Here is a 230,686-nt window from a genome sequence, read left to right on the forward strand (position 1 = left end):
TGCGTCGGCTCTCTAAACCAGAGCAACCAGATTGCGGTGTGTGAAGACGCAATGAACCGAAAGTTCGATGCTCACAAAACACCGAAAGCTGTCACATACCCAATTTGCTGAAGCGAGGCCATCCGGTCACGAGTCAGTACCCGAATTTCTTGACGACCATAGAGCGTTGGAACCACCTGATCCCATCCCGAACTCAGAAGTGAAACGATGCATCGCCGATGGTAGTGTGGGGTTTCCCCATGTGAGAGTAGGTCATCGTCAAGATTAAATTCCGAAACCCCAATTGCGAAAGCAGTTGGGGTTTTGTTTTGCCCGCAGGAAAGTTTTTGCTCGTGTCAGCGAGCCCGTTGATGGTTACCATGAGCGTCCGTTCGGCAGGAGGCAGGTAATGCAACTCAAGTTCAGTCACGTCGATGTACTCGTCAATAACCTCGAAGAAGCCTGTGCGTATTACGGGCGGATTTTAAAGGCGAGAATCTCCAGGACGCTGGTGTGGGAGCGGGGCGGCCTGCATGTGCGTTATGCGATTGCGTTGATCGGGCAGGAGCGTTTCATGCTGGTTCAGCCATTGGCCGGGAATCTGCGGGAGCTCCTGGATAGCGCAGGCGAGGGCATGATCTACCGTCACTGCTATTCGACCCCCGACATCGAAAAAGCCTACGACGAACTGGTCGCCGAGGGCGTGCTGCCAGAAGATGAAAACGGTAAACCGCTGGCCCGCGAACACCTGCAATCGCCGGCAGGGGCACGCATCATCTGGCTGCCTAAACGCTTTGGCCACTTCTCGATTGAAATCCTCGAAGAAAAAACGCTGGAGGCGTTTATGGAGGAGGCGTTTGCCTGACGTTTTTCCTCTTGTGATACGTCACGACTACCCCGTATAAGAGCGACTTTCACTTCCGATATAAGAAAAGGGTGCACGCATGAGCAATGCCTGGAACGAGGGATATTTCACGGACGAAGGTTACACCTACGGGTACAGCCGGGAAATCAATCCGGTTTTCCAGCGTTATTGTCTGCTGTTGCGCGGTTTCGCCACGCTGGAGAGTACCGACGGTTACCACTGTGAACTGGGTTTCGGTCAGGGCGTCTCGATCAATATCCATGCCGCGGGCAATCCGGGCACCTATGTCGGTACCGACTTTCACCCGGGTCAGGCGTCCCATGCCATCGCTCTCGCACGCGACTGGGGCAGCGATGCGCGACTGTATGACGACAGCTTCGAGCAGTTGCTGGCCCGTCATGACTTGCCCCAGTTCGACAGCATCAGCCTGCATGGCATCTGGACCTGGGTCAGCCGTGATAACCACAAGCTGATCGTGGAATTCGTCCGTCGCCATCTCAAACCAGGTGGTCTGCTCTACGTCAGTTACAACTGCTTCCCGGGCTGGTCGCCTCAGGCACCCTTGCGCCAACTGTTCAGCCTGCACGACCGGTTCGCCAGCCAGGCCGGTGCGCGCCCGGATCAGCGTATCGATGCAGCGCTGCAGTTTTCCGAAGCGCTATTGGCGGCCAACCCCAAATATGCCAACTCCGCACCGGGTCTGGACGCCAAGCTCCAGAGCATCAAGGGCCAGGACCGCCAGTACGTCGCCCATGAGTATTTCAACCGCGACTGGAACTGCATGTATTTCACCGACGTGGTTGATGCCCTGGCACCCGCCAAGCTCGATTACGCCACGACAGCCGTGCCGCTGGACTCCGTCGACCCGCTCAACCTGAGCGCTGAAGGCATGGACTTTCTGGAAGGTATCGAGCATCCCGTCATGCACGAGCAGGCGCGTGACTACTTTGTGAACCAGAGTTTCCGCCGGGATCTTTATGTGCGTGGCGCCAACAGGCTGTCCGCCTCCGAGCACCGTGAGCGGATGCTCAGCACGCGCTTCGTCCTGTTGCAGGCAGCCGACAGCGTGCCGGCCAACGTCACCGGTCCGGCGGGCGCAGCGACACTGCAGGCAGAGATCTATGGCCCGGTACTCGCAGCGCTGGCGGATGACGCTTATGTGCCGAAAACCTTGCGGCATTTGCTGGATCTCGTCTCCCCGTTGGCCTACGGCGACGTGGAACAGGCCCTCAACGTGCTGATCGGCATGAGCGTCGTGGCGCCCTGTCAGAGCGAGGCGGCCGAAAAGCTGGTGCAGGCCCGCTGCAATACCCTAAACCTGCAGCTGTGCAAGCGTTCGTTGTATGGCAACAAGATTCAGACCCTGGCGAGTCCGGTGACCGGTGGTGGCGTGACGGTCAGCCGCTTCCAGCAGTTGTTCCTGATATCGATCAAGCAAGGCAAAAAACACCCGGATGAATGGGCGCAACTGGCGTGGGGCATCATCGGCGGCCAGGGCGAAGGTCTCCTCAAGGACGGCAGGGCCCTGACCACCGCGGAAGAAAACCTTGCCGAACTGACCGTGCAGGCCCAAGCGTTTGCCGAGAGTACGCTGGTGATTCTCAAGGCTTTGAAAATCGTCTAGTCGAGACGAGGGACGGCAGGACGTTCTCGCGTCGCCTGTCGTCGTCCGGGGTATTTCGGATTCTTGCGCAAAACCAGAATGACAGCACCGCGGCTGACGTGCTGACAAGGACGCGCGGTCGATGTAATGCCCCGGTCAAATAACAGTGTCAACGGAAACCGGACTCTGCATAAGGTACTGATGTGAAGCGTGATACTCACCTTGTAATGCTTTTGCTGTTGGTTATCGGCTGCTCACTGGCATCGCTCACGATCTGGAAGGTGCTGGGTTCCTGAGATTGAGCACTTGACGAGGTGAACGTCCATGGGTTGAACCTGACGCAGGCACTTGCGACGTATTCCGAAGGCATTGTCCGGCAGAGCTCGCTACTTCTGCTCGGACTCGTCGAGCGCCTGGAAACCGAGGGCAGTGGTCCGGCGCAGATCGAACGGCTCAATACTTTGATCAACGGGCAGCGACCGCTGATGCCGCAGCAGAGTGGCATCACTCTCTACGACAACAAAGGTCATTGGTTGATGTCATCCAACCGGCCGATTCCTGTCGGTGCCAACAGCAGCGACCGAATCTATTTCACTCACACCGCGATGATCCATCCCGCGAGCCCTTCATCGGCCCGCCCATCCGTAGTCGCTCGAATCAGGAATGGGTGATCACCATCAGCCGGCGTTTCAATGACGCTCGCGGTGAGTTTGCCGGTGTGGTGGCGGTCACCTAGGGAGTGGAAAACTTTCTGCGTCTGTTCGGCCAGCTCGATGTAGGACAGGAGGGCGCCATCGGCTTGTCCTACACCGACGGCACGCTGCCGGTCCGTTACGCTTTCCGCGAATAGGACATGGGACGCAACTTGGTTGGCATTGTGAGTGTGAGCATCGGCATTGCGGCCGCCACAGGGTCGCAACTGGACAGGGTACAAGGCCTGATCGCTGCGGCAGATCAGGCGCTGTATCAAGCCAAAGGGGCGGGCCGCAATCAGCTCGCCAAAAGTGTCGCCAGTGAAAGCTACTCTCCGTACACCGGGTAATCCACATAGCCTTCGGCATCACCGCCATACACCGTAGCCGGGTTCAGCGAATTCAGCGGCCAGTCATTGGCGATGCGCGCGGGCAGGTCCGGATTGGCCATGAACGGACGACCGAAAGCCACGAGATCCGCCAGTCCTGATTCCAGCAAGCGTGCACCGCTTTCGGCGTTGTAGCGACCCGCGTAAATGATCGCGCCGCCGAAGGTGTCGCGCACCGCTCGACGGAAGGTTTGCGGCATCACTGGCGCGTCGTCCCAGTCGGCTTCTGCAATAGACAGGTAAGCAATGGCGACGTCTTGCAGCACCTTGATCGCTTCGATGTAAGTGGTGTGCGGATCTTCCTCGACCATGCCCAGGTAAGTCCGCGCTTCATCGGTGGTGGTGAACAGCGGCGCGAAGCGCACACCGACTTTTTCCTTGCCGATGCACTTGGCGACCCCGGCGACTACTTCGCGCAGAAAACGCAGGCGATTGTGCAACGAACCGCCGTACTGATCGGTGCGCAGGTTGCTGTTGGCGGAGATGAACTGGTTTACCAGATAACCATTGGCGCAGTGCAGTTCGATACCGTCAAAACCGGCGTCCATGGCATTGCGCGCCGCCTGGATGTATAGCTGAACCAGTTCCTGGACTTCATCGGTGGTCAGCGCTCGAGGCGCGGACGGCGGAACCAGAGCGCCCACACCGGGCGCGGTTTCGATGAACACACTGACCCGGTCGGTGGCGATGGCGGAGGCCGACACCGGTGCGTCGCCATTGGGTTGCAGGGCAGTATGGGATACGCGACCGACATGCCATAGCTGCGCGAAAATCACGCCGTCACTGGCGTGGACAGCCTCGGTGACCTTGCGCCACCCGACGATTTGTTCGGGTGTATGAATGCCTGGAGTCCAGGCGTATCCCTGCCCACGAGGCTCGATCTGGGTGCCTTCAGTCACCAGCAAACCGGCACCGGCACGTTGCTGGTAATACTCGGCCATCAATTCATTGGCGACATTGCCCGGTTGGGTGCTGCGCTGGCGGGTGAGGGGCGGCAGGACTATGCGGTTTTTCAGGATGTGGCGGCCCAGGGTGACGGGTGTAAAGAAACTGCTGTGGTTCATGGAAATACCTTGTTCATGGTCTTATTAGACCAGTCGACTATTCAAGTGGCGAAAAAAGAACACCGTGCAACGCGCACACGGTGTCCGGATCAGTCGTTCGAGGATGTAGCGGAAAGCTTCAGCCCAGCAGCTTCAGCAGTTTTTCGGCGACAGCTGCCGAGCTGGCAGGATTCTGGCCGGTCACCAGATTTCCATCAGTCACTACATGAACCTGCCAGTCGGCAACTTTGGAATAGCGACCGCCAAGACGCTGAAACTCGTCTTCGATCAGGAAAGGTACGACATCTGTCAAACCGACGGCCGCCTCTTCGGAATTGGTGAAACCGGTCACTTCGCGATGCTGGATCAGCGGTTTATCGTCCGTATCGACCACATGACGCAGTACCCCCGGTGCGTGGCAGACAAAACCATGGGGCTTGTTGCTGCGCGCGAAGGCTTCGATCAGGGCAATCGAATGCTTGTCTTCAGCCAGGTCCCAGAGCGGGCCATGGCCACCTGGATAAAACACGGCATCGAAATCTTCGGCGCGGACGTCGGCCAGGCGGCCGGTGCTCGCGAGTGCCTGTTGGGCCTCAGGGTCCTGGCGGAAGCGATCGGTTTCAGTCGTCTGAGCGTCGGGCTCGTCGCTCTTCGGATCAAGCGGCGGCTGGCCGCCAGCGGGCGAAACCAGGGTGACGTCGGCACCGGCGTCCTTGAAGGCGTAGTAGGGGGCGGCGAACTCTTCGAGCCAGAAGCCGGTTTTCTTGCCGGTGTTGCCGAGTTGATCGTGGGAAGTCAAAACCATCAAGATTTTCATAGAGCACCCTGGGTTGGTCAGGTGGCGTTCATGAGCAAGGGATTCGCACAGGTTCGACACCGCGGAAAAGGTTTGTCGGAGCGCAGCATAGTTTCCAATTAGACCAGTCGTCTAGTAATTTTTTCTGTGAAGCTTTTTCATGGACAGATGTGGCAAACTCGCGTTCCTTTGAGTTAAACGACTGGTCTATTGCCTGGTAATCTGCGCCCCATGAAACCGACCTACGACGACACCCGCCAACATTTGCTCGACACCGGCCACCGGATGATGGCCGAGAAAGGCTTCACCAGTGTCGGCCTGAACGAGATCCTGCAGACCGCCGGCGTGCCCAAGGGCTCGTTCTATCACTACTTCAAATCCAAGGAACTGTACGGGCAGGCCCTGCTCGAGGATTACTTCGTCGACTATCTGGCCGACATGGAGCGACGCCTGACGCTACCGGATTTGAGTGCTCGTGAGCGGCTGATGGATTACTGGCAGGGCTGGCAGGATCGCTGCACCCTCGAAGGCCATGGCGACGAATGCCTGGTGGTCAAACTCAGCGCCGAGGTGTCTGATCTGTCCGAAACCATGCGCCTGACCTTGCGTGATGGCGCCGAGCGAGTGGTGGCGCGCATCACCACGTGTATCGAACAGGGTCAGGACGATAAAAGCCTGCCTCCGGGGGATGCCCGGCAGTTGGCCGAAACCCTGTATCAGCTATGGCTGGGAGCCAGTTTGCTTAACAAGCTGCAACGCACAGGGCAATCGTTGAGTACGTCGATGGCGACCACCGAGCGCTTGCTGAGCGTGTGAGAAGGAATGAACGCAAGAGGTTGAGAGTCAGCTGCATAAACGAATGGGAACGCCTATCAATTGCGTAAGGCTTGGTATACCATCCCTCGCGTTTCTCTGGCAGTTATCCCCTTCGTTCTGGCTTATCCGTAAGGTTCTCCCCTCATGCGTCGAACTCTGCTGTCCATCTGCGTGTTGCAAACGTTGTCTCCCTTGGCGTGGGCCGAGCTCTCCGACTCAACCGCGTCAGCGCTGGAGCTGGAGGCAACCGACGTGGTCGGTACCGCTGACTACGAAAGAGCGGACGGCCCGGCACAGGGATATCGCGCGACCCGTTCGGCCAGCGCCACCCGAACCGATACCGCGATCCATGAAACCCCGCAGTCGATCAGTGTCGTCACCAAAGATGCGGTCGAAGACATTGGTGCTACCCGGCTGCAGGACGCACTGGATTACGCGGGTGGCGTAGGGCGTGCCAACAATTTCGGCGGCCAGGGACTGACCACGTTCACCGTGCGCGGATTTACCACTGGCGAGTTCTACCGCAATGGTTTCCCGATCAACCGCGGTTATCCGAACATGCCGGATGCCAACACCATCGAGCGTCTTGAGGTCCTGCGCGGGCCGGCGACCATGCTCTACGGCCGTGGTGATCCGGGCGGCACCTTCAATGTCGTTTCCAAACAACCGTTGCCCGAGCGTACGGTCACACTCGGCAGCCAGCTGAATGACCAAGGCATGCGCCGCGGCACCCTGGATGCTTCCGGTCCGCTCGATGAAGAGGGGCGTCTGGCCTATCGCCTGAACGTGGTGGGCGAGGGCGGCGATACCTTCCGCGATCACGTCGAAACCGAACGCTACGGCGTGACCCCCGTGCTGACCTGGCAAGCCAGCGATGACACCCGAGTGATCTTCGAGGGTGACTTCATGCGCAACAACCATCCGCTGGACCGGGGCGCGACGCGTTATCCCCGGCAGATCGGCACCGCCTCCCGCGACACCTTCTTCGGTGAACCGGACGCCGGCAAGTTGCACAACGACAACAACATGGCGCAATTGCGCTTCGAGCATGTGCTCAATGAGGACTGGACGCTCGGCGGTGGCTTCCAGTGGCTCGACGGTACCTTGCAGGGCAATGCCATTGAAGCCAACGGCATTGCCGCCGACGGCCGGACTCTGGGACGAAATTTCAACTACCGCAAGCTGGAGTGGACGGACAAGGACACCCAACTCAACCTGACCGGTCACTTCTCCACCGGCGGCCTGCAGCACACATTGCTGACCGGTATCGAATACGAAGATTACGACTACCAGTCGATCATCCAGCGCTCCAGCGGCGCGGTGAGTGCCTATCCGATCGATATCTTCAATCCGGTCTATGGGCAGCCCCGTCCGGCACTGACACGCACCCCGACCCACGACAAGGAAAACCTCAAGACCTACGCCGCGTTCGTACAGGACCAGGTGGCCCTGACCGATCGGCTGAAAGTCCTGGCCGGGGCACGTTTTGAACGCTTTGAACACGACTACGAAACCTACGTGCCCGGCGGCAAGAACTGGCAGGCCAGTGACAATGCCGTCACGCCCCGCGTCGGTGTGACCTACGACCTGACTGACACCCTCGCGATTTACGCGGACACCGCGCGCTCCTTCAAGCCCAATACCGGCGCGAGTCGGCAGGGTGGCGGCTTTGAACCAGAGAAAGGCAAGTCCTGGGAGATGGGCATCAAATGGGAAGCGCTGGATCATCAGCTGAGTGTTGACGCGGCGATCTATCAGATTGAAAAGCGTAATGTCCTGACCACTGACCCGGTGGACTCGACGTTCAGCGTGGCTGCCGGGGAAGTGCGCAGTCGAGGGTTTGACCTCAATGTTGCCGGCAATCTGACCCCCGAGTGGCGTGTCATCGGGGGTTACGCCTACGTCGATGCCGAGGTGACCAAGGACAACGTGATCCGCTCCGGCACGCGACTGATGAACATCCCGAAAAACAGCTTCAGCCTGCTCAACGTCTATGAGTTCCAGGACGGTGCCCTCAGTGGTCTGGGTCTGGGGACAGGCGTCAAATATGTCGATGAGCGCGCGGGTCAAACGGCCAACACTGCATTTTCGATGGGGAGCTACACCGTTGTCGACCTGCTCAGCTACTACAAGGTCAATGACAAGTTACGTCTCAATCTCGACCTGAAGAACCTGTTTGACCGGGACTACGACGAGGGCGCATTCGGTAACGTCTACGCCTATCCAGGGGCACCGAGAACGGTGCAGGTCGGCATTTCCTACACGTTGTAGTCCGATCGGGTCTGAAATCCATCATCGGGGGCAGCGGCCCCCGATGACTGTGAGGCTCAGCCGGTCACACATCCTTGCGGAGTCTTTCCGGCAAAACTGTCCACCAGGCTCGCCACAACCATCTCGCCCATGCGGGTGCGGGTCTGCAGGGTCGCGCTGGCGCGATGTGGTTGCAGCACCACTTGTTCCTGGGCAAACAAGGCTTCAGGCACGTTAGGCTCGTCGACGAAAACATCCAGCGCCGCACCCGCGATCTCGCCAGCCGTCAGGGCCGCCACCAGATCGGTTTCGTTGACCAGTTTTCCTCGGGCGACGTTGATCAGGTAGCCGCCCTTGCCCAGAGCCTGCAGCACGGAGGCATCGATGATGGCCTCGGCCTTGTCGGCGGCTGCCGCGAGAATCAGGGCATCACTGTCGCGGGCCAATTGCTTGAGGTCGGCGATGAAGGTGTGGCTGACATCGCTCATCGGTTGCAGGTCGGTGTAACTGATCGGACAGCCAAACGCGGCAGCGCGAGTGGCGACCGCTCGGCCAACCCGGCCCATGCCGACGATGCCGATACGCATGCCGGACACTTGCCGCGCCAAAGGCAGCGGTGCCAATGGGGTCGGGCTTTGCGGCCACTGGCCCGAGCGCACGTAACGGTCACTGGTACACAGCCCACGACACACGGCGATCAGCAAACCGATGGCCAGGTCGGCCACGTCTTCGGTCAGTGCGCCGATGGTCGCGGTCACGCGGATTCCGCGATCCCTGGCGTAGGCCAGGTCTACTGCATCGGTGCCGACACCGTTGACCGCCACCACTTCCAGTTTGGGCAGTTGCGCCATCAACGCCTGACTGATGCCCGTGTGACCACCGGTGATCACGCCGCGAATGTTGGCGCCGTGTTCCTGCAAATACGCCGCTTTGTCGGCCTGCTCGAAATAACGCCTGATCGTGAACAGTTCGCCGAGACGGGCATTGATTTGCGGAATCAGGATCGGGCTGAGCTGCAAGACTTCTGGCTTCATGTAAACCTCACTTACGCAATAAAAAAGCCGGCTCAACCACGGCCGGCAAACGGCATGGCAGTCGCCATGACGGTCATGTTCAGGACGTTGGCCGACAGGGGCAGGCCGGCGATGTAACGCACGGCGTCGGCGACATGCTTGACGTCGACCATCGGCTCCACGGCGATGCTGCCGTTGGCCTGGCGCACGCCTTTGGTCATGCGTACCGACATTTCGGTCAAGGCATTGCCGATATCGATCTGGCTGCAGGCGATATTGAAGTCCCGACCATCCAGCGCCAGCGATTTGGTCAATCCCAGTACCGCGTGTTTGCTGGCGGTGTACGCGCTGCTGAAAGGACGCGGGGTGTGAGCCGAAATCGAACCGTTGTTGATGATGCGGCCACCCTGTGGCTGTTGCCGGCGCATGAGCCCGAACGCGCCACGGGCACAGAGGAAAACGCCATTGAGGTTGGTGTCGATCACGTTTCGCCACTGCTCGAAGGTCAGTTCGTCCAGCGGCACGGCAGGGGCATTGACCCCGGCGTTGTTGAAGACCACGTCCAGGCGTCCGTAGACCTCGGCAATGGTTGCAAACAGCTGGTCGACACTGGCGGGGTCGCGTACATCGGTGGGCACCGCCAAGGCTTCGCGTCCTTCGCCGGCCGCCAGATCGACCAAGGCCTGCAAGGGTTCGGGCCGGCGCCCGGCCAGCACCAGGGTGTAACCGTCGGCCAGCAGGCCCAGGGCTACGGAACGGCCGATCCCGCTGCCGGCGCCGGTCACCAGGGCCACTTTCAAGGATTGAGTGTCAGACATTTTGTTGTTCTCCTTTTTTCAATCACTTAAGGACAGATTCAAGGCCGGGGGCCGACGCGCATTTCGAGTTGGCCAATGCCGTCGATCCCGGCGCTGATGACGTCGCCGGGTTGCAAGACATCGACGCCGGCGGGGCTGCCGGTCATGATCAGATCGCCGGCCTTGAGTGTGACGGATTGCGAGATGCGGCTGATGACTTCACTCACCGACCAGATCTGGCTGTCGAGTCGATCGCGCTGGCGTTCCTCACCGTTCACGCTCAACCATAATTCCCCTTCGAGCCGACCGGTCCGAGTGACCGGCACAATGGCGGTCATCGGTGCGGCGCCTTCAAACACCTTGGCACCTTCCCATGGCAAACCGTCGCGCTTGGCCAGTCGCTGTACGTCACGGCGGGTCAGGTCCAGTCCGGCGGCGTACCCCCAGACATAGGCCAGCGCCTGGCTTTCGGGGATCTGCGCGCCGCCTTCGCCGATGGCCACGACCAGCTCGATTTCATGGGCAAACTCTTCGGTCAGTGACGGGAAGGTCACTTCACCGACGGCGTCCACCACAGTGCTTGCCGGTTTCATGAAGAACACCGGCGGCTGGCGCGGCTGGCCCAGGGTGTCCGGCCACGGGTAGTTGCGGCCGACGCAGAACACGCGTCCGACGGGAAAGCGTTGCTCGCTGCCGACAACCGGCAAGGTCACTGGCAGATCCGGGGTAAAGACGTATTCGGTCATGTTCATCCTGCTGCAAGTCCTGTGTGAAAGGTAAGCGTACGGCGGCAAACGCTGGCGAAGTTGGACGAAAGCCGCCTCAAATTGGAGAAACCGGTTGTTCTGGCTTCAGCGCGTTTTCAACTCGATGCGGTACAGGCGACCGAGCAGCAAGGAATAGGAGAGGGTGCCGATCAGCGCCACGGCACCAATGAACCAGAACGCCCAGGCGAACGAGCCGGTGGCGTGGACGATGGCGCCGATCACGATCGGAGTGACGATGCCGCCGATGTTCGCGGCCAGGCTGGTGATCCCGCCGGTCAGCCCGATCAGTTCCTTGGGCGCCACCTCCGACACCGCCGCCCACGAGGACGACGCGATGCCCTGAGCGAAAAAGGCAATGGTCAGCACGGCGATGCAGATGACGTTCGAGTCGGTGAAGTTCACCAGCACGATCGACATGCCCAGCATCGACCCGACCACCAGCGGCAGTTTCCGGGCGAAAGACATTGAATAACCACGACGGATCAACAAGTCGGAGACGATGCCGGCGAGCAGGATGCCGACCGTTGCGCCCACGAAGGGCATCACGGCAAAGATCCCGGCCTTGATCGTGGTCAGATGGCGTTCTTCAATCAGATAGGTCGGGAACCAGGTGAGGAAGAAGTACAGCGCCGAGGTGCTGGCGAACTTGCCGATGCAAATGGCCCAGACCTGACGGTAACTGAACAGCTCGGCGATCTGCCGCCAGTTGAAACGAGTGCGTTCCTGGCTGCTCTTGACCAGTCCGCCACCGGCCTCGATGTATTTCAACTCTTCTTTGCTGACCTTCTTGCAGTTCAGCGGATCGCGGTACAGATACAGCCACAGCACACCGAAGATGATGCCGAGCGCGCCGGTACTGTAGAAAACATGGCGCCAGTCAAAGGTTGTGGCCAGCCACAGCAAGGCACCGGTAAACAGCGCCGTGCCCAGGTATTGCCCGCAGACGTAGATGCTGCTGGCCATGCCCCGTTCCCGCGCCGGAAACCAAACGGTCACCGCACGGCTGTTGGCCGGAAACGCCGGCGCTTCCATCGCCCCGACGGCCAGGCGCAGGCCGAACAGCGAAGCGAATCCCGTGGCAAAGCCTTGAAACACCGTGACGGTCGACCAACTGATCAGTGAAACCCCGTAGGTAAAACGTGAGCCGAAGCGGTCGGCGATAAACCCGGCCGGCACCAGCGCCAGTGCGTAGGTCCAGGCAAAGGCGGAGAAGATCAGCCCCATTTCAATCTTGTCCAGGCCCAGGTCCTTGGCCATGAACGGAGCGGCAATCGAGATGTTCACCCGGTCGATGTAGTTGATGATCGTCGCAATCAGCAGCAGCGAGAGCATGAACCAGCGCCGTCGTGTCGGCAGCCGCCGGGATGACGCGGCGTCCCTGTCGGCGGCAATCAAGGGGGGCGCGGTGGTTTGAGATGTGTGCGAATTCGACATGAGTGGACCTCGTTATTGTTAGAAGTGTCGAGTTGTTTGCGGACAGCCGACGCCGTTGCCCGCTGTTCGGGGGCAAGGCAATCGAAGTTGAAACCAATGGCAAAAACGGCCAGGGTCAGACGTTCAGCTACGTCTTCCGGCTGGCATCGTCGGTAAAGGGTGGGGAGGGGCGGCGGGGAGCAATTGCAGATTCATGACGTGCGCACCTTTTTTGTTTTTGAATGAGGTTGGGCTGCATGGGAAATACAGTGGTCGTACAACCTCTTGAAATCAATCAAAGTGTTAGATCATTTTTTCCGGAGAAGGGCGCGTCGGATAAACCTGTCCAAAAAAATCCACACCGTGAATTTTCCTTTTGTTTTTCGATTTTTTTCATAAGTTGTTGTTTTTGATATTAAAAAATAATGCCTGTGTGGTCGCTTTTTTTGGACAGTGATCATCGGCAGTGGTGGTGTAAAAAATCACTGAACCTGATGTCATCGTATGACTGCTTGAAGGGCTGGCGCCGAACCTTCAAGATGAGCCACGCCGATTGCTCGGCAACGCCAGGAAAACCTGCCCGAGTACCTGTCGAGGATTCTCAAGAAATGACGTCACAATGCCGTGTGCCCACCTACGTCATGCAGCAACGCAGCGAGATGATGGACTTCTATATTCGTGACAAGAAAGGTCGCCGCGCCGAGACCAGCCCGCATCGACACGAATACTTCCAGATCCAGATCAACCTCGGCGGCGACACGGTGCAGCATATTGGCAACGCGGTTCGTCCATTTCCGCGTAACGCGCTGGCATTCATCCTGCCGCACCGCGTGCACGTGATCCCGCATCCGGCGGACAGCAACTTCATGGTGATCAACTTTTCCCAGACCTTTCTGCTGCCGCATTTGCAGTGCGACCCGATGGATCTGGAGGAGGTATCAATTCTCCTGGCGCCCGAACTGTCGCCGTTCCGCTTTCAGGAGCATCTGGATTTCATACTGGGGGATGAGGACTTCAACGAGGTCTGTGGCTTGATCGAACAGATGCGCGGCCTGGACGAGAATCGTCAGTTCGGTACACGCGAAGTGCTCAAGGGATTGCTGCTGCAACTGGTAGGCAAGGTGTGCGTCCTGTATGCCGAACCGCTCAAGCGCCTGGCAGAAGAGAATGCCGCGCAAGCCAGCCGGCGGGATGCGCTGAGCCGGATGTTCGAGTATCTGCGCAAGAACATTGCCGACCCCGATCTCAATCTGATCAAGGTCGCGGCGGCGACCTATCTGTCACCGACCTATCTCACGCACTGGCTGCGCAAGGAAATCGGCAAGACCTTCACCGAGCTGGTGCTGGAACGCAGAATGCACGCGGCACGCAATTACCTGCTCAATGGAACCCGGCCGGTGGGCGAGGTGGCGAGGTTGTGTGGGTTTGCGGATGAAGCTTATTTCTCCCGACGGTTTCGCCAGATCCACGGACAGCCACCTGGACAGTTCCGCCGTCGGCAACTGGACCCGGACACCCCGCAGTCACCTGTAGATGCCTGATCGGCTAATGCGACGAAACATAAACCGAGGCCGACGACGGCGCAGGCAACGCATACGTTGCCTTCATCCACTCGATCTCCGCTTGCGGCGTTCGGCCGAAGAAGCGTTTGAACTCGCGGCTGAACTGCGAAGCGCTTTCATAGCCGACGCTGAATGCCGCCGCTGAGGCAGTCATGGCATGGCGCAACATCAAAAGTCGCGCCTGATGCAGGCGCGTCGATTTCAGGTATTGCATGGGAGAGGCGTCCGTCACACTGCGAAAATGCAGGTGAAAACTGGGCACGCTCATGCTCGCCTCGCGCGCCAGTTGCTCGACGTCCAGACGCTCCTGATAGCTGCTGTGGATCTTGCGGATCGCCCGCGTCACCTTGCCGAAGTGCCCCTGTCGATTGAGTGCGGCGCGCATCGAGCCGCCTTGTTCGCCGGTCAGGATGCGGTAATAGATTTCCCGCAACAGCGACGGCCCCAATATCTGCGCTTCACCCAGAATGCTCATGGCTTCGAGAAAGCGCAGCGTTGATGCGCGCAGGCGGTCGTCCATCGGTGAGGCGAACATGCCCTTGGGTGGCGCATCACTCGGGCCGTGGACGTCATCCACTTGCTGCATCAACTCGCTGGCCACCTGGAAATCGAGTTGCATATAGATCGCGAGCATTGGCTCGTCCTCAGAGGCGTCGGTCTCCATGGTGAAGGGGATCGGAACCGACACCACCAGGTAATGCTGGGCGTCATACACGTAGACGTCATCGCCCAGATACCCGCGCTTCCGGCCCTGACAGAGAATCACGATGCCGGGGTCGTACAGCACCGGCGTGCGGGTCAACGGCCGGTTCGAGCGCAGGAAGCGCACGCCCTCCAGCGCGCTGAGGTTGTAGCCCTCGACCGGTGCCAGCGTTTCCATGAGCTGCACCATGCGCGAAGTGCTTGGGTCGGCCTGTTTCATCGGGTTCTCTCTGTGGGCCGTTCAATGGTCGGTGGAACGGGTTAGCGCTTCCCATTGATCGATCTCGCTGGCGGCGCTTTTCAGCTTGTCGCGCACCAGGCTCAATGCATCGCTGCCGAGCAACAGATGCGCCGGTGGAGAAGGGCTGGCGATGATCTGCAACATCGCCTGCGCCGCTTTGCGCGGATCGCCGAGCTGCTTGCCGCTCTTGTCTTCCCGCGCCTTGCGCACCGGATCGAAGCTGGCGTCATAGTCGGCGATGCTGCGGGGCGTGCGCTGCATCGAACGGCCGGCCCAGTCGGTCCGAAATGAACCCGGTGCGACGGCGGTCACGAAGATATTGAACGGCGCCAGTTCCTTGCTCAGGGTATCGGAGATGCCTTCGAGCGCAAACTTGCTGCCGCAGTAGTACGCGATACCCGGCATGGTGATTGTGCCGCCCATCGAGGTGATATTGAGAATATGACCCGCCCGCCGCTGGCGAAAGAACGGCACAAACGCCTTGGTCACCGCGACCGCGCCGAACACATTCACGTCGAACTGGCGGCGCATGTCCTCCAGCGGCGATTCTTCGAAAATGCCTTCGTGACCGTAGCCGGCGTTGTTGACCAGCACATCGACCGGGCCGTGGGTCGCTTCGACAGTCGCCACGACGCCTTCGATGCGGTCGAAGTCGGTGACGTCCAGCAGCACGCCGTACGCATTATCGATAGAAAGAGCCTGAAAGGCTTGCAGGTCGGCTTCGTTGCGAACGGTGCCGATGACGCGGTGGCCGGCAGCCAGCGCTTCTTTGGCCAGCGCGTGGCCGAAGCCGCTGCTGACGCCGGTGATGAAGAGGGTTTTGGTGGTGGTCATGACGGGCTCTCGTGAATGCGGTTTCAGCTCATGGTATCCATCGAAGAAACACTCACCTATGTCGGTTTGTCTTTGATCATTGCCTATTCCTATCAACGGGGCGACAAACGGCCAATGAGCTTTTTGCGTTGCTCCGGGTATCCAGGCAGCAACAGATCCAATGTGCTGATATTTTTCCATTCTGCGCAACGCTCGCGAATAAAGAGGACGAAATGAAGAAATCAACGGACTGGCCCGCAGACGATAACGAGTTGGCGCAATTGCGCGCGTTCAACCGCAAGCTTGCCCGGCTGCCGCGCTTTCGTATCCGCAATCGCATCACGCCACGGGCGATTCAGTTGCTGTTGCGGCTAAGCCAATTGGGCGGCGCAAGAAAGTTGCTCAAGCACGGGCTCGAGGCCGAACGAAAAGTGGTGGGTGTCGACGGCGCATCAGTGCCGGTGCGGATTATTCGGCCAAAGACAAAGGCCAAAGGTGTGGTGCTGGATATTCATGGTGGCGGCTGGGTCATCGGCAACGCGCAGATGAACGACCCCCTCAACATCGCCATGGTGAAAGCCTGCGACGTGGCAGTGGTCTCGGTCGACTATCGGCTTGTGGTCTCGACTCCGATCGAGGGCGTCATGCAGGACTGCCTCACGGCGGCCCGCTGGCTGCTGAGCGATGACTGCCGCGAGTTTGCGAACCTGCCCGTCATCGTCGTGGGCGAGTCGGCAGGCGGCCATCTCGCCGTCGCGACCCTGTTGCAACTCAAACAGTGGCCGGACCTGCTCGAACGGGTGAGCGGGGCGCTGCTGTATTACGGCGTCTACGACCTGACCGGAACCCCCAGCGTACGCAACGCCGGCCCCGATACCTTGCTGCTGGACGGGCCGGGGATGGTTGAAGCGCTGCAAATGCTCACTCCGGGATTGAGCGATGAAGAACGCCGGCAGGCGCCGTTGTCACCGCTCTACGGTGACTTCACCGGTTTTCCGCCAGCATTGATGTTCGCTGCGCAACTGGATCCGCTCAGGGATGACACGCTTGAGTTGGCTGAACGTTGGGGCAGGGCGGCGGAAGTGGAGGTGCACCTGTTGCCGGAAACCGCACATGGTGTGATTCATTTTCCGCTGGGGTTGGCGGGGAGGGTGCTTGGGTATAGTCGTGCGTGGGTTGCAGGGCGGCTTGTTGAGAGGTGAGCTATCGACCCTCACTCAGCCGCCACCTTGAATTGCTCGAGAATAAGTTCAGCCAATGTCCTGACAGGCTCGGTGAAACTTCGCCGAGGCCTGTGCACCAGTCCGATATCACGATGGAACGTGTGTTGGCCGAGATCAAGCGCCCGCACACCTGACGGCCATTGCTGATGGGTGGCCGTCTGCGGCACGAGCGCGCCCCCTACGCCATTTTCCACCAGCCTGATAATGGCCTCCAGCTCATCCAGCTCAGAGACTTCACGCAAAGTGAAATGCATCTGTCGCAGGAAACGATCGACCTGCCTGCCGCCGAATGAAGAGCGGTCATACCGAATGAACGGCAGGCTTGAGAGCAGTTCGATCCAGTCTTCTCCCGGTACGTCCTTGGGCACGATCAGACGGTAGGGTTCAAGCGCCAGCGTGGTCCAGCGCAGATCGCTTTGAAGCGAGAAGGGCGGCCGAATGATCGCCGCCATGTCGATTTCGCCAGTATCCACCAGGTTCACCAGCTCCATGGAAAGACCGGGCACGACACGCGTTCGGCATTCCGGGCACTGTTGGTGAAACCTGGCGAGTGCGTCCGGGAGAAACGATCGCTGGACAGAGGCGATTGCACCGACGTTGACCAGAATGCGGGTGGAAAGACCGACGGTGGTCGATCCCAGGTTGTCGTAAAGACGAAGCAGCTCCTGCGCCTGAAGCAGGACTTGCTGGCCCATCCTGTTGAGGTGGGCCGTGCGTCCTTTTCTGTCGAATATTTCAAAGCCGAGCTCGGCTTCCAGACGTTGAATCTGGGCGCTCACCGCCGCCTGGGTGAGGCCTATCCGGTTGCCGGCAGCTGCGAAAGTGCCTTCCCGGGCGACGGCAATGAGGGTCTTGAGTTCTTTGATCATTCACAAATATTAGTTGTGTTTCTGAGAAATATATATTGATTTTTTTGCTGTCAGTGTCGCCCTACGATGTGCTCACCAACCACAAAAACCGTATCGGAGTCCTGATGAGCCTTTCGCCATTCCACCTCGCCATCCCCGTTTACAACCTGGCTGCAGCCCGCACTTTTTACGGTGAGGTCTTCGGCCTGGAAGAGGGTCGTTCCAGTAACCAATGGGTCGACTTCAACTTTTACGGGCATCAACTGGTGATTCACGAACACCCGAAAACCGCGTCTCAGGAAAGCGTTCACAGCAACCCGGTCGACGGGCACGACGTTCCTGTTCCTCACTTCGGCATCATCCTGGGATGGGAAGAGTGGGAAGCGCTGGCAGAGCGCCTCAAGTCTTTCGGTACCGAATTTGTGATCGAACCTTACATTCGATTCAAAGGACAGGTTGGCGAGCAAGCCACGATGTTCCTGTTCGACCCTTGCGGCAATGCCCTCGAATTCAAGGCCTTCAAGGATATGAGCCAGCTCTTCGCCAAGTAAGAAACGCAATGGCACAACGGCGTTGTGCCATTTGATCTCAAGTGAGCTGGAAGCTCATGACTCTAGCAACTGCCGAATTGATGCAGTCCTTTCATTCCAACAAAAAGGCTAGACATGAAACGTATTCCCCTGGTGTGGCAAATCGTTGCCGGGCTGTTGCTTGGCGTGCTCGTTGGTTGGTACTTCAACACCCATCCGCAGTATCAGTCGTGGGTCAGTGCGGAGATCCTGAAACCGCTTGGCGATATCTTCATCAAGATGATGAAGATGGTGGTCGTGCCCATCGTGTTCTGTTGCATGATCCTGGGTATCGCCGGTGGCGGGGATAACAAGTCGTTCGGCCGGATGGGCATCAAGTCGCTGGGCTATTTCTTTGCGATCACCGGCCTGGCCATCGTGATCGGCCTGTGTTTCGCGAACCTCTTCGAACCCGGTACGGGCACCGATATTTCGGGCATCGCGCATGGTGCTACCGCCATCACGATGGAGCCTTCGAAGGGCGCGCTCGTGATTATGCAAAACATCGTTCCGGATAACGTTCTGGTGGCGATGTCCGAGGCGAAGCTGCTTTCGGTCCTGTTCTTCGCGGTGTTGTTCGGTGTCGCGCTGAACGCATTGCCCAAGGAAAAAAGTGCACCTGTGGTTGCGCTGGTCCAAGGCATTTCGGATGCGATGTTCAGGATCGTCTCGATCGTCATGGCCTATGCCCCGATAGGGGTGTTCGGCATGATCGGTGCGACCGTCGCGACCTTCGGTTTTGCCTCGTTGTTGCCCCTGCTCAAGTTGATTGGTGTGGTTTATCTGGCGCTGATCGTCTTCGCATTGGTAGTGCTCGGAGGAATCAGTTACCTGATCGGCGAGAACATCTTCAAGTTGATCAGGTATTTCCGCGACGAGTTGATTCTTGCGTTCTCCAGTGCTGCCTCCGCAGCGGTCATGCCGCAGTTGATGAGCAAGCTGGAGAACTACGGGGTGCCACGGCGTATTGTCAGTTTTGTGGTGCCAGTGGGGTACGCGTTCAACCTTGATGGCGCCTCGATCTTCCTCGGGGTGGCGACAATCTTTATCGCCCAGCTTTATGGAATCGATCTGTCGCTTTCTCAGGAAATCCTGCTGGTGGTGACCATGGTGCTGACCTCCAAAGGTGCTGCCGGGGTGCCTGGATTCGCCATCGTCATCCTGTCGGCCACATTGGCGTCTGCCGGTCTACCGCTGGAGGGCGTGGCACTGATCGCCGGCATCTTCAGGATTATCGACAGCGGCACCACCACCCTGAATGTGTTGGGCAATGCGATCGCGCCCCTGGTGATCGCCAAATGGGAGAGGGTGACTCTTGAGCCTTCGCGCACCCGCCCGGACGTACAAAAGGCCTGACGATCACAAGGAGCACTGACGGCGCTGCACGAGTAAACGCCTGCTGATGTACAGGCGATTTTTTTCATCAGGTTACTAGACGACCGGTCTGATATTGAAGGTATGCAACATGATTGATAACAGTCGCAACACGGATCTTTTTTCTCCCATGCAAATGGGCGCCCTGCAATTGACCAACCGGATTGTCATGGCGCCCGTGACCCGCAGCCGGATGGCTGAAGACGGCGTTCCGAACGAGTTGCACGCTACTTACTACGCACAGCGCGCGAGTGCCGGCTTGATCATTGCCGAAGCGACAAACATTTCGGCGCAGGGGCGTGGCTACGCCATGACGCCGGGGATCTGGTCGAACGCGCAGGTGGCGGGGTGGAAAAAAGTCACGGACGCCGTCCATGCCGCAGGTGGCAGGATTGTCAGCCAGCTGTGGCACGTGGGGCGTTTTTCCAGCGTCGAGTTGCAGCCCGACCGCGCCGCTCCCGTTGCGCCCTCGGCGATCAAGGCAGAAGGCAGCACCTACACCGAGAACGGCTTTGTCGAAGTGTCGATGCCCCGAGCGCTGGAGACATCGGAGATTCCCGGCATCATCGAGCAATACAAGCGCGCCGCTGAAAATGCCAGGCGTGCCGGTTTCGATGGCGTGGAGGTTCATTCGGCGAACAGCTATCTGCTCGACCAGTTTCTGCGTGACTCGACCAATCAGCGCACTGACCGGTATGGCGGCACCATTGAGAACCGCGCCCGACTGACGCTTGAAGTCACTGAAGCGGTGATTTCGATCTGGGGCAGTGACCGCGTCGGCATTCGTCTTTCGCCGGTCACGCCCGATGCCGGAAACACACCTCCCGACAGCAATGTCATGGCGACCTACGGATATCTGATTCAGCAGCTCAACCGGCTCAATCTGGCCTATCTGCACTTCGTCGAAGGCGCCACCGCGACCTCGCGCACGGTTCCTGATGGCGTTGATCTGGATGCATTGAGCGCGCAGTTCGAAGGCCCCTTCATCGGCAATAACAACTACGACCTCGAGATGGCACTGGAGCGCCGGGCGCAGGGCCGGATTGACGCGGTGGCGTTCGGGCGCCTGTTCATTTCCAACCCCGACCTCGTGGAGCGCCTGCGTCGGGGCACCGAACTGACCATCGCACCACGCGAGAGCTACTACGGAGGCGGCGCCAAGGGCTACACCGACTGGCCAACGGCTGACCATTGATTTGTGCGCCCCGTGCCGGATCGGCGCAGGGCGGCTCGATTGAAAAACACATTCACAGCAATCAGGAGTTCATCATGAGCCATCCAACTTACGTGCAGGAATACAACGCAATCGTCGAAGTGCTCAGCCAGTACAACGAAGGTGGAGCAAAGGCTGACAGCGCCTTGATGAAGCCCGCGTTCAATGCGCAGGCGACCATGTTCGGGGTTGACGACGGCAAGCTCGTCGGCGGCGTGATCCAGAATCTGTATGACGTCATCGACAGCGCGTTCCGTCCATCCCCCGAAGCCGAAGCCGCCATCGTTCGCATCGATATCGTCGGCACGGCTGCGAGTGCCCGGGTCGATACCGACAATGTGTCAGGGTTTCGTTTCACCGACTTCTTCAACCTGCTGAAGGTGGAAGGCAAGTGGACGATCGTCAGCAAGATCTACCACACCCACCCGAGCGTCTGAGCCCTCGTCGTCTGCCCCGGCAACACCGGGGCAGCACGGATTACGCCTGATCCATCGCCTCGGTCAGTCCCTGATCCTCACCCAGAAACCCGCCACTCTGGTGCTGCCAAAGCCGCGCATAGGTGCCGTTCTTCGCCAGCAGTTCGGTGTGGGTGCCTTGCTCGATGATGCGCCCCTCATCCATGACAATCAGTCGATCCATCGCCGCAATTGTCGACAGTCGATGGGCGATGGCGATCACGGTCTTGCCCTGCATCATTTCATCGAGGCTTTCCTGGATGGCGACTTCGACTTCGGAATCCAGGGCGCTGGTGGCTTCGTCGAGCAACAGGATCGGCGCGTTCTTGAGCATCACCCGGGCAATGGCAATGCGCTGGCGCTGGCCACCGGAAAGCTTGATGCCGCGCTCGCCCACCAGGGTGTCGTAGCCGGTGTGGCCCTGGCGGTCGCTGAGCTGGTTGATGAAGCCGTCGGCCTGGGCGTTGGCCGCAGCACGCTGGATCTGTTCGTCGGTGGCGTCCGGTCGGCCGTAGGCGATGTTGTCGCGAATCGAGCGGTGCAGCAGGGAGGTGTCCTGAGTGACCATGCCGATCGCGCTGCGCAGGCTGTCCTGTGTCACCTGCGCGATGTTTTGCCCGTCGATGCGAATCTCGCCGCGATCCACGTCATAGAAGCGCAGCAGCAGATTGATCAGCGTGGATTTACCGGCGCCGGAGCGGCCCACCAAACCGATTTTTTCCCCCGGTCGGATGCTCAGGCTCAAGCCGTCGAGCACCTGGCGTTCGCCGTTGTAGTTGAAGCTGACGTTGTCGAATTCCACGGCGCCGCCGGAAGGCACCAGCACGCCGGCGTCCGGCGCATCCTGGACCTTGGGGCCACGGGTCAGGGTGTCCATGCCGTCCTGCACCGTGCCGATGTTTTCGAACAGCGACGTCATCTGCCACATGATCCAGTGCGACATGCCATTGATGCGCAGCGCCATGGCCGTGATCGCCGCCACGGCCCCGGTGCCGACTTCGCCCTGATGCCACAGCCACAAGGCGTAGCCGCCGGCGCCCATGATCAGCCCGACCACCAGCGCCTGATTGACGATCTCGAACTGGCTGACCAGACGCATCTGGCGGAAACCGGTCTGCTTGAAATCCTCCATCGCCGCCCGCGCAAAATGCGCTTCACGTTTGGAGTGGGAGAACAGTTTGACGGTGGTGATGTTGGTGTAGGCGTCCGAAACCCGGCCCGTCATCGACGATCGCGCGTGGGCCTGTTCCTGGCCGACCTGGCCCAGGCGCGGTACGAAATACAGCATCGCCAGCCCGAACAGCGCGACCCAGGCAATGAACGGCAGCATGAGTTTCAGGGCGAAGCCGCCGGCCAGGGCGATGATCGCAATGAAATAGACGCCGATACCCGGTGCGATTTCGATGACGGTGAACAGCACCTCGCGCACGGCCAGCGCCGTCTGCATCACCTTGGTCGTGACCCGACCGGAAAACTCGTCGGAGAAGAACGAAAGGCTCTGCCGCAGCATCAGTCGATGGAAATCCCAGCGCAGACGCAGCGGCAGATTGATCGCCAACACCTGATGCTGAACCATGGTGCGCAGCGCCACCAGCCCGACGCTGGTCAGCAACACGATGCCGATGCCCCACAGCACGCGGCTCTCCTGGCCGTTCACATCGCCGCCGGCCTGCCAGGTCGAGAGCAGATCCACGACCTGACCCAAAAAGGAAAACAACCAGGCTTCGTAGATCGACACACCGGCACTGAGCAGCGCCAACGCGAGGATATAGCCGCGAGCGCCACGGGTGCAGGCCCACAGGAATCGCGCCAGACCGACCGGCGGTGGCGGCGCTTCGTCGGGCGGGAAGGGGTCGAGCCGTTGTTCAAACAGGCGAAGCATTGGGGGTCTCCGAAATCATCAGTTGCGGGGATTCTGCCACTTATCGATCACATTGAGGGGCCGCAGGTTCAGTGCATGATCTTTTGAGGGAAAACCCTCATTGTTGTAACGCTGACGCCTTACTAGCATGAACTCCGACGTTGACCCACTCGATGGAGAGCACCATGGCTACCACGCAGACTGACGACAAGCGCCCAACCCCCGATCCGGCCGAGGACAACGCGTTTTTCCCCTCGCCATATTCCCTCAGCCAGTTCACTTCGCCCAAATCCGATCTCAGTGATGCCGAGTACCCGAACCGTTACAAGGGCGGGCGCTGGAAGGTCCTGATGATCGGCGCGGACGAGCGCTATCTGTTGACCGACAACGGCACCATGTTCTCCACGGGCAATCACCCGGTTGAAACGCTGCTGCCGATGTATCACCTCGACAAGGCCGGTTTTGGCTTTGATGTCGCGACGCTGTCGGGCAATCCGGTCAAGTTCGAATTCTGGGCCATGCCCTCCGAAGACGCCGAAGTGAAGGGCTTCTACGAGCAATACCGCGATCAGTTCAAGCGTCCACTCAAGCTGTCCCAGGTGATCGAAGAAGCGCTGGGCGAGGACTCTGATTACATCGGCGTGTTCATTCCCGGCGGCCACGGCGCGCTGATCGGCCTGCCGGAAAGCGAGGACGTGAAAAAGATCCTGCAATGGGCAATCGCCAAGGACAAATTCGTCATTACCCTGTGCCACGGCCCGGCGGCGCTGCTGGCGGCCGGCCTCGGTGAAACAAAAGACTCATGCATCTTCAACGGTTACCGGATTTGCGCCTTTCCCGATGCCCTGGACTCTACAACCCCCGACATCGGTTACATGCCCGGCCACCTGACCTGGAAATTCGGCGAGCAGTTGCAGGCGCTCGGTGTGGAAATCACTAACCAGGACATTTCCGGGGCCACGCTTCAGGATCGCAAACTGCTGACCGGTGACAGTCCGCTGGCGGGCAACGCACTGGGCAAACTGGCGGCCGCCGCGCTCCTCAAAGAGGTCACGTCGGGGTGAGCTCCGGACCTGCCGAAGCACTCTTGCGCGCCGCCCTCGACATCGAGGCGGCGCCCACGCTGGTGGCGATCCAGAAGGCCGTTCGCGGTTTCGCCGGGGCCTATGGTTACGATCGGTTCGTCCTGTTCTCCGCCACCTCGGCGTCGGAGGACGTGGTCGAGCGCATTTATTGGGTGGAAGGCGACTGGTTCGGCGACGGCATCGCTGTCGACGCCCAGACCTACGTTCAGCGCTGCCCAGTGACTCGCCACCTGTTGGACGCCCGCGAATCGTTCTTCTGGAGCAAGGTGCAGGAGCAGAGCGGCGAACTGTATCGGCTGGTTCGCGTGCCAAGCGGCCCGGGCGTGCATGGATTGCAGATTCCGGTCTTCGGTCCACAAGGGCTTGAAGGCGCCATGAGTCTGGGTGGCGAACAGATCGATGCCTCGGCGCGGGTTCGTCTGGCGCTGGGCATGCTCGCCTCGGTGGCGTTTTTCTCCGCCCGACGCTTGCTCGAAGCGCCGCTGGACGAGACGGCCGGAAAACTCTCGACCCGCGAGCGCGAAGTGCTGGCGTGGGTCGCCGCCGGTCGCCGGCAGGCCGACATCGCCGCCACACTCGGCTTGTCCGGGCGCACGGTGGAAAATCACCTGCGTTCGGCGCGTCGGCATCTGGGCGTGGCCACCACTGCTCAGGCCATCAAAATTGCCATTCGCAAGGGTGAAATAAAGGGGTGAGGTTCTCACTCTGCCGGTGCCGTGCTTGAACGGCGGTGCAAAACTCCTATGATGCAAAGGGCCCGCGCCGGCTGTCTGTAACCGGCGCAGCCCTTTACGTTTTTTAGAGAGATCGATCCTCGTGGAGTCTTTTCCGGACGCATTGCGCGAATCCCTCACGACCGAATTCATTTTTGGACCGTTCTGTGTCGTTCCAGGCAAACGTCTGCTGACCCGCAACGGGGTGGCGGTCGAGATCGGCGGACGGGCGCTGGATCTGCTGATCGCCTTGCTTGAGCAGCCGGGGCGGGTGCTGTCCAAGTACGACCTGATCGACAAGGTGTGGCCCGACAGTGTGGTGGCCGAAGGCAGTCTGCGTTTCCATATGACCGGCCTGCGGCGGATTCTCGGCGATGGCGAGGAGCAGGCACGTTACATCGCGACCCAGGTGGGCGTGGGGTATGCCTTCGTCGCGCCGCTGGAAAGAAAACAGACCGCTGTGCACCCGGCGCCCATCGCGACCCGAGCCACAGAGGGCGTCTGCAGTCTGCCGCCACGGGCCAGACTGATCGGCCGCGAGATCGATCTGCAACTGGTCATCGACCATATGCAGCAACCGAGGTTGTTCACCATCGTCGGCCCCGGCGGCGTCGGCAAGACCAGCCTGGCCATCGAAGTGGCGCACCGCATCGCCGCCCAAGGCTATGAGCGCGTCAGCTTCGTCGATCTGGCACAAGTGGAAGACAGCGCGCTGGTGCCATCGGCACTGGCCCGATCGCTGGACATCCCGGTGCAGGCCGAAGACCCGATGTTCGTCCTGCTCGCGCATTTGCGCGAGCAGCGGTTGATGCTGGTGATCGACAATTGCGAACACCTGATCGACGCGGTGTCGATCCTTCTGGAACAGATCAGCGACACCGCGCCGGAGGTCGGGGTTCTGGCCACCAGTCGCGAGCCGCTGCGGGTGCGTGGCGAATACGTGCACTGGCTCAATCCACTGGAATTTCCCCGTGAGCCGCAACACCTCGGCGTTGAGGAGTTGCTGGCATTCCCGGCCATCAAGCTGTTTGTCGAACGCGCGTCGTTGAGCAATGCCACGCTGCTGGAAGCGGGCGGCGGGCAAATGATTGCGGACATTTGCCAGCGGCTGGAGGGCATGGCGCTGCCGATCGAGCTGGCGGCGATGCGGGTCGCCAGCCACGGATTGAAGGCCACCCACGCGCTGCTCGGCGAGCGTTTTTCGCTGGGCTGGTCGGGACGCAGGACGGCGGTGCCGCGCCATCAGACCCTGCGTGCCATGCTCGACTGGAGTTATGACCTGCTGTCGCCGCAGGAGCGTCTGGCGCTGGAGCGGTTTTCGGTCTTCGTCGGGCCGTTTTCCCAGGAAGCCGCCGCGCAGGTAGTTGCCGAATCGCAACACGAAAGCGCCACAACGGCCGCGATCCTCGATGATCTGGTGTGCAAGGGACTGGTCACGGTCGATCACAGCGACTCGACGGATTCGTATCGCTTGCTGGAGATGACGCGCGCCTACGCCCGGGAGAAATTGACAGCGCGGGGAGAGGCCGAGGTCAATGCGCTGGCGTTCCGCCACGCGGCGTTTTACATGGATTTGCTTGGGCATCTGGGAACTTCCCCCGACGAAATTTTCCGTCACTCGGCGCGTCTGGCCAGCCAGTTGGGCAATGTTCGCGGTGCGCTGGAATGGAGCTTCGGGCCCCACGGCGATCCCGGCCTGGCGTTGCCGCTGGCGGCTGCGAGCGCGCCGTTGTTCCTGCATTTTTCCTTGCTGGTCGAGTGCCGCACCTGGTGTTCCCGGGCGGTGGAACTGCTGGAGCTGGGGTACTACGGCACGCCCACCGAAATGGAACTGCAAGCCGCGCTCGGTCTGGTGCTGATGTTCACCCGAGGCAACAGTGAAGCCGCGGAAAAAGCCTTGCTCCGGGCGCAGGACATTGCAGTCGCGTTGAACGACTACGGCTCACAATTGCGGCTGCTGGGCCGCTTGCAGATTTTCTACGAACGCATCGGTGATTTCCCGTCGTCGCTGGCCTGGGCGGAGCAGGCCGCGGTGGTCGGCAACATCCTCAACGAGCCTGCCGCCATCGCGATTGCCTCATCGCTGACCGGCATCTCCCATCATCTGCTCGGCAACCAGCGTCTGGCCCGTCAGGAACTGGAAAGCTCGTTGCGCAACAGCTTGCCGTCCCATCCCAGCAACACGATTTACTACGGCTTCGATCACCGCAATCGCACGGGGCTGGCGCTGGCGCGCTCGCTGTGGCTGCTGGGCTATCCCGACCAGGCGCGGCGCTGGGCCGAGCAGATTGAGGCCGAAGCGTCGGCGTTGCAGCATCCGGTCACCTACTGCATCGCCATGGTCTGGATCTTGTGCATCTATATCTGGACCGGTGATCTGGCGAAGGCCACCGCGAGCCTTGAGCGGTTCAGCGCCATCGCCGAAACCAACGCACTCGGCCCCTACATTGCCGCCTGCCACGGGTTGCGTGCGGCGATCGCCATCCGCGCCGAGGAGCCGGGGGATGCAGTTGCCATGCTGGAAGAAAGTCTGGCGCGGTTGCGGGGCATGCGTTACGAACTGCTGACGACCTCATTTGAAATCGCACTGGCCGAAGGCCTGATCCTGGTGGGCCAACACCCAAAGGCACTGACCCTGGTCGACAGCACCATCGATCACTGCCGCCGAAGCGGTGATGCCTTTGCGCTGCCGGAGTTACTGCGGATCAAGGCCGGTATTCTCAAGGTCATCCAGGCCGAAGCTGAACAAGTCATGCTGGCCGTTCTTGAGGATTCCATCACGTTGAGCCGCGAGCAGGGCGCCTGGGCGTGGGAGTTGCGGTCAACGATGGATCTTGCCCGTTTCTGGCTTGAACAGGGTCAGCCGGATCATGCCCGGACGTTGCTCGGCGCCTGTCGCGAGCGGGCTTCGGAAGGCTTCGACAGCCTTGATCTGCGTCGGCTGGAAAGTTTCTGGCAGAGCCTGCACGCTACTCCGGCGTAATCAGGGCGGCCATTTTCACCAGGTCCGCCAGCGAACGGGCCTTCATCTTGCGCATGACCTTGCCGCGATGGGCCTTGACGGTGATTTCGCTGATGTTGAGGTCGGCGGCAATCAGTTTGTTGAGTCGCCCGCTGACCACCGAAGCCATGATTTCCTGCTCGCGCGGCGTCAGGGTCTTGTAAGCCTCAAGCAGTGCACGCAGATTCTTTTCTCCTTCCAGCGCCACACGACTGCTTTGTAGCGCATCGGCCATGGCGCTGAGAATCACGTCGTCGTTGAACGGCTTGGTCAGAAACTCCACCGCACCGGCCTTCAGGGCCCGCACCGTGCGCGGAATATCGCCGTAGCCGGTGATGAAGATGATTGGCATGTTGTAGCGTTCGTCGGCCAGGGCGGTCTGCAGATCCAGTCCGCTCAGGTCGGGCAGGTTGATGTCCAGTACCAGGCAACTGGGCACCAGCGCTCTGGGCGCGTCGAGAAAATCCTGCGCGGACTCGAACAGTCGTGGCTGCCATCCGGCGAAGCGGATCATCAGTTCCAGCGACTCGCGCACGGAAATGTCGTCATCGACAACGAAGACGACGGGCGTGACCTCACTCATCGGTAATGCTCCACGGGAAGGGGCGATTGCGTTGTTCGCGTTCAACATGTCGATTCCTTGTTATGTTCGGCTTCACGCTCAGTCGAGGGGCAGGGCGGCGCTCAGGGCCTTGAGCAATTGGGCTTCGCTGAAGGGTTTGAACAGGCACTCCACGGCGCCACCGTTCAGCAGCTTCGCCTGTTCGCTGGCGTCGCCGTGCGCGGTAATGAAAACCACCGGAATGCGATAGCCACGGCGTAGCAGCTCGCGTTGCAGATCCGGGCCCGACATCCCCGGCATGGCCACGTCGAGAATCAGGCAATGGGTCAGGTCCAGATAGGGCGATGCCAGAAAAGCCTGCGCCGAGGCAAACGCCTGGACGGCAAAACCGAACTCCTTGATCAGGTCTGGCAGTGATTCACGAACCGATTCGTCGTCATCGACCACCGATACGAGCAAAGGCGTACCCATCAATCATTCTCCACGGTGCGATCGGCGAGGTCGCGGTTAGCGGTTTGCGGCAAGTCCGTCGAACTCGGGATGGCAAAGGTAAACGTCGCACCCGGTCCGTCGTTGGCGCTGGCCCAGAGTTTGCCGTCGTGGCGCTCGATAATCGAGCGACTGATGGACAGACCGACGCCCATGCCCGAGCTTTTGGTGGTGTAGAACGCGTTGAAGATGCGCTCGATGTCCTGCGGATCGACGCCGTTGCCGCTGTCTTTCACCGCCAGGTAAACGCTCTCGTCCGCCCCAAGCCCGGTGCTGACGATCAATTGCCGGGGCCGACCGTGGATCGCGCTCATGGCCTCGGCGGCGTTCATGATCAGGTTGAGGATCACCTGCTGCAGCTGGACCCGGTCGCCTCTGACCAGCGGCAGGGCTTCGGCAAATTGTGGATGCAGCACCACGCCGTTGCGTTGCAGTTCACCCAGCAGCATGGCGATGACTTCCCGTGCCGCGTCATTCAGATTGACGTCTTCAATCGTGATGCTTTTCTTCGAGAACAGCGCCCGCAGTCGATTGATCACATCGGCTGCGCGATTGCCGTCGCGAATGGTGCGGCGCGCGGTTTCCCGGGCGCCATCGACATTCGGCGGGTCGGCGCCCAGCATGCGCAGGCAGGTGCTGGCGTTGGTGATGATGCCGGCCAGCGGTTGATTGACCTCGTGGGCAATCGACGCCGTGACCGCGCCGAGGCTGGCGACCCTGGCCAGGTGTGTCAGTTCCGAGCGCGCCTTGCTCAAGACCTCTTCGGCGAGCCGGCGCTGGGTAATGTCCTGCAGGGCGGCGATGTATTCGAAACCGTCCGGCGCATGGGGGATCGAGTGCGCCACCAGCCGCACGTATTTCACCGTGCCGTCGGGCATCAGCAGCCGGTGCTCGTGTTCGAAGTCGCGCCCCTTGCGGCGTTGACGCTTGATCATTTCCCGATGACTGGAGATATCGTCCGGGTGCACGCGGCGATAGATCGCCTCGAAACCTGGCGGCGTGTCCGGGTCCAGTTCAAGGATGCGGTAGACCTCGTCCGACCAAGAGATCTCGTCGGTGCTCACCCGCCAGGAAAACGTGCCGGTGGCGCTCAGGCGTTGGGCCTTGGCCAGAAAGACTTCCGCCCGCTTGCGGTCTTCGATGTCGGTGTTCTCGCCATACCAGCGCACGACCCGCCCCGTATCGTCGCGCTGGGGCACGGCGCGAATCAGAAACCAGCGGTAAACGCCGTCGAAGCGTTTCAGTCGAGCCTCGTATTCGCCGGCGCTGCCCGATTGCAGAAGCGCTTGCCAATAGCCTGCCAGCCCTGGTGCGTCGTCCGGGTGGATGGACGCTGTCCAGCCATCACCGCAGGCTTGTTCGAGGGACATGCCGGTGTAATCGCACCAGCGTTGATTGACGAAACCGACGCTGCCTTCCGGCGAGGCGCTCCAGACAAAGCCGGGAACGGCGTCGATGATCCCGCGCAGACGTTCTTCCGACGCGCTGACTTCGGCCAGGGCACTGGCGATCAAGGCCTTGTCCCGCCGGCGCTCATCGATATCGACCTGCAGCACGCACCAGCGTGTGATGGTGCCTTCGCTGTCTCTGATCGGCAGGCCGCGCACATGGAACCAGCGATAGACACCGTCGGCGCGACGGATGCGATGTTCGATTTCGTAGGGAGTGCCGGTGCCGACCGAATGCATCCACGCGGCGATGACCGAGGGCAGGTCGTCCGGGTGCACGGTTTCGCCGGCCTGCCATTTTTTCAGTTCATGGAGCGGGGCGCCGATGTAATCCATGATTTGCCGGTTGACCTGTTCCAGTTCACCGGACGGCGTCATGAAGGCGACCATGGCCGGGATGCTGTCGATGATCGAGTCGACCCCCGGCGCTGGCATGGTCGCGTCACTGCCGCGGTCTGGGCCGTCCTCGATGACGCGCTCCTGCTCGTTCGTCATACCGATTCTCATTGTGTGCAGTCACCGTTGAACAAAGATGCGCCTTCGGATGGCACTCGCCCATCATACTTTGGTGTCGCCCGTAGCGAATATCTGCTGCCATCGCGCACTGCGACGGACATCGCAGTGGCGCATTTGTAAGCCACTGTATCTACGGCTTCTCCAGCCATACAAACATGCAAAGCGCCCGGTTGGCGAAACCGCGTGGATACATCCACCGCGCAGCCTTGGCCCCGGTTTCAACGTCCTTCGACGTTGAGTGAAAGCAACGTGACGTCCGCGCTCCTGCCACCCGAAAGGCAGCAGGACCGGTCGTCCCGATGACAGGGCAGAACATTATGAAAGCAGTGGTTATCCAGGCCTTTGGCGGGCCCGAAGTCTTGACGGTGCAAGACATGCAACTGGCAGAACCGGGGCCCGGACAAGTCCTGGTCAAGGTCATGGCGGCGGGTATCAATTTCATGGACACCGGTGCCCGACGCGGGCTCGGTGCCGCGTGGGAGCTGCCTTTGACACTGGGTGCAGAAGGCGCCGGCGTCGTCCTGGCCAGTGGCCCGCAGGTGACGGAATTCGCGGTCGGTGACCGCGTGGCCTGGCATTACGTACCGGGCAGCTACGCCGAACAGGTGATCGCCCCGGTCAGCCAGTTGGTGCCATTGCGGGACGATATCGACTTCAGCACCGCTGCCAGCCTGATGATGCAGGGCCTGACCGCCAGCAATCTGGTGGACAAGGTGCATGCGATCCAGCCGGGTGACGTGGCCTTCGTGCACGCGGCGGCGGGGGGCGTGGGGCTGATGCTGACTCAGATGATCAAACTGCGGGGCGGCAAAGTCATTGGCCGGGTGTCCCATGCCGACAAAGTGGAGGCGGTGCTCGCGGCCGGGGCTGACTATGTCGTGATCGGGCGAGCGCAAAACATTGCCGGACAGGTCATGCGCCTGACCGAGGGGCAGCGGGTGAATGTGGTGTACGACGGCACGGGCGCGGAAGGTTTCGCCGACTCGCTGGAGATGTTGGACTACTTCGGCACCCTGGCCTTGTACGGACCGTTCATGAATCCGACACCGCCGATCGATATCTTCAGCATGCCGCGCAGCATCAAGCTGACGTATCCCTCGGTCATGCACTACGTGCGCGATCGCGAGGTGCTGCTGGAAAAATCCCGGCAACTGTTCGCGTGGGTCAGCACCGGCAAACTGAAAACCTTCATCGGCAAGCGTTATTCGCTGGACGAAGCACAACAGGCCCATATTGATATCGAGTCGCGCAACACGACGGGCAAGCTGATCATCGTCCCTTAGTGCCACGCCAGATCAGCAGGGCCGCCAACACCTGGCTACCGGCGAAAAACGTGAACAGGTGTTGTGCGGTCCATCCGGCATCCAGCAGAAAACCGGCGACCAGCGGCGAAATGATCGCCCCCAGACGCCCCATCCCCAGCACCACGCCGACACCGGTCGTACGAACCGAGGTGCAGAACGCTTGAGGAGCCAGGACATACAGGGCGGCGACTGCACCGTTGAGCATCAGGCCGAGCGTAACCGCCACGAGCGCAGCCACACCGGGTACGTGAGAGGCCGGCACCATCAGGGGCAGCAGGGCGGCGTTGAGCAGCAGAAAACCCGACAACAATCGCCGGCAGCCGAAACGATTGGCTGCCAGCCCCAGCAGCAGCGCGCCGAGCATACCTCCAGAAGCCAACAGCACCCCGATACGTGCGCCTTGCCGATCAGTAAAGCCGTTGTGGACCAGCAGGCTCGGGGTCCAGCTCATGACGAAGTAAAAGCAGAACATCAACAGAAAGAGTGCCAGTGCCAGCGATGTGGTCTGTTGCCACTGACCGGGCAAAAGCGGTCGGCTGGGGTTGTCAGGCGACGCTGTAGCGATTGGCGTGCGGCGTTCGAGTGCCAGAAATGACGGCGACTCTCGCAGCCAAAAGACGCCGGCAAGCGCGGCCGCCAGCGTGATGCAACCTCCGGCAAGAAAGACATACCGCCAGCCAACGGATTCATTCAGTACATGCGCCAGCACACCGCCCAGACTGGCGCCCATGGCAAAGGCGAGGGATTGCAATGCGATGGCCAGATTGCGCCGTAGCGGGCTGGCGTGTTCGAACGTCAGCACATTCGCCCCCACCAGCACCGCCCCGGTGCCGATGCCGGTCAGCAATCGCAGAAGCATCAATACGTGGTGATCCGGGCTCCAGAACGACAGCAACATGCTCAGGCCGCTGAGCAGCAGGCCGGCGAGCAATAAAGGTCTGCGCCCGAAGCGGTCGGCCCTGGGCGCGGCCAGCAGCGAACCGAGCGCCATCCCGACCAGGCTTGCGCTCAACAACAGGCCCAGTTGCGCGCCGCTCAACGCCCATTCGGCCGCAACCCGGCTGGCAGTGAAGGCCATGGCCATCACGTCGAGTCCGTCGATCACGTTGAACAGCATGCACAGCCCGATCACCCACCACGGCGAAGTGGTCGATGGCGTGCCGCTCAGGCGTTCGAGCGCTATTTCCCCACGCATCCGCGATCCTTGTTCCGCTCTGTGATTCAAATGGGTCTTTTCCCCGCCGCATTCTGCCCGTTAAGCGCTGCTGAATTCGAGCGCGATTTTGTGCGCCAGGCCTGCGCGTCATACCAAGGTATCGACCGACACCATCGTGTAATCGCCCCGGTGCCAGCGCAGTGGTCTGATCCGATTAGCGATGCCTTTCGAATAATGACTACAAGGAGATCCATCATGGTTGCGGTTTCGTCCGGTCTCACCTGGCGCCATTGCCTGGCGTCATCCATCAGGGTCGGCGTGCTCGGCCTTGCCGTACTCGCTGGCAGCAGCGGGGTCTGGGCCGCGGATCCGTCGCAAGCCATTCGCCCGTACACCATCCATGTGGACGAAGCGAAGCTGAGCGACCTGCGCAAACGCATCGCCGACACCCGCTGGCCAGACAAGGAAACGGTCGGCGACGTGTCCCAGGGAGTGCAACTGGCGCAGGTCCAGGCGTTGGTGAAGTATTGGGGCGACGGCTACGACTGGCGCAAGGCCGAAGCGAAGCTCAACGCGTTGCCGGAGTTCGTGACCACTATCGACGGCGTCGACATCCAGTTCATCCACGTGCGTTCGCGCAATCCCAACGCCATGCCGCTGATCCTTACTCATGGCTGGCCGGGTTCGCAGTTCGAATTCCTCAAGACCATCGGCCCGCTGACCGATCCCGTGGCGTACGGCGGCAAGGTCGAGGACTCGTTCGACGTGGTGATCCCGTCGATTCCCGGCCATGGTTTTTCCGGCAAACCGACCGAGCTCGGCTGGGGCCCTGACCGGGTCGCGAAGGCCTGGGATGTGTTGATGACACGCCTGGGTTACAGCCATTACGTGTCCCAGGGCGGCGATCATGGATCGGTGATATCCGATGCACTGGGTCGCCTGGCGCCGCCCGGTTTGCTGGGTATCCACCTGAACATGCCGGCCACCGTGCCGCCGGAACTGGTCAAGCCGATCAACAGCGGCGACCCGGCACCGGCAGGGCTGACTGCACCGGAGGTGACGGCCTTCAAATCGCTCAGCCAGTTCTTCGGTCGTAACGCCGCCTATGGCGCAATGATGGTGACCCGTCCGCAAACCATCGGTTATCTGCTGGCTGACTCGCCCGCCGGCACGGCAGCCTGGATGTACGAAAAATTTGCCGCGTGGACCGACAGCGACGGTCAGCCCGAGAAGGTCCTGAGCCGCGATGAAATGCTCGATGACATCAGCCTGTACTGGCTGACCGACAGCGGGGCGTCGTCCTCCCGTTTCTACTGGGAGAACAACAACAATAACTTCAGCGCCGCCGCGCAGAAGACTGCCGACATCAAGGTGCCGGTGGCGATCACCGTGTTCCCCCACGAAATCTACCGCGCGCCGAAAGTCTGGTCGCAGCGCGCCTATCCGTCGCTGGCTTACTTCAGCGAAGTCAGCAAGGGCGGGCACTTCGCGGCATGGGAGCAACCGCAACTGTTCAGCGAAGAACTGCGCGAAGCCTTCCGGCCACTGCGTGCGGCGGCGCAGAAAACCGCTGCGCAGGCAGCCCGCTAGACCTGCAATCCGCAAGCCCTTTAACCCACAGCCCTTTAACCCCAAGCCCGGAACCGCCGCCCGGCGGTTCACGAGGGAGACTCGGCATGACTGACTCTAACGCTGTAACCCCATCCCGGCGCGTGCTCGCCGGTTCGATCCTGGCGCTTGCGCTGGGCATCGCCTCGGCTTACGCCAGCGCCGCCGACGTGCCCGCTGGCAAGATCGACGCCATTACCGCCGGCACCCATGTTTCGTTCGGCGCGCTGAAACACGTCAAGGCCGGACTGCTGGACGTGTCCTACGCCGAAGTGGGTCCGGCCGACGGCCCGGTGGTCATCCTGCTGCACGGCTGGCCTTACGATATTCACAGCTACACCGATGTGGCGCCGGCGCTGGCGCAGAAGGGCTATCGGGTGCTGATTCCTTACGCGCGCGGCTATGGCGACACGCGTTTCCTGTCTGCCAAAACCGTGCGCAACGGTCAGCCGGCGGCGTTGGCGAAGGATCTGATCGACTTCATGGACGCCCTGAAAATCAAGCAGGCAGTACTCGGTGGCTACGACTGGGGCGCGCGCACCGCCGACATCGTCGCGGCGCTCTGGCCCGAGCGGGTGAAAGCGCTGGTGGCGGTGAGTGGTTACCTGATCGGCAGTCAGGACGCCGGCAAGGCGCCGCTGCCGCCGGCGGCGGAGTTGCAGTGGTGGTATCAGTTCTACTTTGCGACCGAACGTGGTCGTCTGGGCTACGAAAAGAACACCCACGACTTCGCCAAACTGATCTGGCAGCTGGCCTCGCCGAAGTGGAACTTCGACGACGCGACCTACGACCGCAGCGCCGCCGCGTTGCAGAACCCGGATCACGTCGCCGTGTCGATCTTCAACTACCGCTGGCGCCTGGGACTGATCAAAGGGGAAGCGCAATACGATCCGCTGGAGAAAAAACTGGCGACGTTCCCTTCCATCGGCGTACCGACCATCACTCTGGAAGGCGACGCCAATGGCGCGCCGCACCCACCGGCCGAGGCCTACGCCAAACGCTTCACCGGCAAGTACGAATATCGGCTGATCAGCGGCGGCATCGGCCACAACCTGCCGCAGGAAGCGCCGCAGGCGTTCGCTCAGGCGGTGATCGATGCCGATCATCTCTGATTGCCGGCCGAAGGGGATCCGACCATGAAATTCAACCATTGGGCCGTGTTGCCAGCGGCCATCGCGCTCGCGGCACTGGCGGCCACCGGTGTCGCGTTGGGCGAGGCCGATGACGGCGATGCCTCGCCGATCTACGGCGTGAAACTGCCGAAAAACTATCGCCAGTGGGCGCTGATTGCTCCGGCCCAGGAAGCCGCGCCGCTGGATGAACTGCGCGCGGTGCTGGGCAATGACCGGGCGATCAAGGCTTACCAGAGCAAGACGCTGCCGTTTCCCGACGGCACGGTGCTGGTGAAGCTGGCGTGGAAACACGTGCAGTCGCCGGAATTCGAGCCGGCCTCGATTCCGGGGGCGGCCACCACCGTTCAGGTGATGGTCAAGGACTCGCGCAAATACGCCTCGACCGGTGGCTGGGGATTCGGCCGGTTCATCAACGGCAAACCTGCCGATGAAGCCCAGCACCAGACCTGCTTTGCCTGCCATCAGGCGCGGGTGCAGAACCACGATTTTGTCTTCACTCGATACGCTCCCTGAATCCGTCATACGAGGAACATCCAGATGAAAAAAACACTGATTGCACTGAGCATCGCTGCGGGCCTGTGCCTGGGCGCCAATGCCTTCGCCCAAACCGCCAAACCCACGGTGGTGCTGGTGCACGGCGCGTTTGCCGACGCGTCGAGCTGGAACGGCGTGGCGAAGATTCTCGAGAAGGATGGCTACACGGTGATCGCCGCCGCCAACCCGTTGCGCGGCGTCAAGAGCGATGGCGCAGCGGTATCGGCGTTGCTGAGCAGCATCCAGTCGCCGGTGGTGCTGGTCGGTCACTCCTATGGCGGCAACGTCATCAGCGAGGCGGCCAACGACCATGCCAATGTCAAAGCGCTGGTCTACGTCAGCGCCTTTGCCCCCGAGGCCGGTGAAACCGTTGCCGGGCTGGCCGGCAAGTTTCCCGGCAGCACCCTCGGACCAACGCTGGCGCCACCGGTTGCGCTGGCTGACGGCGGCAAGGACCTGTACATCCAGCAGAGCAAGTTCCACGATCAATTCGCCGCCGACGTCCCGGCTGCACAAGCGGCGCTGATGGCGGCTACTCAACGTCCGGTCACCGAAGCGGCGCTGAACGAGCAGGCCGGAACGCCGGCCTGGAAGCACATTCCGTCGTGGTACATCTACGGTGACAAGGACAAGAACATCCCGCCACAGGCGATGGCGTTCATGGCCAAGCGTGCAGATGCCAAGGCGGTCGAGGTGGTCAAGGGCGGCTCTCACGTGGTGATGGTGTCGAACCCGGCACCCGTGGCGCGGCTGATTGAAAAAGCCGCTGCGGCCAACTGAAACCCTGCGACGTGCTACGGCGCGTCGCAGGGTTGTCATCCCCCGCTCAGGCAACGGACACCTGCGGAGATGTTGCCGGTGCCAGTCTGAGCAGAGGGGTGATGCCGAGCATCAACAGCAGTACCGCGAACAGCAAGGTGTACGCCGGGCCATAGTGTCCGGCGTATTCGCGCAAGGCGCCGAACAGCAGCGGCCCGAGCGCGGCGATCAGGTAACCGATGAACAACATGAACACCGTCCACAACCCGGCCTGTTCGCTGGTGCTGGCGTGATCCAGCGGCAAGGTCATGGCCACGGTGAAGCCCATGCCCAGACCGATGGCCGCAAGTACCACGTAGAGCATCGGCCAGTAAGCCGGCAGAAACGCCATGCCGCCCACCCCGAGCAGGGCCAGCAACGCCGACAACCCGAGCAGACCGCGCCGGTCGTGGGCCTTGCCCGGAATCAGCCCCGCACCCACGCTGGCCACGGCGAACACCGCGGTAAAAATGCCCAGCAGGACGCCCGGGGAAACACTCGACGTGGCCGCTTCCACCGAGGCGGGCGCCATCCAGGCGAAGAGGGCATAGACCACGAATTGCCCGGCCCCGAAATTCAACGCGATCAGCCATGCCTGCGGATTGCTCCAGGGCAGGCGTTTGCTCGGACTCGACGACGATTTCACTACAGGCGCCGGTGTCGCAAAACGGCGTGCCATCCACACCCAACTGGCGATGGCGGTGAGGCACAGCACGCTCCAGAACCCGGCGCTGACCCGCCAGTCCTGCGCCAGCTCGGCAATCGGCGCGCTGAGCACCGCCGCGAGGGTCGCGCCCAGACTCAAGCCGCCGGCATAGATGCCCATGAACAGCGCCGGGCGTTGCGCAAAGTGAGTCTTGATCCACGCGCCGGTCATCGCGCCGGCAACCGCAATGCCGATGCTGGCAAAGAACGTACTGCCGAGCAGGAAGAATGCATTCGGCGAGATTGCCCGCAGCAGGGTCGAGGCGCCCAGCAACGTCAGTGCGACCACCACACTGCGATCGATCCCGAAGCGCCTGGCCAGACTCGGAACCACCAACGCAAACACACCCATGCAGACGTCGGGAATCGAAGTCAGCAGCGCGGCCTGGGTATAGCTCAACTGGAAGTGCTGCTGGATCAACAGCAAAATCGGCCCCACCGAAATGATCGGCGGGCGCAGGGCGATGGACAGGATCAGCAGGCCGATCACCGCCGTGACGCTCTGTTGGTGGCCGGAGAGATTGCGGGTGATTGCCATGGGAAAAGCCTCATTGATGAACCATGAGCGCAAGGCTAACAATGGGCCGGCCATGGCAAATGCCAGGGTTTGTCGCCAAAGTGACAATTGCCGCTTTAACACGATCAAGGTCTGTTTTCAGGAGACTCCAGCCGATGAAACGAGAGGTGCGCAAGGTCATCGCCCAGCGTGAGTCCGCACCGCGCAGCGAACGTTATCCCGACTATCAGGACGTGCCGCGCGTAATGACCGTGCTGGTGCGCGATCAGGCGACCGGCGAGTACAACGAACCGCACGTGCATCGGCACGGGCAATTGCTGTATGCCTCGAACGGGGTGATGCGGGTGGCTACCGAGCGCGGATTGTGGATCCTGCCGCCGAAGCGCGCGCTGTGGATTCCGCCCGGGATGATCCACGACCAGTTGATGCTGAGCGCGGTCAAGATGCGCTCGATCTACATCGATCCGCAGGTCTGCGCAGGGCTGGGCCATCACTGCAAAGTACTGGAGATCCCCGGACTGCTGCGCGAGTTGATTCTGGCCTTGGCCGAGCAGCCGATCGAATACCCGCAGGAAGGCCGCAACGCGCACATCGTGGCGTTGATACTCAGTGAATTGCAGGCGGCGCGGACGCTGCCGATCGAAGTGCCATGGCCGCTCGACCGGCGACTGGTCACGGTGTGCGAGGCGATTCTGCAGGATCCGGGACAAGACCATTCAATCGGCTATTGGGCAGACCGGGTCGGCGCCAGTTCCCGCACGCTGATTCGCCTGTTCGTCAATGAAACCGGCCTGAATTTCCGCCACTGGCTGCAACAGGTGCGGCTGGCGACCGCCATCGACCGGCTCGACCAGGGGCAATCCGTCGGGGTGATTGCCCGGGATCTGGGTTACGCCAGCCAGAGTGCCTTCAGTGCCATGTTCAGACGGGTGATGGGCGAATCGCCTCGTGAATTTCTCGTCCGCGACTAGGGCGTTCAGGCGATTCCGATACCTTTGTATTCTGTCGTCGAAGGGAGGCGGGTGGTATCAATGACGCTGCTGTTGCAGGTGCACTGAACACCCACCCGCGTTCCGCGAGGAACCTTCGAAGAGTGAGAATCCTGATGCTTTTATACCTATCGACCTGGTCCGAAATCGCCCAATTTCTCGAACGCAGCCGCACCATCGTCATCCCGATCGGTTCCAACGAACAGCACGGGCCGACCGGCCTGCTGGGCACCGACTGGATGTGCCCGGAAATCATCGCCCACGAAGCGCAGAAAAACGCCGACATCCTGATTGCCCCGACCTTCAACATCGGCATGGCGCAGCATCATCTGGGTTTCCCCGGCACCATCTCGCTCAGGCCGTCGACTTTCATCGCCGCCATCGCCGACTGGACCCGTTCGCTGGCCGCCCACGGCTTTGAAAAGATCTTTTTCCTCAATGGCCACGGCGGCAACATCGCGTCAATCGAAGCGGCGTTTTCGGAGCTGTACGCCGAAGCGAGTTTTGCCCGACGCAAGGCCGGGTTCGCCCTGAAGCTGTGCAACTGGTGGGATCTGGAAGGGGTCAACGAGCTGGCGCGTGAGCAGTTCCCGACCGGCCACGGCATTCACGCGACCCCTTCGGAAATCGCCGTGACCCAGTGGGCGTACCCCGATTCCATCAAGTCGGCGGACTACTCGCCGCAGATCGCCAACTGGGGGCCGATCCGTGAAGCGGCGGATTTCCGCGCCCGTCACCCGGACGGCCGCATGGGTTCTGACCCGGCCCAGGCTTCGCCGGAAAAAGGCCGGCAACTGGTGGAAATGGCCGCTCGCGGCCTGGTGCAGGAGGTGCAAGCCTTCAGCCGCGAGTCATTACCCGACTGAACCGTCGCCCTGATCAACGCCCGGATGTTCCGGGCGTTGCTGTTTCAACCCTTGGGAAAATCGCCATGTGGACTATCAAGCACAGCTACATCGATGGTGCGTTCGTGCCCGTTCAGGGCCGTGAAACGATCGAATGCACCAACCCGGCGACGGAATCCGTCATCGGAACGGTCACCCTGGCCAATCGCGAGGATGCCAGGCAAGCCATCGCCGCCGCCCAGCGTGCGCAAGTCACGATGGGCCGCACCTCGAAAGCCGAGCGCATCGACATGCTCAGGCGCCTGCAGGCGGCGGTGCTGGAGAGCACCGAAGAAATACGCGACACCGCCATCGACGAATACGGCGCACCGTTGGCCCGTGCGCAATGGGTCAGCCAGTACGCTTCGCAGTCCTTTGCCAATACAGCGCAGGTGTTGGAGAACCACCAGTTGGTCCGGCCTGTGGGCCGTGCAACGGTGGTCATGGAACCGGTCGGAGTGTCGGCGTTGTTCGCGCCCTGGAACAGCACCGCCGGTACGGTGTGCAGCAAACTGGCGGCGGCGATTGCCGGCGGTTGTGCCTCGGTCATCAAACCGAGTGAACTCAGTCCGTTGCAGACTCAGGTGCTTGCGCTCGCCTTGCACCGAGCGGAACTGCCCAACGGGGTGATCAATATTGTCCTGGGCCGTGGGAGCGATGTGGGCGACGAGATCAGCACCAGCCCGCAAATCGCGAAGATCTCGTTCACCGGCTCCACTGCCACCGGAAAACTCATCGCCCGCGCCGGCATCGAGACCATGAAGCGGGTGAGTCTTTCGCTCACCGGCAAGTCGGCATCCATCGTGCTCGACGACGCGGATCTCGAAACGGCCATTCCCATGGCCCTGAATGCCGCGTTCATGAACAACGGTCAGGCCTGCGTCGCCGGCACGCGGCTGTTGGTACCGCGCGGGTGCTTGCCGCAGGTGATCGAACGGGTGAAAACCCTGGTCGACGCGACAGTGGTCGGCGATCCCCGGGACCCGGCTACCGCCATCGGCCCGTTGGTCAACCAGGCCCAGTTTGATCGCGTGCAGGGTTTTATCCGGCGCGGTCTGGAGCAGGGCGCGCGATTGATCGTCGGCGGGGAGGGCAGGCCTCACGGACTGAGCAAAGGCTATTTCGTGAAGCCCACGGTGTTTGCCGACGTCAGCAACGACATGGACATCGCCCGGGAAGAGATTTTCGGCCCGGTGCTGTCGATCATCGCCTACGACGACGAGGAAGACGCCATCCGCCTGGCCAATGCCAGCGTCTACGGTTTGCAGGCCTATGTGTTTACCCGCGAGGTCGAACGTGGCCGACGCATCGCTGCGCGCCTGGAGGCCGGTTCGGTGTTGATCAACCGGATCGCACCGGAGCTGCTCGCGCCGTTTGGCGGGGTCAAACAGTCGGGGATCGGCAGGGAATTTGGCGTGTCCGGGCTGGAGGCGTTTCTTGAAGCGAAAAGCATCGTAGAGGACTGACAACGGCAGCAGGGCAAACAGGATCAATCCTGCTTGCCCTGCTCAAGTCATTGCGGATCAGCCCAGTGCTTCGATGGCCTGTGCAACACCCGCACCGTACGCCGGATCGGCACGAGTGCAGTTATCGATGTGGCGTTGCCGGGTCTGGGCACTGGCGCCATGGATCGAGCGCGCGGTGTTCTCGAACAAGACCTGTTGCTGGGCGGTGGACATGGCCCGGAACAGCGCGCCCGGTTGCGAGAAGTAATCGTCGTCCTCACGGTGATTCCAGTGCCCGGCGCTGCCTTTCAGGGCCAGCGGTGGCTCGCTGAAATCCGGTTGCTCGGCCCACTGGCCATAGCTGTTGGGCTCGTACCCGATTGTGCTGCCCGCGTTCGCATCGGTGCGCATCTGGCCGTCCCGGTGATAACTGTTGACCGGGCAGCGTGGGGCATTCACGGGGATCTGATGATGGTTGACGCCGACGCGATAGCGCTGGGCATCGCCATAGGAGAACAGGCGCGCCTGGAGCATTTTGTCCGGTGAGAAACTGATGCCGGGCACCACGTTGGCCGGGTTGAAGGCCGCCTGTTCGACGTCGGCGAAGTAGTTGTCCGGATTACGGTTGAGTTCGAGCACACCAACTTCGATCAGCGGGTAATCCGCGTGGGGCCAGACCTTGGTCAGGTCGAACGGGTTGATCGGGTAAGTCTCGGCATCCAGCTCCGGCATCACTTGCACGTAGAGCTTCCATTGCGGGAAGTGACCTTCCTCGATGGCGTTGTACAGGTCGCGCTGGGCGCTTTCGCGGTCATCGCCGATCAGGGTCGCGGCCTGTTGGTCGGTCAGGTTTTCGATGCCTTGTTGAGTCTTCCAGGTGAACTTCACCCAGAAACGTTCGTTCGCCGGGCTGATGAAACTGAAGGTGTGGCTGCCGAAACCGTGCATGTGGCGGTAGGTGCGCGGCAGGCCACGATCGCTCATGACAATCGTGACCTGGTGCAGCGCTTCCGGCAGCAACGTCCAGAAATCCCAATTGTTGCGGGCGCTGCGCATGTTGGTGCGTGGGTCGCGTTTGACCGCATGGTTGAGGTCGGGGAATTTCAACGGATCGCGCAGAAAGAACACCGGCGTGTTGTTGCCCACCAAGTCCCAGTTGCCTTGCTCGGTATAGAACTTGATGGCGAATCCACGGATGTCACGCTCGGCATCCGCCGCGCCACGCTCCCCGGCCACGGTCGAAAACCGGACGAACACATCGGTGGTCTTGCCCACGCTGGAAAACAGCCTGGCCTTGGTGAAACGGGTGATGTCGTGGGTCACGGTGAAGGTGCCGAACGCGCCGGAACCCTTGGCGTGCATGCGCCGCTCGGGGATGACTTCCCGATCGAAGTGCGCCAGTTTTTCCAGCAACCATACGTCCTGCAACAGCATCGGGCCTCTGGGGCCGGCGGTCTGTACGTTGTTGTTATCAACCACGGGCGCGCCCGCGGCAGTCGTCAGCTTGTTCATGCGCAACTCCTGGCTTTTGTCGGTTTCCCGTCATCACATCAAAAGCCCCGGGCGCGATCTATTGCACCATGGTGTCGCCGGATCGTACGAAGGTGTGGTTGGAAGATTGGGCATTTTGCTGTCGGCAAAAGACGGATCAGGTGAGGGTTATGCTGACCTTGATGTTGTTGCGCGTGGCCTTGGAGTAGGGGCAGTTCTGGTGTGCCGCGTCGATCAGTTGTTGCGCCACTTGCGGTTCAATCTCCGGCAGTGACACCGCCAGTTTCGCTTGCAGGAAGAACCCGTGCTCGCCGTGGATCAGGTCGATTTGAGCATCCACCCCGGCCATGGCCGGGAAAACGATCTTACGTGCATTGCAGGCGTGACGCAGTGAGCCGAGGAAACAGGCCGACCAGCACACGGCGAACAATTGCTCGGGGTTGGTTCCGGTGCCGGGCGCACCCGGTGGCGACAGCTTGAGATCCAGTCGGCCATCGTGACTGCGTCCTGTGCCCTCGCGGCCGCCAGTGGTGCAGGTGTGCGCGGAGTAGAGGGTTTTTTCGATATCGATCATGGGCATTCCCTGAAGGGTATTTCACAGCGTGGAGGGCGGTTCATGTGGCCCGAGTGGGTTCATGACATTCGCGTGCAGATGCACCCGCCAGCGCGTCGGCCACGGCGTCAGTACCGCGATGGTCCAGGTTGTTGAGCAGGGTCGCGCGGGCGATCTCGATCAGCCAGGCGCGAAACGGAAAGCTCGGGTCATGGGCGGCCTGTTCCTGATAAAGCGTCCTGAAGGCCTGCTGAACGAGGCCGCCGGTGTCTTCACGACGAATCCGCCCGGCTTGCACCTGACCTTCGTAAAAGGCGATGAGCAACGGCGTCACCGTCGCGAACAGCTGTTGTGCTTCACTTCGGCCATGGCGGACGGCGCCCGCGACCAAGGCATACAGTTCGTCGTTGCCGAGCCGGTCTGACTCGCACAGGCAAGTGTGGCGATAACCTTCAGCCATGGTCGAATTCCTCGCAAAACCATCGTTCGACTGAGCGCGGCTGCCGAAAAGATTTGCAGGTGGCCCGGCGTTCAGCGGTGAGATTCAAGCCTGCCTTCACAGCCGAATGACTGCCAGTTATGCGTTGTTAGCGCTTGTTAGCGCCCGGAAACTGCGGTGACTATTGCGCTGGCCAGTCGGCATTTTGCGCGGGTTTTCGATGATCGGCGCCTGCCAGGAACAGAGGCTGGATTCCCGGCATTAATGACATCTCTGTCCCTTTGCCATCGTCTCGATCAGGTAGGAAACGTCCGATATTTATTTCGCAAATTTCCTACATTTTGTTTGCCTCCCTAACAAAAAACGTGGTTATTATCCGCCGGCGCTTCGGGTCACAAACCCGGCGCCAGAAGATTGCCGCGTGTCTACAGACCCGGCAGTCGCAGCCGATCGGGACCACCCTGGCGCTGTCATCCCCGCGCAGGTTGTTCCTCGTCGTTGACCCTCAAATGGAAGTCGAGGTTTCAATTGGTCACGCGGTTTGCAATCGACGATGCAATGAACGGGGCGACCCCTGTCGCCAATGATCCGGCCCACTTTCCATCTGCCTGCGCCGACCGCGCTGCGGTGTTCTTCTCCAGCCTGTCTCCCCCCGAGTTTCTGCGTGTGCCCGCGTTCAACGTGAGTCTGCACGCGCGCGCCGCGCCATCCTCCTGAATTCGAAAGACCGTGCCGGCACCTGATGCCGGGGCCTGACTGGCAGGAAGCGTGCTGACACCTGCCTGATCACAAAAATAATGTAGTCATGGACGGTAGCCTCCGATGTTCGACAACACTTCCTTGCGTGGGACGAATCCCGCGCAGCCCGACGTTTGCTCTTTGAAACCGTTCGATGCAGACCTGTGCGTGCACGGTCTGTTTGAAGCGCAGGTGCTGCGCAGCCCCGAGGCCATCGCTGCGCGCTGGCAGCAGGAGGCAATCAGTTACCGTGAACTGAACACCCGCGCCAACCGGCTGGCCCATCACCTGCGCAAGCTCGGGGTCGGGCCGGACGTGCGGGTCGGGCTGTGTCTGGAGCGTTCGCTGGAAATGTTGGTCGGCGTGCTCGCGGTGCTCAAGGCTGGCGGTGCCTATGTGCCGCTGGACCCGGCCTATCCGCAGGCGCGGCTGGCGCACATGCTGGCCGACAGCGCACCGCCGGTGGTGCTGACTCACGGCCAGGCAAGCAATGTTTTGCGGGCGGCGCTCGAACTGTCAGCGACTGCACCGACGGTGCTGGAGCTGGCCGACGCCCGTGATTGGGCTTCGCTCCCGGCAGACAACCTCGATCCTCACTCGATCGGCCTGACACCCCGTCACCTGGCTTACGTGATCTACACCTCCGGCTCCACCGGAACCCCGAAAGGCGTGATGGTCGAGCATCGCGGACTGGTCGCCGTGAGCGGCGACTGGGCCCGGCTCTATGGATTGGGCGAGCCGATCAAGCACCTGCAAATGGCCGGTTTTTCCTTCGATGTGTTCAGCGCGGACCTGATCCGTGCGCTGGGTTTTGGCGGTACGCTGGTGCTGTGCCCACGGGACACCCTGATGGACCCGCCGGCCCTGTATCGGCTGATCCGCGAGGCGCAGATTGGCTTTGCCGATTTCGTACCGGCGCTGCTCAATCCGCTGCTGGCGTGGGTCGAAGAGACCGGCCATGACTTGTCGTTCCTGCACACCGTGGTCTGCGGCTCCGACATCTGGACCGCCCACAGCGCACGACAATTACGCAGGCTGTGTGGTGAGCAGGTGCAGATCGTCCAGGCCTACGGCGTGACCGAAGCGAGCATCGACAGCACCTGTTTCGAGTTCACCGAAAACAACCAGATCGACGCGGTGCTGCCCATCGGCCGGGCACTGTCCAACACCCGGATTTACCTGCTCGATGCTGACGGTAAACCGGTTGCCGAGGGTGTCGCGGGCGAGTTGTACATCGGCGGCGTCGGCGTGGCGCGCGGTTATCTGAACCTGCCGCAACTGACCGCCGAGCGTTTCATTGACAGCCCGTTCTTGGCGGGCGAACGCCTTTACCGCACCGGGGATCTGGCGCGTTACCGGGCCGACGGCCAACTGGAATTCCTCGGTCGCAACGATGCCCAGGCCAAATTGCGCGGCCTGCGTCTGGAACTGGGGGAAATCGAAACCCGGCTGGCGGACATCCCGGGCGTGCGGGAAAGCGTGGTGTTGCTGCGCCAGGACAGTCCCGGTGAACCGCGATTGGTCGCCTACTACTGCGAAAAACCAGACTCAACGCTGAGCCCGCGCTTACTGCGCGAACAGCTGCAAATCAGCTTGCCGGACTACATGGTGCCGACCGCCTTCGTGCGTCTCGACGCCTTGCCGCTGACCGCCAACGGCAAGGTTGATCGGCCCGGTTTACCAGCGCCGGACGTCGAGGCATTCGATCAGCAGGAATACCAGGCTCCCCAAGGCTCGCTGGAAACCGCGCTCGCCGCGATCTGGTCGGACGTGCTCGGCATCGAGCGGGTCGGGCGTCAGGATCAGTTCTTCGCCCTTGGCGGTCACTCGCTGCTGGTGATGCGGGTGCTGGCGCAGGTTCGCCACACGCTGGGGCTGGAAGTGGCGCCTTCGACCCTGTTTGCCGCGCCGGTTCTGGCGGCGTTCGCCGAACGGCTGCAAGCCAGTCAGGCTGCGGCTCGCCCGGCCATCACGGCCCTTGAACGCTCGGGCGCGCAAACGTTGTCGTCTGCCCAGCAGCGCCTGTGGTTTCTGGCGCAAATGGAAGGTGGCAACGCGGCGTATCACATGCCGTTGAACCTGCGTTTGCGCGGTTCGCTGGACGTGGCGGCACTTGAACGCAGCTTCAATCAACTGGTGGCGCGCCATGCTGCGCTGCGCACCACCTTCATCGCCGTTGAAGGGGAAGGGCGCCAACTGGTTTCGCCGCCTGCGCACAGCATCCGGCTGACGGTGACTGACGTGCAGGGGCACGATGCGCAAGAACGTCTGGCCCGCTTGATCGACGAGGAAGGCGCGAGACCGTTCTACCTGAGCCGGGGCCCGCTGATGCGGGTCAGCTTGCTGCGGCTGGCGGCGGATGACCATGTGTTGCTGCTGACCCAGCATCACATCATCTCCGACGGCTGGTCGATGGGCGTGCTCACCCGCGAGCTGGGGCAGCTGTACGCAGCGGCGTTGCAGGATCGCGACGATCCGCTGCCGCCGCTGCCCGTGCAGTACGTGGATTACGCCGTGTGGCAAAAGCAATGGCTGTCCGGCGACGTGCTGGAGCAGCAAAGCCGTTACTGGCGTGAAACCCTCACGGGCGCGCCGGTATTGCTGGAGTTGCCGACCGATCACAAGCGTCCGCCCGTGCAGGATTACCTCGGTGGCTTTGTTCCATTGGTCTTCGACGAAGCGTTGACCGCGCGATTGAAAGCCCTGGGCATGCAGCAAGGCACCACGCTGTTCATGACTCTGCTGGCCGGGTTTTCATTGCTGTTGTCGCGTCTGTCCGGGCAAAGCGACGTGGTGATCGGCGTGCCATCGGCCAACCGTCCGCAACAGGAACTGGAAGGGCTGATCGGTTTCTTCGTCAATACGTTGGCTCTGCGGATGACTCGATCAGGTACGCCGTCGGTGGCGCAATGGCTGCAACAGGCGCGGCGAGTGGCGCTGGAGGCTCAGGAACACCAGGACCTGCCGTTCGAGCAAGTGGTGGAATTGCTCAACCCGCCGCGCAGCCTGGCCCACAGTCCGCTGTTCCAGGTGCTGTTTGCCTGGGAGCAGGATCAGGATTCCGATCTGCTGCTGACCGGGCTCGACGTTACGCCGGTCGAGAGCAGCCATCACGTGGCCAAGTTCGATCTGCAACTGGCGCTCAGTGAGCGCGACGGGCAGATCGTCGGTGGTCTGGAATATGCCTCGGGCCTGTTCGAGCGCGGCACTGTCGAGCAGTTCGGCGAGTACCTGCGTCGGGTGCTGACGCAGATGGTCGAGGACAGCCAGCAGTCGCTGGCGAGGATCAAGCTGCTGAGCGCCGAGCAACATCAGCAGATCGTTCATGACTGGAACCGCACCGCGCGGGATACCGCGTCGTTGCCCGGTTGCGTGGCGCGCTTCGAAACCCTTGCCCGGCAAACGCCCGATGCCGTGGCGCTGCTCGCCGACCGTGAGCAACTGAGTTATGGCGAACTGAATCGTGCCGCCAACCGCCTCGCGCATCACCTGATCGAACAAGGCGTCGGCCCCGAGCATCGCGTCGGTCTGTGCATGGAGCGCTCGCCGCACATGGTCATCGGCCTGCTGGCGATCCTCAAGGCCGGCGCGGCGTACGTGCCGTTCGACCCGGCTTACCCGAGCGAGCGTCTGGCGTTCATGTTCAGCGATGCGGCGCCGACCTTGCTGCTGACGCAATCGAGCCTGATGGCCGGGCTGCCGGCCAACGAGGCGAAAATCTGCTGCCTGGACACCGGCGCAGCGCAATGGGCACAGCACCCGACGGATGATCCGCAGGTCACGGTGAGCCCGGAAAACCTCGGCTATGTGCTCTACACCTCCGGCTCCACCGGACGCCCGAAAGGCGTGGCCCACAGCTGTCGCGCGCTGGACAACCTGATTGCCTGGCAACTCGATCAAGCCGCAGCACCGCAGCGTGTGCTGCAATTCGCCTCGCTGAACTTCGACGTCTCGTTCCAGGAAATCTGCAGCACCCTCTGCCAGGGCGGCAGCCTGTTGCTGATGACCGAAGACAGCCGCAAGGACCTCGCCGCACTGCGCCCGACCCTGGTGGCCGAAGGCGTGCAGCGGGCGTTCCTGCCGTTCGCCGTATTGCAGCAACTCGCCGGCCTGACCGAGGCCGATGCGCCGATGCCGGCCGGCGGTTGCGAGATCATCACCGCCGGTGAAGCCCTGCAAATCAATGACGAACTGCGCGGTTTTGTCCGTGGGCTCGGCGGTGCGCAGTTGCATAACCAGTACGGGCCGACCGAAACCCATGTGGTCAGCCAGTTCAGCCTCGACTGCAACGACGCCGAGTCCTGGCCGGACGCGCCGCCCATTGGCCGTCCCATCGCCAATGCGCGGCTGTACGTGCTGGACGAGCATCTGAATCCGGTGCCGGTCGGCGTGGCGGGTGAGTTGTACATCGCCGGCGCCTGCCTGGCCCGTGGCTATCTGAATCGTCCGGACCTGACCGCCGAGCGCTTCCTGCCGGACCCGTTCAGCGCCGAGCCGGGCGCGCGGATGTACCGCAGCGGCGACCTCGCGAAATTCCTGGCCGACGGCAACGTGCAGTACCTGGGACGCATCGACCAACAGGTGAAACTGCGCGGCTTTCGCATCGAACTCGGTGAGATCGACAGCCTGTTGCATCAGCAACCCGGGGTTCAGGAAGCCGCCGTGTTGCTGCGTGAAGACGTGGCCGGGGACAAGCGCCTCGTGGCCTATGTGGTCGGCACCGCGACCAGCGAATCCCTGCGCGCCGAACTGCAACGCCAGTTGCCCGAACACATGATCCCGAGTGCCTGGGTCCGGCTCTCGCAACTGCCGCTGACCCGTAACGGCAAGCTCGACCGCCAGGCGCTGCCGGCACCGGAACGCAGCGCTGGCGCGACTTACGAAGCGCCGCGCAACGACATTGAACGGCAAATGGCCGAGATCTGGGCTGAAGTGCTCAAGTGCGAACGGGTCGGCATCCACGACAACTTCTTCGACCTCGGCGGCCACTCGCTGCTGGCGACGCGGATGATCTACGCGATCAACCAGCGCATGGGCGCGCAACTGTCCCTGAGCAGCCTGTTCCAGACCCCGGTGTTGCGGGATCTGGCGGCGCAGGTCTCGCGTGAAGAACAGAGCGTTGAACCGGCATTCCTCCAGATCGAGCCGGATCGCGGCAATCGACATGAACCGTTCCCTCTGACCGATATCCAGCAAGCCTACTGGTTCGGTCGCGAGGCCACGGTCAGCCTCGGCGGCGTCAGCGCTCACGGCTACGAAGAACTGCGCATTCCCGAATTCGACGCCGAGCGTTTCGAACAGGCCTTGAATCGCATGATCCAGCGCCACGACATGCTGCGCGTGGTGTTCCTCAGCGACGGCACGCAACAGGTGCTGGCGCAGGTACCGACCTATCGCATGCCCCGCAGCGACCTGCGCGGCTTGCCCGTCGAAGTGGCGCAACGCACGCTGGAAGCGACCCGCGAACGCCAGTCCCATCAGGTGCTGGACGCCAGTCGCTGGCCGCTGTTCGAGTTCAGCCTGTCGCTGCTCGATGACGGCATTACCCATTTGCACATCAGCCTCGACGCGCTGATCGTCGACGCCGCGAGCACGCAGATTCTCGCCCGCGAACTGATGGCGTTCTACGTCAATCCGAACCTGGAGCTGACAGAGCCAGGCCTGACTTTTCGCGACTATGTGCTGGCCGAACAGCAGTTGCGCAATGGCCGCCGCTACGAGCAGGCGCTGGGCTACTGGCGTGAGCGGGTGACCACGCTGGCCCCGGCGCCAGATCTGCCGCTGGTACGCCAACCCGAAAGCATTGCCAACCCGCACTTCACCCGCCGCGACCGCGACATGTCGGCCGCGCAGTGGGCGCAGCTCAAAGCCGTGGCCAAGCAGTTTGCGGTGACGCCGTCGGTGATGCTGCTGACCGCGTTCAGCGAAGTGCTGGCGCTGTGGAGCCGCACCCCGCGTTTCACCCTGAGCCTGCCGCTGTTCAACCGCATGCCGCTACACCCGGATGTCGACGAGATCATCGGCGACTTCACCTCACTGGTACTGCTGGAAGTCGGCATCGACGGAACACAAACCTTCACCGACAAGGCCCGCGCAGTGCAGGCGCAACTGTGGCGCGACATCGATCATTCGGTGGTCAGCGGTGTGCGGGTGCTGCGCGAATTGTCCCAGGCCCGGGGCGTGCAGCAGACCGCGATGCCGATCGTGTTCAACAGCACGCTGTCGGAAGCGGCGCCGGAACTGGCCGAGTTCAACCTGGCCGACGCGTTGAACGCCAAACACATGCACAGCATCACCCAGACCCCGCAAGTGTGGCTCGACCACACGTTGCTGGAGCTCGAAGGACGCCTGTTGTTCAACTGGGACAGCATCGACGAGCTGTTCCCGCAAGGCATGATCGAGCAGATGTTCGTCGCCTATAACACGCTGCTCGACAGCCTTTGCGAACCGGCAGCCTGGGGCGCGAACACGCCACAACTGCTGCCGCAGGCACGCTTGCCGGCACCGGTCGACCATCAGCAAACGCTGCCATTGATGCACGAACTGTTCGAACGTCAGGCCCTTGCCACACCGGACGCACTGGCGGTGATCGGCACGCGACAGCTGACGTACGCCCAATTGCGCAACGAGGCCCGGCAACTCGGCGCCCGATTGCAAACACAGGGCGTGCTGCCGAACCGCTTGGTCGCGGTGGTGATGGAGCGCGGCTGGGAACAAGTGGTCGCAACGCTGGCGATTCTGTATGCCGGCGGCGCTTACCTGCCGATCGAGCCGACGCAACCGGCGGAACGGCTGCGGCATATTCTGGAGCGGGCCGAGGCGAGCCTGGTCCTGACCCAACCGGCGCTGCTCGACAGGATCGAATGGCCGGCGCAGGTCACGGCCATCGCGGTCACCGATGAAGTCTCGAACGATGAACTGCCACTGCAACCGGTGCAGGTGAACGAAAGTGACCTCGCTTACGTGATCTACACCTCCGGCTCCACCGGTCAGCCGAAAGGCGTGGTGATCGACCATCGCGGTGCGGTCAACACCTTGCTCGACATCAACCGGCGCTTTGCTGTCGGCCCGAACGACCGCGTATTGGCGATCTCGTCGCTGAGCTTCGACCTGTCGGTCTATGACTTCTTCGGCACGTTGGCGGTGGGCGCGACGGTGGTCATCCTCGAACCGCAACTGTCACTCGATCCGGCGCACTGGCTCGAATTGATCAAGCGTCACCAGGTCAGCCTGTGGAACTCGGTGCCGGCGCTGCTCGGCATGCTGGTCGAGTACGTGGAGGGCGAGGGCGGCGCGTTACCTGCCAGCCTGCGGGTGGCGATGCTGTCCGGCGACTGGATTCCCCTGACCTTGCCCGAGCGGGCCTGGGCCTTGCAGCCGGATTTGCAACTGATCAGCCTGGGCGGTGCCACCGAAGCGTCGATCTGGTCGATCTACTACCCGGTGCAACAGGTCGATCCGGCCTGGCGCAGCATTCCCTACGGCAAGGCCCTCGATCATCAGCGCTTCTACGTGCTGGATGAAGCGCTGCAAGTGCGCCCGACCTGGGTCGCGGGGCAGCTGTACATCGGCGGCATCGGTCTGGCGAAAGGTTACTGGCGCGATGAAAAACTCAGCGCGGGCAGTTTCTTCAATCATCCACTGACCGGCGAACGGCTGTATCGCACCGGCGACCTGGGCCGTTTACTGCCCGACGGCAACATCGAATTCCTCGGTCGCGAAGACAATCAGGTCAAGGTCCAGGGCTATCGCATCGAGCTGGGCGAGATCGAAGCCGCGCTCAATCGCCATCCCGGTGTGCAGAGCGCGGTGGTGCGGATTCTTGGCAGCACGCTGGGCGAGAAGCGTCTGGCGGGTTACGTGCTCAAGGCCGATCCGGCGTTGCAGGCCAGTGATTTCAGCGCCTACCTGAGCGACAAGCTGCCGGCCTACATGATTCCGCCGTCGTTCACCTTTGTTGAAGCCTGGCCGTTGTCGTCCAACGGCAAGGTCGACAAGAAACGCCTGCCGGAGCCTGAGCAAGTCGAGGAGCAAGGGCCGGCGCTGGAAGTCGACGGCCCGCAGGAACAGCGGCTGGTGGAAATCGTGCAGGGCGTGCTCAAGCGCGAATCGATTGCCGCCAACGCCAACCTGCTGAACCTCGGCGCAACGTCGATCGATATCGTCCGGATCAGCAACGCGTTGTCCGGCGCGTTGCAGTTCCGCCCGCACGTGGCACAACTGCTGGCCCAGCCGACGTTGCTGCATCTGCTTGGCATGTACCGCCAGAACCGGGCGCGTCAGGAATTGCTCGGCAACGTGCAGCAGGCTCCGGAGCCCGTGCAGGACATCATCGAGGATCCACAGCAGCGAGCGCAGTTCAAAGCCGAACAGCGCGGGCGCCGTGACTTCGCTCAAGCCTTGCCGGCAGTGGCACTGGATCTGCCGCAAGACCCGGCCTTCGCCCGGCGTTTGAGCGATTACCGCTCGGTGCGTCAATACGATCGGCAACCGATCGCCACCCAGGCCTTCGCGCACGTACTGGCAGCGCTGGCCCAGGGGCAACTCGACGGCGAAGTGAAATACCAGTTCCCGTCGGCGGGTGGCCTTTACCCGATTCAGGCGTACCTCTACGTCAAGCCGGATCGCGTGCTCGGCGTGCCCGGCGGCGCGTATTACTACGATCCCCGCCAGCATCGTTTGCTGGCGCTCCAGAGCGGAGCGCTCGACCCGGACGCCTACGACTATTTCGTCAACCGACCGGTGTACGAGAACGCCGCGTTCTCGCTGTTCTTCATCGCCGACATGGCCGCGATCCGTCCGTTGTACGGCGAGCGCAGCCGCGACTTCTGCCACATCGAAAGCGGGGCGATGGCCCAGTTGCTGAGCATGACCGCCGTCGAGCACGGCCTGGGCCTGTGCGGTATCGGCTCGGTCGAGGAGCAGCAACTGACGACGCTGTTCGACCTGGGGCCAAGCCATGAATTGATTTATTCGATGATCGGCGGGCTGCGCACAGCCGATGAACAACACCGCGCGTCGGTCGAGGCGTTTGCCATCGAGCCTGTGCCCGCCAGCCTGGACGACGAAGACATGGAGGAGTTCGAAGTATGAATGCCGATCAATTGCTGGCGTTGTTCGCTCGCCATGGCGTGGTGCTCGAAGTGGACGGTGACAGGCTGCGCTGCAAGGCGCCGCGCGGGTTTCTCACCGAAGAACTGACCCAGGCGCTCAAGCGTCACAAACAGGAACTGATCGCCTTGCTCGGCGGGCACGATGACGCGGTAATTCCGCGCCGTGCTGGCGCGCACGGGTCCTGGCCGTTGTCATTCTCGCAGCGGCAACTGTGGTTTCTCGATCAACTGGAACCCGGCAACCCGTTCTACAACGTGCCCACGGCGATAACGCTGAAAGGGCCGTTGAACGTCGCGCAGCTGGAACGAGCGCTGAACCAACTGGTGGCCCGCCACGAAGTCCTGCGCACGACGTTTTGCAGCGTGGACGGTGAACCGCGTCAGGTGGTGCATTCGTCGATGCCGCTGTCGTTGTCGGTGACGGATCTGCGCCATTTGCCTGCCGACGAGCGTGAGCAGCAGGTGCGATTCGCCGTCGAACAGGACGCACGGGCGCCATTCGATCTGGCCACCGGCCCATTGTTGCGGGCATCGTTACTGCGCGTGGCCGACGACGAATACCTGTGGCTGTACAGCGTGCACCACATCATCGCCGACGGCTGGTCGATGGGCGTGATCCTGCACGAAGTCGCGACGCTGTACGGCGATTATCTGCGTGGTGAAACCCCGACGCTTGCGCCGTTGCCGGTGCAATACGCCGACTACGCCTGCTGGCAGCAGCGCATCGGCGGTGCGGCGCTGGACGCTCAGCTCGATTACTGGCGTCGCACCCTGGACAGCGCGCCGTTGTTGTCGACCTTGCCCGCCGACCGGCCGCGACCGTTGGTGCAGCGTTATGTCGGCGCCACGTTCAGTTCTTCCGTCGATGGCGGCACCTTGCGTGAACTCACGGCGCTGGCCCGGCAAACTCAGGGCACGCTGTTCAACGTACTGCTCGGCGCTTTGGCGGTGCTGCTGTGGCGCCACAGCGGTCAGCAGGATCTGTGCATCGGCACACCGTTCGCCAACCGTAATCGTCCGGAAGTCGAGCCGCTGATCGGCCATTTCGTCAACACCCTGGTGCTGCGTCAGCGCCTGAATCCGCAGCAAACCTTCGCCGAGCTGCTGCGCGAGGTGCGGGGCCAGATGCTCGACGTCCACGCCCACCAGGACGTGCCATTCGACCGCGTGGTCGAGGCCGTCAACCCGCAGCGAGACCCCGGTCATTCGCCGTTGTTCCAGGTGATGCTGGTGCTGCAGAACACACCGGGCAACGCGGTGCAGATGCCCGGTCTGGAACTGGCGCCGTACGGCACCAGCAGTGCCACGGCCAAGTTCGATCTGGCGTTCGAATGGGTCGAGCGGGCAGGGCGGCTGGACCTGCTGGTGGAATACAACACCGACCTCTACGACGTTGCGACCATCCAACGCCTGAGCGGGCACTACCGCCACCTGCTCGAACAGATCGCCGCCGACGCCAAGCAACCGATCAATGCCTTGCCGTTGATGAACGAGGCCGAGCGTCAGCAGGTGCTGGTCGACTTCAACCGCGCCACACCGCTGACGCAAGCGGCGCCCTGCGTGCATCAACTGGTCGAAGCGCAGGCTGCGGGCAACCCTCAGGCCTGCGCGGTAGTGTTCGAGGGCGAATCCCTGAGCTACGCCGAGCTCAATGCCCGGGCCAATCGGCTGGCGCGGCATTTGCGCACGTTGGGCGTCGGCCCGGACGTGCGCGTGGCGGTGTGCATCGAGCGCTCGCTGGAATTGCCGGTGGCGCTGCTGGCGGTGCTCAAGGCCGGCGGCGCCTACGTGCCGCTGGATCCGGACTATCCGCTGGGACGCCTGAGTCATATGCTCGGCGACAGCACACCGGCGGTGCTGCTGACCCTTGGCTCGGCGCACGCAATCTTGCGTCAGGCCGTGCAAGGGTCGAACTGGGAAGCGCCAATCCTCGACCTCGAAAAGGACGCCGCGAGCTGGGCGTCGCTGCCGGCGGACAATCTTGATCCGCGCAATGTCGGCGTTACCCCTGACCATCTCGCCTATGTCATCTACACCTCCGGCACCACCGGCTTGCCCAAGGGCGCAATGGTCGCGCATCGTGGCTTGAGCAATCTGCTGCTGTGGTGTTTGCAGGTCTGCGGCGAGGCGGGGGCGATGTTGCACAAGATCCCGTTCGGTTTCGATGCTTCTGCGTGGGAGACCTTCTGGCCGCTGGCAACCGGCGGGCGGCTGGTGATCGCTCGGCCCGGCGGCCATTACGAACCGGCGTACCTGGCACGCGAGGTGCGCGAGCAGCAGGTCACGGCGCTGGTGTTCGTGCCAGCGATGTTGCAGCTGTTCCTGGAGGTCGACGAGGTCAGCCAGTGTGTGTCGCTGACCGATGTGTTCAGCGGCGGCGGTGAACTGCCGCCGGCTCTGGCCCGGCGCTTCCAGGAGCGTCTGCCCCGTGCGCGGCTGCACAACGTCTACGGCCCGACCGAAACCACGGTGATCAACAGCATCTGGACCCTGGAGCCCGGCGCCGTGGTGCCGGCCCGGCAATTGCCGATCGGCCGGCCGATTGCCAACAACCGTTTTTACGTGCTCGATGATCGCGACCAGCCGGTACCGGTGGGCGTGACCGGGCATCTGCACATTGGCGGCGTCGGTGTGGCCCGTGGTTATCTGGGGCTGGCGCAGCTCAGTGCCGAGCGCTTTATCGACAATCCGTTCGTGACAGGTGATCGGCTCTATCGCAGCGGCGATCTGGCGCGCTACCGCCCGGACGGTCAGCTGGAGTTTCTCGGTCGCAACGATTTTCAGGTCAAGTTGCGCGGCGTGCGCCTGGAACTGGGCGAAATCGAAGCCCGGCTCGAAGCGTTTCCCGGCATCCGCAGCGCCGTGGTGTTGATGGTCGGCGAAGCGGCACAGGATCAGCGGCTGGTGGCCTGCTGTGTGGTGGCCGAACCCGTTGACGAAGCAGCGGTGCACGCCCATCTGGCGACAACCCTGCCCAGAGCGGTGATCCCCGGCAGCTATCTGTGGCTAGACGCGCTGCCGCTGACTGCCAACGGCAAGGTCGATCGCACTGCGCTGACGGCATTGGCGGACGAGGAATTGGTCAATCGTCAGGTCAACCTGAGCAGCCCGCGCGATCACATCGAACTGGCGCTGTACCAGATCTGGAAAAGCCTGTTGCTGGCGCCGCAGATCGGCATTCGCGACAACTTCTTCAACGTCGGCGGCACCTCCATTGCTGCTATCAAAATGGCCCATGAGATCAGCCAGCAGTTTGCAGTCGAAGTGCCGGTGCGCGTGGTGCTCAGTTACCCGACCATCGAAGCGCTGGGCGGCTGGCTGCGGGTCGGGGCCAATCCGGCGCTGGCCCAGAGCAACCTGATCGAATTCCGTCGCGGCAGCGGCCAGCACAACGTGGTGTGCATTCACCCGGCGGGCGGTACGGCGTTCTGTTATCTGTCGTTGGCCAAGGTGCTGCCGGATGAAGCCGGCGTGTACGGGGTGCAATCGCCGGGACTGAATCCGGGGGAGAGCACCGAGCCGACGGTCGAAGCGATGGCCGAGGCTTACTTGCGCCAGATCGAGCCACTGACGCAGCAACCGCTGATCCTCACCGGGCTGTCGTTCGGTGGTCTGGTGGCCTATGAAATGGCGCGGCGGTTGACGGCGGCCGGGCATCGTCAGGTGACGGTGGTGCTGCTCGACACCCAGGGCAGTGACGATCCGGGTTTCCGCGAGCAGATCGGCACCGTGGACATGGCCGAGTTCCGCGACAAGCTGGTGCGTTTCAACGGCATGTACCCCGGCATCGAAGACGCCCAGGTCGAACGCTACTTCAACATCTACAACCACAACCGTTTGGCCATGGCCGCCTATGACTGCGCGCCGCGCGCCGGTCGCGTGGTGCTGATCCAGGCCCGGGAAGATTTCAGCCGCCATCAGTTGCATGAACTGCGTGGCTTCTGGCGGCGCCGCGCAGGCCACGGCTATCTGGCGAAACTGGTCAGCGGCGGGCACTGGGACATGCTCGAAAGCGCGGAAATCCATCGGGTCTCGCAAATCATCCGTCGGGAGCTGCAACGCTTCGACGCGCAGGAGGCGAAATGATGAGTGCGTCCAAAGACATGCCGTTGCTCGCACGTTTTGCCGAGCAAGTGGCGCGTAATCCGCAAGCCCCGGCGGTGATCGATCAATCGGTCACGCTGACTTACGCGCAACTGGCCAGCGCCAGCGAACGCATCGCCCGAGGGTTGCTGGCGCGTGGCGTCGAGCCCGGTCAGTCGCTGGCGTTGTGCATGCCGCGCTGCTGGCAGTGGCTGGCGGCGATTATCGGCGTGTTGAAGGTCGGCGCGGTGGTGGTGCCGCTGGATCGGGCCAGCCCGCGCCAACGTCGGGAATTGATGTTGGCGGATGCGGCGTGTGTCGGCCTGATTACCCTGGATGAAGAAGCGCTGTGGTCGCCTTCACTGTGGCAAATCAGCGTCGAGGCCTTGCTCGATCAGCCGGACGCTCCAGCGCAAACGCTGGCCGAAAATTTTGCCGAGGTGATGTTCCTCTTCTACACCTCGGGCACCACCGGCACGCCGAAAGCGGTCGAGGTGGGCGAGCGCGGCTTGCTGCGGCTGGCGCACACCAACGGCTATATCGAGATTCGTCCGGCGGACCGGTTTGCCTGCCTGTCCAACCCGGCGTTCGATGCGTGCAGTTTCGAACTGTGGGCGCCGCTGCTCAACGGCGGTTGCTGCGTGATGATCGCCGATGAGGACGTGCTGGATGCGCGGCGTCTGGCCGAGGTGCTGGAGCGGACCCAGGTCGACAATCTGTTCATGACGGTATCGCTGTTCAACACTTTGATTGCCGAGTGGCCCTCGTGCTTTTCCAGCGTGCGTCAGGTGCTGATCGGCGGTGAGCAGATCAGCGCTGCCGCCGTGCGCGGATGGTATCGGGCCAATCCTGAGAGCCGCTGCCGGATTTTCAATGTTTACGGCCCCACCGAGTGCACCACGTTTGCCCTGTGCTGGCCGATCAGCCGCGACTTTGCCGCTGACTCGGCGCCCATTGGCCGACCGTTGCCGGACACTGGCGTGTTGGTGCTGGATGAGCAGCAACGGCCGGTACCGGCAGGCGAGGTCGGCGAGCTGTATTTGAGTGGCAGCGGTGTCGCCCGTGGCTATCGCAACCGGCCCGAAGAAACCGCCCGCCAGTTCGTCCGTTTACCCGACCTCGACGGTGGCGCGCAGGTGCATTACCGCACCGGCGATCTGGTGCGGCGCAATGCCGAAGGCTTGATCGAGTACCTGGGGCGCGTCGACCGGCAGGTGAAAATTCGTGGTTTCCGGATCGAGCCGGGGGAGGTGGAGCAACGGATGCTGGAGTATCCGGGCGTGGCGCAGGTGTTCGTCTGTACCCGGCGCCAGGCGGCTGAAGATCATCAGCTGCTGGCGTTCATCGTGCCTCGCGGGGATCTGGACTATCTCGCCTTCGAAAACCATCTGCGAGCACAACTGGCGCCGTATATGCGGCCGCATCAGTTGTTCCTGCTGGAGCGCCTGCCGCTGACGGCCAATGGCAAGATCGACCGCGACGGGTTGCTGGCGCAGGGGTTGAGTCCGTGGCATCCAGTCCTGGCGGTTACGGATAACGAAAGCGTTTCGCCGGCGCTGGAATGGTTGTTGAGTCAGGCCCGTTCCCTGCTCGGCCAACCGGCCCTGAGTGCGCAGGATGACTGGCTGGGCAGTGGCGGCGATTCGCTCAAGGCCATGCGCCTGCGTTCGGCAATTCGTGTCCGTTGGCAGCGCGAGATCGCCATCGATACGTTGCTCAACGAGCCTTTCTCGTCATTGGCCGCACAACTGACCGGTGAGACGAACGGCGAGTCGATTTACCCACCCGCGCCTCCGATCAGCAGCGCCAGACGCCTGCCGGCCACCGCCGAACAGCGACGGCTGTGGCTGTTGCAACAACGTTCGCCGACCTCGACCGCCTACAGCGTGCCGTTGATTCTGTATCTGGCGGCAGGTGTCGAAGTTGCCGCACTGGCCGAGGCTTTGGGGCGTCTGGTGCAGCGTCATCCGGGATTGCGCACTGCATTCGCGGCGGGTGCCGACGGACTCGATCAAGTAATCGCCGAGCAGGGTTCGACCTGTCGCACCTTCGCGGTCGGGCATTTCACCGAGGACAACTGGCAGGCCTTCGCCGAGCTGGTGTTCGCCGCGCCGTTCGACCTGACGACGCCGAACCTGTTTCAGGCCTGGCTGTTGCCGTTTGCCGACGGCAGCTGCCGGCTGTTGCTGAACCTGCATCACATCATCGTCGATGGCTGGTCGGTGAACCTGTTGTTCGACGATCTGGCGCAGCTTTACACCGATGTCCTGCAAGGCGACGACAGTCCGCAGCGCGCCACCCGATTGACGACGCTGGAGTTTGGCCAGTGGCAGCGCCAGTGGAGCGTCGATCCGCATTACCGCGACCAGCGCCGCGCACTCGCCGAGTTGCATCGCCGTCAAGAAGAACCGTCGCCTGCATTGATGCCAATGCGCGAAATCAGCCCGGACGCCCGGTTGCACCGCGAGTCCTTGGGCACAGTGCGCAGCGCCGCCCTCGAACGCTTTTGCACGCAACAACGGCTGACCCGCTTCGAAGTGCTGTTCAGTGTCTTCGCCTGGAGCCTGTACGCCCTGACCGGGAGCGACCGGCCACGGATCGCCAGCCCGGTGTCCAACCGGCCGCTGGCGGAGTTCGAAGACACCGTTGGCATGTTTGCCAACACCGTGCTGATCCCCACCGTCGTTGAAAACGCATTGCCCCTGAGCGAGCAATTGCGCAAACAGACTGCCACCGTGCGTGAAGTGCTGGCGTTGCAGGACGTGGCGCTGGCGGATCTGGTGGAAGACCTGCGGCTGTCGTCGAGCCCGTTGCTGTTCGATTTCATGTTCGTGCTGGAAAACACCGATTACGCGGCGCTGACCGATTCCAGTCTGCGCGCCACGCTGGAGTTCAACGAGCAGTTGCACGCCAAGTGCCCGCTGACGTTGTTGATGGTGGGCAGCGGTTCGCAGCTGGAATGCTGGTGGGAATATCAGTGCAGCTATTTCGATGCCGAACAGATGCGGGCGTTGAACGCGCTGTTCCGCCGGGGTCTGGATCTGTTGCTGGAAAACCCGACGGCCAATCTCAACGATTTGCTCGGTCCGTATCGACGCAGCCTGCCACCGGCAAGCGAAGGTCCGCAGGTTGTGCTGCCGTTCAACACACTGGCGGACGGGTTCGAGCATCAAGTGCTTTGCACGCCGGAGGCGGTCGCGCTGGTTCAAGGCCAGCAGCGCCTCAGCTACAGCGAACTGAATACGCGGGCCGATGCTCTGGCGGCAAATCTGATCGAGCGCCATCCGTTGCCGACCGGGAACGCGCCGCTGCATGTTGTGCTGTTCCTCGATGCCTCGGTAGAACACATCGTCGCCTTGCTGGCGCTGGCCAAACTCAACCTGACCGCCGTGCCGCTGGACCCTGCTTACCCGGTGGCGATCCAGCGTCAGGTGCTGGAGCAGGCGCAGCCGCTGTGTGTGCTGTTCAGCGACGCGACCAAGGCTGCACTGGATGACCTGAACGCCGGACGATTCGCCACGCATCGGGTTGATCTGCGCGCCGATGCCGGAACGTTCGAACGTCCACACCACGCCGGCGAACGGCCGTTGTACACGCTGTTCACTTCCGGATCGACCGGCACGCCCAAAGGTGTGCAAGTGTCGGAACGCACCCTGTGCAACCTGCTGCAATGGCAGCGCACCGAAGGGCAGTTGCCGGCAAAAGCGGTGACCCTGCAGTTCTCGATGCTGTCGTTCGATGTGTCGTTTCAGGAGATTTTCAGCACCCTGTGCGGCGGCGGTTGCTATCACCTGATTACGCCGCGCTGGCGTCAGGATGCCGAGGCGTTGCTGGATTACATGGTCGAGGCGCGGATCGAGCGCCTGTTCCTGCCGTACGTGGCCTTGCAGCATCTGGCGCAAACCGCCGTGACCAGGGGCATTTACCCGTCGGCGTTGCGCGAGGTGATCACGGCCGGCGAGCAACTGCTTTGCACCGAAGCGCTGCGCAACTGGTTCGGCGGCATGCCGCAGGCCTCGTTGTTCAACCACTACGGCCCGACGGAAACCCACGTGGTCAGCGCCCTGCGTCTGCCGCCCGTGGCGCGGGACTGGCCGTTACGCGCGCCGATCGGCCATGCCGTGGGCAATGCGCGGTTGCTGCTGGTCGATGAGCACGACCGCCCGGTACCGATCGGCAGTCGTGGCTATCTGCTGGTGGCCGGGCCGATGGTTGCCCGTTGCTATCTGGCTGATCCTGCGCTGAACGCCGCGCGGTTTGTCGAGCTGGCGGACGGCTGTTTGTACTACCGCACCGGCGATCTGGCGTGGGCCGATGCCCAGGGCTGCCTGCATTATCTGGGGCGTGACGATCAGCAGATCAAACTCAGCGGCCATCGGCTGGAGCTGGGGCAGATCGAGGCGGCGCTGATGCAGGTGCCGGAAGTGGTCAACGCGGTGGTGGCGGTGCAGGCCGATCCACCTCGGTTGATCGCCTGGCTGCAACTCGAAGGCGAACCTCCAACGTCGCAAGCGCTGGATCGTCAGGTCGCGCGGCGGCTGCCGGCCCATGTGCGAATCGATGAATACCGACGGATCAACCGCTGGCCACGCACCCCCAGCGGCAAGATCGACCGCAAGGCTTTGCCGAATCTGGGCGAGGCTTTGGAGCGGCGCAGCACGCCAGCAACGGCTGTTCAATTGAGCGCACTGGAACGGCAACTCAGCGAGTTGTTCCAGGCCGTGATCGGCCGTGACATCGAGCCGGAACAGACCTTCTTCGAGGCCGGCGCCACCAGCCTCGGCCTCATGCGTTTGCATGGCCGTTACGCCGAAGAGCTGCCGCACAAGTTGACAATGGCCGACCTGTTCGAACACGTCACGGTACGGCGTCTGGCGGCGCATCTGTCGACGGCGCCGGTCGCAGCCGTGGAGCGTGTCCGGCAAACCGATGCAGGTCACCAGCCGATGGCGATCATCGGCATGTCGGTGAATGTGGCCGGAGCGCAGAACCTGTCCGAGTTCTGGGCGATGGTGCAAGGCAATGGGTTGGGCATCGAGCACTTTGCCGCCGAAGAGGGCTTGGTCGGCGCCCGCAGTCAACTGGCGGGCATGCTCGATTTCGATCCCGAGTACTTCGGCATCAGCCGCCAGGAAGCGCGGCTGATGGACCCGCAACAGCGGCATCTGCTGATGGCCTGCGTGCAGGCTCTGCAACACGCGGCCATCGTTCCGTCGGCGGAGGGCCCGCGCATCGGTCTGATCGCCAGTTGCGGCGAAACCACGTACTTCCAGCAAATGCTGCGCGAAACCGCCGACGACGATTTGCCGGACGGCTTCCAACTGGCGCTGCATCACGACAAGGATTTTCTGGCGACCAAAGCCGCGTATCACCTGGACCTCAACGGCCCGGCCCTGAGCGTGCAGGCCGCTTGCGGCAGCTCGCTGATCGCCGTGCACCTGGCCAGTTCGATGCTGCGTCAGGGCGACAGCGACGTGATGCTCGCGGCCGGGGTGCTGATCGATCCGACTCTGACCGAGGGCTATCGGCACCGCTCGCAGCACATCTTCTCTGCCGATGGTCTGTGTCGTCCATTCAGCGACGACGCCAGCGGCACCCTCGGTGCCAGTGGCTACGGGGTGGTGGTGCTCAAACCGCTGGCCAAGGCGCGGGCCGATGGTGACCGGATCTATGCGTTGGTCGAAGGTTCGGCGTTGAACAACGATGGCCGGGCCAAGATGAGTTACACCGCGCCGTCGGTGGCCGGGCAGAGCGCAGTCATCCGTGATGCTTTGAGCCGGGCCGGGTTGACCGGTGCCGACATCGGCTACATCGAGGCCCACGGCACCGGCACCTTGCTCGGCGATCCGATCGAAGTCGCGGCGTTGACCAAGGCTTTCGGTGACGCACCTGCCGGCCATTGCGCACTGGCTTCGGTAAAAAGCCAGATCGGTCATCTGGGCGCGGCGGCGGGGGTGGTCGGGCTGATTCGTGCCAGTCTCGCGGTGTTCCATGGCGTGCTGCCGCCGAACCTCGGTTTTGGCCGGATCAACCCGCAGATCGATCTGCAGCATTCGCCGTTCTACGTGCCGACCACGTCCCGGCCATGGCCGCAAGGGCGGCGGCGACTGGCCGGTGTCAGCAGTTTCGGGATTGGCGGAACCAATGCGCATGTCATCGTTGGTGCTGCGCCCACGGCGCAGGAGGGGGACGAGGAAACGCTGCCACTGCTGATGATTTCGGCTCACAGCCGAGCGGAGTTGCTGCGCGATATCGCGGTAATTCGCGAATATCTGCAAACCAATCCGGAACAGCACACCGCATTGCTGCGGTACTTGCAGTCAGGTCGCCGGCAGTTGCGCTGGCGCTTCGCGATGATCTGCCGGTCGGGTGACGACATTCCGTTGCAGCCGACAGCGATCAAGGAAGTCGGGGTCTCAAGCGCGCAGTTGATCGCCCGTGATCAATCGCCGCAGGATTTGCTGGACGCCTGGTACGAAGGCGTGAATATCCAGTGGCCGCAACGCTCGGCACCGCCGCCGTGGGATTTGCCGCCGTCATCGTTCGAACTTCAGACCTATCGTTTCCAGACCCCTGTGGCTGCTGAACCTGAAGCGCCAGCCCTTGCGCGACAACCGCTGGCGGACTGGTTTCACCAACGACAATGGGTGCGCACCCGGCGCCTGAGCGCGACAGCGACGGCGCAATCCCGTGAGGTGCTGATTCTGTGCAGCCATGAAACGCCGGAATCGACGTTGCTGACGAGCTTGAACGCCGTGTACCGACGCGTGATTCAGGTGCGCGCCGGTAATGGCTTCAAGCGCTTGAGCCCGGACCGTTTCGAACTTGATCCGCTGGACACTGAAGCCCTGAACCGTTTGCTCGCCGAAGTTGCAGAACCCGACCTTGGCGAACTCGACTGGCTGCATGCCTTGCCGCTGGCGGTGTCGGGCGAGGTCAATGAGCAATCGCTGGATCTGGCGCAGTGGGCCTGTCTGGATACGGTCAGTGCATTGATGCAGGCCTGGGGGCAGACCCCGCGCATGACACGGCTGCGGTTGTGGTTGATGTCGTGGCAGGCGTGCCCGGTAGACGGCGAAGTTCAGCGCCCCGAACTGGCAGCGCTGGCCGGCATCACCGAAGTGGTGCCGCAGGAATACCCGGTGCGTTGTCACTGGCTGGACTGGCCATCGTCGCGCCTCGAAATGCGCGCCGGCGAGTTGGCAGCGTTGCTTGCCAATCCGGCCTCACTGCCTCGGCGAATGGCGGTGCGCGACGGATACCTGTGGCAGCCACGCTTGCTGCCTCAGCCATTGACCGGCCCAGCAACGCCATCAGGGCTTCTGCCGGAAGACGGTACGTTCCTGGTGCTGGGCGGCAGCGGCGGCATCGGCCGGACCTTGTGCCAACACCTGTTGCAGGCACCTGCACGCCGGGTGGTGCTGATCTCGCGTCAGGGGCAATTGCCCGCGTCGCTGGCGGCGTACGCGTCGCGGATCGACTGCATCAAAGCGGACATCGCCGACCTGCCGCGCTGGCCGCAGATCCTCGATCAACTGGCCGTGCGTTACGGTCGCCTTAGCGGCGTGATTCATGCGGCGGGCGTCGGAGCGGGCAGCTTGATTCGCCACCGCGATGCCCGGCAAATGGCCGAGGCGATGGCCGCCAAGACTCGCGGCATGCTGGCAGTCGAAGCCTTGATCGAGCACCTGACGCCGGGTTTTGTCCTGTACTGCTCGTCGATGTCGGCACTGTTCGGCGGTGCGGGGCACCTGGACTACGCGGCGGCCAGCGGGGTACTCGATGGCTTCACCCACTATCGCCCGAGCCCGGCCGACACCTGCCTGCGCCTGGGAATCAACTGGGACATCTGGCGCGACATCGGCATGGCCACCACCAGCAACGGCGGCGACGCCGCGCACCTGGAGCATTTGACGGTTGGCCTGTCGGCGGAAGAGGGCTGTCGGGTGTTCGATCTGGCGATGGCGACGCAGTTGCCGCAGCTGTTGATTTCCACCACCGGCATCGAAACGGCGCGGCGGTTTTATCCGGTTCGCCATGGTGCCGTGGCCGCAACGGTAGAGGCGCCGAAGGGCCTGGATCTGTCGGCGCGCTTGCGTGAGTGCCTGTGCAAGTGGCTCGGTGTGGCCGAGCTGGAAGGTGACGACTCGCTGTACGACCTGGGCGCGGATTCGCTGACACTGCTCGACCTGATCGACGAACTGCAAGCGGCCACCGGTGAGGTGTTCCAGCTGTCGCAATTCAGCCACAAGGTCAGCCTGAACGAGGTGCTGGGGCTGGTATCGATCGCCACTGTTGAAGACACGCCCAGCGCTGCGCCGCTCGGCTGGCACGACGCGGTGCGGATCGATCAATGGCATGCCGGTGCCGGCCGCGACTGGCTGTACCTGATCCACCCGGTGGGCGGCGATGTTCAGGCCTATCGGGAACTGGTCTCGGCGCTGCCGGCGGAACTGGGCGTGTGCGTGATCGCCGACCCGGCGCTGCGCCTGCCGCAGTTGCCGAACATCAGCGTGGAGGAACGTGCACGCTGGTATCTGGCGGCGATCAAGGAGCATCTTCCGCACGGCAGCACTTGGCGCCTTGCAGGGTGGTCCTTCGGAGCATGGGTGGCGCAAGCACTGTGTCATCAGGCCCAGGCTGAGGGCTTCAGGCAACCGTTGTTGTACCTGATCGACCCGCCCGCGCCGGATGCCGGTGCGGAACTGGCCGGCATTGATGAGCAGACCATCGAGCAGGTGTTCCAGCGCGAGTTTGCCCAGCGCTGGCCGGCGGTCGAAGGGAAGGGCATGGGCGAAGAACGCCAAGCGTATCTGCAGCGGCTGACGGTGTGCTGCCGCAACAACATGACCAGCATGATCGACTTCCAGCCGCCAGCATTGGCGACCACAGTGGTGCGGCTGTTCAGCGCCGGGCACGCCAATCCTTACGGGCTGGGCAACGCATGGAACCCGGACGACCTGCAACGCAACTGGCAGGCCTTGCTGCCGCAGTTGCGCAGTTGGCAAACCCTGGACACCGATCACTACGGCATCGTGGCGGGCGGCTGGGCGCGGTTGCTGGCCGAAGTCATCGGTACGGATGAGCCATCGCCATGAGTGAGCCGATCTCGATGCCGCGATGGCTGCTGAATTTAGTGCAAGTGCTGTGCGAAACCGGACAGGCCGACGACCTGCGCAAGCGGATAGACAATGGCGGGGGTCCCGTGCCGCTGCGGCTGTTTCATCTCTGGCAGGCCGACGTGGTCCTGCCGATGCTCGGCGAAGCCTTGCCGGAACATCGGCAGTCGCTGCTCGCGTTGCAAAGCCTGCATCAGCGGGCGGCGCTCGGCGTGATCGGGCGTCAGGGCGAATGGCGGGCCACGCTCAGACCGGTATTGCTGGCGCTGTATCGCAAGGCCTACCCCTACGACGCGGCGTACGCCAAGGCCCACGCCAGTGCGCTGACCTACGGCCTCGCACCGGCCAACACCGCAATGATTGCCGAGCACTTTGGCGACGCCGAGGCGTTCGCCGAGTACTACGCGCAACTGAATACCGAGGCCGCCGCCACGGCGTTTGCCCAGGCTCATGCCAGCGCCAACGCCGAGGTGTCGGCCCGGGCCTTCGCGGACGGCGACGCAGAGACCTGCGCTCAGGTCTGTGGGGCGACCGTGCGGGTGTACGTCGGGGCCTGCGCGCAGGCCGAGGAACAGCGACATGCCCTAAGCAATCAACTCGCCGCCGGGCTCGAGCGAAGCCTGGCCACGCTGCAATCCCGTTCAACAGGAGAACGACATGAATGACGCACAACTGCAATTCGATGTGGTGATCAACGCTCAGGGTCAGTATTCCCTGTGGCCGGCGGGCAAGCCGATGGCCAGCGGTTGGAGCGAGGCGGGGATGCGCGGTGAGCGCCAGGTCTGCCTGGATTACATCAACGAGCACTGGATCGACATGCGCCCGCGTTCGCTGCGTGAGCAGTCATCGGTGTCGTTCCAATAAAAAAAGGTGAGGGAACATGGATCAGTTGGCACTCAAGGCAATCGAGCTTATCGCCGCCGAACGGCGTGCGCCGTATCAGCACATCACGGTCGAGCGAATCACGCCGATCATCGGCGCCGAGATCGGCGGCGTCGATCTTTCGCAACCGTTGAGCGACGAACAGCTCGCAGAAATCCGCCGGGCCTTTCTGGAGAACCACGTGGTGGTGTTCCGCGATCAGCACCTGACGGTGGACGAGCACAAGGCGTTTGGCCGGCTGTTCGGTGAGTTGAGGGCGCTGCCGGTGGAGGACATCGACGGCGATGACCCGGAGCTGGTGGTGATCCGCGCCAATGCGCAATCGCGCTACGTGGCCGGCGAAACCTGGCACACCGACGGCACCGCCGACCTGGCGCCGTCCATGGGGTCGATGCTGTACGTCAAGGAAACCCCGGCCATCGGCACGGGCGGCGATACGTTGTTCGCCAACATGCACCTGGCGCTGGAAATGCTCTCGCCGACGATGCAGCAGTTTCTCGGCGAACTGACGGCGATCCACGACGGCGCGATCCCATGGAAGGGTTATGAGGCGCCGGCCAACCTGCCGAAAACCGAACACCCGGTGGTGGTTCGCCACCCGGAAACCGGGCGCAAATCGCTGTTCGTCAATTCCGGGTTCACGTCGCACATCGTCCAGTTGTCCGGCGTTGAAAGCCAGGTGCTGTTGAACATGCTGTTCGATCTGGTGGCTCGAGAGCCGGTTCTGAGTTGTCGCGTGCGTTGGACGCCGAACAGCCTGGTGTTCTGGGATAACCGCTGCACCCAACACCATGCGGTCTGGGATTATTTCCCGCACTCGCGGTATGGCGAGCGGGTGACGATTCTGGGGACGCAGCCCAAGGCGTAATGACCCCCTGTGGGAGCGAGCAAGCTCGCTCCCACAGGTCCGGGTCTAAATCCCTTGTTTGAGCAGTTGCTCGACGATCAGCTCGCCGAACGCCAGATTCCCGTGCAGCGGGTCATCCACTTCGCAATACGCCGAACGCTGAAAACCCTGCTCATCGTTCGCCGCTGCGCGCACGTCGATCAGCTCGATGCCGAGCCCTTGCAGGCGCTCGATCAGCAGCGCCTGCGCTGCCATGAACACCCGCGAATCGGACAACTCCGGCACCCGCTGCGGCGGCAATACGGCGAACACCTTGAGGTTCATTGCCCGGGCCTGTTCATAGAACGCCAGCGCAGGTCGGGACAAGGTGTCGACAATGGATTCGAACAGGGGACCTGCGAGAAAACCTTCGTCGAATTCGCCGTCGGGTGTCTGGTAACACGTCCAGTTCGGCGCGGTCGCGAGGTAGTGCAGGCTCAGGCCAATGGTGCTGACCAGCGGCACCCCGACCTTCGCCAGTTGCGGCACTTCGAACGGCTCAAGGGCCTGGCGATACAGGCGCTCCATCTCGGCCTCGCGAAACAGCACGTCATGGCGGGTCAGGCTGAAAAAATCCACCGCGAAATCCCGGCCGGTGCCCAGCGGGCCGCCGCTGAACGGCAACTCGCGGGCTTGCGCCGCCTTGCCGATGACGCCGGCATGGGAGTCGCCCAGCAGCAGAAACCTAGGCGTAGTAATCGAGCACGGCGTCTTCACAGACAAGCTCCTTGCTGGATACGCAGGTAGAGGGAACGCTGGCCGGCGTGTGCAGCGGTTGAACCGCATCGAGCCCGGCGAAAAACTGCTGCATGACGAACGCCACGCCTTCGGGCGTGACCTCGCGCTGGTTGGGCTGGTAGAACGCACCCTTGAACGGTGTACCGGTGATGATCTCGTAAGAAGGGAAATAGTCGACGTCGTGCAGGTCTTCACACAGCTGCCCGGCGACGGCGCGCAGGACCGATTTGGAATAGGTGGTGGCGCTCAGCACATGTTCGCCCGTGGCCGTCGCCGTCAGGGGTACCGGTGACACGGTGAGCAGAACACGCAGTTGCGGGTTGATCGAACGCATCAACTCCAGCGCCTGGACCATGTCGCCATAGGTGTCCATGAAACCGAAATTGCAGAAGCGGTGCAGCTGCGGATCGAAGGTCCCCCGCACGGTGCCGGGGCACACGGGGTACACCAGACCGGTCTGGCGGTTCTGCCAGGCTTCGGTCAGGCCGAGGGTAAACACGAACACTTTGGCTCGGCGCAGGGCGGTGCGAATCGCGTCGAGGGTGGCTTCGCGCGAGGCGAACAGCGCGTCCTCGCTGGCAAAGCCGTCGGGCTCCACGGCGGGGCGGAACGGGTCGAAGAAACGCCCGTCATGGGCCCAGGTTTCGTCGGGTGGCAGGCTCACACCCAACGCCCATTCCAGCCATTGGCACAACATCGCCGGGGTGTACAGGTTGCCGGTGCGGAACGAGAACACCCCGTAGTTATGGGCCTTCCAGTCGGCTTCGGGCAATTCGGCCGGGGCCGGTTCCGCATCCAGCCAGTTCATGCCGCGCTCCACCAGCGCGCGGCCGATGTGCTGGGCGAAACACGAGCCGGCGGTGACGATGGCGTCCTCGTTGCCGATCTCGAACTGCGGCGTCCACAGTTGATCGATGTCCAGCGCGGGCTTGTCGGCCACGGCGGTGCGCCAGAAAGCGCGGGGTGGCAGGCATTGATAAGGATTCACGACGAGGGCCTCCTTGGCGGTCGCTGATAAAACGGGGTCAGCTGATTTGATAGCGGTAGATCAGGTCGTCAAACCACCGATCTCCAATCTGATAGGCCTGCGGCACGCGGCGCTCGAACACAAAACCGCATTTCTCCAAGACCTTGCAGGAGGCGATATTACCGTCGGTCACGGTCGACTCCAACGAGTCCAGGCCGATGGCGGCGGCATAGTCGATGATCGCCTGCCGCGACTCGGTGCCAAAGCCTTTGCCCTGATGCTCGGGCAACAGCAGGCAACCCACCTCGGCATGCCCCGGCGACAGGATGCGGAATCCGGTCACGCCCAGTTCCTGCCCGCTGGCCCTGTCGGTCATCACCAGACACAACCAGTGATCCGACTGCGGCCCCCAGGCCGGAAGCCTGTGTTCGAAGCCTTTGCGCACCTGTTCCTCGGCGATTTCACCGAACACGTATTGCATGGTTTGCGGCTCGGAATGCAGCCGGAGAAACAGCGGCCAGTCGGATTCGACCATCGTGCGCAGATCCAGGCGTTGCGTGGTGAGCTCGAGCATCCGCTGCTCCTTGCAAGGGTGGGAAGGGAAGACGGTTTTTTACTGGGTGTGGGGCGAAAGATCAATGCTTTGATCGGGCATGTTTTGCAACGCCGACCTTGAACGCGCCCCGTAGCGGTACTCTCCGGCAGCCACGCTGCCGGAGGCGGATTGGCGTATGGATCGGTTACGGCTTGACCGGTTTGACCAGGACGGTCTCGTTGCTGTCGAGCACGAACACCGCCAGCAGACGGGACGGTTCAGTAGTGCTGGCATTGGCGCTCACCGCGTGGAAATCACCCGGTTGTTCGACGAAGTTTTCCCCGGCCTTGTAGACCTTCTCCGGCCCGTCGCCGACCTTGCTGCGCACGGCGCCCTCAAGCACCGTGGCGTAGATGAACGCGGACTTCGGATGAAAGTGTGCCGGCGAAGAACCACCGGGTGCGTATTCCACCAGCACGCCCTTCATGGATTTACCCGGAACGTTCGGCAGGGCGCGGTCGAACACCACGGTAACCTTGCCTGCCTGCGGCTCGGCGGCCGAGGCGGATGAAATCGAAACGGCCGCAAACGTGGCGGCCAGCAGGATTCGGCTGAACATGGCGATACTCCTTCAAACAGGTGGGGTGTTTCAGCGCTGGGTCGATTTCGCCAGCCAGTCTTCAAAGCGCGTTGGACCCAGGCGCGGGTTGCTGCTGCCGGGGGTGAGCGACTGGTCGTCGAGCACATCGCCGAAGTAACGGGCGTGGACGTCCGGGATCACTTTGCGGGTGTCGTCGGTAGCGCGGAAAAAACGCCGGACTAACTCGTCGAGGGGCATGGCTTCGGGGCCGGCAATTTCCTGCGTGCCGTTGATCGGCGCGGCCAGTGCCACGTCGGTGAGTGCAGCGGCCACATCGTCAGAGGCCATGGGCTGGATCAATGCCGGCGACAGGCGCACTTCGTCGCCGACGGTAGCGGATTGGGCAATGCCGCCGACAAATTCGAAGAACTGTGTGGCCCGCAGCAGGCTGTACGGAATGCCCGATGCCTTGATCATGTTCTCCTGCGCGACCTTGGCGCGGAAATAACCGTTGGCCGGCAGGCGCTCACTGCCGACGATCGACAGCGCCACGTGATGGCGAACCCCGGCGGCGGCTTCGGCGGCGAGCAGATTACGGGTGGAGGTTTCGAAGAAATCGAGCACGGCCTGGTCTTCCCACGACGGCGCGTTGGACACATCGACCACTACCTGTGCGCCGTCCATCGCATCGGCCAGGCCTTCGCGGGTGATGCTGTTGACGCCGGTGTTAGGCGAGGCGGCGCGGGCGTCGTGGCCGCGTTCGCGCAGATTGTTCACAAGTTTCGATCCGATGAGGCCGGTGCCTCCGATAACGACGATCTTCATGGCATCTCTCCACTGGCCGACGGCAACCGTTGCTGTCGATGTGGGTTGAGCTTGCCTGTGACGCTCTGGCAAATCCTTGTGATGACCTTGGATTTGCCTTGGTTTTTTGTCCAGACAGGCCAATCCGTCGGCAGATGCGTAGACCAGTGTGCAGACCGGTGCGACGGCCCGAGGTCTGCCGTATGATCGAGCGCAAAACAATCGCCTGCCCGGACACGGCGTCGGGGGGCGCCAGACCAGAGAACAGACACCGTGCAATTCGTGTTTGAAGACTACGTGCTCGACCCGCAGCGCCGGGAACTGACCTGGCGCGGGCAAGTCGTGACGGTCGGGCCGCAGGTCTTCGACTTGCTGCTGCTATTGGTCAGCAACCGCGAGCGGGTGGTGAGCAAGGACGAACTGTTGAGCGCCGTATGGAGTGGCCGGATCGTTTCCGAATCGACCATCACCAGCCACATCAACGCTGTGCGCAAGGCCATCGGCGACACCGGCGAGCAGCAGCGCCTGGTGCGTACGGTGCCGCGCAAGGGCTATCGCTTCGTCGGCGAAATCAGCCCGTGCGACAGCCCCGTCAATGCACCGGAAGCGCCTGCGAAACCCGAGGTGGCCGCGACACTTGTCCTGCCGGAAAAACCTTCGATCACCGTCCTGCCGTTCCAGAACCTCAGTGGAGACCCCGAGCAGGACTACTTCGCCGACGGCATCGTCGAAGACATCATCACCGCGCTGTCGCGCCTGCGTTGGCTGTTCGTCATCGCCCGCAACTCCAGCTTCACCTACAAGGGCAGAGCGGTCGACGCGCGGGGCGTCGGTCAGGAACTGGGTGTGCGTTACGTGCTGGAAGGCAGCGTGCGCAAGAGCGGCAACAAGATCCGCATCACCGGCCAGTTGATTGATGCGTGCAGCGGCACGCACCTGTGGGCCGAGCGCTTCGAAGGCCTGCTCGACGATATTTTCGAACTCCAGGATCAAGTGGCCGAGAGCGTAGTGGGCGCCATTGCGCCGCAGCTTGAACGCGCGGAAATCGAGCGGGCCAAGCGCAAGCCCACCGACAGCCTCGATGCCTACGATTACTACCTGCGAGGGACGGCCAAGCTGCACATCGGCACCCGTGAGGCGATCGAACAGGCGCTGGCGCTGTTCTACCGGGCAATCGAGCTGGATCCGGAATTCGCCTCGGCATACGGCATGGCCGCGTGGTGCCACTTCTGGCGCAAGCTCAACGGCTGGATGACCGACCGGCCCCGGGACGTCGCCGAAGGTGCGCGGCTGGCGCGCATGGGCGTGGAACTGGGGCGCGATGACGCCGTGGCGCTGACCCGCTGCGGTCATGCCCTGGCCCATCTGACCGGGGATGTCGATTGTGGCATTGCTTTGCTGGATCGGGCTCGAGTGCTCAACCCCAATCTGGCGCCGGCCTGGTATCTCGGCGGTATCCTGCGCGCCTTGGGTGGCGAAACCGAAGCCGCCATTGCCAACCTCGAGCATGCCGTGCGCCTGAGCCCTGTGGACCCGGAAATGTTCCGCATGCAGGTCGGGATGGCGTTGGCGCACTTCTTCGCCGGTCGCTTCGAATGTTCGGTTTCCTGGGCCGAGAAAGCGCAGGGAAACCTGCCCAGTCTGCTGGTAGCGGCGGCCCTGATCGCCGCCAGCCACGCGCTCAATGGGCGAACCGACAAAGCCAAGCAGGCCATGGAACGGCTGCGTCAGCTGGACCCGACGTTGCGGGTGTCCAGCCTGGGCGCGTGGCTGCCCATTCAACGGCCTGAAGACGTTGCCCGGTTTGCCGAAGGTTTGCGGTTGGCGGGGTTGCCGGAGTAAGGGCTCAGTCAGCCAATCAATCCATCGAAAAATGCATTCGCATGTTCATCGCGGCATCGTACTGATTGCTGGCTACCCGGCGTTCGATCAGGCGATCTGAGCCTCCTTCGGCAACACGGCGTTCGATCAGGCGATCGGAGCCACCTTCGGCGACGCGACGTTCGATCAGGCGATCGTCGCCACCTTCGGCGACGCGACGTTCGATCAGGCGATCGGAGCCACCTTCGGCGACGCGGCGTTCGATCAGTCGGTCGGATCCGCCCTCGGCAACACGACGCTCCATCAGCCGATCCGACCCCCCTTCGGCAATCTGGGTCGGCGCCTTTCTGGCCCGGTGCTGTTGCACTGATGAAGTTTCTGAATCCGGAGCACTGGTTTCCTGTCTGTTGGCAACCGGCATATCAGGCAGGCAGCTTGCCCCGAATGCATGAGTGGCAACTATCCAGGTGGCTGAAACAATGGCGACGGGTAATACCAATCCAATAGTTTTCATCGTGATCATCCTGAGTCGTGGTGGGATTTCGTTAATGAACTTCCGGGTTGCAACCAGACAGGTTTGAATTCAATCGAATACTTCTAATGGGAAACTCCATGTTCCTGTGCTGCCAGGCGAATACGGTTGTACGCAATCAAGCGCATGACGTAGCCCAGCTTGATCGCGGTCGGTCCAAGGATCGTCATCCCGTGCGCGCCGACCAGCGTGGGCAAGTTCAAGTGAGCGTCAAACACATAAGCCAGGAAAATCCCCACCATCAACATGCCCAGGCCACCGACCAGCAACACGTGGGACAACTTCAGCACGCGGTACGAGTCTTCAAAAAAGTCATACATGTTGATCAGTCATCCCTGAGTCAATGAGTGGATCGACAAGTGTCGGCGCGCGAGGAAACCGCGAAGTCAATAACTTTGCCGGCCGTCGCATTTGATGGAGGGATTTTACTGTTGGCGGTAGGGATCAACCATGTTGCATAAGTTTGGTTTTATCCTGCCAGCGTATGGAGAAGTCATACCAACGTATATAAACGACTAGTAATGTGCGCCGCATTTGGGCGTTAAATCTAATGGTTGATACCCAGACTTTCTGCCATTCGAACCAGATCGGCAAACGACTGCGCGCGCATCTTGCGCATGGCCTGGCTGCGGTGAATTTTCACGGTGATCTCGCTCAGGCCGATGGCACTGGCGATCTGCTTGTTTATCAGACCCGAGACGGCCAGCGCCATCACCGCTTGCTCTCTGACCGTGAGTGTCGCATGGCGTGTGCGCAATTCATGATGGCGGAGTTCGTACTCGCGGCGCGACCTGTCCCGCGTATGCGCGGCGACCACGGCGTCGATCATGGCCTGCTCGCGAAACGGTTTTTCCAGGAAATCGACGGCACCGGCTTTCATGGCGCGAACGGTCATGGCGATGTCGCCGTACCCGGTCATGAAAATGATCGGCAGATGGATGTTGGCGTCGGCGAGCGCCTGCTGGAAGACCAGCCCGCTGGTGCCTTGCAATCGCACATCCAGCACCAGGCAACTGGGCAGGTCAGGTCGCTGGTATTGCATGAAGTCGGCGACCGATCCGAACAGCTCGACCCGCAGGCCGATGGAGCGTAACAGGCTGCCAAGCGCCTCACGCAGAGGAGCGTCATCATCAATGATGAAAACGATGGATTCGGGGTTTCGCTCGGGTGCAGGTTCTACGTCCATACGCTGGATGGCTTCGCGGCGATCAGGTTGCGCAGGATGCGGAAAAACCCAATGGAAAACTTTGCCCGAGCCTCCGGTTTTCATTGGATTTTTCTTGGGTAAACGTCCAGAGGCCATCGACCGCTGTTCCGGTCATCGATGGCCTCGGCGAATCAGTTTCCTGCCCGGGCGACTATCGCAAAATTCCCCGGCGCCTTTTCCAACAGCCCCAGAAATCTCACGAGATCGACCTTGCTGCCATCCACCTTCAGATCATCGGAGGTGAATGCCTCCTTCAGCCCGGCGGTGCCGCCCAGCAGTTGGACGAACAGGTCCTTGGTGACACTCAGCGTTGCGTTGGCGTTCGCCGCCGTCGGGCCTTTTCGGTAGTGCAGCACGGCGTTCTCGATCCACAGCACGAACGATTCATTCGTATCGGTCAGCACCAGATTGAAGGTCCAGTTCTTGCCATCCGCCGCCGGCCCGTCGAGGCTCGCGGCCATGGCTTCGAGGAAGCGTTCGGTGGGCGTCTGCTTCATCAGTTCGATCAGGTCGGAGCGTTTGACGCCCTTGGCCGGGGGGCCGTTGCGCAGCTCCATGGCAGCGGTCAGGTAACTGTTGCGCCAGGTTGCCGATTCCGCCTGATAGCCCATCTGTTCGTACGCGCGGGCCAGCAGTTCCTTGGCGGCGGTGTCGTCGGGTTTGGCCAGCACGGCCTGATCCAGGAGCTCGGCAACCCAGCGATATTCGCCCTTGTCATAGGCCACGCGCGCGGCTTCGACCACCTTGGCGTTACCTCCCATCAATTCGACGTAGCGCTTTGCCGACTCCTTGGGCACCAGCGGATTCAAGTGCGCGGGGTTGCCGTCGTAGGCGCCCAGGTACAGCTGGTAGATCGCCTTGACGTTGTGGCGCAGGTCGCCGTAATAGCCGCGAGTGCCGAAGTACGAGGCCAGCGAATCCGGCAGCTGGATCTTGTCGGCGATCTCGTTGGGGGTGTAGCCGGCGTTCATCAGGCGCACGGTCTGGTCATGCAGGTATTTGTAGACGTCGCGGTGCTTGGTGATGAATTCGCGGATCCGCTCGTTGCCCCAGATCGGCCAGTTGTGCTGACCGAAATAGACCTCGGTGTCGCCCAGCTCATCCAGGGCGATTTGCGTGTATTCGGACCAGCGCAGCGCATCGCGCACCTTGGCGCCACGGATCGGCAGCAGGTTGTGCATGGTCTGCGCCAGCAGCTCCGCGCCGCCGTAAGCCTTGAGCGCGGGGATCGAAAAGGTCAGCTCGGCCGGGGCCTCCGCGCCGGGCATGTTGTGGAACACGAAGCTGACGCCGTCGAGCACCAGCGGCTGGATCGGCTGGTCGATGATCTGCGTTGGCGGCAGGATGCCCATGCTGCCGTACGCAACGTTCTTGCCCAGCCCGGTGTCGACGATGCCGGTGGCGCCCGGCGTCAGGTTCTTGCCGAACTGATACATCGACCGCCGTGCCATCGCCGGGCCCGCCAGGATGTTTTCGCTGGTGGCTTCCTCCATGAACCCGGCGGGCGCGACGATGGGAATGTTGCGCTGGGCCACTTCGCTGGCCGAAGTGATGCCCAGCACACCGCCGAAATGGTCGGCATGGTCGTGGGTGAAAATGATCGCGGTGACGGGCTTGTTGCCCAGATGCTCGCGGGCGAAGGCCAGCGCTGCGGCGGCGGATTCTCGGGAGGTCAGCGGGTCGACCACGATCCAGCCGGTCTGCCCGTCGATCAGCGTCATGTTGGCGATGTCGAAACCGCGCAACTGGTAAATGCTGTCGGTGACCTTGAACAGGCCGATCTGTGCGTTGAGCATCGCGTGTCGCCACAGGCTCGGGTTGACGGTGGTCGGCGCCTGGCCTTCGACGAAGCGGTACGCATCGAAATCGATCAGGACATTGCCGTCAGCGCCAAGGATCTTGCCGGTGGGCCGGGCGATGAAACCGCGCTGGGCATCTTCCATGTCACGGTTGTCGCTGAGGTCCAGGCCCTTGATCGACGCCTGGATCAGCGCGGCCGTGGCGGGCGTGGCGTCGCCGGCTGCGACGCTGGGCTTGTTGTCGCAGCCGGCGAGGGACACCAGCGTCAGGGCGAGGATCGTGTAGAGGGTCGATTTCATTCTTGTTGTTCTCCGAAGTTCGAATGCGCTCCAGCCTAGGGGCAGGGCAACGATGTATCCAATGCATTGTTTACATCCGGATAATGCGTCGCTAGCATCGGGCGAATGGACCTAAAACGACTGTCACACCTACTCGCGCTAGCTGATGAACGCCATTTCGGACGCGCCGCCGAGCGCGTGCACCTCAGCCAGCCGGCCCTGAGCCGCAGCATTCAGGCGCTGGAGAGTGAAACCGGGCAGCGCCTGTTCGATCGCGACACCGGAGACGTCCGCCCGACGCCGGCGGGGGTCTTTCTGATCGAGCGGGCGCGGCGGCTGCTGTTCGATGCCCGGTCGCTGGAGCGGGACATGGCGCTCTACAGCGATCGCCAACTGGGCAGCCTCGCGTTCGGTGTCGGCCCGTTCCCGGCCGCGATGTTGATGCATCAGGTGGTGCCGCGACTGCGTCTGGATCACCCGACGGTCACCCTGCGCGTGGAAGTGAACAACTGGCAGATTCTCGAGGCGCGGCTGCGCGCTGAGGCGATCGAATTCTTCGTTGCCGATATCCGCAACTTCACGGCGGAATCCGATCTGCTGATCCGTTCGCTGGGCCAGGTCTCGGCAGGCTTCTTCGTGCGTCCGGAGCATCCGCTGGCCGGGCGCAAAGTGCAGATGGGCGAACTGGAAGGCTATGGCATCGCCACGACGCGCTTGCCCGAAGTCGTGAAACTCGAGACCGCCCGAACCCTCGGCATCTCCACCCGTCAGGCGCTGCCCATTGTGCTGGAGTGTGATGATGTGGCGTTGCTCAAGACCGTCGCAGGTTCAACCGACACCATCCTCGGCGTCATCCATGGCGCCGTGGCTGAAGACATTCGGGTGGGGCGTTTGATCGAGCTTCATGTTGTCGACAGGCCGGGATTTCACTCCGAAATCGGCGTGGTGAGCTTGCAGGGCAGAAGCCTGTCGCCGACGGCTTTGTGTGTGATCGAGGCGGTGGTTGCCGAGATGCAATCCGTTCACGTCGAACAATCCCCACGTCTTTAGAGATACGTCCTACAGCCACGATTTTCCTGCTTCGTTAACGTCGTGCGGCCTCTTGCGAGGGGTTGCCGATGCATGAACGAAAGGACAATCAGTGGCTGTTCAAAAGGATATTCCCCGGGTTCCCAACCCACCGGCGGGCGACGGGCATCACGTCACCTACCGCTACATGACGGCCACCGAACTGGCCGATCAGCAAGACCGACAAGACAAGTACGACGCCATGCTGGCGAGACAGGACGCCTTCGAACGCAGCCGTGAGGTCGCGGCGAACAAGCCTGAGCCGGTGCGCGCGGGCTGCGTGTTCGCCAAGTCGTGCAAGCTGCCGGACGCGATCATCGATTACTCGAATCCTTCGGGGATGGTGCCGACAGACAGTCTGAAGGATTACGGCGAGCTGATTTTGCTCGGTGGCCGTGAGGCCGATGACAGCGGTGGGGTTGAGCTCAAGAAAATCAGCGGCACGGCAATTCCTGCGGGGCTGGGCACTTTTGCCCTTGCCGGTGAGGCGTTCAAGGCATTGCCCGCGATGGCCTCCGCCGCTGTCATCAGTCCGTTGCTCGGTTTGGTGGCGATGTTTATGCCCTTGAACCTGGGCGACAGCGCGCTTTACACCGAAGACCAGTTGCTCGCCCTCAAACAGGCCCGAACCCGCGTGCGCTTGCGCGTTGAACAGCAGGCCGATGGCAGCCTCAAGGGGTACGGCTTCTATACCGGCAAGAATCGCGATTGGGAGATGGTTGATGTCGTGCAGTTCACGGCACGCGATAGCCGGTTTGTTGCAGACCTCGGTGACGGTGTTGAGCTGATCTGGACGCCTGCCGTGGATGGTTCCGACATCCTCGGGATTCCTGCGCTGGAGGCTGCTCCGCAGGCGCCGCATATCTGGGTGTATCCGCCGACGAAAGCGGCGGACGGGATTCTGGTTAATCCGGTTTATCCGCCGGAGTATCGGGATTTCATTTTGGTGTTTCCGGCGGATTCCGGGGTTAAGCCGATTTATATTGTTTTAAATGTACGCGGCCATGGCACAGCCAAGGCTGGTCACACCTACCACCCGGCCCCTGAGACAGACGAAATCACAGCGTTTCCAGGATTGAGAAGAGCGAAAAAGAAAACCCCGTACTCGGGTGGTCTCCGGGATCGCTGGATAGACGCAAAAGGGAGGACGATATATGAATGGGACTTTCTTCACGGAGAGCTTGAGGCCTATCGCGCGAGCGACGGTACTCATTTGGGGTCGTACGACCATAGAACCGGTAAGCAACTAGATCCCCCTAAAGGGAAAAAGCGAAGCATCAAAAAGTATTTGTGAGGGATTTATGGGATTGAAAGCCAGACTTGAGTGGTATGACAAGGAAACCGAGCTCGGTATGGGAGAGGAATTATCGAAAGATTTCGGTGACGACGGTGCTGTAATCGAATCACTCGGCATACCAATTGAAAACAATATAAACAACGGCGGATTCGACGTGCTCTCAAACTGGGTGAGCATTCTTCAACCGAATTTCAACCATGTCATTGATCCATCTTCTTACGACTACCAAATTTCGTTCGTTTACCGTGATCAATGGTAAGCACCAAAACAATACCCCCGATCAGTCATCTGATCGGGGGCTAAAACTGCGAATGGGATTAGTCAGCCCCGCTGACCCCGCCCCGGATAATTGAGCACAAACTGCACATGCGCCTTCACCCCGGTAGCCAGTGTCGCGTCATCGGCGGTGAAGTAGGGGCTGTGGTTGTTCGGCGCCTTGCTCATGTCCTGGCCTTCCGGCGTTGCGCCGAGGAACACGAACAGCCCCGGCACCTTGCGTGCGTAGTAGGAGAAGTCTTCGCTCGGCGACAGCGAGGCGGGCAGGCGCTCGACCTTGCCCGGTGCTGCCAGTTCGAGAGCCGGGATCATGGCTTCGGTCAGGGCCGGATCGTTGGTGGTTACCGGCGCATTGTTCACCAGCAGCAAATTGGCCTGGGTCTCGTAGGCGCTGGCGATGCTGTTCACCAGCGGCGGCATCTTTTTCAAGATCGTGTCGCGGATGTCGGCGTTGTTGGTGCGAATGGTCCCGGTCATTTCCACGGTCTCGGGAATGATGTTGGCCGCCGAACCGCCATTGATCGTACCGACACTGATCACGCCCATGCCTTGGGTCAGGTCGACGCGCCGACTGACCAGCGTCTGCAATCCACTGATGATGCCTTGACTGGCGACAATCGGATCGACACCGCTCCAAGGCGCCGAACCGTGAGTCTGCTGGCCCTTGACCGTGATGCGGAACGAGTCGCTGCTGTTGAGCACGGTTCCGGATTTGTAAAACAAATGCCCGGTCGGATAACCCGCCATCACATGCACCCCGAACACCGCTTCCACCTTGGGCGAATCGAGCGCGCCATCGCGGATCATCGCTTGCGCGCCGATCAGGGTGTCAGTCTGGAATTCATCGACATCCGCTGCACCTTCCTCAGCCGGCTGAAACAAAAACACCACCGTCCCGCGCACCTGATCGCGATGCTCGGCCAGTACCTTCGCGGCGCCCAGCAACATCGCGGTGTGGGTGTCGTGCCCGCAGGCGTGCATCACCGGCACGCTTTTGCCAAGTCGCGTGCTGGTGGCCTGACTGGCGAACGGCAGGTTCGTCATCTCCTTGACCGGCAGTGCATCCATGTCGGCGCGCAACGCCACCACCGGCCCCGGCAATCCGCCTTTCAGAACCCCCACAACACCCGTCTTGCCGACCCCGGTGCGCACTTCAATGTTCGATGCCTTCAGCCGCTCGGCCACCAGCGCGGCAGTCTTGAACTCAAGATTGCCCAGCTCTGGATGCTGATGAATCGTGTGGCGCAGGTCGATGACCTCCTGATTGACCGCGCTCACGGCGCCATCGACCCAAGGCGCATCGGCGGCATGGCTGGCAGTGGCAACGAACGAAGACAGAACGGCGAGGCACAGCGAGGTTTTGCAGAAACGGATCAAGGCGGGACTCTCTCTTATGGTTTTTATTGGCGTCAGAGGGTATGCCGCGATGCAAGGCGGGACAAACGAGTCTGGCCGGTAATCGCACGGCTTTTGGTTTTTCGCGTTTTTGCCTGCGCGCGGCCTTCAACGGATTGTTTTCCATCGCCTGATCCGCTTCACTGTGGCTCTTTTGCCTGAGCGGAAATCAATCATGGAACGATGCGAAGCACTGGTCATCGGCCTCGGCGCCATGGGAGCGGCCACGGTGTATCAACTGGCGAAGGCCGGGGTCAACGTGGTCGGCATCGACCTCCACCATCCGCCGCACACATTCGGCTCCAGCCATGGCGATACCCGCATCACCCGGCTGTCCGTGGGCGAGGGCGCGCAATACGTGCCCATCGTGCGCAACTCCCACCGCATCTGGCGCGAGCTGGAGGCGCTGTCGGGCGAGTCCCTGTTCGAACAGACCGGCCTGCTGGTGCTGACTTCCAGCCCCGACTTCGATCCCGCCGACGAAACCGACTTCACCCTGCGCACCATCGCCCTGGCACAGACCTACGGCATCGAACACGAAGTCCTCGACGCCGGCCAGATCCGCCAACGCTTTCCGCAGTTTGCCCAGGTGCGCGACGACGCCATTGGCTACTTCGAGCCCGAAGGTGGTTTTGTACGGCCCGAACGCTGCATCGACGTGCAACTCAGACTGGCCGAACAACACGGCGCCACGCTGTACAAGGGCGAGACCGTGACCCACATAAGCTCGGACGAACAGGGCGTCACCGTCACCACCGACCAGCGCACCGTACGGGCGAACAAACTGGTGGTCACCGCCGGCAACTGGGCGGGCGGCCTGCTCGGCGCGCCGTTCGATAGTCTGCTCAGCGTCTATCGGCAAAAGCTGTTCTGGTTCGAAACCGAGCCTGACGCGGCACTGGTCGGCCACTCGCCCACGTTCATCTTCACTCACGGCCCGGACGACGATTTCTATGGCTTTCCCGCGTTGCCGGGGGAGGGCAGTTTGAAGGTCGCTACGGCGCAGTATCACAGCGCATCCACGCCCGAGACTCTGGATCGCACAGTCTCGACCAAGGAAGAACGCGAGATGTACGAGCAGCAGGTGCAGGGGCGCATTGCCGGGCTGACGGATCGGGTAGTGAAGTCAGCGGTTTGCGCCTACACCGTCACGCCGGATCGGCATTTCATCATCGATGAGCATCCACGGTTGCAGCACACGTTGGTGGTGTCGGCATGCTCCGGGCATGGGTTCAAACACTCGGCGGCGTTGGGGGAGGCGTTTGCGCAGTGGTGTTTGCGGGGGGAGAGTGAGCTGGATCTTTCGTTGTTTTCGGTGGGGCGGTTTGAGGCATAGTGCCAACATTCAAAAACAGATCCATTTCACGAAAACAGATTCGCCCTCTCATGGAGAGCGAACCGAAACCCCGCAAGGAACGCACATGAATTTCTTCAAGAAGCTTCTCGTTTCATTGAAACGTCCTAAAACCGAAGACGTCGAGCCAGCACGGCAACCCCTTGAAGTACAAGAGCCGGATATCTACGACAGCATGACCGAGGCTGAAGCGGCAAACTTGGCTGCCCGAGAGGCCAGCGCAGAGTGTCTGGATCGTCATTGGGCATCAGTCGGCACAGTCGAGCGCGATGTCCTTGCCTACATGATCAGTCCGAGCTTTTCGGGTGGCCCTTACTGGCCCTCGACCCGTCAGGCCTACCGGGTGGTTCGCCGTGACGACACAATCATCATCGCCACGGAAGGTCTGTCAGACCCCTTCGATGACGCGGAAGAAATGGGCAATGGTTTCGAGATGGAGTTGTTCGTAGAAACCGCCGATATACCCGAACACGCCCGTGGCCCGGTGGGTGACGTCGATCCTTTCCAGCGCAGTTGGGCATTCGAGCTGGTGGAACACGTTGCCAAAACGGTGGCAGACGCTGGAGGCTACACTCGCGGACTCGACAAGTACGGTGCGATGTCCATTGAAATTCCCGGGTTCAGCCTCTCGAATCACATGTGCGATCAATTCCCCAAACACTTCGTGACCGAAGACGACTCGACCGGTGTCTTGCTGGGCGCCCCGGAACCGGATTTCCCTACCCGGCTGGATGACATGCCGTTATCCCCTGTGAGAATGGTTCCGGTGGTACTGATCACCGCGTCGGAGCTTGAGTACATTCGTGCTGGCGGGCGGGCAGCACGCGATGACCTGGTGGTCCGATTGAAGGCTGCGGGTGTCGGGCATGTGAGCAGTTTGCAGCGTGAGAGTGTTGTTTGACGCTGCAGTGTTCTCAGGTTCCCTTGCTGGTCACGCCTGCCCAAATCGAGATTTTCGCCAAAGACTTGTCCGCCTTTTAATGACGAGGGCAACCTCAAAGGTTTGAGCCGCAAATGAGCAAATTGGGTTGCAGATGTGGGCACGTGATTGTCGATCAGACTGACAGCTTGCCCTACAAGGCGAGTTTACTTCGCGACGAAGTAGAGGATGCATTCTGGGAAGAGGTAAACCAAGAACTCAAGCCCCTGATGACTGCTGCCGAGTCGGGAGACAAGGCTGTGATCGATGGGGCGTTCGGTGAGTTTGCACCTTGGGTCAACGCGACCGACGAATTGATAAGCCGATTATCGAGCCTCCACATCCACCGGACGTTAGATGTTTATGAATGCACGAACTGTGGGCGTCTTTGGGTGCAGAAGGGCGCGGGTAATCAGTTCGTTTCATATGTTCCGGAAGAGGGTGGATATCAGGCGATTTTGTCGGCGACGTCAGGCGATTCCGAGAGCCTGGATTGCGAATAAATAGGGAACTGCTCAGTGTCTAACCGCTATGCCGCCTCCCGAGACAGGATGGCGAATGACTTGAGAAATGCGCAGCTGCTGCAGGGGCAGCGACTTGCTGAGTTATTGCATGACCAATATTACTTTAACGAGGAAAAGTGCCTGTCTGACGTAGGGCCGTTGCTCTGGCGGTGTGGCGAACATCAGAAAGTTGCGATGTACCTGCTGAGCGATGGGGAATGTGTTGGAGCTGATGAGTCCGATCTGGAACCTCCCACTCCCTTCACACTTGATGCCGCGAGCTTCTGCTCGTGGCGTAGGGAAAATCTGCTTCGCAACAGGTCTGCTCTCTTCCTCGAAGGCAAAATCATTACAGCGGTTCAAGGTGTTGTCGATAAAGTGGCAGGCGGAGAGGTTTGGCTTGTCGGCTTTCAAGTTGCCTTCGAGACAGGCGACTGCCTGATCTACCTGAATCAAGGTGACGGTGCAGTCGTTCTGATTAACGAATGGCCCAAGAGGTTGGAGGGTGTCGAAACCTGCTTGGTGACTGCGCTGGAATGAGCGTTTTGTTTAATAGCAGCTTGGGCGAAAATATATGCGTCCCCATTTTTTCGGTAGGAGCGGTCGCGGATGATATGGACGATCAGGAAGACGGTCGGCCAAATAAACAAGCATCCGCCAATCCTTGTTATATCGCGTGTAAAACGCTGATTAGTCGTTCATAAAATTTCGCAAAACTAGGCATTTCCTCTGCAAGTTTTCTGCAGTCCATTCCATTGGCTTCTAACCAAGTTAACAGACGCTCGTTAGTAGCTTCCCCTTCAAGTATGGTGCTAAGCATCTTCTTGGCAGAATTCGGGGATTTATCATTACCGGAAAGCTCCTCTAAGTCAGCGCAATGCTGATATGGATTCTCCTTCGCGGCGCATATGAACCATGATTCTGATTTTGGCCTCGGTACCATCGGAACTCCTCTAGTGAATTCGGCACGCCTAAAGCCCTCTTCAATTGAGGTTTTTTTTTGCTCCCAGATATCGCTCGGATCGCTGTTAGTACCATCGGAATCTCTGAATAGTATTGCTACTGCGACGTCGCCTTCTGCCGCTTCTAACTCTTTCGATATCTCGCCAAGCATTAAGGCGTTGAAAAAGAAAAGCCCAGTCTCCACTCCGTGTTTACGTCCTGCAAAGACGAAGCCGCGCCGCTCATTTTTCTTCGCTGCAAGCCGCTGTGTTAAGTATGCTTCGCTGTAATACCTGTAGGTGCCGAGGTGCGTCTGTAATGGGCTATACTGCATCACCTCTTCGATAATGTAGTCAATGATATATGTCAAGGGGCCTAGTTTATACATCTCATCCTGGCAAAACCCTGCGTGATTAATGCATGCCCCGAGATCGCTTACCCCTTCACCACTACATACTACGATCACATAGCACCCTTTTCCAAATTAGAGCTTTCATCCGCATCGAGCTTTGCACATTCACTAGTGAGATTAGTTAGGCTTGTGTCTACAAAAGCCTCGCCAGGGCCCATTATTGCTAGTTTTTTTTGCATTCTCGGAATGCTGAACAGCGGCCGACTCCGGGTGCCACCATCAAATGTACGATACACAAAATGTACAGATTTCTCAGCTACTTCATCGGATAAGTAATTTAAGATCATTGGACTATGTGTGGTGACGATAACTTGCTGACCTGTATTCTGTAGTAAATGAACAAGGCGCTCTACGATTTCAGGGTTAACTCCATTTTCAACTTCATCAAACAGAAGTGTTGCATTGCCCGATCCCGCTTGAGCAAGAATCGCCAATATCCTGAGTAGCCCATCGTTAACGTGCTTGGCTTCAGTTTCAATAATCTCTCCATTGAATTCTTCAATGATTGATAGTTTTTTCCAGCCGGCTCTTTCCTGCTTAACTTTAAAGTCTAGTACGGCAGGGTAGAACTCTCGCAATAGCGCTGTGAGTTTTTCTCGTTCTTTGCCTTTTATATTGTAGAGATACGGAGAAAGCTTTTCTCCACCGGTGCCAATGTCTATCGCGGCTTCTCGCGATGAGTTTCTCATTAGGTGAGGGGATAGGAGTTCTAGTGATCTAATGTTTAATATTGCATTTCTTACTTCAATTATTTCCGGGCTTAATACGTCATCCTTTAGCGCAGAAAGGATGGAGCCGACATAGTTAAACTCGATCTTAGATGGTTGTGTGTTAAGTATGGAATATCGGCCTCTCGTAAGATTGAATATATATTCGCCCTCGGCTTCAAATATTCTCTCTAGTGTGCAGGAAAGGCTGCTCCTGTTGAAGCTTCCGACCCACGAAAAAAGTTTTCCGCTTTTGACCCTTACCGTTATTCCGATGATGATGTTGGAACTATTGGACAGTTTTGAATGCAAGTCCGAAACGCTCCAGCCGCGTTTTGATAGCCAATTGGTAACGTCGCCGCGCATTAGGTGGGAGGCAAAGTCTAGAAGTTGAAGTACGCTGCTTTTTCCAGCCCCGTTTAATCCAACGAGGCAAGTAAAGTTACCCAGTCCCGTCTTTTCGTCAAGACTAAAGTTGGCTAGTGATTTGAAGCCGTTAACGCTAAAACCTACGATCATAAGATTCCCAGTCTGGCATCCCTTTGATACCTTCTCTTTTTTACAGCAATTCATCGGTTCTACGCAATTATCGCACTCAAGACGAATTGGAGGCTGAGCTCCCTCATCTCATCCGATGAGCTAGCTAAGCCCCGCTCAGCTTAGTCGATTCATGGGGGCGTTTTTGGCCTACTGCTACAATCTCCTTCAGGTCCTAGCGTCAGCTCCAACGTTACAATCACGTCGGGTCGGCTAATGGCCGATAGCTGCCATTAATTTTGGCAGCTTCGGCTGACATCGTTTTCTCCGACCCTCTACTAATCAGTCATGACAGAGGGGTCGGCTTTCAGGTCTTCACCTCAACATGATCCAGCGCCTGATTCACCGCCAACTCACTTAACATCACCAACTGCGCAATCCCGATCGCCGTCTTGCGATGGGCAGGCTCAAGAGTCGCCGCAAAGTTGTTGAGCATTTCGCTGGCCGACCCCAGTGATTCGCTGGCGTTGGCCAGGAGGGATTCGGTGTTGTAGGCCGGGTTGGCCAGGTACATGGGGTCGTGTTTGTGATGGCTGCCCATGATCCGTTGTTGCGGAGTGAGGTAGTGGTCGAGTGCGCGTTCGGCCGCTTCGTTCAGGGTCCGTGAATCCGGAAATTTGTAGGGGGAAACCGGATCGGTTTCCGGTGGGTTCGGTGTTGGCTTGAACATAGATGTAACTCCAGGGTGAGAAAGTGGAGCCATCAGCCTCGCTACCAAACGAGGGTGGTGGCCATACGGAGGTTGGTAGACCGGTCACCTGGATACCCGGCGCGTCCGAAGACGCCCTACGCATGGCCACCATAAAACGAGGACGAAAGAGTCCCTGCAATCTGGTGTTGCGATGCGACAGGTAATCCGGGCTACCAAACCCGATCACTGTTTTTCAGTGACCCGGAAACGATAAAACCCGCACCCCAGACGCACAAGCCGGCGGATTCTGGCGTAGTCGTAGGCAATGACGCAAGACGCTGTAGCCGTGGGGAAGTAATGCCGGGCGTTTCTAAACACCATTCAAAAAACGCTTAAACACGTCGCCCTCGCCATGTCGAAATCAGACGTCCATGCCGCTCCTGAATAAAAGCGGACTCCCGTCTGCGGGATAACGCGACCACATCGATTTCATTTTTCCTGTCCGTCCCCATTCTTTCTGGGCACCTACCAGCGCACGTCGCTTTTTAAGCTTGATGAAACGTTTCAGCAGGTTTATAAAAAAGGCACAACTCCAAGAAAGGCTGCTCCCATGACCCCGCTCAAACTCGTTGTTGCCCTCAGCGCACTGTCCGCTGCTTCCCATGCAATGGCCTGGGATTACGTTCTGCTCGACACCGACAAAGCCGCGCAGAACTGGCAGATCACCAGCCAGCAACTCGGCGTGAAAACCGACAAACCCTTCAGCGTCAGCCTGCGCACCTTGCATGGCGGTCGGCAGGAGGGCGTCAGCATTGTCGACATCGATAACGGCACGATGAAACTCTCAGTGGTGCCGACGCGGGGAATGAACGTCTTGCAGGCCTCGGTCGGCGATGTGCGCATGGGTTGGGATTCGCCGGTCAAGGAGGTGGTCAATCCGTCCTTCATCGAACTCAATGGCCGCGGTGGTCTGGGCTGGCTGGAAGGTTTCAATGAACTGGTGACCCGCTGCGGATACGAATGGGTCGGCCACCCCGGCGTCGACAACGGCGAACTGCTGACCCTGCACGGCCGGGCCGCCAACATTCCTGCGAACAAAGTCACCCTGCACATCGATGAAACGCCACCGTACGCCATCACCCTGCGCGGTGAACTGAAAGAGCAGGCGTTCAAGAAAGTCGACTTTTCTGTCGCCACCGAACTGGTCACCGAACCCGGCAGCGTAGTGTTCGCCCTTAACGACACGCTGACCAACAACGGTGACTATCCGAAGGAATATCAGGCGCTGTACCACAGCAACTTCAGCACCCCGTTCCTGGAGCAGGGCGCCCGTTTCGCCGCGCCGGTGAAACAGGTGTCGCCGTTCAACGACAAAGCCAAGGGCGATTTGGCTGAATGGCAAACCTACCGCGCACCGACCAAGGACTACGACGAAACGGTTTACAACGTGGTGCCGTATGCCGATGCCAAGGGCGATACGTTGACCGTGTTGCATAACAAGGCCGGCAGCCTGGGTGTTTCGGTTGGCTTCAATACGCAGACATTGCCGGTGTTTTCCCTCTGGAAGAACACCGATACCCAAGGCCAGGGCTATGTCACCGGGCTGGAGCCGGGGACGAGTTTTTCCTACAACCGCCGTTATCAGCGCCCACTGAACCTGGTGCCCACCATCGGGCCGAAGGAACACAAAAACTTCCGCATCAGCTACAGCTTGTTGGCGGATAAGGCGGCGGTGGACAAGGCCTTGAAGCAGGTGAGCGACATTCAGGGCGGGCGGGAGACGGAGGTGCGGGAGGCACCGTTGGTTGATCTGACCAAGGGGTGACACCGGCTAGAGCGTTCTCGGCCGAGATTGCAGCACCTCGGTCGAATGTGCGGGCCTGATTCCGTTTACCGAAATTAATCGGTTCCCTTTTGTTATTTTCGTATAGGGCCGCCAATGGTCAGAAGCGGAAAGTCAGCAACATCAGCATTGTGATCAGGCCCGACTTCTACGAGAGGTGTCAGCACGTGAACAGTCAGCTCGCTCGTCAGGTCCGATTGCAATCTGGATATCTTCCCCACGTGCACACATACTCCCAGAGCAGCTTTCGCTCTAAGTGTTTAATGTAGGCAGTGGTGTAAGGCTGGCCCATGTCGACTGGACAGGCTGAAACCCAAAGATGCTCAAGTGGCGTGGTTTCCAGAAGTGTCAATCTAAAAGTATTGCCTCCAGAGTGTCCGGGGCGTTCGCTGAACGCTGACGTGTTGAATTGACGCAACCGGTCTGCCAGTGTCTGGCCTGTTGTCTCGCCAATGTAGATGATGAAATCGTTGTTTACCCGGTAGTTATCAGGTTTCTTTTTACTGCGCGCGATGAAGTACACACCCGGCAGATTCTTTCCTTCGAGTTCTGTCCGTTCAGACCAAGGACGCCAATCACAAAACCCTACCTCGCCCACCATAGTTTGGCCCTACCCTAAAAAGTGTCTTTTTTAACATCATCAGCACAGCTAAGGACGATTTTTTTCCGCGCAAATGTGTACTTGTGACCGTTCTCTGCCGTTCATGGCCACGCAGTGTGATGGTCAAATCCGATGTAAATGATTGGTCAGGTCGAATGCAAATGGATGGGCACGTCTGTGCAATCACCCAGCAAGTTCGAACGTGTTGTTTGCTTTGGGCGAAAAAGACCTGGTCTTCTTGCTTAACTGATCTGCCCAGGCAAAAAGGGCCATCTCGATGTCAGCCACTCGCCAGCCTGTAGGGGACTTACCTCTGGGTAGGTCACAGTCGGGTCGTTGGACACTAGTTTCCTCTAGCTCCCTTAAGAGGGTTGTAAGAAGCTCTAGGAACTCAACGTAACCATCTATCATAGACGGATCGTGACCATCTGTGATTTTGCTCAACAGGCTTTCATTCAGTAGCGCCCGTCGAATCCGGCTATCTAAGCTTGCATGGATCTCTGGTCGGAGAAATCTCAAAAATTTGGATGCGTACGTGAGACCGCAACCAGGTATCTGCAGGGCGTTTTTAATCGCAACTGTGGGATTATCGATGTTGCCGACGACCAACTGCACTTGCGCGAGCAGACAAACATTCCCCAAACCCGCCTCGAACTTCATTCGAGGCCCGGCGCCATCGCCCCAATCCAGTATTTCACGAATTAAATTCGTCGGAGCCGTCTTCACCTGTGTCACCGAGGTAAGCCAAGCCCCGCGCTCCTCAAGCGTCTTTATCCAGCCGAACGATGGGAAAGTGTCGGCTGGGTAGCCGTAGACACCATGGTGCTTACCCCAGTGGTACTTCTTGAAGTATCCGGGAAGAAGTTTCACATCAATTGCGGTCAAATCGCGCTCCTTGGTACCAGGCTAATTTTGAGAAGATCCTTTCAATTTCCGGATCGAGGTGGAACCCGGGTCTATCTCGAAAATGCAAAAAAGGGGGATGATTTATTTTTTTGAAATAAGTCATTCCCCTTTTTCTAAAGCTGCCCTTGGGAAGAATTGAATACAAGTCGGCCTCAATTGTATCAGGCAAGCAAGCGAGGCCCCAATTCACTCAGCCGGCGCTGGTGTAGAACGCCTGTCTTACAGATAGAGCGCTACGAAAACATTACTCCAATCCACCTTATCAAACGGAATGTCCGAATCGTTAAGGCGATCGCGGCACCATTCTTGAAATTTCTCCTGATCCACTTCACCAGGTGAGCGATCCCAAAAGGCAACACCTCTTAGCCCCTCCATGTAGAGGGCCTCGGAACTTTGAATCCAGTCGACCACCCTATCCGTAGGTGTTCGGGTTGATTGTGCTGCTTGAGCCAAGTATGTGTACGTCGCCGCATCGATCACATTGTGGTCAGTGGAACCGAGTGCATCGACAACCTGCTGGACCGTTGCGAAGACAATATCCTCACCTTTGGTATACCGCTGGAACTCCGCTACCAAATCGGGATTCGGCAGTCGTAGATCTCCCGCCGCTTCGCTAGACCACGCAATCTCTTTGCCGTTGTCCAGGACAATCCGGGCTGGTTTGTAGCACCAATCCTCTTTCACATCATTGCTGATGAAGAGTGCCTGACCAGCTCCGATCTCTGCACAATGTTGAAGGAGTTCCTTCCAGATGATGAAATCTCCGCAGCTGTTCTGCGGCTTGCGTGCATCTTCTCCACCGGGCGACAACCGCGCGGCCGAGCGAGCATCAAACTCCACTCGTGCCTGCCGGTATAACTCATGCACGTCTGAAGACAGAGCGTGCTCTAAAAGCAAATTCTCGTAAAACTTCAAGAGCTCCATGCGATGGCCGCTGTCGTTTCGAGAAACGCTCTTGGCCACATTCACGATGAAGTTCGTGGCCTCTGCCAACCTGCGTTCCAAATCAATTTTGCTGGTACAACCAACGCTGACGGCGGCCGCGCCATCCAACGCCCGAGCACTGCTGGCCTTCAGCTCATCTAGCACAACCTGCAGCTTTCGGCTCAAGGTCTTGTAAGGCGAAAGAATCTCGGCTTTATCGGACAGTTGGTTGTACTCATGGACGACCCAAGCAGGGATGACCAATCTCCTTCGGAGCTGCCACAGCCACCTCTGCCAAACTTCTGAGGCTTGCTCGTTAAGGCCGAATCCCCATAACAAGACGTTGGTATCGAGAAAGATCGGACAGTCTCCGTGCAAAAGGGCGCCCAGGAAGCGATTTCGTTCGGCGGCCAGCCTAACCACCACCTGCTTTGGACGCAGGCGCGATACAACCGGCTCATCGACAGCAAACGGTTCGTCTGGCTGGTATGGCATGAATGTACTTCCTGAAGTTTAGGTAGATGTTAGGCAATCCAAGGATTATCTCGAAATCGATGGCTTGCTGCGATTGCCGAATGAAGATAAGCATCTGCCTGCCCCATCATCGCTCCCTCTGGTGGCTGCCCATAACCCGTTGTTGTGGTGTGAGGTAGTAATCGAGCGCGCTTCGTTAAGGGTTCGGTAATCGGGGATTTGTAGGGGGAAACCGGACCAGTTTCGGAAGGGTTCGCCGTTCGACAAAATCCGCAATCTCCCGCGCCCCACGCAAATGCACCACCGGAATCTCCGGCCCAATGGCCTGGCGCACTCCGTCGATCCCCGGCCGGTAGCCCCGGTCGAAACTCCACACAAATTTCAGAAAGGTCAAAAACGCCCGATCGATTTTTTCTCGACAACCCGCAGCAAGATCCGGGCGAGGGCGGTTCATCACGCTGCGTTTGATCACGCGGACGAGGCAGGTCAGGCGTGGAGTATCGAGCCATATGATCAGGTCGGTGCGAGGCAGGCGCAGGTCGAAGGTTCGTCGGGCGTAGTTGCCTTCACAGACCCAGGTGTCCGCCGCGACGGCCTGGCGTACGCGGGCGCGAAACTGCTCGGCGTCGGGCTCGACCCAGCCGGGTTCCCAGAACAGCTTGTCGAGATGGATCACCGGCAGTCCGAAGCGTTCGCCGAGGGCGCGGGCGAGGGTGGATTTGCCGCTGCCGGCATTGCCCAGAATGACGATCCGTTGCATGGGGACTTCCTGTCGCGAAAAAAGCCGGCGATTGTGCAGGAATCGGCTCTCTGACAGAAGTCCGAACGCCATTCACCATGTCGAAATCAGACGCCCCCATGCCGCTCCCAGGCTATTTGCGATCAACGCCGGGCACGTAAGGTGACGCATCATTTCATCGCCCTGCGTCGTTGTCCGACCGCGTTGTAACGCTGCAGCGCTTGAGGTGCGCCGCTCTGGAGCAGGGCAACAGGAAGAAATGATGATCGCCTGACAAGTCGTCAGTACGCCCAAACGTCGATCACCAGAGAACAACAAAAACAATGAATAGCTTGAACTCGAAGGACTCGAACGGTCAGTTGGCGCAGGGCTTCAAGCCGCGTCATGTCACCATGCTTTCCATTGCCGGCATCATCGGCGCGGGGCTGTTTGTCGGCTCCGGCCACGCCATTGCCGCCGCCGGCCCGGCCGTCTTGCTCGCTTATCTGTTTTCCGGCCTGCTGGTCGTGCTGGTCATGCGCATGCTCGGTGAAATGGCCGTGGCACATCCGGACACGGGATCGTTTTCCACCTATGCCGATCAGGCCATCGGACGCTGGGCGGGGTTCACCATTGGTTGGTTGTATTGGTGGTTCTGGGTGCTGGTCATTCCGATCGAAGCGCTGGCCGCCGGGCATGTCTTGAATCAGTGGTTTCCCCAGGTCGATGCGTGGTTGTTCGCGTTGCTGTCGATCATTTTGCTGGTGGTGACCAACCTGTTCAGCGTGTCCAAGTACGGCGAGTTCGAGTTCTGGTTTGCGATGGCCAAAGTGGTGGCCATCATCGGGTTCATCGGGCTGGGTTTTGCGGTGTTGATGGGCTGGATTCCGGAGCGTGAGGCCAGCGGTTTGAGCCGCTTGATGGAAGAGCACGGCGGGTTCGCCCCGAATGGTTTGTCGGCTGTGGTCGGGGCTTTCATCACCATCATGTTCAGTTTTATCGGGACGGAAGCGGTGACCATCGCGGCCGCCGAATCGAGCAACCCGGCGCAGAACATCGCCAAGGCCACGCGTTCGGTGATCTGGCGCATCGGCGTGTTTTATCTGCTGTCGATTTTCGTGGTGATTTCCGTGGTGCCCTGGAACGATCCGCTGCTGGCGTCCGTCGGCTCTTACCAGCGCGCGCTGGAGCTGATGAACGTTCCCAATGCCAAATTTCTGGTCGATGTGGTCGTGCTGATCGCGGTGGCCGGTTGCATGAATTCCTCGATCTACATTTCCTCGCGGATGCTGTTCTCGCTGGGTCGTCGCGGCGATGCTCCGCAACCGTTAAAGGTTACCTCTGCAGCGGGCGTGCCGAGGGCAGCGGTGATTGCCAGCACCGTGATCGGCGCCGGGGTGACGCTGTTCAGCTATTTCATGCCGGCGGGGCTGTTCCAGTTTTTGCTCGCCAGTTCCGGCGCGATTGCGTTGCTGGTGTATCTGGTGATCGCGGTTTCGCAATTGCGCATGCGCCGGATGTTGCGTCGGCAAAACGTCGAGCTGACGTTTCGCATGTGGCTGTTTCCATGGCTGACGTGGCTGGTGATCGCGTTCATCTGCGCTGCGCTGGCGGTGATGATGGTGACGCCCGAGCATCGTCTGGAAGTGACGTCGACCATTGGGCTGGCGCTGGCGATTTCGTTTATCGGGCTGGTGACCACGCGGCAACATGGGCAGGCGAGGGCGGCGGTTTCGGCGGGCGAGGCCTAGGGTTTTTCTGGTGCTTGAACGGTGGGGTTGGCCCCGGCATGGACGCAGGGGATGTCCGATCATCGGGCTTCGGCTCGCAGCCAACGTCTGACCTCGCTCTGTATCGCATACGCCGGAGCCTCGACCGCATTGAAATCCTGCGAATACCGCTGCGCAAACCCTTCGACTCCCCATTCCTGAAACTGCTGCACATGCTTCAGTTCGTGCGACCAGAGAGTGACGTTGTGTTCCGCGGTCTCAGCGTCGCGGAACAGAATGATGTCGATCAGCGTCACTGCACCGACATCCGGATTTTGCAGGATGGCCGTGGCGGCGTTGTATTGGCCGTCGTTGGTGACTTTGTAGTGCACGGCATCGAGGACGCCGGGTTCATACCAGCGCAGCAGTTGCTCCCGGATGTGCGGGGGAATCGGTTTGATGTCGGTACTGGCGGCTTCGGCGCGGGCCTGAGTCAAGCCCTGCGCCAGGACCGGTGCCGCCATCCGGAAAAGGTCTTCAGACAGACGTTCCGGGTCCGGCAGGCAAATGCAGCTGTCGAGGCATACTTGTTTTTCGCCGGCAGGGCAGGTGTCAGCCTGGGCTGGTGCTGCAAGCGTCAAGCAAAGGACCAAGGACAAAAAGGAGGACGCGCCAAAGGCCCCTCGGTGTACGACCCTTTCATTTTGCGTTGCCCCATACATAGTCATTCCATCTACGGGTTGTCAGCGCGAGTGGCTCGGGGAGGGGCATGGTGGTTTTCTCCCGCGTGGTTTCACTTAAGGCTAGATCAAGCCCGGCAGTTTCACCGACCTGTTTCGCCCCAAGGCCTTGGCACTGTACAGCGCCTGATCGGCGGCTTCGATCAAACCTTGCACGGGGGTGAGTCGGGAACCGGCGGCAGTGGCAATCCCGATGCTGACACTCACTCGTCCCAACGGGCTGGATTCGTGGGAAATGTTCGCTTGCTGCAACCGGTCGAGGATCAGTTGCGCCACGATCTGCGCACCTTCGCTGTCGGTATTGGGCATGATGACGCCCATCTCTTCACCGCCATACCGCGCCACAAGATCCGAGGGACGGCGCACGCACGTCTCCACGACGTTGCCAACGCGTTGCAGGCAATCGTCGCCGGCAACATGCCCGTAGGAATCGTTGAACAGTTTGAAGTAGTCGATATCAATCATCAGCAGTGCCAAGGACGTGCCGTCGCGCTGCGCTCGTCGCGCCTCCAGGTCCAGCGTCACATCGAAGCAGCGTCGATTGGCCAGACCGGTCAGGGCGTCCTTCATCGCCAACAGCTCGAGTTGCCTGTTTGACGAAAGCAACTGCTGCTGAGTGCCCATCAACTCTGCTTCTACTTGGGTTCTGCGTCGGATATCCAGTATCAAAAACCAACCGATGAGACCAGTAAGCGCCAGCAGGCCCGTCACCACCACGGCCGATAGCAGCGCCTCCGTTCGCCACGCGGCGAGGGCTTCGCGTTTCCCGAGTGCGACGGTCGTGATCAGCGGCAGCCGGTCACTTTTGCGAAAGGCGTAGAGCCTTTCCACACCGTCCAGGCTGGAGGTGAACGAGGCGGTGCCGACAGAGCGATCCACCAGATACTTGGCGTAGATCGGTGATTTTGAAAAATTGCGCCCCATGTCCTGCTCGCGGAAGGGGTAGCGAACCAACAACGTACCATCGGTATAAGACAACCCGATGGCACCCTCCTGGCCGACATCGATCTTTCCAAACAGCCGCAGAAAGTTTTCGATGCCCAAGGTCACCGCGACCACTCCGGCAAACTCACCGCGAGCATCATTGAAGCGTCGACTGACGGTGATGACCCATTCCTGATTGGAGCGGCTCTGAATGGGCGGACCGATAAAGGTCTCGGGGGAGGGATCATCGCGGTGATGAATGAAATAGGTCCGATCACTGCTATTTGCCCCGGCCGGAATCGGCCGGTTGGACGACATCAGCCAGCGTCCCTGACTGTCGTAGATGGTGATGCCGCTGAGCTGTGGCATCAGCGGTTCCTGCCGGTCGATCAGCGATCTGATCCGCTGGATCTGAACGGGGCCACTGCCTTCGGTTTCCAGGCGTTCGACGAGCCCGAGCAAAAGCGCCGAACTTTGGCGGACAATGCCTTCGGAATAGGTGACAAGCGCCTGGGTCAGGTTCAACCCGTGAACGTCCACTTCCTCCAGCGCTCGCTCTCGAGAGGCCAGCACCTTCCAGACAGTCAGTGAGGCCAGGGAACAGCCGATAACCAACAGCAAAAGCACAACCAGGTGTGTATCTCGCTTCACGTCACTACCTTATGGAAAGTCCGTTTTTCCGTTCCAGAGGCTATTGGATCAAGGCAATAACGGCAGCCGTTCGTCCTCATCGTGCGCAAGGATACAAGCAGTCAGGTGTCGCTGCAGCAATAGATGAACGGCTTACAGCACCGAGCCCCGCTGGACCTTCAACCGCGTTTCGGCAGCTTCCAGTTCGGGCGAATGAAGTGGCAGGTGTAGCCATTCGGAATGCGCTCGAGGTAATCCTGATGCTCCGGCTCCGCTTCCCAGAACGGCCCTGCCGGTTCGATTTCGGTAACCACCCGGCCTGGCCACAGGCCCGATGCATCGACATCAGCCGCAGTGTCTTCAGCGATATCGCGTTGCTGCTCGTTCAGGTAATAGATCGCCGAACGATAGCTCGGACCGAGGTCGTTGCCCTGACGGTTGGGTGTGCTCGGGTCGTGGATCTGAAAGAAAAACTCAAGGATCTGCCGATAGCTGATCACAGCAGGGTCGAAGACGATTTCGATGGCCTCGGCGTGATTGCCATGGTTACGGTAAGTGGCGTTCGGCACGTCACCGCCGGAATAACCGACCCGCGTCTGCAGCACGCCGGGGTAGCGGCGCAACAGATCCTGCATGCCCCAGAAGCAGCCGCCGGCGAGAATCGCAGTTTCGGTTTGAGTGGTCATGGCATGTCCTTCCTCTCGAATGGGTCGCAGATGTTCCTTGATATGAGGGAGTGTGGGCTGATTCCAAGGTTGAGCCGGTAAATAAATCGTGAAGCGCGGGCTCGCTCAGCGATCCGTGCGCGGCATCGCCGCAATCGGCTGGATTTGCCGGGATGCCTGCGCCGAGCACCAGCGATTCCGCCCTTGCTGCTTGGCCTGATACAGACAGGTATCGGCTGACTTGAGCAAAGTAGCCGGGGTCACCGCATCGTCCACCGGATAGCGCGTGGTAATCCCCGCACTCGCAGTGACATACCCCAGCGGATGCCCGGCATGTTCAAGCTCCAGCGAGCGAATGGTCTGCAGAATGTCTTCGGCCACCTGAATCGCCCCGGCGCTGTCGGTGTTGGGCAGGAGCACGGTGAATTCCTCGCCGCCGTAGCGCACGGCCAGGTCCGAAGGCCGCTTGACCGCTTTGCGGATGCCGTCGCCGACCGCGATCAGGCAGTCGTCGCCAGCGGCATGGCCGTACTGGTCGTTGTAGCGCTTGAAGTAGTCGACATCGAGCATGATCAATGACAGCGGAGAACCCTGACGCCGGGCCAGGCGAATCTCGTCCGTCAGCGCTGCGTCCAGGCGTCGACGGTTGCCCAGACCGGTGAGGCTGTCGGTCAGCGCCATGTCGCGCATCCTTTTGTGCGCGGAACGGATCTCCCGTTCCATCGCGATTCGCTGGCGCAACTGGCTCAGCACGATGAGCCCGAAACAGGCCAGCACCAGAATCATGAACACCAGCACGAAGCCGTTTTTCAGCAGGTCCTGGCGCCACGGCGCGATGATGGAGTCATGGGACAAACCGGCCTCGACCACCAGCGGGTAAGTGGTCAGTGCGCGATACCCGTAAAGGCGCTCAGTGTCGTCGACCACCGCCCTGATCTGGGCGATGCCCTGGTTGGAGCTGGGCAGGTAGGTCTTGAAAATCTCGCTGTTCGCCAGGCTTTTTCCGACCACCGAGGCAATGAACGGCCGGCGCACGAGGATCGTGCCGTCGCGCATCGCCAGCACCAGCGCGCCTTTGTCGTCGATACGGAAATCACCGTAGTAATCGACGAAATAACTGACCTTGACCGTCCCCAGCAGAACGCCGGCGAACGAGCCGTCGGGGTTATTCAAACGGCGCGAGATCGGAATGATCAGGTCATGGGTGGAACGGCTCTCCACCACCTGACCGATGCGCACGCGCCGGTCTTCATGGGTGCGGTGGTACTGGAAATAATCGCGGTCAGCGTTGTTGGCGGTTTCGGGCGTGACCTCCTTGTCGGTCACGATCCAATGGCCGTCCGGGCCGTAGATGAACAGGCCGTGCAGCTGCGGCATGATTTTCGACTGCTGAACGAGCAGCTTGTGAATGCGTGCCACATCCAGGTTCTGCAGCCCATCGCCTTCGACACGCTCGGCCAGCCCGGCGGTCAGCACATCGACCTGGCGAATGGTGTCCTCGGCATGCTGCGCCGTGGCGCGAGCAAGGTTGGTCACCGAATCACGCGCGGAGGCAAAGACCGAACGATAGTCGCGCCACGTCCGCCAGCTCTCGACCGCCAGAAAAGCCACGACCACCATCAGCATGAAACTGACGGTCAGGCGAAAGGTCGAGCCGGCCTTCACGCCCTTGCGGGGCGCGCGCGGTGCTTGATCTGGCGTGGGCGCTTGCGTGTTGCGTCCGGGCATTAACATTTCCCTGGAGGTCGGTCTGAGCGGGTGAGCATTATGACAAGGATAGGCGCGAGGGTCGGGCCGGCTGTGTGAACTGGCTGGCAGTTTGAGTTGATTGTCCGTTTTGGGTTGACGGTGAAACGCTTTTCAGACGATTTATCGCTTTCAGGCGAGTCAGTAATCTGTGCCCATCTTGAACGCAAACGCACTTCCACAACTAAAAAGGGATTCACACATGAGCACTCCAACCTACAACCGCCTGAACAAAGACGACGCCGTGGTTCTGCTGGTCGACCACCAGACCGGTCTGATTTCTCTGGTTCAGGACTTCTCGCCAAACGAGTTCAAGAATAACGTGCTGGCGCTGGCCGATCTGGCCAAATTCTTCGAATTGCCGACCATCCTCACCACTAGCTTCGAACAAGGCCCGAACGGCCCGCTGGTGCCGGAACTCAAGGAAATGTTCCCGGACGCGCCTTACATCGCTCGCCCAGGCCAGATCAACGCCTGGGACAACGAAGACTTCGTCAAGGCGATCAAGGCCACCGGCCGCAAGCAGATCATCATTGCCGGCGTCGTGACCGATGTGTGTGTAGCGTTTCCGACCCTGTCGGCGCTGGCGGAAGGGTTTGACGTGTTCGTGGTGACCGACGCTTCCGGCACCTTCAACACCACCGTGCAGCAAGCCGCGTGGAATCGCATGACCCAGGCCGGCGCACAGATGATGAACTGGTTCTCGGTAGCCTGCGAACTGCACCGCGACTGGCGCAACGACATCGAAGGCCTGGGCAACCTGCTGTCCCAGCGCATTCCGAACTACCGCAACTTGATGAACGGCTATGCCGCACTGACGGCGCATCAGAAATAACCGGATGCCGGATGGACGAAAGCCTGCTTTGAAAAAAGCAGGCTTTCGTCGTTTCTACCGCAAACAGCAGAGCAGGGGACTCATCACCTCAAACCATGACGACAATCTTCCCGACCTGTTGATTGACCTCAAGAAAACGGTGCGCTTCCTGAATGTCATCCAGGGCAAATGTCCTGGCAATGATCGGTTTCAGCGCACCCGAAGCCAGTCCGTCTCCGATGAAAGCCTTGGCGCGCGCCAGGATGGCCGGGTCGGAGACGATCTCCGTATAGAGGTAACCCTTGAGGGTCAGGCATTTGCCCAGCACGGTGAACAGCGGGAACGGCGTCGGTTCCGGGCTCAGGGCACCGTACTCCAGCAGGATGCCGCCGCGCGCCATGCTTTGGGTCAGCGGTTCGAACGACGGGCCGCCCACCGGATCGAACACCACCCGCGCGCCTTTGCCGTCGGTCAGCGCCATGACGGCTGCAACCATGTCTTCTTCGTCGCTGACGATCACGTGTGCGGCGCCGGCGTTGAGCAAGGCCTGTTTCTTGGCACGGGTGCGGGTGACGGCAATCGAGGTGGCGCCGACCATTTTCGCGATCTGGAAGGCTGCCAGGCCGACGCTGCTGGAGGCAGCGGTGACGATCACGAAATCGTCTTTGTGCAATTTGGCCTGTTCGACCAGCGCACCCCACGCGGTGACGTATTGCATCCAGGATGCTGCCGCTTGTTCAAACGACAGGTTCTGCGGGTGTTTGACGGTGAGGTGGGCGGGCACGTTGGCCAGCTCGCCGTAAGTGCCCCAGCGCGCGATGTCCAGCGGCGGAATCAGGCTGACGGCATCACCGATGTTGAATTCACTGACGTTGGCGCCAACCGCCACCACCACTCCGGCAGCCTCGTAGCCGAGTCGACTGGGAAACTCCGCTTCCTGCAGATAAGCGTGGTTGCGGAACATCACTTCGGCGCGATTCAGGCCAAAGGCTTTGACCTCGATCTGCACTTCGTCCGCCGCAGGTGCCGGGACGTCGACGTTTTCCAGTTTCAGGACGCTCGCGTCACCGTATTCATGAATCCTGACAATGCGTGCCATCTTTACTTCCTCGGTTATCGATGAAATTACACTGGCGTGATCCAGTGCCATGGACGCCAATTTAGGCTTTGGACTGCTTCGGATAAAGGCCTGGGATGACAGCAGCCTGTCAACGCCGCCCAGTCCGCGTACTCACATCAACCCAAACCGCCAACACAAGAATGCTGCCCTTGACGATCATCTGCCAGTAGCTGTCGACGTCGAGCATGGACATGCCGTTGTCCAGGCTGGTGATGACCAGGGCGCCGAGGAGGGCGCCATAGACTGTGCCGGAACCGCCACGCATCGAGGTGCCACCGATGAAGCAGGCGGCGATGGCGTCGAGTTCGCCCATGCTGCCGGCCGAGGGGGAGCCGGCGGCCAGGCGCGCGGTGTTGACCACGCCGGCGAGGGCGCACATCACGCCCATGATCCCGAAGATCCAGAGCTTCACGGCCTGCACATTGATACCGGACAGGCGCGTCGCTTCCATGTTGCTGCCCACGGAATAGACGCGTCGGCCGAACACGGTCTGGCTGGTCACATAGCTGAATCCGCCCAGCAGGATCAGCAGGAGCAGGACCGGCACGGGAATGCCGTCATAGCTGTTGAGGGTCTGGACAAACCCGGCCAGCACCGCGCCGATCAGCAACACGCGTGCCACGTCACGCGCCAGTGAATGTGCCGCGAGGCCGTGAAGGGCGCGATTGCGCCGTTGTTTCCAGGTCAGGAACAACGTCAGTGCGAACAGCAGGACACCCAGACCCGCGCCGACCGTATGGGGCAGATAACCCTGGCCAATGTAGACGAGTTCCGGCGACACCGGCGCAATGGTCGTGCCGCCGGTGATCCCCAGCAAAATCCCCCGAAAAGCCAGCATGCCTCCCAGCCCCACGATGAACGACGGAATGCGCAGGTAGGCCGCCATGTAGCCGTTGGCGAGGCCGATCAGCAGTCCGCACACCACCACAAGGCTCAGGTTCGCCAGCAGTGGTATGTGATAGACAACGTCGAGAATGGCTGCCACGCCACCGAGCAGGCCCAGCAATGAGCCGACGGACAGATCGATCTCGCCGCTGATGATGACCAGCACCATGCCGCAGGCGAGGATCCCGGTGATGGACATCTGGCGCAGCAGGTTGGAGAGGTTGCGTGGTGTCAGGAATCCGCCCTCGGTCTGCCAGCTGAAGAACAGCCAGATCAACGCCACGGCAAACACCAGTGCGAGCATCTTGTAGCGGGTGAAGAGTTGTTTGACCTGATTCATTTACGCGGATTTCCGATCTTTATTGTTATGGCTGTCAGGCTGGCTGAGTGCGGCGGCGAGTACCTGTTCCTGAGTGAGTTCATGGTTGACGAAATCGCCCTGCAACCGGCCTTCGCCGATCACCAGTACGCGGTCAGAAACGCCGAGCACTTCGGCCAGCTCCGAAGACACCATGATGATCGACACACCCTCAGCGGCCAGCATCCCCATCAACTTGTAAATCTCGTACTTGGCGCCGACATCCACCCCTCGGGTCGGCTCGTCAAGGATCAGTACTCTGGGTCTGGTCAGCAGCATCTTCGCCAACACGGCTTTTTGTTGATTGCCTCCGGACAGGCTGGTGATCGGCAGGAACGGGCTCGCGGTCTTGAGGTGCAGGCGCGAAATTTCCCGATCGATGCTGCCCAGTTCGGCTTCGGCGTCGATGCGGGTCAGTTTCGAGAAACTGTCCAGCACGGCCAGGGTGATGTTCTGGCCGACACCCAGGTCGGGAATGATCCCCTGACGCTTGCGGTCCTCGGGCACCAGGCACACGCCGGCGCGGATTGATTTGAGCGGCGTGCGGGTGTCGATGGGGTGGCCGTCCAGCCAGACTTCGCCTTCGTGGCGACCGGGGTAGGCGCCGAACAGCGCGGTCACCAGTTCGGTGCGGCCTGCACCGACCAGCCCGGCGATGCCGAGGATTTCCCCGCGTCTGAGGCTGAACGAAACGTCGTCGACCCGTTTGCGTTTGGGGTTGTCGACGTCGTAGCAGGTGATGTGGCGCGCCTCGAAAATCACCTCGCCGATGTCGTGGGGTTCGGTGGGGTAGAGGCTGCTCATTTCCCGGCCGACCATCTGGGTGATGATCTGTGGAATATCCATGTTTTCCATGGCGGTCGTGGCGATGTGTTGACCGTCGCGGATCACCGAAATGGTGTCACACACGGCGGCCACTTCATCGAGCTTGTGCGAGATGTAAACGCAGGCGACGCCCTTGGCCTTGAGGTCGCGGATGATGTCCAGCAGCACCTCGATTTCCGAACGGGTCAGGGCCGACGAAGGTTCATCGAGGATCAGCAGGCGCGCCTGTTTGTTCAGCGCCTTGGCGATTTCCACCAGTTGCTGATAACCGCCACCGTACTGCGAAACCGGCAGCGAAACGTTCATGTCCGGCACTTTCAGTTCACGCATCAGAGCTTCGGCGCGGTGGATCATCGCCGGGTAATTCATCCGCCCACCCGGCAGCGTCAGCTCATGGCCCATGAAAATGTTTTCGGCCACCGAGAGGTCGGGAACCAGCGTCAGTTCCTGGTGAATGATGACGATACCAGCGGCTTCCGTTTCGCTGATCGATTGCGCTTTGAGCGGCTGACCGTCCCAGAGGATTTCACCGTCCCAGGTGCCATGGGGATAGACCGCAGACAGGATTTTCATCAGCGTGGACTTGCCGGCGCCATTCTCGCCGCACAGCCCGACGCACTCACCCGGCCGGACCTTGAGGTCGATGCCGTTGAGCGCTTTGACACCGCCGAAGGTTTTGACGATGCCGTTCATTTGCAGCAGGTAGTCGGACATGGCAGAGACTCATAAGCGGCAGATACAGGACTGATCCCGCAGGCGCAGAACGCCTGCGGGGACATCACTCAACGAGTGTCACTTTCCGGCGATCTGCGCCTTGGTATAGAAGCCGTCCTGTTCCAGCAGGTCGATGTTGTCCTTGGTCAGCGGGGTCGGGGTGAGCAGGATGGTGTCGACTTTTTTGCTGCCGTTGTCGTATTGCGAGCTGTAGGCGGGTTTCTCGTTGCGCGCCAGTTGCACCGAGAGTTTGGCGGCTTCGGAGGCAATCAGTTTCAGCGGCTTGTACACCGTCATGGTCTGAGTGCCGGAGATCACCCGCTTGACCGCTGCCAGGTCCGCGTCCTGTCCGGAGATCGGCACCTTGCCGGCCAGTTGCTGAGCGGCCAGGGCCTGAATGGCGCCACCGGCCGTGGCGTCGTTGGAGGCGACGATGCCGTCGATTTTGTTGTCGTTGCGGGTCAAGGCGTTTTCCACAATGCTCAGCGCTTCGGTCGGGTTCCATTCCTTCACCCATTGCTGGCCGACGATCTTGATATCGCCCTTGTCGATGGCCGGTTGCAGCACCTTCATCTGACCTTCGCGCAACACTTTCGCGTTGTTGTCGGTGGGCGCGCCACCCAGCAGGAAGTAATTGCCCTTGGGCGCTGCGTGCAGCACGCCGCTGGCCTGCATCTCGCCGACCTTTTCGTTATCGAAGGAGATGTAGGCGTCGATATCGGCGTTGAGGATCAGACGGTCATAGGACACGACCTTGATGCCGGCTTTCTTCGCTTCGGCGACCGCATTGGTCAGCACGGTGGCGTTGAACGGCACGATGACGATGACATCGACGCCACGGGAAATGAGGTTTTCGATTTGCGAAATCTGCTTCTGCTCGTTGGCATCGGCCGACTGCACGAAGACCTTGGCGTCCATTTTCTCCGCTGCCGCAACGAAGTAATCCCGGTCTCGGGACCAGCGTTCCAGTCGCAGGTCATCGATGGAGAAGCCGATTTTCGGGTGGGCAGCATCGGCCATAACCGGTAACGACAATAGCGCCAGGGCGCTGGCCAGCAGCGTGCGTTTTACATTCTTCATGGTGGTGCGTCCTTTTATTTTTGTTTGAAAGACACGGCCTGACGATGAATATCGGGCTGGTGGAACTGTAGAGAATCAGTAGGCGAAACGGACTACAGATTTGTCGCGCAAATGTCACAGCGCCCGCGGTCCCCATTGGCGATCAGCGATAGATAAACCGGTTGACGACGTTTTCGAGCATTTCCTGCCGACCGCTGACGGCCTGTGGGTTCAATTCGTTGGCAAAGGCGTGCTCGGCCAGGGACTGGAGATTGAAGTCGCCTGCCAGCACCGACTGGCCGAAGGGCTGCTGCCAGCCGGCATAGCGTTGGTCCTTGAGCCGTTGCAGCTGGTCGTTCTGGACCATGGCGGCGGCCCGCTCGAGCGACAGGGCGAGGACGTCCATGGCGCCGACGTGACCGTGAAATAGATCGACCTCGACGAGGCTCTGGCGGCGCACCTTGGAGTCGAAGTTGAACCCGCCATTGCCGAACCCGCCGGCCTTGAGGATTTCATAGGTGACCAGGGTCATTTCCTCGACGCTGTTGGGGAATTGATCGGTGTCCCAGCCGTTTTGCGGATCGCCCCGGTTGGCGTCGATGCTGCCGAAAATCCCCAGCGAGACGGCCGTCGCCACCTCGTGATGAAAACTATGACCGGCCAGGGTCGCGTGGTTGGCTTCGATGTTGACCTTGATTTCCTTTTCCAGACCGAACTGCTGGAGAAAACCGAACACGGTGGCGCTGTCGTAATCGTATTGGTGTTTGGTCGGCTCCTGCGGTTTGGGTTCGATCAGCAGGTCGCCTTTGAAACCGATCTTGTACTTGTGCTCGACCACCATGCGCATGAAGCGGCCCAGTTGTTCGCGCTCGCGTTTCAAGTCGGTGTTGAGCAGGGTTTCATAGCCTTCGCGACCGCCCCACAACACATAGTTGGCGCCCTTGAGGCGTTGAGTCGCGTTCATGGCGCTGAAGACCTGGGCCGCGGCGCAGGCGAACACTTCAGGATCCGGGTTGCTGGCGGCGCCAGCGGCAAAGCGCGGATTGCTGAAGCAGTTGGCGGTGCCCCACAGCAGCTTGATCCCGCTTTCTTCCTGATGGCGTTCCAGGTGATCGACCATTTGGGCGAAGTGGTTGCGGTACTCCTTCAGCGAGTGGCCTTCGGGGGCGACATCCGTGTCGTGAAAGCAGTAGTAGTCGATACCCAGCTTGGAGAAAAACTCGAACGCGGCCTGCGCCTTGCCGATGGCCAGCTCCATCGGGTCACCGGCGTGTTGCCACGGGCGCTTGAACGTCCCGGAGCCGAACACGTCGGAGCCAGGCCAGACAAAGGTGTGCCAATAACAGGCGGCCATGCGCAGATGTTCGCGCATGGGCTTGCCGAGGATGATTTTGTCGGCGTCGTAATGACGGAAGGCGAGGGGCGAATCGCTGGCAGGACCTTCGTAGCGGATCCGGTCGACATCGGGGAAGTACGGCATTGGCAATGTCCTTGTTGTTCTTGGTTGTTGTTCTTGGGCGTGTCCCGATACTAGCAACGGCCCCGTGCCTGCCGATTACGAAAATCACCAACACGCAGTGCGATTTTGCGTATTGAGATTCGCCCTCTGCGCGCCTAGTCTGTGCACACCGCCTCTACGGCAAGAGGCCCGGAACAAGCCTGAAAACAATGAAAACCGTACCGCCTGTTCACCGCATCGCCCTGTTATTCAACGGGAGCAAGATCTATGACCGCGGCATCATCAGCGGCATCGGCAACTACCTGAGCAGCACGCGCGCGTCCTGGGACCTGTTTCTGGAAGAGGATTTTCTCTGCCGCTTGAAAGGTATCGAGCGTTGGCAAGGTGACGGGATCATCGCCGACTTCGACGATCCGCTGATTGGCGAGGCGCTGGCCGATATCAAGTTGCCCGTGGTAGCGGTGGGTGGTTCTTATCAGGATGAACGGGCCTATCCCAAGGGGATCCCGTACGTCGCGACCGACAATAACTTGCTGATCACCATGGCTTACGAGCACTTGATCGAGGCCGGGCTGCAACGGTTTGCCTGTTTCAGCCTGCCTGAGGCGCAGGCCAACCGCTGGGCCCAGGAACGCGAAAAGGCTTTTCTGCGATTGATGCAACGGGACGGCTTGCACGCCGAGGTCTATCGCGGCATGGGCACCAGCGCGCCGCTGTGGGACAGCGCCGTCGAACAGTTGATCGCCTGGCTGCAAAGCCTGCCCAAGCCCATTGGCATCATCGCAGTCAGTGACGCCCGCGCCCGGCAGTTGCTGCAAGCCTGCCTGACCGCCGGAATCGCCGTTCCGGAACAGGTGGCGTTGATCGGCATCGACAACGACCCGCTGACCCGTAGCCTGACCCGGGTCCCCCTGAGCTCAGTCATCCAGGGCACTGAAACCATGGGCCGCACCGCCGCGCAACTGCTGCACCAGATGCTGCACGGCAAACCGTCAACGGGCGCGCATGTCCTGATCCCGCCTGAAGCGATCAACGTGCAGGTGTCGAGCCTGCATCAACCCTTGGGCAACCCCTACGTGATGCAGGCGCTGCTGTTCATCCGCCAATATGCCTGCCAGGGCATCAAGACCGCGCAAGTGGCGGCTTATGTCGGCGTGTCGCGTTCCTCGCTGGAGTCGCACTTTCGTACGGTGCGTGGTTGCAGCGTGCATGACGAGATTCTGCGTTTCAAACTGGCGGCGGCCACTCGCGGACTGGAAAAAACCGACACAGCGATTGCGGACGTTGCCCGCACGTGCGGTTTCAAATCCGCACAGTACCTGCACACGGTGTTTCGCCGGGAGTTCGGGTGTACGCCCCGTGAATATCAGCAGGGCGCCCGATAGCCGGCCACTCAAAAGCGATCCAGCCGATAGGGCTCGCTCGACGGGAGAATACGCGCCGTGTCCTGCGCCGACGGCAATACCATCCCCCCAACCATCTCCGCCGTCACCGCCGCCTGCGTCAGCCCCAGATGTTGATGCCCGAACGCAAGCAATACTTTGCCGTCACACACCCGATCGATCACCGGCAACGAATCCGGCAGCGATGGCCGAAACCCCATCCACGGTGTGGCTGCTTCGACACTCAACTCATCACGAAACAACCCCTGGCTCAACCGATGCAACTGCCAGGCGCGGGCCATGGTCGGTGGGGCTTCTAGGCCGGCGAATTCCACGGTGCCGGCCAGGCGCAGGCCTTCGGACATTGGGGCCATGATGAATTTGCGTTCCAGCGAGGTGACGGGGAAGGGCAGTCGGTTGTGTTCGTGAGGCAGCATCAGGTGATAGCCGCGCTCGGTGTCCAGCGGGACTTTTTTGCCAGTCAGTGCAGCGGTGAGTTTTGCCGAGTGGGCGCCACAGGCGATCAGTACCTGGCGAGCGGACAGGGCGCCGGTTCCGGTCATCAGATTGACGCCATGCTCGTGCAGTTGCCCGCCCTGAACGGCCTGTTTCACAAACTGCACGCCGCTGGCTTTCGCCGCCTCGACCAACTCACAAACGACGCGGTAGGGATCGATGAAATGCCCGGTGTTCGGGAAAAACAGTCCGCCCTGAATCTGTTCGCTGAGTTGCGGCGCGGTCTCGCGTACCTCCCCGGCTTGCCACCAATCTACCGGCACTTGTTGCTGTTGCATGCGTCGCTGCAATGCTTCAAGGGCCGGGCGTGAGTCGGGTCGTTCGAACACCAGCAGCGAACCTTCCATCTTCAACAGCTCGGGGCGCTGAATGTCATTCAGCAAGCGGTGCCAGGCATCCAGCGAGCTTTCATTCAGCGCGCGCAACCCGGCAACGGTGCGCTGGAACGGTGCCGAGCGCAGGTTCAGCAACAGCCGTGCGAACCAGGGCAGGGCGCGGGGCAGGTATTTCCAGTCCAGACGCAGCGGGCCCATCGGGTCCATGAGCATGGCCGGCAGGCGTTTGAGGATCGAGCTGTCGGCAATCGGAAACACCTGCTCGGTCGCCAGGTGTCCGGCGTTGCCGAACGAGGCGCCGTGGCCCGGTTCCTGCGGGTCGATCACCACCACCCGCAAACCCTGACGGGCCAGGCGCAGGGCACTCGCGACACCGATGATGCCGGCGCCGACCACGGCGATGTCGTACGGGTTATTCGGCATTTTTCGCGGTTTCCCTTTGGCCATCGAGCAAGCGACGCAGCGACAGTGGATTGGCGTGTTTGAGCGCGGACGGCAGCAGGCGGTCGGGGAAATCCTGATAGCAGACCGGGCGCAGGAAACGCAGGATCGCCGCGGTGCCCACCGAGGTGGTGCGCGAATCGGAGGTCGCCGGGAACGGCCCGCCATGCACCATCGCATCGCAGACTTCAACGCCGGTCGGCCAGCCGTTGACCAGCAGGCGTCCTGCCTTGCGCTCCAGGGTCGGCAGCAAGGCGCGGGCCTGTTCCAGGTCCTCGTCATCCAGGTGCAGCGTGGCGGTCAGTTGGCCTTCCAGCTGTTCGAGCACCTGACGGATTTCAGCGTCGCTGGCGCATTGCACGATCAAGGAGGCGGCGCCGAAGGCTTCGGCCTGCAACGAATGATCGGCGAGGAAGTCGGCGGCGTCGGTGACGAACACATGAGCCTGGCCCTGATTCGGATCCGACGCGCGCTGGCCGACGGCGGCAATACGCGCCCGGGTATTTTCCGCGAGGGCATTCACGCTGGATTCGTAGGCGTTGAAAATTCCCGGCGTGAGCATGGTCTGCGCGGGACTGCGCTGGATCAGTTCGCTGGCTGCGCCAATGAAAGCGTCCAGCGCCGGCCCCTTGCGAGCGATGACCAGACCGGGATTGGTGCAGAACTGACCGGCGCCCAATGTCAGCGAAGCCACAAAACCCTGGGCCAATGCCTCGGCGCGATTTTGCAGAGCTGCCGGAAACAGCAACACCGGATTGATCGAACTCATTTCCGCATACACCGGAATCGGCTCGGGCCGGGCTTGAGCCGCTTTGATCAGCGCGAGACCACCACTGCGCGAACCGGTGAAGCCGACAGCCTTGATCCGGGGATCGCTGGCCAGCGCAATCCCGACTTCACGGCCCAAGCCATAGAGCAACGAGAACACACCTTCCGGCAAACCACAGGCCTTGACCGCTCGCGCAATAGCGCGGCCGACCAGTTCGCTGGTGCCGGGATGGGCGCCGTGGGCCTTGACGATCACCGGGCAGCCGGCGGCCAGCGCCGACGCGGTATCGCCACCGGCCACCGAGAACGCCAGTGGAAAGTTGCTCGCGCCAAACACCGCCACCGGGCCCAGTGGAATCTGGCGCTGACGCAGATCCGAACGCGGCATTGGCTGGCGTTGCGGCTGCGCGGTGTCGACTCGCACATCCAGCCATTCACCGGCCCGCACGGTGTGGGCAAACAAGCGCAGTTGCTGACAGGTGCGGCCCCGTTCTCCCAGCAGGCGCGGGCGCGGCAGGCCGGTTTCGGCCAAGGCGCGGTCGATCAGTTCGTCGCCGAGGGCTTCGATTTCGCCCGCGATGGTTTCAATGAATTCGGCTCGTGCCTCGAGCGATGTCTCGCGATAACGGTCGAGCGCCGTCCAGGCCAGTGCGCAGGCCTGCTCGACATGCTCGGCAGAACCACCGGCGTAGGCCGGCTCCAAACGCAGGTTGGTGGCGGGATTGATCCCTTGGATGACGTCGCGGTCGCCGGTGAGGGTTTGCTGACCGATCAGCAGTTGGCCCGTCAGGGTCATGGCGCATTCCTTATCAATAAAACAGGTCACGAATAAGGCCCGCCGCCGTGGGTGGCGGCGGGCTGGAGCGCAGCGGCAGGTCAGGCGAAGTTCTGTTCCGCCGACCAGTTTTCGTACCAGTGACGGAACAGCGTGTACTGGGCTTCCGCGTAACGGCGTTGCGAGTCGCTCAAGGCATCGGTTTCGTTGAAATGCAGGGTGTATTCCTTGTCGCCGTTGAGCACCATCAGGTGTTTGTAATACAGCACCAGATCCGTGCCTTCGTCGAAGGACGACAGCACCGCCAGCGCCGATTCCAGTTCGCGGGCCTGGCGCCGGGCCTTGGCGTCACCCTTGGCGGCCTGCTTGCTCAGGGCCACCAGTTGCAGCACTTCGCGGGGCAGGGCGTTGCCGATTCCGGTGATGGCGCCGGTGGCGTTGCAGTTGACGAAGCCGTGCACCACTTGGGTGTCGACACCGACCATCAAGGTCACGTCATCATCCTTGGAGGTGATGTTTTCAGCGGCGTAGCGCAGGTCGGCGCCACCGCCGAATTCCTTGAAGCCGATCAGGTTCGGGTATTCACGGCGCAGTTCGAAGAACAGGTCGGCGCGGGTGGCGAAGCCGTAGTAGGGGCTGTTGTAGATCACCGCCGGCAGGTTCGGCGCGGCTTGCAGAATCGCCGCGAAGTGGGCTTTTTGCGCCGCCGCCGACGCGCCACGGGACAGCACCCGAGGAATCACCATCAAACCCTGCGCGCCGACCTTCGCCGCATGGGCCGCGTGGGACACCGCTTCACGGGTGTTGACCGCGCCAGTGCCGACGATGGTCGGAATCCCGGCGGCCACCAGCCGCGCCACGCCTTCCTGACGCTCGGCTTCGGTGAGCAGCGGCCAGTCGCCCATGGAGCCGCAGTACACGACGGCGCTCATGCCGATGTCGATCAGCTCGCGACCCTTGGCCACCAGCGCATCGAAGTCCGGTTTGCGCGCGGCGGTGCACGGGGTCATCAGGGCGGGCATGCAGCCGGTGAAGATGTTGTCGCTCATTATTGTTCTCCTTGGAACGGTCTTTCAGAGGGGGTTGAAAAAACAGCGCAGCGGCTCAGATGCCCCACGCGAACGGATCGGTTTCGTCGATCAGCAGCGTGCTGTCGGCGGTCATGTGGGCGCGGCCGGTGATGTACGGGCGGATGCGTTCGCCTTCCCATTCAAAGCGGCCTTCAAACTGGCTGCCGGTGATGCTCGCCTGCACCCAGCGCTCGCCGGGCGCGAGTTTTTCGTCGGCGGCCAGGCACGCCAGTTTGGCGCTGGTGCCGGTGCCGCAAGGGGAGCGGTCGTAGGCTTTGCCGGGGCACATGACGAAGTTGCGGCTGTCGGCTTCGGCGTCATCGGCGAACAGTTCGATATGGTCGATGAGCGCGCCGTCCTCGCCATGGATGCCTTGCTCTTCGAGGGCCTTGAGCATTTTCCAGGTGAGGTCGGTCAGGGTTTCGACGTTGTCCATCGTCAGGGTCTGGCCGTGTTCGGAGACCAGGAAAAACCAGTTGCCGCCGTAGGCCACGTCGCCGAGGAAACGACCGTATCCCGGCACTTCCACCGCCACCTGCTTACGAAATCGATAAGCCGGCACGTTGCCCAGAGTCACGGCACCGTCTTCATGCAACGTTGCGCTGACCGGGCCGACCGGGGTGTCGATCTTGTGCACCCCCGGCGCGATCAGCCCCAGGTGCTGCAGCGATGCGACCAGACCGATGGTGCCGTGGCCGCACATGCCGAGGTAACCGGCGTTGTTGAAGAAGATCACCCCGCAGGTGGCGTCCGGCGACACCGGCTCGCAATACAGCGCGCCCACCAGCACATCGTTGCCACGCGGTTCCAGCAGGCAGGCGCGGCGCCATTGGTCATGCTGGTTGCGCAGGGCATCGCGCTTCTCGGCCATGGTGTGGCCGGGCAGATCGGGAAAACCTTTCATCACCAGACGCGTGGGCTCGCCGCCGGTGTGGGAATCAATGACGTGTACTCGTTTCATGGACAGGTCCCGTTAAGTGATTTCAGTAAGCGCCGGCGGCGCGAGGATTGGCGGTGGAGGCGGGGGACGGCGAAGCGACTTCGCTTTCATCCTCTTCGGATTCCAGGCGCAGCAGGTGTGCCGGTACGCCGGTAGCGGCGCCCCAGTAATAAATGCCCATTGCACAGGCTGCGACGACCAGGGTGTCGAATGGATGGATGAGGATGCCCAGGCCGCCGAAGGTGCCGAGTTTCGACAGGACGATGGTCACCGCGTAGAAGGCGATCAGCCACGCTGACGAGCGCACTTGCCGGGACAGGCTGAGGTGAGAGGTCGGCACGAAGCGGCCGCAAAGCAGGTAGACGACGAACATCAGGATTTGCAGGCCGAGCAGCCAGGACACGGTGTTCCAGCCCGACCAGTAAACGATCAGCGCTGCGATGATGAACGACACCGGCCCCAGCACGCCCATGCACTTGACCCGGAACGGGCGCGGCATGTCGGGGGCATTGCGACGCAGCGCGGCGACGGTCACTGGAGCGACGGCGTAGCTCAGTACCAGCGCGGCGGACACCACGTTGATCAACGCTTCCCACGATGGGAACGGCAGGGTCCAGAACACCGACAGGGCGAAGGTCAGCCACAGTGCCGGACGCGGGATGCCGGACTTCGCGTCGATGTGGGTGAAGACCTTGAAGAAGGTGCCGGTCTGCGCCCAGCCGTAGATCACTCGAGGCGTAGCGTTCATGTAGATGTTGCCGCAGCCGCTGGGGGAGATTACCGCGTCGGCGACCACCAGATACGCCAGCCAGCCCACGCCCAGCGTCAGGGCGATGTCGCGGTACGGCAGGGCGAATTCCTTGGAAACCCCGGCCCAGCCATTGGCGAGCAGTTCGGTCGGGATGCCGCCGAGGAAGGCGGTTTGCAGCAACACGTAGATCGCAGTGGAAAGCAGCACCGACAGGATCAGCGCAATCGGGATGGTGCGTTGCGGGTTCTTCACTTCGCTGGCCACCGAGATGATCGGGGTCAGGCCGAGGTAGGCGAAGATCACGCCGCCGGCAGAGACGGCCATCTCGATGCCCGAGAGTCCGAAAGGGGCGAAGCCTTGGATCTGAAAGTTTTCCGGTTTGAAGAAGGTGAACAGCACGCCGATCACCAGCAGCGGCACGATGAATTTGAAAACGCTGACCAGATTGTTGGCCTTGGCGAAGGTCTTCACGCTGCGGTAGTTGAGCAGGAAGAACACGCACAGCAGGCCGAACTGCACCAGCCAGCCGAGCAGGGTCGGATCACCGCTGCCGGCCTTGGTCAGGCTCGGAAACCAGGCCGCCGCGTATTGGCGAGAGGCAACCACCTCAATCGCCACCAGACTGGAAAACGCGATCAGCGTGATGAAACCCATCAAGTAACCGAGCAGCGGCCCGTGGCTGTAAACCGGGTAACGCACCACGCCGCCGGCCCTTGGCAATGCCGCGCCCAGCTCGCAGTAGACGATGCCCAGCAGCAACACGGCGAACCCGCCCAGCAACCAGGAAAAAATCCCCGCCGGCCCGGCTATCGCCGACACGTGACTGGCCGCGAACAACCAGCCGGAACCGAAGATCGCCCCCAGTCCGATAAAGGTGAGGTCGATCAATGAAAGTTGTTTTTTGAACTTGCCTTGGCCTGACATGGCATCGCCTTCTTGTGAGTTATTGGATAGGCAGGTGTGAGTCACTGGAACGGCTAAACAGTGAACTCATCGGGCGTCGGGCGATTGATGTTTTGCGCAGCTGCGGATGACGAAATCGGCACAGTTGCGAAGAAAGACGGCGGCGCTCGACACGCCGCAAACGTTGCTGCAATCTGCACGCGAACGCCTCAGGGCGGGCACGTTTTCAGGCCGATCCACTCACCGGGGAAGACCTTCACATGCAGAACGCGTTTGCGATCCTGTGCCAGGGCGATGAGCGCCATCGGCCGCATACCCTCGACGCACTGCTGGCCGGCGTGGCACCGCTGTTGCCGATGCTGGACGTGATTCCGAACGCGGCGATCTTCATCAAGGATGTGCAGGCGCGGTACGTCCTGGCCAATCGCACGCTGGTGCAACGCTGCGGCCTGAAAGACTTGAAACCGCTGCTCGGGAAAACCAGTGCGCAGGTATTTCCGGCGCAACTGGGACCGGGTTATACCGAGCAGGATCGGCGGGTGCTGGAAGAGGGATTGGTGCTGGAGGATCAGCTGGAACTGCACCTGTACGGCAGTCGCGAACCGGGTTGGTGCCTGACGCACAAGCGTCCGCTGTACAACCGTGACGGCGAGATCATCGGCCTCGCGGGGATTTCGGTGGATCTGCAATCAGCCGCCGAAACACATCCAGCATTCCAGAGACTGGCGGCGGTCGATGAACACATCCGCGCGCATTTCAATCGGCGGGTGACATTGAGCGAATTGACCCGAATCGCCGGTATCTCGGTGGCGCAACTGGAACGCTATTGCAAACGGGTGTTCCACCTGACGCCGAGGCAGATGATCCAGAAGGTGCGGCTGGATCATGCCCACCGCTTGTTGCTCACCGAGCTGCCGATCACCGAGGTGGCGCTGCAATGCGGCTACACCGATCACAGCGCATTCACTCGGCAGTTCAAGGCATCGACCGGGTTCACCCCGCGCCAGTACCGGCAGGCGACGGAACGTTGAGTCGGTATCGGTCCGTCACGACTAGACTCATAGGGGCATTCCCCCCATCACATGACAGGCCTTGCGGCAGAGGAAACGCGATGAGCGCAAAGCGGCTGTGCCAATGCTCGTCATGGATCCTGCCGAGCCTGATTGCCGTCAGTCTGGTGCTGACCGCCGGCTGCTCCAGTCGGGCGGCCAAGAACCGGTATCCCGCGTCCGGGGTCGGCGACAGTTGTTATGCCAAGGCGCTGCCAACGGTAGGCGAAGGCGGGCTGGCCTGGGGTTCATCCTTGAACATCGCCCGACAGAAATCCCTGAACAACTGCATTCGTTATGCCGGCCGCTCCGGTGGCACACCCGACACTTGCCAGGTGGTGCTGGCCAAGTGCAAGAACTGAGCGGCCGGCCTACTCGTCACGTCAGCAGGTACACCGGAAAGCATTCGCACAGGTGCATCACTCGACGGCGGATGTTTTCCACCCGCGCGGTGTTGTCCGGTTGCTCCAGCAGGTCGGCGATCAGGTTGGCCACTTCGGCGCATTCGGCCTCACCGAAACCGCGAGTGGTCAGTGCCGGCGTGCCGATGCGGATGCCGCTGGTGATCGCCGGTTTCTGCGGGTCATCGGGGATCGCGTTCTTGTTCAGCGTGATGTGAGCGCTTTCCAGCAGGGCTTCGGCGTCCTTGCCGGTGATGTTCATCGCGCGCAGGTCGAGCAGGAACATGTGGCAGTCGGTGCCGCCGGACACCACGCGCAATCCGCGTCGGGTCAGCACGTCGGCCATGGTCCGGGCGTTGTTGATCACCCGTTGCTGGTAATGCTTGAACTCGTCGCCCAGAGCTTCGTTGAACGCCACAGCCTTGGCGGCGATCACGTGCATCAGCGGGCCGCCCTGATAAACCGGGAAGATCGTCTTGTCGAGCACGGCAGCGTATTCGGCCTTGGCCAGAATCAGGCCGCCGCGCGGGCCGCGCAGGGTCTTGTGCGTGGTCGAGGTGATGAAGTCGGCGATGCCCACCGGCGAAGGGTACACGCCCGCCGCGATGAGACCGGCGTAGTGGGCCATGTCGACCATCAGGTAAGCGCCGATTTCATCGCAGATTTTGCGAAAGCGCGGGAAGTCGATGACGCGCGAATAGGCTGAAGCGCCGGCGATGATCATCTTCGGCCGGTGTTCGCGGGCCAGGTCTTCCATCTGATCGTAGTCGAGGGTTTCGCTGTCCTTCTCCAGCCCATAGGTGAAGGCCTGGAAAAACTTCCCGGAGAAATTCACCGAGGCACCGTGGGTCAGGTGCCCGCCGTGGGCCAAGGACATGCCCAGTATCCTGTCGCCGGGCTCAAGCACCGCCAGGAACACCGCCTGATTGGCCTGTGAACCAGAGTGCGGCTGGACGTTGACGTACTCGCAACCGAACAGTTTGCGGGCGCGTTCGATGGCCAGGTTCTCGATCTCGTCGACGACCTTGCAGCCGCCGTAATAGCGCCGGCCCGGATAGCCTTCGGCGTACTTGTTGGTGAGCAGCGAGCCCTGGGCCTGGAGCACTTCTTCACTGACGTAGTTTTCCGAGGCGATCAGTTCCAGGTGAGTTTCCTGGCGATTGCGTTCGCGGTCGATCAGGCGGGCAATGGCGGGGTCGAAATTTTGCAGGCTCATGCGGTGATTCCTTGTGCAAGCGTTTCGGTCAGCGTGGTCGGCACGTGATGAGGGAACACACGTGACGGGCTCGCGGCCTTGTCGGAGAGAAAAATGGAGGTGTCTTTCAAGCCGCTGCCGGTGATCAGGATCACGGCGGTTTGCGCGGTGTCGGGGTGTTGTTCGGCGTACTTCAGCAGGCCGGCGAAGGCACTGGCGGCGCCGGCTTCGGGAAACACGCCGGTGCTGGCGGCAAGCTTCGATGCGGCGGCGACGATGCTCGCGTCGCTGACACACATGAATTCGCCCTCGCTGGCGGTCACCGCGCGCATGGCTTTGAGCCGGTCGCGGGGCAGCGCCACGTTGATGCTGCTGGCCAGGCTGGTGGGGGCGATGCGTTCAGTCTGCTGCATCGGTCGGTCACTGCGCCAGGCCCGGTACATGAAGTTGCTGTGCTCGGCCTGCACGCCGATCAGGCGCGGGATGCGCTCGATCCAGCCCAGTTGCAGCAGGTCGAAGAAACCCTTGTAGACCGAGCCCAGAATGCAGCCATTGCCGACGGGCACGAACACCAGATCCGGCACCTGCCAGTGCAGTTGTTCGCAGATCTCGAAGGCGACGGTTTTCTTGCCTTCGCTCATGTACGAATTGATGCCGGTGGTGCGGTTGTACCAGCCGTATCGTTCACAGGCGTTGAGGCATTGCTCGAAGGCTTCGTCGTACTGACCGTCGACCAGCACGATCTCGGCGCCGTAGCCCTGCATCTGCGCGCGCTTTTCACGGGGTGCGCTTCGGGGCAGGTAGATCACGTTGTGCAGGCCCAGACTGGCACTCATTCCGGCCAGTGCCGAAGCCGCGTTGCCGGTGCTGGCCACCGCCACGGTGCGCGCACCGGACTGCATGGCGTGAGCCACGGCCAACGCGCTGGCGCGATCCTTCAGCGACCCGGTGGGCTGGCGCGATTCATCCTTGATCAAGACCTTGATCCGCGAGCCTTTGCCGAGCAGATCGGTCGGTGCGTACAGCGGCGTATTGCCCACCAGTAGCGGCGGAATGAACTGCGTCGAGCTCAACGGCATCAGTCGGTCATAGCGCCACATGCCACGGGCCTGGTGGTGGGCCAGGCTTTCTTTGGGCCATTCACGTCTGAGCGTCGGGTAATCGTAAAGCGCGTCAAGGGCACCATCGACTTTGCAATGAGGGCAGAAATAACTGACCTCGTGCGGCTGGTAGCTGCGGTCGCACACCAGACACTGCAACACATACTCTCTGTACGAATTCTTCATGGCCATCCCCTGGAAGTACGCTGTGCGGGTGCATTCCCTGCCAACGCCGGTCCGAAAAAACGGACCGGCGGGCACTGCTGACAGACGGTGTTTCAGACCACCATGATGGCGTCGATGGCGACCAGGGTATTGCGCGCCAGGGCGCTGGCGCCGGCAGTGGTGCGGGCCGGATACGGCGGGGTGAAGTACTCCTCCATGACCCGGTTCAGGGTCGGGAACTCGCTCAGGTCAGTGATGAACGCCGTCACCTTGACCACGTTCGCCAGGCTGCCACCGGCGGCCTCGGCCATTTGCGCCAGATTGTCGAGGGTCTGGCGCAACTGGCCTTCGAAATCCTTGGCCAACACTTCGTTGTTCAGCGCCGACACGGGTGTCTGGGCCGACAGGTAGATGGTCTGCCCGTGACTGACCTTGATCCCCTGGGAATAGGTGCCCAGCGGCAGAGGCGCCTTGTCGGTGAAAATCACGTTTTCTTCGCCCAGGAATGGCTTGGCGGCGGACTGGATTTGAGCGTTGGTTTGCATGGTGACGATCCTTGTTGGGTGGGTGGTGGGTTAGTGCAAATCGGCAACCTGTTTCACGGCCAGACGGGCAAATGCCTCGTCGCGGCAGCGAGCCGGGGAAAAGTGCTGGTAATTGAGTTGCAGCGCCGCCAGATCCTTCGGCATGGCAACACCCAGCGCGGCGTGGGCGCACAGCCGGGCGATGGCCGGCGCGGCCTGAATGCCGTAGCCACCGAGAGCGGCCAGCCAGATGAAGCTTTCCTCTTCGGGATCCTGGCCAAGCACCGGCGAGCGGTCGGCGACAAACGTGCGCAGGCCGGCCCATTTATTGATGATCGAGCGTGGGCGCAGGCGTGTGGTGTTCTGCAGGCGATCCATGGTGATCGCCAGATCCAGTTCTTCCGGCAACGCATCGCAGGGCAGCGAAGGGCTTTCGTCGCAGGGAGAAACGATCAGCCGACCGGCCTCGGGCTTGATGAAAATGTCTTCGTCGACCGTGCCCAGATACGGCGTGTGGTGCACGTCGCACTGCGGATCGACTGCCAGCACGGTGCGCCGCAACGGTCGCACGCCGACCTTGGGCACGCCGCAGCGCTCGGCCAGTTCATCGGCCCAGGCGCCGGCCGCGTTGACCACGATGGCGGCTTGCAGTTGCTGGCCGTCAGCAGTATGCAAGGTCCAGTGCCCGGCGCGCCGTTCGCCGCGCAGCACTTCGCTCTCGCGTTTGACCACGCCGCCCCGGGCACGCAGGCCGCCGAGGTAGGCGCCGTGGATTCCGTGCACATCCAGATCGAAAGCGCTGGGTTCATAGATCCCGGCGCTCCAGGCGCCTTCGGCAAGGTAGGGCACCAGTTCCAGCACCTGCTTGGCATCGAGGAACTTCGCGCTTGGCACTTGCGCCAATACCGCATTGAACCGCGCCGCCAGTTTGTCCACCCGCGCGGCCTGCGCCACGATCAAGGCACCCCGAGGTGCCCACAGCGGATGCTCGGCCAGACCTTCCGGCGGGTTCTCGAAGAAGCGTCGGGACGCGCAGGTCAGCGAGCGGATCTGCTGGTTGCCGTAGCTTTCCATCGAGATCGCCGCCGAACGGCCAGTGGTGTGATAGGCCAGTTGCTGTTCCTGTTCGAGCAGGCAGACGCTGCCGTGAGCGGCCAGCTCATAAGCGGCCGAGACACCGGCGATGCCGCCGCCCACCACAATGAAATCGTAACGGGCGGTCATGGACGGCTGCCCTCGGCAATGGCGGCGGCTTTGCTTTCCCGGGTCCAGGTCAGCACGAAGTGAGCGACAAGGCCGAAGATCAAGCCCCAGAACGCGGCGGCCAGGCCGAGGAAGCTCATGCCGGAAGCCGTTACCAGGAAGGTGATCAGGGCGGCTTCGCGCTGTTTCTCGTCAGCCATGGCACCGGTCAGGCCGGCGCTGATTGCGCCGAACAGGGCGAGGCCGGCGAGGGAGGCGATCAGTTCTTTGGGCAGGGCGGAAAACACCGACGCCAGGGTCGCGCCGAAGGTGCCCATCAGGATGTAGAACACCCCGCAGGCAATCCCGGCAATGTAGCGCTTGTCGCGGTCTTCGTGGGCTTCGCGGCCGGTGCAGATCGCGGCGGTGATGGCCGCCAGGTTGAAGCCGTGGGAGGCGAACGGCGCCATCAGGACCGAACCGATTGCAGTGACCGAAATGATCGAGCGGGCCGGGGTGTTGTAGCCCGAGGTGCGCAACACCGCCATGCCCGGCACGTATTGGCCGGTCAGGGTCACCAGCGCCAGCGGCAGGCCGATGTTGATGATCGCGTGCCAGCTCCATTCAGGGGCGATGAATACCGGTTGGGCCACGGCGATGGTGATCGAGCCGCTGTTGAGAGTGCCGAACGAGGCGGCGACGGCGCAGCCGACAATCAGCACCGACAGAATGGCGTAGCGCGGCGAGACGCGTTTGAAGATCAGGTACGCCGCAATCATCGACAGCACCAGCTCTGGCTGCAGCTTGATCGAGGTGAACAGCTCGGCGCCGAAGCGAAACAGAATGCCCGCGAGCATGGCGGCGGCGATGGCTTTGGGCAGCCGGCTCATCAATTTGTCGAAGGCGCCGGACAGGCCCACGATGGCGATGATCAGCGAGGCCACTATATAAGCGCCGATGGCCTGGGGCAGGGTGACGGTCGGCAGCATCGACACCAGCAACGCCGCACCTGGGGTCGACCACGCCGTGATCACCGGGATCCGCAGGCGCCAGCTCAACAACAGACCGGTAATTCCGCTGCCAATGGAAATGGCCCAGATCCACGATGACACCACGTCATTCGGAAGGTGTGCTTCCTTGGCGGCCTGGAACACGATGATGAGCGGGCCGGCATAGGAAATGATCACGGCAATGAAGCCCGCAATGACGGCTGAGAGGGATAGGTCCTTTCTGATTGTGTCCATGATGTCTCGGCTTGGCGCGGCGGAGTCGCGCAGTGGTCAGGAGAATTGAGTCGATTGATTCGATTCGAGATGAGTGTATTTGAATGGATTGAGTTGATTCAATAGTCCGCCGGGTTGTTACGAGATGTTTTTTTGCTATCAGTTCCTGTTTTTCCGCTATTGCCAGATTAAGTATTTGATTAATAAGCCGATAAATTATTTCGCAAATATTTCAAGGCCACGACGCGTATCGATTCAATCGTGGCATCAATCGACTCAATTGATCGATTGGGTTGATTTATTAGTTGCCTAACCTCCGTGTGATATGCTCGGATATTCATCATTTCTACGATGGGCAGTGATCATTCATGTGGGTTCCCCAGCTAAGCGAGTTCAACCAGCCGATGTATTTGTCGATTGCCGATGCGTTGGCGCGCGATATCAGCAATGGCGTGTTGAACGAAGGCGATCGCCTGCCGACCCTGCGGGAGCTGGCCACCACTCTGAATGTCACGCCGGGCACGATCAGCCGGGCCTACAGCGAAGCCCATCGGCGGCGTCTGGTGCAGGGCGAGGTGGGGCGCGGGACGTATGTGCTGAGCCAGAGCCAACTGGAGCTGCCGGCGAGCAACAGCGCCGCGCCGCTGAATCTGGGGCAGTCGGAGCTGCTTGATCTGTCGATCATCAAGCCCTACAGCGAGACGCTGGAGTACTGGCTGCGCGGCGCGCTGGTGGGCATGGCCAAAAGCACGGATTTCGCCCGGGCCCTTGATTACGCCCCGGACGGCGGTCACCCGGCCCATCGCGAGGCGGGTGCGCAGTGGCTGCGTCATTCCTTGCCCGACGCGCAATGGCAGCAAGTGGTAATCACCGCCGGCGCCCAGCATGGCCTGATGGTCGCGATGAGCGCCCTGACCAATGCCGGCGACCTGGTGCTCTGCGAAGAGCTTTGTTACCCCGGCATCATTTCCCTGGCCCATGGCCTCGAGCGCCGTCTGCGTGGCGTGGCCATGGACGACGAAGGGATCATTCCCGAAGCGTTGCGCGAGCTGTGTCTGCGGGAGAAACCGGCGATGCTGGTGTGCGTGGCAACCTGTCAGAACCCGACGGCGTCGATCATGTCGCAAAAGCGCCGGGCGCAGATTGCGGCGCTGGCCGAAGAGTTCGACTTCATCATTCTCGACGATGACATCTACGGTTTTCTGGCCACCGATCCGTCGATCAAACCGCTGTCGGCGTTTGCGCCGGACCGTTCGGTGTACCTCACCAGCTTGTCCAAATCGGTCATGCCGGCGTTGCGCGTCGGCTATCTCTACAGTCCGCCGAAACTGCTGTCGCGCCTGACCTCGATGGTGCGCAGCAGCGTGTGGATGCCGTCGCCGCTGACCGCGCAACTGGCCAGCAATGTGATCACCGAAGGCCTGGACAAGAAACTGATCCGCATCCAGCGCAACGAGGCCGCCGGCCGTCAGGCGATCGCCCAGGAAATCTTCGCCGGCTTCGAACTCAAGACCCAACCGTACTCGTACCACGTCTGGCTGACGCTGCCCGAACCCTGGACCGCCGACGAATTCACCATGCTCGCCCGGGCCAACGGTGTGCTGGTGCTCAGCGGCACGCAGTTCCAGGCGGAGCGCTCAGGGATCACCCGGTGCGTGCGGCTGGTGCTGATGTCGCCGACCAGCCAGGAAGAACTGCGCTTCGCCCTGACCAAACTGGCGAGCCTCATCGACTCGGATCCACGGCGGTATTACTGAGTCCTCGCGGGCAAAACCCAAATCCCCATGTGCTCCGTTCGTCCCTTCATACGTCGCAGTTCTCACTGCCCGTTTCCGTATGTCTGGAGTGCTCTCGATGCCCGCGTTCAAAACCCTGCCCACTGCCTTGCTGGGGCTGGCCCTGGCCTGTCCGGCCCTGGCTGAAAGCCAGCGCCTGGAGTTGGGGCAGGTGCTGATCGGCGCCGAGGACCGGAGCGGGGAGGATGCGTCGGTTGAAGAGGCCGAGGCGCGGCTTGCGCAGGTGCCCGGCGGCACCAACGTGGTCGATATGCGCCGTCCGTTGCAGGGCCGGGTCGCGAGCAATCAGGACGTATTGGCGTATCAGCCCGGTGTTTATGCCCAGTCAGCGGGCAACGAAGGGACGAAAATCTCGATCCGTGGCTCGGGCATCAACCGTGCCCCCGGCGCCCACGCTTCGGGGCTGTACACGATGCTCGACGGCCTGCCGCTGACCGGCCCCGGCGGTACGCCTTACGAATTACTGGAGCCGCTGTGGCTCGACCATGTAGAAGTGCTGCGCGGTGCCAACGGATTTGAACGCGGTTCGCTGGCTCTCGGCGGGGCGGTCGATTACGTCAGCCACACCGGCTACAACGCGCCACTGCTGAATGTGCGCTATGTCATGGGCAGCCACGGTTATGCCCAGCGACAAGTCAGCTCCGGTCAGGTGCTGGGCGATTTCGATTACTACCTGTCGATGACCGATGCGCATTCCGACGGTTATCAGGATCACACCGCGAGCAAGAGCCAGGGCGTGATCGCCAACTTCGGTTATCGCTTCAATCCGAATCTGGAAACCCGCTTCTACATTCGTCACCGCGAGACCGACAATGACCTCGCCGGTCGGGTGACCAAACACTCCATCGAGCATGATCCGCGCGCGGCCAACCCGGCCTACGTGACGCGCAACGACAGCCGCGATCAGCCCGGCAGCACCTTCATCGGCAACAAGACCACGTACTACATCGATGACGATTCGAGCATTCAGACCGGTCTGGTTTATCACGACTACCCGATGGACCTGCGCGAAGGCCCCAACCGCCTGAAGGTGGCGTACACCGATGTCAGCGGCACGTTCGACTACAAGCGTCGCGACACGCTCTGGGGGATGGAGAGCAACAGCACCGTGGGCCTGCGAGTCACCAAGCACCTGCCTAACGACGGTGCCAGCGAACGGGTGCGGATTCCCACCGGCAACACCGCTGGCTATGCGCCGGGCACCCACATGCGCAACTTCACTTATCAGGGTTCGGATTCTGTCCTGCACGTGGGCAACGACCTGGAAATCGCTGACGACCTGTGGCTGACCACCGGCCTCGCCGCGATCTACACTCGCCGTGAAAGCGCGGTGACCTACCCGGAAGGCGGTGGCAAGACCAGCCTCGGCGACTGGGACTACGCGCCCCGTCTGGGCCTGCGCTATCAGGTGACGCCGGATCTGCAACTGTTCGGCAACCTCAGCCGTTCGGTCGAAGCGCCGCATCCGTGGTCGCTGATCTACAGCTCCAACGTACGCTTCCCGGCCGGTAGCGGCGCAGCGACCGGCACCCAGCGCGACCCGGTCAAACTGCAGAACCAGACCGCGACCACCCTGGAACTCGGCGGCCGCGGCGACAGCGCGTTGGGCGAGTGGAGCCTGGCCTGGTACTACGCTCAAGTGCGCCACGAATTGCTTTCGGTATTGCCGGACGCCAACACCACAACGCCATACGAACTCAATGCCAGCCCGACCGTGCACCAAGGTATTGAAGCCAGCCTGCTCAGCAACCTGTGGTCAGCAAACGATGGCGGCAAGTTGAGCCTGCGCCAGGCCTATACCTTCAGCGACTTCCACTACCGCGACGACGACCGCTTCGGCGACAACCGCTTGCCGGGCCTGCCGATGCATTACTACCAGGGCGAACTGCGCTACGACTTCCCGCAGGGGTTCTTCGCGGCGGTCAACACGCAACTGGTCTCGAAAACCGCAGTGGATTACGCCAACAGCTATTACGCCGATCCTTACGCCACCTTCGGCGCGACCCTCGGTTACAACGCACCGAAAGGCGACTGGCAGACCTGGCTGGACATGCGCAACCTGACCGACAAACACTACGCCGCTACAGTTACGCCGGGCTATGACGATAAAGGACTGGACGCCGCACGCTCCACACCGGGTGAGGGCATGGCGATGTATGTCGGGGTGTCGTGGAGTCTGCTTTGAGGGGCTGGGTTCACCTTGCAGAGCCGCATTGTCCTGCCACCTGAAAAACATTTTGGCGCTGCAAATGTATGCTCATCCCCTTATCAGCCAAAGGTTCCCATGTTCGACAGAAACGACTTTGACCAACTCACGCGACAACAGCTGCTTTTTTGGCCCTGCCACAACGATTGTCCCGGTCTTTACTACCTGACGTATCCATCGAGCGCCTTCCTCGTCCCCTGCGGTCAGGAGTACATTCGAATCACCCGCGTGAGCAAATCGCATCATACGAACGGCTTGAATGTGTGGCTGAATGCCGAGTGGCACGAACGTCAACCAGGTGGGGATCACAGCTTCCCGGAATACGTTGGCGGCGCGCAGTTTGAACCGATTTCCGAAGAGGTTTTCAACCAGTTGGTGGCAGAACGGGCGGTCGAACTGATCGTGCCGCTCAAGCAACCACTGCACGAGCCTTCCGGTTTCATCGGTGCGTTATTGATGTACTCGATGAAAACAGATTTCATCGTCTCGCTTTTCGCCGAATATGAAGACGAATTCATTCATTTCTACTGGCATACATTGGCCTGAACATATCTGCTCGATGAAACCGTTCGGTCACCGGACACCCGAACCTTCGTCCAATTGCCCGATCTTGTTCGCCGGCGTACTGTGACCGGTGATGGCGCAAACCGTGACCATCACCATAACGACAAGATCGAGTGCCTTGCCCATGGACAGCCGCCTGCTGAGCGACCGCAGCAGCGTGTTTCGCCACGCTGACCCGTATGCCGTCTCCGACTATGTGAACCAGCACGTCGGCCAGCATTTCATCGGCCTGTCCAAAACCACCCACCCGCAAGCCAGCCTCAACCACCGCAAACTCGCCGATCTCGATCTGTGCCGCATCAGCTATGGCGGCAGCGTTCGCGTGACGTCGCTGGCGCTGGAAACCGTGTATCACCTGCAAGTCCTGCTGCAAGGCAACTGCCTGTGGCGCGGGCACAAGCGCGAGCATCACCTGGTGCCGGGCGAATTGCTGTTGATCAACCCGGATGATCCGGTCGACCTGACCTATTCCGACGATTGCGAGAAATTCATCCTCAAGGTGCCGGTCAGCGTGCTGGAATCGGTGTGCGACGAACAGCGCTGGCTGCATCCTGCCGGGGGCATCCGGTTCCTGCGCAATCATTACCGGCTCGACGAACTGGAAGGTTTTACCAGCCTGCTGGGCATGATCTGCCAGGAAGCCGAAGCCAGTGACCCGTTGCTGCGGGTGCAGGAGCATTATGCGCAGATCGTCGGCAGCAAACTGATCTCGCTGATGAACACCAACGTCAGCCGTGAATGCCTGAGTTCGCCGAGCGTCAGTTTCGAGCGGATCCTCGACTATATAGAGCGCAACCTGAAGCTGGATCTGCCTGCCGAACACCTGGCGGCCCAGGCGAACATGAGCCCGCGTTCACTGTACGCGCTGTTCGAACGCCAGCTCGGCGTGACCCCGATGCAATACATCCGCCAGCGCAAGCTGGAGCGCATTCATGCCTGTCTCAGCGACCCGAGCTGCCCGGTGCGCAACCTCACCGAACTGGCGCTCGACTACGGCTTCCTGCACCTCGGGCGTTTCTCCGAAAGCTATCGCCAGCAGTTCGGCGAATTGCCGTCCGTGACCTTCAAGCGCCGCCACTGAATTCCCGCCTCGAAACAATCTGAAGCACCTGCTGCGCCGTCCTGCACAAAACGGATAGCGCTCTGCAGGATTCGGATATTGCCGCCCGCGTTGCCTCCCTAATCTGACCTGGCCTGAACAATAACAATGGAGGCCCCGGCCATGTCCCTGGGAATCGACTACCTCAATGCCATGCTTGAAGAGGACCCCGAGAAGGGGGCCTACCGCTGCAAGCGGGAGATGTTCACCGATCCGCGGCTGTTCGAACTGGAGATGGCGCACATCTTCGAAGGCAACTGGATCTACCTCGCCCATGAAAGCCAGATCCCCAACGTCAATGACTTTCTGACCACCACCATGGGCCGCCACCCCGTGTTCATTGCCCGCAACAAGGCCGGTGAACTCAATGCCTTTCTCAATGCGTGCAGCCATCGCGGCGCCATGCTTTGCCGGCACAAGTCCGGCAACCGCTCCAGCTATACCTGCCCGTTCCACGGCTGGACGTTCAACAACAGCGGCAAACTGCTCAAGGTCAAGGACCCGAGCGAGGCCGGCTACCCCGAAGGCTTCAACTGCGAAGGCTCCCATGACCTGACCAAAGTCGCGCGTTTCGAGTCCTATCGCGGCTTTCTGTTCGGCAGCCTGAACGCCGATGTGAAATCCCTCGCCGAGCACCTGGGCGAGTCGGCCAAGATCATCGACATGATCGTCGATCAGTCCCCTGAAGGCCTGGAAGTGCTGCGCGGTTCCAGCTCCTACATCTATGAAGGCAACTGGAAACTCACCGCCGAAAATGGCGCCGATGGCTATCACGTCAGCTCCGTGCACTGGAACTACGCCGCCACTCAGAACCAGCGTCAGCAGCGCGACGCTGGCGAAGAAATCAAGACCATGAGCGCCGGCAGTTGGGCGAAGAAGGGCGGCGGTTTCTACTCGTTCGACCACGGCCACTTGCTGCTCTGGACCCGCTGGGCCAACCCCGAGGACCGTCCGGCCTACGAGCGTCGCGATGAACTGGTCCGGGACTTTGGCCAGGCTCGCGCTGACTGGATGATCGAGAACTCGCGCAACCTGTGCCTGTACCCCAACGTGTATCTGATGGATCAGTTCAGCTCGCAGATCCGCATCGCCCGGCCGATCTCCGTCGACAAGACCGAGATCACCATCTATTGCATTGCCCCCAAAGGCGAGAGCGCCGAGGCCCGGGCCAAGCGCATTCGCCAATACGAAGACTTCTTCAACGTCAGCGGTATGGCCACCCCGGATGACCTCGAAGAGTTCCGCTCATGCCAGACCGGTTACGGCGCCGGGCGCGGCTGGAACGACATGTCCCGTGGCGCGACCCATTGGGTCGAAGGCGCAGACGCGGCGGCCGAGGAAATCGACCTCAAGCCCTTGCTGTCCGGCATGCGCACCGAGGACGAAGGCCTGTTCGTGCTGCAACACAAGTACTGGCAGGAAACCATGCTCAAGGCCACCGCCAGCGATAAAAACCTGATCCCCGTGGAGGCCGTGCAATGAGCAACCTCTACGACACCGTGCGCGATTTTCTCTACCGCGAAGCACGTTATCTGGACGACGGACAGTGGGATCAGTGGCTGGAGCTCTACGCTGCCGACGCCAGTTTCTGGATGCCGGCCTGGGACGACCACGACACCCTGACCGAAGACCCGCAAAGCGAAATCTCGCTGATCTGGTACGGCAACCGTGGCGGTCTCGAAGACCGGGTGTTCCGGATCAAGACCGAGCGCTCCAGTGCGACCATCCCCGACACCCGCACCTCGCACAACCTCAGCAACATCGAGATCGTCGAGCAGGGCGAAGGGCAATGTCAGGTGCGCTTCAACTGGCACACCCTGAGCTTTCGCTATCAGGTCACCGACAGTTATTTCGGCACCAGCTTCTACACCCTCGACCTGCGCGGCGAACAGCCGCTGATCAAGGCCAAGAAAGTCGTGCTGAAGAACGATTACGTCCGTCAGGTCATCGACATCTATCACATCTGATCGAGACGGCGCCGAGCCGGGCTCGACGCTGTGAGCGAGGTGCACCATGAGTTTCCAGATCGCACTGAATTTCGAAGACGGGGTCACCCGTTTCATCGAGGCCTCGGGCCACGAAACCGTTGCCGACGCGGCGTATCGCCAAGGTATCAACATCCCGCTGGACTGCCGCGACGGCGCCTGCGGCACCTGCAAGTGTTTCGCCGAAGCCGGGCGTTACGCCATGGGCGACAATTTCATCGAAGACGCCCTGAGTGACGACGAACTGGCCCAGGGTTATGTGCTGACCTGCCAGATGCGCGCTGAAAGCGACTGCGTGGTGCGGGTGCCGGTCGGCTCGCAGGTGTGCAAGACCGAACAGGCGAGTTATCAAGCGGCGATCAGCGATGTCCGGCAGCTCTCCGAAAGCACCATCGCGCTGTCGCTCAAGGGTGAATCCCTGAGCAAACTGGCGTTCCTGCCAGGGCAATACGTCAACCTGCAAGTACCGGGCAGCGAGCAATCGCGCGCCTATTCCTTCAGCTCGTTGCAGAAGAACGGCGAGGTCAGTTTCCTGATCCGCAATGTCCCCGGCGGCCTGATGAGCAGCTTCCTCACCGGGCTGGCCAAGGCCGGCGACAGCCTGAATCTCGCCGGGCCATTGGGGAGTTTTTACCTGCGCGAGATCAAGCGGCCGCTGCTGTTGTTGGCCGGCGGCACCGGGCTGGCGCCATTCACGGCGATGCTGGAGAAGATCGCCGAGCAGGGCAGCGAACATCCGGTTCACCTGATCTACGGCGTGACCAACGATTTCGATCTGGTAGAACTCGACCGCCTCGAAGCCTTCGCTGCGCGCATTCCGAATTTCAGCTTCGGCGCCTGCGTGGCCAATCCGCAGAGCGAGCACCCGCTCAAGGGCTACGTCACCCAGCACATCGAACCGCGCCACCTCAACGAAGGCGATGTCGACGTGTACCTGTGCGGTCCGCCGCCGATGGTCGAGGCCGTCTGCCAGTACATCCGCGAGCAGGGCATCACGCCGGCGAACTTCTACTACGAGAAATTTGCGGCGGCCTGAGTCTTCTTTCTGAATTGCGAGGTTGTCATGAACAACAGATTCGCCAACAAGGTCGCGCTGGTCACCGGCGCGGCGCAGGGTATCGGTCGCCGGGTGTGCGAGCGCTTGCTGGAGGAGGGCGCGCAGGTCATTGCCGTCGACCGCTCCGGACTGGTTCACGAACTGCAAGGCGAGGGCGTGCTGTCGCTGACCGCCGACCTTGAGCAATACGCCGATTGCGCCCGGGTGATGAGCGCCGCCGTCGATACGTTCGGGCGTCTGGATGTGCTGGTCAACAACGTCGGCGGCACCATTTGGGCCAAGCCGTTCGAGCACTACGAAGTCGAGCAGATCGAGGCCGAAGTGCGCCGTTCGCTGTTCCCGACGCTTTGGTGCTGCCACGCCGCATTGCCGTACATGCTCAAGCAGGGTCGCGGGGCGATCGTCAATGTGTCGTCGATTGCGACCCGCAGCCTGAACCGTGTTCCCTACGGCGCGGCCAAGGGCGGGATCAATGCACTGACCGCCTGTCTGGCCTTCGAGAATGCCGAGCGCGGGATCCGGGTTAACGCCACCGCGCCCGGCGGCACCGAAGCGCCGCCCCGGCGCATCCCGCGCAACGCCGCCGAACAATCCGCGCAGGAGCAGGCCTGGTATCAGGAAATCGTCGCGCAAACCCTCGATAGCAGCCTGATGAAACGCTACGGAACCATTGACGAACAGGTCGGCGCGATCCTGTTTCTCGCCTCGGACGACGCTTCCTACATCACTGGTGTAACCCTGCCGGTCGGTGGCGGAGACCTCGGTTGATCACGCTTGAATGGACACTGAAATGAACCGGATCCTGATTGAAAACCTGTCGGCGATCATCGTCGACCTTCCGACTCTCCGCCCGCACAAACTGGCGATGCACACGATGCAGAACCAGACGCTGGTGATCCTGCGCCTGCGTTGCAGCGACGGTGTCGAAGGCATCGGCGAAGCCACCACCATCGGCGGCCTGGCCTACGGCTATGAAAGCCCGGAAAGCATCAAGGCCAACATCGATGCGCACCTGGCGCCGGCGCTGATCGGCATGGACGCGGACAACATCAACGTCGCCATGCAGAAGCTCGACAAGATTGCCAAGGGCAACACCTTCGCCAAGTCCGCCATCGAGAGCGCCTTGCTCGACGCCCAAGGCAAACGCCTCGGCCTGCCGGTGAGCGAACTGCTCGGCGGTCGGGTCCGCGACAGCCTCGAAGTGGCCTGGACCCTGGCCAGCGGCGACACCGCCCGCGACATCGCCGAGGCCGAACAAATGCTGGAAGCGCGGCGTCACCGGATCTTCAAACTGAAGATCGGCGCCAACCCGCTGGAGCAGGATCTGAAACACGTGGTGGCGATCAAGAAAGCCCTGGGCGAGCGTGCCAGTGTGCGGGTCGACGTCAACCAGTATTGGGACGAGTCCCAGGCAATTCGCGGCTGCCGGGTGCTCGGCGACAACGGTATCGACCTGATCGAGCAGCCGATCTCGCGAGTCAATCGTTCCGGTCAGATTCGTCTGAACCAGCGCAGCCTGGCACCGATCATGGCCGATGAATCCATCGAAAGCGTCGAGGACGCGTTCAGCCTCGCCGCCGACGGCGCCGCCAGCGTCTTCGCCCTGAAGATCGCCAAGAACGGCGGCCCGCGCGCCGTGTTGCGCACCGCGCAAATCGCTGAAGCCGCCGGCATCGCCCTGTACGGCGGCACCATGCTCGAAGGCTCCGTCGGCACGTCGGCCTCGGCCCATGCGTTCCTTACGCTCAGGCAATTGACCTGGGACACCGAGCTGTTTGGTCCGCTGTTGCTCACCGAAGACATTGTCACCGAGCGCCCGCAATACCGCGACTTTCACCTGCACATTCCACGCACCCCGGGCCTGGGCCTGACACTGGATGAAGAGCGTCTGGCGCGTTTTCGCCGGCACTGACCCCTAAGGAGAACGCCATGCTGTTCCACGTAAAAATGACCGTGAAATTGCCCGCCGACATGGATCAGGCCGTTGCCACAAAACTCAAGGCCGACGAAAAGGAACTCGCCCAGCGCCTGCAACGCGAAGGCCAGTGGCGCCACCTCTGGCGCATCGCCGGGCACTACGCCAATTACAGCGTGTTCGACGTGCCCAGCGTCGAAGCGCTGCACGACACCCTGATGCTGCTGCCGCTGTTTCCCTACATGGACATCGAGATCGACGGCCTCTGCCGCCATCCCTCGTCGATCCACACCGACGACCGCTGAGCCCGCCCCCACAACAACAAGATGAGGTGAACACCATGACCGTGAAGATTGCCCACACTGCCGAACTGCAAAAATTCTTCGAAGAAGCCGCCGGTTTTGCCAACGATGGCGGCAGCTCGCGCTTGAAAACCATCGTCCTGCGAGTGTTGCAGGACACCGCCCGGATCATCGAAGACCTTGAGATCAGCGAAGACGAATTCTGGAAAGCCGTCGATTACCTCAACCGTCTGGGCGGCTGCTCGGAAGCCGGGCTGCTGGTGGCCGGCCTCGGCCTCGAGCATTTTCTCGACTTGCTGCAGGATGCCAAGGATGCGCAGATCGGCTTGACCGGCGGCACGCCGCGCACCATCGAAGGCCCGTTGTACGTGGCCGGCGCGCCGCTGTACGAAGGGGAATGCCGGATGGACGACGGCAGCGAGGAGGGCGTCGCCACGCTGATGTTGCTCGAAGGTCAGGTGTTCGATCCGCAGGGCCAGCCGCTGGCCGGCGCCACGGTCGACCTGTGGCACGCCAACACCAAAGGTACTTACTCGTTCTTCGACCAGAGCCAGTCCGAATACAACCTGCGCCGGCGGATCATCACCGATGCTGAAGGCCGCTACCGCGCCCGCAGCATCGTGCCCTCCGGTTATGGCTGCGACCCGCAGGGCCCGACCCAGGAATGCCTCGACCTGCTCGGCCGCCACGGCCAGCGCCCGGCTCATATTCACTTCTTCATTTCCGCACCGGGACACCGGCACCTTACGACGCAGATCAATCTGTCCGGGGACAAGTATCTGTGGGATGACTTCGCGTACGCGACCCGTGAAGGGTTGGTCGGGGAGGTCGAGTTTCTGGAAGATGCAGCGGGACGTCGTGCTGAATTGAAGTTCGACTTCCAGTTGCAGCAGGCTCCGGACGCGGCGGCGCAACAGCGCAGTCAGCGGCCACGGGCGTTGCAGGAAGTCTGATTTCGGAGCTCTGATCGGATTGGCGGAACTGCGCAAAAAGTTGCGCAGTTGCCCGTAATAAAATCACGGTGAAAGCCACGGCAAGCCCTCTATATCGTGGCTTACAGCCAAGTGCGCAAAAAGTTGCACAGCACTGCGCAACTTCTTGCGCACTTTTTCGCTGTTTCCTACAGCCAAAATCGAACGAATCCCACATAAGCGTCGTAAGTCTTTGATGGGAAATAAGCCTGTTATGACTGGCACGACTTTTGATATCTCCTTGGCCACCTGGACAGGCAATCACGCCGTCCGGTCCTGTCTTTTGAGCAAGGAGCACACCCCATGGCAACACCAGCGTACATGTCGGTTACCGGCGAAAAACAAGGCCTGATCACTGCCGGCGCGTTCACCGCCGACTCCGTTGGCAACACCTACCAGGAAGGTCATGAAGACCAAGTCATGGTTCAGGCGTTCACCCACGATGTGATCATTCCGCGTGACCCGCAATCCGGTCAGCCAACCGGTCAGCGCGTGCACAAGCCAGTCGTGATCACCAAGGTCTACGACAAGGCTTCGCCACTGCTGCAAGCCGCTCTGACCTCCGGCGAGCGCATGAGCGAAATCGTTATCCAGTGGTATCGCACTTCGGCGCAAGGCACCCAAGAGCACTACTACACCACCAAACTGGAAGACGCGATCATCGTCGCCATCAACAACAAGATGCACAACTGCCAGGATCCGGCAAACGCCCACTTCACTCATCTGGAAGAAGTGCATTTTACCTACCGCAAAATCACCTGGACCCACGAAGTCTCCGGTACTTCGGGTTCCGATGACTGGCGTGCTCCGGTCGTTTAATCACGGCTGATGGTTGTCCCGTTCCGGCCAGCGTTACTGGCCGGAACCTTTGAGTTCTTAAAGGATTACTGCCGCCAGAGGTTTATCAATCTGGCGTGGGTTGCAGCACAGCACGAGGGACAAGGGAATGTTCTCACCGGCCAACCAGCCCCATTTCAATCTGACCATCGATGGCGCGGACAGCGATTTCCAAGTGCTGTCGTTCACCGGTCGGGAAGCCCTCAACACGCCTTTCGAATTCGAGCTGGAACTGGTCAGCGAAAAGGCCTCGATCAACCTCGAAAGCCTGCTGCACAAACTGGCGTTTCTGCAGCTGTCGCCGAGCGGAAGCGGGATTCACGGGCTGATCTACAGCATCGCCCAGGGCGAGGCGGGCAAGCGCCTGACCCGCTACAGGATCTCCCTGCGACCGCAGCTTTCCTACCTCGCGCACCGCTTCAACCAGCGCATCTTCCAGCAGATGACCGTGCAGCAGATCATCAGTCAGGTGCTGGAAGAACACGGCATCCTGGCCAGCGATTACCACTTCCAGCTGAGCGCGGCGTATCCCGAGCGCATCTACTGCACGCAGTACGACGAAAGTGACCTGCATTTCGTCCAGCGCCTGTGTGAAGAAGAGGGCATTCACTACCACTTCCAGCACACGTCCAGCGGCCACAAACTGACCTTCGGCGATGACCAGACGGTGTTCCCGAAACTGGCGCCGGTGGCCTATCAGCAGGACTCCGGGCTGGTGGCGGACCAACCGGTGGTCAAGCGTTTCGGCCTGCGCCTGGCCACCCGCACCAGCCGCACCACGCGACGCGATTATGACTTCGTCAAACCGAAGATCGAGCTGGAGAGCGACGCCAAAAGCAGCGCCCAACCGGATCTGGAAGACTACGATTACCCGGGCCGTTTCGTGGATCGCGAGCGTGGCAAGCACCTGGCCAACCGCAACCTCGAACGCCATCGCAGCGACTATCGCCTGGCCGAGGGCAACAGCGACCAGCCGATCCTGGTTACCGGACATTTTCTGGCCCTGACCGACCACGCCAACCCGACGTGGAACGACCTGTGGCTGCTCACCGAAATCTTCCACGAAGGCAAGCAGCCGCAAGTACTGGAAGAGTCGGTGACCAGCGACACCACCGACCACAAGGACGATTTCCATCAGGGCTATCGCAACCGTTTCAACGCGATCCCGTGGGACGTGCCGTACCGTCCGCCGCTGGACCACCCGAAACCCAAAGTCCTCGGTTCGCAAAGCGCCGTGGTCACCGGCCCCGAAGGCGAAGAAATCTTCTGCGACCAATACGGCCGGGTGAAGGTGCAGTTCTTCTGGGACCGCGAAGGCCAGCACGACGACAAGACCTCCTGCTGGATGCGCGTGGCCTCCAGCTGGGCCGCCGAGACCTTTGGCTCGATCAACATTCCGCGGGTCGGCATGGAAGTGCTGATCACCTTCCTCGAAGGCGATCCCGATCAGCCGCTGATCACCGGTTGCCTGTACCACGGCGCCAACCTGCCGCCGTACAAATTGCCGGACTTCAAGACCCTGGCCACGGTCAAGAGCAAGGAATACAAGGGCAGCCGCGCCAACGAACTGCGCATCGACGACACCACCAGCGAGATCAGCATCGCGCTGCGCAGCGATCACGGCGCGAGTGCGATCAACCTTGGTTACCTGACTCATCCGCGTCCTTCAGGCGGGCAGCCACGCGGCGAAGGTTTTGAGTTAAGAACCGACCGCCACGGCGCCGTGCGTGCCGGAGCCGGTCTGCTGATTACCACCGAACCGCGTCCGAACGAATCGAAACACCACAAGGACCTGCCGGAAACCGCCGAACGCCTGGCCACCGCCAGCGATCAACAGGACGGTTTCGCCACGCAGGCCAAGGAACTTCAAGCCCAGGAAGCCGGCGATCAGGACGACGTGGCCAAGGCCTTGCACGCGCAGCATCAAGGCGTGCTCGGCTCGGGACCTGCAAACCTCACCGCCAATGAATTTCCCGAATTCACTGAGCCGCATCTGGTACTCGCCAGTCCCGCCGGCATCGCCCTGACCACACCGCGCTCCAGCCACATCGCCACCGGCGAACACCTGGCGCTGAGCAGCACCGGGCACACCAGTTTTTCCATCGGCAAACGCCTGCTGGCCAGTGCCAGTCGCGGCATGCGCCTGTTCGTGCAGAGCATGGGGTGGCGTCTGGTGGCGGCGTCCGGCGACATCGACGTCAAGGCGCTGAAGGACAGCATCAACCTGCTGGCCAAACTCAACATCACCGCCAACGCCGACCGCATCACCATCACCGCCAAGACCGAATTGGTGATCCAGGGTGGCGGCAGCGCCACGACCTACAACGCCGGCGGCATCACCCACGCCACCAGTGGCCCGTACACCGCCCACGCGGCGAACTTTGCTTACACCGGTGCCAAGAGTCTCGCGGGCGTGTTCCCGGAGCCGCCGAAACCGGGCAAGGGCAACCTCGAATTGTTCAACCAGTACGCCGGTCGCCAGGGCATCAAGGACGGCGATTACGAAGTCATCGATGCCTTGGGCAAAAGCATCAAGGGCAAGCTCGACGCGAAGGGCTTCGCCAGCGTCGCCGGCGCCGCACCGGGGCCGGCGCGGGTGCTGTTCGGCAAGGATCCGGCGGATACCTGGAGCGAAGGCAGCTATATCGGCAAACCGGAATGGCCGTTGAATCCGCCGGGCGCGGAAGACATTCCGAGCCAGGTGCAGGCGATGGTGGCGCAGGTGCTGCCAAGCAAGAACTGGGACATGTTGGAGAAGGGCAAGGACATGGCGAAAACAGGGATGGGCGCCGTGCAGACCGCGCAAGGTGCGATGCAAACGGCGCAGCAGGTGAAAGGTGTGGTGCAGGGCGGGGTGGCCGGGCTGCCGAAACTGGCGAGTGCGGCGATGCCGAGTGCGTCCGGGATTCTCGGGGCGGCGAGCAAGGCGGGCAAGTTGCCGAGCCTGCCGGCGCCGACGCTTCCAAAACCTTCTTTGAAAACTCCGGAATTGCTGGCGGGTGAGGTGCTGTCATGACAACTGGGGGCGGTGGTGCGAAACAGCGTGAGCCGCAAGTCGCGGTGGTACCCCTCAACACGATCGATATTCAGGATGTCGGACGCGGCGCTGCCAAATTCGATGCCTGGTTGCAGTCCATCAGCGGCGGTGTCGTCACACTCGATCGGGTCAAGAACGTCGCGGGTGCTCTTCCTGTCGTGGGCAACATCATGGCGTTGGTTGATGCCCTCGGAGACATCGTCACCCTGGCCAAAAGCAAACAGCGTCAAGTGCTGGATTGGGTCAGCCTGGGTATCAACCTGATTGGTGTATTGCCTGCGCCACCGACCATGGCTTCTGCGCGCATGACACTACGCCCGACCCTGGGGCTGGTGCGTCAGGAACTGCGTAACAGCGCCAAGATGCTGCTGGGGGACTCTCTGATTGAAGTGTTGATCGGGCATCTGAACGCGACCATCGTCGGCACCATCGATGACTTCGTCAAACAGGCACAACCCAAACTGGCGGGCATTCTCGACGACGCTGGAAAACTGGGTCAAAGCGCGGTGAACGAGATCGCCAAGGGCCTGGAAAAGGTGGTCAACGGCAAGCTCGATGCGAAGGGAGACCTCAATGCGGCCGGTTCGAAAATCACGGCGGCGCGCGGTCAGTTGTTGCATGACCCCAAGGCGGCTATCAGCAACATTTTCGGTGCCGCTTTCAGTGCCTACAAGGCTGCAGGCAAAGGCGTTGCCAACAGTGCCGCCAAGAACTTGCTGCCGGAGAAAGCCAAGGCTCTGGTACTGAGCAACACATCGATGCTTCGCACGCTGGGGGTGGAGCTGCAATCCCAGATGAAAAAGCTTGGTGACCCGGGCGTTCAGCATTCCATCGGCTGGCTGTTGCAGATGTTGGCGGGCTCTGTAGTAACTTGGCGCAAACGTCGCTCTCATGGTCAGGCCGCCAGTGTCAAACCGGGGGCCACGAGCAAGGCAGAACAACGCGCCGGCAAAGGCCAACTGGAGTTGCAGCAAAGCCAGGCTCGAGCCCGTTCTGATGCCAGTGATTGCAAGAATCGCGTCCCGACAGGCACGAAAAGAAACATCAGCTTTGCACGCGGCACGGAAACCATCACCCACACGGATTTCCGTTTGCCGGGCCCGTTTCCCGTCGTCTGGAACCGTACTTATTACTCGAATCTGGAGGCCTACGACAAAGGCAGCCTGGGTGCTCGCTGGATCAACGAGTTCACCACTTGTTTCGATTATGTGGATGACGGGTTGGTCTTTCATGCGGCCGATGGCCGAAGTCATGAGTTTGCGTTGCCCAAAGTCGGCGAAGCCCATCATGACCCGATTGAAAACCTGACTCTGATTCGCTCAGGTGAAAATCAATTGCTGCTGTGCCGCGGCGTCGAGCGAAAGGAGACCTACGTGCGTCGTGGGGCACGCTTTCTGCTCGCCGGCATCGAGCTGCGCAGCGGTGCTGGAATCATGCTGCACTATGAGCACATGCATGGTGATGAGCCGGTGCTCTCTGACCTGCTCACCTATCAGGGGGACGTTACAAAGGTTCATCTACAACTCGGAACACTGATCGATGACCACGGACGTCTGACAGGTTTGTGGGAGATCGCCGATGGCATTCCTCAGCGCCAACTGTGTGCCTATCACTATGATGCGTTGGGCGATCTGGTTCAGGCACGGGATGAAAACGGTTATGCCTGGAATTATGAATTTCGCAGCCATCTGATCACGCGATACACCGACCGGACCGGGCGGGGCATGAATTTGCAATGGCAGGGGGACGGCTCCGATGCCAAAGCGATTCGTGAATGGGCGGATGATGGAAGCTTCGATACTCGACTTGAGTGGGACGAAAACATTCGTCTGACCTACGTCACTGACGCTCACGGCAATGAGACCTGGCACTACTACGACATTCTTGGCTACACGTACCGTATCCGTCATCCGGATGAGCGTTCGGAGTGGTTGTTCCGCGATGAGGCCAAAAATGTCGTGCGACATGTCCACACCGATGGAAGCGTTGATCGGTTCAGCTACGACGAGCGTGGCAATCTTCTCGAACACATCCGTGCCGATAACACCGTAATGCATTACGCATACGATGATCTGGACCAACTGATCAAGGTTAGTGATGCAGAGGGCGGACAGTGGACCAGAGTTTATGACGACAGCGGCAATCTTGTGGAAGCTGTCGATCCTCTGGGTAACAAGACGGAGTACACCTACACATCTGCCGGTTATCCGGAGACCGTCAAGGATGCTAACGGAGCAGAGAAGAAATTCGAATACAACGATGCCGGTCAGTTGACCGGGTACACCGATTGTTCCGGCAAAACCAGTACCTGGGAGTACAACGGCCTGGGTCAGTTGATTTGCTTTACCGATGCGGCAGGGCAAAGCACCGAGTATGAGTATGTGGCAGGTCAACTGGTGTTGATCAGGCATCCGGACAAGTCTGAGGAGCGTTTCAGTCGCGATGCCGAAGGGCGACTGTTGGCCCATGTCGACGGCCTGAACCGCTGCACCACCTGGAACTACAGCGCCGCCGGCCTTATCGCCGAGCGAGTGGATGCGGCTGAGCAAACGTTGCGCTATCGCTGGGACCGTCTCGGTCGTTTGACCGCTTTGGAGAACGAAAATGAGCGTAGCGCCCATTTTCACTACGATCCGATGGGGCGGTTATTGGAGGAAACAGGTTTCGACGGCCATATTACGCGCTACCAGTACGACACTGAATCAGGTCGTTTGAGCAGCAAGCTTGATGGCGAGCGGCGAGTGGCTTTCCAATTCGACCTGATGGGCCGTCTGATAGAGCGCCGTGCGAGTCTGGGCGAACAGGTACAAAGTGAAACATTTGCCTACGATGGCAACGGCAATATGACACTGGCTGAAAATGATCACAGTCGCTTGCAGTGGTTCCACGATCCGGCGGGCAACCTGCTGCGTGAACATCAGCATTATCTGAGTCTGGAGCAGCCTCGGATCGCAGTCTGGCAACATGAATACGATGCCCTGAATCAGCGAGTAGCGACTGTGCGTCCGGATGGCCAAAGAGTCAGTTGGATGACCTACGGCAGCGGGCACTTGCTGGGATTGAAAGTGGATGACCACGAGTTGCTGGCCTGGGAGCGTGATGATCTGCATCGCGAAATCGCCCGTCATCAGGGCAACCATTTATTGCAGACGCAGAAGTGGGACCCGGCTGGGCAGTTGCAGGAGCAATTGTTGGGTCGTAGCGATGACAAGCGCACGTTGCTCAAGCGTGAATATCAATATGATCCTGCGGGCCAACTGATCCTTCTCAACGACACGCGACGCGGGCCGCTGACGTATCAGTACGATCCGGTGGGGCGCCTGATCAAGGCGGCGAGTCGACAGGGTGTGGAAACTTTCGCCTTTGATCCTGCCGGTAACTTGCTTGATGAGCCGGTTGAACAGATGCGCCGACCTCTGGATCAGGACCCGATGCGTAGCAAGCGGGTGGACAACCTGCTGCGCGAGTACTCGGGTACCCACTATGAATACGATGATCGAGGCAATCTGATACAGCGTTGGCACAACGGCAGTATCGCCAGAATGCGCTGGGATTTGTTCGACCGTTTGGTTCACTTTGATGATGCCCGACTGGAAGTCGAGTATGCCTACGATGTATTGGGACGCCGCCTTTACAAGAACTCGACTGCGCATTTCAAGCGACGGCCTGAAGCCGGATCACAGTGGAACGACAATGAGTTTGTCCGCAAGCAGCGAGAGTCGGGTTGTGGTTTCACATTGTATGGCTGGGACGGCGATACGCTGGCCTGGGAGAGCAGTCCGGCTCTGCTGGATGGTGATCCCGGACGCACGGTGCATTACATCTATGAGCCGGGTACTTACATTCCGGTTGCGCAAGCTTTGCGACACCAGCCAATCATTCTGATGGGGCAGCCTGACTTCAGCGGCGAGTATCAATTGGAGGACGACCCGCTGTGGAACCACGTACCTGTGGCACTGCCAATCGACGTGTTGAGTTGGTATCAATGCGACCGAATGGGGACGCCTCTGGAGTTGACCGACCAGAATGGCGAAATAGCCTGGAGCGCTCAGTACAAGGCATGGGGGAGCGTGTCTGAGCAGCGTTCGCCAATGGCGCAGCAACAGGGTATTGGCAACCCGATTCGCCTCCAGGGGCAATATCACGATCATGAAACGGGGCTGCATTACAATCGTTATCGTTATTACGACCCGTTGATTGGACGCTTCATCAGCAAAGATCCCATCGGTTATGACGGTGGGTTGAACCTCTTTGTATATGCGCCGAGTCCACTGGGCTGGATTGACCCGCTAGGCTTGGCAAGATGTCCGTGTGCCGATCTGAAGAAAGGCAACCCTGAAGGAACCGGGCCATTCAGAGGTGGATCTTACGGAGGCACCACGGCCTCGGGGATCGAGTCGCATCATATGCCGGCAGACAGCACCAGTCCGATTAAGAGAAGCCAGGGGCCAGCAATACAAATGGAGCCCTATGACCATAGCCAAACAATGAGTCACGGCCACCAGGGTAATCCCGGAAAAGCCTATCGAGCTCAGGTTCAGTCAAAAATCGAAGTGGGAGACATGAGAGGTGCAATGGCGATGGAGATCAGAGATGTGCGCCGTGTAGCCACTCAGGTCGGACAACCCAGAAAGTACAATGAAGCAATGCAAGAAATGCTGGCGTATGCCAAGTGCCGTAAATTTCTGGATAAGTGAGAGAAACCATGAATGATCAAGCGTTCAAAATGTGGCGAGATAAACTGGTTTCATTGGATCGCTACGAGAACCCGGAAGATGCTCGTGAGTTCTCGGCGCTCGTGAGCAGTGTCCGCGACGAACTCGATGCAAAAACCATTGATGTACTACTGTCGACCTTTTGCGATGAAGACGACTACGGTGTGCAAGAGCGCGTGGTGGGTGTTCTTGATCATGCTGAAGCGGGCGTTTTTGCTGAAAGGCTTGCGGTGAACTTCTCAACGTTGCAAAGACAGGCAAGTGGCAAGGAATGGCCTCTTATTCTGATCGGTCGTGTCGTGAACTCGGACAACGCAGAGAAGATCAAGGCGATTGTCGCGGCTGCGAAGAAGTCCCCGGATCTTGACGCCTTTATTCGAAGTGATGAGTTCCTGGATGAGTATCCCGAGATCGATAGCTACTTCCCCTGATACGACTCAAGGCCCGCCGTTTTCACGTTTGATGGATTCCACGGCGCCATTTGGCATGCCAGAAGTCAGGTCAAAGGAGAGACAACATGAAAGACGCAATCCGCCTCGGCGACTCCACCACCCACGGTGGCAAAGTCCTCGAAGCCTTCTCCCGGACCGATCTCAACGGCAAGCCGATTGCCGGGGTCGGTCACAAGGTCAGTTGCCCGTTGTGCAAAGGGATTTTTCCGATTGCCGAGGGCAGCAGCACCTACACCGTCGATGGCGTGCCGATCGCGCTCGACGGCATGAAAACCGCGTGTGGCGCGGCGCTCATTGCCAGCGGGCCCAAAGGGGCCGTTGTCAGCTAAATCGATATTTGTAATTGCCGTCTCCATGACGCGGCCTTTTCGGCGCGTTGTTTGAACAAAACATGCTTCAACCAAAACCTGCTTCACCCAAACAAGAGTTCAAAGCTCTCCAACATTTAAAGGAATAAATATGAAGACCGCTTCTTTGATTTTCGCCATGGCCGCAGTTTTTGGCACTTGCACTCTCGCCCACGCCGAAGGGCAAGACGCCGCCACTTTGAAAGGGATATACGACAACGGTCGCAACATGTCAGGCCTGATCAAAAGCTGCGTCGACAAGGGGTTTCTGAAAGCGGACAGCACCGAGAACGCCAACAAGATGGCCGCATTCGTGGGCAACATGCCTGGCGATTTCGACAAGCGTGACGGCGACAAGAACGAACAGTCTGGCCGTAAAGGCGAAGTGTTCACGGATGGGGAATACAAGAGTCTGGAAAGCAACCTGCCGCCGAACCTCACCCTCAAACAATGGTGCGAACAGGCGGATCAGGGAATGCGCGAAGGGTTGAAGCGCGTCGGTCTGTAGCCGTCAGCTGATTCAGGACCGACGCGATTGCCGCTGTCGGTTCTGAGGTCAGTGGAGCGCCGTCGAAGGACAGACCTAAGCTAATGCAAAAAAGATATTTGTTCGGTGTTTTTAATATCGTTTAGTTTTGTTTCATAGACGAATCAAAAGCATCAAACCGATAGACCTCCCGATTGCCATGACGGCACGCGCTGAATCGATCACGGACTCTTCAGGTTTGATTCACACGGGAGTGAATCATGCCGCACACCTCAAAGATCACCGCATTACCCATCCTCGACCTGTCCCTGCTCGACGGCACGCCGTCGCAACGCCAGGCCTTTCTTGATGACCTGCGCCATGCTGCCCGCGATGTGGGTTTTTTCTACCTGACCGGCCATGGCATCGACGCCGGCCTGCTCGAGCAAGTGCAGGACTACGCACGCCAGTTCTTCGCCTTGCCCGACAGCGAGAAAAACGCCGTCGGCATGATCAATTCGCCGCACTTTCGCGGCTACAACCGCGCCGCTTCCGAGATCACCCGTGGCCAGCCCGATCAGCGTGAGCAATTCGATCTGGGCGCCGAGCGCGACGTCTTGCCGTTGAACGCTGACAGTCCGTTATGGGCGCGGCTGCAAGGGCCGAATCAATGGCCCGGAGCGTTGCCGCAACTCAAGCCGCTGTTGCTCGACTGGCAGCAGGCGATGACCCAAATGTCGCTGCGCCTGCTGCGCGCATTCGCTCAGGCGCTGTCCTTGCCGGAAGACGCTTTCGACCGGTTGTACGGCGACAAACCCAACGAACACATCAAGCTGATGCGCTATCCGGGGCAAGCCTCGACCGCGAGCAATCAGGGCGTCGGTGCGCACAAGGATTCGGGTTTTCTCAGCTTCCTGCTGCAAGACCAGCAGGCCGGGCTGCAAGTGGAGATCGAAGAGGGGCGCTGGATCGATGCGCTGCCTCGGGACAATACGCTGGTGGTGAACATCGGCGAGCTGCTGGAGCTGGCCACCAACGGTTATCTGCGCGCCACGGTGCATCGGGTGGTGTCGCCACCGGTGGGCAGCGAGCGATTGTCCATCGCGTTTTTCCTCGGCGCGCAACTGGATGCGGTAGTGCCGCTGTACCCCTTGCCGACGGCGCTGTTGCGTGAGGCGCGTGGCCCGGCGAGTGATCCGCTCAATCCGCTGTTTCGCGATGTCGGCTGGAATTACCTGAAGGGCCGACTGCGCTCCCATCCCGATGTCGCGCAGCGTTTTTATGCCGATGCGTCGAATACCAGCACACCGCTGCGCAAGACCGCCAACGCCTGATCCATCACTCGCAGAAGGACTCTTTCCATGTTGAAAAAAGCAGGCTTGACCCTGGCCGTCCTCGGCGCGCTGGTGACTTCGTTCAGTGCCCAGGCGCTCGAACCATTGCGCGTTGCAGCGGACCCGGTGCCACACGCGCAGATCCTGGCGTACATCCAGAAACTCGATCCGCAGCTCAACCTCAAGGTGATCGAAATCCCGCAGGGCGTGAACTCCAACGAACTTTTAGTGCACGGCGATGTGGACGCCAACTACTTCCAGCATCTGCCGTACCTGCAATCCCAGGAAAAGGCCCTTGGCGAAAAACTCGCGGTGGCCGCCACGGTGCACATCGAACCGCTGGGCATCTATTCCCATCGCCACAAAACCTTCGCCCAGGTGCCAGACAAAGGTACGGTCGCCGTGCCGAACAACGTCACCAACCTGAGCCGTGCGCTGTACCTGTTGCAGGACAACGGCCTGATCAAACTCAAGCCTGGCTTCAATGACCCGGCGGCCGATCAGGCGACGCCCAAGGACATCGCCGAAAACCCGAAACAGCTGAAGATCCTCGAAATCGAATCGCCGCAACTGCCCCGTGCGCTGGATGACGTGGACCTGGCGGTGATCAACGGCAACTACGCGCTGGAAGCCGGGCTGGTGCCGGCCAAGGATGCGCTGGGGCTGGAGAAGGCCGAGCACAACCCGTACGCCAACATTCTGGTGACCACGCCGAAACTGAAAAATGATCCGCGCATTCAGCAACTGGCCAAGGACCTGACCTCGCCGCAAGTCGCCAAATACATCGCCGAGAACTTCAAGGGTTCGGTGATCCCGGTGGCGGATGCCAAGCCATGATCGTCGTCGAGCAGTTGAGCAAGACCTATCCGTCAGCGTCGATCCCGGCGCTGGATCAGGTGTCGTTGAGCATTCCCGATGGCGCGATCTACGGGATTCTCGGGCGCAGCGGCGCGGGTAAATCAACGTTGCTGCGTTGCCTCAATCTGCTCGAACGCCCGGATGCCGGGCGGATTCTGCTGGACGGCGAAGACCTCACGGCGCTGTCCGACCGTGAGTTGCGCCGCCAGCGTCAGCGCATCGGCATGATCTTTCAGGGCTTCAACCTGCTGCATTCGCGCAACGTGTTCGACAACGTCGCGGTGCCGCTGGAAATCGCCAAGGTTGCCAAGCTACAGCGCCATGAACGGGTTCGGGAACTGCTGGATCTGGTGGGGCTGGGCGACAAGGCTGAAGCCTTTCCATCGCAACTGTCCGGCGGGCAGAAGCAGCGGGTCGGGATCGCCCGGGCCTTGGCGGCGCGGCCGGCGTATCTGCTGTCGGACGAAGCCACCAGCGCCCTCGACCCGGAAACCACCGCGTCGATTCTGGAACTGTTGCGCGACATCAACCGCCAGCTCGGTTTGACCATCGTGCTGATCACCCACGAACTGGACGTGGTCAAGTCGATCTGCGATCACGCCGCGTCCATGGCCAATGGAAAACTGGTGGAGGCGGGACCGGTGGCCCGATTGCTCGCCGATCCGCAGTCCGCCCTCGGTGCTTCACTGCGCCCCAGTTGCGGCTTGCCGCTGGGGCATGACGCGCCCGGCCTGAGTTTTCTGCGGCAATACGGCGTACGGGCGGCCCACTCATGAACCGCGTGATCGACCGGAATGAAATCCTGCAACTGGTGCTCAACGCCACCGGCGAAACCCTGTACATGGTGCTGCTCGCCGGGCTGTTCACCTTGCTGATCGGTTTGCCGCTGGGGGTGTTGCTGTTCATCAGTCGGCGTCAGGGCCTGTACCCGTTGCCGAGGCTCAATCAAGCCTTGGGCGCGATCATCAATCTGGGGCGTTCGCTGCCGTTCGTGGTGATGCTGATTGCCCTGATCCCGCTGACCCGGCTGGTGGTCGGCACCACCCTGGGCAGCACCGCCGCCGTGGTGCCGATCACCATCGGCGCCTTTCCGTTTTTTGCGCGGATCGTCGAGAACGCTTTGGACGAAGTCGAAAAGGGCCGGATCGAAGCGATCCTCGCCATGGGCGGTGACATCCGCCATGTGATTTTCAAAGTGTTGTTGCCCGAAGCGCTGCCGGCCTTGCTGGCGGGCATCACCCTGACGCTGGTGATGCTGATCGGCTTTTCTTCCATGGCCGGGGTCATCGGTGGCGGCGGACTCGGCGATCTGGCGATCCGCTACGGCTATCAACGGTTCAACAATGAAGTGATGGTCGCCACCGTCGTGGTGTTGGTCATCCTCGTCCAGGGTGTGCAAAGCCTGGGCGATCGACTGGTGCGTTCGCTGGCTCATCGACGTTAAGGAATTTTATGGGTGCGCCTGTCGCTGTGGTCTCCGAGCCACTGATTCGTGTACGTGAACTGAGCAAGACCTTTGGCTCGAACCGGGCGCTGGACCGGGTCAGCCTGGATATTTTTCCCGCCGAAGTGGTGGCGCTGCTCGGCGCCAACGGTGCGGGCAAATCGACGCTGGTGAAGATCCTCGCCGGCAGCCAGACCCACGATGGCGGCGAGATCCGGATCGATGGCCAGCACCGGCATTTCAGTTCGCCGCTGTCGGCCCGCCGTTTCGGTATTGTCGCGGTTCATCAGCAGATTAACGAAGGCATCGCGCCCGGATTGAGCGTGGCGGAAAACCTGCTGCTCGATGAACTGTGCCGCCCCGACGCCGACTTCTGGCTCAATCGCAAACGCCTGCTGGAACGCGCCGCGAGCATCGCCGCCGGGCTCGGTCTGGTGCTGCCGCTGGAGCAACCGATCGAGCACCTCGGCCAGGCCGAGCGGCAACTGGTGGTGCTGGCTCGCGCCTTCGCCCTGCAACCGCGCCTGCTGATTCTCGACGAGCCGACAGCGGCCCTGTCGGACGCCGAAGCGCAGCGCCTGTTCGGGCTGATCGACACCTTGCGCAGCCGTGGTGTGGCGATTCTGTACATCTCCCATCGCCTGTCCGATCTGCAACGAGTGGCCGACCGCGCCGTGGTGTTGCGAGACGGGCAACTGGCCGGTGAGTTCAGTGCCCGGCAATTGCCCGAGGCACTGGAAGCGATGCTTGGTCAGGCGCTGGAAGCCCACGTCTACACACCGCGAGCGGCGGGGCGCGAAGTACTGAAACTGCGGGACGTGAAAATCCTGCCGCGCACTCAGGCTTTTGATCTGTCCCTGCACGAAAACGAAGTGGTGGTGCTGACCGGCTTGCTCGGCGCTGGCAAAAGCGAGATCGCCGAAGTGCTGTTCGGGCTGTGCAAACCGGTGTCCGGCTCTCTGCAGCTGGACGGCATCGACTGGCAACCGGGCTCGCCCCGCCAGGCAATCCAGAATGGCGTGTTCTTCGCCGCCGAAGATCGCGCGAGCCAATCGCTGGTGGCGGACTTTTCATTGCGCCGAACTCTGACCTTGCCGTTCCTCGAACGCTTCACCCGTGGCGGTTTCATCCGCAACCGCGCCGAAGCGGCGGCGGTGGAGGCGCAAGTCGCAGCGCTGGGAATCAAGACCGCCGGCATCGATGTGCCGATGAGTGCATTGTCCGGCGGCAATCAGCAGAAAGTCGTGCTCGGTCGCTGGCTGCTCGGCGAGGGCCGGGTGCTGATCCTCGACGAGCCGTTTCAGGGCGTCGATGTGCGTGCCCGGCGCGAGATCGGCCAGTTGCTGCGCGACAGCGCCGCTGGCCGCGCCACGCTGGTGATCTGCTCGGACGTCGATGAAGCGCTGGAGATCGCCGACCGCATTCTGCTGGTGCGCGATCACGCGGTGGTGGCCGAGTACCCGCGTGCCGGGCTGGATCGCGCCACCCTGGTCGCCGCGCTGGCCGGCAGCGATCCGCAAAATTCTATTGTTCACGCCGCGCCAAGGAGTAGAGCGAGTGCCTGATTCGAGTTCCCTGTTGTCATCCGCCCCGGCGCCGACCGAGCGCTTCGTGCAAGCGCTGATCCGCTACGGCCTGCTGTGGGTGCTGGCGTTGATCGTGGTGTTTTTCAGTGTGGCAGAACCGGCGTTTCTGCGCGTTGGCAACCTGTTCAGCATTCTGCAGTCGGTGTCGATTGTTGCACTGCTGGCGTTGGGCGTGACGCTGACCATGGCTGTCGGCGGACTGGATTTGTCGATCGGCGCGGTGGCGGCGATGAGCCTGATGATAGCCAGTTACGTGATGGTGGTGCTCGGCTGGGGCGCGGTGCCGGCGGTGCTGATCAGCCTGGCCGGTGGCGCGCTGGTGGGGCTGCTCAACGGCTGGCTGATCGTGAAGATGCGCGTGCCGGACATTCTCGCCACGCTCGGCAGCATGTTTCTGGTGATCGGCGTGCAACTGATCCCCACGGGCGGCCGCTCGATTGCGGTGGGTATGACTTTACCCAACGGCGATGAAGCCGAGGGTTCGTTCAGTACGCTGTTTCTTGCATTGGGCCGAGGACGACTGTGGGACATCGTGCCGGTTCCGGTGTTGATCACGGCGGTGGTCGCGGTGGCGGTGTGGTTGTTTCTCGAACGCACGCGCATCGGCCGGTTGTTCTATGCGATTGGCGGCAACGAGCAGGCGGCGCGTCTGGCCGGTGCGCCGGTGCAGCGCTTCAAGTTGCTGGCTTACGTGCTGTCGGCGCTGCTCGCATCGCTCGGTGGTTTGCTGCTGGCGGCGCGGTTGGGGCGCGGCGATGTCAGCTCCGGCAACGGGCTGGTGCTTGATGCGCTGGGCGCTGCGCTGATCGGTTTTGCCGTACTCGGGGCGAAGAAGCCCAACGCGTTCGGCACGCTGGTCGGCGCGTTGCTGGTGGCTTCGTTGCTCAACGGCCTGACCATGCTCAACGCGCCGTATTACGCGCAGGATTTCGTCAAGGGACTGGTGCTGGTGCTGGCCCTGATGTTCACCTTCGGCCTCGCGCATCGGGCGCGCTGAGCCGTTTTATTGATGCTTCAAGGAAAGATCCATGCACGGTTCAATCAAGCAGTTCGCACGTCATTGCCTCGCCGGGGCGTTGCTCTCGGCGCTGGCCCTCAATGCGCAAGCCAAGGCCTTGCCCGGTGCACCGGCGCCGTTCGATAAAGGTCAGGTACAGATCGCGCTGGTCGGCTATCTGTTTTCCGGGGATTTCCCTGAAGCCTATCTGCGCGGCGTGGAAAAACAGACCGAAGCGCTGGGCGCCAACCTGCGGGTGTTCGACGCGCGGCAACAGGCCGCCAGTCAGGGCGAGATGATCGATCAGGCTGCCGACCTCGGTGTCGACGGGATCATCGTGCAATTGGGTCTCGCGGAAACCCTCAAAGGGCCGATTGAGCGGGCGCTGGCCAAAGGCATCAAGGTCGTCGCGTTCGACGTCGACCTGAACACGCCGCAAGTGACTCAGGTCGAGCAGGATCACCATGCGCTGGCGCGGCTGGCACTCGATCAAGCGGTCAAGGACAACGGCACCCGTTTCGATGCCGGTTACGTCTACATCAGTGGTTTCACGCCGATGGAGCGCCGCGACGAGATCTGGAGCCAGGTCAAGGCGAGCAATCCGGGGATCATCGAGAAGGCGCGCTTCGGCACGCTCAATCCGCCGATTGCCAACTCGGTGGCGGATCAGGCCAGCGCCGTGCTGCGGGCCAATCCGGGGATCAGCGTGATTTTCGCGCCGTTCGACGAGTTCGCCAAAGGTGCGAAGATCGCCGTCGATGAGGCCGGTCTCAGCCGCAAGGTGAAGATCTACAGCGCCGACATTTCCACCGCCGACATCCAGATCATGAAAGAGCCGGACAGCGCCTGGGCCGCCACCGCTGCGGTCAATCCGCAAGTGGCCGGCGCGATCAGCGTGCGCAGCCTGGCGATGCTGATCGCCGGGGAAAATCCGGGGCACAAGGTGCTGGTGCCGCCGACCCTGATCACCCGTCAGCAACTGCTGGATCTGGACGTGAAAAACGTACGGGATCTGGGGCAAAAACTGCCGGCCTTCGGTGACACCGCCAATGTCGCGCGGGCACCGTGGATTCCCGTGGCGAACTGAGGAACCGACATGCACGACAAGGCTGCGCGCCTGCGCAAGAGCCGTTCGCCGACAGCCGATGTGGCGCTGGGCGAACGGCTGCCACCGGGGCAGGTGCTCACGGAGCGCTTCCCGATCCTGCACGAGGGCGAGGTGCCGGCGTATGACCTGGCGACGTGGTCGCTGCGCCTGTTCGGCACTTTGGCCAACCCGGTCGAGCTGACCTACGCCGATCTGCAAGCGCTGCCGCAACGCCGGTTGCAATGCGACATTCATTGCGTGACACGCTGGTCGAAGTTCGACACCCGCTGGAGCGGCGTGCACCTGCAAGACCTGTTGCAGGCCCTGGACATCCGGCCGACATCGTCCTTCGTCATGGCCCACGCCGATCACGATTACCAGACCAACCTGCGCCTGGATGACCTGTTGCATCCGGACAGCCTGCTGGCCACCCATTACGACGGTCAGCCGCTGACCGCGCAACACGGCTGGCCGCTGCGGCTGGTGGTGGCGGGGCGGTACTTCTGGAAGAGCGCGAAATGGCTGCGCGGGCTCGAATTCACCGATCAGGAACAACCGGGCTTCTGGGAGCGCAACGGCTTTCATTTGCACGCCGATCCGTTCATTGAGCAGCGCTTCAGCGGCGACGCGCTGGACATTGCCGAAGATGCCTGGCGGGAAAAGGACTTCGACTGACGGCATCTAACTTCGCACCGAAAAAAACCACAGATTAATAACGCTCTCTACAACAACGTGGAGTGCGTTTTTGTGCGTGATTAGTTGTTGGTTAGTTGGGTGTTCATGTTGTTGCGCAAACACAAGTGTTGCTCAGGCAACACTCCGTTCGTCGGGCATAACCTAAGCGTTATTGGTTCTTTTGCGGCAGGCGACCGCTCGTCTAGCATCGGTAAACAGGGGGTTCTACTAACTTTGGGGTTCTTGCGCTCTAACAGCCGATAGTTGCTCAACACAGTTGGCTGCCTTTCTGAATATCAAAACTACAGCAGAAATTGCCGTGCACTGATTGCCGAGACTTCATGATTCGGCAGCGGCCGGTTATTAACTGCGATTCAAGGAGCTGTCGCATGATTCACCGTTCGCGTTCATTACTCGCCATCGCTGTTGTCAGTGCAATCTGGCAACTTCCTGCGCAAGCCGAAGAGACTTCCGCGCGCGTCGACGATGACACACGGCTGGGCACCGTGCTGGTCACCGGCACCCGGGGCACCGCACGCACGGTGCTGGATTCGCCGGTGCCGGTGGATGTGCTGACCGCCGAGGACCTGAAGACCGCCGGCGCCAGTGGCGGCGAGCTGGGCCAGGCGTTGCAGACGCTGTTGCCGTCGTTCAGTTTTCCGCGTCAGTCCAACTCCGGCGGCGCCGACCACGTGCGCGCCGCGCAGCTGCGCGGCATGAGCCCGGATCAGGTGCTGGTGCTGGTCAACGGCAAGCGCCGGCACACCTCGGCGGTGGTCAACGACTCGTCGAAAATCGGTCGCGGCACGGCGCCGGTGGACTTCAACTCGATCCCGATCAGCGCGATCAAACGCATCGAAGTGCTGCGTGACGGCGCGGGTGCGCAGTATGGCTCGGACGCGATTGCCGGGGTGATCAACATCATCCTCGACGATGCCCCCGAAGGCGGCGAAGTGTCCACCAGCTACGGCGCCTACCACACCCATCAGGACGCGATCGGCAAAACCACCACCGACGGCCAGAACAGCGTGACCACCGCCAAGATCGGCATGCGGCTGGGCGAGGAGGGCGGCTTCATTCGCGGCGGCACCGAGTTCAAGGATCGCAACCCGACCAACCGCGCCGGCTACGACGGTTTCGCCGACACCCCGGGCCAGCGCAACTACGTGATGGGCGACGGCGTGGCGCGGGACGTCAACGCCTGGTTCAACGGCGAATTGCCGCTGGCCGGCGGCAAGGCCTACAGCTTCGGCACCTACAACGAACGCCACACCACCGGCGCCGAGTTCTACCGCTACCCGTCCGAGCAGCCGCAGTTCTACCCCAACGGCTATCTGCCGCAATCGCTGGGCGACAACACCGACATCTCCGCCACCGCCGGCTACAAAGGCCTGATCGGCGACGACTGGGATTTCGACAGCAGCGTCACCCACGGTCGCAACCGCTTCGAATCGGCAACCCGTCGCACCCTCAACGTCAGCCTCGGCGCGGACTCGCCGACCCGCTTCGACACTGGCGACTATGAGTTGCGCCAGACCACCACCAACCTCGATTTCAGCCGCGAATTGCGCCTCGGTGGCCGCTCGTTCGTGCTGGCGGTGGGCGGTGAATATCGCTACGAAAACTACCTGACCTTTGCCGGGGACGAGGCTTCCTATATTGGTTCCGGGGCCGATGGCGCCAACGGCCTGCGCCCGAGTGAGGAGTCGGATCTGGATCGCAACGTGTTCGGCACCTACGCCGAATTGTCCGGTGATCTCACCGACCGTTTCTTCGTCGATGCCGCCACGCGCTGGGAACATTACGACGATGCGGGCAGCAAACTCACCGGCAAGCTCAGCGGTCGCTACAAGTTGACCGATCAATGGGCGTTGCGCGGTGCGGTGTCGAACAACTTCCGCGCGCCGTCGCTGGCCCAGAGCGGCTTCCAGAACACCACCAGCAACTTCGGCGACGGCGGCACGCTCACCGATATCCGCGTGCTGTCGGTCAACGATCCGATTGCCCGTGCCCTGGGCGCGGAAAAACTCGATCCGGAAACCTCGAAGAACTTCAGCCTCGGCCTGACGTTCCAGTTGAACGAACGCTTCGATGCGTCGCTCGACGTGTTCCGTATCGACGTCAAAGACCGCATCACCCTGTCGCAGCGAATCGGCAGCGACGCGCTGGAAAGCTACATCAATGACAACTTCGGCGTGCCGGGCGTGCACGACGTCAACTTCTTCACCAACGCTGCCGACACCAGCACCGACGGTGCCGAACTGGTGCTCAACTACCATCAGCCGTTCTACGACGGGCAACTGGGCCTGACCACCGCGTACACCTACAACCACACCAAGGTCACCAGCACCAAGGGCACGCCGTCGCAACTGACCGCCTTGGGGATCGGCAATGACGCGCTGGTCGGCGTCGAGGAACGCAACACCCTGACCGACGCCGCGCCCAAGGATCGCTTCGTGTTTTCCGCCAACTGGACCAGCGAACACTGGGGCCTGCTCGGGCGTCTGACCCGCCAGGGCGAAACTACTCGGGTGTTCGATTTCGGCGACTCGCAGCCTGAGCAAACCTACGGCGCGGTGTGGCAACTGGACGCCGAGGTGACCTACAAATTCACCCCGAAATTCAGCATCGCCCTGGGTGGCAACAACCTGACCGACAACTACCCGGAACGCTCCGGCTCGGCCATCAACTACGGCGGCAACCTGCCGTACGACGTGCTGTCGCCGATCGGCACCAACGGCGCGTATTACTACGCCACCGCGACTTACGGCTTCTGAGTCTTTTCCGCCATGGATGGCGGATCATCAGCGGGAACCTTCATGACTCAAACCAATGGCCCCAAGCGGCACCTGCCGGTGTTCCAGGCATTGCTGATCACGCTGGGCATGGTCATCACCACCGATATTCTCAAAACCGCGCCGACCGTTGCCTTGAACGTCGGGCCGGAACATTTCTATTGGGTCTGGGTGCTCGGCGCACTGGCGTCGATGGCCGGGGCCTTGTGCTTTGCCGAGATGGCCACCGCCTTCCCGCATCCGGGCGGTGACTATCATTTCCTGCGCACCGCTTACGGCGAGCGCATGGGTTTCCTGTTTGCCTGGTCGCGATTCTCGGTGATGCACACCGGGTGGATCGCGTTGTCGGCGTTCATGTTTGCCGACTACTTCAATGCTGTCGTGCCGTTGGGGCATTACGGGTCGGGGCTGTTTGCCGGCGCGATCATTGTCGCGTTGGTGCTGCTGAATCTGACGGGCAAGCACATTGGTTTCATGACGCAGACGGTATTGGTCGGGCTGCTTGCTCTCGGGTTCCTGAGTATTGCCAGCGCCGGGGTCTGGCTGGCGTGGCAAGGGATCGAACCGACGCTGCCCAGTGATCCGGTGGTGCCCGAACACACGGGCGCGGCGGAATTTTCAGCGGCGATGATCTTCGTATTTCTGGCCTTCGGCGGCTGGAGCGATGCAGCGACATTGTCCGCCGAAGTGCGCGATGGTCGACGCGGGATCTTCATCGCCATGCTCGGTGCGCTGACGGTGCTGATGGCGATCTATCTGGCGCTGAACTGGGCGTTCGTCCAAGGGCTGGGATTCGAAGGCCTGGCGGCGAGCAACGCGCCGGCGGTGGAATTGTTGAACCGCGCCTTCGGTGCTCCCGGCGTGTTGTTGATTCTGTTGATGGTTGGCATCGCGGCCATCGCCACTATCAACTCAACCTTGCTGGTCGGCGCCCGCACCACCTACGCCGCCGCCCGCGATGTGCCGCAACTGCGCCGCTTCGGTGAGTGGGATGAGCGCGATGGCGTCCCGCGCAAGGCGTTGTTGGCGGAGGGGGCGGTGGCGTTGTTGCTGGTGTTGTTTGGCAGTTTTACCCAGAGCGGTTTCAACACCATGGTTGAGTATCTGACGCCGGTGTACTGGCTGTTTCTGAGTTTGAGCAGTCTCGCGTTGATCATTCTGCGCAGGCGCTTTCCTGAGGTGCCCCGGCCGGTGAGGGTGCCGCTTTATCCGGTTTTGCCGCTGGTGTTTTTTGGGTTGTGCGTTTACATGCTGTATTCCAGCGTGACGGTGGTTGGTTTCGGCGCTTTTCTGGGGATTGGGGTATTGCTGGTGGGGGCGTTCTTGCTGGCCGGGTTGAGCTGCCTGGTGTCGACACCTCGGCAGGCTCTGCAACGGAGCGTAGATTAGAAGGACACCACCGCCGGTTGCGACAACCGCAGCACCGACAAATCCCCCGTAATCCGCTTGTACGCCAAACGAATCGCCTCGATGTCACTCTCACGCTTCGGCCCGCTTTCGTGCAGGATCACAATCACCTTCGTCGCCAGCCGCTCGGGCACTTTCGCGTCATGGTCCTTCCACTGCCCATACGCATCCAACACGCTGAACCCGTCCGGGAACCGCGTCGTCACTTCCTGATCAAGAAACTCGCGCCAGCGCGCCGGGCTCACCACACCTTCCTTGCCCTCCAGCGGCCCCACCGAGAAATACAACTCGGTGCGCACCCACTGCGCCTGCGCTGGCCGCGTGGCATCGCCTTGCAGGGTCGAACTGACGGGATCCTTGGTATGCACGGAAACCGGAGGAGGGCTGGCACACCCGGCGACCGCCAGGAACAGTGCTGCCAGTAGTAAACGTTGCGGCATGGAACTTCCTTATTGTTAAGAACTGTCCCGAATTATAGAGGGGACGGTAAATAGCAATAAAAGATTAAAAAGTGGATCGTAGCTGAACTAATGGAATAAGCAAACACGGTGAAAATAATGCCCGCTGGTTAGAACGATTATTTCTTTAAGTTATTTGCTTGGTGTTGGATTGCATATCCATGACATTTAAAAACCTGCTCCCGCATTTGCCGGATCTGTCATGGCGTCTACTCTGCTGCTGCAACGGTTCAAGTCGCACGGAACGCTGCACTTGAAGCGTTTGAACAGCAGTTTTTGATGCTCGATGGACAGCTTGTTGCGGATTTTCCAATCCTTAGAATCCGCTCCATCAACTTCTCATCCAGTTCTTAATCCTCAGGGAGCTACACCATGATGAACGCCATGCAGATGCAAATGCCGATGAACGCCAACATGCCGATGATGCCGATGACGGGCATGCCGATGATGATGGCGACCATGAGCTGCGACATGATGGACGACGGCATGATGTGCAAGATGATGCCGGCCGCTGGCATGGACATGGCCATGTTCAAGAACAGCGCTGAAATGATGCAGATGATGATGGACTGCGGCATGCCGATGATGATGCATTGCGGCAACATGAGCATGATGTGCATGTCCCCGGCGGCCATGGCCATGCCGATGATGAACATGATGATGCCGATGATGGGCATGCCGATGCCATCGATGAAGTGCGTGATGGAATGCACCATGATGGCCGACTGCATGATGTGCAAAATCATGCCGATGCCGGGCATGAACATGGACATGATGAAAAACTGCTGCGCCCTGATGATGAAGATGATGAACGACTGCAGCATGCCGATGATGATGAGCTGCAACGGCATGCCGATGATGTGCTGCACCTGCTGATTTTCGCCAGCGCATGAAAAAGCCCGACCGGGAAATTCCCGGTCGGGCTTTTTGTTGTCTGTTTGTCAGTCCAGGCGTTCGGGGTAAGTCACCACCAGATACGCCACCGCTTCACTGTCGGCGGGGTTGCGGTAACGATGGGGCTGGTCGGCGTAAAACAGAATCGAGTCGCCCGTCGACAGCAGATAGCGCTCGTCGTTGACGCTGATCTCCAGCACGCCCTGAGCCACCACCAGATTTTCCTGCACGCCGGGGCCGTGGCCTTCGGATTGATCTTCGCCCAAGGGGCTCAGACGCAGTTCGTAGAATTCCGATTGGCGCGCCACGTCAAATGGAAACAAGGCGCGACTGACAAACGCGCCGCTGGCACTCACCAGTCGCTTGCTCTGGCTCGCCGACAACACGGCCACGCCTTCAAGCGCGCGATGTTCCAGAAACGCTGCCACCGACACCTTCAAACCCTTGGCGATTTTGCACAGCACCTTGATCGACGGCACGCTGCGCCCGGATTCGATCTGCGCCAGCATCGCCCGGCTCACGCCGCACTGGCGGGCGAGGGCATCGAGCGACAGATGCCGCTTGCCGCGCAGACGTTGCAGGTTCTGCGCGACGCGTTCACAGATCGGGTCTTCTTCCAGGGATTCGAGGTTGTTCAGGTCCAGCACAGGTTCATCGGCGCTCGCCAGAAAGCGCGAGGGTTCACGCGCGTTCACGCTTGACGCGTCTCGCTGGAACGCGCGGCCTGCACCCACTGCCAAGCCTGATAACCGGCATTGCGCGCATACATTTCCCACATCAGCCGGGCCTGTTGCTGGGCGTGGCGGCGTTTGCGGTAGACGGCGATGTCGATCAGGTTGTCAGTCGGTTTCATGGCGCACTTCACTGTGTTCAATGACGGGATGAGCTGAGAGTACGCCGAGACTTTTATAACGATAAATACTGTTTTTTTATTTATTAATGCCATCAGCTTCTATGTGAGGCAAGTGACGCGCCGATGGCAGTCGGCGCGCCAAATCCTTCATTTGCTGGCGTTCAACACAATCCGGTACCGCGCCTTGCCGCTGCGCAAATGGTCGACGGCTTCATTGACCTTGCTCATCGGAAATTCCTCGACCTGCGGCAGGATCTGATGCCGCGCGCAGAATTCCAGCATGGTCGCTGCCGTGGCGGGCGAGCCGACCGGGGAGGCTGACAGGGATTTCTGTTGCGGGATCAGGTTGAACACGTGCACCGGAATCGCGTCGGGCACGATGCCGACGAAGTGCAGCCGGCCCTTGCCGCGCAGGGTGGCGAGCATGGCCGTCCAGTCGAGGTTGGCGTTGGCGGTGATCAGCAGAAAGTCGAGGGTGCCGGCAATCGCTTTCAGCGCTTCGCTGTCGGTGGAGGCGACGACCTTGTGGGCGCCGAGGCGTTTGGCTTCGTCCTGTTTGCTCAGGGAAGAGGTGAAGGCCGTGACGTCGCAACCCCAGGCATTGAGAAACCGCAGCGCCAGGTGACCGAGGCCGCCGATACCCACCACGCCGACCCGGTCGGTCGGCTTGATGTCGAATTCCACCAACGGATTGAAGACCGTGGAACCGGCGCAGAACAGCGGGCCAGCGAGGGCCGGGTCGAGATTGTCCGGGAGTTTCAGCGCCCACGCCCAGTGGGTGCGCAGCCGATCGGCGAATCCGCCATGGCTGCCGATGATCGTCGGTCTGGCGGTGGCGCAAAGGTGATGCGAACCGCCGATACAGGACGAGCAGTGCATGCAGCTGCCCTTGTACCAGCCAATACCCACGCGCTGGCCGACTTCCAGACCACGTACCTGCGGGCCTGTACGCACGATGCGGCCGACCACTTCATGGCCGGGAATGAACGGGTATTGGCTGATGCCCCAGTCGTTGTCGATCAGCGACTGGTCGGAGTGGCAGACGCCGCAGTACTCCACGGCGACTTCGACTTCTTCATCTCCCAGCGGGCCGGGGTCGTAACTGAAGCGCTCCAGCGGCGCGCCGGCCGAGGTGGCGGCCCAGCCGGTGAATGTCGTGGGTTCGGTGCTATTGCTCATGGGACACCTCCAGGTCTGGCGCTGCGGGCGCAGCCTGAAGAGTCTAGCGTGTCATCAAGCGGGCGCTAGCCAGGTGTTCAGCACGCGCCGGTCGAGCTCTTCCCAATCCGCCATGCCCAGCACTCGGGTGGTATTGAGGCCGCGCAGATAACCGCGCAACTGATTGGCCACGGCCCGCACCGACTCTGAATCGTTCGCTGACTGGCCCAGCACGGTTTCGTATTCGACCAGGTATTCGGCCACCCGGTCGCGGAATTCGGGCAGGACGGCATCGCGGATCAGATCAAAGGTTCGCACGGGTAATCCTCATCTGTTTTCGTTGTGATTGAGTGTGCAGCAGTCTGCACGCCGCGCAACTATCGGTTCAAGTAATAGTGACCATCAAGAAACGCAAGTTCTGCTTTGGCGCCGATGGGCGGAAAATCGCCTCCATCGAACACGCTGCTGAAGGAATTGCGCGATGAAGACTTTGACCCGACTGGCTGTAGTCGCCCTGCTGATGGGCGGGGTGGCCACCACCGTGGCTCCGGCTTATGCAGACGATGCCAACTCGTGCCATTTTCTGCCCGTCGCCGCCAGCAGCGCCGCGCTGCAGCACTCGCAAACCGTCGGTGTGCTGTACAGCGAAAACACTCTGGACAACCTGCAATACCTCGAGCGTTACCACGATGTGGCGGTGAACGGCGCCAGGAATGCACTCGATGCGCGGATCCGTGATGCCTTCGTCGACAGCTCCGACCCGGAGCTGGCCATCGACTGGCTGATGAGTTCGCTGCAACAACAGTTTCTCTCGGTGACCATCTACGAAAACCTTGATGCGCTGGTACAGGCCCATCCGGACGTGGTGGTGATGCTCGACACCCACAACCGTCTGCTGACCCAACGCAACAGCCAGGTCGAAGCGCGGTTCGCTGCACGCTTCTACGACGCCAACCTGCAATACATCGGCAAGGCCGAAGGCGCGGTGGAGAAGCAACTGCCTTCGGTGTGGGTACACAACAAGGCCGCGCCTGAAATCGCTGCCGGAATCGAACAGCAACGCGATCTGCAATTGAGTGCCTTGAAGCAGTTCGATGACTCGCTCAAAGCCCTGGTAAGTGCAGGCTGAACACCCCAACCAAAAACGGCAACGGCAGTGCCCGTGACACTGAACGTTGCCGAAGAACCGAACCTTTTATTTTCAGGATTTTATCCATGCGTGCCTTTTTTATCCCTGCCATGGCTTTTGCCAGTTTATTGCTGACCGCTTGCGCCTCCGCGCCGAACGACCCGACGCTGACCCTGCAGACGCACAAGACGCCTGCCCAGTACGCCGAATGCGTGGTGCCCAAGCTGCAGGGCAGCGCGCTGAACCCGACCGTGTCACAGACCCAGCGCAGCTACCGGATCGTGGTACCGAGCAAGGTGGCGGCGGACAACGTGCTGGAAGCCTACAAGGCACAGGACGGCGGCAAGGTGTTTTTGTATGAGCGCCACTTGCTGGCTTCGAGTTTCATGCCGTCGAGTTTTGAACGGGCTGCCCAGGAGTGCCTGTAACGCCTGACGGGTAACGCTTTTTGACGATGCTCCTTTGGTTGGCCGCAACCAACCAATTCCTTTGCCCCGCACCTTGCGGGGCTTTTTTTTGCCCGGCGTTTGGCGCAGTCGGCGCTACGCTGGATAGCGGAAAAGGTTTCGGGAGTACAAGGATATGAAGAAGGACAGCAGCGGCGCGGCGACTGAAAATCCCTCTGTGCTGATCGATGCAAGAATCAAGGAACTGAATGACTGGCGCGGCCAGAAGCTGGCCGAGATCCGTGCAATCATTCACGAGGCCGACCCGGAGGTCGTCGAGGAGTGGAAGTGGCGCGGCGTTCCGGTCTGGTCACACAACGGCATGATCTGCACCGGGGAAACCTACAAGGCCGTGGTGAAAATGACCTTCGCCAAAGGCGCGGCGCTGGAGGATCCGTCACGACTGTTCAACGCCAGTCTGGAGGGCAATACCCGGCGGGCGATTGATATTCACGAAGACGACAAGATCGATACCAAGGCTCTGAAAGCGCTGGTGCGTTCGGCTATTACGTTGAATTTGAAAAAATGATATGCCGTTGAGGCAGAGGTAAAATGGAGGAGGGTGAAACGAGGAAAAAATGGCAGGGGCGGCTGGATTCGAACCAACGCATGGCAGGATCAAAACCTGCTGCCTTACCGCTTGGCGACGCCCCTGTAGCTATTGGTTTCAGTCCCGGGAGGACCTCTGCAACAGTGGGCGGCACTTTACCAGCGCTCTTCCATTCTGTGAAGCCCTGAAACAAATAAATTTCAGGGAAAACAGCTACTTATTTCCCGGACGGCAGCGCCGGTCAGACTTTCCGGGCTTTTTCAGCGATGGCCCCGAGAATCAGAGCGACCGAAGAAGCCCGAAAGACGGGCGAACGGCACCCGCCGCCGTCTCAACTCAATGAACTCGGCACTCCCGCCAGTAAACCGGTCAGCGTCTTCATGATTGCCTGCTGCCGGGCCCGGTCGTTCAGGTGCCGGGCCTCGGCGGCGGCGACATCGGCGCGGCAGTGCGGGCAGATCGATTCGTGGGGGTGGATGTATTGCAGGCAGTCGCGGCACAGGGCCAGTTGTGTCGGCAGGCGTCCTTCCTCGGGGGACGACTGGCCCTGATTGATCCAGGCCAGTTTGATCACTTGCCCGCTGTCGCTGACGCTGCTGACTTTTTCGCCGGTGTCGATGCGTTCAGTGATCAGGTCAAAACGTCCGACCGCAAACGAGCGCTGGGCGGCGTCCTCGACTTTGACGATGCGCTCGCGCAAACCCTGTTTCTGCAATTCCAGGGTTCGGTAGTGGCAGTAAGGATTGTTGCCGGGTTTTCCCAGCAGCGAGTGCGAGGTCCAGGTGCAGCCGCCCCGGCAGACGTCGTTGTAATAGCAGCTTCGGCAGTAGCCCCACAGATCATCGACCGAGCGCAGGCGGCCGAAGTGCATGCCTTCGCTGTAGTGCCAGATATCGTGCAGGCTCATGTTGCGCACGTTGCCGCCGGAAAAACCGACGGTCGCCAGTGACGGGCAACCTTTCACCGTGCCGTCCGCTTCCAGCGCCAGCACGGTCTGGCCGGCGGCGCAGCCGCTCCAGTGCACGCGCTCATCACCGAAGCCGCGCCACAGATGTTCGTAAGGGCCGTAATAACCGATGTTATTGCCGACGTTCATCAGCAATCCGCGATCCAGTCCTTCGCGATACAACCGGGCCAGCAGCGGCATCACTTCCAGCAGCTTATACGGCTGGAGCAACAGTTCCGGATGGTCGACGGCGTTGCCCATGGCCACCGTGATCTGGATCTGCCAATGGGTGGCGCCGAGCTCGATGATGGTGTCCATCAGCTCCGGCAGGTCCGGCAACGTGGCCGCGCCGATCTGGGTGTTGACGCTCACCGCCAGCCCCGACGCCTTGGCCCGGCGCAGGGTGTCCACAGCCTTGTCGAACGAACCGGACACGTTGCGCACCTTGTCGTGCAGCGGCGCGAGTCCGTCCAGGGAAATGCCGACCCCGTTGAGCCCGGCATCGACCGCTGCCTGCATCTTCGCCGGTGTGAGATTGCGCCCACCGGTCTGGATCGCGCAGTACATGCCATGGTCGTGGATGGCGCGGATCAGTTGCGTCCAGTCCTTGCGCAGATAGGCTTCGCCGCCGATCAGGGTGATCTCGCGGGTGCCGAGGGCGGCGAGGGAATCGATTACCTCGAGGCATTCGCGGGTGTTGAGTTCATCGGGACGCCGATGCCCCGCGCGGGAGCCGCAATGCAGACACTTGAGGTCGCAGGCGAGTGTGATTTCCCAGACCACGTGCACCGGCACGTAGCGTTTGAGATCGGTGTCGCTGAGGTAGCGGGCAGGGCGGTTGTCTGTCATGGGAGATCCTTGCGCACGGGCCTGTGCGCGGCACGATTGGACTGACCTCGATGGGCTGGAAGACCGGGCGCGGTCACCCAGGACCGCGCCCGGGCCGTACGACTTAGCGTGCTTCCAGTCGCGCGATTTCCGCATTCAACTGCTCAAGGGCACTGCGCAAGGCGCCCTCGTGGGCCAGCTGTTGCTCGCCTTGCTGCACGGCGACTTTCAACTGCGCCAGATCACCGCTGGCCTGTGCCGTTTGCACGGCCACGGCATACAGCGGCTGGACGTGATGCTCGGGCGGCAGTGGCTCGACACTTGGTGCCTGATGCACGGCGACGTGCCGCACGTCCTGCCACTGGCCGCTTTCGTTGTAGCGGTAATCGACAAAGCCGCTGGTCCAGTCGCCCAGAATGCCTTTGAGGTGGAAGGTCTGGGCGATCTGACTCAGCGGACCGCTCGGGCTGCCGTCGAGGGTGAGAATGATGTAATTCTCGGCCGACGGCGTCAGCCTGGCCTCGGAATAATCGCCCCAGACCCGGGCATGGAAGTTGACCGGAGGCCAGGTGCTTTGAAACACGCTCGCGGTGCCGCTGACTTTTTTGCGGACAGTATCGACCACGATATCGAGGGTCAGAACCGGTGCGCCCAGCAGTGAATTGCTGGCGATGAGGCGGGTGTGAAAAAGTCCGATCGACATGATGCTGCTCCCTTGTGAAAGAAATGGTTCCTGTAGCCGATCAGCGACTTTGCGAGCGGCTGATTTCTGTCTTGGCGGCGTCCACCGCTATGCGCAATTGCGGCAATTGCTCCAGCTGCTGTCTGGCCTGTGCGGACAGACTCTTCATCTGCGCCAGGTCACCGCTGGCGATGGCGCCCTGAATCGGCGCGGCATACAGCGGCAGGACCGGTTTGTGCGGCTCGATCACCGGGCCGGGATTGAAAGCCTGAAGAACGTTCGAAGGCACCTCCACCAGATGCGCCGGCACGTTGTTCAGTTCGTGCCAGCGCTGGCCGTCGAAGTACTCATAGTTGGCCACGCCTTCGCGCCAGTCGGTGCCGATCACCAGATGGATCTTGAAGTTGATGATGGAGTTGGAACCGGGGCCGCCATGGTTGCCCTGGGCGGTGATCAGGATCTTGCTGACACCGGGCTTCATCACCGTCATGTAGGTGTATTCGCCCCAGACGTCCGAGTCGATGTCGAGCGGCGGATTGGTCGCCTGAGTCACCGCGGCGTTGCCGGTGACCTGCTGCTGTGGCGTGGACACCAGCAGGTTCAGCGCAAGACTCTGCGCCCCCGGCTGGCCCGTACCGATCCGGTAGCTCACCGGGAACAAGCCGACATTTTGCTGAGTTGCTGACATGTTGATTGCCTCCATTGCAATGTGGGAAATGGCCTTAGGGTTTTTCCAGTCGAGAAACTTCTTTGGCCAGTTTTTCGTACGCGGTTTGTAGCTCCTTCGCTTCCGGCTTCGTTGAATCGCGCTGCTTCAACAAAGTCTTCATCTGTTGCAGATCGCCGCCGGTGATCGCGCTCTGGATGGCGACGCCGTAGGGCGGGATGTTGTGGTTTGAACCGGTCATATCGAGGCCTTCCTCGTGGGTGTGTGCCGCTCGACCCCTTGCGCAGAAGGGGCGCCTTTCCTGACAGGCAGGCGAACGACATCCGCCAGAACCACCGGCAACCGGGATTCTCGGCGACGTGACAACCTGATCCGTCGGGATCTGATCAATTCGCAAACAGGGTTCGCGCAGGGGCGACGCCGCAGCGCCGGCTCACGCGCAAGCGTCGTCAGCCAAAACCGTCGGGCCTGACCTCGGGCGTCAATGAAGGGGTTTGCCGAAAGGGCAAATGGGGAAATCTCGCCTGTACGTTGGTCATCTTTCTGTCCTTGATAGAAAGCAACGAAACACAGGGATAGGTCGTTCACTCTTCAAGAGTGCAATACCCGCGCAAGCACAAAAACCATCCCTGATTTTTCTTCCAGTGCCGCTGATGGCGCTCGTCGAGGACGTTTGCCAAGTGGCCAGCATTTTGCCAGCCACGCAACCCTAGACCCGTTTGTGCAGGGCTGCCAGAAAAAGCGCCGAACGGTCATTCTGGCCGTTGCGGTGTGCGCCACCGCAACCGCTATCACTTGGCATTCATCCAGTGTTCAGGCGAAGAAACCGAGCAACAGCGTCGCCAGAATCACCGTCGAGGCGCCGCCGATCCGGGTGGAAATCTGCGCAAAGGGCATCAGTGACATCCGGTTCGACGCCGACAGGATCGCGACGTCGCCGGTGCCGCCCAGACCGCTGTGGCAGCAGGTCACGATGGCCGATTCGATGGGGTACATCTTCATCAGGTTGCCAATGAAAAAACCGGCGACGGTCATCGACACCACCACGCTGAGGCACACCAGCACATAGCCGATCGAAAACACCTTCACCACGCTGTCGAGCGGCACATACAACATTCCAAGACCGATCATCACCGGCCAGATGAAGGCGGCGGAAACCAGTTTGTAGAAAGACTGCGCGCCTTTTTCCAGCTTCTCCGGCAGCACGCGCACGTATTTGAACAGCACCGCCGCGAGAATCATCATCACCGGCCCCGGAATCCCGACGACCTTTTCCAGCAGGCCACCGAGCAAGAAGAACGCACAGATGACCAGCACGCCAGCGCCCATGAGTCGCAGGTCGATGGCGGTGGCGGACTCATCCTTGACCTTGAATTTATCGTTTTCGGCTTTCGCCCGAATCAGCGCCCCTTCACCGTTGATGGCCGGGCGTTTCAGCGCCAGCCGTGCCAGGTAACCGGCGCAGATGATCGCTGCAATGTTGCCGACCACGGCCGCCGGGACCAGTTGCGCGACATAGATGTCCGGCGTGCCGCCGAGGATCGTCGAATAGGCCAGGGACAGCGGCAGGATGCCTTCGCCGATGCCGCCGCCGATGATCGGCACGATGATGAAAAAGAACGTGTGGTAAGCGCTGTAGCCGGCAAGCTTGCCGACGATCAGCCCGCTCGCGACGGCGGCCAGGGTGCCGGCCAGCAAGGGGATGAACATGCGGATCATGCCCTGGACCAGAATGAACCGGCTCATGCCCAGGATGCTGCCGACCACCAGGCTGGCGATCACGAAGTACAGGAAGTTGGCTTCCTTCATCAGCATTTTGGTCGCGTCGATCGTCGGCGCGCCGAAGAAGCCGTAGAACACCAGCACCGACGGCAGCATCAGGCACAGGATGGCGCCGCCACCGATTTCCCTGAGGATCGGCAGACGCGAGCCCATCTGGCCGAAGAACACGCCCATGGTCATGATCACGGCCAGTCCACCGATCATGTTCTTCGGCAGAAAGCCGAGGTGGGCCGACAGAAACACGATCACGGCGATGCCGAGGAAGATCGGCAGCGGGATGACGCCGATCTCGTAGGTGCGCAGGCGCTGGATGATGCCGTCGGCGCGCGGGCCGTCGACGTTCAGGGATTGCTCAAGGGAGTCGCTCATGACGCATGTCCTCATGTTTGTTTTTATCGAGGATTGACGGGAAACCACGGTGCACCGGGCTCGGGTGGCGAGGCGGTGATTCGATGGTATCCTTCGCAAAATGCGTGATAAACAGCGGAAGCATGCGGCCTATGAACACGAATCGTGACCAATTTCCCTTGCCCGAAGACCTCAAGGTGTTCCTTACCGTCATCCGCAAGAACAGCTTTGCCAGCGCCGCCGACGAGTTGGGCTTTTCACCGGCCTACGTCAGCAAGCGCATCTCGGTGCTGGAAACCACGCTGGCGAGCAAGCTGCTGCACCGCACCACCCGACGCATCGCGCTGACTGATGACGGCGAGCGCGTACGAATTTGGGCGGAGAAATTGCTGGGAGATTTCGATCAGTTTCTCGGCGAGATTTCCCAGGCCCGGCACCAGCCGGCGGGGTCGCTGCACATTTGCAGCAGCTTCGGTTTCGGCCGTAATCATGTGGCGCCGGCGATCAGTCAGTTGTCCCGGGCGTGCCCGAAACTCGACATTCGGCTGGACGTGTTCGACCGGGTGGTCGATCTGGTGGGCGAGGGCTTCGATCTGGAAATCCTCGTCGGCGATGACCTGCCGGGCCAGCATCTGGCGCGCAAACTGGTGAGCAATCGGCGCGTGCTGTGCGCCACGCCGGAATACCTCGAACGCCGGGGTACGCCGCAATCTCTCGAAGACCTGAAAGACCACGATTGTCTGGTGCTCAAGGAGCGCAACAACGCGTTCGGCATCTGGACCCTGAGCAAGGACGGGCAAGAAGAGACGGTGCGGGTGAATGGCCCGCTGTCCTCCAACAGCGGCGAGATTGTGCTGGAGTGGGCGCTGAGCGGCGGCGGGATCCTGTTGCGCTCGATGTGGGACGTCAAACCGATGCTCGAGCAGGGCAGGCTGGTGCAGGTGCTGGACGGCTACACCCAGAGCGCCAACGTCTGGGCGGTCTATCCGACCCGGCTCAGCGAGTCGGCAAAGCTGCGGGTATGCGTGGAGTTTCTGGAAGAGTACTTCCGCGATTTGTCCGTGGAATGAAAACGGGCGGTTCAATGAACCGCCCGTTTTTTTGCCATCAACCCAACCAGGGATTGTCCGCCAGATGCCGTGCCTCAAAGGCGCGGATCTGCTCGGTGCGTTGCAGCGTGGTGCCGATGGCGTCCAGCCCGAGCAGCAACGACTGTTTGCGCAACTGATCGATCTCGAATTCGATCAGCGTACCGTCCGCCAGCTCGAGGGTCTGCTGCGCCAGGTTAACGCTGATCCGCGCGGTCGCCGGAACGCTGATCGCCTCGGCTACACGCTTGAACTGCGCGTCGTCCAGCTGAATCGCCAACACACCATTGCGCTGGCAGTTGTCGTAAAAAATCCCGGCGAAGGTGGTGCCGATCAAGGCCCGGATTCCCACTTGCTTCAAGCCCCATACCGCGTGTTCGCGGCTGGAGCCGCAACCGAAGTTGGGGCCGGTCACCAGAAACGCCGCGTCCTGCCAGGCCGGCTGGTTGAGCACGAATTCAGGGTTGGGTTCGCCGGAGGCGAGAAAGCGCAGATCGAAGAACAGCCCGCGATCCAGCCCCTGACGATCGATGCCCTTGAGAAACTGCTTGGGCATGATCACGTCGGTGTCGATGTTGGATGCAAGAAACGGCGCGGCGCTGCCGCTGACGGTGTCGAAAGGTTGCATGGTTCAAGCCTCCAGCGCGACGGTGCGCACGTCAGTCAAATGGCCGCTGATGGCGGCGGCGGCGACCATCGCCGGGCTCATCAGGTGGGTGCGCGCACCGGCGCCCTGACGGCCTTCGAAGTTGCGATTGGTGCTCGACGCACAGCGATCACCTGGCGCGAGCACGTCGTCGTTCATCGCCAGGCACATCGAGCAACCCGATTGCCGCCATTCGAAACCGGCGTCGAGAAAGATCTGCGCCAGGCCTTCGTCCTCGGCCTGATTGCGCACCAACGTCGAGCCGGGAACGATCATCGCCCGCACGTGGGCCGCCACACGCTTGCCGCGCACCACGCGGGCGACATCACGCAAGTCTTCGATCCGCGCATTGGTGCAGGAACCGATGAAGGCATGGCTTATCGTCACTTCGTCCAGCGGCATGCCGGGTGTCAGGCCCATGTAGTCGAGGGCGCGCTGCAGGCCCTGACGCAGGATCGGATCGGGCTGGGCGGCCGGGTCCGGCACGCGCCCTTTGATCGGCGCGGCCTGATCGGGGCTGGTGCCCCAGGTCACCATTGGTTCCAGCTCGGCGACATCGAGGATGACTTCGCGATCGAACACCGCGCACTCGTCGCTGTGCAGGGTTTTCCAGCGCTCGATTGCCTGCTCCCAGACCTTGCCCTTGGGCGCACGCGGCTTGTGTTGCAGGTAGGCGAACACCTTGTCATCCGGTGCCATGAACGCACCCCGGGCGCCGGCCTCGACGGCCATGTTGCAGATGGTCATGCGCGCTTCGACGCTGAGGGCGCTGATGGCCGGGCCGGTGAACTCGATGGCGTAACCGGTGGCGCCGGACGCGCCGATCTTTTCGATCAGCGCCATGATGATGTCCTTGGAGGTGACGCCTGCGCCCAGCTCACCGTTGACCGTCACCCGCAGGGTTTTCAGACGTTTGTAGACCAGCGTCTGGGTTGCCAGCAGGTGCTCGATTTCCGAGGTGCCGATGCCGAAACCGAACGCTCCCAGTGCGCCGTAAGTGGTGGTGTGGCTGTCACCGGCCGCGACCACCATGCCCGGCAAAATGAAACCCTGTTCCGGCGCTACGACGTGTTCGATGCCCTGGCGTTTATCCAGCACATCGAACAGCTCGATGCCGAAGTCACGGCAGTTCTCTTCGAAGTACGACACCTGACGCGCACCCCCGGCGTCAGGCATGGTCGCGATGCGTTTCGGTGCGGTGGGGTTCACATGATCGACCACCGCCAGCGTCGCCGCAGGCCGCCACACCGTACGCCCGGCATCGCGCAGGCCGCTGAAGGCTTGCGGGCTGGTGTATTCGTTGGCGACCTGGCGGTCGATGTAAAGCAGCACGTGGCCCTGATCATCGAGGGTGCAGACGGTGTGACTGTCGATGTGCTTCTGGTACAGCGTTCTCGGGCTGGGCATGGCTTGCGCTCTTTTCTGTCCGGGGCAAAAACAACATGAGGACAGAATATTGATCGCAGAAATGCCATCAAGAGCGCATTGGTGAAGCGGTTAAACACGAACTGTGAGTAATGGCCTCAGGCTTTTGTACGCATTCCGCGCAGCGGATCGTCCAGCAACTCGAACTGCTCGGCCATGAAGTCGATCAGCATCCGCAGCGACGGCAGCATGCCCTGACGGCTGGCAAACACCGCGTAGATCATCTCCGTACGCGGCGCCCAGTCGGGCAGCACCACCGCCAATTGGCCGCGTTCGATGAAGTCATGCACCAGCGACATTGGCATCTGCGCAACGCCGACGCTGTCGATGGCCGCGCAGCGCAGCATCGGCAGGCCTTTGGTGATCAATTGCGGGCGATGTTGTAGGGTGAACTCGGAACCGTCCTGATGGAACAGCGTCCAGCTGTAAACCTGCTGCGGGCTGCCGTGGTGAGCGCTGGGGAAGCGCGACAGGTCTTCCGGCTCGCTCGGTTCACCCAGCCGGCTCAAGAGCGCAGGGCTGGCGACCAGGCACTGCGGCCGCTGCGACAGCACCCGGCTGACCAGCTCGGAATCCTGCAAGGGCGGCGGCCGCACCCGCAACGCCAGATCGACGCCTTCGGCCACCACGTCGACCTGCCGGTCGCTGGCCTCCAGATGCATTTCGACGCGCGGGTGCATGGCCATGAAGCGCGTGATGATCCCGCCGACGCATTCTTCCAGCAGCGTCGTCGGACAGGTCACGCGCAACACGCCGCCCGGTTCGGCGCGGGTCATGGCAATCGCGGCTTCGGCGGCCTCGGCCTGTTTCAGCATCGCCCGGCAATGGTCGTAGTAGGTCTGGCCCAGCTCCGTCACCGAGAAGTGCCGGGTGTTGCGGATGATCAGGCGCACGCCCAGACGCTCCTCAAGCAAGGCAATGCGCCGGCTCAGGTTCGACTTGGGAATCCCCAGCGCCCGCGCCGTCGGCGCAAAGCCGCCGTGGTCCACCACCATCACGAAATACTGCAGGTCATTGAGGTCTAGCACGGGGCGAGATTCGCTGGAAAAGGGACGCCAACTATACAAGCCCGATTGTCCATTGTGTGGGAAGCAGCGGCCCGTTTTCGGCTCTGGTGGGCGATGCCGGGCGAGCCGTAGATTGCGCCGTCCGAACCTTGCACACACTGGATGTAGAACTTGAACAAGCTTTGCGAGATGCAATCGTTCGTCATGGTGGTCGACACCGGCAGTATCACCGAGGCAGCCCGGCAACTGGGCACCGCCAAATCCATGGTCAGCCAGCGGATTGCGCAACTGGAAAAACGACTCGGCAGCATCGTCCTCGAACGCGGGCGGCAGGCCCGGCTGACGGAGGCCGGGGAGGTGTTTTATCGGTATTGCGTGCGGATTCTGTCGGAGGTCGAAGAGGCGGAAGACGCGGTGCTGGCCTTTCAATCGAGCCTGCGCGGCAGCCTGCGGCTGGCGGCGCCGATGGCGTTCAGCATTCGTTACCTGACGCCGATCCTGTCGTCCTTCGCGGTACGCTATCCCGAGTTGCGCCTGGACATCGAATTCGACGATCGCCACGTCAACCTACACGAAGAACGCTACGACGCGGCGATCCGCATCGGTGAGTTGCCGGACTCCTCGCTGGTGGCGAAAACCATCACCGCCAATCGTCATATCATTTGCGCCAGTCCCGACTATCTGGCCGCTCATGGCACGCCGCAAACCCCGCAAGAACTGTCTGAACATTTCGCCATGCTCTACGTGAACCGCGAACCCCACGGCATGTGGACGCTGCCGGTGAACAATGCGCTGGAATCGTTTCGTGTGCGCTGCCGGATGCGCACCAACAACGGCCATCAGTTGATGGAGGCGGCGAAGGCCGGTATGGGGCTGGCGATTCTGCCGACGTTTCTGGCGGCGCAAGCTATCGTGGACGGTGAACTTCAGGAGGTGTTGGCGCCTTACGCGCCCCGAGGCGGGAATATTTCGGCGGTGTACCGACGCTCCCAGCGGGCTTCACCCAAGTTGCAGGCGTTGACCGATTTTCTCTGCGAACAGATCGGCAATCCGCCGGTGTGGGAGCAATTGCTCGGGGCTCATTCGGCCGGTTAAGGCGTTCGGGAAAAGCGAAACCGCGATTCGTTTTTCCCCGGCTTATGAGCCCTCGAACCCTTCAATAAGCTCTTCCTCAACAGGCGCGCTTTGACGCCTGACAGGGAAGAAACCGATGAACGATACCCTTGTTAATTCTGCCCGGCGTGCCCCGGTCGATGTGATCGTGGTGGGCGGCGGTTCCGCCGGCGCGGTACTGGCCCGTCGCTTGAGTGAAAACGTCCGGCGCCAGGTGCTGTTGCTGGAGGCGGGTCAGAGTTTTGCCCCGGGCAAGTACCCCGAAATCGTCGCCAGTAGCGATGTGGTCGGTGCCAATGGCAATCGCCAGTTCGAGTGGGGTTACACCTCCCGGCCGGGCTATGTCGAACACCCGATCGGCGCGTTGCGCGGCAAAGTGCTGGGCGGCAGTTCGGCCATCAACGGCGCGGTGGCGATTCGCGCCCGAGCCACGGACTTCCAGCGCTGGAATCTGCCGGGCTGGAGCTTTGAGGACTTGCTGCCCTCGTTCAAAAAACTGGAAAACCACAGCGGCGGAGCCAGCGCATTGCATGGCCACGACGGGCCGCTGCCGGTGCGTCAGCTCGGCAGCGCCGACGTCACACCAATGCAGAAAGCCTTCATCTACGCCACGGTCGCCAACGGTTACCGGATGATCGACGACTTCGACGGCGCGAATGCCAACGGCGTCGGCCCGTACCCGATGAACATCGTCGACGGCGTGCGGGTCAACACCGGCATGGCTTACCTCACGGACGAGGTGCGCGCCCGCGACAATTTGCAGATTCGCGCCGACAGCCTGGTGGACAAGGTGCTGTTCGACGGCAAACGTGCGGTGGGTGTGCAACTGGCGAATGGCGAGCAATTACGCGCCAACGAAGTGATTCTTTCGGCGGGCAGTTACGGCAGCGCGGCGATCCTGTTGCGCTCCGGTATCGGCCCTGGCGACGATCTGCGCGCACTGGACATTGAGCCGGTCGCCGAATTGCCGGTCGGGCAGAACCTGGCGGATCACCCGTTCTATTACAATGCCTACGCCGCCAAACCCGACCTGATCGGTCGCCAGTCGCCGGCCATCGGCGCCAAGCTCTGGACCCACAGCCGCAGCGCCGAGCACGGCGATCTGGATATTCACATCACCGCGACCCACCTGTTCCCCCATGACCAGAGCCCGACCCAGGTGGGCTTCGTGCTCGCGGTGGCGCTGACCCGGCCGCTGTCCCGAGGCAAGGTTACGCTGGCCAGCCGCGATCCGTCGGTGGCGCCGAATATCGATCTGAATTTTCTCGCCGAGCCCATGGACCGCCAGCGCCTGCTGGACGGTATTCGTCTGGCACGGCGGATCGGTGCGACCGCGCCGCTCAAGGGTTTGATTCACTCGGAGCTGAATCCGGGGCAGGGCAACGACTCCGACGACGCCTTGCTGGCCAGCGTCAAAGCCACGCTCGACACCTATCACCACCCGACCTCGACCGCGCCGATGGGCCGGCCGGGCGATGCCATGGCCGTGGTCGACCTCGAAGCCCGAGTAATCGGCGTGCAGGGCCTGCGGGTGGTCGACGCTTCCATCTTCCCGGACGTGCCGTCCGTTGCCACCAACCTCACCGTGATCGCCACCGCCGAAAAAATCGCCGGTCTCTACGCCTGAATCCAAGGAAGCTTTCGCCATGAACAACACCAAGGTTTTGAACTGGATCGACGGCCTGTGGCTGGATTCCGGTGACTACAAAGACTCCATCGACCCAGCGACTTATGAGCTGATCGGTCGCTACGCCGAAGGCGGACTGGCCGAAGCGCAGCAAGGCATCGAAGCTGCACAACGAGCCTTCACGCAGACCCCATGGAAAGACGACAGTCAACTGCGTGCCCAAGTGCTGCTGGAACTGGCGGACGTCTTTGAACTCAACGCCGCCGAGCTGATCGACACCCTGGCGCTGGAGAACGGCAAGATCCGTCCCGAGGCCGCCTTTGAAGTCGGCATGGTGCCGTCCAAATTGCGCTATTACGCCGCGCTGGCCCGCACCGAATATGGCCGCGCCGCGCAACCCCGGCCCGGCAAGATCTCCCTGGTGATCCGCCAGGCCGTCGGTGTCGCGGGCATCATCGTGCCGTGGAATTCGCCGGTGGTGCTTATGATCCGCTCGCTGGCGCCGGCCTTGGCCGCCGGTTGCACCACGGTGATCAAGATGCCGGGGCAGACCGCGCAGACCAACGCGCTGGTGGCGCGGATCATGAGTGAAGCACCGTCGCTGCCGCGCGGCGTGATCAACCTGTTCAGCGAGCAGGGCGCGACCGGTTCGATTCATCTGGTGGAGTCGCCAAAGGTGCCGGTCATCAGCTTCACCGGCAGCACCGGCACAGGGCGGGCGATCTCGGCAGCGGGGGCGCAACACCTCAAGCGTTTCGGCCTGGAACTGGGTGGCAAAACGCCGATGCTGGTGTTCAACGACGCCGACCTCGACGCCGTGGCGCCGACGCTGGTCAAGGCGCTCACGGTGTTTTCGGGACAGTTCTGCATGACTGGTTCGCGCCTGCTGGTACAGCGCGACATCGCCCACGTATTGACTGAGCGCCTTGCCGCTCGACTTGAAGCGGTGCGGGTCGGGCCGGCGGCGGATCCGGACAGCGACATGGGACCGCTAATCGACAAACCGAACGTGCAGCGTGTCAATCAGGTGGTGGAAGAGGCGATTGCTGCCGGTGCGCAAGTCATCGTGCGCGGTGGGCCGGTGACTGAAGGGCCGCTGGCCAAGGGCGCGTTCTATCGGCCGACGCTGCTACGGGTCAGCGATCCGGAGATGGCCATCGTCCAGCGCGAAACCTTCGGCCCGGTGCTGACCCTACAGGTGTTCGATAGCGAAGCCGAGGCCATTGAACTGGCCAACAACAGCGAATTCGGTCTGGCCGCCAGCGTCTGGACCCGCGACATCGACCGCTCGCTGCGGGTCGCCCGTGAGCTGGAGGCCGGCACGGTGTGGGTCAACGACTGGGCGGTGGTCTACGACGAGTTCGAGGAGGGCGGTTTCAAACAGTCGGGGCAGGGGCGTCTGAACGGTGTGGCAGCGATGGATGATTTTGTCGAGTACAAACACATCGCGCTCAATCCCGGTCGGCGTCAGGAGTGACCGCGATGCGATTATCCCGACCGTGGATCGTCGCGCTGTTGTCGGGGGCGCTGAGTGCGTCCCCGGCCTATGCCGCTGGCGAACAACCGCTGACTTTCACAAGGACTGATCCGGTGTCTCAGGACAAACTCTACGACGCGCTGCTCGATGCGCTTTACGCTACGTTCGGCAAGCATCCGGGCTTTCGCGCGACCCATGCCAAAGGTCTGTTGGTGAACGGGACTTTCACGGCTTCACTTGCGGCGGCGAGTCTCAGCCGTGCGGCCCATTTGCAGGGGAAACCGGTGCCGGTGGTCCTGCGGTTCTCCAACTTCAGTGGCGTGCCGGCCACGGTTGACGGCGACCCGATGGCCAGCCCGCGCGGGCTCGCGGTGCGTTTCAAGCTGCCTAACGGCGAGTTCACCGACATTGTCGGCCATTCGTTCGACGGTTTTCCGGTGGCCACGCCTCTGGAATTTCTCGGCTTCCTGAAAGGCATCGCTGCAACGGTCGCCACACCGCCGGATCCGCAGCCGTTGCAGGCTTTTCTGGCAGAGCATCCGAGGGCCAGACACTTTCTGGAAACGCCGAAACCGGCGCCGTCGAGCTACACCAGCATCGAATACTTCGGCGTGAATTCGCTGGTTTTCAGCAACCATGAAAACCAGGAGCAGATCGTTCGCTATCGCATCGAACCGTTGACCGGCCAATCGCTTATCGGCGACCAGGAAGCCGCCCGCATGCCAGCCGATTATTTGCAGGATGAAATGACGGCGCGACTGGCGAAGGGCCCCGCGCAGATGCGTCTGATCGCGCAACTGGCAGCGTCGGGCGACGTGGTCGAAGACGGCTCGATCCCATGGCCAAGAAACCGCCGCGAAGTCGAACTGGGCCTCTTCACCCTCGATTCGCTGGTGCCCGCCGAAGACCAGCAAGCCGCCCAGCAACGCCTCGACTTCAGCCCCGGCCGTTTGCTCGACGGCATCGCCCTGAGCCGCGACCCGATGACCCTGGCCCGCGACCGCATCTACCAGCGCGCCGTGCTGCGGCGCCAGCAACCATGACCACCGAGGCCGGCGCCCGCTGGAAGCAATGGCTGGTGTCATGGCTGATCGTGTGGCCGCTGTCGGTGTCCATGCCATGGGCACTGGCGGCGCTGCTGGAACTGGCGGATCTGCGATTGCCGGGGTGGTTGTTCAAGATGCTGGTCGCCGGGTTGATCTCGTTCAACATGGTGTATTGGCTGATGCCGCAGAGTTCGCGGTTGATGGCGCGGTGGTGGGTGCGCTAAGTGTTTCGGGCCTTACTCGGTGGTGTCAAAAGCCTCGTGGTAGCTGACGACTCCGACCGGCAATTCTCCGTCAAACGCCAACGCCTGAAAGTATTCCGCCGGAATCCCCGGCAACTCCAGGCCTGCATGAGCCTTGAGTCGCGCGAGGGCCTGATCGGCGGCGCTTTCGAGTCGTGCTGCGAGCAGCCGTTCGAGCTGAAGATGGGCGTCCGGATCCATCGCCTGCACGCCGCTTTCCCAGCGGGAAATCGTCGACTGGGTGACCTTGAACAACTCGGCGGCATGGCTCTGCTTGACGCGGTGCAGCACTCGCCAGCGACGCAGGGCGATGCCGGGCAGACTGGGCTTCAACAAGGTGTCGGACATGGCGATGGATCGCAAAAGGAATGCGGGCCGACAGTCTGAAGACTGTCGGCCCGTGCTGCAAATCGACGCGATATCAGGTCATTCCGGCAGCTTGGCAATCACCTTGATCTCGAACTGAAAGCCATACAGCCAGGTCACGCCGACCGCCGTAATGGTCGGATGCGGCGCCTCGCCCCAGAACTCGGGCACCACTTCCCAGATGGTTTCGAAGGTCGATTGCGGGTCGACCATGAATACCGTCACGTCCACCACGTCATCGAAACTGCCGCCGGCCGCGCCGAGGATCGCATTGAGATTGGTGAAGGCCAGTCGCACCTGTTGCTTGAGATCCGGTTCCGGCGAGCCGTCCTCAAGGCTGCCGACCTGGCCTGAGACAAACAGAAAGCCGTTGGAACGAACCGCCGGGGAATAGCGGTTGCGCTCGTAAAGGGCATGGCGTCCGGGCGGGAAAACCACGTCGCGTTTTGGCTGGGCAACGGTCATGGGGTTTCTCCTTCAATGGGTTGAAAACCGGTGATGGAGCAACTGTAGGGACTTGCCTCGGCGCGATAAACGCGCAACCTTGGCGATCACTGTTTGCAAATACCAAACAATCGAGCCCCTGTCAGAGGTGGGATATGGACCGTTTTGACGCGATGCAAGCTTTCGCCCGGGTGGTGGAGGCGGGCAGTTTCACCAAGGCCGCCGAGACCCTGCACATGAGCAAGACCACCGTGACCCAGCTGATTCAGCAACTGGAGGCGCGGCTGCGAGTGAAGTTGCTCAACCGCACCACGCGCAAGGTCAACGCCACGGCGGACGGCGCGGTTTATTACGAGCGGGTGATCAAGTTGCTGGCGGACATGGACGACGCCGAGACCAGTCTTCCCGGTGCGGCGGCGCAGCCCAAGGGACGCTTGCGGGTCGATGTGCCCAGCCCCCTGGCCAATCTGATTCTGGTGCCGGCTCTGCCCGAGTTTTGCGCGCGGTATCCGGAGATCCAGATCGACATGGGCGTCAGCGACCGAATCGTCGACATCATCGATGAGAACGTAGATTGCGTGGTGCGCGGGGGCGAGCTGCGGGATCAGTCACTGATGGCCCGGAAGGTGGCGGATCTTCAACTTGGCGTGTACGCCGCGCCGAGTTATCTGGCCCGCTCCGGCACCCCGATGCATCCCCGTGAACTGGAAGACAGCCATCATCGGGTGGTCGGTTTCCTTTGGGCACGCACCGGCAAACCGGTGCCGTACGCCTTGCACAATGAACACGAAGACTTGCAGATCAAGGGCCGTCATGTGCTGGCGGTCGATGACGGCAATGCCTATTTGTCGGCGGGCCTCGCGGGGCTGGGCGTGTTGTGGTTGCCCAAGTACATGTCCAAAGCACACGAGGCGAGCGGTGATCTGGTGCCGCTGTTCGAAGACTGGCGCCTTGATCCGATGCCGCTTTACGTCGCCTATCCGCCGAACCGCCATATCAGCCGCAAGCTGCGGGTGTTTATCGACTGGATCGCCGAAGTGATGGCCCGTCACGCACCGGTCATGGATCGCTCAGGTTCGCCAGCAGCCATTCGGTAAAACTGCGGGCCATCGGATCGTTTTCGCTGTCGCGGTGGGTCAGCAGCGCCCAGTTCGGGCCGCGAATGGTCTCGTCCACCAAGGGCTGCAACAGCCCGTCAGCCCGAGCCTTGCGGCTGAGCAACTGGCTGACCAGCGCGATGCCGAGCCCGCCGCATGCAGCGTCCAGCAGCAGGCCCGGATCAGAGAAATTCAAACCCTGATCCTGCTGGCCGACATCGATCCCTGATTCAACCGCCCAATGGCTCCAGTCCATTTCCCGCTCGCCGTGCAGCGTCGTCCGCTGCGCGCTCGGCACGCTCAGCAGGCTCGGGTGGCACGCTGGATAGAGGCGGTCAGCGTGCAACACCTTGAAGCTGCATTCAGCCTGGGAACTGATGTCGTCGCGCACCGCCAGATCGATGGTCTGGGTCGCCATGTCTGGCACCTCATCGGTGCTGAAAATCCACAGATCGACCTGCGGATGCTGTCGCCGAAAATCCCCCAGGCGCGGCAGCAGCCAGTGCCGGGCAAACGCCGGCGTGGTGTTGAGCACCAGTTGATTGGGTTTCTGGTATTGCCCCAGCCGCCGGATGCCCACCGACAGTTGCTGCAGCATGGCCTGGGTGGTGCTGAGCAGATCGTGGCCGGCGTCGGTCAGGCTGACGCTGCGTCCGCTGCGGAAAAACAGCGGTTGCTCGAGGTACGCCTCAAGGCTGCGAATCTGCTGGCTGATGGCCGACTGCGTGAGGCTCAGTTCCTCGGCGGCCTTGTGAAAACTGCCCAGCCTTGCGGCGGCTTCGAAGCCGCGCAACGAGCTGAGGGGTGGCCAGTGTTTCAGCATGATCGATAAGTTCCTCTAATCAGTTTTCCGCTAAATCCATCGTTTGTTTGCCCTTCAGACCGCCATTAGCATGCACGTCAACGCCGCCGAGGCTGTTTTCATTGAACACAATGGCTTAACTCAAAGGGCTTTTTACCATGCAGCAGAACAAAAACAACAACAGCGGTTGGATGATGCCGGCAGAGTGGGTGACGCACGCGGCGACCTGGATGGTCTGGCCCCACAATCAGGCCCTGTGGGAGTCGGGCTGGGGCGTCACGTTGCCGTTGGTGCAGGAAGATTTCGCCCGCGTCGCCAACGCCATCGCCCGGTTCGAACCGGTGAAAATGGTTGTCGATCCGTCGGCCATCGCCAGTGCAAAAGCCTTGTGCGGGCCGAACATCGAACTGATTCCGCTGGCCGTCAACGACAGCTGGTGCCGCGATTCTGGCCCGAGTTTCGTCGTTCACCCTGAGCAAGGTCTGGCGGGCGTGAGCTGGCGGTTCAACGCCTGGGGCGGCAAGTCGGCCCATGATCTGGACGAAAGCCTGGCGCGCCGCGTGCTCAATCACTTGGGCGGCGAGTGCTTCGGCACTGCGCTGAGCAACGAGGGCGGCGCGATCCACGTGGACGGCGAGGGCACGTTGATCACCACCGAATCGGTGCTGCTCAACCCCAATCGCAACCCCGGTGTGAGCAAGGCCGAGATGGAAGAAATCTTCAGCCGCCTGCTCGGCGTGAAGAAAACCATCTGGCTGCCGGGCGATCCGGATTACGTCACCGGCGACATGACCGACGGCCACGTCGATGGCGTCTGCGCCTTCGCTCGTCCCGGCGTGTTGCTGGTGGACGCGACTCACGATTGCAGCTCGGTGTACGCCGAAGTGGTGCGGGAAAACCGCCGCGCACTGGAGCTGGCCACCGACGCTCAGGGCCGCAAATTCGAGCTGATCGAGTTGTATGAAGCCACCGATGCCGTGGACACCGAAGCCGAAGTGTTCTGCGCCTCGTACACCAACTTCTACATCGCCAACGGCGCGATCATCATGCCGGCGTACGGCATCGAGGCCGACCATGTGGCGGCGCAAACCCTGGCCGAGGCGTTCCCAGGCCGTGAAGTGGTGCCGGTGCAGATCAATCACCTGGCCCATGGCGGCGGAGGTGTGCATTGCATCACCCAGCAACAGCCAGCCTGGCCGGTGGAGGGTTGATCGATGACGATATTGAAAGTCGCCACCACCCAGATGCCGTGCACCTGGGACCTGAAAAGCAACCTTGATCGCGCCGAGCAGTTGGTGCGTGAAGCGGCTGGGCAGGGCGCGCAAGTGATCCTGTTGCAGGAGCTGTTCGCCACGCCGTATTTCTGCATCGAGCAGAGCCATCAGCACATGGCGCTGGCCGAGGCGTACCGCGACAGTCAGGTGCTGTCGCGATTCGCCGCGCTGGCCCGCGAACTGGGCGTGGTGTTACCGCTGAGCTGGTACGAGAAGACCGGCAACGCCTACTTCAACTCGCTGAGCGTGGCGGATGCCGACGGGCGCCTGTTGGGCGTGTATCGCAAGACTCACATCCCCAACGCCATCGGTTATCAGGAGAAGGAGTATTTCAGCCCCGGCGACACCGGTTTCAAAGTCTGGGACACCGCGTTCGGCCGCCTCGGCGTGGGCATCTGCTGGGATCAGTGGTTCCCGGAAACTGCCCGCTGCCTGGCGTTGATGGGGGCTGAGGTGCTGCTGTTCCCGACCGCCATCGGCTCGGAACCGGGCTGCGCGGATCTGGATTCGCGCGACCACTGGCAGATGACCATGCGCGGCCACGCGGCTGCCAATCTGCTGCCGGTGATCGCCTCCAACCGGATTGGCCGCGAAGTGGCCGGCACCGATGCGGCGTTGCAAATGAATTTCTACGGCTCATCGTTCATCTGCAACCACAAGGGAAAAGTGCTCGCCGAAGCCGACCGCGCCAGCACCGGTGTCTTGGTGCAAAGCCTGGATCTGGCAGCCATGCGTGAAGATCGCCTGAGCTGGGGCATCTACCGCGACCGTCGTCCGGAAATGTACGGCGCATTGCTGAGCCAGGACGGCCGTCACCTTAACGCCCGCTGGAATCCTCAAGGAGTCTGATATGCCTACTTCACACAAGTGGTTGCTGGGCGCTCTGGGCCTGGCGCTGGCCGGCCTGATGCCGGCCGTGCACGCCGAAGACAAGACCTTACGGCTGTACAACTGGGCTGACTATTTCGCTGAAGACACACTGAGCAAATTCACCGCCGAAACCGGGATCAAGGTGATCTACGACGTGATGGACGGCAGCGAAACCCTGGAAGCCAAAATGCTCTCCGGCGGCAGCGGCTACGATCTGATCTTCCCCGGTGACACCGTGGCCGAACGGCTGATGCGCGCCGGCAGCCTGTTGCCGCTGGATCCTTCGAAGATCACCGCGATGAACGACATCGAATCGGGCCTGCAAAAACTGCGCAGCCATTACGAGCATTCGAACAAGGCCACCGTGCCGTACACCTGGGGCACCATCGGCCTGACCTACAACGCCGAGCAGATCAAGCAACGCATGGCCGACGCGCCGGTCAACAGCCTCGGCATGCTGTTCAAACCGGAGCTGGCGGCCAAATTTGCCGATTGCGGGATTTCGATGATCGACTCGCCGGACGAAGTGCTGGCCGTGGTGCTCAACTATCTGGGACGCGACCCGCGCAGCGCCAAGCCTGCGGATCTGGCGGCGGCCAGTGATTTGCTGATGAAGCTGCGGCCGTACATTCGCAAGTTCCAGTCGCAACCGGTGACCGATCTGGTCAACGGCAACCTGTGCCTGTCCCTCGGCTACAGCGGCGACATGACTCAGGCCCAGCGCACTTCGGACAGCGCCGGCAAGCAGACCCGCTTCCAGTACCGCGTGCCGCGTGAGGGCACCACGGTGTGGATGGACACCATGGCCATTCCGGTGGATGCCAAACACCCGGAATACGCCTACGAATTCATCAACTTCGTGATGCGCCCGGAAAACATGGCTGCGATCAGCAATTTCACCGGTTACCCGACCTCCAACGCCAAGGCCCGGCCAAACGTGGATGAGGCCATGCGCAACAACCCGGACATCTACCTCGACGAAGCGACCTATGCTCGTCTGATACCGGGCAAGGACATTCCCCAGGCTGACATGCGCGCCCGCATGCGCACCTGGACCAAATTCAAGACTGCCACTGCCAAGTGATTTTTCCGGGCCGCCCCGGCGGCCCCTTACCCATCAGGAACGTACACATGCCGACTCGTCGCGAGTTCATCAAACAGGTTTCAGTCGCCGTCGGTGCAGGCGCTGCCGTCATGGGTCTTGGCCTGTCCCCGGCGCGGGTACTGGCGGCCAGTGAAGGTCGCTGGTTCATGCCCGACGAGGGCGACAAGCACGAACGCGCCTACATGGCCTTCGGCGCGCAGGACGCCATCTGGGAAGACTTCACCGAAGACGTCCAGGAAGCCCTGGGCCGAATCGCCCGCGCCATCGCCCGCTATGAACCGCTGACCATCTACTGCCGCAGCGGCGAGCGCAGCCTGGCCGAAGAGATTTGCGGCAGCTCCAACATCACCTACCAGATCGCCAACCTCGACGACATCTGGATGCGCGACATCAGCGCCAACTTCGTCATCGATGACAAGAACGGCCTGGGCGCGGTGGACTTCAACTTCAGCGGCTGGGGCAACAAGCAACAGCATTCGAAGGACGCGAAGATCGCCAAACGCGTGGCGGCCGATGCGCAGGCGACCTACCAGCGCAGCGAACTGGTGGGCGAGGGCGGCGGCATCGAAGTCGACGGTCACGGCACCGCGATCATGACCGAAAGCTGCTGGGTCAACGAAAACCGCAACCCCGGCTGGAGTAAGGCCGACGTCGAGGCGGAACTGAAAGCACGCCTCGGTCTGCGCAAGATCATCTGGCTGCCGGGCATCAAGGGCAAGGACATCACCGACGCCCACGTCGATTTCTACGCGCGCTTCGTCACGCCCGGCGTGGTGATCGCCAACCTCGACACCGACCCGCGCTCCTACGACAACAAGGTCACCCTGGCGCACCTGGAAATCCTGAAGAAAGCCACCGACGCCGACGGTCGTCCGTTGCAGATCCACACCGTGTCGCCACCGCTGAAACCGCGCAAGACCAAGTTCAACAAGGACAACGACGATTTCGCGGCCGGTTACATCAACTATTTCGTGATCAACGGCGCGGTGATCGCTCCGGAGTTCGGCGACAAGGACGCCGACAAGAAGGCCTTCGACCTGCTGAAAAAGCTCTACCCGAACCGCGACGTGGTGCAGATCAACATCGACGCCATCGCGGCCGGTGGTGGCGGGATTCACTGCGTGACCAGTCACCAGCCGGCGTAAGGCTCAGCTTCTGCGCACCGCCACGCATTTGATTTCCACCAGCAACCCCGGGTGAGCCAGTTGGCTGACGCCGATGCAGGTCCAGGCGCAGAAGCCTTTGGGGAATACGCGGTTCTTCACGTCACGAAACACCGGCATGTGTTGGCTCATGTCGACGTGATAGGTGGTCATCTCCACCACATCGTTGAAGGTGCAGCCACCGGCCTTCAGCACTTCGTCGAGGTTTTCCCAGGCGCGGATGAACTGTTGCTCGGGGTCTTCGATGACCTTCAAGTCAGCCGTCCGGCCCACCTGACCGGCGCAGTAAAGCGTATCGCCGACCAGAACCGCCGGAGCGTATCCGGCGCGTTCCACGATGGGTTTCATGGAGTCGGGGATGATGATTTTGCGATCGGGCATCGAGTTTTCCTTCAGTGACGGATTTCAGCGACCGTGCGCGGTCGCTGCCAACTGCTCGGTATCCACTCGCACGAATACCGAATCACCCACTGCCGTCAGCACATCCCCGGCGTAGACCTCGCAGATCACCCGGGTTTTGCGTCCGACTTCTCCCTCGACTTTCGCCTTCAGTGTCAGCGGGACACCCATCGGCGTCGGTTTGATGAACTTGATGCCGAGGTTGCCGGTGACGCAGTTGATGCGTGGCTGGCTTTCGGGTTCGCGTTGCTCGGCCCGGTAGTGATAAGCCATCGCGGTCCAGTTGGAATGGCAGTCCACCAGCATCGCGATCAAACCGCCGTAGACCAGTTCCGGCCAGCCGCAGTATTTGGCCTCGGGCACATGCTCGGCCATGACGTGCACGCCGTCCTCGTGCCAGAAACTCTTGATGTGCAAGCCGTGCGGGTTGCTGCTGCCGCAGCCGAAACAAACGCCCTCGGGGGCGGCGGTGTCTTGCAGGGAGGTGTCTTGGGTGGACATGCTGGGGTCATCCTTAAACTGTTAGCCGAACCGGGCGGATTCTAACCCCGAATAAAGGACGCAGCTCGATCAATGCGATTGTTCGCTCAAAAGGCGCGGGACTGGCCGAGCCAGGGGGGGCAGCTTTACGTCAGATCAACAATCCCGGCGTATCGGGGCGCATCAGCCACGTTGCGCCAGATTGCGTTGAAACTCTTCGAAACTGCAGGGCAGCGTCGTGGCCTTGCGTTTTTTTGACTTGTCGCGCTCGTCCGGCAGTTGATCGCTCAATTCCCAGACCTCGAGCATCTTTGCGTATTCGAAAGCATGGCGCGGGTCGATCTGAATCCACTGCTGGAACGCCTGGCGTTCGTCGGGCGTGCAGGTTTCGTCTTGCAGGCGCATGCACCAGTGCGCCGCTTGCGTCAGGATTTCATCATCTGCGTCGTTCATTGACGGGTTCCAGAAGGGGCGAAGACTGCAGTTTACGTGGGTGCTTGCAAAAAAAACGTCAAAGCACGTCGAGTATTTAAACGGTTAGTGAACGTTTGACGGACAAAAAACGCCGCCAATGGACAGATCGCGCCATGATTTCCGGGCTTCGCCGATTTGTCATATTCCGTCACATTTCAATGCAGATAGTGGGCAGCCCAACCTGTTTCCAGTGAGGCTGCCCCGTGTATCAACGTCTTGTGTGTTCGCTGTCCGTGCTGAGTCTGTCCATTGCTGCCGCCCAGGCCGCCGATCTCGATACCCCGCGCCTGGCAGGCATCGACAATTTTCGGGATATCGCAGGCACCACAACCCCCTATTCCACGGCCCATGACGGCACAATGCGCGCCGGTGTGTTCTACCGCTCCAATGCCCTGACGCCGACGGCGGCGGACCTGGCGACCCTCAACGGTCTGGGGATCAAGTCGGTGTACGACCTGCGCACGCCCAGCGAAATTGCCAGCACGCCGGACACGATGCCAAGCGGTGCGACCTACCAGAACATCGACATCATCGGCAGCACCACCTCCGGCGCGAACATCACCACCGTGTCGTTCAAAAGCGCAGCCGATGCGATTGCGATGATGCAGGAGACCAACCGCGCGTTCGTCAGCGATGCCGGTATGCGTGGTCAGTTCGGTGCGCTGTTCAATGAACTGGCCGGTGTCGACGGCGCCGCGCTGTTCCATTGCACCGCCGGCAAGGACCGCACCGGCTGGACCGCTGCCGTTCTGTTGAGCATCGCCGGCGTGGATAACGCCACGATCATGAGCAACTACCTGGCGACCAACGACTACACCGCCGCGCGGGTCGCCAAAACCCTGGCGATGATGCCGCCGAGCATGGCCGCGATCTACGCGCCGCTGCTGGGCGTCGAGGCCAGTTACCTGCAAGCGGGTCTGGATCAGGTCACCGCGCAGTACGGCAGCATGGACAACTACCTCAAGCAGGGGCTGGGTCTGTCCCAGGAAACCATTTATGTACTGCGCGGCAAAATGGTCGAGTACAACAGCCTGCCGGGTCAGGCGGGGCTGATCGGCAACGCCGCCGCCGGTGCGCAGCTGTTGCAGGAATTGCAGAACAGCAAGCTCTCGGGCACTTACAGCGCCTACAACTACTACCTGCAATCGGCCATCGACGCCGGCACCCTTAGTGGCGTCGAGTCCACGGTCGGCGGTCAGGTACATGCGGATGCGGCCAGTTATCTGCTGCGTCAGAACGCAATGATCGAACAGGCCGCCGCGCCATTCGCCAGCGGCACTGACCTCAAGGTCGGTCAATACCGCTTGTGGAGCACCGCGCTCGCCGGTTACCTGGGCACCGACGGTTCGGCCCATGCGCAAAGCAGCAACGAACACAGTCAGGGCCTGATGGTTGGCGTCACGCAGCGCTTCTCCGAACAACTCAGCGCTCGCGGCGGCATCGGTTACAGCAAAGGCTCGGTGGGCGGCGCAGGCGGCGAGGCTGACACCAATTTCACCTTCCTCGACCTTGGCGCCCGTTATGGTTTCACCAGCCTGGAACGTGGCCTGTTTGTCGATGCCAATATCAGCGCCGGTTACGTCGACTACGACAGCAAACGCGACCTCGGTGGCGGCCTCGGCTCGGCGAAGGGCGACACCCACGGCAATCTCAGCGGCGCCACGTTGGCACTCGGTTATCGGATGCCGATGAACGATGTGGTTCTGGAGCCGAGCCTTGGCGTGCGGGTCAGCCGTCTGGACCTGTCAGGCTTCCAGGAGAAGGGCAGCGAATTGGCCCTTAATGTCGATGACATTCAGGAAACCCGCCGCAGTGCGGTGGCCAATCTCGACGTCTCGTTCGCCCCGATGTCGATGGGCGCGTGGCAACTGGTGCCGGGCGTGCGGGTCGGTTACGAGCATGTGCTGGGCGATCATCAGGTCGACAGCGAAGGGCACCTGCTGGGGCTGGATATCGAGCAGCGCGCGGCGTTCGATAACCGCGATCAGTTCAGCGGGGGTGTCAACCTGATGGCCAACCTCGGTGCTCTGAGCCTTGGTGCGGAAGTCGGTGCCAGCGGTGGCGGCGACAGCCATGGTTTCAGCGGCGGGCTCAAGGCCAGTTACCAGTTCTGATCAACTGAAGGTGAAGGAAAAGGATTGCCTCAGCGCAATCCTTTTCGAACCTCGGCCGGGCTCACGCCGTAGGCATTCTGGAAATACTGGCTGAACCGGCCGACATTGCTGAAGCCCAATCGCAGCGCCACCTCAGTCACCGACGGCGAAACGCCCTGACGCAACGTTTCGTAAGCGCGCTCCAGCCGCACCTGCCGCTGATACCCGACAATCGACATCCCGGCAAACCGTCGAAACCCTTCCTGCAATGCGCGCAGGCTGACGTTGGCCAGCCGCGCCAGATCCGTGCCACTGATCTGAATCTCGGGATGCGCCTGAATGTAATCGATCGCCTGCCGCACATGCCTGGGCGCAATCAATGCCTCTGGACGGCGCAAGGCCTGGCTGAAATTGTGCGGCCAGGCTTCCAATACCGCGTCCACCAGCATCTCCCGCAGCCGTGACGGCATCAGCGAGCCAGCGTTCAACAGCAGATCGAATTCCGCACCGGTGGCCAGATCGATCAGCGCGCGAATGCCCTGAAACGCCGGGCTGTTCAGATCCACCCTCGGCTCGAAATGCAGCTTGTGCACGATCGGTTTGCCCAGCAGGGTCGACAGCCGTTCGGTGAGCGCCGCACGGCTGATCGACATGCCGTGCTGGGCATGATTGTCGATAAAACGCATCGAACGCAGGTCAGCCTTGTCGATGGCCAGCCCTACATCGCTCAGCCCCACGGAATCATGGTTGAATACGATCTTGCCGGCGGTGGGAATGACGAAGGTGATTTCATCGAACGGCTCGGGGAAGGCGACGGTGAAATCGCCCCGGTAATGCATGCGCCGGAAACTCACGCCTTCGTACCGCCCGTAAACGCCGCCAATGATGATGTCTTTGGGCGGCGGTGGTGTGTCGCCATAACGGTTGCCGAACATTCGCGAGAACAGGGCGCCGAAGTCGTCACTGGCCATGTTGTCGGATCGCAGGATGAGGGTCTGGCGCGTCGGGCTTGAGTACACCGGGAGGGTCACCTTGGTGGTCGGGGCATCGGGGCGCGACGACGTTACCAAGGGAGAATGACGCCGATGTGACAACGTTCGATGCTGTGCGTGAACGCCACGCACAGCATCGAACGGAGTTGGGTCAGGTGTGATGAATGTCCCGATCCTTGGTCTCCGGCATGAAGAAGATCCCCAGAATCGCCGTCATCACCGCAATCACGATCGGGTACCACAAGCCGTAGTAGATATCCCCGGTGGCCGCGACCATCGCAAACGCCACCGTCGGCAGGAACCCGCCGAACCAGCCGTTGCCGATGTGATACGGCAGCGACATCGAGGTGTAGCGGATGCGCGCCGGGAACAGCTCGACCAGCCACGCGGCAATCGGACCGTAGACCATGGTCACGTAGATCACCAGAACGGTCAGCAGGAGCAGCACCATCGGGTAATTGGTCTTGGCCGGGTCGGCTTTTTCCGGGTAACCGGCTTCTTTCAGCGCGGCGCCGAGGCTGGCGGTGAAAGCGTCGTTACGGGTCTTGAAGTCAGCGGCCGGCAGGGTCGTGCCTTCGAAGCTTTCGATGACTTTGTCGCCGATACGCACCTGGGCCACGGTGCCCGGTTCCGCCACCACGTTTTCGTACGGGATCGCCCGTTTCGCCAGGATGGTTTTCGCCAGATCGCACGAGCTGGTGAATTTGGCCTTGCCCACCGGATCGAACTGGAACGAGCACTGGTCGGGGTTGGCGATCACTTTGACCGGGTTCTTCTCTTGGGCGACGAATACGTCGGGATTACCGTACTGGGTCAGCGCGTGGAAGATCGGGAAGTAGGTCACCGCCGCCAGAATGCACCCGGCCATGATGATGCCCTTGCGCCCGATGCGGTCGGACAGGCTGCCGAAAATCACGAAGAACGGCGTGCCGATCAGCAGCGAACCGGCGATCAGCAGGTTGGCGGTCTGCGGGTCGATCTTCAGTGTTTGCAGCAGGAAAAACAGCGCGTAGAACTGCCCGGTGTACCAGACCACCGCTTGGCCTGCGGTGCCGCCGAGCAGGGCCATGATCACGATTTTCAGGTTGTCCCAACGGGCGAAGGACTCGGTCAGCGGGGCTTTCGACGACTTGCCTTCTTCCTTCATTTTCTTGAACACCGGCGACTCGTTCAGCTGCAACCGGATGTACACCGAGACCGCCAGCAGCAGGATCGACAGCAGGAACGGAATCCGCCAGCCCCAGGCCTCGAACGCTTCGGTGCCCAGCGCGGTACGGCAGGCGAGGATCACCAGCAACGACATAAACAGACCCAGGGTCGCGGTGGTCTGAATCCAGGAAGTGAAATAACCGCGCTTGCCCTTGGGCGCATGCTCGGCCACATACGTTGCCGCGCCGCCGTACTCGCCGCCCAGCGCCAGGCCTTGCAGCAGGCGCAGGGTAATCAGAATGATCGGCGCCGCGACTCCGATGGTCGCGTAACCGGGCAGGAAACCCACAATCGCCGTCGACACACCCATGATCACAATCGTGATCAGAAACGTGTGCTTGCGCCCGATCATGTCACCCAAGCGTCCGAAAACAATCGCCCCGAACGGCCGCACCGCAAAACCGGCGGCAAAGGCGAGCAGGGCGAAGATAAACGCCGTGGTCTCGTTCACCCCGGCAAAGAAGTGCTTGGCGATGATCGCCGCCAGGGAGCCGTAGAGATAAAAGTCGTACCACTCGAACACCGTGCCGAGGGACGACGCAAAGATGACCTTGCGTTCCTCTCGGCTGACGCTGTGGTGCGGGGCACTGCCGGTGGACATGCTGTCGAGTACTGCCATGGGTGTTCTCCGTCGTGCTTGTTTTTGTAGGCCGGAGCACTTCATCAACGTCGCGTACCCAAGGCCTGTGGCGGATGCCGGTTCAGGTATTTCGTGGAGCGTGCACAGAATCACGACCTCGCGGGAGGGCGGGGTTTCATTGAGCATAATTGGGATTGGGGGGATATCCAGTGGCGGGGATTGATCGACTGCTGCGGGGGCGGCAGGAGAGACCTGCCGCCAAGGGCCTTATTCCGTTGGCACAACGTTATCCAGTACCTGATTCACCGCCAGTTCCGCCAGCATCACGATTTGCGCGATGCCCTGCGCGGTTTTGCGGTGGGGGCCTTGGAGGAGGTCGACGAAGTTGTTGAGCATGACGTTGGCCGAGCCCAGGGTTTCGACGGCGTCGGCGAGCAGGGATTCGTTGTTGCTGGCCGGGTTGGCCTGGTAGAGGCGGTTGGGGTAGTAGGGCGCGGCCATCATGTGGGCTGATATCGGGCCGAGGTGGTAGTCGAGGGCGCGGTTGGCGGCTTCGTTGAATCTCTTGGAGTCAGGGCATTCGTAGGGGGAAGTTGGGTCGGTGATGCTGGACGGTTCGGTGACCGGAGGATTCGGCGTTACTTTGAACATGGTGATGTGCCTCGTTGAGGCTGCAACCGTCTCGCTGTTAAACGGAAGGTGGCAGCTGTGCGCAAGTTAGCAGACCGGTCATCACCAAACCCGGCGCACCCGAAGGTGCCATGCGCACAGCCACCGCAAAATGCAGGTAAAAACCTGACAAGGTGAGATGTGCAACCGTGGTAGATGAACCGGGCTGCTAAACCCGATCACTGGAAATCAGTGACCCGATCCAAGTTACCGACCGCCCCCAAGGCGCACAAGCCGGCGGATTCTGGCGTAGCGGTAGGCTCTGGCGCAAGGATTTGTAGGCATCCGGAAGCATTCCGACATGTCTTTAAACGGCGTGATTCAAACCTGTTTATCGATCCTCACCCAAGGAGGAGAAGCCTGACGCTTTACGCCCCAAAGCCATTCGTCGCCCGCCTCGCACTCATCACGCCGACGCTCGCTCAAAAGCTGCATGACCAAAACCATCAACACCCAAGACTTGCACATCGACCTGCATCCGCTGAACGAATCAGCCCTGTTCAAATGGCTGCTCGCCAGTTTCCTGATGGGTAAACCAATCCAAACGGGCAGGGTACTGTTTTGATTGCGTCGTCGATCTTCATCGGTTGCGCCGGCTGGAGCCTGCCCCGCGAATACTGGCCGGACTTCCCGGAGCAGGGCACCCACCTGCAACGCTATGCCGCGCTGCTCAATGGTGTGGAAATCAACAGCTCCTTTTACCGTCCGCACAAGCTGCAAACCTATGCCCGATGGGCCGAGTCGGTGGCGGACGGATTTCGCTTCTGCGTGAAGATGCCAAAGTCGATCAGCCATGAGCGACGCCTGCGGGACTGTGAGCGTGAGCTCGACGCCTTTCTCGAACAGTGCTCGGGGCTGCGCGATCATCTGGGTTGCCTGCTGCTGCAGTTGCCGCCGTCGCTGACGTTTGACGAAGCGCTTGCAGAGGCCTTTTTCATCGGCTTGCGCCAGCGTTATTCCGGGGCCGTGGTGTTGGAGCCGCGCCACGCATCCTGGGCCGCCGCCGAACTGTTGTTGATGGCGTATCGCATCGCACAAGCGGTGGTCGATCCCTCGCGCATCAGCACCGACACGGCTCCGTGCGGCTGGCCGGGCGTGCGCTACTGGCGGCTGCACGGTTCGCCACGGATTTATCACAGCCCCTATGATTCGGCGTATCTGGAAACGCTCGCCGGCGATTTGCAGGTGGCGGCTGTCGATGGCATCGATACCTGGTGCATTTTCGACAACACCGCCAGCGGCGCGGCACTCGGCAATGCGCTGGAGCTGCGGCGGATACTGGCGCAGGGCTGACACACCGCGTCGGGACTTCCCACCGGCGACCGGGTCTGTAAACTGGCCGCCCGAAACGGCGCGCGATGGCGCCGTCCTCACTGCCAGCGAAGGACTTTCTCATGGCCAACCAAGACATCACCTACACCCCGGATCCGGATGCAGACTCGATCTCTTCGGACGTCACCGAATTCAACGGCATCCTGATGTCGACCCAGATTCCGACCCGTGCCGACGGCAGCCTGGAACTGGGCGACGTCACCGCGCAAAGCGAATGCACGTTGCAGGCGCTGAAAGTGGCGCTGGAAAAGGCCGGCAGTTCGATGGATCGGGTGCTGCACCTGACCATTTATCTGACCGACATGGCTGATCGTGCTGCGTTCAATGAGGTGTACAAGCGCTTCTTCGCCAAGCCATGGCCGGTGCGCGCGGCGGTTGGCGTGGCGGCGCTGGCGGTTGAAGGGATGAAGGTGGAAGTGACGGCGATGGCCGCCAAGGCCTGACTTCAGCCCTGCTGAAAACCCTGTGGGAGCGGGCTTGCCCCGGGCGGCGATCCGACGATAGCGTCCTGTCAGCCAATACACCTCTAGCTGATATACCGCTATCGCTGGCAAACCAGCTCCCACAGGGAATGCGGTGCTAACGGCATTGTTGGCAACTGCCACCCGGCAGCACAGGCGTGCCGCCCACGCGTTTCGCGGCTACAATGCGCGCCTCGACCGTGACAGCCTGACTAAAAACTATATATGTCCTTGCCCAAACATCACCTGGAACTGCTCAGCCCCGCCCGTGACGTGGCCATCGCCCGCGAGGCCATCCTGCATGGCGCCGACGCGGTGTACATCGGCGGCCCGAGCTTCGGTGCGCGCCACAACGCGTGCAACGAGGTGAGCGAAATTGCCGAACTGGTGGAATTTGCCCGTCGCTATCACGCGCGCATCTTCACCACCATCAACACCATCCTGCACGACAACGAACTGGAGCCGGCGCGCAAGCTGATCCATCAGTTGTACGATGCCGGCGTCGATGCGCTGATCGTCCAGGACCTGGGCGTGATGGAGCTGGACATTCCACCCATCGAGCTGCACGCCAGCACCCAGACCGACATCCGCACCCTTGAGCGGGCGAAGTTCCTCGATCAGGCCGGTTTCTCGCAACTGGTACTGGCCCGTGAACTGAACCTCAAGGAAATCCGCGCGATCGCCGATGAAACCGATGCCGCCATCGAGTTCTTCATTCACGGCGCGCTGTGCGTGGCGTTTTCCGGTCAGTGCAACATTTCCCACGCGCAGACCGGGCGCAGTGCCAACCGGGGCGACTGCTCCCAGGCCTGCCGTCTGCCGTACACCCTGAAAGACGAAAAGGGTGGCGTGATCGCCTACGAAAAACACCTGCTGTCGATGAAGGACAACAACCAGAGCGCCAACATCCGCGCACTGGTCGAGGCCGGTGTGCGTTCGTTCAAGATCGAAGGTCGCTACAAGGACATGGGCTATGTGAAGAACATCACCGCCTATTACCGCCAGCGCCTGGACGACGTGCTCAACGACCGCCCGGACCTGGCCCGCGCCTCCAGCGGTCGCACCGCGCATTTCTTCATGCCGGACCCGGAAAAGACCTTCCACCGTGGCAGCACCGACTACTTCGTCAGCGAGCGCAAGATCGACATCGGCGCGTTCGATTCGCCGACCTTCACCGGTCTGGCGGTGGGCGTGGTCGAGAAAGTCGGCAAGCGTGACATGCAGGTCATCACCCACGAGCCGCTGTCCAATGGCGACGGCCTCAACGTGCTGGTCAAGCGCGAAGTGGTGGGTTTCCGCGCCAACATCGCCGAAGCCAAGGGCGAGTTCGAGGAAGAGGGCGAGAAGCGCTACCGCTACCGCGTCGAGCCGAACGAAATGCCGGAAGGCCTGTACAAGCTGCGCCCGAACCATCCGCTGAACCGCAACCTCGACCACAACTGGCAGCAGGCCTTGCTCAAGACTTCTGCCGAGCGTCGGATCGGCGTGAGCTGGCTGGCGAAGCTGCGTGAAGAGCGTCTGGAACTGACCGTGACCAGCGAAGAGGGCATCAGTGCCAGCGTTGCGCTGGAAGGCCCGTTCGGCGTCGCCAACAAACCGGAACAGGCGCTGGACACCTTGCACGATCTGCTCGGTCAGCTCGGCACCACCGAGTACCACGCGACCTCGATCAAACTGGATGCGCCCCAAGCGTTCTTCATTCCGAACTCGCAGCTCAAGTCGTTGCGCCGTGAAGTGATCGAAGCGCTGACCGCCGCGCGCGTTGCCGCTCATCCGCGCGGTTCGCGCAAGGCCGAGACCACGCCACCGCCGGTGTATCCGGAGGCGCACCTGTCCTTCCTGGCCAACGTCTACAACCAGAAGGCCCGCGACTTCTACCACCGTCACGGCGTGAAGCTGATCGACGCGGCGTACGAGGCACATGAAGAGGCGGGTGAAGTGCCAGTGATGATCACCAAGCACTGCCTGCGGTTCTCCTTCAACCTGTGCCCGAAACAGGCCAAAGGCGTGACCGGCGTGAAAACCAAGGTCGCGCCGATGCAGCTGATTCACGGCGATGAAGTGCTGACCCTGAAGTTCGACTGCAAGCCGTGCGAGATGCACGTGATCGGCAAGATGAAGGGCCACATCCTGAATCTGCCGCAGCCGGGCAGCGTGGTGGGGCATATCAGCCCTGAAGACCTGATGAAGACCATTCCTCGGGCTCCACACTGATTAGCAGGCAATAAAAAACCGGTGACGAAAGTCACCGGTTTTTTTATGCCTGCCAGAAACTCAACTGGCTTCGTAGCGCGATCCCGTTGCCGGCGCCGCTTCGCCGCTCAACGCATCGACCATCGGCGGATGGTCCTGCGCGGCCTGACGCAGATCCTCGGTCACTCGCAGCTCTGCGCCGGTTGGCGAGAAGGTCGCTGCCGCCGCAAACGGTGCCGGATTGGCCGGCACCGGACGCTTGCCGCGACGCCAGAAGAAGAACGTCACCATGGCCAGGTTGACCAGCGCGAAGGCCCAGAACAGGCCGGTTTCGCCATGGGCATTCATCGCCGGCGAGATCAGCAGCGGGCTCATCGCCGAGCCCAGCGAGTTGATCAGCAACATGCCCTGAATCATCGGCACCAACGTTTCGACCGGCGCACGGTCGGCCGCATGGCTGACCGCAACCGGGTACAGCGCGAACACGCCGCCACCTAACAGGAACAGCATCGCCGCGAGCAGGGCCGAGGACAGCGGCACCAGCACGATCACCAGCGACAGAACGGTGCACGCGGCGCAGAGCACGGTGAGCACTTGCAGGCGATCCTTGCGGTCGGACCAGCGCCCGACCGGGTATTGCAGCAGCATTGCGCCGAGGATCGTCCACGCCATCATGCTGCCGACTTCGCCCACGTTCAGGCCGATGCGTTGCAGGTACAGCGGCAGCAGGGTGTAGATCGCCGCGATGGTCACGCCGGAGCCGAAGCAGCCGACCAACCCGGTGGGCGAAACGCCAAGCAAGGCCCGAGGCTTGAGCGGTTCGACCTGTTCCAGCAGCGGCGAAACCCGCGGCAGGATCACGATCGGCAGCACCGACAGGGTTGCGAGCATGCCGGCGACCATGAACGGCGCGGTGTCGCCCAGCCCGGTGATTTTCCCCAAAAACGCCTGACCCAGCACGCCGGCGCCGTAGAGGACGATCATGTACAGCGCCAGCAGGCGGCCGCGAATCTTCGCGTCACCGGCCAGCAGCAGCCAGCTCTCGATCACCAGAAACACGCCGACCGTGGCCCAGCCGTTGATCAGGCGCAGCACGACCCAGCCCCAGGTGTCATAAAACAGCCCTTGCAACAGGATGGTCGCGGCGATCAGCGAGGCGAAGCTGCTGTAGGCGCGGATGTGGCCGATGCGCAGGATCAGCCGGTCGTTGAAGATCGCGCCCAGCGTCAGGCCGATGAAATAGGCCGAGGACACGATGCCGATCATCGTCGCCGATTCGCCGGCAGCGCCCAAACGCAGGGTGGTCAAAGAAGACAGAAAGCCGTTGCCCAGCGCAACAATGAACAGCCCGAGCAGGGGCGCCAGCGCCATGGCCAGCAAACGCGGTGTCATAAAAACCTCAAGTGATCGAACAGCGGAACGTGCGCCTCTGCGCATGCGAGTGCCAAGCCGAAGTGTGTTGAAGACAAACGACCGCCGAACGGGCAGGGCGATTGAGCCTGGCGCACTTCGTGAAAGTGGCCGGCTGTTCAAACCTGAGGGTTGTCATGGCTGCGGGCAGGCGCCGGTCGGGCGACTGCAAGAGGAGGCGCGATTTTAAGCCTTGTGTGGCGTTTGCCAAGGTTCCGGGCCTGCGACGTTGGGACGCAGGCCGGATCGATAACCCCAGGGCATTGACTGATCGTTCCCACGCAGAGCGTGGGAACGATCAAGGTCAACGGCGTGGGAGCGATCTCTGGATGGGTGCTAGCGTCGTTTGCGAGTAATTTGCTGCGGCGCCGGTTAGCATGGCGCCATAACAACGAGACGATGGACCCCACCTTGATCGAACGACGCCAATTCAGCGGTGGCATGAAAGGCAAGAACCTTCGCTACCTGAACGAGCCCGCCAGCGGGCCGGGACGCATGACCCGCACCGGGTTCGTGCTGCTGGAGCATTTTTCCCTGCCGGCCTTCACTCAGGCGCTGGACACTCTTGTCACCGCCAATCTGCTGCGCCCCGGTCTATTTTCCACGCGCACCTTTGGCCTGAGCGACGGCGAAGTGATCAGCGATCTGGGGCTGGTGATCCGCCCGGACTCGCGTCTGGAAACCAGCGTGTTGCAGGAACTGGATCTGCTGGTGATCTGCGGCGGTTACCGCACGGAATTGAAGGCGAGCGACGAGTTCATCAACCTGCTGAAAATGGCCGCCGAGGCCGGCGTGATACTGGCCGGGCTGTGGAACGGCGCGTGGTTCCTGGGTCGGGCAGGGGTGCTGGAAGGCTACCGCTGTGCGATTCACCCGGAGCATCGGCCGGCGCTGGCGGAGATTTCCAAGGCGACCCAGGTCAGCAGCGAACCCTACGTGATCGACCGCGACCGGCTGACCGCGTCCAGTCCGTCCGGCGCGTTCCACATGGCGCTGGACTGGATCAAAGGCCTGCACGACAAGGCTCTGGTGGAAGGCATCGAAGACATTCTGGCGTTCGAGGAGTCGCGCTACCGGCGGATCAAGCCGACCGAGAACCTCTGCGTCAGCGCGCCGTTGCGTGAAGTGGTGAAGCTGATGGACGCCAATCTGGAGGAACCGCTGGAGCTGGAGCAACTGGCGGTATATGCCGGGCGTTCCCGGCGTCAGCTGGAACGGCTGTTCAAGGAACAACTGGGCACCACGCCGCAGCGTTATTACATGGAGCTGCGCATCACCGAGGCCCGGCGTCTGCTGCAACACACCGAACTGTCTCAGGTGGACGTGCTGGTGGCGTGCGGATTCGTGTCGCCGAGCCATTTCAGCAAGTGCTACAGCGCCTATTTCGGTTATCGCCCGTCCAAGGAAAAACGGCTCGTCAAATGACGAGCCGTCTGGCGTGCCGCTTCAGAGGTGATCGGCGTCAATGATCGCCTGAGCGAAGGCTTTCGGGTCTTCCTGCGGCAGGTTGTGACCGATGCCGCCGTTGATCAGGCGGAACTGGTATTTGCCGGTGAAGCGTTTGGCGTAGTCCTCGGGCGCCGGGTGCGGTGCGCCGTTGGCATCGCCTTCCAGGGTGATGGTCGGCACGCTGATCGACGGTGCGGTGGCGAGTTTCTGTTCCAGTGCCTCGTACTGGCTTTCACCCTGCACCAGGCCCAGACGCCAGCGGTAGTTGAACACGGTGATGGCGACGTGATCCGGGTTCTGCAACGCCTTGGCACTGCGGTCGAACGTGGCGTCGTCGAAGGCCCATTTCGGTGATGCCAGTTGCCAGATCAGCTTGGCGAAATCATGGGTGTTCTTGGCGTAGCCTGCTTCACCGCGATCAGTGGCGAAGTAGAACTGATACCACCATTGCAGTTCGGCCTTGGGCGGCAGCGGGTTCTTGCCGGCGGCCTGATTGCCGATCAGGTAACCGCTGACCGACACCAGCGCCTTGACCCGCTCCGGCCACAGCGCCGAAACGATGTCAGCCGAGCGCGCGCCCCAGTCGTAGCCACCGAGCACGGCTTGCTTGATCTTCAGCGCATCCATGAAATCGATCACGTCACTGGCCAGCGCCGCCGGCTGACCGTTGCGCACGGTCTTGTCGGACAGGAAATGCGTGTCGCCATAACCCCGGGCGTACGGCATCAATACCCGATAACCCTTGGCCGCCAGCAGCGGCGCGACGTCGTCGTAGCTGTGAATGTCATACGGCCAGCCGTGCAGCAGAATCACCACCGGGCCATTGGCCGGGCCGGTTTCGGCGTAGGCCACGTCCAGCAGGCCGGCCTTCACATGCTTGAGCGGGCCGAAGGGCAGATCGGCCTTGACGCTGGCGGCTTCGGTCTTGACCGGCTCGGGGGCTGCGGTTTGTGCCTGGGCGAAGGCGCCGAATTGCAGCAGCGCGGTGGCTAGAATCGACAGGCCCAGCAGGCGACGACGGTTTTTCCCGGTGGTGACGGTGGCGTGTGGTGCGTGCTTCATGGCAAGTCTCCTTATGATCGGCGAGGGCCGGGTTCTGGCTGAACCCTTCGAATCTGGAGCCCATTAAAGACTGGCCACGTATCTGCGCTGTTTCCGTTTCCGCTGGCTGATGCGCGGGCATGTATCCGGGAGGCGTTCGTACACACTGCGATACAAACCAGCGGCCAACAAAAAGCCCCGAATGTTCGGGGCTCTCGCTGACCTTGGGCTTCAGGCCTGAGTGACGTGCTTGGGCCCGGCCAGTGCCCAGGCGATCAGCCCGAACAGCGGCACAAATACGATCAATACGATCCAGACGCCTTTGTTGCTGGCTTTCCCCTCACTCTTGCGCACCCGGTTGATCGCCCACAATTCGATGAGCAAAAGCACGACGGCCAGTACGATCCACGTGGTTTCAATTTGCATGAGCTACCTCCTGATGGTCTCTGGCTTAGGCGGGCCGTGGCACTCAGGGTTCATTAAATTTGCTGGATGGCCTGCCTGGCTCACGTGCACAAATGTTCTAAACCCATCGGCAAAGTCGCGGTAACTTAGACGTCCTTGACGAACAACCACTGCCTTCGGAGCCTTGCGTGGACAAACGCAACTGGATCGACTTGTCTCAGGATGCCGACACCGGGATCGAGTCGATTCGTGCCCATTTCCAGGGCCATGCCTACGATCCGCACTGGCATGACAGCTTTCTGGTGGGCGTCACCGAGCAGGGCGTGCAGCAGTTTCATTGCCGGCGCGTGCGCCATCTGAGTACGCCAGGCAAGATTTTCATGCTGGAGCCGGGGGAGATCCACGACGGGCACGCGCCGACGGAGGAGGGCTTCACCTATTCCATGCTCTACCTCGACCCGCACTGGCTGGAGCGTGAATTGCGCGTGCTGTTCGAGCATGCGCCGGATAACAGCCAGCTCGGGTTCACCGATACCCTGAGTCAGGATTCGCGCCTGTCCACGGCCATCAATCAGGCCTTCAACGCCCTGCATCAAGGCGACTTGCGCATCGTGCGTCAGACCGCCATCGACACCTTGCTCGGCGCGCTGACATCCCACCTCGACTGGCGCAAGCGTCAACCGTTCGATCCGCGCCTGCCACGCGTGGCCCAGGTGGCGCGGGACTATCTGCATGCTCATGCCTTTGAGGACATCGGGCTGGACGACCTGGCCCAAGCCTGCGGGGTCGATCGCTTTCGTCTGACCCGTGCATTCAAGGCCGCTTTCGGACTGGCGCCGCATGCGTATCTGATCCAGTTGCGCCTGGCCCGCGCCCGCCAGTTGCTGGCGCGTGGCGAAACCCCCGCCACCGTCGCCAGCGCCCTCGGTTTCGCCGATCAAAGCCATCTCGGGCGCTGGTTCCGCCGTGCCTATCACCTGACACCGGCGGATTACCGCAAGCGCTGCTCAAACCTTCCAGACTGAACCCCGCGCAACCGCGACCATGGTCTCCTGTTTTGATTCGGGAGTCCTGTCATGGAATCGTTGCTGCCTTTTCTGCTGTTTTCATTCGTTGCCTCGATCACCCCGGGGCCGACCAATATTCTGGTGATGAGCCACAGCTCGCGACGCGGTCTGACGGCCACCGTGCCGATCATCTTCGGCGCGTGTGTTTCGGCGGCGCTGGTGGTGTTGGTGGTCGGACTCGGCGTGGGAGAAACCTTGTTGCGCTATCCCCTTGTGCAACAGGCGATGGCCTGGGCCGGGGTGTTGTGGCTGAGCTGGCTGGCGTGGCAGATCTTTCGCAGTACGCCGCCGTCGCTGGACTCGGCGACAGCGGCTGATGACGGCCTCAGCGTTGTCGGTGCCGCGGGCCTGCAAATGATCAACCCCAAGGTCTGGATGATGGCCGTGGCGGTGGTGAGTGTGTTTGGCGGCAACGGCGACGACAGCGCGCGGATGCTGCTGTTGTCCGCGGTTTTTCTAATGGTCTGCCTGCCGTGCATGACGGCGTGGGCGCTGCTGGGCGTGGGCAGCGCGCGGTTCTTTGGCTCGCCACGGGCGTTTCGGCGCATGAATGCCGTGCTGGCGGTTTTGTTGTTGCTGTCGGCCTGGTTGGCGGTGTTGGTCTAGGCATCGCGGTTGGTCACATAAATTTGAAATGCCCGCCGTTGCCCCCCAGAATCGCGCCCCGATCCGGCCACCAGCGCCGGGCGTTCAGAGTGAAAGGGGTTGCGGTTGAACGAACAGACATTGTCCATGCGCCTGGAGCGGGTGGCGGCGCACGTGCCCGCCGATGCGCGGCTGGCCGATATCGGCTCGGATCACGGTTACCTGCCGGTGGCCCTGATGCGCCGTGGCGCGATCGCGGCGGCGGTGGCGGGCGAGATGGCCGAGACGCCGTTCCGTTCGGCGCAACGCACCGTGCGCGGAAACGATCTTGAGCAGCAGATTACCGTACGCCTGGCCAATGGTTTGATGGCCGTCGAACCGGAAGACGGGATCACGGCAATTACCGTGTGTGGCATGGGCGGCGAAACCATCCGCGACATTCTCGAAGCCGGCAAGGCGCGTCTCAGCGGCCGCGAGCGTCTGATCCTGCAACCCAACGGCGGCGAACAACCGCTGCGCCAATGGCTGATGGACAACGACTACCGAATCCTCTGCGAAGAAGTCCTGCGCGAGAACCGCTTCGACTACGAAATCATCGTGGCCGAGCGGGGCGGGCCGGTTTCCTATACCGCCGAGGAACTGTACTTCGGGCCGCTGCAGTTGCAGGCACGCAGTCCGGCGTTTGTCTCAAAGTGCCAGCACCGGTTGCGGCACAAGCAGCAGACACTGGCTCATTTCGGGCGGGCACGGCATGCCGTTTGCGAGCGCAAGGCGCAGGATCTGGCGCAGCAGGTGCGGTGGATCACAGACGTGCTGGCGTGACGCGGCTTACAGAAAAGGGGGGGGGCTCAAAGTGTTCCTTGTTCGCCATTGATTGCTGGCGAGACGATACTGGCTTTTTAATTCTCGGCTATCCTTGATTGATGGCATCGTGTCATCACTTTGTTCAAGGAGGAGCTTATGAGCAGAAAAGGCCGCTTTTTGCTGGTTATGGTGATCGCCATACTCCTCAGCGCCTGCATGCCACAAGGACCCTATCGAGTCAGGCCCGACCCGCCGCCAGGGGAGCACGGTCAACTAGTACCGAATCTTCATTTTGATGCGAGCAAATCCAGGCAGTGTAAAACCATCAATGCCACCGACAGCTGCATCAACTTCGTAGAATTCGATGAATTCGGCAATCCCTTCAGCCGTCAGCAGCTCAATACAGGCGTATCGGCTGCCAGTAAAGCCGCTACAGATAATGGGGATGTGGTTGTTTACATTCATGGCTGGCACCATACCTCCCGACCGGGGGATGAGGATGTTGATCACTTCCAGGAGCTGATCAACCGAGCCAATCTTTCCGGTGGCGGTCGAAGAACTGTCGGTGTGTATGTGTCATGGCGGGGCGATTCCATTGACACGGACATCCCTTTAGTAGGGCTCAGCAGTTATTTGCTGACATTCTGGGACAGAAAGTCGACTGCACATAACATTGGTGCTGGCGGTGGCGTTTCTGAATTGCTGAGAAAACTTTCGACTATTCGAGAGGAGAACCCCAAGTCTCGTCTGGTGATTATCGGGCACAGTTTCGGCGGCGCAATTCTCTACTCTTCGATATCCCAGACTTTGGGAGACCAGATTCGCCGGGATGCCAAAGGTGGAGCCGGTGCGAAGATGTTGTCTGTAGCCGATCTTGTCGTTTTGGTTAACCCCGCATTTGAAGCCATGCGCTTGAAACCGCTATTTGATATGGCACGCTCCTACAACTATGAAATTGGCACAAGACCTAGCCTCGTCATCGTAACAACGACAGCAGATTGGGCCACGAAAAATACCTTTCCGCTTGGCAGAGTTTTCGGAACGCTGTTTCAGCATCATCCCAACCACGAATTCTGGAGTCTGGATACTACAGCTGTCGGTCATTACATCCCCCTTGTTACCCACCAGCTGGTCGTCAAGGAATGTACGCCTCAATACGATCAACCAGAACTTTTGGCTGCGCTCACTCCAAACAAGACATATTGCATTCCTGCCAGAAAAGCTGCGTATGGGGTAGGTGACGTGCCCTCGATGCTGTGGACACGGTGCGAAAGTCCCGGTGATTGCGACAAGGTAGTTGGAAACGAGTATTTGAAGCGGGGGGCGGCGGAACAGGGCTGTATGCCTTACAGGTTCCCGATTGCCAACATTCGCACTGACGCTTCCGTCATGACCGGGCACACCGATATCTGGAATGACCGGATGTCTAATTTTCTGTACGAGCTTTTGGCGGCTGTCAGAGAAAATTCCGTTTTGTTGCCCGTTCCTATGATGTCCCCAACGGACGACGCAGAATAGAATCGGCAGGGAGCCGCGTTCACACTCCTCGTGGTCAACGCGCGGATAGAGGTCGGCGGCTTCTCCCCGCTAACGTTTTAACGCGTTAGCGTGGGGCAAGCTTGAGTGCACGCAAAGATTCACGGGGACCTGTGCCTGAGTTTGAAGCTGATATCATTCAAGGATTTCAAACAGGGTAAAAACATGAACCGTCAGAAAAAACTGCAACAGCTCTTCAAGGAAAAATCCAGAAAGGCCAACGCCAAACTGGCGCCCAAGAGCAACAAGCCGAAGTACATCAGCAAGGCGGATCGCCTGAAACTCGAGGCGGAAGCGGCTCCAGAGTCGATTGAAACCCCTGAGGCCTGATCAAGCAGGCGCGCAGCGGTACAGGCCCCATCAGGTTTTTCCTCAGGTACTCGGCGGTTTCGCCAGCTCGATCCCCGCCGCCCCCAGCCGCTTGAGTATCTCGAACAGCAGATCACTCTTGGTCGTCCCGACAATCCTCGGGCTCGCAACATAGCCGGTCACCGTCAACGTAATCCCGTCCGGCGTCAGCTTGCTGAAGCGCACGAACGGCGCCGGTTTCTCGAGGATGGTTTCGTGTTCCTTGTAGGTGTCGAACAGCAGGTTCTGCACCTGTTCGGGGTCGATATCCAGCGGGAACATCAGCTCCAGCGTCGCCACGCCCTGGGCGCTGCCGCCGAGGGTGACGTTACGCAGGTTCTGCGAGATCAGTTGCGAGTTGGGCACGATCACGATCGAGCGATCGCTGAGCTGGATCTCGGTGGCGCGCACGTTGATCCGGCGGATGTCGCCCTCGACGCCGCTGATGCTGATCAGGTCGCCGACCTTGACCGGCCGTTCGGTGAGCAGGATCAGCCCGGAGACGAAGTTCTTCACGATCTCCTGCAAGCCGAAGCCGATGCCCACCGACAGGGCGCTGACGATCCACGCCAGGTTGGTCCATTGCACGCCCAGCGATGACAGGGTCAGCAGGATCACCACCGCATAACCGATGTTGGAAAACAGCGTGCTGAGTGAGGCGCACATGCCCGGGTCCATGTCGGTCTTGGGCAGGAACTCGTTGTCGAGCCAGCGGCGCAGGGCGCGGATCAGGTAGATGCCGATCAGCAGCGCCAGCATCGCGTTGAGCAAATGGCCGGGGACGATGTTCAGTTTGCGCAGGCCGGCGCCGCCGAGGATCGTGCCGATGTTGTTGGCCAGTTGGCCCAGGGTGGTGCCGATCCCGCCGACAAACAGCGTGATGACGGCCAACAGCAGCAGCGCAGCCCTACCGAAACCGGCCAGCAGGGTCGAGGCCTGTTCGAGACGCCGATCACCCACGCCGAGCAGCTGTTTCAGCGCCTTGCCGCTGGAGTGGCGGGGCGAGAAGAAGTACTCGCAGCTGTCCTTGAGCAACTGCATCAGCAGGTAAAACCCGGAAAACACGATAAACGCCCAGACCAGTTCGTAGGTGATGAACCGCGCCAGCGACACATACCCCGTCAGCAGGGTGCCGAACGACAGCACCATGGCCAGGGTGGCCACGGTGTAAATCACCCCGGCAAACGTGTTGCCCGCCACCTGCGTATCCCCGGCCGCCGCCAACACTTTGCGCACTTTACCGACGCGCATCAGCAACGTTGTGACGATGACCAGCACCACCAGCGCAATGATGCCTCGGCCTGCGAGCACGATCTGGCTGCTCATGCCGGAGGCATTGCTGACCTGCACCGCCGTCACCAGCACCAGCAGCGCGGCGGCGAGGATCCGCGCAAATGGCTGCAGCGCGTTTGCCACCTCGTCAGCCACCGCCGGCAAGCGCCACGACGGATGCTCGGTGGACAGCAGGGCGCGGCTGAGCCCTGTGATCAACACGCAGGCATAAACCACTTTCCCGAACTCATCGGAAAATGTCGCCAGCATCGGCGGCAACGGCACGTGACGGGTGCAGGCGTAATAGAGCAGTTGCAGGGCGATGGCGGTGGTCGCGAGTGTCGCCAGTGCCGAGGCGAACGCCAGCGAACTGCGGCGCAGTCGCCCCTCCGGCATGCGGTGAATGCACACCCACGCCAGCCAGCGATCGGCCAGCCGCCGGCCCAGCGTCCAGACGACGAAGGCCAGCACCACCAGCAGGGCGGTGTAAAAACGCTGGCCGGGTTGCCAGGCTTCGGCACCGGTCTGTTGCACCTGTTCGACGAAAAATCGCAGACGCTGGCGGTCGTCCGCTGACGGATTGACAAGGGGAGCCCAGAAACCGGGATTCAGAATGCTGTCGGTGCTGAGCGTCAGTTCGCTTTCGAGCAAGGTGCGGCGGATACCGGCGATCTGGGTGATCAGCTCCGTGGCGCTTTGCTTGAGGATGGCGAGGTTCTTCAACGCCGTATCGACTTTGGTTTTTTGCTCGATCAACGTCGCCCGCTGCGCCGCGATATCGGCTTGTTCGGCAGCGACCGCTTCGGCCGGCGCGGCACCGAGCACGCCCAGTTGCACGGCCAGTTGCGCCTGCTGCGGCAACAACGACGCCGACAGCCGATCAATGTCCAGAATGAACGTCTGCACCCGATCCTGCGGGCCTTCGAGCTGGTTGTAATTGTTGGCGGACGAGATCTGCTGCTTGAGTCCGTCGAGGCGCAGTTGCAAGGCTTGCAGATCGCTTTGCGTGACGCCGGGGAGCGGGGCGCCGGTACTGACATCGGGTGTGCCGGGCAAGTCGGCGGCCGACACCGCCACGAACCCTGAACCGAGCACGATCAAGGCGATGAACATCAATGACTTCAATGCATTACGCATGGGACTGGGCGATTCCGGTTGATCACACAAGCATTGAGGTTAGGTGATCGGGCGCCTGCTGCATCATTTTCTGCTGCTAATCCTGGCTTAATGCGTGTCCGGTGAGATCGCCGGGCAGCCGATTGTAGGCGCCCGTTTTCACGACTAGACTCCCGGCCATGAAACGCTATCTGCGGTTTTGTCTCGTTTTCCTGATCAGCCTGGCGCTTCCCCTCAGCGGGATGGCGGGCGTGCAGGCACCGACAGAACCGTGCCCGATGCAAACCATGGGCATGGCGATGATGGACGGCATGAACATGGATTGCTGCAAGGACATGAAGAGTCCTGCCGACCATGGCTCCCCCTGCAAACCCGGCCAGGAGTGCAAGACCGGCGGCTTGCTGCAAGTCGCGATCCTCAAGCCGCCCGTTACCGTATTCAGCCCTGTCACGCATTCGTTCTTCAGTGACTCCCTGCCGCTAGCGGCCCCGTCCGGGGTCTGGCGACCGCCCCGCACCTGATTCCTGTCCCCCCCTCGAAGCTCATTCCGCCCAGGCGGAGTGATTTGGCTGTGCGCGTGTTTTACGCCGCGCGCAGTGGACGATCACAGGAATCGTAAACATGACATTCAAGTGCAATTGCACGGGTTGGCCTCTGGTGGCCGGCTTTGCGGCAAGCGTGCTCGCGTGGCCGGGTTTCGCCGCCGCGCTGACACTCGATCAAGCGCTGCGGCTGGCCGAAAACAATGCGCCGTCGCTGACCGCACAAGATCAGAAAATCCAGGCCGCCAGCAGCGCGGCCATTCCGGCGGGCGAGTTGCCCGATCCCAAGCTGTTGCTCGGTTTGCAGAACTACCCCGTGGGCGGCCCGGATCGCTGGAGCGTCGATCAGGACTTCATGACCATGCAGATGGTCGGTTACCGGCAGGAGATGCCCAACGCAGACAAACGCAAGGCGCGCATCGAAGTTGCCGACGCCGCTATTGAGCGCGCGGCGGCCGAGCGCAGGGTCGAGCGTTTGAAGGTGCGTCAGGCGACAGCGCTGGCGTGGATCAGCGGCTATTCGGTCGAGCGTAAGGAAGCGCTGTTCCGGGATCTCTTCAAGGAAAATCGCCTGCTGAGTGAGACCGTCCGGGCGCAGATCGCCGGTGGCCGCGCGCAACCTGCCGACGCGGTGACGCCGAAGCAGGAAGCGGCCCGACTCGCCGAGCAACAGGACAACCTGACCCTCGAGCGTACCCTGGCCCGAGCCGCGCTCAAACGCTGGATCGGCAGCGCCGCCAACGACAAGCCCGAAGGCGGTTTGCCCGTGTGGTCGGTCGATGCCTCGACCTTCAATCATCAACTGCAACACCATCCCGAACTCGCTGCTTTCGCGCCCATGACCCGCGAAGCCCAGGCCAGGGTGCAAGAGGCGGTGTCCGAGAAAAAGTCCGACTGGAGCTGGGAGGTGGATTACCAGCACCGGGGGCGCGAGTTTGGCGACATGGTCAGCGTGCAGTTTTCCTGGGATCTGCCGCTGTTTCCCGAGACGCGGCAGAACCCGAAAATCGCCGCCAGACAGGCCGAGGTCAGCCAACTGCAAGCCGAGCGCGAGGCCCTGTCCCGCGAGCACACCGAACAACTGGAAAACCAGTTGGCCGATTACCAGCGCCTCGATCGGGCCGTACGCCGCACCGAAGAAAGCCTGGTGCCGCTGGCCAGAGAGAAAGTCGATCTGAGCCTGGCCAGTTATCGCGCCGGCCAGGGCGATTTGAACGCGGTGGTCAACGCCCGCCGCGAACTCATCGAGGCCCGCCTCAAACAGATCGACATGGAAGAACAACGCGCGCTGACCGCTGCGCGTCTGCATTTCGCTTATGGGGAGACCAGCCTGTGAACCGTAAACAATGGAACGGCGTGTGGCTGGCCGGCCTCGCGCTGGCGGTGGGTGTGGGTGGCGGTTACGGATTGGCTTATCAGCGAATGAAGGGTGTGCCGGCTTCAGCCCCAGCGCCGAGCACTGAGCCCAAGGCCTTGTACTGGTATGACCCGATGTACCCGCAGCAGAAGTTCGACAAACCGGGCAAGTCACCCTTCATGGACATGCAACTGGTGCCCCGATACGCCAGCGGCGCGGAGGGCAGTGCGACCGTCAGTATCGATCCGGGGTTGAGTCAGAACCTTGGTCTGCGCGTGGCGCCGGTCAGTCGCGGCGCCTTCACCTCAAGCCTCGATGTGAGCGGTGTGCTGGGGTTCAACGAGCGCGATGTCGCGGTGATCCAGGCGCGCACCAATGGGTTTGTCGAGCGGGTTTACGCCCGTGCGCCGGGGGACGTGCTCACGGCTGGCACGGCGTTGGCAGACATTCTCGTGCCGGAATGGACGGCGGCCCAGAGCGAGTTTCTGGCGCTCAGGCGTAGCGGCGATGCCGACCTCATCGCGGCGGCGCGCCAGCGCTTGCGGCTGACCGGGATGCCAGCAAGCTTGATTGCTCAAGTGGAGCGCAGCGGCAAGGTGCAGTCCGAACTGACGGTCACCAGCCCTTTGGGCGGTGTGCTGCAAGCACTCGATGTGCGGGCGGGCATGACCGTGGCGAGCGGTGAAACCCTGGCGCGGGTCAACGGGCTGAACAGTGTCTGGCTCGCTGTGGCGGTGCCGGAATCGCAGACCGGTTCGGTTGCCGTGGGGCAGGCCGTCGAAGCACGCCTGCCGGCCTTTCCCGGCAGAGTATTCAACGGAACGGTCAGCGCGATTCTGCCGGACACCAACCCGGACAGCCGAACCCTGCGCGTCAGGGTTGAGCTGACCAATGCCGACGGCCGATTGCGGCCGGGGATGACGGCGCAAGTGCGGTTGAACCGATCGACCGGGCAAGACAGTTTGTCGGTGCCCAGCGAGGCAGTTATTCGCACCGGCAAGCGGGCATTGGTCATGCTCGCCGAGGACGCGGGGCACTATCGCCCGGTGGAGGTGCGCCTCGGTCAGGAAAGCGACGGCAGAACGGTGATCCTCGAGGGCCTGGCAGAAGGGCAGAGCGTCGTGACGTCCGGCCAGTTCCTGCTCGATTCGGAGGCCAGTCTCAAGGGCATCGTCGCCGAGCCGCTTGAATCGGGCGGGAACGTTTCGGGGAGCCAGCAATGATCGCCGCGCTGATTCGCTGGTCCGTCGCCAATCGTTTTCTGGTGCTGCTGGCGACGCTGTTCGTCACGGGTTGGGGCGTGTGGTCGGTGCAGAACACACCGATCGATGCGCTGCCGGATCTGTCCGATGTGCAGGTGATCATCCGCACGCCGTACCCCGGACAGGCGCCGCAGATTGTCGAGAATCAGGTGACCTATCCGCTGACCACCACCATGCTTTCGGTGCCGGGGGCGAAAACCGTACGCGGTTATTCGTTCTTCGGTGACAGCTTCGTTTACGTGCTGTTCGAAGACGGCACCGATCAATACTGGGCGCGCTCGCGAGTGCTGGAGTACCTGAGCCAGATCCAGAGTCGCCTGCCTGCCGGCGTCAAACCGGGATTGGGTCCGGATGCGACCGGCGTCGGCTGGATCTATCAGTACGCGCTGGTGGATCGCAGCGGCGGGCATGATCTGGCGCAGCTTCGGGCGTTACAGGACTGGTTCCTCAAGTTCGAGCTCAAGACCCTGCCCGACGTCACCGAGGTCGCTACCGTTGGCGGCATGGTCAAGCAGTATCAGGTGCAGCCCGATCCGGTGCGGCTGGCCAGTTTGGGTATCACTCTGGCGCAGGTGCGCGAAGCCATCGGCAAGGCCAATCAGGAAACCGGTGGCGCGGTGCTGGAAATGGCCGAGACCGAATTCATCGTGCGCGCTTCCGGCTACCTGAAGACGCTTGATGATTTTCGGGCTACCCCGTTAAAGCTCGGTGCTGGCGGGGTGCCGGTAACTCTCGGCGATGTCGCAACGGTTCAGACCGGGCCGGACATGCGTCGGGGCATCACCGAGCTGGACGGCCAGGGCGAAACCGTCGGCGGCGTGGTAATCCTGCGCAGCGGCAAGAACGCCCGCGAGACCATCGCGGCGGTCAAGGCCAAACTCGATGACATGAAAAGCAGCCTGCCGCCCGGCGTCGAGATCGTCACCACCTACGATCGCAGCAAACTGATCGATCGCGCCGTGGAAAATCTCAGCCACAAACTGCTCGAAGAGTTCATCGTCGTCGCGCTGGTGTGCGGGATCTTCCTCTGGCATTTGCGCTCTTCGCTGGTGGCGATCATTTCGTTGCCGGTGGGCGTGCTGATCGCCTTCATCGTGATGCGTTATCAGGGCTTGAACGCCAACATCATGTCGTTGGGCGGGATCGCCATCGCCATTGGTGCGATGGTCGATGCGGCGGTGGTGATGATCGAGAACGCCCACAAGAAAATCGAAGCGTGGCACGCGGCCAATCCGGGGCAGGCGCTCAAGGGCGAGCGTCATTGGCAGGTGATGACCGATGCGGCGGCGGAGGTGGGGCCGGCGCTGTTTTTCTGTTTGCTGATCATCACGCTGTCGTTCATTCCGGTGTTCACCTTGCAGGCCCAGGAAGGGCGGCTGTTCGGCCCGCTGGCGTTTACCAAGACTTACGCCATGGCAGCAGCAGCGGGACTTTCTGTGACGCTGGTACCGGTGCTGATGGGCTACTGGATTCGCGGGCGGATTCCGGATGAGCGCCACAATCCGCTCAACCGCTGGTTGATCCGGATCTATCATCCGGCGCTGGATGCGGTGTTGCGGCGGCCGAAACTCACTCTGCTGGTGGCATTGCTGGTATTCGTCAGCGCTGCCTGGCCGATTTCGCGGCTCGGTGGCGAATTCCTCCCGCCGCTGGACGAGGGCGATCTGCTGTACATGCCTTCGGCCTTGCCGGGTTTGTCGGCGCAAAAAGCCGCGCAACTGTTGCAGCAGACCGATCGGCTGATCAAGTCAGTGCCCGAGGTCGAGCATGTATTCGGCAAGGCTGGTCGTGCGGAAACCGCTACCGACCCGGCACCGCTGGAGATGTTCGAGACCACTATCCAATTCAAGCCCCACGATCAATGGCGTCCGGGCATGACCCCGGAAAAACTCGTGGAAGAACTGGATCGCGTGGTGCGAGTGCCGGGCCTGACCAACATCTGGATTCCACCGATCCGCAATCGCATCGACATGCTCGCCACCGGGATCAAAAGTCCCATCGGCGTGAAAGTCGCCGGCAACGATCTGGCCCAGATCGACGCCGCGACCCAGGCCGTCGAGCGGGTGGCCAAAGGTGTGCCCGGCGTCAGTTCGGCACTGGCCGAGCGCCTGACCGGTGGCCGCTACATCGACGTGGATATCGACCGCAACGCCGCCGGCCGCTACGGGCTGAACATCAGCGATGTGCAATCCATCGTCTCCGGTGCCATTGGCGGGGAAAACATCGGGGAAACCATCGAGGGGCTGGCGCGATTTCCGATCAACATCCGTTATCCACGAGAGTGGCGTGATTCGCCCGGCGCGCTGGAGCAATTGCCGATCTACACGCCTTCCGGCAGCCAGATCACCCTCGGCATGCTGGCGAAGATCAAGGTCACGGACGGCCCACCGATGCTCAAGAGCGAGAATGCCCGGCCTTCCGGTTGGGTGTACATCGACGTGCGCGGGCGGGACATCGCTTCGGTGGTGGCCGATCTGCGTCGCGCCGTCAATGAACAGGTGAAATTGCAGCCCGGTATGAGCCTGAGCTATTCCGGGCAGTTCGAGTTTCTGGAGCGGGCCAATGCGCGGCTGAAACTGGTAGTGCCTGCCACGCTGCTGATCATCTTCGTGCTGCTCTACCTGACCTTCGCTCGCTTCGATGAGGCGCTACTGATCATGGCCACGTTGCCGTTCGCATTGAGCGGCGGTGCGTGGTTCCTGTATTTGCTGGGCTACAACTTGTCGGTCGCGACCGGGGTTGGCTTTATTGCACTGGCCGGGGTTTCGGCCGAGTTCGGCGTGATCATGCTGCTCTACCTGAAAAACGCCTGGGCCGAGCGCGAAGGCCTCGGCGACCACTTTGAACGTGGACTGGTCGCGGCGATTCGCGAAGGCGCTGTGCAACGCGTGCGCCCCAAGGCGATGACCGTGGCCGTGATCATCGCCGGCCTGTTGCCGATTCTGCTGGGCAGCGGCACCGGCAGCGAAGTCATGAGCCGCATCGCCGCGCCCATGGTCGGCGGCATGGTCACGGCGCCGCTGTTGTCCCTGTTTGTCATACCGGCGGCGTATCGCCTGATGCGCCGTCGACGGTTGCCCGCTGAAAACAAGTCACCTCAAAGCGACGATGCTTCCATCCAGCCGTAACCCGGCGACGAAAAAAAAAACCGGTGCGAACGTTCGCACCGGTTTTTTATTGTGAGGTCTGGTCATCAGATCGACCGCTGATTGACCCGCTGCATCAACTCTTCTGCCGATTCCTTGCGCTCCGAGTAGCGATCCACCAGTTCCGGGCGATCACGCAGCAACAGCGTGAATTTCACCAGTTCCTCCATCACGTCCACCACCCGGTCGTACAGCGCCGACGGTTTCATGCGGTTGCCTTCGTCGAATTCCAGATAAGCCTTGGGCACCGACGACTGATTGGGGATGGTGAACATGCGCATCCAGCGGCCCAGCACGCGCAGTTGATTGACCACATTGAACGATTGCGAACCGCCGCAGACCTGCATCACCGCCAGGGTCTTGCCCTGGGTCGGACGGACCGCGCCGAGGGCCAGCGGCACCCAGTCGATCTGCGCCTTGAACACCGCCGACATCGCGCCGTGGCGTTCCGGCGAGCACCAGACCTGGCCTTCCGACCATTGCATCAGTTCGAGCAGTTCCTGGACTTTCGGGTGATCGCCGGGAGCATCGTCCGGCAGCGGCAGACCCGAAGGGTTGAAGATTCGCGTCTCGGCACCGAAGTGCTCCAGCAGGCGGGCAGCTTCTTCGACCAGCAAACGGCTGAAGGAGCGCGGGCGAGTCGAACCGTACAGCAACAGGATGCGCGGCTTGTGGGCGCCTTCGTCACACGTGGTTGTTTGAACCAGTGAAGGATCGAGGTTGGGCAAGTTGGTCATGTTAGCTCCGGTTACAGCGTGCTGATGCGGTCGAGCTCGCGCTTGAGGGCATCACGGTCAAGTTCGGCGAAGGGCAGGGCGAGGAAGGCCCGGCAGCGGGTTTCGATTTGGGCGAGGGTGGCGCGGAAGGCGGCATCAATGGTGCGTTCATCGCCGACCACATCCGACGGATCTTCCAGCCCCCAATGGGCTTTCAGGGCCGGGCCGAAATACACCGGGCAGGCTTCCCCGGCGGCCTTGTCGCACACGGTGATGACGATGTCCGGCGGGTTGTCTTCGAAGGCCTCGTTGCCCTTGCTGCTCAACCCGGCGATGGAAATGCCGGCCGCCTGCAACGTGGTCAGGCTGCGCGGCAGCACCTCGCCCTTGGGGAAACTGCCGGCACTGACTGCTTCGAAACCGGCCGGCGCCAAGTGATTGAACATCGCCTCCGAGAGAATGCTGCGGCAGCTGTTGGCGGTGCACATGAATAGAACGCGCATAATGATTCCTCTTTCCAGACAGGCGTTAAACGCTCAGGCGCAGGGCCAGGGCAGACAAGGTGATGAACAGAATCGGCAGGGTCAGCACCACGCCGGTCTTGAAGTAATAACCCCAGGTGATGCGGATCCCTTTGCGCTCCAGCACGTGCAGCCAGAGCAGCGTCGCCAGACTGCCGATGGGGGTGATTTTCGGGCCCAGGTCCGAGCCGATGACATTGGCGTAGATCATCGCCTCGCGTATCACGCCGACGGCATCACTGGCCTGGATCGACAACGCGCCCACCAATACCGTCGGCATGTTGTTCATCGCGGACGACAGCAGGGCGGTCAGAAATCCCGTACCCAGCGCCGCGCCCCAAAGCCCGGTACCGGCCAGATAATTCAGTGCCGTCGCCAGATAATCCGTCAGCCCGGCGTTCTTCAGCCCGTACACCACCAGGTACATGCCGAGCGAGAAAATCACGATCTGCCAAGGGGCTTCGCGCAGCACGCGCCGGGTCGAAATCACATGACCCCGCGCCGCCACCGCGAACAGCAGCGCCGCGCAGACTGCGGCAATCGCACTGATGGGAATGCCCAGCGGTTCCAGGGCGAACAGACCGATCAGGAGCAGCCCCAACACGATCCAGCCGACCCGGAAAGTCAGCCCGTCGCGGATGGCCAGTCGCGGATCCTGCAAGTCATCCAGTGAGTAATGTGTGGGTATGTCACGCCGGAAGAACCAGTACAGCACCCCCAGAGTGGAGGCCACGGCAACCGCGTTGACCGGCACCATCACCGAGGCATATTCGCTGAAGCCAAGGCCGAAATAATCGGCGGAAACGATGTTGACCAGGTTGGACACCACCAGCGGCAGGCTGGCGGTATCGGCGATGAAACCGGCCGCCATGACGAACGCCAAAGTGGAAGCCGCCAAGAAGCGCAGGGCGAGCAGTATCGAAATCACAATCGGCGTCAGGATCAGCGCCGCGCCATCGTTGGCAAACAGCGCAGAAACGGCGGCGCCCAACAACACCGTAAAGACGAACAGACGCCGGCCATCGCCCTTTGCCCAACGGGCGACGTGCAACGCGGCCCACTGGAAAAAACCGGCTTCGTCGAGCAACAGGCTAATGATAATGACGGCAATGAACGTCGCGGTCGCGTTCCAGACAATGCCCCACACCGTGGGAATATCGCCCAGGGTCACAACCCCGCTGAGCAGCGCCAGCACCGCGCCGAGCGTCGCACTCCAGCCGACACCCAGCCCCTTCGGCTGCCAGATGACCAGCACAATCGTGAACAGAAAAATAGCAAAAGCAAAAAACATGGGAATCCCGAAAGCCTGAGGCTTAGCAGCAAGCGGAAGTATTGAGCGGGCGATCGCCCATGGCCGCCAGCCGCGCGCTGTTTTCTTCCAGCCAGGCGGTGTTGGCGGCGAGCGTGGTATCGAGCAGAGTGCGAATCCATGCGGGCAAATCAGGGTTGAGCCGGTAATAAACCCACTGGCCCTGACGACGATCCAGCAGCAGACCGCATGTGCGCAGCTGCGCGAGATGGCGGGAGATTTTCGGCTGACTGTCGTCCAGCGCGCAGACCAGTTCGCAGACACACAGCTCACCTTCACGGGTGATCAGCAGTGTGGCCCGGGCGCGGGTTTCGTCGGCGAGGCATTTGAAAACGGAGGCGGGGTTGAGCATGACGATGTCTTCAGTACATATGGTTGTCCGAATATACGGATATCCATATGTGCTGGGCAAGCCTTAGTTTGATGAGGTGGCAGCTCTCGACCGAAGGTGTGTTTAGCGCAGGCGCCTCAACGCTTGCTGAACGCCAACCTCGCAGCAAACAACACGAAAATCATCCCGGTGGTGCGATCCATCCAGCGAATCACCTTCTCGCGCCGCAGGAACCCGGACAGTGGCTGCGTCGCGCCAATCAACACCAGCGACCAGATCAGCCCGAGCACCACATGAATGCTCACCAGCCCGAACGTCCACGGCACCAGCGGCTGACCTTGCGGAATGAACTGCGGCAGAAACGACACGTAGAAAATCCCGATCTTCGGATTCAGCACATTCCCCAGCATGCCCTTGAAAAACCAGTTCGCCCCCGGCTTTCCGTCGGCCTCGGCCGGTGCCAGCGAACGACGAGGGCGCAGCAGCATGTTCAACCCCAGCCACGCCAGATACGCCGCGCCGCAATACTTCAACAGGTTGTAGGCCAGCTCCGACACCGCAATCAACGCCCCCAACCCAAACGCCACCGCCGCGCCCCACAACAGACAACCGACGTTGATCCCCAATGCTGCTCGCAACGCCTGCTGTTTGCCCTCGACGGTGGCGGTGCGCAGCACCAGCGCGGTGTCGAGACCGGGCGTCAGGGTCAACAGGGTGGCGGCGAGGGTGAAGGCGAGTAGGTTGTCGGCGATGGACATGGCGCGTAGGTTCCCGGTACTGGATGCGGGAACGGTAGCGGTTTCAGGCAGGGGGATCCAGCAGGGAAATCAGGCGCGGTTCGATGTGGTCGGGTTGTATCTCGAGGATCGCCAGCGTGACCGGCAATTTGAAACGCCGAGGGCCGGCGCTGCCGGGGTTCACGTAGAGACGATCACCGCGCCATTCGATGCGGGGTTTGTGGGAATGGCCGGTGATGATGAGCTTGATGCCCGGATCGAGATCGGCGGGGACGTCGGCGATGTCGTGGACGAGGAGTGCTGGCCAGCCGTTGAGGGTGAAGGTCAGGAGGTCGGGGAGGTTTTCGGCCCACGGGCTGTTGAGATCGTTGTTGCCGCGCACGGCGTGGACGGGGGCGATTTTTGCCAGTTGGGTGAGGATGTCCGGGTTGCCGATGTCGCCGGCGTGGATGATCTGGTCACAGCCCTGGAGCGCGGCAAGGGCTTCGGGGCGGAGGAGGTTATGGGTGTCGGAGATCAGGGCGGTTTTCATGGATATCTCCGTTGATGTTTTGAAAGACGAATTGTTGGTTCGGTTATATATGAAGCCATTTAACGGTATCAAATAATTTGAACCGCTTCAGGACGCTCTCGCCTAATGATCAGCTTGTGGAAAATTTCACAGGCAATGTGCCAATACCGGCACTTCGAGAGGTGGTCGACGTGGCTAAAGAAGAGAAGAAAAATAAAGGTGAGTCCTCGAAAAATGCCAAGGAATTGAAAGACAAGAAATCGTCCCCAACGAAAAAGTCAGCGGCTGCCTCGGCTCTTGCCAAATCGCCCGAAAAGAAAGACAAGAAAAAAGATGCCGAACCAAAAAAATCTGCAAAAAAAACTGACAGCAAGACAACCAAGGCTAAAAAGTCAGACAAAGCAGAAAAACCGGCGAACAAGAAAAAGTGATATCAGCTAGGGCTACTCGCCCTAGCGTCCTACGCTTGTATTTCCAATCATTATTACCTCTCGCAGCAATTGCCGATTACTGACTCACTTCCGCTATTTGCAATCACCTCACCCCCTACTCATGCAGAGTGCACGCTTATATTTTGCCATCACATTGCGCAACTCCTTGATATTTAATGCCATTTAAAAGCTGTGATGCTGGCACAAAATATGCGAGATCTGTACGGAATAACGCGAGAATTGCCGACCTTGATCGGCGAACAATCATCCGTGATAGAGGCCTGAAATGAACGCCATCGACCTTCTGAAAACTGACCACGAAAAAGTTAAAGGCATTCTGAATCAACTCAGTGAATCCACCGATCGCGCATTAAAAAAGCGTGCGGAGTTGCTGGACAAGCTTGAACTGGAAATTACCATTCATACTCAGCTCGAGGAGCAGATTCTGTATCCGGCTTTCAAGGAAGCAGGCGGTAAGGAACAGGATGAGATGTACTACGAGGCGAAAGAAGAACACCGCACGGTAGATTCACTGGTATTGCCTGACCTGAAATCCACCGATCCTTCTACACCTGAGTTTGCCGGCCGCGTGAAGGTGGTCAAAGAGCTTCTGGAACACCATATTGAGGAAGAGGAAACCGAGATGTTTCCTCAGGCCAGAAAGCTGCTGGGCAAGGCAAAGCTCGAGGAGTTGGGCAAGGAAATGGAAGTGATGAAGGCTTCACTCAAGAAAAGCCTCGGCGGGGCGAATATGGCAGCCTGAACAAATAGACGGATCTGCTGCGTAATCACAAGCCCGGCTCAATGCCGGGCTTATCGATTTCAGCCCCTGCGCGAGGGGAGACCGTTGTGATCAGGCCACCTGGATGAACACGCCCCAAAATCCTGTCAGAACAAGAAAAGGGGACTGATTTATTTACTGAGAAATAAATCAGTCCCCTTTTTGCTTTTTGGTGACGAGACTCTTGGCCAGGCAGAAAGGATCTGCCAGACGCTCAGAGACGATGATGATGGCGTCCGGCGAGAAGTCCTCACGCATGCCGGCAGTCGCTGGTCGTTGGGCATCCTGCACGCGCTGGGTGTGTACGGCACGATGCGCCATGCCGAGATCAAGCGACAGATGAGGGGCGTGACTCAGCGCATGTTGACCAAGACGCTGCGCTCACTGGAGCGTGATGGTCTTCTGATTCGACGGGAGTTCGGTGAAGTTCCGCCACGTGTCGAATACGAGCTGACGCCACTGGGCATGGGACTTTTGGTCCGTATGTCGCCTGTGTGGACGTGGGTGGTCGAAAACGTCGACGACATTCGCAAGGCACGTCGTGCTTTCGACAGTCAGGTTGACCAAAAACCTTCATGGCAAGTCACTACGCCCATGGCGGTCGATTCAGAGGTGCCTTAGGACGCTATTGTCCTGCCTGACTACGACGACTCACCGCGAGCATAAACCTCACAACTCGATCGCCCATGTCTGACTCACCAGCTCTTTGCCGAAGCTGTGAATCGGCTCTTCCTCGACCAACTCAAACCCCGCCCGCTGATACAACCGGCGGGCATCCACCAGATTGCTGGTGGTCCACAAAATCATCTTCTTGTAACCGACATCCCGGGCAAAACGCAGACATTCTTCGACCAGCCGATTGCCGATCCCCAGGCCCCGCGCGCTGGCATCCACGTAGAGCATGCGCAGTTTCGCGGTGGTTTCGTCGTGGCGGATGACGAATACCGAACCCACCACCTTGCCGTCCTTTTCCGCGATCCAGCAGCGCTCGCCGCTGGGGTCGAATTCGCGCAGGTACTTGGCAACAACCTCTGCCACCAGCGCTTCGAACTCTGAATTCCAGCCGTATTCACGGCTGTAGATTGCGGTCTGTTGATGCACCACCAGGCCCATGTCACCGGGCTGCGGATCGCGCAACAGATAGGTCGTCGACTGGCCGCCCTCGAGTAGCGTCTGTATTTGCTTCATCGAGGCGATCAGTTGCAGTTGCTGCGGTTCAGACAGGCGTTCGAGCAGGGTGATGACTTCTTGTCGCGAGGCCTGTTCCAGCGGGGCGAGAGTTTCGCGGCCGAGGTCGGTGATGTGCAATTGACTGGCGCGGGCGTCGGTGGCGGAGGGGACTTTCTGGATCAGGCCCTTTTTGTCGAAACCACTGATGAGCCGACTCATGTAGCCCGCGTCAAGGCCGAGCATCTGGCGCAGGTCGGCGCTGGTCAGGTCACCGCCGGACGCGAGTTCGTAGAGGATGCGCAGCTCGGTCAGCGAGTAATCGCTTTGCAGCAGATGCTCCTGCAACACGCCGATCTGGTGAGTATAGAAGCGGTTGAATTGCCGAACGATGTCGGCGCGGTCGGTGATTGTGGACATTACGGTGTGCTCATATATTTGCCTCAGGCAACTATATAGTTGCCTGAGGCAATCAAGTCAAATGAATTGCTCAATCTGGTCAGCGCCTCGTAATCTCCCCGGCAAGGAATATACCTTTCACAGGGAAAGCCCAATGGAATCGTCTGAAGTCGTGGAAACTGCTTTTTCGCAAGTCGCTGCACGTTTGCACAAGCGTCGTTTCGCGGTCGCCAACAACGCTCAAGGACTTTCCGGTGCAGGCACGATTTTTTATTACGAGGTCGACGGCAATGCCATTTCCAGCACCTACCAGGGCGGCCGGATTCGCATCGGCAATCAAGTCGGGCGCGTGACCGGACCGGAGACTTTCGAGCTGCTTTTTCAGTGCCTGACGCAGGATGGCGAGCTGCTTGCCGGTTGGTCCCGTGGCACGGTCGGTGTCGACCACGCCGGGCGTACCACGCTGGCCTTTGTTTGGGGTTGGTTGTCGGGGGCTACGGGAGGAGGGGAGTCGAGTTACGTAGAGCTTACGGCTTAGCCGTCATACCGGGGACAAACGCATGCCCATATCGATGGTGCGGCTCTCGAACCCGAACTCCATGTACATTCGTGCCGCGCGTTCGTTGAATGACCAGACCGACAATCTCAGTTCCTGAGCGTCGTGTTCGAGGGCCCAATCTTTGGCCAATTGCATCAGTTGGCGGCCGATACCTTTGCCCCAGAAGTCTTCTGCGACGCACACCGAGCCGATACGCACGATGTTCATGGGTTGCATCAGCGGACTGGAGCTGGCCGAGAGGCTCGCAGCAATGAAGCCTGCGGCCTGCTGACCGACGTGGGCAATGAAGACAAGCTGACCTGGCTTGTCGAGGTAGTTCATCCAGTGCGGCAAATCACGGGCGAAGTCCTCAGTTGAGGCGGTGTAGATGTCGGGGCGGGCTGCGTGGTGGACGGCGTTGAGCACTTGGCCCAATTCGCAGATGGTCAATGCATCTTCAAGGGTGGCGATTCTGTACTGCGTGGTTTCGTCCATGGGGTGTCACATTCCTTAAGTGTCTGGTGGCTGGTTCAGTTCAGGGGCTTGAAGACGAAGTCTGCCGGATCGAACCGCTCAGTCGTGTCCATTTGTATGTTTCTCAGGTTCACCGTTTCCAAGTGTGTTGCATAGAGCGAGTCGGAAAAAAAGGTGATCAACAGGGCGCGACGGCGTGCGCCGCTGGAGTTCAAGCTGCCGGCGTGGATCAGGTCGGCATCGAAGATCAGGATGTCGCCCGCGCTGCCCGTCAGCTGCACGGATCGGGACTCGTCAGTGAAATCGAATGGGGGCTCGCTCAGAGCAGGGCGATGGCTGCCGGGAACAATGCGGGTTGCACCGTTTTCCGGGCCGTAATCGTCGAGGTACACCAGCGCGTTGACGGTGTCGCCGGGGCGTTGCGCCGACAAGTCGCGGTGCAGTTGTTGGTGGCCGCCATTGATGAGCGGTTCGCGGCCCTCGACCTGAGAGAGGAAGAAGCGTTCGCCGATCAACTCGCCCACCACCGCCAGCAATTGTGGCAATCGGCATACGCGCTGAATGTTCGGATCAGTGTCCAGCTGCGAATGGCGCCAATCGATGCCGCGGGGCACGGGCCATTCGTTTGAGGGTTTGATGCCGGTATCGAATGCGATACGAAGGGCGGCCAGCCACATGGTCGGAACTGCTCCAAAGAGCAGTGTGTAGCCTTTGCTATGGAGTAGTTCGCGGCTCGTCATGGCTTCGTCAGTCTCCCTTTGTACAATCAGGGCGAGTATTGCCGATCGTGATCAAGCCAACGCGAACCTCGGTATCGCTGCCGTAACCCCAAGACAATCGGTCTCCGTAACTCACCAGATCGTAGATCTCGCTTTCGCCAAGTAGCTGATCATCGCGATTGTCGTACAAACGGAAAAACGCGGGAGATTCCCAGCGGACGAACCATTGAGTTTCGAAGGGGGCGTCTGGAGGCGCCTGCGGGTGAAGGAAGTTGGGCAGTAACCAGAAAGGTCTGAAAGTTTGCACCCTGAAGCAGCCATCGGGGCTGATATGAGCTGCGTAGTCAGGCTTCGCCAACGCCTTCTCCCACCACTCGGAAGCACCCCATAGCCCAACACAAAACACTAGCCCGGCCAGGAAGATTTTCATCCGTCGAGAAAAGGCCGAAGGCCGACTATTTGAGCGCGTAGACATAGGCATCCATCGTCGTTCCGTTATCCAGCTTCACCTTGGTCAACACCCGCTGATACTCAGCCCCTTCAAACTCATCCAGTGCCGCCCAGTGTTCGTGGAAATTCTCGGAAGCGAACACGTAGCCTTCGATCACATCGCCATCCTCGGCAATCACCAGACCGGGAAAACCCATCGCCGCGCCCCATCCGGCCTGCGACAGACGCCCCTTCAGCGAAGCGGCCTGCCACGTGCCGCCGATTTTCGGCATCACATGCTCATTCGGTCGGCCAGGGCCCAGGGTTCCATAAACGAAAAGACGTTCCACGATTGCTGCTGCCAGTCAAAAAAGGGAGGGATCCTGACGGATGAACGATACGCAGGCAAGACCGCGATCAGTTCTGCGCCGACCGGCTAATTAACGCAACCACCTGTTGCTGGATCACCTCACGGGAACGAGCGCCGCCGTCCGCACAGATGATGCCGTCGCCGGGCGAGTCCTCTTCGAGCAGGGGAATGGCCGGCGACTGCAATTCGCCCCTTCGAAACCGTGCCAAATTGCCGTTTTTCATTGTTTTTATCGTCCTTGATCAAATCGGGCAAACGGGACGTTCGCCCAGACGTTCTACCAGTCTTACGAGATAGTCGTCCGGATCCTGAACGAGAAATTCACGCTGGCCGACTTCGACATCATCAGCGCGATACCAGGTGTCTTTGCAGGTTTTATAGAGTGAGACCTGAGCGGTGCCCAGTCTTTCGATGATGGGGGCAACCGCCTCAACGTCAATCTGCAGATTGACGCCTCTTCCGAAGGGCTTGCTCAGTTCCGCCGTCAGCCATTGGCCTGCATCCGGATCAACCTGTTCGAGCATGACTTGAGCGCCATTCAGGTCGAGGTAGGCAAAGCCCTCTTCCGGGCGTTGATAAGCGATGTTGAAGCCCAGGCAGGAGACCCAAAACGCGAGGCTGGCCTGCAGATCCGTGACCATCAATTCTGGAACCAGTTTGTTCCGTTCGAACATGGGGTGAATTCCTTTTCGTTGAAGTCGGGGCGGCGGTGCCAGACTTCTTTCCCGCGATAATACGAGTCGGGCGCATGGTAAGCGCGAATCGGGGAGTACCGAAAGCTGCACGCATCGAGAATCGTCACAAACCGCGATGACAGGGCCATCTCTCCATGCCTGTAAAAAAAACTGACTACAATCCACACACACATTCTTTCTAGGAACGACCCATGTCCGGTTTACGCACGTTGATTGCGACCACGACCTGTATTGCGCTGTTGAGCACTTCGGTGTCCGCGCTGGCCGATCCTGGCAACGGAAAGGGGCAGGGCAAAGGCAACCCGCATAACAGCCAGGATCATGGCAATCAGGGGAAAAAAGGCGGGGGCGGTTATCAGGGGCACGGCCCGAGTATTGATCGCGGCGGGGTGATCGGGATCGTGGACGGCTATCGTGGCTACTGGACCCCGGGCCCGGCGTTGCCGCCCGGCATCCAGAAGAACCTGGCGCGGGGCAAACCGCTGCCGCCCGGTATTGCGAAGAAGCTCGATGGTCGACTGGTCGGCAGACTGCCGCACTACGACGGCTACGAATGGCAGCAGGTCGGTACCGATCTGATCCTGGTCGCGCTGGCCACCGGGCTGATTTATGAAGTGCTCAATGGCGCCTTCGATTGAGTCATCAGCGCAGCGGGCGACTCAATGAACTGATCATTTGAAGGCGCTGCGCAGTTCCTCAATCACCTCTTCAACAGAGCGTCCCTGGATCACCGGCGGTTTGGGGTTCTCGGCAAATTCTCGCCAAACGAACAGCGTCAGTTCTGCACCATCGGTTGATGGCAAAGGATTCTCGACCTAGGCAAAAGATTCGAGCAGGCGAAAGCGGGAGTCTTTCCAGAACAGGTCTTCGACCCAGGCATAGACCGGTATGAAATGGAAATGGAGGGGAAGACCGGGTTCATGACCGAAGCGGCCGATATAAAGGCGCTTGGGCTTCAGATGGCGCTCAATGATTTGCTGAGTTCTTGCGAGCAGCCCTCCGTCCGACGGTGAGTTGACCGTTCGCGTTCCCCTGTCGCAGCATGCATTCACTCAAAACGCCTTACCCGGAAAACCTATGCACACGCCTGTAGATCTTGATGAATTGTTAGCGCTTGTCAGAGATGAGCAGTCGTTCATTCGATTTGTCGAGGCGCTGGGGGCTGATTTTGCCAGTGAACGTTTGTTGGAACATAACGCTCCCTCATCAATAGATCGATCAGATAGCCAGGAATGGGAAAACGGAACGGTTAATGCGTTTCTCGATGCGGCAGCTGCATGGGCGCATGCCAGCAACCGATCTCCTTTGGACGATAATGCCCAATCGAATGTATGGCAGCGCTGTGCAGCGATTCTGTTCGCTGGAAAGTTTTATGAGTGACAGTTGTATTGTCGCGCACAGAGGTGACAGGTTCTTCTCCCCCGACAAAAGATCCGTCCTCTTTAAGCCGGTTCTCCGATCTTCAGAAAAAGCTCGCGATGACGACAACTGTTACGTCCTGAAGAAGCTTTACACCTGCCGATCTATTTTCAGGAGGACATCACGGACGCAATAAAAATTGAAGCCAGCGGGGCTGGTTTGCAGCCGCAGGTCAAGGTTTAAAGGAAAAGCTATTCATGGTCATTGATAAAACCGGGCGCTCTCTGATGAGGTCCGGTTTTGGCGTAATGCACGCCACAAACCGCTTCCGCTTGCTGGCGATAGTCAGCGTAGTCGTTGCTGGCTGCTCCAGCTCCAAGTCGCCGCCTCCGGTCGAGCGTGACGCGTGCCTGGCGGCTGGTCCGGCCAAAAGTGTTGATTACGATAATTGTGTAGCGAATCGAGAACGCAGAAGCAGGGCGGCGCTCGAAGCGCTTCTCGACGACAAATTCGTTTATCCCCCACAGCAGCAAATTGTCGAGGCCTCTGAAAGCAAGTATCAGCCATCCGATTTTCCAGAGTCCCCCGCACCCATGATCTACAAGGGGCTGGACTCGATATCGCTGACTGAGAAACGAGCGTTGTCTTTCAAAATCAGGATCGTCTGGAAGTACACATCGACAGGCGTGATACCGGAGCGTCGGGACGCCATCCGCATGGCTGATATGGAGAAGTTGATAGTGCCGGCGGTAGAGGAGAAGGGACTGGCGAAGTGGGTCTGCACGGTGACGGGTGGACACCAGCGGGAGTGGATTTTCTATACGCAAAACGATGAAGCGTTTACCGCCAGGACGCGGTCGGCGCTCTCGCAGGGCGGGCCATACCCTATCGAGTTGAGTGCACGCCGGGATGTGGTGTTGAGTACCGGTTCGCAGCCTGCTGACAACCTGGCGGAGGTGATTCGCATCACCCCCAAAAAATGCGTGGAGTGACAGCTGCATAGCCACAAAGGACAGGGCGATACCCTTCAGACATGAAAAAGCCCGGCGGATAGGGCCGGGCTTTCGTCGGGTACTGCGGTAAACCCAGCATTCAGGCGTTACGGCTTTCGATCAGACGGTCAGAACCACCTTCGGCTACCGTATCACTGAACAGCGGATCGGTTTCGGTCGCGGCAACGGCGTCACTGAACAGTGGATCAGTTTCGGTCGCGGCAACGGCGTCACTGAACAGTGGATCGGTTTCAGTCGCGGCAACGGCGTCACTGAACAGTGGATCAGTCTGAGTCGCAGCGGCAACAGCATCGCTGAACAGTGGATCGGTTTCAGTCGCCGCAAAAGCGTTCAAGGCGAAGAGCGAGAAGGCGATGCCGAGGATTGTTTGGCGTTTCATGGTTCTGTACTCCGTGTGCAGTGGGTTGGTATGGAGCAGATCCTACGCGTTCGATTTGATATGAGAACTTCATTGAATTAATGGTTGTTATTGATGCGGTCAATGATTGGCGTCGACCCTATTCATATGAAAACCAGCAACAGTGTTTGTCTATCTCGCCGATATTTCCCCGCCGCCGCAACCCTTAGCATCGTCTCCAATCCGTGAACAAACACGGTCCTCAACGAGACGGTGAACATCATGAATCTCAAAAAAATCGCGCTGGTTTTAATGCTTGGCAGTTTCGGTGCGCACGCTTACGCCGATAACGCGGACGCGGCGAACATCCCGGTCGAGACCTACAGTTCTTCGACCAGTCTGGACATCGAACACGTCATATCCATCACCGAACCGGCCAACGAATGCGCCCCGGTGCCGGTGCAGATGACCTACGAAGATTCCCATGGCGAGCGCCACGTTCTGCAATATCAAGTGATGGGCACTGGCTGTTCCAGTTGAGTCGGGCGCAGGGGATGGAGGGTCGACACTCCATGCCAGCCACGCTCAACACGCTTTCGCTCCAACGACGTCTTCATCCGATGCCAGCAATTGCGGGATCGACTGCTTCAGAAACTCCACCCAGGTCTTGATCTTCGCATCGACGAACTTGCGCGACGGATAGATCGCGAACAGGTTCAACTCCTCCAGCCGGTACTCCGGCAACACCCGCACCAGGGTTCCCGCCCTCAGGCCATCCACGGCCGAAGCAATCGGCTGAATGCCGATGCCCATGCCTTTTCTGACCGCGATGGTCATGCCGTCGGCGGTATTGATGTGGAAGGGCGATACGGGAATGCTGATGGTTTCCATGCCTTCCGGTCCTTCGAATGCCCAGTTTTCTACCGGCATCACCGTGTTGACGATGCGCAGACACTCGTGTTCGCAAAGCTCGCCCGGTGTTTGCGGCAGACCGCGTTTGGCCACATAGGCGGGCAGCGCTCCAGATAGCGCACGCCGGCTTCGGTCACGGCCAGACGCCGGGTGGTGCGATTGATCAGCCGCGTATGCAGGCGCGCTTCGAGAGCAGAGATCGCTTTGGAGACGTTGGTGGTATTGGTGTCCGGCATCTCGGCAGCGGCGGTGAAGCTGCCGCTTTGGGCGACGGCGATGAAGAAGCGCATGCTTTGGAAGACGTCCATCGGTGTCGTCTCAACAGTCAGGTGGAAAGAGTATAGGGGCGACCTCACAGGAGGCCGCCCCTTTGCCATGTGTCACTTTTTACGCGGGATGAAACCGGGCACGCCGGTCTCGACCACGGAATTGAAACGGATCCGCGTCGTGATCTCTTCCTTGATCTCGCGCATCGCCCGGTGCGGCAACGTCGCGATATCGAAGATTCATGGATCTGCCTCCGTTGTTTAAAACAAAAACGCCCAAGGGTTTGGCACGTCCTGGATGATTAGGACGGCTTACTGCCTTGGGCGGGATGTGGGTGACGGGAAAAGGATACGGCTTGAGGAGCGAGCCCTGAAAGCCGGCGCTTTCTGGTGAATTTGTAGGCACTTGCTCAAGGGGGTGTAGGCTCGAGTAGCAACAGAAAAGCAAAGAAAATGCTGCCGTTACAGTCGAGGTCGTTGCAGCTTGATCCACTCTTGTACTGTCGGACGCTGCCATTGGTGCTGCGCGTAATCCTCCAGTTGAGCCGGCATCGTGTCCCCATTGAGTATCAATCGGTTCAGCATCAACGCGAGATCAACATCGGCGATCGACCATTCACCAAAAAGGTAGTCCGGATTGTCGGCCAGCAGCCACTGAGCTACATCAATCAACTTTTGTTTGGCAGCCTCGGCTGAGGCTGACAACGGTCCGTATTTCTGACCATAGAACACGACAAGGGTAGAGCGCTCCTGTCGGATCGGGAGCAGATCACTGCGTAGCCACGCTTGAACTTGCCTCGCTGCCGCGCGTTTTTGTGGATGCTGTGGGTAAACAGGTGTTTGGGGGAACACCTCTTCCAGGTATTCGGTGATCGCCGAAGATTCCGACAACGCAAAGTCACCATGCACGAGGGTGGGCACTCTTTGAGTCAGGGAAAGACGGGCGTAATCGCTGGCCTGGTTTTCCAGTTTGTCCAGGTCCAGGGTGCTCATTTCGAACTCGATTCCCTTTTCTCGAAGGGCCACAAAGCACGACATTGCGTAGGGACTGGTGAATTGAGCATCGACGTAAAGGCGCAGTCTTGAGTCATTCATAGCGTCATCTCCATATGCGGAATGGCCACGCTAAAAGATTGAGCGCTTTAAATAAAATTCATGTTTTTTATGGGGGCATTCCTGTCAGGAATGGGGGCGAATCTATTATCACGCCACGGATAAATAGATCTGTCCCCATGTTTACCCATGTTTATTCGATCCAGTCCTTGAACGCCGTAGTCGTCGCCGTATTGAACCGCGCCGACGGCCGCACCAGGTACACCCCCGTGTCGGCATCCAGTTGCCACCAGTCCATCAAAAATGACCCGCAGGAGGATCGCTTGCCGCTCCACAAAAGGCCGGGTGTAGCCGTTTCGCCGTTAATGCCAACACCGGCTGTGCGCCTTCGCCAACAGTTACCGCCAGTGAACAGCTCAAAATCCATCAGAGATCGACTCGCACAGAACCAAATCAAAACCTTGGTCGTGTCGCGCAGTGCTCCCGTTTTTCCGCGTCAAGGAATCGCGGTTTGACACTATTAGGCCATCTCCTATCGTTCTCCGCAGACCGCATCCATGGACCGGATGAGCCGGACAGCCTTCGCGGGCGCGGTCGCTTATGCGATTCCAAAAACAAGGAGCCTCAAAATGTCCAGTGCTACCCAAACCATTGACGTGCTAGTCAATGTCGATGCCGATTACCTGCTTGCCCATCCCAACGACGTAGGCGGCGCGATCTCCATGCTGGTGACGCGCGACGCCGTCGACCCCAATGCCAGTGGCAACACCGGCGAAGGCGGCGACGAGTTGTGGATCGACGTCAAACCCGGCGACAACATCCGCTGGCGCGCCACCACGCTGTCGCGCAACTTCGACCGCATCGCCCTGATCAAAAACGTCCAGAGCGGCGACCCCCACCAGGGCGGCGATTACAAAGGCACCATGTCGACACCGCTCACCTACAACATTCCCGGCGTAGTGCCTTACCTGAACAAGGCTGCCAACGGCGGAATCTCCAAAACCGATGTGATCTATTCCATGTGGCAAGCCACGGCCGAGAATCCGGGCAAACTCTGGTACCAGATCACCTTCGTCCTGCTCGACCGCGACCTGAACCAACTGGGCCCGCAACACACCTGGGACCCGTACATCACCGTCAATAACCAGTAACTGAAACGCAAACAGCCCGGCCCGGCATCCTTCGTCATTGACGAGGGTGCCGGGCCGGGCTTTTTACATTCCACGTCTTCTGAGCCGGATGTTTCCAGCAGCAAAAACGGACTCAGCAACTCTCGCTGGAGAAAAAGCGGTCAACGACGGCTACGCGACCTCCACGTGATCCAGCGCCTGATTCACCGCCAGCTCGGCAATCATCACGATTTGAGTAATACCGATCGCCGTCTTGCGATGCGAGGGATCGAGCGTGGCCGCGAAATTGCTCAGCATCTCACTGGCTGCACCGAGGTTTTCGCTGGCGTTGGCCAGCAGGCATTCGGTGTTGTATTTCGGATTGGCCAGGTACATCCGCTCGGGCTCGTTCAAGGACGACATGATCCCTGCGGCGGGGAAGAGGTAGTGATCCAGCGCACGCTCGGCGGCGTCGTGGAGTTTTTTGGAGTTGGGGGATTCGTAGGGGGAAGTGGGGTCGGTTTCGGGTGGGTTGGGTGTTGGTTTGATCATGGTGAAACTCCTTGTGTCGTCATCAGGAGCCATCACCCACACGCTACCAAACGTTGGGTGGTGGCCATACGCAGGTTGGTAGACCGGGACACAAGGAAGACCGGCGCGCCCGAAGACGCCCTGTGCATGGCCACCATAAAACCGGGGCGATTGACCGCCGCGATGGAGAGCTCTGCATCTTGTGTTTGTCTCGGGCTACCAAACCCGATCACTGTTTTTCAGTGACCCGGAAACGATAAAACCCGTGTCGTAGACACACAAGCCGGCGGATTCTGGCGTAGTCGTAGGCAATGACGCAAGGCGTTGTAGCTTTGGGGAAGTTACGGCGGGTTGCTTTAAACGGAGCTGTTTAAGCGCTCAAAGCCTGGAGGAAATCTCCTTCCAAATGTAGCCGTAGTTGTATCGCAGCCAGCGAACCAACGCCTTATCAAACTGCCTGCGAAACCAGTTGTTCTCCCTCGCTGCCAACCTTTCCTCGATCATTACCCTGAGCGAGTCCGGATCAAAGCCAGTCCATACCGGAGGCACAGCGGCCACAAGGTTGGTGAAGCACACCGGCGCGACCTCTGAATAAAGGATTTCGTAGAGCACCTCAGGATCGATGCCTCTGACCTCCGCCGCTACGTAGTCGTATTCGACCGGCAAATCGTTGAAAGGCCAGGAGAGTGCAGCTCTGACGTCGGTCAGCTGCGGCTCAGTCAGAAGATGTCCCAAAACCAAACTCCTTTTAGTTCGCCACTCAGTGGATGAGGACAAGAGACGGAGATATTTCTTGAGAGATAGTACTGGGCTTTATTGGCAGAAAGGGAAGGCGGGAATTTCAGGATTTCGAAGAAGGCGGGATTTATGCGAGCCATTCGCGGTGGGCGAGAGCGCTTGGCACGGAACCAAGCGCTCAGGGTAGGGCGGGGCACTTGCGGCCCCGCCCTGATGTTTCAGTTTTTGCTGGCGTTCAGCTTGCGCAGTTCTTCGTAGGTCGCCGACTGGACGAACCAGAAGCCGGAAATGATGCACCAGCACAGGGTGCCGGCCACGAAGATACCCAGCGCCGGCAAGAACCCACTGGTGAAAATCGCGACGATAGCGACCAGCCAGATGAAAGCCAGGGAGAGATAGAGGACGGTGTTGTTGACGCTGATGACGAAGTCTTTCACGGGGCATATTCCTTGCGAGATCTAAAGAAATCCCCCTCTCCGGGGGGAGCGAACGCATGCTATCACATTGCCTTCATGGTTCAAGGATACCTGTTTCACCACAACGCCCGATGCATCGTATCGGGCGTTGTGTATTCGAAAGACAGGCGCGGACGCTCGCGGCGGTAGTCCTAGATCTCTACAGTCTTCACAGGTAGCTGTAGTGGTCTACGCTGAGGTGTCAGAAGGCCACTGCTTGTTGTGTGACGTGCTTCATATATAGGGCTGCTCCTTGGCTCGTTCTCTGATTTCCTCCCTCTACGGATGCGAGACATGATTGAATCGATCACTCTTTCTGGCATAGCTACCTACAGCCCCATAACCCCTGAAACGATTCAAAACCTGAAGGTCGTGAACTACTTCTACGGTGCAAACGGAGCAGGTAAGACAACGATCAGCAGGCTGATAAACGACCCAGCACTATCAACTACGTCCAAAGTTACATGGGCGAAGGGCAATCCGATT

202 protein-coding genes, 1 tRNA gene, 1 rRNA gene and 7 pseudogenes (1 of these 211 cut by a window edge) are annotated in these 230,686 nt (G+C 60.9%); 110 read left to right on the forward strand and 101 right to left on the reverse strand.

The genetic code is table 11. The features are described from left to right. The first annotated feature begins 148 nt into the window (after positions 1-148). From rrf to ACODTD_RS00020, 4 genes and pseudogenes are all read left to right on the forward strand, one after another. Positions 149-264, forward strand: a 5S ribosomal RNA gene (gene rrf, locus ACODTD_RS00005). A 124-nt stretch (positions 265-388) separates the two neighbouring features. Then, positions 389-844, forward strand: coding sequence for a VOC family protein (locus ACODTD_RS00010; RefSeq protein WP_221614972.1), 456 nt, complete (start codon positions 389-391; stop codon positions 842-844). A gap of 79 nt (positions 845-923) precedes the next feature. Then, positions 924-2,468, forward strand: a complete 1,545-nt coding sequence (locus ACODTD_RS00015) for a methyltransferase regulatory domain-containing protein (protein ID WP_221614971.1) — start codon at positions 924-926, stop codon at positions 2,466-2,468. A 293-nt stretch (positions 2,469-2,761) separates the two neighbouring features. Next, a pseudogene (locus tag ACODTD_RS00020) lies at positions 2,762-3,393 on the forward strand (PDC sensor domain-containing protein); the annotation flags it as partial. A 74-nt stretch (positions 3,394-3,467) separates the two neighbouring features. Here the strand turns inward: ACODTD_RS00020 and ACODTD_RS00025 are convergent. Together ACODTD_RS00025 and ACODTD_RS00030 are read right to left on the reverse strand one after the other, a co-directional pair. Next, positions 3,468-4,592, reverse strand: coding sequence for an alkene reductase (locus tag ACODTD_RS00025; RefSeq protein WP_201820215.1), 1,125 nt, complete (start codon positions 4,590-4,592; stop codon positions 3,468-3,470). A gap of 118 nt (positions 4,593-4,710) precedes the next feature. After that, entirely contained in the window at positions 4,711-5,388 is a 678-nt protein-coding gene (locus ACODTD_RS00030; RefSeq protein WP_011333657.1) for a type 1 glutamine amidotransferase domain-containing protein, read from the reverse strand. A gap of 210 nt (positions 5,389-5,598) precedes the next feature. Between ACODTD_RS00030 and ACODTD_RS00035 the strand changes: the two genes are divergently transcribed. Together ACODTD_RS00035 and ACODTD_RS00040 are read left to right on the forward strand one after the other, a co-directional pair. Further along, on the forward strand, positions 5,599-6,183 hold the full coding sequence (locus ACODTD_RS00035) for a TetR/AcrR family transcriptional regulator (RefSeq protein ID WP_064382045.1): 585 nt from the start codon (positions 5,599-5,601) through the stop codon (positions 6,181-6,183). A 144-nt stretch (positions 6,184-6,327) separates the two neighbouring features. Beyond that, entirely contained in the window at positions 6,328-8,454 is a 2,127-nt protein-coding gene (locus ACODTD_RS00040; RefSeq protein ID WP_489104256.1) for a TonB-dependent siderophore receptor, read from the forward strand. 56 nt (positions 8,455-8,510) lie between these two features. Here the strand turns inward: ACODTD_RS00040 and ACODTD_RS00045 are convergent, their stop codons facing one another. The 4 genes from ACODTD_RS00045 to ACODTD_RS00060 all read right to left on the reverse strand — a co-directional run bounded on the left by ACODTD_RS00045 (position 8,511) and on the right by ACODTD_RS00060 (position 12,444). Further along, the gene (locus ACODTD_RS00045; protein ID WP_011333660.1) at positions 8,511-9,467 is read right to left on the reverse strand and encodes a 2-hydroxyacid dehydrogenase; all 957 of its coding nucleotides are present in this window, start codon (positions 9,465-9,467) and stop codon (positions 8,511-8,513) included. A 32-nt stretch (positions 9,468-9,499) separates the two neighbouring features. Beyond that, positions 9,500-10,264 carry an SDR family oxidoreductase gene (locus tag ACODTD_RS00050; protein WP_221614968.1) on the reverse strand — a complete coding sequence of 255 codons (765 nt, stop codon included), beginning with the start codon at positions 10,262-10,264 and terminating at the stop codon, positions 9,500-9,502. A 38-nt stretch (positions 10,265-10,302) separates the two neighbouring features. Beyond that, positions 10,303-10,995 carry a fumarylacetoacetate hydrolase family protein gene (locus tag ACODTD_RS00055; RefSeq protein WP_221614967.1) on the reverse strand — a complete coding sequence of 231 codons (693 nt, stop codon included), beginning with the start codon at positions 10,993-10,995 and terminating at the stop codon, positions 10,303-10,305. 99 nt (positions 10,996-11,094) lie between these two features. Next, positions 11,095-12,444: an MFS transporter gene (locus ACODTD_RS00060; RefSeq protein WP_221614966.1), complete on the reverse strand. Its 1,350-nt coding sequence runs from the start codon at positions 12,442-12,444 to the stop codon at positions 11,095-11,097. 587 nt (positions 12,445-13,031) lie between these two features. Between ACODTD_RS00060 and ACODTD_RS00065 the strand changes: the two genes are divergently transcribed. Continuing rightward, complete coding sequence (locus ACODTD_RS00065; protein WP_011333664.1) at positions 13,032-13,964, forward strand: helix-turn-helix transcriptional regulator; 933 nt, start codon at positions 13,032-13,034, stop codon at positions 13,962-13,964. Between the two features lie 4 nt (positions 13,965-13,968). Here the strand turns inward: ACODTD_RS00065 and ACODTD_RS00070 are convergent, their stop codons facing one another. Together ACODTD_RS00070 and ACODTD_RS00075 are read right to left on the reverse strand one after the other, a co-directional pair. Continuing rightward, the gene (locus tag ACODTD_RS00070; protein WP_489104257.1) at positions 13,969-14,907 is read right to left on the reverse strand and encodes an AraC family transcriptional regulator; all 939 of its coding nucleotides are present in this window, start codon (positions 14,905-14,907) and stop codon (positions 13,969-13,971) included. A 21-nt stretch (positions 14,908-14,928) separates the two neighbouring features. After that, positions 14,929-15,762: an oxidoreductase gene (locus tag ACODTD_RS00075; RefSeq protein ID WP_221614963.1), complete on the reverse strand. Its 834-nt coding sequence runs from the start codon at positions 15,760-15,762 to the stop codon at positions 14,929-14,931. Positions 15,763-15,974: 212 nt separating this feature from the next. On the opposite strand from ACODTD_RS00075, the gene ACODTD_RS00080 reads away from it, so the two are divergent. Next, on the forward strand, positions 15,975-16,943 hold the full coding sequence (locus ACODTD_RS00080; RefSeq protein WP_489104258.1) for an alpha/beta hydrolase: 969 nt from the start codon (positions 15,975-15,977) through the stop codon (positions 16,941-16,943). An 11-nt stretch (positions 16,944-16,954) separates the two neighbouring features. Here ACODTD_RS00080 and ACODTD_RS00085 read toward each other — a convergent pair whose 3' ends face one another. Continuing rightward, positions 16,955-17,833, reverse strand: coding sequence for a LysR family transcriptional regulator (locus ACODTD_RS00085; RefSeq protein WP_285358524.1), 879 nt, complete (start codon positions 17,831-17,833; stop codon positions 16,955-16,957). 104 nt (positions 17,834-17,937) lie between these two features. Between ACODTD_RS00085 and ACODTD_RS00090 the strand changes: the two genes are divergently transcribed. The 4 genes from ACODTD_RS00090 to ACODTD_RS00105 all read left to right on the forward strand — a co-directional run bounded on the left by ACODTD_RS00090 (position 17,938) and on the right by ACODTD_RS00105 (position 21,405). After that, positions 17,938-18,363, forward strand: a complete 426-nt coding sequence (locus tag ACODTD_RS00090; protein WP_011333668.1) for a VOC family protein — start codon at positions 17,938-17,940, stop codon at positions 18,361-18,363. Positions 18,364-18,477: 114 nt separating this feature from the next. Next, positions 18,478-19,737, forward strand: a complete 1,260-nt coding sequence (locus ACODTD_RS00095; protein WP_489104259.1) for a cation:dicarboxylate symporter family transporter — start codon at positions 18,478-18,480, stop codon at positions 19,735-19,737. A 109-nt stretch (positions 19,738-19,846) separates the two neighbouring features. Beyond that, on the forward strand, positions 19,847-20,950 hold the full coding sequence (locus ACODTD_RS00100; RefSeq protein ID WP_489104260.1) for an alkene reductase: 1,104 nt from the start codon (positions 19,847-19,849) through the stop codon (positions 20,948-20,950). Positions 20,951-21,024: 74 nt separating this feature from the next. Continuing rightward, on the forward strand, positions 21,025-21,405 hold the full coding sequence (locus ACODTD_RS00105) for a nuclear transport factor 2 family protein (protein WP_489104261.1): 381 nt from the start codon (positions 21,025-21,027) through the stop codon (positions 21,403-21,405). Positions 21,406-21,445: 40 nt separating this feature from the next. On the opposite strand, the gene ACODTD_RS00110 is transcribed toward ACODTD_RS00105, so the two are convergent. Next, entirely contained in the window at positions 21,446-23,305 is a 1,860-nt protein-coding gene (locus tag ACODTD_RS00110; protein ID WP_011333672.1) for an ABC transporter ATP-binding protein, read from the reverse strand. Positions 23,306-23,469: 164 nt separating this feature from the next. On the opposite strand from ACODTD_RS00110, the gene hchA reads away from it, so the two are divergent. The 3 genes from hchA to ACODTD_RS00125 all read left to right on the forward strand — a co-directional run bounded on the left by hchA (position 23,470) and on the right by ACODTD_RS00125 (position 28,065). Continuing rightward, positions 23,470-24,348 (forward strand): glyoxalase III HchA, encoded by an 879-nt coding sequence (hchA, locus tag ACODTD_RS00115; protein ID WP_011333673.1) that lies wholly within the window; start codon positions 23,470-23,472, stop codon positions 24,346-24,348. After that, complete coding sequence (locus tag ACODTD_RS00120; RefSeq protein ID WP_011333674.1) at positions 24,345-25,064, forward strand: PA1136 family autoinducer-binding transcriptional regulator; 720 nt, start codon at positions 24,345-24,347, stop codon at positions 25,062-25,064. Before hchA ends, ACODTD_RS00120 begins: the two co-directional genes overlap by 4 nt. 121 nt (positions 25,065-25,185) lie before the next feature. Next, positions 25,186-28,065, forward strand: a complete 2,880-nt coding sequence (locus ACODTD_RS00125) for an ATP-binding protein (RefSeq protein ID WP_489104262.1) — start codon at positions 25,186-25,188, stop codon at positions 28,063-28,065. On the opposite strand, the gene ACODTD_RS00130 is transcribed toward ACODTD_RS00125, so the two are convergent. The 3 genes from ACODTD_RS00130 to ACODTD_RS00140 all read right to left on the reverse strand — a co-directional run bounded on the left by ACODTD_RS00130 (position 28,052) and on the right by ACODTD_RS00140 (position 31,077). Beyond that, a complete protein-coding gene (locus ACODTD_RS00130; RefSeq protein WP_011333676.1) occupies positions 28,052-28,666 on the reverse strand; it encodes a response regulator transcription factor in 615 nt (204 codons plus the stop codon). The genes ACODTD_RS00125 and ACODTD_RS00130 overlap by 14 nt on opposite strands. A gap of 78 nt (positions 28,667-28,744) precedes the next feature. After that, the gene (locus tag ACODTD_RS00135; RefSeq protein WP_489104263.1) at positions 28,745-29,116 is read right to left on the reverse strand and encodes a response regulator; all 372 of its coding nucleotides are present in this window, start codon (positions 29,114-29,116) and stop codon (positions 28,745-28,747) included. Then, complete coding sequence (locus tag ACODTD_RS00140; protein WP_489104264.1) at positions 29,116-31,077, reverse strand: PAS domain-containing sensor histidine kinase; 1,962 nt, start codon at positions 31,075-31,077, stop codon at positions 29,116-29,118. The genes ACODTD_RS00135 and ACODTD_RS00140 overlap by 1 nt, the downstream gene beginning before the upstream one ends. A 338-nt stretch (positions 31,078-31,415) precedes the next feature. Here ACODTD_RS00140 and ACODTD_RS00145 point away from each other — a divergent pair, with 338 nt between their 5' ends. Beyond that, a complete protein-coding gene (locus ACODTD_RS00145; RefSeq protein ID WP_489104265.1) occupies positions 31,416-32,381 on the forward strand; it encodes a quinone oxidoreductase family protein in 966 nt (321 codons plus the stop codon). On the opposite strand, the gene ACODTD_RS00150 is transcribed toward ACODTD_RS00145, so the two are convergent. Beyond that, positions 32,368-33,597, reverse strand: coding sequence for an MFS transporter (locus ACODTD_RS00150; protein ID WP_489104266.1), 1,230 nt, complete (start codon positions 33,595-33,597; stop codon positions 32,368-32,370). The two genes, ACODTD_RS00145 and ACODTD_RS00150, sit on opposite strands and share 14 nt — an antisense overlap. Positions 33,598-33,813: 216 nt before the next feature. Between ACODTD_RS00150 and ACODTD_RS00155 the strand changes: the two genes are divergently transcribed. The 4 genes from ACODTD_RS00155 to ACODTD_RS00170 all read left to right on the forward strand — a co-directional run bounded on the left by ACODTD_RS00155 (position 33,814) and on the right by ACODTD_RS00170 (position 37,613). Next, positions 33,814-35,148, forward strand: coding sequence for an epoxide hydrolase family protein (locus ACODTD_RS00155; RefSeq protein ID WP_489104267.1), 1,335 nt, complete (start codon positions 33,814-33,816; stop codon positions 35,146-35,148). A gap of 86 nt (positions 35,149-35,234) precedes the next feature. Next, positions 35,235-36,278: an alpha/beta fold hydrolase gene (locus ACODTD_RS00160; protein WP_011333682.1), complete on the forward strand. Its 1,044-nt coding sequence runs from the start codon at positions 35,235-35,237 to the stop codon at positions 36,276-36,278. Positions 36,279-36,302: 24 nt separating this feature from the next. Continuing rightward, positions 36,303-36,812, forward strand: coding sequence for a cytochrome P460 family protein (locus ACODTD_RS00165; protein WP_011333683.1), 510 nt, complete (start codon positions 36,303-36,305; stop codon positions 36,810-36,812). A gap of 24 nt (positions 36,813-36,836) precedes the next feature. Then, a complete protein-coding gene (locus tag ACODTD_RS00170; protein ID WP_011333684.1) occupies positions 36,837-37,613 on the forward strand; it encodes an alpha/beta fold hydrolase in 777 nt (258 codons plus the stop codon). A 46-nt stretch (positions 37,614-37,659) separates the two neighbouring features. Here the strand turns inward: ACODTD_RS00170 and ACODTD_RS00175 are convergent, their stop codons facing one another. Continuing rightward, entirely contained in the window at positions 37,660-38,874 is a 1,215-nt protein-coding gene (locus tag ACODTD_RS00175) for an MFS transporter (RefSeq protein ID WP_011333685.1), read from the reverse strand. Between the two features lie 134 nt (positions 38,875-39,008). Here ACODTD_RS00175 and ACODTD_RS00180 point away from each other — a divergent pair, with 134 nt between their 5' ends. The 3 genes from ACODTD_RS00180 (at position 39,009) to ACODTD_RS00190 (ending at position 42,192) form a co-directional block, all read left to right on the forward strand. Further along, entirely contained in the window at positions 39,009-39,824 is an 816-nt protein-coding gene (locus ACODTD_RS00180) for an AraC family transcriptional regulator (protein ID WP_489104268.1), read from the forward strand. Between the two features lie 134 nt (positions 39,825-39,958). Then, positions 39,959-40,708: a creatininase family protein gene (locus ACODTD_RS00185; RefSeq protein ID WP_064595644.1), complete on the forward strand. Its 750-nt coding sequence runs from the start codon at positions 39,959-39,961 to the stop codon at positions 40,706-40,708. Between the two features lie 65 nt (positions 40,709-40,773). Next, positions 40,774-42,192, forward strand: a complete 1,419-nt coding sequence (locus ACODTD_RS00190) for an aldehyde dehydrogenase family protein (protein ID WP_489104269.1) — start codon at positions 40,774-40,776, stop codon at positions 42,190-42,192. Between the two features lie 57 nt (positions 42,193-42,249). On the opposite strand, the gene ACODTD_RS00195 is transcribed toward ACODTD_RS00190, so the two are convergent. The 3 genes from ACODTD_RS00195 to ACODTD_RS00205 all read right to left on the reverse strand — a co-directional run bounded on the left by ACODTD_RS00195 (position 42,250) and on the right by ACODTD_RS00205 (position 44,675). After that, the gene (locus ACODTD_RS00195; protein ID WP_011333689.1) at positions 42,250-43,683 is read right to left on the reverse strand and encodes a catalase; all 1,434 of its coding nucleotides are present in this window, start codon (positions 43,681-43,683) and stop codon (positions 42,250-42,252) included. 136 nt (positions 43,684-43,819) lie between these two features. Continuing rightward, positions 43,820-44,236, reverse strand: coding sequence for an organic hydroperoxide resistance protein (locus tag ACODTD_RS00200; protein WP_011333690.1), 417 nt, complete (start codon positions 44,234-44,236; stop codon positions 43,820-43,822). A 40-nt stretch (positions 44,237-44,276) separates the two neighbouring features. Further along, positions 44,277-44,675 carry a hypothetical protein gene (locus tag ACODTD_RS00205; protein WP_011333691.1) on the reverse strand — a complete coding sequence of 133 codons (399 nt, stop codon included), beginning with the start codon at positions 44,673-44,675 and terminating at the stop codon, positions 44,277-44,279. A gap of 801 nt (positions 44,676-45,476) precedes the next feature. Here ACODTD_RS00205 and ACODTD_RS00210 point away from each other — a divergent pair. The 6 genes from ACODTD_RS00210 (at position 45,477) to ACODTD_RS00235 (ending at position 69,457) form a co-directional block, all read left to right on the forward strand. Then, positions 45,477-54,485, forward strand: coding sequence for a non-ribosomal peptide synthetase (locus ACODTD_RS00210; RefSeq protein ID WP_489104270.1), 9,009 nt, complete (start codon positions 45,477-45,479; stop codon positions 54,483-54,485). Continuing rightward, complete coding sequence (locus ACODTD_RS00215; protein WP_489104271.1) at positions 54,482-58,591, forward strand: non-ribosomal peptide synthetase; 4,110 nt, start codon at positions 54,482-54,484, stop codon at positions 58,589-58,591. The genes ACODTD_RS00210 and ACODTD_RS00215 overlap by 4 nt, the downstream gene beginning before the upstream one ends. Next, entirely contained in the window at positions 58,591-67,686 is a 9,096-nt protein-coding gene (locus ACODTD_RS00220; protein WP_489104272.1) for a hybrid non-ribosomal peptide synthetase/type I polyketide synthase, read from the forward strand. The genes ACODTD_RS00215 and ACODTD_RS00220 overlap by 1 nt, the downstream gene beginning before the upstream one ends. A gap of 107 nt (positions 67,687-67,793) precedes the next feature. Further along, a complete protein-coding gene (locus ACODTD_RS00225; protein ID WP_489104273.1) occupies positions 67,794-68,372 on the forward strand; it encodes a hypothetical protein in 579 nt (192 codons plus the stop codon). Continuing rightward, on the forward strand, positions 68,365-68,571 hold the full coding sequence (locus ACODTD_RS00230; RefSeq protein ID WP_011333696.1) for an MbtH family protein: 207 nt from the start codon (positions 68,365-68,367) through the stop codon (positions 68,569-68,571). The genes ACODTD_RS00225 and ACODTD_RS00230 overlap by 8 nt, the downstream gene beginning before the upstream one ends. 16 nt (positions 68,572-68,587) lie before the next feature. Then, on the forward strand, positions 68,588-69,457 hold the full coding sequence (locus ACODTD_RS00235) for a TauD/TfdA dioxygenase family protein (RefSeq protein ID WP_489104274.1): 870 nt from the start codon (positions 68,588-68,590) through the stop codon (positions 69,455-69,457). Between the two features lie 45 nt (positions 69,458-69,502). Here the strand turns inward: ACODTD_RS00235 and ACODTD_RS00240 are convergent, their stop codons facing one another. From ACODTD_RS00240 to ACODTD_RS00260, 5 genes are all read right to left on the reverse strand, one after another. After that, positions 69,503-70,192: a hypothetical protein gene (locus ACODTD_RS00240; protein ID WP_489104275.1), complete on the reverse strand. Its 690-nt coding sequence runs from the start codon at positions 70,190-70,192 to the stop codon at positions 69,503-69,505. After that, the gene (locus ACODTD_RS00245) at positions 70,161-71,201 is read right to left on the reverse strand and encodes a GSCFA domain-containing protein (RefSeq protein ID WP_489104276.1); all 1,041 of its coding nucleotides are present in this window, start codon (positions 71,199-71,201) and stop codon (positions 70,161-70,163) included. The genes ACODTD_RS00240 and ACODTD_RS00245 overlap by 32 nt, the downstream gene beginning before the upstream one ends. A gap of 37 nt (positions 71,202-71,238) precedes the next feature. Further along, entirely contained in the window at positions 71,239-71,754 is a 516-nt protein-coding gene (locus tag ACODTD_RS00250) for a GNAT family N-acetyltransferase (protein ID WP_221614945.1), read from the reverse strand. A gap of 166 nt (positions 71,755-71,920) precedes the next feature. Further along, the gene (locus ACODTD_RS00255; protein ID WP_201820181.1) at positions 71,921-72,334 is read right to left on the reverse strand and encodes a cupin domain-containing protein; all 414 of its coding nucleotides are present in this window, start codon (positions 72,332-72,334) and stop codon (positions 71,921-71,923) included. Positions 72,335-72,364: 30 nt separating this feature from the next. Further along, a complete protein-coding gene (locus ACODTD_RS00260) occupies positions 72,365-73,120 on the reverse strand; it encodes an SDR family oxidoreductase (RefSeq protein WP_011333702.1) in 756 nt (251 codons plus the stop codon). 252 nt (positions 73,121-73,372) lie between these two features. On the opposite strand from ACODTD_RS00260, the gene ACODTD_RS00265 reads away from it, so the two are divergent. Further along, positions 73,373-74,941, forward strand: coding sequence for a winged helix-turn-helix domain-containing tetratricopeptide repeat protein (locus ACODTD_RS00265; RefSeq protein WP_221614944.1), 1,569 nt, complete (start codon positions 73,373-73,375; stop codon positions 74,939-74,941). A 16-nt stretch (positions 74,942-74,957) separates the two neighbouring features. Here ACODTD_RS00265 and ACODTD_RS00270 read toward each other — a convergent pair whose 3' ends face one another. The 4 genes from ACODTD_RS00270 to ACODTD_RS00285 all read right to left on the reverse strand — a co-directional run bounded on the left by ACODTD_RS00270 (position 74,958) and on the right by ACODTD_RS00285 (position 78,758). Continuing rightward, on the reverse strand, positions 74,958-75,434 hold the full coding sequence (locus ACODTD_RS00270; RefSeq protein ID WP_489104277.1) for a phage infection protein: 477 nt from the start codon (positions 75,432-75,434) through the stop codon (positions 74,958-74,960). 83 nt (positions 75,435-75,517) lie between these two features. Next, entirely contained in the window at positions 75,518-75,772 is a 255-nt protein-coding gene (locus ACODTD_RS00275) for a hypothetical protein (RefSeq protein WP_039771078.1), read from the reverse strand. A gap of 227 nt (positions 75,773-75,999) precedes the next feature. Further along, positions 76,000-76,638, reverse strand: a complete 639-nt coding sequence (locus tag ACODTD_RS00280) for a response regulator transcription factor (protein WP_489104515.1) — start codon at positions 76,636-76,638, stop codon at positions 76,000-76,002. Between the two features lie 152 nt (positions 76,639-76,790). Beyond that, on the reverse strand, positions 76,791-78,758 hold the full coding sequence (locus ACODTD_RS00285) for an alkyl/aryl-sulfatase (RefSeq protein ID WP_221614942.1): 1,968 nt from the start codon (positions 78,756-78,758) through the stop codon (positions 76,791-76,793). Between the two features lie 105 nt (positions 78,759-78,863). Here ACODTD_RS00285 and ACODTD_RS00290 point away from each other — a divergent pair, with 105 nt between their 5' ends. The 3 genes from ACODTD_RS00290 (at position 78,864) to ACODTD_RS00300 (ending at position 81,361) form a co-directional block, all read left to right on the forward strand. After that, a complete protein-coding gene (locus ACODTD_RS00290) occupies positions 78,864-79,787 on the forward strand; it encodes a LysR family transcriptional regulator (protein ID WP_221614941.1) in 924 nt (307 codons plus the stop codon). 91 nt (positions 79,788-79,878) lie between these two features. Next, positions 79,879-81,099 (forward strand): S-type pyocin domain-containing protein, encoded by a 1,221-nt coding sequence (locus ACODTD_RS00295; protein WP_221614940.1) that lies wholly within the window; start codon positions 79,879-79,881, stop codon positions 81,097-81,099. Positions 81,100-81,106: 7 nt separating this feature from the next. Next, positions 81,107-81,361 carry a colicin E3-like toxin immunity protein gene (locus ACODTD_RS00300; protein ID WP_163974841.1) on the forward strand — a complete coding sequence of 85 codons (255 nt, stop codon included), beginning with the start codon at positions 81,107-81,109 and terminating at the stop codon, positions 81,359-81,361. 62 nt (positions 81,362-81,423) lie between these two features. Here the strand turns inward: ACODTD_RS00300 and ACODTD_RS00305 are convergent, their stop codons facing one another. Then, on the reverse strand, positions 81,424-82,755 hold the full coding sequence (locus tag ACODTD_RS00305) for an amidohydrolase (RefSeq protein WP_085604922.1): 1,332 nt from the start codon (positions 82,753-82,755) through the stop codon (positions 81,424-81,426). Positions 82,756-82,948: 193 nt separating this feature from the next. Between ACODTD_RS00305 and solA the strand changes: the two genes are divergently transcribed. The 4 genes from solA (at position 82,949) to ACODTD_RS00325 (ending at position 86,089) form a co-directional block, all read left to right on the forward strand. Continuing rightward, complete coding sequence (solA, locus tag ACODTD_RS00310) at positions 82,949-84,109, forward strand: N-methyl-L-tryptophan oxidase (protein ID WP_489104278.1); 1,161 nt, start codon at positions 82,949-82,951, stop codon at positions 84,107-84,109. An 85-nt stretch (positions 84,110-84,194) separates the two neighbouring features. Further along, positions 84,195-85,028 carry a suppressor of fused domain protein gene (locus ACODTD_RS00315; protein WP_489104279.1) on the forward strand — a complete coding sequence of 278 codons (834 nt, stop codon included), beginning with the start codon at positions 84,195-84,197 and terminating at the stop codon, positions 85,026-85,028. A gap of 113 nt (positions 85,029-85,141) precedes the next feature. Then, on the forward strand, positions 85,142-85,549 hold the full coding sequence (locus ACODTD_RS00320; protein ID WP_011333714.1) for a DUF8617 domain-containing protein: 408 nt from the start codon (positions 85,142-85,144) through the stop codon (positions 85,547-85,549). Between the two features lie 15 nt (positions 85,550-85,564). After that, positions 85,565-86,089: a hypothetical protein gene (locus ACODTD_RS00325; protein WP_011333715.1), complete on the forward strand. Its 525-nt coding sequence runs from the start codon at positions 85,565-85,567 to the stop codon at positions 86,087-86,089. A 127-nt stretch (positions 86,090-86,216) separates the two neighbouring features. Here ACODTD_RS00325 and ACODTD_RS00330 read toward each other — a convergent pair whose 3' ends face one another. From ACODTD_RS00330 to ACODTD_RS00340, 3 genes are all read right to left on the reverse strand, one after another. After that, a complete protein-coding gene (locus tag ACODTD_RS00330; RefSeq protein WP_050761157.1) occupies positions 86,217-86,879 on the reverse strand; it encodes a hypothetical protein in 663 nt (220 codons plus the stop codon). A 74-nt stretch (positions 86,880-86,953) separates the two neighbouring features. Beyond that, positions 86,954-88,129 carry an AAA family ATPase gene (locus ACODTD_RS00335; protein ID WP_041475221.1) on the reverse strand — a complete coding sequence of 392 codons (1,176 nt, stop codon included), beginning with the start codon at positions 88,127-88,129 and terminating at the stop codon, positions 86,954-86,956. A gap of 325 nt (positions 88,130-88,454) precedes the next feature. Next, on the reverse strand, positions 88,455-88,817 hold the full coding sequence (locus tag ACODTD_RS00340; protein WP_011333718.1) for a DUF6124 family protein: 363 nt from the start codon (positions 88,815-88,817) through the stop codon (positions 88,455-88,457). Between the two features lie 571 nt (positions 88,818-89,388). Here ACODTD_RS00340 and ACODTD_RS00345 point away from each other — a divergent pair. Then, complete coding sequence (locus tag ACODTD_RS00345) at positions 89,389-90,603, forward strand: aldose 1-epimerase family protein (RefSeq protein ID WP_221614932.1); 1,215 nt, start codon at positions 89,389-89,391, stop codon at positions 90,601-90,603. A gap of 802 nt (positions 90,604-91,405) precedes the next feature. Here ACODTD_RS00345 and ACODTD_RS00350 read toward each other — a convergent pair. The 3 genes from ACODTD_RS00350 to ACODTD_RS00360 all read right to left on the reverse strand — a co-directional run bounded on the left by ACODTD_RS00350 (position 91,406) and on the right by ACODTD_RS00360 (position 94,286). Next, positions 91,406-92,107, reverse strand: a complete 702-nt coding sequence (locus ACODTD_RS00350; RefSeq protein ID WP_285355165.1) for a hypothetical protein — start codon at positions 92,105-92,107, stop codon at positions 91,406-91,408. A 240-nt stretch (positions 92,108-92,347) separates the two neighbouring features. Beyond that, positions 92,348-93,547: a PIN-like domain-containing protein gene (locus tag ACODTD_RS00355; protein WP_221614930.1), complete on the reverse strand. Its 1,200-nt coding sequence runs from the start codon at positions 93,545-93,547 to the stop codon at positions 92,348-92,350. A 175-nt stretch (positions 93,548-93,722) separates the two neighbouring features. Further along, the gene (locus ACODTD_RS00360) at positions 93,723-94,286 is read right to left on the reverse strand and encodes a P-loop NTPase family protein (protein WP_221614929.1); all 564 of its coding nucleotides are present in this window, start codon (positions 94,284-94,286) and stop codon (positions 93,723-93,725) included. A gap of 302 nt (positions 94,287-94,588) precedes the next feature. Here ACODTD_RS00360 and gabP point away from each other — a divergent pair, with 302 nt between their 5' ends. Next, positions 94,589-95,995, forward strand: coding sequence for a GABA permease (gabP, locus tag ACODTD_RS00365; protein ID WP_489104280.1), 1,407 nt, complete (start codon positions 94,589-94,591; stop codon positions 95,993-95,995). A 59-nt stretch (positions 95,996-96,054) separates the two neighbouring features. Here the strand turns inward: gabP and ACODTD_RS00370 are convergent, their stop codons facing one another. The 4 genes from ACODTD_RS00370 to ACODTD_RS00385 all read right to left on the reverse strand — a co-directional run bounded on the left by ACODTD_RS00370 (position 96,055) and on the right by ACODTD_RS00385 (position 100,640). Next, positions 96,055-96,681, reverse strand: a complete 627-nt coding sequence (locus ACODTD_RS00370; protein ID WP_489104281.1) for an eCIS core domain-containing protein — start codon at positions 96,679-96,681, stop codon at positions 96,055-96,057. 75 nt (positions 96,682-96,756) lie between these two features. Then, positions 96,757-98,268 (reverse strand): GGDEF domain-containing protein, encoded by a 1,512-nt coding sequence (locus ACODTD_RS00375; protein WP_489104282.1) that lies wholly within the window; start codon positions 98,266-98,268, stop codon positions 96,757-96,759. A 158-nt stretch (positions 98,269-98,426) separates the two neighbouring features. Then, positions 98,427-98,933: a peptide-methionine (S)-S-oxide reductase MsrA gene (gene msrA / locus ACODTD_RS00380; RefSeq protein WP_221399463.1), complete on the reverse strand. Its 507-nt coding sequence runs from the start codon at positions 98,931-98,933 to the stop codon at positions 98,427-98,429. Between the two features lie 105 nt (positions 98,934-99,038). After that, positions 99,039-100,640, reverse strand: a complete 1,602-nt coding sequence (locus ACODTD_RS00385; RefSeq protein ID WP_221614926.1) for a sensor domain-containing diguanylate cyclase — start codon at positions 100,638-100,640, stop codon at positions 99,039-99,041. 220 nt (positions 100,641-100,860) lie between these two features. Between ACODTD_RS00385 and ycaC the strand changes: the two genes are divergently transcribed. Beyond that, positions 100,861-101,493, forward strand: a complete 633-nt coding sequence (gene ycaC / locus ACODTD_RS00390; RefSeq protein ID WP_007958138.1) for an isochorismate family cysteine hydrolase YcaC — start codon at positions 100,861-100,863, stop codon at positions 101,491-101,493. 88 nt (positions 101,494-101,581) lie between these two features. On the opposite strand, the gene ACODTD_RS00395 is transcribed toward ycaC, so the two are convergent. From ACODTD_RS00395 to xylA, 5 genes are all read right to left on the reverse strand, one after another. Next, on the reverse strand, positions 101,582-102,571 hold the full coding sequence (locus ACODTD_RS00395; RefSeq protein ID WP_489104283.1) for a zinc-dependent alcohol dehydrogenase family protein: 990 nt from the start codon (positions 102,569-102,571) through the stop codon (positions 101,582-101,584). Positions 102,572-102,680: 109 nt separating this feature from the next. Further along, positions 102,681-103,817, reverse strand: a complete 1,137-nt coding sequence (locus ACODTD_RS00400; RefSeq protein ID WP_011333726.1) for a sugar ABC transporter permease — start codon at positions 103,815-103,817, stop codon at positions 102,681-102,683. After that, positions 103,818-105,374, reverse strand: a complete 1,557-nt coding sequence (gene xylG, locus ACODTD_RS00405; RefSeq protein WP_011333727.1) for a D-xylose ABC transporter ATP-binding protein — start codon at positions 105,372-105,374, stop codon at positions 103,818-103,820. It abuts the gene before it with no gap. A gap of 78 nt (positions 105,375-105,452) precedes the next feature. Next, the gene (gene xylF / locus ACODTD_RS00410; protein ID WP_011333728.1) at positions 105,453-106,454 is read right to left on the reverse strand and encodes a D-xylose ABC transporter substrate-binding protein; all 1,002 of its coding nucleotides are present in this window, start codon (positions 106,452-106,454) and stop codon (positions 105,453-105,455) included. A gap of 142 nt (positions 106,455-106,596) precedes the next feature. Further along, positions 106,597-107,913: a xylose isomerase gene (gene xylA / locus ACODTD_RS00415; protein ID WP_489104284.1), complete on the reverse strand. Its 1,317-nt coding sequence runs from the start codon at positions 107,911-107,913 to the stop codon at positions 106,597-106,599. A 188-nt stretch (positions 107,914-108,101) separates the two neighbouring features. On the opposite strand from xylA, the gene ACODTD_RS00420 reads away from it, so the two are divergent. Beyond that, positions 108,102-109,277, forward strand: coding sequence for a XylR family transcriptional regulator (locus tag ACODTD_RS00420; protein ID WP_489104285.1), 1,176 nt, complete (start codon positions 108,102-108,104; stop codon positions 109,275-109,277). A gap of 8 nt (positions 109,278-109,285) precedes the next feature. Here the strand turns inward: ACODTD_RS00420 and ACODTD_RS00425 are convergent, their stop codons facing one another. The 5 genes from ACODTD_RS00425 to ACODTD_RS00445 all read right to left on the reverse strand — a co-directional run bounded on the left by ACODTD_RS00425 (position 109,286) and on the right by ACODTD_RS00445 (position 115,794). Then, the gene (locus ACODTD_RS00425; RefSeq protein ID WP_489104286.1) at positions 109,286-110,548 is read right to left on the reverse strand and encodes an NAD(P)/FAD-dependent oxidoreductase; all 1,263 of its coding nucleotides are present in this window, start codon (positions 110,546-110,548) and stop codon (positions 109,286-109,288) included. After that, complete coding sequence (locus ACODTD_RS00430; protein WP_201820144.1) at positions 110,538-112,130, reverse strand: aldehyde dehydrogenase (NADP(+)); 1,593 nt, start codon at positions 112,128-112,130, stop codon at positions 110,538-110,540. Before ACODTD_RS00430 ends, ACODTD_RS00425 begins: the two co-directional genes overlap by 11 nt. 80 nt (positions 112,131-112,210) lie before the next feature. Next, complete coding sequence (locus ACODTD_RS00435) at positions 112,211-113,158, reverse strand: dihydrodipicolinate synthase family protein (protein ID WP_064595748.1); 948 nt, start codon at positions 113,156-113,158, stop codon at positions 112,211-112,213. Between the two features lie 55 nt (positions 113,159-113,213). Beyond that, positions 113,214-114,140 carry a 4-hydroxyproline epimerase gene (locus ACODTD_RS00440; protein ID WP_011333734.1) on the reverse strand — a complete coding sequence of 309 codons (927 nt, stop codon included), beginning with the start codon at positions 114,138-114,140 and terminating at the stop codon, positions 113,214-113,216. Between the two features lie 22 nt (positions 114,141-114,162). Further along, the gene (locus tag ACODTD_RS00445; protein WP_201820141.1) at positions 114,163-115,794 is read right to left on the reverse strand and encodes an APC family permease; all 1,632 of its coding nucleotides are present in this window, start codon (positions 115,792-115,794) and stop codon (positions 114,163-114,165) included. A 239-nt stretch (positions 115,795-116,033) separates the two neighbouring features. On the opposite strand from ACODTD_RS00445, the gene ACODTD_RS00450 reads away from it, so the two are divergent. Then, the gene (locus ACODTD_RS00450; RefSeq protein ID WP_011333736.1) at positions 116,034-116,804 is read left to right on the forward strand and encodes an AraC family transcriptional regulator; all 771 of its coding nucleotides are present in this window, start codon (positions 116,034-116,036) and stop codon (positions 116,802-116,804) included. An 80-nt stretch (positions 116,805-116,884) separates the two neighbouring features. Further along, positions 116,885-117,184: a hypothetical protein gene (locus ACODTD_RS00455; protein ID WP_221614920.1), complete on the forward strand. Its 300-nt coding sequence runs from the start codon at positions 116,885-116,887 to the stop codon at positions 117,182-117,184. Between the two features lie 16 nt (positions 117,185-117,200). Here ACODTD_RS00455 and glyA read toward each other — a convergent pair whose 3' ends face one another. The 5 genes from glyA to ACODTD_RS00480 all read right to left on the reverse strand — a co-directional run bounded on the left by glyA (position 117,201) and on the right by ACODTD_RS00480 (position 122,633). Further along, on the reverse strand, positions 117,201-118,439 hold the full coding sequence (gene glyA, locus ACODTD_RS00460) for a serine hydroxymethyltransferase (protein WP_011333738.1): 1,239 nt from the start codon (positions 118,437-118,439) through the stop codon (positions 117,201-117,203). Beyond that, entirely contained in the window at positions 118,436-119,704 is a 1,269-nt protein-coding gene (locus ACODTD_RS00465) for a threonine synthase (RefSeq protein WP_285355198.1), read from the reverse strand. Before ACODTD_RS00465 ends, glyA begins: the two co-directional genes overlap by 4 nt. Before the next feature lie 92 nt (positions 119,705-119,796). Beyond that, the gene (locus tag ACODTD_RS00470; protein WP_007958112.1) at positions 119,797-120,228 is read right to left on the reverse strand and encodes a Rid family detoxifying hydrolase; all 432 of its coding nucleotides are present in this window, start codon (positions 120,226-120,228) and stop codon (positions 119,797-119,799) included. A gap of 30 nt (positions 120,229-120,258) precedes the next feature. Continuing rightward, entirely contained in the window at positions 120,259-121,431 is a 1,173-nt protein-coding gene (locus ACODTD_RS00475) for an NAD(P)/FAD-dependent oxidoreductase (protein ID WP_011333740.1), read from the reverse strand. Continuing rightward, the gene (locus ACODTD_RS00480; protein WP_011333741.1) at positions 121,428-122,633 is read right to left on the reverse strand and encodes a benzoate/H(+) symporter BenE family transporter; all 1,206 of its coding nucleotides are present in this window, start codon (positions 122,631-122,633) and stop codon (positions 121,428-121,430) included. Before ACODTD_RS00480 ends, ACODTD_RS00475 begins: the two co-directional genes overlap by 4 nt. A 347-nt stretch (positions 122,634-122,980) precedes the next feature. Between ACODTD_RS00480 and ACODTD_RS00485 the strand changes: the two genes are divergently transcribed. The 27 genes from ACODTD_RS00485 (at position 122,981) to ACODTD_RS00615 (ending at position 156,526) form a co-directional block, all read left to right on the forward strand. Then, entirely contained in the window at positions 122,981-124,369 is a 1,389-nt protein-coding gene (locus ACODTD_RS00485) for an aminotransferase-like domain-containing protein (RefSeq protein ID WP_201820138.1), read from the forward strand. A 97-nt stretch (positions 124,370-124,466) separates the two neighbouring features. After that, the gene (locus ACODTD_RS00490; protein ID WP_011333743.1) at positions 124,467-126,593 is read left to right on the forward strand and encodes a TonB-dependent receptor family protein; all 2,127 of its coding nucleotides are present in this window, start codon (positions 124,467-124,469) and stop codon (positions 126,591-126,593) included. 15 nt (positions 126,594-126,608) lie between these two features. Next, complete coding sequence (locus tag ACODTD_RS00495; RefSeq protein ID WP_236676669.1) at positions 126,609-127,160, forward strand: hypothetical protein; 552 nt, start codon at positions 126,609-126,611, stop codon at positions 127,158-127,160. A 142-nt stretch (positions 127,161-127,302) separates the two neighbouring features. Beyond that, entirely contained in the window at positions 127,303-128,259 is a 957-nt protein-coding gene (locus tag ACODTD_RS00500; protein ID WP_285355204.1) for an AraC family transcriptional regulator, read from the forward strand. A 141-nt stretch (positions 128,260-128,400) separates the two neighbouring features. Beyond that, entirely contained in the window at positions 128,401-129,759 is a 1,359-nt protein-coding gene (gene benA / locus ACODTD_RS00505; protein ID WP_201820133.1) for a benzoate 1,2-dioxygenase large subunit, read from the forward strand. Beyond that, entirely contained in the window at positions 129,756-130,244 is a 489-nt protein-coding gene (gene benB, locus ACODTD_RS00510; RefSeq protein ID WP_011333747.1) for a benzoate 1,2-dioxygenase small subunit, read from the forward strand. Before benA ends, benB begins: the two co-directional genes overlap by 4 nt. A 46-nt stretch (positions 130,245-130,290) precedes the next feature. Continuing rightward, entirely contained in the window at positions 130,291-131,298 is a 1,008-nt protein-coding gene (gene benC, locus ACODTD_RS00515; protein ID WP_489104287.1) for a benzoate 1,2-dioxygenase electron transfer component BenC, read from the forward strand. A 27-nt stretch (positions 131,299-131,325) separates the two neighbouring features. Continuing rightward, on the forward strand, positions 131,326-132,087 hold the full coding sequence (locus ACODTD_RS00520; protein WP_489104288.1) for a 1,6-dihydroxycyclohexa-2,4-diene-1-carboxylate dehydrogenase: 762 nt from the start codon (positions 131,326-131,328) through the stop codon (positions 132,085-132,087). 22 nt (positions 132,088-132,109) lie between these two features. Then, the gene (locus ACODTD_RS00525) at positions 132,110-133,231 is read left to right on the forward strand and encodes a muconate cycloisomerase family protein (protein ID WP_489104289.1); all 1,122 of its coding nucleotides are present in this window, start codon (positions 132,110-132,112) and stop codon (positions 133,229-133,231) included. 17 nt (positions 133,232-133,248) lie between these two features. After that, a complete protein-coding gene (catC, locus tag ACODTD_RS00530) occupies positions 133,249-133,539 on the forward strand; it encodes a muconolactone Delta-isomerase (protein ID WP_011333751.1) in 291 nt (96 codons plus the stop codon). Positions 133,540-133,574: 35 nt separating this feature from the next. Beyond that, entirely contained in the window at positions 133,575-134,489 is a 915-nt protein-coding gene (gene catA / locus ACODTD_RS00535; protein WP_011333752.1) for a catechol 1,2-dioxygenase, read from the forward strand. Positions 134,490-134,810: 321 nt separating this feature from the next. Then, positions 134,811-135,326 carry an Hcp family type VI secretion system effector gene (locus ACODTD_RS00540; protein ID WP_011333753.1) on the forward strand — a complete coding sequence of 172 codons (516 nt, stop codon included), beginning with the start codon at positions 134,811-134,813 and terminating at the stop codon, positions 135,324-135,326. 127 nt (positions 135,327-135,453) lie between these two features. After that, a complete protein-coding gene (locus ACODTD_RS00545) occupies positions 135,454-138,360 on the forward strand; it encodes a type VI secretion system Vgr family protein (protein WP_489104290.1) in 2,907 nt (968 codons plus the stop codon). Beyond that, a complete protein-coding gene (locus ACODTD_RS00550) occupies positions 138,357-143,078 on the forward strand; it encodes an RHS repeat-associated core domain-containing protein (protein WP_489104291.1) in 4,722 nt (1,573 codons plus the stop codon). Before ACODTD_RS00545 ends, ACODTD_RS00550 begins: the two co-directional genes overlap by 4 nt. 8 nt (positions 143,079-143,086) lie before the next feature. Continuing rightward, positions 143,087-143,527, forward strand: coding sequence for a hypothetical protein (locus tag ACODTD_RS00555; protein WP_011333756.1), 441 nt, complete (start codon positions 143,087-143,089; stop codon positions 143,525-143,527). An 86-nt stretch (positions 143,528-143,613) separates the two neighbouring features. Further along, positions 143,614-143,877, forward strand: coding sequence for a PAAR domain-containing protein (locus ACODTD_RS00560; protein WP_096821618.1), 264 nt, complete (start codon positions 143,614-143,616; stop codon positions 143,875-143,877). 130 nt (positions 143,878-144,007) lie between these two features. After that, positions 144,008-144,403, forward strand: a complete 396-nt coding sequence (locus ACODTD_RS00565; RefSeq protein WP_489104292.1) for a hypothetical protein — start codon at positions 144,008-144,010, stop codon at positions 144,401-144,403. A 239-nt stretch (positions 144,404-144,642) separates the two neighbouring features. Next, positions 144,643-145,695, forward strand: a complete 1,053-nt coding sequence (locus tag ACODTD_RS00570; protein ID WP_011333759.1) for an isopenicillin N synthase family dioxygenase — start codon at positions 144,643-144,645, stop codon at positions 145,693-145,695. Between the two features lie 27 nt (positions 145,696-145,722). Continuing rightward, the gene (locus ACODTD_RS00575) at positions 145,723-146,532 is read left to right on the forward strand and encodes a MetQ/NlpA family ABC transporter substrate-binding protein (RefSeq protein WP_201818083.1); all 810 of its coding nucleotides are present in this window, start codon (positions 145,723-145,725) and stop codon (positions 146,530-146,532) included. Then, positions 146,529-147,329, forward strand: coding sequence for a methionine ABC transporter ATP-binding protein (locus ACODTD_RS00580; RefSeq protein ID WP_201818085.1), 801 nt, complete (start codon positions 146,529-146,531; stop codon positions 147,327-147,329). The genes ACODTD_RS00575 and ACODTD_RS00580 overlap by 4 nt, the downstream gene beginning before the upstream one ends. Next, entirely contained in the window at positions 147,326-147,997 is a 672-nt protein-coding gene (locus ACODTD_RS00585) for a methionine ABC transporter permease (RefSeq protein ID WP_489104293.1), read from the forward strand. The genes ACODTD_RS00580 and ACODTD_RS00585 overlap by 4 nt, the downstream gene beginning before the upstream one ends. 8 nt (positions 147,998-148,005) lie before the next feature. After that, on the forward strand, positions 148,006-149,562 hold the full coding sequence (locus tag ACODTD_RS00590) for a sugar ABC transporter ATP-binding protein (protein ID WP_285355222.1): 1,557 nt from the start codon (positions 148,006-148,008) through the stop codon (positions 149,560-149,562). Then, the gene (locus ACODTD_RS00595; protein WP_489104294.1) at positions 149,555-150,580 is read left to right on the forward strand and encodes an ABC transporter permease; all 1,026 of its coding nucleotides are present in this window, start codon (positions 149,555-149,557) and stop codon (positions 150,578-150,580) included. The genes ACODTD_RS00590 and ACODTD_RS00595 overlap by 8 nt, the downstream gene beginning before the upstream one ends. Positions 150,581-150,611: 31 nt before the next feature. Continuing rightward, positions 150,612-151,667 (forward strand): substrate-binding domain-containing protein, encoded by a 1,056-nt coding sequence (locus ACODTD_RS00600; RefSeq protein ID WP_197871566.1) that lies wholly within the window; start codon positions 150,612-150,614, stop codon positions 151,665-151,667. A gap of 9 nt (positions 151,668-151,676) precedes the next feature. Continuing rightward, on the forward strand, positions 151,677-152,342 hold the full coding sequence (locus tag ACODTD_RS00605; protein ID WP_221614909.1) for a sulfite oxidase-like oxidoreductase: 666 nt from the start codon (positions 151,677-151,679) through the stop codon (positions 152,340-152,342). 389 nt (positions 152,343-152,731) lie between these two features. Then, positions 152,732-155,119: a TonB-dependent receptor plug domain-containing protein gene (locus tag ACODTD_RS00610; protein WP_221614908.1), complete on the forward strand. Its 2,388-nt coding sequence runs from the start codon at positions 152,732-152,734 to the stop codon at positions 155,117-155,119. A gap of 42 nt (positions 155,120-155,161) precedes the next feature. Then, on the forward strand, positions 155,162-156,526 hold the full coding sequence (locus tag ACODTD_RS00615) for an APC family permease (protein WP_489104295.1): 1,365 nt from the start codon (positions 155,162-155,164) through the stop codon (positions 156,524-156,526). On the opposite strand, the gene ACODTD_RS00620 is transcribed toward ACODTD_RS00615, so the two are convergent. Beyond that, positions 156,523-156,984 carry a DUF3574 domain-containing protein gene (locus ACODTD_RS00620; protein WP_011333768.1) on the reverse strand — a complete coding sequence of 154 codons (462 nt, stop codon included), beginning with the start codon at positions 156,982-156,984 and terminating at the stop codon, positions 156,523-156,525. The genes ACODTD_RS00615 and ACODTD_RS00620 overlap by 4 nt on opposite strands. A 390-nt stretch (positions 156,985-157,374) precedes the next feature. Between ACODTD_RS00620 and ACODTD_RS00625 the strand changes: the two genes are divergently transcribed. Next, entirely contained in the window at positions 157,375-157,878 is a 504-nt protein-coding gene (locus ACODTD_RS00625) for a hypothetical protein (RefSeq protein ID WP_080511011.1), read from the forward strand. A gap of 65 nt (positions 157,879-157,943) precedes the next feature. On the opposite strand, the gene ACODTD_RS00630 is transcribed toward ACODTD_RS00625, so the two are convergent. The 4 genes from ACODTD_RS00630 to ACODTD_RS00645 all read right to left on the reverse strand — a co-directional run bounded on the left by ACODTD_RS00630 (position 157,944) and on the right by ACODTD_RS00645 (position 160,225). After that, positions 157,944-158,534, reverse strand: coding sequence for a helix-turn-helix domain-containing protein (locus ACODTD_RS00630; protein WP_181457861.1), 591 nt, complete (start codon positions 158,532-158,534; stop codon positions 157,944-157,946). A 53-nt stretch (positions 158,535-158,587) separates the two neighbouring features. After that, positions 158,588-158,749, reverse strand: a complete 162-nt coding sequence (locus tag ACODTD_RS00635; protein ID WP_221614906.1) for a hypothetical protein — start codon at positions 158,747-158,749, stop codon at positions 158,588-158,590. A 147-nt stretch (positions 158,750-158,896) separates the two neighbouring features. Beyond that, positions 158,897-159,928 carry an NADPH-dependent aldehyde reductase Ahr gene (ahr, locus tag ACODTD_RS00640; protein WP_221614905.1) on the reverse strand — a complete coding sequence of 344 codons (1,032 nt, stop codon included), beginning with the start codon at positions 159,926-159,928 and terminating at the stop codon, positions 158,897-158,899. A gap of 54 nt (positions 159,929-159,982) precedes the next feature. Further along, positions 159,983-160,225 (reverse strand): hypothetical protein, encoded by a 243-nt coding sequence (locus ACODTD_RS00645; RefSeq protein WP_011333772.1) that lies wholly within the window; start codon positions 160,223-160,225, stop codon positions 159,983-159,985. A 163-nt stretch (positions 160,226-160,388) separates the two neighbouring features. Here ACODTD_RS00645 and ACODTD_RS00650 point away from each other — a divergent pair, with 163 nt between their 5' ends. The 3 genes from ACODTD_RS00650 to ACODTD_RS00660 all read left to right on the forward strand — a co-directional run bounded on the left by ACODTD_RS00650 (position 160,389) and on the right by ACODTD_RS00660 (position 162,011). After that, positions 160,389-161,036: an ATPase gene (locus ACODTD_RS00650; RefSeq protein WP_489104296.1), complete on the forward strand. Its 648-nt coding sequence runs from the start codon at positions 160,389-160,391 to the stop codon at positions 161,034-161,036. Between the two features lie 86 nt (positions 161,037-161,122). Continuing rightward, a complete protein-coding gene (locus ACODTD_RS00655) occupies positions 161,123-161,464 on the forward strand; it encodes a YajG family lipoprotein (RefSeq protein ID WP_011333774.1) in 342 nt (113 codons plus the stop codon). Between the two features lie 154 nt (positions 161,465-161,618). Further along, complete coding sequence (locus ACODTD_RS00660) at positions 161,619-162,011, forward strand: DUF1801 domain-containing protein (RefSeq protein WP_489104297.1); 393 nt, start codon at positions 161,619-161,621, stop codon at positions 162,009-162,011. Positions 162,012-162,061: 50 nt separating this feature from the next. On the opposite strand, the gene ACODTD_RS00665 is transcribed toward ACODTD_RS00660, so the two are convergent. The 6 genes from ACODTD_RS00665 to ACODTD_RS00690 all read right to left on the reverse strand — a co-directional run bounded on the left by ACODTD_RS00665 (position 162,062) and on the right by ACODTD_RS00690 (position 167,306). Then, positions 162,062-162,136: transfer RNA gene (locus ACODTD_RS00665), tRNA-Gln, on the reverse strand. A 227-nt stretch (positions 162,137-162,363) separates the two neighbouring features. Further along, positions 162,364-163,827 carry a GDL motif peptide-associated radical SAM/SPASM maturase gene (locus ACODTD_RS00670; protein ID WP_489104298.1) on the reverse strand — a complete coding sequence of 488 codons (1,464 nt, stop codon included), beginning with the start codon at positions 163,825-163,827 and terminating at the stop codon, positions 162,364-162,366. A gap of 103 nt (positions 163,828-163,930) precedes the next feature. Continuing rightward, positions 163,931-164,509 (reverse strand): DUF1842 domain-containing protein, encoded by a 579-nt coding sequence (locus tag ACODTD_RS00675; protein ID WP_011333777.1) that lies wholly within the window; start codon positions 164,507-164,509, stop codon positions 163,931-163,933. 40 nt (positions 164,510-164,549) lie between these two features. Next, entirely contained in the window at positions 164,550-165,176 is a 627-nt protein-coding gene (locus ACODTD_RS00680) for a DUF1842 domain-containing protein (RefSeq protein ID WP_011333778.1), read from the reverse strand. A gap of 34 nt (positions 165,177-165,210) precedes the next feature. Further along, positions 165,211-165,396 carry a DUF1843 domain-containing protein gene (locus ACODTD_RS00685; RefSeq protein ID WP_041475227.1) on the reverse strand — a complete coding sequence of 62 codons (186 nt, stop codon included), beginning with the start codon at positions 165,394-165,396 and terminating at the stop codon, positions 165,211-165,213. A gap of 572 nt (positions 165,397-165,968) precedes the next feature. Beyond that, positions 165,969-167,306, reverse strand: coding sequence for a 2-hydroxycarboxylate transporter family protein (locus ACODTD_RS00690; RefSeq protein ID WP_221614899.1), 1,338 nt, complete (start codon positions 167,304-167,306; stop codon positions 165,969-165,971). A gap of 131 nt (positions 167,307-167,437) precedes the next feature. Between ACODTD_RS00690 and ACODTD_RS00695 the strand changes: the two genes are divergently transcribed. Beyond that, a complete protein-coding gene (locus ACODTD_RS00695; protein WP_041475228.1) occupies positions 167,438-168,355 on the forward strand; it encodes a LysR substrate-binding domain-containing protein in 918 nt (305 codons plus the stop codon). Positions 168,356-168,392: 37 nt separating this feature from the next. Here the strand turns inward: ACODTD_RS00695 and leuD are convergent, their stop codons facing one another. The 3 genes from leuD to ACODTD_RS00710 all read right to left on the reverse strand — a co-directional run bounded on the left by leuD (position 168,393) and on the right by ACODTD_RS00710 (position 171,472). After that, positions 168,393-169,001: a 3-isopropylmalate dehydratase small subunit gene (leuD, locus tag ACODTD_RS00700; RefSeq protein ID WP_011333782.1), complete on the reverse strand. Its 609-nt coding sequence runs from the start codon at positions 168,999-169,001 to the stop codon at positions 168,393-168,395. Between the two features lie 3 nt (positions 169,002-169,004). After that, positions 169,005-170,426, reverse strand: a complete 1,422-nt coding sequence (gene leuC, locus ACODTD_RS00705) for a 3-isopropylmalate dehydratase large subunit (RefSeq protein ID WP_221614898.1) — start codon at positions 170,424-170,426, stop codon at positions 169,005-169,007. Between the two features lie 116 nt (positions 170,427-170,542). Continuing rightward, on the reverse strand, positions 170,543-171,472 hold the full coding sequence (locus tag ACODTD_RS00710) for a LysR substrate-binding domain-containing protein (protein ID WP_041475229.1): 930 nt from the start codon (positions 171,470-171,472) through the stop codon (positions 170,543-170,545). 150 nt (positions 171,473-171,622) lie between these two features. On the opposite strand from ACODTD_RS00710, the gene ACODTD_RS00715 reads away from it, so the two are divergent. From ACODTD_RS00715 to ACODTD_RS00735, 5 genes are all read left to right on the forward strand, one after another. Beyond that, on the forward strand, positions 171,623-172,546 hold the full coding sequence (locus ACODTD_RS00715; RefSeq protein WP_041475230.1) for a LysR family transcriptional regulator: 924 nt from the start codon (positions 171,623-171,625) through the stop codon (positions 172,544-172,546). Positions 172,547-172,661: 115 nt separating this feature from the next. Next, entirely contained in the window at positions 172,662-174,191 is a 1,530-nt protein-coding gene (locus ACODTD_RS00720) for a GMC family oxidoreductase (protein ID WP_489104299.1), read from the forward strand. Positions 174,192-174,210: 19 nt separating this feature from the next. Next, the gene (locus ACODTD_RS00725) at positions 174,211-175,668 is read left to right on the forward strand and encodes an aldehyde dehydrogenase family protein (protein ID WP_011333787.1); all 1,458 of its coding nucleotides are present in this window, start codon (positions 174,211-174,213) and stop codon (positions 175,666-175,668) included. A 5-nt stretch (positions 175,669-175,673) separates the two neighbouring features. Further along, positions 175,674-176,711 carry a catalase family peroxidase gene (locus ACODTD_RS00730; protein WP_489104300.1) on the forward strand — a complete coding sequence of 346 codons (1,038 nt, stop codon included), beginning with the start codon at positions 175,674-175,676 and terminating at the stop codon, positions 176,709-176,711. Then, positions 176,708-176,938 carry a putative antibiotic biosynthesis monooxygenase gene (locus tag ACODTD_RS00735; protein ID WP_041475231.1) on the forward strand — a complete coding sequence of 77 codons (231 nt, stop codon included), beginning with the start codon at positions 176,708-176,710 and terminating at the stop codon, positions 176,936-176,938. Before ACODTD_RS00730 ends, ACODTD_RS00735 begins: the two co-directional genes overlap by 4 nt. Before the next feature lie 135 nt (positions 176,939-177,073). On the opposite strand, the pseudogene ACODTD_RS00740 reads toward ACODTD_RS00735, so the two are convergent. Both ACODTD_RS00740 and ACODTD_RS00745 read right to left on the reverse strand, forming a co-directional pair. Further along, positions 177,074-177,304, reverse strand: a pseudogene (locus ACODTD_RS00740) (helix-turn-helix domain-containing protein); the annotation flags it as partial. Between the two features lie 78 nt (positions 177,305-177,382). Next, positions 177,383-177,787 carry a RidA family protein gene (locus tag ACODTD_RS00745; RefSeq protein ID WP_489104301.1) on the reverse strand — a complete coding sequence of 135 codons (405 nt, stop codon included), beginning with the start codon at positions 177,785-177,787 and terminating at the stop codon, positions 177,383-177,385. Between the two features lie 134 nt (positions 177,788-177,921). Between ACODTD_RS00745 and ACODTD_RS00750 the strand changes: the two genes are divergently transcribed. Then, positions 177,922-178,863, forward strand: a complete 942-nt coding sequence (locus ACODTD_RS00750) for a LysR family transcriptional regulator (RefSeq protein WP_221614893.1) — start codon at positions 177,922-177,924, stop codon at positions 178,861-178,863. Here ACODTD_RS00750 and ACODTD_RS00755 read toward each other — a convergent pair. Then, complete coding sequence (locus ACODTD_RS00755; protein WP_011333792.1) at positions 178,826-179,686, reverse strand: LysR substrate-binding domain-containing protein; 861 nt, start codon at positions 179,684-179,686, stop codon at positions 178,826-178,828. The genes ACODTD_RS00750 and ACODTD_RS00755 overlap by 38 nt on opposite strands. 137 nt (positions 179,687-179,823) lie before the next feature. Between ACODTD_RS00755 and ACODTD_RS00760 the strand changes: the two genes are divergently transcribed. The 4 genes from ACODTD_RS00760 to ACODTD_RS00775 are packed head-to-tail and all read left to right on the forward strand — an operon-like array spanning position 179,824 to position 184,059. After that, a complete protein-coding gene (locus tag ACODTD_RS00760) occupies positions 179,824-180,876 on the forward strand; it encodes an agmatine deiminase family protein (protein WP_221614892.1) in 1,053 nt (350 codons plus the stop codon). A gap of 3 nt (positions 180,877-180,879) precedes the next feature. Continuing rightward, complete coding sequence (gene aguB, locus ACODTD_RS00765; RefSeq protein ID WP_489104302.1) at positions 180,880-181,788, forward strand: N-carbamoylputrescine amidase; 909 nt, start codon at positions 180,880-180,882, stop codon at positions 181,786-181,788. Between the two features lies 1 nt (position 181,789). Then, entirely contained in the window at positions 181,790-182,893 is a 1,104-nt protein-coding gene (locus tag ACODTD_RS00770) for an extracellular solute-binding protein (RefSeq protein ID WP_489104303.1), read from the forward strand. 47 nt (positions 182,894-182,940) lie between these two features. Next, complete coding sequence (locus ACODTD_RS00775) at positions 182,941-184,059, forward strand: agmatine deiminase family protein (protein WP_011333796.1); 1,119 nt, start codon at positions 182,941-182,943, stop codon at positions 184,057-184,059. 3 nt (positions 184,060-184,062) lie between these two features. Here the strand turns inward: ACODTD_RS00775 and ACODTD_RS00780 are convergent, their stop codons facing one another. The 3 genes from ACODTD_RS00780 to ACODTD_RS00790 all read right to left on the reverse strand — a co-directional run bounded on the left by ACODTD_RS00780 (position 184,063) and on the right by ACODTD_RS00790 (position 185,409). Then, positions 184,063-184,458, reverse strand: coding sequence for a RidA family protein (locus ACODTD_RS00780; protein ID WP_221614890.1), 396 nt, complete (start codon positions 184,456-184,458; stop codon positions 184,063-184,065). 24 nt (positions 184,459-184,482) lie between these two features. Then, positions 184,483-184,977 (reverse strand): PaaI family thioesterase, encoded by a 495-nt coding sequence (locus ACODTD_RS00785; protein ID WP_489104304.1) that lies wholly within the window; start codon positions 184,975-184,977, stop codon positions 184,483-184,485. 162 nt (positions 184,978-185,139) lie between these two features. Then, on the reverse strand, positions 185,140-185,409 hold the full coding sequence (locus ACODTD_RS00790) for a FecR/PupR family sigma factor regulator (RefSeq protein WP_285355265.1): 270 nt from the start codon (positions 185,407-185,409) through the stop codon (positions 185,140-185,142). A gap of 224 nt (positions 185,410-185,633) precedes the next feature. Between ACODTD_RS00790 and ACODTD_RS00795 the strand changes: the two genes are divergently transcribed. After that, positions 185,634-187,544 (forward strand): tyrosine-protein phosphatase, encoded by a 1,911-nt coding sequence (locus ACODTD_RS00795; RefSeq protein ID WP_285355267.1) that lies wholly within the window; start codon positions 185,634-185,636, stop codon positions 187,542-187,544. Between the two features lie 29 nt (positions 187,545-187,573). On the opposite strand, the gene ACODTD_RS00800 is transcribed toward ACODTD_RS00795, so the two are convergent. The 3 genes from ACODTD_RS00800 to ACODTD_RS00810 all read right to left on the reverse strand — a co-directional run bounded on the left by ACODTD_RS00800 (position 187,574) and on the right by ACODTD_RS00810 (position 190,955). Next, positions 187,574-188,542 carry a helix-turn-helix transcriptional regulator gene (locus tag ACODTD_RS00800; protein WP_489104305.1) on the reverse strand — a complete coding sequence of 323 codons (969 nt, stop codon included), beginning with the start codon at positions 188,540-188,542 and terminating at the stop codon, positions 187,574-187,576. 124 nt (positions 188,543-188,666) lie between these two features. After that, the gene (locus ACODTD_RS00805) at positions 188,667-190,343 is read right to left on the reverse strand and encodes an MFS transporter (protein ID WP_041475232.1); all 1,677 of its coding nucleotides are present in this window, start codon (positions 190,341-190,343) and stop codon (positions 188,667-188,669) included. Positions 190,344-190,571: 228 nt separating this feature from the next. Then, a complete protein-coding gene (locus ACODTD_RS00810; RefSeq protein WP_011333803.1) occupies positions 190,572-190,955 on the reverse strand; it encodes a DUF6124 family protein in 384 nt (127 codons plus the stop codon). A gap of 451 nt (positions 190,956-191,406) precedes the next feature. Here ACODTD_RS00810 and ACODTD_RS00815 point away from each other — a divergent pair, with 451 nt between their 5' ends. From ACODTD_RS00815 to ACODTD_RS00830, 4 genes are all read left to right on the forward strand, one after another. Continuing rightward, positions 191,407-191,538, forward strand: coding sequence for a hypothetical protein (locus ACODTD_RS00815; RefSeq protein WP_260411492.1), 132 nt, complete (start codon positions 191,407-191,409; stop codon positions 191,536-191,538). Continuing rightward, the gene (locus ACODTD_RS00820) at positions 191,535-192,266 is read left to right on the forward strand and encodes a DUF72 domain-containing protein (RefSeq protein ID WP_221614884.1); all 732 of its coding nucleotides are present in this window, start codon (positions 191,535-191,537) and stop codon (positions 192,264-192,266) included. The genes ACODTD_RS00815 and ACODTD_RS00820 overlap by 4 nt, the downstream gene beginning before the upstream one ends. Positions 192,267-192,367: 101 nt before the next feature. Continuing rightward, positions 192,368-192,748: a RidA family protein gene (locus ACODTD_RS00825; RefSeq protein ID WP_065261325.1), complete on the forward strand. Its 381-nt coding sequence runs from the start codon at positions 192,368-192,370 to the stop codon at positions 192,746-192,748. A gap of 243 nt (positions 192,749-192,991) precedes the next feature. Beyond that, the gene (locus tag ACODTD_RS00830) at positions 192,992-194,980 is read left to right on the forward strand and encodes a peptidase U32 family protein (RefSeq protein WP_011333806.1); all 1,989 of its coding nucleotides are present in this window, start codon (positions 192,992-192,994) and stop codon (positions 194,978-194,980) included. A 60-nt stretch (positions 194,981-195,040) separates the two neighbouring features. On the opposite strand, the gene ACODTD_RS00835 is transcribed toward ACODTD_RS00830, so the two are convergent. Next, positions 195,041-196,351 (reverse strand): MFS transporter, encoded by a 1,311-nt coding sequence (locus ACODTD_RS00835; RefSeq protein ID WP_011333807.1) that lies wholly within the window; start codon positions 196,349-196,351, stop codon positions 195,041-195,043. 417 nt (positions 196,352-196,768) lie between these two features. On the opposite strand from ACODTD_RS00835, the gene ACODTD_RS00840 reads away from it, so the two are divergent. Further along, entirely contained in the window at positions 196,769-197,794 is a 1,026-nt protein-coding gene (locus ACODTD_RS00840) for a GlxA family transcriptional regulator (protein ID WP_011333808.1), read from the forward strand. Positions 197,795-197,815: 21 nt separating this feature from the next. On the opposite strand, the gene ACODTD_RS00845 is transcribed toward ACODTD_RS00840, so the two are convergent. Both ACODTD_RS00845 and ACODTD_RS00850 read right to left on the reverse strand, forming a co-directional pair. Beyond that, positions 197,816-198,880, reverse strand: a complete 1,065-nt coding sequence (locus ACODTD_RS00845; protein ID WP_285355277.1) for an alpha/beta fold hydrolase — start codon at positions 198,878-198,880, stop codon at positions 197,816-197,818. Between the two features lie 210 nt (positions 198,881-199,090). Continuing rightward, positions 199,091-199,285, reverse strand: coding sequence for a PLDc N-terminal domain-containing protein (locus ACODTD_RS00850; RefSeq protein WP_041475233.1), 195 nt, complete (start codon positions 199,283-199,285; stop codon positions 199,091-199,093). Positions 199,286-199,452: 167 nt separating this feature from the next. On the opposite strand from ACODTD_RS00850, the gene ACODTD_RS00855 reads away from it, so the two are divergent. The 5 genes from ACODTD_RS00855 (at position 199,453) to ACODTD_RS00875 (ending at position 203,586) form a co-directional block, all read left to right on the forward strand. Beyond that, positions 199,453-200,289, forward strand: coding sequence for an AraC family transcriptional regulator (locus tag ACODTD_RS00855; protein ID WP_134333788.1), 837 nt, complete (start codon positions 199,453-199,455; stop codon positions 200,287-200,289). 51 nt (positions 200,290-200,340) lie between these two features. Further along, a complete protein-coding gene (locus ACODTD_RS00860; protein ID WP_221614880.1) occupies positions 200,341-200,937 on the forward strand; it encodes a LysE family translocator in 597 nt (198 codons plus the stop codon). Between the two features lie 105 nt (positions 200,938-201,042). Beyond that, positions 201,043-201,738: a tRNA (adenine(22)-N(1))-methyltransferase gene (locus ACODTD_RS00865; protein ID WP_489104306.1), complete on the forward strand. Its 696-nt coding sequence runs from the start codon at positions 201,043-201,045 to the stop codon at positions 201,736-201,738. Between the two features lie 138 nt (positions 201,739-201,876). Further along, entirely contained in the window at positions 201,877-203,238 is a 1,362-nt protein-coding gene (locus ACODTD_RS00870) for an alpha/beta fold hydrolase (RefSeq protein ID WP_489104307.1), read from the forward strand. Positions 203,239-203,421: 183 nt separating this feature from the next. Then, positions 203,422-203,586, forward strand: a complete 165-nt coding sequence (locus ACODTD_RS00875; RefSeq protein WP_489104308.1) for a DUF2986 domain-containing protein — start codon at positions 203,422-203,424, stop codon at positions 203,584-203,586. Positions 203,587-203,628: 42 nt separating this feature from the next. Here the strand turns inward: ACODTD_RS00875 and ACODTD_RS00880 are convergent, their stop codons facing one another. Next, complete coding sequence (locus ACODTD_RS00880; RefSeq protein WP_489104309.1) at positions 203,629-206,013, reverse strand: DUF3772 domain-containing protein; 2,385 nt, start codon at positions 206,011-206,013, stop codon at positions 203,629-203,631. 158 nt (positions 206,014-206,171) lie between these two features. Between ACODTD_RS00880 and ACODTD_RS00885 the strand changes: the two genes are divergently transcribed. From ACODTD_RS00885 to ACODTD_RS00900, 4 genes are all read left to right on the forward strand, one after another. Then, positions 206,172-206,513, forward strand: a complete 342-nt coding sequence (locus tag ACODTD_RS00885) for a hypothetical protein (RefSeq protein WP_085703749.1) — start codon at positions 206,172-206,174, stop codon at positions 206,511-206,513. Positions 206,514-206,613: 100 nt separating this feature from the next. Further along, positions 206,614-207,870 carry a TolC family protein gene (locus ACODTD_RS00890; RefSeq protein WP_489104310.1) on the forward strand — a complete coding sequence of 419 codons (1,257 nt, stop codon included), beginning with the start codon at positions 206,614-206,616 and terminating at the stop codon, positions 207,868-207,870. Beyond that, a complete protein-coding gene (locus ACODTD_RS00895; RefSeq protein ID WP_489104311.1) occupies positions 207,867-209,114 on the forward strand; it encodes an efflux RND transporter periplasmic adaptor subunit in 1,248 nt (415 codons plus the stop codon). The genes ACODTD_RS00890 and ACODTD_RS00895 overlap by 4 nt, the downstream gene beginning before the upstream one ends. After that, entirely contained in the window at positions 209,111-212,281 is a 3,171-nt protein-coding gene (locus ACODTD_RS00900) for an efflux RND transporter permease subunit (protein ID WP_489104312.1), read from the forward strand. The genes ACODTD_RS00895 and ACODTD_RS00900 overlap by 4 nt, the downstream gene beginning before the upstream one ends. Positions 212,282-212,346: 65 nt before the next feature. Here ACODTD_RS00900 and arsH read toward each other — a convergent pair whose 3' ends face one another. The 6 genes from arsH to ACODTD_RS00930 all read right to left on the reverse strand — a co-directional run bounded on the left by arsH (position 212,347) and on the right by ACODTD_RS00930 (position 216,445). Next, a complete protein-coding gene (gene arsH, locus ACODTD_RS00905) occupies positions 212,347-213,036 on the reverse strand; it encodes an arsenical resistance protein ArsH (protein WP_011333820.1) in 690 nt (229 codons plus the stop codon). Positions 213,037-213,047: 11 nt separating this feature from the next. Continuing rightward, positions 213,048-213,518: an arsenate reductase ArsC gene (locus tag ACODTD_RS00910; protein WP_221614872.1), complete on the reverse strand. Its 471-nt coding sequence runs from the start codon at positions 213,516-213,518 to the stop codon at positions 213,048-213,050. Between the two features lie 25 nt (positions 213,519-213,543). Continuing rightward, a complete protein-coding gene (locus tag ACODTD_RS00915) occupies positions 213,544-214,827 on the reverse strand; it encodes an arsenic transporter (protein ID WP_489104313.1) in 1,284 nt (427 codons plus the stop codon). A gap of 22 nt (positions 214,828-214,849) precedes the next feature. Continuing rightward, entirely contained in the window at positions 214,850-215,197 is a 348-nt protein-coding gene (locus ACODTD_RS00920; protein WP_007955340.1) for a metalloregulator ArsR/SmtB family transcription factor, read from the reverse strand. Between the two features lie 116 nt (positions 215,198-215,313). Beyond that, a complete protein-coding gene (locus tag ACODTD_RS00925; protein WP_011333824.1) occupies positions 215,314-215,934 on the reverse strand; it encodes a LysE family translocator in 621 nt (206 codons plus the stop codon). Positions 215,935-215,977: 43 nt separating this feature from the next. Beyond that, positions 215,978-216,445, reverse strand: a complete 468-nt coding sequence (locus ACODTD_RS00930; RefSeq protein WP_489104314.1) for a metallophosphoesterase family protein — start codon at positions 216,443-216,445, stop codon at positions 215,978-215,980. Between the two features lie 170 nt (positions 216,446-216,615). Between ACODTD_RS00930 and ACODTD_RS00935 the strand changes: the two genes are divergently transcribed. The 3 genes from ACODTD_RS00935 (at position 216,616) to ACODTD_RS00945 (ending at position 218,257) form a co-directional block, all read left to right on the forward strand. Then, entirely contained in the window at positions 216,616-216,855 is a 240-nt protein-coding gene (locus ACODTD_RS00935; RefSeq protein WP_011333826.1) for a hypothetical protein, read from the forward strand. Between the two features lie 286 nt (positions 216,856-217,141). Continuing rightward, positions 217,142-217,618: a PA2171 family ribosome-binding persister protein gene (locus ACODTD_RS00940; RefSeq protein WP_221614868.1), complete on the forward strand. Its 477-nt coding sequence runs from the start codon at positions 217,142-217,144 to the stop codon at positions 217,616-217,618. A gap of 180 nt (positions 217,619-217,798) precedes the next feature. Then, complete coding sequence (locus tag ACODTD_RS00945; RefSeq protein WP_221614867.1) at positions 217,799-218,257, forward strand: winged helix-turn-helix transcriptional regulator; 459 nt, start codon at positions 217,799-217,801, stop codon at positions 218,255-218,257. Positions 218,258-218,305: 48 nt separating this feature from the next. Here ACODTD_RS00945 and ACODTD_RS00950 read toward each other — a convergent pair whose 3' ends face one another. Then, positions 218,306-219,223 (reverse strand): bifunctional helix-turn-helix transcriptional regulator/GNAT family N-acetyltransferase, encoded by a 918-nt coding sequence (locus tag ACODTD_RS00950; protein ID WP_011333831.1) that lies wholly within the window; start codon positions 219,221-219,223, stop codon positions 218,306-218,308. 151 nt (positions 219,224-219,374) lie between these two features. Between ACODTD_RS00950 and ACODTD_RS00955 the strand changes: the two genes are divergently transcribed. Further along, complete coding sequence (locus tag ACODTD_RS00955) at positions 219,375-219,740, forward strand: avidin-fold protein (protein ID WP_489104516.1); 366 nt, start codon at positions 219,375-219,377, stop codon at positions 219,738-219,740. Between the two features lie 3 nt (positions 219,741-219,743). On the opposite strand, the gene ACODTD_RS00960 is transcribed toward ACODTD_RS00955, so the two are convergent. The 5 genes and pseudogenes from ACODTD_RS00960 to ACODTD_RS00980 form a co-directional block, all read right to left on the reverse strand. Continuing rightward, a complete protein-coding gene (locus ACODTD_RS00960) occupies positions 219,744-220,235 on the reverse strand; it encodes a GNAT family N-acetyltransferase (RefSeq protein ID WP_489104315.1) in 492 nt (163 codons plus the stop codon). 35 nt (positions 220,236-220,270) lie between these two features. Then, a complete protein-coding gene (locus ACODTD_RS00965; RefSeq protein WP_489104316.1) occupies positions 220,271-220,954 on the reverse strand; it encodes a phytanoyl-CoA dioxygenase family protein in 684 nt (227 codons plus the stop codon). Between the two features lie 434 nt (positions 220,955-221,388). Beyond that, on the reverse strand, positions 221,389-221,712 hold the full coding sequence (locus ACODTD_RS00970) for a gamma-glutamylcyclotransferase family protein (protein WP_489104317.1): 324 nt from the start codon (positions 221,710-221,712) through the stop codon (positions 221,389-221,391). Between the two features lie 67 nt (positions 221,713-221,779). Beyond that, positions 221,780-221,905, reverse strand: a pseudogene (locus ACODTD_RS00975) (dienelactone hydrolase); the annotation flags it as partial. 69 nt (positions 221,906-221,974) lie between these two features. Continuing rightward, on the reverse strand, positions 221,975-222,406 hold the full coding sequence (locus ACODTD_RS00980; RefSeq protein ID WP_201818169.1) for a bleomycin resistance protein: 432 nt from the start codon (positions 222,404-222,406) through the stop codon (positions 221,975-221,977). A gap of 212 nt (positions 222,407-222,618) precedes the next feature. On the opposite strand from ACODTD_RS00980, the gene ACODTD_RS00985 reads away from it, so the two are divergent. Next, a complete protein-coding gene (locus ACODTD_RS00985; RefSeq protein WP_011333836.1) occupies positions 222,619-223,065 on the forward strand; it encodes an anti-virulence regulator CigR family protein in 447 nt (148 codons plus the stop codon). Between the two features lie 33 nt (positions 223,066-223,098). Here ACODTD_RS00985 and ACODTD_RS00990 read toward each other — a convergent pair. Beyond that, a pseudogene (locus tag ACODTD_RS00990) lies at positions 223,099-223,428 on the reverse strand (HIT family protein); the annotation flags it as partial. Positions 223,429-223,504: 76 nt separating this feature from the next. Here ACODTD_RS00990 and ACODTD_RS00995 point away from each other — a divergent pair. Beyond that, entirely contained in the window at positions 223,505-223,807 is a 303-nt protein-coding gene (locus tag ACODTD_RS00995; RefSeq protein ID WP_084776980.1) for a DUF7660 family protein, read from the forward strand. A gap of 236 nt (positions 223,808-224,043) precedes the next feature. Next, positions 224,044-224,778, forward strand: a complete 735-nt coding sequence (locus ACODTD_RS01000) for a DUF695 domain-containing protein (protein ID WP_489104318.1) — start codon at positions 224,044-224,046, stop codon at positions 224,776-224,778. Between the two features lie 100 nt (positions 224,779-224,878). Here ACODTD_RS01000 and ACODTD_RS01005 read toward each other — a convergent pair whose 3' ends face one another. Continuing rightward, positions 224,879-225,178 (reverse strand): hypothetical protein, encoded by a 300-nt coding sequence (locus ACODTD_RS01005; protein WP_489104319.1) that lies wholly within the window; start codon positions 225,176-225,178, stop codon positions 224,879-224,881. A 240-nt stretch (positions 225,179-225,418) separates the two neighbouring features. On the opposite strand from ACODTD_RS01005, the gene ACODTD_RS01010 reads away from it, so the two are divergent. Beyond that, the gene (locus tag ACODTD_RS01010; RefSeq protein WP_085747420.1) at positions 225,419-225,676 is read left to right on the forward strand and encodes a DUF2790 domain-containing protein; all 258 of its coding nucleotides are present in this window, start codon (positions 225,419-225,421) and stop codon (positions 225,674-225,676) included. Between the two features lie 45 nt (positions 225,677-225,721). On the opposite strand, the pseudogene ACODTD_RS01015 reads toward ACODTD_RS01010, so the two are convergent. From ACODTD_RS01015 to ACODTD_RS01030, 4 genes and pseudogenes are all read right to left on the reverse strand, one after another. Then, positions 225,722-226,356: pseudogene (locus tag ACODTD_RS01015) on the reverse strand (LysR family transcriptional regulator). A gap of 72 nt (positions 226,357-226,428) precedes the next feature. Beyond that, a pseudogene (locus tag ACODTD_RS01020) lies at positions 226,429-226,551 on the reverse strand (aldo/keto reductase); the annotation flags it as partial. Between the two features lie 225 nt (positions 226,552-226,776). Continuing rightward, complete coding sequence (yfcF, locus tag ACODTD_RS01025; protein WP_011333844.1) at positions 226,777-227,409, reverse strand: glutathione transferase; 633 nt, start codon at positions 227,407-227,409, stop codon at positions 226,777-226,779. Between the two features lie 151 nt (positions 227,410-227,560). Continuing rightward, positions 227,561-227,656, reverse strand: a pseudogene (locus ACODTD_RS01030) (LysR family transcriptional regulator); the annotation flags it as partial. A gap of 340 nt (positions 227,657-227,996) precedes the next feature. Here ACODTD_RS01030 and ACODTD_RS01035 point away from each other — a divergent pair. Beyond that, complete coding sequence (locus ACODTD_RS01035) at positions 227,997-228,518, forward strand: AidA/PixA family protein (RefSeq protein ID WP_011333846.1); 522 nt, start codon at positions 227,997-227,999, stop codon at positions 228,516-228,518. Between the two features lie 150 nt (positions 228,519-228,668). Here the strand turns inward: ACODTD_RS01035 and ACODTD_RS01040 are convergent, their stop codons facing one another. The 3 genes from ACODTD_RS01040 to ACODTD_RS01050 form a co-directional block, all read right to left on the reverse strand. Beyond that, positions 228,669-229,028, reverse strand: coding sequence for a DUF6124 family protein (locus tag ACODTD_RS01040; protein WP_011333847.1), 360 nt, complete (start codon positions 229,026-229,028; stop codon positions 228,669-228,671). Positions 229,029-229,385: 357 nt separating this feature from the next. Beyond that, positions 229,386-229,742, reverse strand: a complete 357-nt coding sequence (locus ACODTD_RS01045) for a DUF7079 family protein (protein WP_489104320.1) — start codon at positions 229,740-229,742, stop codon at positions 229,386-229,388. Between the two features lie 221 nt (positions 229,743-229,963). Continuing rightward, positions 229,964-230,182, reverse strand: a complete 219-nt coding sequence (locus ACODTD_RS01050; protein ID WP_011333849.1) for a hypothetical protein — start codon at positions 230,180-230,182, stop codon at positions 229,964-229,966. A gap of 312 nt (positions 230,183-230,494) precedes the next feature. On the opposite strand from ACODTD_RS01050, the gene ACODTD_RS01055 reads away from it, so the two are divergent. Continuing rightward, positions 230,495-230,686 carry the start of an AAA family ATPase gene (locus ACODTD_RS01055; protein ID WP_489104321.1) on the forward strand. 2,247 nt of this gene lie beyond the right edge of the window, so 192 of the gene's 2,439 nt are visible here — the first part of the coding sequence; the start codon lies at positions 230,495-230,497; the stop codon falls past the right edge of the window.

The organism is Pseudomonas sp. FG35, assembly GCF_057809295.1.

Coding starts and splice junctions, on each gene's coding strand:
- ACODTD_RS00010 (WP_221614972.1), top strand. CDS start 389: ATGCAACTCAAGTTCAGTCACGTCGATGTACTCGTCAATAACCTCGAA.
- ACODTD_RS00015 (WP_221614971.1), top strand. CDS start 924: ATGAGCAATGCCTGGAACGAGGGATATTTCACGGACGAAGGTTACACC.
- ACODTD_RS00025 (WP_201820215.1), bottom strand. CDS start 4,592: ATGAACCACAGCAGTTTCTTTACACCCGTCACCCTGGGCCGCCACATC.
- ACODTD_RS00030 (WP_011333657.1), bottom strand. CDS start 5,388: ATGAAAATCTTGATGGTTTTGACTTCCCACGATCAACTCGGCAACACC.
- ACODTD_RS00035 (WP_064382045.1), top strand. CDS start 5,599: ATGAAACCGACCTACGACGACACCCGCCAACATTTGCTCGACACCGGC.
- ACODTD_RS00040 (WP_489104256.1), top strand. CDS start 6,328: ATGCGTCGAACTCTGCTGTCCATCTGCGTGTTGCAAACGTTGTCTCCC.
- ACODTD_RS00045 (WP_011333660.1), bottom strand. CDS start 9,467: ATGAAGCCAGAAGTCTTGCAGCTCAGCCCGATCCTGATTCCGCAAATC.
- ACODTD_RS00050 (WP_221614968.1), bottom strand. CDS start 10,264: ATGTCTGACACTCAATCCTTGAAAGTGGCCCTGGTGACCGGCGCCGGC.
- ACODTD_RS00055 (WP_221614967.1), bottom strand. CDS start 10,995: ATGAACATGACCGAATACGTCTTTACCCCGGATCTGCCAGTGACCTTG.
- ACODTD_RS00060 (WP_221614966.1), bottom strand. CDS start 12,444: ATGTCGAATTCGCACACATCTCAAACCACCGCGCCCCCCTTGATTGCC.
- ACODTD_RS00065 (WP_011333664.1), top strand. CDS start 13,032: ATGACGTCACAATGCCGTGTGCCCACCTACGTCATGCAGCAACGCAGC.
- ACODTD_RS00070 (WP_489104257.1), bottom strand. CDS start 14,907: ATGAAACAGGCCGACCCAAGCACTTCGCGCATGGTGCAGCTCATGGAA.
- ACODTD_RS00075 (WP_221614963.1), bottom strand. CDS start 15,762: ATGACCACCACCAAAACCCTCTTCATCACCGGCGTCAGCAGCGGCTTC.
- ACODTD_RS00080 (WP_489104258.1), top strand. CDS start 15,975: ATGAAGAAATCAACGGACTGGCCCGCAGACGATAACGAGTTGGCGCAA.
- ACODTD_RS00085 (WP_285358524.1), bottom strand. CDS start 17,833: ATGATCAAAGAACTCAAGACCCTCATTGCCGTCGCCCGGGAAGGCACT.
- ACODTD_RS00090 (WP_011333668.1), top strand. CDS start 17,938: ATGAGCCTTTCGCCATTCCACCTCGCCATCCCCGTTTACAACCTGGCT.
- ACODTD_RS00095 (WP_489104259.1), top strand. CDS start 18,478: ATGAAACGTATTCCCCTGGTGTGGCAAATCGTTGCCGGGCTGTTGCTT.
- ACODTD_RS00100 (WP_489104260.1), top strand. CDS start 19,847: ATGATTGATAACAGTCGCAACACGGATCTTTTTTCTCCCATGCAAATG.
- ACODTD_RS00105 (WP_489104261.1), top strand. CDS start 21,025: ATGAGCCATCCAACTTACGTGCAGGAATACAACGCAATCGTCGAAGTG.
- ACODTD_RS00110 (WP_011333672.1), bottom strand. CDS start 23,305: ATGCTTCGCCTGTTTGAACAACGGCTCGACCCCTTCCCGCCCGACGAA.
- hchA (WP_011333673.1), top strand. CDS start 23,470: ATGGCTACCACGCAGACTGACGACAAGCGCCCAACCCCCGATCCGGCC.
- ACODTD_RS00130 (WP_011333676.1), bottom strand. CDS start 28,666: ATGAGTGAGGTCACGCCCGTCGTCTTCGTTGTCGATGACGACATTTCC.
- ACODTD_RS00135 (WP_489104263.1), bottom strand. CDS start 29,116: ATGGGTACGCCTTTGCTCGTATCGGTGGTCGATGACGACGAATCGGTT.
- ACODTD_RS00140 (WP_489104264.1), bottom strand. CDS start 31,077: ATGACGAACGAGCAGGAGCGCGTCATCGAGGACGGCCCAGACCGCGGC.
- ACODTD_RS00145 (WP_489104265.1), top strand. CDS start 31,416: ATGAAAGCAGTGGTTATCCAGGCCTTTGGCGGGCCCGAAGTCTTGACG.
- ACODTD_RS00150 (WP_489104266.1), bottom strand. CDS start 33,597: ATGCGTGGGGAAATAGCGCTCGAACGCCTGAGCGGCACGCCATCGACC.
- ACODTD_RS00155 (WP_489104267.1), top strand. CDS start 33,814: ATGGTTGCGGTTTCGTCCGGTCTCACCTGGCGCCATTGCCTGGCGTCA.
- ACODTD_RS00160 (WP_011333682.1), top strand. CDS start 35,235: ATGACTGACTCTAACGCTGTAACCCCATCCCGGCGCGTGCTCGCCGGT.
- ACODTD_RS00165 (WP_011333683.1), top strand. CDS start 36,303: ATGAAATTCAACCATTGGGCCGTGTTGCCAGCGGCCATCGCGCTCGCG.
- ACODTD_RS00170 (WP_011333684.1), top strand. CDS start 36,837: ATGAAAAAAACACTGATTGCACTGAGCATCGCTGCGGGCCTGTGCCTG.
- ACODTD_RS00175 (WP_011333685.1), bottom strand. CDS start 38,874: ATGGCAATCACCCGCAATCTCTCCGGCCACCAACAGAGCGTCACGGCG.
- ACODTD_RS00180 (WP_489104268.1), top strand. CDS start 39,009: ATGAAACGAGAGGTGCGCAAGGTCATCGCCCAGCGTGAGTCCGCACCG.
- ACODTD_RS00185 (WP_064595644.1), top strand. CDS start 39,959: ATGCTTTTATACCTATCGACCTGGTCCGAAATCGCCCAATTTCTCGAA.
- ACODTD_RS00190 (WP_489104269.1), top strand. CDS start 40,774: ATGTGGACTATCAAGCACAGCTACATCGATGGTGCGTTCGTGCCCGTT.
- ACODTD_RS00195 (WP_011333689.1), bottom strand. CDS start 43,683: ATGAACAAGCTGACGACTGCCGCGGGCGCGCCCGTGGTTGATAACAAC.
- ACODTD_RS00200 (WP_011333690.1), bottom strand. CDS start 44,236: ATGATCGATATCGAAAAAACCCTCTACTCCGCGCACACCTGCACCACT.
- ACODTD_RS00205 (WP_011333691.1), bottom strand. CDS start 44,675: ATGGCTGAAGGTTATCGCCACACTTGCCTGTGCGAGTCAGACCGGCTC.
- ACODTD_RS00210 (WP_489104270.1), top strand. CDS start 45,477: ATGTTCGACAACACTTCCTTGCGTGGGACGAATCCCGCGCAGCCCGAC.
- ACODTD_RS00215 (WP_489104271.1), top strand. CDS start 54,482: ATGAATGCCGATCAATTGCTGGCGTTGTTCGCTCGCCATGGCGTGGTG.
- ACODTD_RS00220 (WP_489104272.1), top strand. CDS start 58,591: ATGAGTGCGTCCAAAGACATGCCGTTGCTCGCACGTTTTGCCGAGCAA.
- ACODTD_RS00230 (WP_011333696.1), top strand. CDS start 68,365: ATGAATGACGCACAACTGCAATTCGATGTGGTGATCAACGCTCAGGGT.
- ACODTD_RS00235 (WP_489104274.1), top strand. CDS start 68,588: ATGGATCAGTTGGCACTCAAGGCAATCGAGCTTATCGCCGCCGAACGG.
- ACODTD_RS00250 (WP_221614945.1), bottom strand. CDS start 71,754: ATGCTCGAGCTCACCACGCAACGCCTGGATCTGCGCACGATGGTCGAA.
- ACODTD_RS00255 (WP_201820181.1), bottom strand. CDS start 72,334: ATGTTCAGCCGAATCCTGCTGGCCGCCACGTTTGCGGCCGTTTCGATT.
- ACODTD_RS00260 (WP_011333702.1), bottom strand. CDS start 73,120: ATGAAGATCGTCGTTATCGGAGGCACCGGCCTCATCGGATCGAAACTT.
- ACODTD_RS00270 (WP_489104277.1), bottom strand. CDS start 75,434: ATGAAAACTATTGGATTGGTATTACCCGTCGCCATTGTTTCAGCCACC.
- ACODTD_RS00275 (WP_039771078.1), bottom strand. CDS start 75,772: ATGTATGACTTTTTTGAAGACTCGTACCGCGTGCTGAAGTTGTCCCAC.
- ACODTD_RS00280 (WP_489104515.1), bottom strand. CDS start 76,638: ATGGACGTAGAACCTGCACCCGAGCGAAACCCCGAATCCATCGTTTTC.
- ACODTD_RS00285 (WP_221614942.1), bottom strand. CDS start 78,758: ATGAAATCGACCCTCTACACGATCCTCGCCCTGACGCTGGTGTCCCTC.
- ACODTD_RS00290 (WP_221614941.1), top strand. CDS start 78,864: ATGGACCTAAAACGACTGTCACACCTACTCGCGCTAGCTGATGAACGC.
- ACODTD_RS00300 (WP_163974841.1), top strand. CDS start 81,107: ATGGGATTGAAAGCCAGACTTGAGTGGTATGACAAGGAAACCGAGCTC.
- solA (WP_489104278.1), top strand. CDS start 82,949: ATGGAACGATGCGAAGCACTGGTCATCGGCCTCGGCGCCATGGGAGCG.
- ACODTD_RS00315 (WP_489104279.1), top strand. CDS start 84,195: ATGAATTTCTTCAAGAAGCTTCTCGTTTCATTGAAACGTCCTAAAACC.
- ACODTD_RS00320 (WP_011333714.1), top strand. CDS start 85,142: ATGAGCAAATTGGGTTGCAGATGTGGGCACGTGATTGTCGATCAGACT.
- ACODTD_RS00330 (WP_050761157.1), bottom strand. CDS start 86,879: ATGTATAAACTAGGCCCCTTGACATATATCATTGACTACATTATCGAA.
- ACODTD_RS00335 (WP_041475221.1), bottom strand. CDS start 88,129: ATGATCGTAGGTTTTAGCGTTAACGGCTTCAAATCACTAGCCAACTTT.
- ACODTD_RS00340 (WP_011333718.1), bottom strand. CDS start 88,817: ATGTTCAAGCCAACACCGAACCCACCGGAAACCGATCCGGTTTCCCCC.
- ACODTD_RS00345 (WP_221614932.1), top strand. CDS start 89,389: ATGACCCCGCTCAAACTCGTTGTTGCCCTCAGCGCACTGTCCGCTGCT.
- ACODTD_RS00355 (WP_221614930.1), bottom strand. CDS start 93,547: ATGCCATACCAGCCAGACGAACCGTTTGCTGTCGATGAGCCGGTTGTA.
- ACODTD_RS00360 (WP_221614929.1), bottom strand. CDS start 94,286: ATGCAACGGATCGTCATTCTGGGCAATGCCGGCAGCGGCAAATCCACC.
- gabP (WP_489104280.1), top strand. CDS start 94,589: ATGAATAGCTTGAACTCGAAGGACTCGAACGGTCAGTTGGCGCAGGGC.
- ACODTD_RS00370 (WP_489104281.1), bottom strand. CDS start 96,681: ATGACTATGTATGGGGCAACGCAAAATGAAAGGGTCGTACACCGAGGG.
- msrA (WP_221399463.1), bottom strand. CDS start 98,933: ATGACCACTCAAACCGAAACTGCGATTCTCGCCGGCGGCTGCTTCTGG.
- ACODTD_RS00385 (WP_221614926.1), bottom strand. CDS start 100,640: ATGCCCGGACGCAACACGCAAGCGCCCACGCCAGATCAAGCACCGCGC.
- ycaC (WP_007958138.1), top strand. CDS start 100,861: ATGAGCACTCCAACCTACAACCGCCTGAACAAAGACGACGCCGTGGTT.
- ACODTD_RS00395 (WP_489104283.1), bottom strand. CDS start 102,571: ATGGCACGCATTGTCAGGATTCATGAATACGGTGACGCGAGCGTCCTG.
- ACODTD_RS00400 (WP_011333726.1), bottom strand. CDS start 103,817: ATGAATCAGGTCAAACAACTCTTCACCCGCTACAAGATGCTCGCACTG.
- xylG (WP_011333727.1), bottom strand. CDS start 105,374: ATGTCCGACTACCTGCTGCAAATGAACGGCATCGTCAAAACCTTCGGC.
- xylF (WP_011333728.1), bottom strand. CDS start 106,454: ATGAAGAATGTAAAACGCACGCTGCTGGCCAGCGCCCTGGCGCTATTG.
- xylA (WP_489104284.1), bottom strand. CDS start 107,913: ATGCCGTACTTCCCCGATGTCGACCGGATCCGCTACGAAGGTCCTGCC.
- ACODTD_RS00420 (WP_489104285.1), top strand. CDS start 108,102: ATGAAAACCGTACCGCCTGTTCACCGCATCGCCCTGTTATTCAACGGG.
- ACODTD_RS00425 (WP_489104286.1), bottom strand. CDS start 110,548: ATGCCGAATAACCCGTACGACATCGCCGTGGTCGGCGCCGGCATCATC.
- ACODTD_RS00430 (WP_201820144.1), bottom strand. CDS start 112,130: ATGACCCTGACGGGCCAACTGCTGATCGGTCAGCAAACCCTCACCGGC.
- ACODTD_RS00435 (WP_064595748.1), bottom strand. CDS start 113,158: ATGAGCGACAACATCTTCACCGGCTGCATGCCCGCCCTGATGACCCCG.
- ACODTD_RS00440 (WP_011333734.1), bottom strand. CDS start 114,140: ATGAAACGAGTACACGTCATTGATTCCCACACCGGCGGCGAGCCCACG.
- ACODTD_RS00445 (WP_201820141.1), bottom strand. CDS start 115,794: ATGTCAGGCCAAGGCAAGTTCAAAAAACAACTTTCATTGATCGACCTC.
- ACODTD_RS00450 (WP_011333736.1), top strand. CDS start 116,034: ATGCAGAACGCGTTTGCGATCCTGTGCCAGGGCGATGAGCGCCATCGG.
- ACODTD_RS00455 (WP_221614920.1), top strand. CDS start 116,885: ATGAGCGCAAAGCGGCTGTGCCAATGCTCGTCATGGATCCTGCCGAGC.
- glyA (WP_011333738.1), bottom strand. CDS start 118,439: ATGAGCCTGCAAAATTTCGACCCCGCCATTGCCCGCCTGATCGACCGC.
- ACODTD_RS00465 (WP_285355198.1), bottom strand. CDS start 119,704: ATGAAGAATTCGTACAGAGAGTATGTGTTGCAGTGTCTGGTGTGCGAC.
- ACODTD_RS00470 (WP_007958112.1), bottom strand. CDS start 120,228: ATGCAAACCAACGCTCAAATCCAGTCCGCCGCCAAGCCATTCCTGGGC.
- ACODTD_RS00475 (WP_011333740.1), bottom strand. CDS start 121,431: ATGACCGCCCGTTACGATTTCATTGTGGTGGGCGGCGGCATCGCCGGT.
- ACODTD_RS00480 (WP_011333741.1), bottom strand. CDS start 122,633: ATGGACACAATCAGAAAGGACCTATCCCTCTCAGCCGTCATTGCGGGC.
- ACODTD_RS00485 (WP_201820138.1), top strand. CDS start 122,981: ATGTGGGTTCCCCAGCTAAGCGAGTTCAACCAGCCGATGTATTTGTCG.
- ACODTD_RS00490 (WP_011333743.1), top strand. CDS start 124,467: ATGCCCGCGTTCAAAACCCTGCCCACTGCCTTGCTGGGGCTGGCCCTG.
- ACODTD_RS00500 (WP_285355204.1), top strand. CDS start 127,303: ATGGACAGCCGCCTGCTGAGCGACCGCAGCAGCGTGTTTCGCCACGCT.
- benA (WP_201820133.1), top strand. CDS start 128,401: ATGTCCCTGGGAATCGACTACCTCAATGCCATGCTTGAAGAGGACCCC.
- benB (WP_011333747.1), top strand. CDS start 129,756: ATGAGCAACCTCTACGACACCGTGCGCGATTTTCTCTACCGCGAAGCA.
- benC (WP_489104287.1), top strand. CDS start 130,291: ATGAGTTTCCAGATCGCACTGAATTTCGAAGACGGGGTCACCCGTTTC.
- ACODTD_RS00520 (WP_489104288.1), top strand. CDS start 131,326: ATGAACAACAGATTCGCCAACAAGGTCGCGCTGGTCACCGGCGCGGCG.
- ACODTD_RS00525 (WP_489104289.1), top strand. CDS start 132,110: ATGAACCGGATCCTGATTGAAAACCTGTCGGCGATCATCGTCGACCTT.
- catC (WP_011333751.1), top strand. CDS start 133,249: ATGCTGTTCCACGTAAAAATGACCGTGAAATTGCCCGCCGACATGGAT.
- catA (WP_011333752.1), top strand. CDS start 133,575: ATGACCGTGAAGATTGCCCACACTGCCGAACTGCAAAAATTCTTCGAA.
- ACODTD_RS00540 (WP_011333753.1), top strand. CDS start 134,811: ATGGCAACACCAGCGTACATGTCGGTTACCGGCGAAAAACAAGGCCTG.
- ACODTD_RS00545 (WP_489104290.1), top strand. CDS start 135,454: ATGTTCTCACCGGCCAACCAGCCCCATTTCAATCTGACCATCGATGGC.
- ACODTD_RS00550 (WP_489104291.1), top strand. CDS start 138,357: ATGACAACTGGGGGCGGTGGTGCGAAACAGCGTGAGCCGCAAGTCGCG.
- ACODTD_RS00555 (WP_011333756.1), top strand. CDS start 143,087: ATGAATGATCAAGCGTTCAAAATGTGGCGAGATAAACTGGTTTCATTG.
- ACODTD_RS00560 (WP_096821618.1), top strand. CDS start 143,614: ATGAAAGACGCAATCCGCCTCGGCGACTCCACCACCCACGGTGGCAAA.
- ACODTD_RS00565 (WP_489104292.1), top strand. CDS start 144,008: ATGAAGACCGCTTCTTTGATTTTCGCCATGGCCGCAGTTTTTGGCACT.
- ACODTD_RS00570 (WP_011333759.1), top strand. CDS start 144,643: ATGCCGCACACCTCAAAGATCACCGCATTACCCATCCTCGACCTGTCC.
- ACODTD_RS00575 (WP_201818083.1), top strand. CDS start 145,723: ATGTTGAAAAAAGCAGGCTTGACCCTGGCCGTCCTCGGCGCGCTGGTG.
- ACODTD_RS00580 (WP_201818085.1), top strand. CDS start 146,529: ATGATCGTCGTCGAGCAGTTGAGCAAGACCTATCCGTCAGCGTCGATC.
- ACODTD_RS00585 (WP_489104293.1), top strand. CDS start 147,326: ATGAACCGCGTGATCGACCGGAATGAAATCCTGCAACTGGTGCTCAAC.
- ACODTD_RS00590 (WP_285355222.1), top strand. CDS start 148,006: ATGGGTGCGCCTGTCGCTGTGGTCTCCGAGCCACTGATTCGTGTACGT.
- ACODTD_RS00600 (WP_197871566.1), top strand. CDS start 150,612: ATGCACGGTTCAATCAAGCAGTTCGCACGTCATTGCCTCGCCGGGGCG.
- ACODTD_RS00605 (WP_221614909.1), top strand. CDS start 151,677: ATGCACGACAAGGCTGCGCGCCTGCGCAAGAGCCGTTCGCCGACAGCC.
- ACODTD_RS00610 (WP_221614908.1), top strand. CDS start 152,732: ATGATTCACCGTTCGCGTTCATTACTCGCCATCGCTGTTGTCAGTGCA.
- ACODTD_RS00615 (WP_489104295.1), top strand. CDS start 155,162: ATGACTCAAACCAATGGCCCCAAGCGGCACCTGCCGGTGTTCCAGGCA.
- ACODTD_RS00620 (WP_011333768.1), bottom strand. CDS start 156,984: ATGCCGCAACGTTTACTACTGGCAGCACTGTTCCTGGCGGTCGCCGGG.
- ACODTD_RS00625 (WP_080511011.1), top strand. CDS start 157,375: ATGATGAACGCCATGCAGATGCAAATGCCGATGAACGCCAACATGCCG.
- ACODTD_RS00635 (WP_221614906.1), bottom strand. CDS start 158,749: ATGAAACCGACTGACAACCTGATCGACATCGCCGTCTACCGCAAACGC.
- ahr (WP_221614905.1), bottom strand. CDS start 159,928: ATGAGCAATAGCACCGAACCCACGACATTCACCGGCTGGGCCGCCACC.
- ACODTD_RS00650 (WP_489104296.1), top strand. CDS start 160,389: ATGAAGACTTTGACCCGACTGGCTGTAGTCGCCCTGCTGATGGGCGGG.
- ACODTD_RS00655 (WP_011333774.1), top strand. CDS start 161,123: ATGCGTGCCTTTTTTATCCCTGCCATGGCTTTTGCCAGTTTATTGCTG.
- ACODTD_RS00660 (WP_489104297.1), top strand. CDS start 161,619: ATGAAGAAGGACAGCAGCGGCGCGGCGACTGAAAATCCCTCTGTGCTG.
- ACODTD_RS00670 (WP_489104298.1), bottom strand. CDS start 163,827: ATGACAGACAACCGCCCTGCCCGCTACCTCAGCGACACCGATCTCAAA.
- ACODTD_RS00675 (WP_011333777.1), bottom strand. CDS start 164,509: ATGTCGATCGGACTTTTTCACACCCGCCTCATCGCCAGCAATTCACTG.
- ACODTD_RS00680 (WP_011333778.1), bottom strand. CDS start 165,176: ATGTCAGCAACTCAGCAAAATGTCGGCTTGTTCCCGGTGAGCTACCGG.
- ACODTD_RS00685 (WP_041475227.1), bottom strand. CDS start 165,396: ATGACCGGTTCAAACCACAACATCCCGCCCTACGGCGTCGCCATCCAG.
- ACODTD_RS00690 (WP_221614899.1), bottom strand. CDS start 167,306: ATGAGCGACTCCCTTGAGCAATCCCTGAACGTCGACGGCCCGCGCGCC.
- ACODTD_RS00695 (WP_041475228.1), top strand. CDS start 167,438: ATGAACACGAATCGTGACCAATTTCCCTTGCCCGAAGACCTCAAGGTG.
- leuD (WP_011333782.1), bottom strand. CDS start 169,001: ATGCAACCTTTCGACACCGTCAGCGGCAGCGCCGCGCCGTTTCTTGCA.
- leuC (WP_221614898.1), bottom strand. CDS start 170,426: ATGCCCAGCCCGAGAACGCTGTACCAGAAGCACATCGACAGTCACACC.
- ACODTD_RS00720 (WP_489104299.1), top strand. CDS start 172,662: ATGAACGATACCCTTGTTAATTCTGCCCGGCGTGCCCCGGTCGATGTG.
- ACODTD_RS00725 (WP_011333787.1), top strand. CDS start 174,211: ATGAACAACACCAAGGTTTTGAACTGGATCGACGGCCTGTGGCTGGAT.
- ACODTD_RS00730 (WP_489104300.1), top strand. CDS start 175,674: ATGCGATTATCCCGACCGTGGATCGTCGCGCTGTTGTCGGGGGCGCTG.
- ACODTD_RS00735 (WP_041475231.1), top strand. CDS start 176,708: ATGACCACCGAGGCCGGCGCCCGCTGGAAGCAATGGCTGGTGTCATGG.
- ACODTD_RS00745 (WP_489104301.1), bottom strand. CDS start 177,787: ATGACCGTTGCCCAGCCAAAACGCGACGTGGTTTTCCCGCCCGGACGC.
- ACODTD_RS00750 (WP_221614893.1), top strand. CDS start 177,922: ATGGACCGTTTTGACGCGATGCAAGCTTTCGCCCGGGTGGTGGAGGCG.
- ACODTD_RS00755 (WP_011333792.1), bottom strand. CDS start 179,686: ATGCTGAAACACTGGCCACCCCTCAGCTCGTTGCGCGGCTTCGAAGCC.
- ACODTD_RS00760 (WP_221614892.1), top strand. CDS start 179,824: ATGCAGCAGAACAAAAACAACAACAGCGGTTGGATGATGCCGGCAGAG.
- aguB (WP_489104302.1), top strand. CDS start 180,880: ATGACGATATTGAAAGTCGCCACCACCCAGATGCCGTGCACCTGGGAC.
- ACODTD_RS00770 (WP_489104303.1), top strand. CDS start 181,790: ATGCCTACTTCACACAAGTGGTTGCTGGGCGCTCTGGGCCTGGCGCTG.
- ACODTD_RS00775 (WP_011333796.1), top strand. CDS start 182,941: ATGCCGACTCGTCGCGAGTTCATCAAACAGGTTTCAGTCGCCGTCGGT.
- ACODTD_RS00780 (WP_221614890.1), bottom strand. CDS start 184,458: ATGCCCGATCGCAAAATCATCATCCCCGACTCCATGAAACCCATCGTG.
- ACODTD_RS00785 (WP_489104304.1), bottom strand. CDS start 184,977: ATGTCCACCCAAGACACCTCCCTGCAAGACACCGCCGCCCCCGAGGGC.
- ACODTD_RS00790 (WP_285355265.1), bottom strand. CDS start 185,409: ATGAACGACGCAGATGATGAAATCCTGACGCAAGCGGCGCACTGGTGC.
- ACODTD_RS00805 (WP_041475232.1), bottom strand. CDS start 190,343: ATGGCAGTACTCGACAGCATGTCCACCGGCAGTGCCCCGCACCACAGC.
- ACODTD_RS00810 (WP_011333803.1), bottom strand. CDS start 190,955: ATGTTCAAAGTAACGCCGAATCCTCCGGTCACCGAACCGTCCAGCATC.
- ACODTD_RS00815 (WP_260411492.1), top strand. CDS start 191,407: ATGACCAAAACCATCAACACCCAAGACTTGCACATCGACCTGCATCCG.
- ACODTD_RS00825 (WP_065261325.1), top strand. CDS start 192,368: ATGGCCAACCAAGACATCACCTACACCCCGGATCCGGATGCAGACTCG.
- ACODTD_RS00830 (WP_011333806.1), top strand. CDS start 192,992: ATGTCCTTGCCCAAACATCACCTGGAACTGCTCAGCCCCGCCCGTGAC.
- ACODTD_RS00835 (WP_011333807.1), bottom strand. CDS start 196,351: ATGACACCGCGTTTGCTGGCCATGGCGCTGGCGCCCCTGCTCGGGCTG.
- ACODTD_RS00840 (WP_011333808.1), top strand. CDS start 196,769: ATGGACCCCACCTTGATCGAACGACGCCAATTCAGCGGTGGCATGAAA.
- ACODTD_RS00845 (WP_285355277.1), bottom strand. CDS start 198,880: ATGAAGCACGCACCACACGCCACCGTCACCACCGGGAAAAACCGTCGT.
- ACODTD_RS00850 (WP_041475233.1), bottom strand. CDS start 199,285: ATGCAAATTGAAACCACGTGGATCGTACTGGCCGTCGTGCTTTTGCTC.
- ACODTD_RS00860 (WP_221614880.1), top strand. CDS start 200,341: ATGGAATCGTTGCTGCCTTTTCTGCTGTTTTCATTCGTTGCCTCGATC.
- ACODTD_RS00870 (WP_489104307.1), top strand. CDS start 201,877: ATGAGCAGAAAAGGCCGCTTTTTGCTGGTTATGGTGATCGCCATACTC.
- ACODTD_RS00875 (WP_489104308.1), top strand. CDS start 203,422: ATGAACCGTCAGAAAAAACTGCAACAGCTCTTCAAGGAAAAATCCAGA.
- ACODTD_RS00880 (WP_489104309.1), bottom strand. CDS start 206,013: ATGCGTAATGCATTGAAGTCATTGATGTTCATCGCCTTGATCGTGCTC.
- ACODTD_RS00885 (WP_085703749.1), top strand. CDS start 206,172: ATGAAACGCTATCTGCGGTTTTGTCTCGTTTTCCTGATCAGCCTGGCG.
- ACODTD_RS00890 (WP_489104310.1), top strand. CDS start 206,614: ATGACATTCAAGTGCAATTGCACGGGTTGGCCTCTGGTGGCCGGCTTT.
- ACODTD_RS00900 (WP_489104312.1), top strand. CDS start 209,111: ATGATCGCCGCGCTGATTCGCTGGTCCGTCGCCAATCGTTTTCTGGTG.
- arsH (WP_011333820.1), bottom strand. CDS start 213,036: ATGACCAACTTGCCCAACCTCGATCCTTCACTGGTTCAAACAACCACG.
- ACODTD_RS00910 (WP_221614872.1), bottom strand. CDS start 213,518: ATGCGCGTTCTATTCATGTGCACCGCCAACAGCTGCCGCAGCATTCTC.
- ACODTD_RS00915 (WP_489104313.1), bottom strand. CDS start 214,827: ATGTTTTTTGCTTTTGCTATTTTTCTGTTCACGATTGTGCTGGTCATC.
- ACODTD_RS00920 (WP_007955340.1), bottom strand. CDS start 215,197: ATGCTCAACCCCGCCTCCGTTTTCAAATGCCTCGCCGACGAAACCCGC.
- ACODTD_RS00925 (WP_011333824.1), bottom strand. CDS start 215,934: ATGTCCATCGCCGACAACCTACTCGCCTTCACCCTCGCCGCCACCCTG.
- ACODTD_RS00930 (WP_489104314.1), bottom strand. CDS start 216,445: ATGAAAACCGCCCTGATCTCCGACACCCATAACCTCCTCCGCCCCGAA.
- ACODTD_RS00940 (WP_221614868.1), top strand. CDS start 217,142: ATGAACGCCATCGACCTTCTGAAAACTGACCACGAAAAAGTTAAAGGC.
- ACODTD_RS00950 (WP_011333831.1), bottom strand. CDS start 219,223: ATGTCCACAATCACCGACCGCGCCGACATCGTTCGGCAATTCAACCGC.
- ACODTD_RS00960 (WP_489104315.1), bottom strand. CDS start 220,235: ATGGACGAAACCACGCAGTACAGAATCGCCACCCTTGAAGATGCATTG.
- ACODTD_RS00965 (WP_489104316.1), bottom strand. CDS start 220,954: ATGACGAGCCGCGAACTACTCCATAGCAAAGGCTACACACTGCTCTTT.
- ACODTD_RS00980 (WP_201818169.1), bottom strand. CDS start 222,406: ATGTTCGAACGGAACAAACTGGTTCCAGAATTGATGGTCACGGATCTG.
- ACODTD_RS00985 (WP_011333836.1), top strand. CDS start 222,619: ATGTCCGGTTTACGCACGTTGATTGCGACCACGACCTGTATTGCGCTG.
- ACODTD_RS00995 (WP_084776980.1), top strand. CDS start 223,505: ATGCACACGCCTGTAGATCTTGATGAATTGTTAGCGCTTGTCAGAGAT.
- ACODTD_RS01000 (WP_489104318.1), top strand. CDS start 224,044: ATGGTCATTGATAAAACCGGGCGCTCTCTGATGAGGTCCGGTTTTGGC.
- ACODTD_RS01005 (WP_489104319.1), bottom strand. CDS start 225,178: ATGAAACGCCAAACAATCCTCGGCATCGCCTTCTCGCTCTTCGCCTTG.
- ACODTD_RS01010 (WP_085747420.1), top strand. CDS start 225,419: ATGAATCTCAAAAAAATCGCGCTGGTTTTAATGCTTGGCAGTTTCGGT.
- yfcF (WP_011333844.1), bottom strand. CDS start 227,409: ATGAATGACTCAAGACTGCGCCTTTACGTCGATGCTCAATTCACCAGT.
- ACODTD_RS01035 (WP_011333846.1), top strand. CDS start 227,997: ATGTCCAGTGCTACCCAAACCATTGACGTGCTAGTCAATGTCGATGCC.
- ACODTD_RS01040 (WP_011333847.1), bottom strand. CDS start 229,028: ATGATCAAACCAACACCCAACCCACCCGAAACCGACCCCACTTCCCCC.